Origin of the sequence: Halorubrum ruber, assembly GCF_018228765.1 — an archaeon.
Classification (GTDB): Archaea; Halobacteriota; Halobacteria; order Halobacteriales; family Haloferacaceae; genus Halorubrum; species Halorubrum ruber.
Window position 1 is genome coordinate 1,064,164 of record NZ_CP073695.1, and the last position, 219,514, is coordinate 1,283,677.

At 69.4% G+C, this 219,514-nt stretch carries 212 protein-coding genes, 5 tRNA genes and 11 pseudogenes (1 of these 228 cut by a window edge); 93 read left to right on the forward strand and 135 right to left on the reverse strand.

Annotated features, from left to right (window positions below; genetic code table 11):
- The 3 genes and pseudogenes from J7656_RS05255 to lwrS all read right to left on the reverse strand — a co-directional run.
- Positions 1-714, reverse strand: partial view of an HAD family hydrolase gene (locus J7656_RS05255; RefSeq protein ID WP_017344240.1) — the 5' portion only. The gene continues 3 nt to the left of window position 1, outside the view; 714 of the gene's 717 nt are visible here — the first part of the coding sequence; it begins with the start codon at positions 712-714; the stop codon falls past the left edge of the window.
- Positions 715-887: 173 nt separating this feature from the next.
- Entirely contained in the window at positions 888-1,610 is a 723-nt protein-coding gene (locus J7656_RS05260; RefSeq protein ID WP_017344241.1) for a DUF7537 family lipoprotein, read from the reverse strand.
- Positions 1,611-1,753: 143 nt separating this feature from the next.
- Positions 1,754-2,131, reverse strand: a pseudogene (lwrS, locus tag J7656_RS05265) (LWR-salt protein); the annotation flags it as partial.
- Positions 2,132-2,196: 65 nt separating this feature from the next.
- Between lwrS and uppS the strand changes: the two are divergent.
- A complete protein-coding gene (gene uppS, locus J7656_RS05270) occupies positions 2,197-3,192 on the forward strand; it encodes a polyprenyl diphosphate synthase (RefSeq protein ID WP_211554318.1) in 996 nt (331 codons plus the stop codon).
- Between the two features lie 22 nt (positions 3,193-3,214).
- On the opposite strand, the gene J7656_RS05275 is transcribed toward uppS, so the two are convergent.
- The 3 genes from J7656_RS05275 to J7656_RS05285 all read right to left on the reverse strand — a co-directional run bounded on the left by J7656_RS05275 (position 3,215) and on the right by J7656_RS05285 (position 5,114).
- On the reverse strand, positions 3,215-4,315 hold the full coding sequence (locus J7656_RS05275) for a DUF2891 domain-containing protein (RefSeq protein WP_211554319.1): 1,101 nt from the start codon (positions 4,313-4,315) through the stop codon (positions 3,215-3,217).
- 95 nt (positions 4,316-4,410) lie between these two features.
- Positions 4,411-4,869 carry an NOB1 family endonuclease gene (locus tag J7656_RS05280; protein ID WP_017344245.1) on the reverse strand — a complete coding sequence of 153 codons (459 nt, stop codon included), beginning with the start codon at positions 4,867-4,869 and terminating at the stop codon, positions 4,411-4,413.
- Positions 4,869-5,114 (reverse strand): PRC-barrel domain-containing protein, encoded by a 246-nt coding sequence (locus J7656_RS05285; protein WP_017344246.1) that lies wholly within the window; start codon positions 5,112-5,114, stop codon positions 4,869-4,871. Before J7656_RS05285 ends, J7656_RS05280 begins: the two co-directional genes overlap by 1 nt.
- Positions 5,115-5,343: 229 nt before the next feature.
- On the opposite strand from J7656_RS05285, the gene infB reads away from it, so the two are divergent.
- A complete protein-coding gene (infB, locus tag J7656_RS05290; RefSeq protein ID WP_017344248.1) occupies positions 5,344-7,137 on the forward strand; it encodes a translation initiation factor IF-2 in 1,794 nt (597 codons plus the stop codon).
- A gap of 36 nt (positions 7,138-7,173) precedes the next feature.
- Here the strand turns inward: infB and J7656_RS05295 are convergent, their stop codons facing one another.
- The 4 genes from J7656_RS05295 to J7656_RS05310 all read right to left on the reverse strand — a co-directional run bounded on the left by J7656_RS05295 (position 7,174) and on the right by J7656_RS05310 (position 10,712).
- Positions 7,174-7,317 carry a CpXC domain-containing protein gene (locus J7656_RS05295; RefSeq protein WP_017344249.1) on the reverse strand — a complete coding sequence of 48 codons (144 nt, stop codon included), beginning with the start codon at positions 7,315-7,317 and terminating at the stop codon, positions 7,174-7,176.
- A gap of 49 nt (positions 7,318-7,366) precedes the next feature.
- Complete coding sequence (locus tag J7656_RS05300; RefSeq protein ID WP_017344250.1) at positions 7,367-7,942, reverse strand: hypothetical protein; 576 nt, start codon at positions 7,940-7,942, stop codon at positions 7,367-7,369.
- 507 nt (positions 7,943-8,449) lie between these two features.
- Positions 8,450-9,517, reverse strand: coding sequence for an mRNA surveillance protein pelota (locus J7656_RS05305; protein WP_017344251.1), 1,068 nt, complete (start codon positions 9,515-9,517; stop codon positions 8,450-8,452).
- Between the two features lie 25 nt (positions 9,518-9,542).
- The gene (locus J7656_RS05310; RefSeq protein WP_017344252.1) at positions 9,543-10,712 is read right to left on the reverse strand and encodes a DUF4013 domain-containing protein; all 1,170 of its coding nucleotides are present in this window, start codon (positions 10,710-10,712) and stop codon (positions 9,543-9,545) included.
- Positions 10,713-10,946: 234 nt separating this feature from the next.
- Between J7656_RS05310 and J7656_RS05315 the strand changes: the two genes are divergently transcribed.
- The 3 genes and pseudogenes from J7656_RS05315 to J7656_RS05325 all read left to right on the forward strand — a co-directional run bounded on the left by J7656_RS05315 (position 10,947) and on the right by J7656_RS05325 (position 12,674).
- Positions 10,947-11,351 carry a DUF8159 domain-containing protein gene (locus J7656_RS05315; RefSeq protein ID WP_017344253.1) on the forward strand — a complete coding sequence of 135 codons (405 nt, stop codon included), beginning with the start codon at positions 10,947-10,949 and terminating at the stop codon, positions 11,349-11,351.
- A pseudogene (locus tag J7656_RS05320) lies at positions 11,348-12,282 on the forward strand (alpha/beta hydrolase). The gene J7656_RS05315 and the pseudogene J7656_RS05320 overlap by 4 nt, the downstream one beginning before the upstream one ends.
- A gap of 80 nt (positions 12,283-12,362) precedes the next feature.
- A complete protein-coding gene (locus J7656_RS05325) occupies positions 12,363-12,674 on the forward strand; it encodes a thiamine-binding protein (protein ID WP_211554320.1) in 312 nt (103 codons plus the stop codon).
- A gap of 77 nt (positions 12,675-12,751) precedes the next feature.
- Here the strand turns inward: J7656_RS05325 and J7656_RS05330 are convergent, their stop codons facing one another.
- From J7656_RS05330 to J7656_RS05350, 5 genes are all read right to left on the reverse strand, one after another.
- Positions 12,752-13,453, reverse strand: a complete 702-nt coding sequence (locus J7656_RS05330; protein WP_211554321.1) for a hypothetical protein — start codon at positions 13,451-13,453, stop codon at positions 12,752-12,754.
- Between the two features lie 67 nt (positions 13,454-13,520).
- Positions 13,521-15,029: an RtcB family protein gene (locus tag J7656_RS05335; RefSeq protein ID WP_211554322.1), complete on the reverse strand. Its 1,509-nt coding sequence runs from the start codon at positions 15,027-15,029 to the stop codon at positions 13,521-13,523.
- A gap of 84 nt (positions 15,030-15,113) precedes the next feature.
- Entirely contained in the window at positions 15,114-15,656 is a 543-nt protein-coding gene (locus J7656_RS05340) for a hypothetical protein (RefSeq protein WP_017344258.1), read from the reverse strand.
- 67 nt (positions 15,657-15,723) lie between these two features.
- Positions 15,724-16,170, reverse strand: a complete 447-nt coding sequence (locus tag J7656_RS05345) for an archease (RefSeq protein ID WP_017344259.1) — start codon at positions 16,168-16,170, stop codon at positions 15,724-15,726.
- Positions 16,167-16,979 carry a DUF502 domain-containing protein gene (locus tag J7656_RS05350; RefSeq protein ID WP_211554323.1) on the reverse strand — a complete coding sequence of 271 codons (813 nt, stop codon included), beginning with the start codon at positions 16,977-16,979 and terminating at the stop codon, positions 16,167-16,169. Before J7656_RS05350 ends, J7656_RS05345 begins: the two co-directional genes overlap by 4 nt.
- 197 nt (positions 16,980-17,176) lie before the next feature.
- Between J7656_RS05350 and J7656_RS05355 the strand changes: the two genes are divergently transcribed.
- Together J7656_RS05355 and hmgA are read left to right on the forward strand one after the other, a co-directional pair.
- Positions 17,177-17,650 carry a GNAT family N-acetyltransferase gene (locus J7656_RS05355; RefSeq protein ID WP_017344261.1) on the forward strand — a complete coding sequence of 158 codons (474 nt, stop codon included), beginning with the start codon at positions 17,177-17,179 and terminating at the stop codon, positions 17,648-17,650.
- Between the two features lie 83 nt (positions 17,651-17,733).
- Positions 17,734-18,957, forward strand: coding sequence for a hydroxymethylglutaryl-CoA reductase (NADPH) (hmgA, locus tag J7656_RS05360; RefSeq protein WP_017344262.1), 1,224 nt, complete (start codon positions 17,734-17,736; stop codon positions 18,955-18,957).
- Positions 18,958-18,992: 35 nt separating this feature from the next.
- Here hmgA and J7656_RS05365 read toward each other — a convergent pair whose 3' ends face one another.
- Both J7656_RS05365 and cofH read right to left on the reverse strand, forming a co-directional pair.
- Positions 18,993-19,310: a DUF2250 domain-containing protein gene (locus tag J7656_RS05365; RefSeq protein WP_017344263.1), complete on the reverse strand. Its 318-nt coding sequence runs from the start codon at positions 19,308-19,310 to the stop codon at positions 18,993-18,995.
- 125 nt (positions 19,311-19,435) lie between these two features.
- Positions 19,436-20,914, reverse strand: a complete 1,479-nt coding sequence (gene cofH / locus J7656_RS05370) for a 7,8-didemethyl-8-hydroxy-5-deazariboflavin synthase subunit CofH (protein WP_211554325.1) — start codon at positions 20,912-20,914, stop codon at positions 19,436-19,438.
- Between the two features lie 516 nt (positions 20,915-21,430).
- On the opposite strand from cofH, the gene J7656_RS05375 reads away from it, so the two are divergent.
- On the forward strand, positions 21,431-21,811 hold the full coding sequence (locus J7656_RS05375; protein WP_155118220.1) for a hypothetical protein: 381 nt from the start codon (positions 21,431-21,433) through the stop codon (positions 21,809-21,811).
- A 251-nt stretch (positions 21,812-22,062) separates the two neighbouring features.
- Here the strand turns inward: J7656_RS05375 and pan2 are convergent, their stop codons facing one another.
- Positions 22,063-23,286 carry a proteasome-activating nucleotidase Pan2 gene (gene pan2, locus J7656_RS05380; RefSeq protein WP_017344265.1) on the reverse strand — a complete coding sequence of 408 codons (1,224 nt, stop codon included), beginning with the start codon at positions 23,284-23,286 and terminating at the stop codon, positions 22,063-22,065.
- 264 nt (positions 23,287-23,550) lie between these two features.
- Here pan2 and J7656_RS05385 point away from each other — a divergent pair, with 264 nt between their 5' ends.
- Complete coding sequence (locus tag J7656_RS05385; RefSeq protein ID WP_017344267.1) at positions 23,551-24,108, forward strand: response regulator; 558 nt, start codon at positions 23,551-23,553, stop codon at positions 24,106-24,108.
- Positions 24,109-24,131: 23 nt separating this feature from the next.
- On the opposite strand, the gene J7656_RS05390 is transcribed toward J7656_RS05385, so the two are convergent.
- Positions 24,132-24,416: an amphi-Trp domain-containing protein gene (locus tag J7656_RS05390; protein WP_017344268.1), complete on the reverse strand. Its 285-nt coding sequence runs from the start codon at positions 24,414-24,416 to the stop codon at positions 24,132-24,134.
- Positions 24,417-24,510: 94 nt separating this feature from the next.
- Here J7656_RS05390 and J7656_RS05395 point away from each other — a divergent pair, with 94 nt between their 5' ends.
- Positions 24,511-24,906: a hypothetical protein gene (locus J7656_RS05395; RefSeq protein WP_017344269.1), complete on the forward strand. Its 396-nt coding sequence runs from the start codon at positions 24,511-24,513 to the stop codon at positions 24,904-24,906.
- A 31-nt stretch (positions 24,907-24,937) separates the two neighbouring features.
- Here the strand turns inward: J7656_RS05395 and J7656_RS05400 are convergent, their stop codons facing one another.
- Positions 24,938-26,017, reverse strand: coding sequence for an aminopeptidase (locus tag J7656_RS05400; RefSeq protein ID WP_017344270.1), 1,080 nt, complete (start codon positions 26,015-26,017; stop codon positions 24,938-24,940).
- Positions 26,018-26,168: 151 nt separating this feature from the next.
- On the opposite strand from J7656_RS05400, the gene J7656_RS05405 reads away from it, so the two are divergent.
- A complete protein-coding gene (locus tag J7656_RS05405; protein WP_017344271.1) occupies positions 26,169-27,155 on the forward strand; it encodes a M48 family metallopeptidase in 987 nt (328 codons plus the stop codon).
- A gap of 603 nt (positions 27,156-27,758) precedes the next feature.
- On the opposite strand, the gene J7656_RS05410 is transcribed toward J7656_RS05405, so the two are convergent.
- Positions 27,759-29,066: an acetamidase/formamidase family protein gene (locus J7656_RS05410; protein ID WP_211554327.1), complete on the reverse strand. Its 1,308-nt coding sequence runs from the start codon at positions 29,064-29,066 to the stop codon at positions 27,759-27,761.
- Between the two features lie 165 nt (positions 29,067-29,231).
- Positions 29,232-32,759 (reverse strand): pentapeptide repeat-containing protein, encoded by a 3,528-nt coding sequence (locus tag J7656_RS05415; protein WP_211554329.1) that lies wholly within the window; start codon positions 32,757-32,759, stop codon positions 29,232-29,234.
- A gap of 453 nt (positions 32,760-33,212) precedes the next feature.
- Here J7656_RS05415 and J7656_RS05420 point away from each other — a divergent pair, with 453 nt between their 5' ends.
- The 3 genes and pseudogenes from J7656_RS05420 to J7656_RS05430 all read left to right on the forward strand — a co-directional run bounded on the left by J7656_RS05420 (position 33,213) and on the right by J7656_RS05430 (position 35,290).
- Positions 33,213-34,187: an HFX_2341 family transcriptional regulator gene (locus J7656_RS05420; RefSeq protein WP_211554331.1), complete on the forward strand. Its 975-nt coding sequence runs from the start codon at positions 33,213-33,215 to the stop codon at positions 34,185-34,187.
- Between the two features lie 89 nt (positions 34,188-34,276).
- On the forward strand, positions 34,277-34,822 hold the full coding sequence (locus J7656_RS05425) for a pyruvoyl-dependent arginine decarboxylase (RefSeq protein WP_017344275.1): 546 nt from the start codon (positions 34,277-34,279) through the stop codon (positions 34,820-34,822).
- 91 nt (positions 34,823-34,913) lie between these two features.
- A pseudogene (locus J7656_RS05430) lies at positions 34,914-35,290 on the forward strand (DUF5811 family protein).
- Here the strand turns inward: J7656_RS05430 and J7656_RS05435 are convergent.
- Together J7656_RS05435 and J7656_RS05440 are read right to left on the reverse strand one after the other, a co-directional pair.
- Positions 35,291-36,232, reverse strand: a complete 942-nt coding sequence (locus tag J7656_RS05435; protein WP_211554332.1) for a M14 family metallopeptidase — start codon at positions 36,230-36,232, stop codon at positions 35,291-35,293.
- A gap of 79 nt (positions 36,233-36,311) precedes the next feature.
- Positions 36,312-37,943 carry a lipopolysaccharide biosynthesis protein gene (locus J7656_RS05440; RefSeq protein ID WP_211554333.1) on the reverse strand — a complete coding sequence of 544 codons (1,632 nt, stop codon included), beginning with the start codon at positions 37,941-37,943 and terminating at the stop codon, positions 36,312-36,314.
- A 120-nt stretch (positions 37,944-38,063) separates the two neighbouring features.
- On the opposite strand from J7656_RS05440, the pseudogene J7656_RS05445 reads away from it, so the two are divergent.
- Positions 38,064-41,218 (forward strand): annotated as a pseudogene (locus J7656_RS05445) (FAD-binding and (Fe-S)-binding domain-containing protein).
- A gap of 66 nt (positions 41,219-41,284) precedes the next feature.
- Here the strand turns inward: J7656_RS05445 and J7656_RS05450 are convergent.
- Positions 41,285-42,271, reverse strand: a complete 987-nt coding sequence (locus J7656_RS05450; protein WP_211554334.1) for an aldo/keto reductase — start codon at positions 42,269-42,271, stop codon at positions 41,285-41,287.
- Positions 42,272-42,710: 439 nt separating this feature from the next.
- Positions 42,711-43,799 carry a pyridoxal-phosphate-dependent aminotransferase family protein gene (locus J7656_RS05455; protein ID WP_017344280.1) on the reverse strand — a complete coding sequence of 363 codons (1,089 nt, stop codon included), beginning with the start codon at positions 43,797-43,799 and terminating at the stop codon, positions 42,711-42,713.
- Between the two features lie 142 nt (positions 43,800-43,941).
- Between J7656_RS05455 and J7656_RS05460 the strand changes: the two genes are divergently transcribed.
- From J7656_RS05460 to J7656_RS05470, 3 genes are all read left to right on the forward strand, one after another.
- Complete coding sequence (locus J7656_RS05460; protein ID WP_211554550.1) at positions 43,942-44,538, forward strand: metal-dependent hydrolase; 597 nt, start codon at positions 43,942-43,944, stop codon at positions 44,536-44,538.
- Positions 44,539-44,655: 117 nt separating this feature from the next.
- Positions 44,656-45,684, forward strand: coding sequence for a thymidylate synthase (gene thyA / locus J7656_RS05465; RefSeq protein WP_017344282.1), 1,029 nt, complete (start codon positions 44,656-44,658; stop codon positions 45,682-45,684).
- Positions 45,684-46,232 (forward strand): dihydrofolate reductase, encoded by a 549-nt coding sequence (locus J7656_RS05470; protein WP_211554335.1) that lies wholly within the window; start codon positions 45,684-45,686, stop codon positions 46,230-46,232. The genes thyA and J7656_RS05470 overlap by 1 nt, the downstream gene beginning before the upstream one ends.
- Before the next feature lie 61 nt (positions 46,233-46,293).
- Here J7656_RS05470 and J7656_RS05475 read toward each other — a convergent pair whose 3' ends face one another.
- Positions 46,294-46,710, reverse strand: coding sequence for a thiol-disulfide oxidoreductase DCC family protein (locus tag J7656_RS05475; protein ID WP_017344284.1), 417 nt, complete (start codon positions 46,708-46,710; stop codon positions 46,294-46,296).
- 147 nt (positions 46,711-46,857) lie between these two features.
- Between J7656_RS05475 and J7656_RS05480 the strand changes: the two genes are divergently transcribed.
- Positions 46,858-48,522, forward strand: coding sequence for an HTTM domain-containing protein (locus J7656_RS05480; protein ID WP_211554551.1), 1,665 nt, complete (start codon positions 46,858-46,860; stop codon positions 48,520-48,522).
- A gap of 87 nt (positions 48,523-48,609) precedes the next feature.
- Here J7656_RS05480 and J7656_RS05485 read toward each other — a convergent pair whose 3' ends face one another.
- The gene (locus J7656_RS05485) at positions 48,610-49,491 is read right to left on the reverse strand and encodes a homoserine kinase (RefSeq protein ID WP_211554336.1); all 882 of its coding nucleotides are present in this window, start codon (positions 49,489-49,491) and stop codon (positions 48,610-48,612) included.
- 143 nt (positions 49,492-49,634) lie between these two features.
- Entirely contained in the window at positions 49,635-49,883 is a 249-nt protein-coding gene (locus J7656_RS05490; protein WP_017344291.1) for a DUF8006 family protein, read from the reverse strand.
- 126 nt (positions 49,884-50,009) lie between these two features.
- Here J7656_RS05490 and J7656_RS05495 point away from each other — a divergent pair, with 126 nt between their 5' ends.
- From J7656_RS05495 to J7656_RS05505, 3 genes and pseudogenes are all read left to right on the forward strand, one after another.
- Positions 50,010-51,284, forward strand: a complete 1,275-nt coding sequence (locus J7656_RS05495; RefSeq protein ID WP_026046295.1) for a TIGR00341 family protein — start codon at positions 50,010-50,012, stop codon at positions 51,282-51,284.
- Positions 51,285-51,349: 65 nt separating this feature from the next.
- Positions 51,350-53,526, forward strand: a pseudogene (locus J7656_RS05500) (formate/nitrite transporter family protein).
- Positions 53,527-53,586: 60 nt separating this feature from the next.
- Positions 53,587-54,330: an SIMPL domain-containing protein gene (locus J7656_RS05505; RefSeq protein WP_211554337.1), complete on the forward strand. Its 744-nt coding sequence runs from the start codon at positions 53,587-53,589 to the stop codon at positions 54,328-54,330.
- Between the two features lie 541 nt (positions 54,331-54,871).
- On the opposite strand, the gene J7656_RS05510 is transcribed toward J7656_RS05505, so the two are convergent.
- Positions 54,872-55,855, reverse strand: coding sequence for an NOG1 family protein (locus tag J7656_RS05510; RefSeq protein WP_211554340.1), 984 nt, complete (start codon positions 55,853-55,855; stop codon positions 54,872-54,874).
- 223 nt (positions 55,856-56,078) lie between these two features.
- Here J7656_RS05510 and arcD point away from each other — a divergent pair, with 223 nt between their 5' ends.
- Complete coding sequence (gene arcD / locus J7656_RS05515) at positions 56,079-57,542, forward strand: arginine/ornithine antiporter ArcD (protein WP_211554341.1); 1,464 nt, start codon at positions 56,079-56,081, stop codon at positions 57,540-57,542.
- A 19-nt stretch (positions 57,543-57,561) separates the two neighbouring features.
- Here the strand turns inward: arcD and J7656_RS05520 are convergent, their stop codons facing one another.
- Both J7656_RS05520 and J7656_RS05525 read right to left on the reverse strand, forming a co-directional pair.
- A complete protein-coding gene (locus J7656_RS05520; RefSeq protein ID WP_211554342.1) occupies positions 57,562-58,323 on the reverse strand; it encodes a class I SAM-dependent methyltransferase in 762 nt (253 codons plus the stop codon).
- A 9-nt stretch (positions 58,324-58,332) separates the two neighbouring features.
- Positions 58,333-59,217, reverse strand: a complete 885-nt coding sequence (locus tag J7656_RS05525; protein ID WP_017344298.1) for an aldo/keto reductase — start codon at positions 59,215-59,217, stop codon at positions 58,333-58,335.
- Between the two features lie 120 nt (positions 59,218-59,337).
- On the opposite strand from J7656_RS05525, the gene J7656_RS05530 reads away from it, so the two are divergent.
- Both J7656_RS05530 and J7656_RS05535 read left to right on the forward strand, forming a co-directional pair.
- Complete coding sequence (locus J7656_RS05530; RefSeq protein WP_017344299.1) at positions 59,338-59,865, forward strand: DUF2240 family protein; 528 nt, start codon at positions 59,338-59,340, stop codon at positions 59,863-59,865.
- A 1-nt stretch (position 59,866) separates the two neighbouring features.
- Positions 59,867-60,274, forward strand: a complete 408-nt coding sequence (locus tag J7656_RS05535; protein WP_211554343.1) for a DUF7993 family protein — start codon at positions 59,867-59,869, stop codon at positions 60,272-60,274.
- Between the two features lie 56 nt (positions 60,275-60,330).
- On the opposite strand, the gene J7656_RS05540 is transcribed toward J7656_RS05535, so the two are convergent.
- Positions 60,331-62,241: a methyl-accepting chemotaxis protein gene (locus J7656_RS05540; protein ID WP_211554344.1), complete on the reverse strand. Its 1,911-nt coding sequence runs from the start codon at positions 62,239-62,241 to the stop codon at positions 60,331-60,333.
- A gap of 291 nt (positions 62,242-62,532) precedes the next feature.
- On the opposite strand from J7656_RS05540, the gene J7656_RS05545 reads away from it, so the two are divergent.
- The gene (locus J7656_RS05545; RefSeq protein ID WP_017344303.1) at positions 62,533-63,828 is read left to right on the forward strand and encodes a DNA double-strand break repair nuclease NurA; all 1,296 of its coding nucleotides are present in this window, start codon (positions 62,533-62,535) and stop codon (positions 63,826-63,828) included.
- Between the two features lie 64 nt (positions 63,829-63,892).
- On the opposite strand, the gene J7656_RS05550 is transcribed toward J7656_RS05545, so the two are convergent.
- The 6 genes from J7656_RS05550 to J7656_RS05575 all read right to left on the reverse strand — a co-directional run bounded on the left by J7656_RS05550 (position 63,893) and on the right by J7656_RS05575 (position 70,480).
- Positions 63,893-64,921: an AbrB/MazE/SpoVT family DNA-binding domain-containing protein gene (locus J7656_RS05550; protein ID WP_017344304.1), complete on the reverse strand. Its 1,029-nt coding sequence runs from the start codon at positions 64,919-64,921 to the stop codon at positions 63,893-63,895.
- A gap of 4 nt (positions 64,922-64,925) precedes the next feature.
- Positions 64,926-65,609 carry a phosphate signaling complex protein PhoU gene (gene phoU, locus J7656_RS05555; protein WP_026046297.1) on the reverse strand — a complete coding sequence of 228 codons (684 nt, stop codon included), beginning with the start codon at positions 65,607-65,609 and terminating at the stop codon, positions 64,926-64,928.
- A gap of 5 nt (positions 65,610-65,614) precedes the next feature.
- Positions 65,615-66,511 carry a phosphate ABC transporter ATP-binding protein PstB gene (pstB, locus tag J7656_RS05560; protein WP_017344306.1) on the reverse strand — a complete coding sequence of 299 codons (897 nt, stop codon included), beginning with the start codon at positions 66,509-66,511 and terminating at the stop codon, positions 65,615-65,617.
- Positions 66,504-68,063, reverse strand: a complete 1,560-nt coding sequence (gene pstA, locus J7656_RS05565) for a phosphate ABC transporter permease PstA (RefSeq protein ID WP_017344307.1) — start codon at positions 68,061-68,063, stop codon at positions 66,504-66,506. Before pstA ends, pstB begins: the two co-directional genes overlap by 8 nt.
- On the reverse strand, positions 68,060-69,172 hold the full coding sequence (gene pstC / locus J7656_RS05570) for a phosphate ABC transporter permease subunit PstC (protein ID WP_017344308.1): 1,113 nt from the start codon (positions 69,170-69,172) through the stop codon (positions 68,060-68,062). The genes pstA and pstC overlap by 4 nt, the downstream gene beginning before the upstream one ends.
- A 159-nt stretch (positions 69,173-69,331) precedes the next feature.
- Positions 69,332-70,480 carry a PstS family phosphate ABC transporter substrate-binding protein gene (locus J7656_RS05575; protein WP_017344309.1) on the reverse strand — a complete coding sequence of 383 codons (1,149 nt, stop codon included), beginning with the start codon at positions 70,478-70,480 and terminating at the stop codon, positions 69,332-69,334.
- 377 nt (positions 70,481-70,857) lie between these two features.
- Between J7656_RS05575 and J7656_RS05580 the strand changes: the two genes are divergently transcribed.
- Positions 70,858-71,730, forward strand: coding sequence for a mechanosensitive ion channel family protein (locus tag J7656_RS05580; protein ID WP_017344310.1), 873 nt, complete (start codon positions 70,858-70,860; stop codon positions 71,728-71,730).
- Positions 71,731-71,779: 49 nt separating this feature from the next.
- Here J7656_RS05580 and J7656_RS05585 read toward each other — a convergent pair whose 3' ends face one another.
- The 10 genes from J7656_RS05585 to J7656_RS05630 all read right to left on the reverse strand — a co-directional run bounded on the left by J7656_RS05585 (position 71,780) and on the right by J7656_RS05630 (position 79,733).
- Entirely contained in the window at positions 71,780-72,514 is a 735-nt protein-coding gene (locus J7656_RS05585; RefSeq protein ID WP_017344311.1) for a CPBP family intramembrane glutamic endopeptidase, read from the reverse strand.
- 87 nt (positions 72,515-72,601) lie between these two features.
- Positions 72,602-73,888, reverse strand: coding sequence for a glucose-6-phosphate isomerase (locus tag J7656_RS05590; protein WP_211554345.1), 1,287 nt, complete (start codon positions 73,886-73,888; stop codon positions 72,602-72,604).
- A gap of 84 nt (positions 73,889-73,972) precedes the next feature.
- Positions 73,973-75,076: a DoxX family protein gene (locus tag J7656_RS05595; protein WP_017344313.1), complete on the reverse strand. Its 1,104-nt coding sequence runs from the start codon at positions 75,074-75,076 to the stop codon at positions 73,973-73,975.
- Between the two features lie 111 nt (positions 75,077-75,187).
- Entirely contained in the window at positions 75,188-75,748 is a 561-nt protein-coding gene (locus J7656_RS05600) for a class I SAM-dependent methyltransferase (RefSeq protein WP_211554347.1), read from the reverse strand.
- Positions 75,749-75,862: 114 nt separating this feature from the next.
- Positions 75,863-77,005, reverse strand: coding sequence for an aminotransferase class V-fold PLP-dependent enzyme (locus tag J7656_RS05605; RefSeq protein WP_211554349.1), 1,143 nt, complete (start codon positions 77,003-77,005; stop codon positions 75,863-75,865).
- 40 nt (positions 77,006-77,045) lie between these two features.
- Positions 77,046-77,384, reverse strand: a complete 339-nt coding sequence (gene trxA / locus J7656_RS05610; RefSeq protein ID WP_211554351.1) for a thioredoxin — start codon at positions 77,382-77,384, stop codon at positions 77,046-77,048.
- Between the two features lie 230 nt (positions 77,385-77,614).
- Positions 77,615-77,899, reverse strand: coding sequence for a translation initiation factor eIF-1A (locus J7656_RS05615; protein ID WP_004595341.1), 285 nt, complete (start codon positions 77,897-77,899; stop codon positions 77,615-77,617).
- Positions 77,900-77,999: 100 nt separating this feature from the next.
- Positions 78,000-78,677: a P-loop nucleotide/nucleoside kinase family protein gene (locus J7656_RS05620; protein ID WP_211554353.1), complete on the reverse strand. Its 678-nt coding sequence runs from the start codon at positions 78,675-78,677 to the stop codon at positions 78,000-78,002.
- An 87-nt stretch (positions 78,678-78,764) separates the two neighbouring features.
- Positions 78,765-79,547: a S1 family peptidase gene (locus J7656_RS05625; protein ID WP_017344318.1), complete on the reverse strand. Its 783-nt coding sequence runs from the start codon at positions 79,545-79,547 to the stop codon at positions 78,765-78,767.
- A gap of 111 nt (positions 79,548-79,658) precedes the next feature.
- A tRNA-Val gene (locus J7656_RS05630) sits at positions 79,659-79,733 on the reverse strand.
- Positions 79,734-79,905: 172 nt separating this feature from the next.
- On the opposite strand from J7656_RS05630, the gene J7656_RS05635 reads away from it, so the two are divergent.
- On the forward strand, positions 79,906-81,060 hold the full coding sequence (locus J7656_RS05635) for a M24 family metallopeptidase (protein ID WP_017344319.1): 1,155 nt from the start codon (positions 79,906-79,908) through the stop codon (positions 81,058-81,060).
- A gap of 48 nt (positions 81,061-81,108) precedes the next feature.
- Here J7656_RS05635 and J7656_RS05640 read toward each other — a convergent pair.
- Positions 81,109-82,496: pseudogene (locus tag J7656_RS05640) on the reverse strand (NAD(P)/FAD-dependent oxidoreductase).
- Between the two features lie 215 nt (positions 82,497-82,711).
- Here J7656_RS05640 and J7656_RS05645 point away from each other — a divergent pair.
- Positions 82,712-84,067 (forward strand): sodium-dependent transporter, encoded by a 1,356-nt coding sequence (locus J7656_RS05645; protein ID WP_044965888.1) that lies wholly within the window; start codon positions 82,712-82,714, stop codon positions 84,065-84,067.
- Positions 84,068-84,131: 64 nt separating this feature from the next.
- Here the strand turns inward: J7656_RS05645 and J7656_RS05650 are convergent, their stop codons facing one another.
- The 4 genes from J7656_RS05650 to J7656_RS05665 all read right to left on the reverse strand — a co-directional run bounded on the left by J7656_RS05650 (position 84,132) and on the right by J7656_RS05665 (position 86,839).
- Positions 84,132-84,788: an AIM24 family protein gene (locus tag J7656_RS05650; RefSeq protein ID WP_017344322.1), complete on the reverse strand. Its 657-nt coding sequence runs from the start codon at positions 84,786-84,788 to the stop codon at positions 84,132-84,134.
- A 111-nt stretch (positions 84,789-84,899) separates the two neighbouring features.
- Positions 84,900-85,565, reverse strand: a complete 666-nt coding sequence (locus tag J7656_RS05655; RefSeq protein ID WP_211554355.1) for a cytochrome c biogenesis protein CcdA — start codon at positions 85,563-85,565, stop codon at positions 84,900-84,902.
- A gap of 36 nt (positions 85,566-85,601) precedes the next feature.
- The gene (locus tag J7656_RS05660) at positions 85,602-86,147 is read right to left on the reverse strand and encodes a TlpA family protein disulfide reductase (protein WP_211554357.1); all 546 of its coding nucleotides are present in this window, start codon (positions 86,145-86,147) and stop codon (positions 85,602-85,604) included.
- Positions 86,144-86,839 (reverse strand): SCO family protein, encoded by a 696-nt coding sequence (locus J7656_RS05665; protein ID WP_211554358.1) that lies wholly within the window; start codon positions 86,837-86,839, stop codon positions 86,144-86,146. The genes J7656_RS05660 and J7656_RS05665 overlap by 4 nt, the downstream gene beginning before the upstream one ends.
- Positions 86,840-87,047: 208 nt before the next feature.
- Here J7656_RS05665 and J7656_RS05670 point away from each other — a divergent pair, with 208 nt between their 5' ends.
- Both J7656_RS05670 and radB read left to right on the forward strand, forming a co-directional pair.
- Positions 87,048-87,254 (forward strand): cold-shock protein, encoded by a 207-nt coding sequence (locus J7656_RS05670; protein ID WP_004595330.1) that lies wholly within the window; start codon positions 87,048-87,050, stop codon positions 87,252-87,254.
- A 177-nt stretch (positions 87,255-87,431) separates the two neighbouring features.
- Entirely contained in the window at positions 87,432-88,139 is a 708-nt protein-coding gene (gene radB / locus J7656_RS05675; RefSeq protein WP_017344326.1) for a DNA repair and recombination protein RadB, read from the forward strand.
- Between the two features lie 189 nt (positions 88,140-88,328).
- Here the strand turns inward: radB and J7656_RS05680 are convergent, their stop codons facing one another.
- Entirely contained in the window at positions 88,329-89,468 is a 1,140-nt protein-coding gene (locus J7656_RS05680; RefSeq protein ID WP_017344327.1) for a CBS domain-containing protein, read from the reverse strand.
- Positions 89,469-89,594: 126 nt separating this feature from the next.
- On the opposite strand from J7656_RS05680, the gene J7656_RS05685 reads away from it, so the two are divergent.
- The 4 genes from J7656_RS05685 to J7656_RS05700 all read left to right on the forward strand — a co-directional run bounded on the left by J7656_RS05685 (position 89,595) and on the right by J7656_RS05700 (position 92,320).
- Positions 89,595-89,735: a hypothetical protein gene (locus J7656_RS05685; protein WP_017344328.1), complete on the forward strand. Its 141-nt coding sequence runs from the start codon at positions 89,595-89,597 to the stop codon at positions 89,733-89,735.
- 57 nt (positions 89,736-89,792) lie between these two features.
- Positions 89,793-90,473: an HAD family hydrolase gene (locus J7656_RS05690; RefSeq protein WP_017344329.1), complete on the forward strand. Its 681-nt coding sequence runs from the start codon at positions 89,793-89,795 to the stop codon at positions 90,471-90,473.
- An 83-nt stretch (positions 90,474-90,556) separates the two neighbouring features.
- Positions 90,557-91,333: an aldo/keto reductase gene (locus J7656_RS05695; protein ID WP_017344330.1), complete on the forward strand. Its 777-nt coding sequence runs from the start codon at positions 90,557-90,559 to the stop codon at positions 91,331-91,333.
- Positions 91,334-91,426: 93 nt separating this feature from the next.
- Entirely contained in the window at positions 91,427-92,320 is an 894-nt protein-coding gene (locus J7656_RS05700) for a bifunctional methylenetetrahydrofolate dehydrogenase/methenyltetrahydrofolate cyclohydrolase (RefSeq protein WP_017344331.1), read from the forward strand.
- Between the two features lie 505 nt (positions 92,321-92,825).
- Here the strand turns inward: J7656_RS05700 and J7656_RS05705 are convergent.
- Complete coding sequence (locus tag J7656_RS05705) at positions 92,826-94,250, reverse strand: bifunctional metallophosphatase/5'-nucleotidase (protein WP_017344332.1); 1,425 nt, start codon at positions 94,248-94,250, stop codon at positions 92,826-92,828.
- A gap of 238 nt (positions 94,251-94,488) precedes the next feature.
- Here J7656_RS05705 and rpl7ae point away from each other — a divergent pair, with 238 nt between their 5' ends.
- The 4 genes from rpl7ae to ndk are packed head-to-tail and all read left to right on the forward strand — an operon-like array spanning position 94,489 to position 95,756.
- The gene (gene rpl7ae / locus J7656_RS05710) at positions 94,489-94,851 is read left to right on the forward strand and encodes a 50S ribosomal protein L7Ae (RefSeq protein ID WP_004595322.1); all 363 of its coding nucleotides are present in this window, start codon (positions 94,489-94,491) and stop codon (positions 94,849-94,851) included.
- Between the two features lie 6 nt (positions 94,852-94,857).
- Positions 94,858-95,082: a 30S ribosomal protein S28e gene (locus tag J7656_RS05715; RefSeq protein ID WP_004595321.1), complete on the forward strand. Its 225-nt coding sequence runs from the start codon at positions 94,858-94,860 to the stop codon at positions 95,080-95,082.
- 3 nt (positions 95,083-95,085) lie between these two features.
- Positions 95,086-95,280, forward strand: coding sequence for a 50S ribosomal protein L24e (locus tag J7656_RS05720; RefSeq protein ID WP_004595320.1), 195 nt, complete (start codon positions 95,086-95,088; stop codon positions 95,278-95,280).
- Entirely contained in the window at positions 95,277-95,756 is a 480-nt protein-coding gene (ndk, locus tag J7656_RS05725) for a nucleoside-diphosphate kinase (RefSeq protein WP_026046299.1), read from the forward strand. The genes J7656_RS05720 and ndk overlap by 4 nt, the downstream gene beginning before the upstream one ends.
- Before the next feature lie 167 nt (positions 95,757-95,923).
- Here ndk and J7656_RS05730 read toward each other — a convergent pair whose 3' ends face one another.
- The 4 genes from J7656_RS05730 to J7656_RS05740 form a co-directional block, all read right to left on the reverse strand.
- Positions 95,924-97,204, reverse strand: coding sequence for an outer membrane protein assembly factor BamB family protein (locus J7656_RS05730; protein WP_211554359.1), 1,281 nt, complete (start codon positions 97,202-97,204; stop codon positions 95,924-95,926).
- Between the two features lie 112 nt (positions 97,205-97,316).
- Complete coding sequence (locus J7656_RS05735) at positions 97,317-98,036, reverse strand: carbonic anhydrase (protein ID WP_211554360.1); 720 nt, start codon at positions 98,034-98,036, stop codon at positions 97,317-97,319.
- Between the two features lie 86 nt (positions 98,037-98,122).
- Positions 98,123-98,257 (reverse strand): hypothetical protein, encoded by a 135-nt coding sequence (locus J7656_RS15070; protein ID WP_017344336.1) that lies wholly within the window; start codon positions 98,255-98,257, stop codon positions 98,123-98,125.
- Between the two features lie 69 nt (positions 98,258-98,326).
- Positions 98,327-100,000, reverse strand: coding sequence for an ABC transporter substrate-binding protein (locus J7656_RS05740; RefSeq protein WP_211554361.1), 1,674 nt, complete (start codon positions 99,998-100,000; stop codon positions 98,327-98,329).
- A 140-nt stretch (positions 100,001-100,140) separates the two neighbouring features.
- Between J7656_RS05740 and phoU (J7656_RS05745) the strand changes: the two genes are divergently transcribed.
- Both phoU (J7656_RS05745) and J7656_RS05750 read left to right on the forward strand, forming a co-directional pair.
- Positions 100,141-100,815, forward strand: a complete 675-nt coding sequence (gene phoU / locus J7656_RS05745) for a phosphate signaling complex protein PhoU (RefSeq protein WP_017344338.1) — start codon at positions 100,141-100,143, stop codon at positions 100,813-100,815.
- Positions 100,816-100,932: 117 nt separating this feature from the next.
- Positions 100,933-101,277 carry a hypothetical protein gene (locus J7656_RS05750; RefSeq protein WP_007345096.1) on the forward strand — a complete coding sequence of 115 codons (345 nt, stop codon included), beginning with the start codon at positions 100,933-100,935 and terminating at the stop codon, positions 101,275-101,277.
- Positions 101,278-101,314: 37 nt separating this feature from the next.
- On the opposite strand, the gene J7656_RS05755 is transcribed toward J7656_RS05750, so the two are convergent.
- The 3 genes from J7656_RS05755 to J7656_RS05765 all read right to left on the reverse strand — a co-directional run bounded on the left by J7656_RS05755 (position 101,315) and on the right by J7656_RS05765 (position 107,021).
- Complete coding sequence (locus J7656_RS05755; protein ID WP_017344340.1) at positions 101,315-102,025, reverse strand: ZIP family metal transporter; 711 nt, start codon at positions 102,023-102,025, stop codon at positions 101,315-101,317.
- 1,011 nt (positions 102,026-103,036) lie between these two features.
- Complete coding sequence (locus tag J7656_RS05760; protein ID WP_017344341.1) at positions 103,037-105,544, reverse strand: DUF2309 domain-containing protein; 2,508 nt, start codon at positions 105,542-105,544, stop codon at positions 103,037-103,039.
- Positions 105,534-107,021: a proton-conducting transporter transmembrane domain-containing protein gene (locus tag J7656_RS05765; protein ID WP_017344342.1), complete on the reverse strand. Its 1,488-nt coding sequence runs from the start codon at positions 107,019-107,021 to the stop codon at positions 105,534-105,536. The genes J7656_RS05760 and J7656_RS05765 overlap by 11 nt, the downstream gene beginning before the upstream one ends.
- 262 nt (positions 107,022-107,283) lie before the next feature.
- Here J7656_RS05765 and J7656_RS05770 point away from each other — a divergent pair, with 262 nt between their 5' ends.
- A complete protein-coding gene (locus tag J7656_RS05770; protein ID WP_211554362.1) occupies positions 107,284-108,300 on the forward strand; it encodes an amidohydrolase family protein in 1,017 nt (338 codons plus the stop codon).
- A 27-nt stretch (positions 108,301-108,327) separates the two neighbouring features.
- Here J7656_RS05770 and J7656_RS05775 read toward each other — a convergent pair whose 3' ends face one another.
- On the reverse strand, positions 108,328-108,807 hold the full coding sequence (locus J7656_RS05775) for an Lrp/AsnC family transcriptional regulator (RefSeq protein ID WP_017344344.1): 480 nt from the start codon (positions 108,805-108,807) through the stop codon (positions 108,328-108,330).
- 117 nt (positions 108,808-108,924) lie between these two features.
- On the opposite strand from J7656_RS05775, the gene J7656_RS05780 reads away from it, so the two are divergent.
- The 5 genes from J7656_RS05780 to J7656_RS05800 all read left to right on the forward strand — a co-directional run bounded on the left by J7656_RS05780 (position 108,925) and on the right by J7656_RS05800 (position 111,007).
- Complete coding sequence (locus J7656_RS05780) at positions 108,925-109,323, forward strand: acyl-CoA thioesterase (protein ID WP_211554363.1); 399 nt, start codon at positions 108,925-108,927, stop codon at positions 109,321-109,323.
- Between the two features lie 87 nt (positions 109,324-109,410).
- Positions 109,411-109,650, forward strand: a complete 240-nt coding sequence (locus J7656_RS05785) for a glutaredoxin family protein (protein WP_017344346.1) — start codon at positions 109,411-109,413, stop codon at positions 109,648-109,650.
- Positions 109,647-110,180, forward strand: coding sequence for a cob(I)yrinic acid a,c-diamide adenosyltransferase (locus J7656_RS05790; protein WP_211554364.1), 534 nt, complete (start codon positions 109,647-109,649; stop codon positions 110,178-110,180). The genes J7656_RS05785 and J7656_RS05790 overlap by 4 nt, the downstream gene beginning before the upstream one ends.
- A 78-nt stretch (positions 110,181-110,258) precedes the next feature.
- Positions 110,259-110,585 (forward strand): cupin domain-containing protein, encoded by a 327-nt coding sequence (locus tag J7656_RS05795; protein WP_211554365.1) that lies wholly within the window; start codon positions 110,259-110,261, stop codon positions 110,583-110,585.
- The gene (locus tag J7656_RS05800; protein ID WP_211554366.1) at positions 110,585-111,007 is read left to right on the forward strand and encodes a rhodanese-like domain-containing protein; all 423 of its coding nucleotides are present in this window, start codon (positions 110,585-110,587) and stop codon (positions 111,005-111,007) included. The genes J7656_RS05795 and J7656_RS05800 overlap by 1 nt, the downstream gene beginning before the upstream one ends.
- Before the next feature lie 25 nt (positions 111,008-111,032).
- Here J7656_RS05800 and J7656_RS05805 read toward each other — a convergent pair whose 3' ends face one another.
- Positions 111,033-111,941: a Vms1/Ankzf1 family peptidyl-tRNA hydrolase gene (locus J7656_RS05805; protein WP_211554367.1), complete on the reverse strand. Its 909-nt coding sequence runs from the start codon at positions 111,939-111,941 to the stop codon at positions 111,033-111,035.
- A gap of 445 nt (positions 111,942-112,386) precedes the next feature.
- Here J7656_RS05805 and J7656_RS14930 point away from each other — a divergent pair, with 445 nt between their 5' ends.
- Positions 112,387-112,536 (forward strand): hypothetical protein, encoded by a 150-nt coding sequence (locus tag J7656_RS14930; RefSeq protein ID WP_237738339.1) that lies wholly within the window; start codon positions 112,387-112,389, stop codon positions 112,534-112,536.
- 41 nt (positions 112,537-112,577) lie between these two features.
- Here the strand turns inward: J7656_RS14930 and J7656_RS05815 are convergent, their stop codons facing one another.
- Both J7656_RS05815 and J7656_RS05820 read right to left on the reverse strand, forming a co-directional pair.
- Positions 112,578-112,922, reverse strand: coding sequence for a DUF5802 family protein (locus J7656_RS05815; RefSeq protein ID WP_017344351.1), 345 nt, complete (start codon positions 112,920-112,922; stop codon positions 112,578-112,580).
- 157 nt (positions 112,923-113,079) lie between these two features.
- Positions 113,080-113,505: a DUF7522 family protein gene (locus J7656_RS05820; protein ID WP_017344352.1), complete on the reverse strand. Its 426-nt coding sequence runs from the start codon at positions 113,503-113,505 to the stop codon at positions 113,080-113,082.
- A gap of 191 nt (positions 113,506-113,696) precedes the next feature.
- On the opposite strand from J7656_RS05820, the gene J7656_RS05825 reads away from it, so the two are divergent.
- A complete protein-coding gene (locus J7656_RS05825; protein WP_017344353.1) occupies positions 113,697-114,002 on the forward strand; it encodes a DUF7130 family rubredoxin-like protein in 306 nt (101 codons plus the stop codon).
- Positions 114,003-114,006: 4 nt separating this feature from the next.
- A complete protein-coding gene (locus J7656_RS05830) occupies positions 114,007-114,201 on the forward strand; it encodes a DUF7501 family protein (protein ID WP_017344354.1) in 195 nt (64 codons plus the stop codon).
- A gap of 152 nt (positions 114,202-114,353) precedes the next feature.
- Here the strand turns inward: J7656_RS05830 and gnd are convergent, their stop codons facing one another.
- Complete coding sequence (gnd, locus tag J7656_RS05835) at positions 114,354-115,259, reverse strand: phosphogluconate dehydrogenase (NAD(+)-dependent, decarboxylating) (protein WP_211554368.1); 906 nt, start codon at positions 115,257-115,259, stop codon at positions 114,354-114,356.
- Between the two features lie 52 nt (positions 115,260-115,311).
- Positions 115,312-116,550, reverse strand: a complete 1,239-nt coding sequence (locus tag J7656_RS05840) for a threonine synthase (RefSeq protein WP_017344356.1) — start codon at positions 116,548-116,550, stop codon at positions 115,312-115,314.
- A gap of 222 nt (positions 116,551-116,772) precedes the next feature.
- On the opposite strand from J7656_RS05840, the gene J7656_RS05845 reads away from it, so the two are divergent.
- Complete coding sequence (locus tag J7656_RS05845) at positions 116,773-117,612, forward strand: helix-turn-helix domain-containing protein (protein WP_211554369.1); 840 nt, start codon at positions 116,773-116,775, stop codon at positions 117,610-117,612.
- Between the two features lie 30 nt (positions 117,613-117,642).
- On the opposite strand, the gene gcvPB is transcribed toward J7656_RS05845, so the two are convergent.
- The 4 genes from gcvPB to fen all read right to left on the reverse strand — a co-directional run bounded on the left by gcvPB (position 117,643) and on the right by fen (position 122,061).
- Positions 117,643-119,073: an aminomethyl-transferring glycine dehydrogenase subunit GcvPB gene (gene gcvPB, locus J7656_RS05850; protein WP_211554371.1), complete on the reverse strand. Its 1,431-nt coding sequence runs from the start codon at positions 119,071-119,073 to the stop codon at positions 117,643-117,645.
- 1 nt (position 119,074) lies between these two features.
- Positions 119,075-120,403, reverse strand: coding sequence for an aminomethyl-transferring glycine dehydrogenase subunit GcvPA (gene gcvPA, locus J7656_RS05855; protein WP_211554373.1), 1,329 nt, complete (start codon positions 120,401-120,403; stop codon positions 119,075-119,077).
- Between the two features lie 168 nt (positions 120,404-120,571).
- On the reverse strand, positions 120,572-120,955 hold the full coding sequence (gene gcvH, locus J7656_RS05860; RefSeq protein ID WP_017344360.1) for a glycine cleavage system protein GcvH: 384 nt from the start codon (positions 120,953-120,955) through the stop codon (positions 120,572-120,574).
- Positions 120,956-121,083: 128 nt separating this feature from the next.
- Positions 121,084-122,061 carry a flap endonuclease-1 gene (gene fen, locus J7656_RS05865; RefSeq protein ID WP_017344361.1) on the reverse strand — a complete coding sequence of 326 codons (978 nt, stop codon included), beginning with the start codon at positions 122,059-122,061 and terminating at the stop codon, positions 121,084-121,086.
- Positions 122,062-122,200: 139 nt separating this feature from the next.
- Between fen and fer the strand changes: the two genes are divergently transcribed.
- Positions 122,201-122,857: a ferredoxin Fer gene (gene fer / locus J7656_RS05870; RefSeq protein WP_017344362.1), complete on the forward strand. Its 657-nt coding sequence runs from the start codon at positions 122,201-122,203 to the stop codon at positions 122,855-122,857.
- 120 nt (positions 122,858-122,977) lie between these two features.
- Here the strand turns inward: fer and J7656_RS05875 are convergent, their stop codons facing one another.
- Positions 122,978-125,167 carry an OB-fold nucleic acid binding domain-containing protein gene (locus J7656_RS05875; RefSeq protein WP_211554374.1) on the reverse strand — a complete coding sequence of 730 codons (2,190 nt, stop codon included), beginning with the start codon at positions 125,165-125,167 and terminating at the stop codon, positions 122,978-122,980.
- A 108-nt stretch (positions 125,168-125,275) separates the two neighbouring features.
- Complete coding sequence (locus J7656_RS05880) at positions 125,276-125,884, reverse strand: YIP1 family protein (protein WP_017344364.1); 609 nt, start codon at positions 125,882-125,884, stop codon at positions 125,276-125,278.
- 164 nt (positions 125,885-126,048) lie between these two features.
- Between J7656_RS05880 and J7656_RS05885 the strand changes: the two genes are divergently transcribed.
- On the forward strand, positions 126,049-126,516 hold the full coding sequence (locus J7656_RS05885; protein WP_017344365.1) for a type IV pilin domain-containing protein: 468 nt from the start codon (positions 126,049-126,051) through the stop codon (positions 126,514-126,516).
- A 67-nt stretch (positions 126,517-126,583) separates the two neighbouring features.
- On the opposite strand, the gene J7656_RS05890 is transcribed toward J7656_RS05885, so the two are convergent.
- Positions 126,584-127,717 carry a Gfo/Idh/MocA family protein gene (locus J7656_RS05890; RefSeq protein WP_211554375.1) on the reverse strand — a complete coding sequence of 378 codons (1,134 nt, stop codon included), beginning with the start codon at positions 127,715-127,717 and terminating at the stop codon, positions 126,584-126,586.
- A gap of 28 nt (positions 127,718-127,745) precedes the next feature.
- Complete coding sequence (locus tag J7656_RS05895) at positions 127,746-128,717, reverse strand: sugar phosphate isomerase/epimerase family protein (RefSeq protein ID WP_017344367.1); 972 nt, start codon at positions 128,715-128,717, stop codon at positions 127,746-127,748.
- 178 nt (positions 128,718-128,895) lie between these two features.
- Here J7656_RS05895 and J7656_RS05900 point away from each other — a divergent pair, with 178 nt between their 5' ends.
- Positions 128,896-129,834 (forward strand): PspA/IM30 family protein, encoded by a 939-nt coding sequence (locus J7656_RS05900; RefSeq protein ID WP_211554376.1) that lies wholly within the window; start codon positions 128,896-128,898, stop codon positions 129,832-129,834.
- 79 nt (positions 129,835-129,913) lie between these two features.
- Here J7656_RS05900 and J7656_RS05905 read toward each other — a convergent pair whose 3' ends face one another.
- The 4 genes from J7656_RS05905 to J7656_RS05920 form a co-directional block, all read right to left on the reverse strand.
- Positions 129,914-130,960, reverse strand: coding sequence for a dipeptide epimerase (locus J7656_RS05905; RefSeq protein WP_211554377.1), 1,047 nt, complete (start codon positions 130,958-130,960; stop codon positions 129,914-129,916).
- Positions 130,957-132,015, reverse strand: coding sequence for an N-acetyltransferase DgcN family protein (locus J7656_RS05910; RefSeq protein ID WP_017344371.1), 1,059 nt, complete (start codon positions 132,013-132,015; stop codon positions 130,957-130,959). Before J7656_RS05910 ends, J7656_RS05905 begins: the two co-directional genes overlap by 4 nt.
- Before the next feature lie 123 nt (positions 132,016-132,138).
- The gene (locus tag J7656_RS05915) at positions 132,139-133,395 is read right to left on the reverse strand and encodes an RNA-guided endonuclease InsQ/TnpB family protein (protein ID WP_017344372.1); all 1,257 of its coding nucleotides are present in this window, start codon (positions 133,393-133,395) and stop codon (positions 132,139-132,141) included.
- A 559-nt stretch (positions 133,396-133,954) separates the two neighbouring features.
- Positions 133,955-134,272 carry a DUF5785 family protein gene (locus tag J7656_RS05920; RefSeq protein ID WP_017344373.1) on the reverse strand — a complete coding sequence of 106 codons (318 nt, stop codon included), beginning with the start codon at positions 134,270-134,272 and terminating at the stop codon, positions 133,955-133,957.
- A 132-nt stretch (positions 134,273-134,404) separates the two neighbouring features.
- Between J7656_RS05920 and J7656_RS05925 the strand changes: the two genes are divergently transcribed.
- Positions 134,405-134,872 (forward strand): hypothetical protein, encoded by a 468-nt coding sequence (locus tag J7656_RS05925; protein WP_211554378.1) that lies wholly within the window; start codon positions 134,405-134,407, stop codon positions 134,870-134,872.
- A 14-nt stretch (positions 134,873-134,886) separates the two neighbouring features.
- On the opposite strand, the gene fdhF is transcribed toward J7656_RS05925, so the two are convergent.
- Positions 134,887-137,031 carry a formate dehydrogenase subunit alpha gene (gene fdhF, locus J7656_RS05930; RefSeq protein WP_211554379.1) on the reverse strand — a complete coding sequence of 715 codons (2,145 nt, stop codon included), beginning with the start codon at positions 137,029-137,031 and terminating at the stop codon, positions 134,887-134,889.
- A gap of 368 nt (positions 137,032-137,399) precedes the next feature.
- Here fdhF and J7656_RS05935 point away from each other — a divergent pair, with 368 nt between their 5' ends.
- Together J7656_RS05935 and J7656_RS05940 are read left to right on the forward strand one after the other, a co-directional pair.
- Complete coding sequence (locus J7656_RS05935) at positions 137,400-138,128, forward strand: DUF2238 domain-containing protein (RefSeq protein WP_017344376.1); 729 nt, start codon at positions 137,400-137,402, stop codon at positions 138,126-138,128.
- 402 nt (positions 138,129-138,530) lie between these two features.
- Complete coding sequence (locus tag J7656_RS05940; protein ID WP_026046302.1) at positions 138,531-139,700, forward strand: glutathione-independent formaldehyde dehydrogenase; 1,170 nt, start codon at positions 138,531-138,533, stop codon at positions 139,698-139,700.
- A gap of 48 nt (positions 139,701-139,748) precedes the next feature.
- On the opposite strand, the gene J7656_RS05945 is transcribed toward J7656_RS05940, so the two are convergent.
- Positions 139,749-139,916 carry a hypothetical protein gene (locus J7656_RS05945; protein ID WP_017344378.1) on the reverse strand — a complete coding sequence of 56 codons (168 nt, stop codon included), beginning with the start codon at positions 139,914-139,916 and terminating at the stop codon, positions 139,749-139,751.
- A gap of 214 nt (positions 139,917-140,130) precedes the next feature.
- Between J7656_RS05945 and J7656_RS05950 the strand changes: the two genes are divergently transcribed.
- Positions 140,131-140,283 carry a hypothetical protein gene (locus J7656_RS05950; protein ID WP_017344379.1) on the forward strand — a complete coding sequence of 51 codons (153 nt, stop codon included), beginning with the start codon at positions 140,131-140,133 and terminating at the stop codon, positions 140,281-140,283.
- Positions 140,284-140,293: 10 nt separating this feature from the next.
- On the opposite strand, the gene J7656_RS05955 is transcribed toward J7656_RS05950, so the two are convergent.
- Positions 140,294-141,463, reverse strand: coding sequence for a CobW family GTP-binding protein (locus J7656_RS05955; protein ID WP_017344380.1), 1,170 nt, complete (start codon positions 141,461-141,463; stop codon positions 140,294-140,296).
- 90 nt (positions 141,464-141,553) lie between these two features.
- Here J7656_RS05955 and J7656_RS05960 point away from each other — a divergent pair, with 90 nt between their 5' ends.
- On the forward strand, positions 141,554-142,153 hold the full coding sequence (locus tag J7656_RS05960) for a hypothetical protein (RefSeq protein WP_211554381.1): 600 nt from the start codon (positions 141,554-141,556) through the stop codon (positions 142,151-142,153).
- A 5-nt stretch (positions 142,154-142,158) separates the two neighbouring features.
- Here the strand turns inward: J7656_RS05960 and yqeC are convergent, their stop codons facing one another.
- On the reverse strand, positions 142,159-142,890 hold the full coding sequence (yqeC, locus tag J7656_RS05965; RefSeq protein ID WP_017344382.1) for a selenium cofactor biosynthesis protein YqeC: 732 nt from the start codon (positions 142,888-142,890) through the stop codon (positions 142,159-142,161).
- 118 nt (positions 142,891-143,008) lie between these two features.
- Between yqeC and J7656_RS05970 the strand changes: the two genes are divergently transcribed.
- Entirely contained in the window at positions 143,009-144,892 is a 1,884-nt protein-coding gene (locus tag J7656_RS05970; protein ID WP_211554383.1) for an aldehyde ferredoxin oxidoreductase family protein, read from the forward strand.
- 49 nt (positions 144,893-144,941) lie between these two features.
- Here J7656_RS05970 and J7656_RS05975 read toward each other — a convergent pair whose 3' ends face one another.
- From J7656_RS05975 to mvk, 4 genes are all read right to left on the reverse strand, one after another.
- Positions 144,942-145,277: a DUF7976 family protein gene (locus J7656_RS05975; protein ID WP_017344384.1), complete on the reverse strand. Its 336-nt coding sequence runs from the start codon at positions 145,275-145,277 to the stop codon at positions 144,942-144,944.
- The gene (locus J7656_RS05980) at positions 145,274-146,317 is read right to left on the reverse strand and encodes an Mrp/NBP35 family ATP-binding protein (RefSeq protein ID WP_017344385.1); all 1,044 of its coding nucleotides are present in this window, start codon (positions 146,315-146,317) and stop codon (positions 145,274-145,276) included. The genes J7656_RS05975 and J7656_RS05980 overlap by 4 nt, the downstream gene beginning before the upstream one ends.
- Before the next feature lie 81 nt (positions 146,318-146,398).
- Positions 146,399-147,202, reverse strand: coding sequence for an isopentenyl phosphate kinase (locus J7656_RS05985; protein WP_211554384.1), 804 nt, complete (start codon positions 147,200-147,202; stop codon positions 146,399-146,401).
- Positions 147,199-148,215: a mevalonate kinase gene (gene mvk / locus J7656_RS05990; RefSeq protein ID WP_211554385.1), complete on the reverse strand. Its 1,017-nt coding sequence runs from the start codon at positions 148,213-148,215 to the stop codon at positions 147,199-147,201. The genes J7656_RS05985 and mvk overlap by 4 nt, the downstream gene beginning before the upstream one ends.
- A gap of 122 nt (positions 148,216-148,337) precedes the next feature.
- On the opposite strand from mvk, the gene J7656_RS05995 reads away from it, so the two are divergent.
- Both J7656_RS05995 and J7656_RS06000 read left to right on the forward strand, forming a co-directional pair.
- The gene (locus tag J7656_RS05995) at positions 148,338-148,943 is read left to right on the forward strand and encodes a mechanosensitive ion channel family protein (protein ID WP_211554386.1); all 606 of its coding nucleotides are present in this window, start codon (positions 148,338-148,340) and stop codon (positions 148,941-148,943) included.
- An 86-nt stretch (positions 148,944-149,029) separates the two neighbouring features.
- Positions 149,030-149,380 carry a DUF4870 domain-containing protein gene (locus J7656_RS06000; protein ID WP_211554387.1) on the forward strand — a complete coding sequence of 117 codons (351 nt, stop codon included), beginning with the start codon at positions 149,030-149,032 and terminating at the stop codon, positions 149,378-149,380.
- Between the two features lie 85 nt (positions 149,381-149,465).
- Here the strand turns inward: J7656_RS06000 and rpsB are convergent, their stop codons facing one another.
- The 13 genes and pseudogenes from rpsB to J7656_RS06065 form a co-directional block, all read right to left on the reverse strand.
- On the reverse strand, positions 149,466-150,293 hold the full coding sequence (rpsB, locus tag J7656_RS06005) for a 30S ribosomal protein S2 (RefSeq protein WP_017344390.1): 828 nt from the start codon (positions 150,291-150,293) through the stop codon (positions 149,466-149,468).
- A gap of 16 nt (positions 150,294-150,309) precedes the next feature.
- Positions 150,310-151,511: pseudogene (gene eno / locus J7656_RS06010) on the reverse strand (phosphopyruvate hydratase).
- Positions 151,511-151,687 (reverse strand): DNA-directed RNA polymerase subunit K, encoded by a 177-nt coding sequence (locus J7656_RS06015; protein WP_004595260.1) that lies wholly within the window; start codon positions 151,685-151,687, stop codon positions 151,511-151,513. The pseudogene eno and the gene J7656_RS06015 overlap by 1 nt, the downstream one beginning before the upstream one ends.
- Positions 151,688-151,689: 2 nt before the next feature.
- Complete coding sequence (locus J7656_RS06020; protein WP_006628058.1) at positions 151,690-151,884, reverse strand: DNA-directed RNA polymerase subunit N; 195 nt, start codon at positions 151,882-151,884, stop codon at positions 151,690-151,692.
- A 12-nt stretch (positions 151,885-151,896) separates the two neighbouring features.
- On the reverse strand, positions 151,897-152,295 hold the full coding sequence (locus J7656_RS06025) for a 30S ribosomal protein S9 (protein ID WP_004595258.1): 399 nt from the start codon (positions 152,293-152,295) through the stop codon (positions 151,897-151,899).
- Positions 152,289-152,738, reverse strand: coding sequence for a 50S ribosomal protein L13 (locus J7656_RS06030; protein WP_008367868.1), 450 nt, complete (start codon positions 152,736-152,738; stop codon positions 152,289-152,291). The genes J7656_RS06025 and J7656_RS06030 overlap by 7 nt, the downstream gene beginning before the upstream one ends.
- The gene (locus J7656_RS06035; protein WP_004595256.1) at positions 152,735-153,088 is read right to left on the reverse strand and encodes a 50S ribosomal protein L18e; all 354 of its coding nucleotides are present in this window, start codon (positions 153,086-153,088) and stop codon (positions 152,735-152,737) included. The genes J7656_RS06030 and J7656_RS06035 overlap by 4 nt, the downstream gene beginning before the upstream one ends.
- A gap of 39 nt (positions 153,089-153,127) precedes the next feature.
- Positions 153,128-153,212: transfer RNA gene (locus tag J7656_RS06040), tRNA-Leu, on the reverse strand.
- 149 nt (positions 153,213-153,361) lie between these two features.
- Complete coding sequence (locus tag J7656_RS06045; protein WP_017344394.1) at positions 153,362-154,114, reverse strand: DNA-directed RNA polymerase subunit D; 753 nt, start codon at positions 154,112-154,114, stop codon at positions 153,362-153,364.
- 1 nt (position 154,115) lies between these two features.
- Positions 154,116-154,508, reverse strand: a complete 393-nt coding sequence (locus tag J7656_RS06050) for a 30S ribosomal protein S11 (protein ID WP_004595254.1) — start codon at positions 154,506-154,508, stop codon at positions 154,116-154,118.
- Between the two features lie 6 nt (positions 154,509-154,514).
- The gene (locus J7656_RS06055; protein WP_017344395.1) at positions 154,515-155,042 is read right to left on the reverse strand and encodes a 30S ribosomal protein S4; all 528 of its coding nucleotides are present in this window, start codon (positions 155,040-155,042) and stop codon (positions 154,515-154,517) included.
- The gene (locus J7656_RS06060; RefSeq protein ID WP_017344396.1) at positions 155,039-155,560 is read right to left on the reverse strand and encodes a 30S ribosomal protein S13; all 522 of its coding nucleotides are present in this window, start codon (positions 155,558-155,560) and stop codon (positions 155,039-155,041) included. The genes J7656_RS06055 and J7656_RS06060 overlap by 4 nt, the downstream gene beginning before the upstream one ends.
- Positions 155,561-155,616: 56 nt before the next feature.
- Positions 155,617-155,702 (reverse strand) — tRNA-Ser (locus J7656_RS06065).
- A 753-nt stretch (positions 155,703-156,455) separates the two neighbouring features.
- Here J7656_RS06065 and J7656_RS06070 point away from each other — a divergent pair.
- From J7656_RS06070 to J7656_RS15075, 8 genes and pseudogenes are all read left to right on the forward strand, one after another.
- Entirely contained in the window at positions 156,456-157,496 is a 1,041-nt protein-coding gene (locus tag J7656_RS06070) for a zinc-binding dehydrogenase (protein WP_211554388.1), read from the forward strand.
- The gene (locus J7656_RS06075) at positions 157,486-157,896 is read left to right on the forward strand and encodes a DUF7977 family protein (RefSeq protein WP_017344398.1); all 411 of its coding nucleotides are present in this window, start codon (positions 157,486-157,488) and stop codon (positions 157,894-157,896) included. Before J7656_RS06070 ends, J7656_RS06075 begins: the two co-directional genes overlap by 11 nt.
- An 84-nt stretch (positions 157,897-157,980) precedes the next feature.
- Complete coding sequence (gene cmk, locus J7656_RS06080) at positions 157,981-158,559, forward strand: (d)CMP kinase (protein WP_017344399.1); 579 nt, start codon at positions 157,981-157,983, stop codon at positions 158,557-158,559.
- 21 nt (positions 158,560-158,580) lie between these two features.
- Positions 158,581-159,561 (forward strand): RNA-guided pseudouridylation complex pseudouridine synthase subunit Cbf5, encoded by a 981-nt coding sequence (locus tag J7656_RS06085; protein ID WP_211554389.1) that lies wholly within the window; start codon positions 158,581-158,583, stop codon positions 159,559-159,561.
- A gap of 22 nt (positions 159,562-159,583) precedes the next feature.
- Positions 159,584-160,798 (forward strand): succinylglutamate desuccinylase/aspartoacylase family protein, encoded by a 1,215-nt coding sequence (locus J7656_RS06090; protein ID WP_211554390.1) that lies wholly within the window; start codon positions 159,584-159,586, stop codon positions 160,796-160,798.
- Between the two features lie 46 nt (positions 160,799-160,844).
- Positions 160,845-160,915, forward strand: a tRNA-Pro gene (locus tag J7656_RS06095).
- A 100-nt stretch (positions 160,916-161,015) separates the two neighbouring features.
- A pseudogene (locus J7656_RS15255) lies at positions 161,016-161,276 on the forward strand (restriction endonuclease); the annotation flags it as partial.
- A gap of 550 nt (positions 161,277-161,826) precedes the next feature.
- Complete coding sequence (locus J7656_RS15075; RefSeq protein WP_283091180.1) at positions 161,827-161,949, forward strand: hypothetical protein; 123 nt, start codon at positions 161,827-161,829, stop codon at positions 161,947-161,949.
- Between the two features lie 237 nt (positions 161,950-162,186).
- Here J7656_RS15075 and J7656_RS06105 read toward each other — a convergent pair whose 3' ends face one another.
- On the reverse strand, positions 162,187-162,372 hold the full coding sequence (locus J7656_RS06105) for a hypothetical protein (protein WP_211554391.1): 186 nt from the start codon (positions 162,370-162,372) through the stop codon (positions 162,187-162,189).
- Between the two features lie 89 nt (positions 162,373-162,461).
- On the reverse strand, positions 162,462-162,875 hold the full coding sequence (locus J7656_RS06110; RefSeq protein ID WP_211554392.1) for a type IV pilin domain-containing protein: 414 nt from the start codon (positions 162,873-162,875) through the stop codon (positions 162,462-162,464).
- Between the two features lie 309 nt (positions 162,876-163,184).
- Between J7656_RS06110 and J7656_RS06115 the strand changes: the two genes are divergently transcribed.
- Positions 163,185-164,690, forward strand: a complete 1,506-nt coding sequence (locus J7656_RS06115; protein ID WP_017344409.1) for a replication factor C large subunit — start codon at positions 163,185-163,187, stop codon at positions 164,688-164,690.
- 18 nt (positions 164,691-164,708) lie between these two features.
- Here the strand turns inward: J7656_RS06115 and J7656_RS06120 are convergent, their stop codons facing one another.
- A complete protein-coding gene (locus J7656_RS06120) occupies positions 164,709-165,866 on the reverse strand; it encodes a sensor histidine kinase (protein WP_017344410.1) in 1,158 nt (385 codons plus the stop codon).
- 145 nt (positions 165,867-166,011) lie between these two features.
- On the opposite strand from J7656_RS06120, the gene J7656_RS06125 reads away from it, so the two are divergent.
- Positions 166,012-167,091: a zinc-dependent alcohol dehydrogenase family protein gene (locus tag J7656_RS06125; protein ID WP_017344411.1), complete on the forward strand. Its 1,080-nt coding sequence runs from the start codon at positions 166,012-166,014 to the stop codon at positions 167,089-167,091.
- 3 nt (positions 167,092-167,094) lie between these two features.
- Here the strand turns inward: J7656_RS06125 and J7656_RS06130 are convergent, their stop codons facing one another.
- The 6 genes from J7656_RS06130 to J7656_RS06155 form a co-directional block, all read right to left on the reverse strand.
- Complete coding sequence (locus tag J7656_RS06130; RefSeq protein WP_017344412.1) at positions 167,095-168,021, reverse strand: amino acid ABC transporter permease; 927 nt, start codon at positions 168,019-168,021, stop codon at positions 167,095-167,097.
- Positions 168,021-168,767 carry an amino acid ABC transporter ATP-binding protein gene (locus J7656_RS06135; RefSeq protein WP_017344413.1) on the reverse strand — a complete coding sequence of 249 codons (747 nt, stop codon included), beginning with the start codon at positions 168,765-168,767 and terminating at the stop codon, positions 168,021-168,023. The genes J7656_RS06130 and J7656_RS06135 overlap by 1 nt, the downstream gene beginning before the upstream one ends.
- A complete protein-coding gene (locus J7656_RS06140) occupies positions 168,764-169,594 on the reverse strand; it encodes an amino acid ABC transporter permease (RefSeq protein ID WP_211554393.1) in 831 nt (276 codons plus the stop codon). Before J7656_RS06140 ends, J7656_RS06135 begins: the two co-directional genes overlap by 4 nt.
- Position 169,595: 1 nt before the next feature.
- On the reverse strand, positions 169,596-170,399 hold the full coding sequence (locus J7656_RS06145) for a basic amino acid ABC transporter substrate-binding protein (RefSeq protein WP_211554394.1): 804 nt from the start codon (positions 170,397-170,399) through the stop codon (positions 169,596-169,598).
- Positions 170,400-170,521: 122 nt separating this feature from the next.
- Positions 170,522-171,418, reverse strand: a complete 897-nt coding sequence (locus tag J7656_RS06150) for a COX15/CtaA family protein (RefSeq protein ID WP_323749068.1) — start codon at positions 171,416-171,418, stop codon at positions 170,522-170,524.
- Between the two features lie 662 nt (positions 171,419-172,080).
- Positions 172,081-172,536, reverse strand: coding sequence for a DUF5814 domain-containing protein (locus J7656_RS06155; protein WP_017344417.1), 456 nt, complete (start codon positions 172,534-172,536; stop codon positions 172,081-172,083).
- 160 nt (positions 172,537-172,696) lie between these two features.
- Between J7656_RS06155 and J7656_RS06160 the strand changes: the two genes are divergently transcribed.
- Positions 172,697-172,769 (forward strand) — tRNA-His (locus tag J7656_RS06160).
- A 140-nt stretch (positions 172,770-172,909) separates the two neighbouring features.
- Here the strand turns inward: J7656_RS06160 and J7656_RS06165 are convergent.
- The 3 genes and pseudogenes from J7656_RS06165 to J7656_RS14935 form a co-directional block, all read right to left on the reverse strand.
- The gene (locus J7656_RS06165) at positions 172,910-173,644 is read right to left on the reverse strand and encodes an MBL fold metallo-hydrolase (RefSeq protein ID WP_017344418.1); all 735 of its coding nucleotides are present in this window, start codon (positions 173,642-173,644) and stop codon (positions 172,910-172,912) included.
- A gap of 7 nt (positions 173,645-173,651) precedes the next feature.
- The gene (locus J7656_RS06170; RefSeq protein WP_017344419.1) at positions 173,652-175,340 is read right to left on the reverse strand and encodes a sensor histidine kinase; all 1,689 of its coding nucleotides are present in this window, start codon (positions 175,338-175,340) and stop codon (positions 173,652-173,654) included.
- 157 nt (positions 175,341-175,497) lie between these two features.
- Positions 175,498-175,693 (reverse strand): annotated as a pseudogene (locus tag J7656_RS14935) (sodium:calcium antiporter); the annotation flags it as partial.
- Positions 175,694-175,807: 114 nt separating this feature from the next.
- On the opposite strand from J7656_RS14935, the gene J7656_RS06175 reads away from it, so the two are divergent.
- The 4 genes from J7656_RS06175 (at position 175,808) to J7656_RS06190 (ending at position 178,362) form a co-directional block, all read left to right on the forward strand.
- On the forward strand, positions 175,808-176,473 hold the full coding sequence (locus J7656_RS06175; protein WP_017344420.1) for a hypothetical protein: 666 nt from the start codon (positions 175,808-175,810) through the stop codon (positions 176,471-176,473).
- Positions 176,470-177,555 (forward strand): DUF7972 family membrane protein, encoded by a 1,086-nt coding sequence (locus J7656_RS06180; RefSeq protein ID WP_017344421.1) that lies wholly within the window; start codon positions 176,470-176,472, stop codon positions 177,553-177,555. Before J7656_RS06175 ends, J7656_RS06180 begins: the two co-directional genes overlap by 4 nt.
- A 167-nt stretch (positions 177,556-177,722) precedes the next feature.
- Complete coding sequence (locus tag J7656_RS06185; protein WP_017344422.1) at positions 177,723-177,998, forward strand: DUF433 domain-containing protein; 276 nt, start codon at positions 177,723-177,725, stop codon at positions 177,996-177,998.
- Between the two features lie 91 nt (positions 177,999-178,089).
- A complete protein-coding gene (locus tag J7656_RS06190; protein WP_017344423.1) occupies positions 178,090-178,362 on the forward strand; it encodes a DUF5615 family PIN-like protein in 273 nt (90 codons plus the stop codon).
- 79 nt (positions 178,363-178,441) lie between these two features.
- Here the strand turns inward: J7656_RS06190 and J7656_RS06200 are convergent, their stop codons facing one another.
- Together J7656_RS06200 and J7656_RS06205 are read right to left on the reverse strand one after the other, a co-directional pair.
- Positions 178,442-179,686, reverse strand: coding sequence for an RNA-guided endonuclease InsQ/TnpB family protein (locus J7656_RS06200; RefSeq protein WP_017344424.1), 1,245 nt, complete (start codon positions 179,684-179,686; stop codon positions 178,442-178,444).
- Between the two features lie 443 nt (positions 179,687-180,129).
- Positions 180,130-181,815, reverse strand: a complete 1,686-nt coding sequence (locus tag J7656_RS06205) for a Na+/H+ antiporter NhaC family protein (protein ID WP_017344425.1) — start codon at positions 181,813-181,815, stop codon at positions 180,130-180,132.
- 162 nt (positions 181,816-181,977) lie between these two features.
- On the opposite strand from J7656_RS06205, the gene asd reads away from it, so the two are divergent.
- Entirely contained in the window at positions 181,978-183,024 is a 1,047-nt protein-coding gene (asd, locus tag J7656_RS06210) for an aspartate-semialdehyde dehydrogenase (RefSeq protein ID WP_017344426.1), read from the forward strand.
- A 240-nt stretch (positions 183,025-183,264) separates the two neighbouring features.
- Positions 183,265-183,471: a hypothetical protein gene (locus J7656_RS06215; protein ID WP_017344427.1), complete on the forward strand. Its 207-nt coding sequence runs from the start codon at positions 183,265-183,267 to the stop codon at positions 183,469-183,471.
- Between the two features lie 27 nt (positions 183,472-183,498).
- Here J7656_RS06215 and J7656_RS06220 read toward each other — a convergent pair whose 3' ends face one another.
- Positions 183,499-185,493: a 3-hydroxyacyl-CoA dehydrogenase/enoyl-CoA hydratase family protein gene (locus J7656_RS06220; RefSeq protein WP_211554397.1), complete on the reverse strand. Its 1,995-nt coding sequence runs from the start codon at positions 185,491-185,493 to the stop codon at positions 183,499-183,501.
- Between the two features lie 273 nt (positions 185,494-185,766).
- Between J7656_RS06220 and J7656_RS06225 the strand changes: the two genes are divergently transcribed.
- Positions 185,767-186,321: a DNA-3-methyladenine glycosylase family protein gene (locus tag J7656_RS06225; RefSeq protein WP_211554553.1), complete on the forward strand. Its 555-nt coding sequence runs from the start codon at positions 185,767-185,769 to the stop codon at positions 186,319-186,321.
- 383 nt (positions 186,322-186,704) lie between these two features.
- Here the strand turns inward: J7656_RS06225 and J7656_RS06230 are convergent, their stop codons facing one another.
- On the reverse strand, positions 186,705-188,063 hold the full coding sequence (locus J7656_RS06230) for a putative ATP-dependent zinc protease (RefSeq protein ID WP_211554399.1): 1,359 nt from the start codon (positions 188,061-188,063) through the stop codon (positions 186,705-186,707).
- A gap of 110 nt (positions 188,064-188,173) precedes the next feature.
- Here J7656_RS06230 and J7656_RS06235 point away from each other — a divergent pair.
- Positions 188,174-189,216 (forward strand): annotated as a pseudogene (locus tag J7656_RS06235) (succinylglutamate desuccinylase/aspartoacylase family protein).
- Positions 189,217-189,273: 57 nt separating this feature from the next.
- Here J7656_RS06235 and J7656_RS06240 read toward each other — a convergent pair.
- Both J7656_RS06240 and J7656_RS06245 read right to left on the reverse strand, forming a co-directional pair.
- Complete coding sequence (locus tag J7656_RS06240) at positions 189,274-189,816, reverse strand: DUF7979 domain-containing protein (RefSeq protein ID WP_017344432.1); 543 nt, start codon at positions 189,814-189,816, stop codon at positions 189,274-189,276.
- A 516-nt stretch (positions 189,817-190,332) separates the two neighbouring features.
- Positions 190,333-191,097 carry a pirin family protein gene (locus tag J7656_RS06245; RefSeq protein WP_211554401.1) on the reverse strand — a complete coding sequence of 255 codons (765 nt, stop codon included), beginning with the start codon at positions 191,095-191,097 and terminating at the stop codon, positions 190,333-190,335.
- Positions 191,098-191,181: 84 nt separating this feature from the next.
- On the opposite strand from J7656_RS06245, the gene J7656_RS06250 reads away from it, so the two are divergent.
- A complete protein-coding gene (locus J7656_RS06250) occupies positions 191,182-191,790 on the forward strand; it encodes a class I SAM-dependent methyltransferase (protein WP_211554403.1) in 609 nt (202 codons plus the stop codon).
- 99 nt (positions 191,791-191,889) lie between these two features.
- Here the strand turns inward: J7656_RS06250 and J7656_RS06255 are convergent, their stop codons facing one another.
- The 4 genes from J7656_RS06255 to J7656_RS06265 all read right to left on the reverse strand — a co-directional run bounded on the left by J7656_RS06255 (position 191,890) and on the right by J7656_RS06265 (position 196,046).
- A complete protein-coding gene (locus tag J7656_RS06255; protein ID WP_017344435.1) occupies positions 191,890-193,308 on the reverse strand; it encodes an OFA family MFS transporter in 1,419 nt (472 codons plus the stop codon).
- A 691-nt stretch (positions 193,309-193,999) separates the two neighbouring features.
- Positions 194,000-194,140 (reverse strand): DUF7563 family protein, encoded by a 141-nt coding sequence (locus J7656_RS15260; protein ID WP_044965907.1) that lies wholly within the window; start codon positions 194,138-194,140, stop codon positions 194,000-194,002.
- A 4-nt stretch (positions 194,141-194,144) separates the two neighbouring features.
- Entirely contained in the window at positions 194,145-195,575 is a 1,431-nt protein-coding gene (gene sufB / locus J7656_RS06260; protein WP_017344437.1) for a Fe-S cluster assembly protein SufB, read from the reverse strand.
- 174 nt (positions 195,576-195,749) lie between these two features.
- Positions 195,750-196,046, reverse strand: coding sequence for a DUF8152 family protein (locus tag J7656_RS06265; RefSeq protein WP_017344438.1), 297 nt, complete (start codon positions 196,044-196,046; stop codon positions 195,750-195,752).
- A gap of 385 nt (positions 196,047-196,431) precedes the next feature.
- Here J7656_RS06265 and J7656_RS06270 point away from each other — a divergent pair, with 385 nt between their 5' ends.
- Both J7656_RS06270 and J7656_RS06275 read left to right on the forward strand, forming a co-directional pair.
- A complete protein-coding gene (locus J7656_RS06270) occupies positions 196,432-196,992 on the forward strand; it encodes a universal stress protein (RefSeq protein ID WP_017344439.1) in 561 nt (186 codons plus the stop codon).
- A 79-nt stretch (positions 196,993-197,071) separates the two neighbouring features.
- A complete protein-coding gene (locus tag J7656_RS06275; RefSeq protein ID WP_017344440.1) occupies positions 197,072-198,133 on the forward strand; it encodes an NAD(P)/FAD-dependent oxidoreductase in 1,062 nt (353 codons plus the stop codon).
- A gap of 129 nt (positions 198,134-198,262) precedes the next feature.
- Here J7656_RS06275 and J7656_RS06280 read toward each other — a convergent pair whose 3' ends face one another.
- A complete protein-coding gene (locus J7656_RS06280; protein WP_017344441.1) occupies positions 198,263-198,550 on the reverse strand; it encodes a hypothetical protein in 288 nt (95 codons plus the stop codon).
- 339 nt (positions 198,551-198,889) lie between these two features.
- On the opposite strand from J7656_RS06280, the gene J7656_RS06285 reads away from it, so the two are divergent.
- The 4 genes from J7656_RS06285 (at position 198,890) to J7656_RS06300 (ending at position 202,310) form a co-directional block, all read left to right on the forward strand.
- Positions 198,890-199,189: a DUF7344 domain-containing protein gene (locus J7656_RS06285; RefSeq protein ID WP_017344442.1), complete on the forward strand. Its 300-nt coding sequence runs from the start codon at positions 198,890-198,892 to the stop codon at positions 199,187-199,189.
- 153 nt (positions 199,190-199,342) lie between these two features.
- Positions 199,343-200,263, forward strand: coding sequence for a DNA adenine methylase (locus tag J7656_RS06290; RefSeq protein ID WP_211554405.1), 921 nt, complete (start codon positions 199,343-199,345; stop codon positions 200,261-200,263).
- Between the two features lie 770 nt (positions 200,264-201,033).
- On the forward strand, positions 201,034-201,483 hold the full coding sequence (locus J7656_RS06295) for a universal stress protein (protein WP_096395667.1): 450 nt from the start codon (positions 201,034-201,036) through the stop codon (positions 201,481-201,483).
- The gene (locus tag J7656_RS06300) at positions 201,483-202,310 is read left to right on the forward strand and encodes a DUF63 family protein (protein WP_211554407.1); all 828 of its coding nucleotides are present in this window, start codon (positions 201,483-201,485) and stop codon (positions 202,308-202,310) included. Before J7656_RS06295 ends, J7656_RS06300 begins: the two co-directional genes overlap by 1 nt.
- Before the next feature lie 32 nt (positions 202,311-202,342).
- Here J7656_RS06300 and J7656_RS06305 read toward each other — a convergent pair whose 3' ends face one another.
- The 5 genes from J7656_RS06305 to J7656_RS06325 form a co-directional block, all read right to left on the reverse strand.
- Positions 202,343-202,825 carry a DUF456 domain-containing protein gene (locus J7656_RS06305; protein ID WP_017344446.1) on the reverse strand — a complete coding sequence of 161 codons (483 nt, stop codon included), beginning with the start codon at positions 202,823-202,825 and terminating at the stop codon, positions 202,343-202,345.
- Between the two features lie 74 nt (positions 202,826-202,899).
- Positions 202,900-203,481 carry a DUF2150 family protein gene (locus J7656_RS06310; RefSeq protein ID WP_017344447.1) on the reverse strand — a complete coding sequence of 194 codons (582 nt, stop codon included), beginning with the start codon at positions 203,479-203,481 and terminating at the stop codon, positions 202,900-202,902.
- A gap of 84 nt (positions 203,482-203,565) precedes the next feature.
- On the reverse strand, positions 203,566-204,423 hold the full coding sequence (locus tag J7656_RS06315) for a TatD family hydrolase (RefSeq protein ID WP_017344448.1): 858 nt from the start codon (positions 204,421-204,423) through the stop codon (positions 203,566-203,568).
- A gap of 72 nt (positions 204,424-204,495) precedes the next feature.
- Entirely contained in the window at positions 204,496-205,512 is a 1,017-nt protein-coding gene (locus J7656_RS06320) for a ring-cleaving dioxygenase (RefSeq protein WP_017344449.1), read from the reverse strand.
- A 604-nt stretch (positions 205,513-206,116) separates the two neighbouring features.
- Positions 206,117-206,962: a DUF7260 family protein gene (locus tag J7656_RS06325; protein WP_017344450.1), complete on the reverse strand. Its 846-nt coding sequence runs from the start codon at positions 206,960-206,962 to the stop codon at positions 206,117-206,119.
- 182 nt (positions 206,963-207,144) lie between these two features.
- On the opposite strand from J7656_RS06325, the gene J7656_RS06330 reads away from it, so the two are divergent.
- Entirely contained in the window at positions 207,145-207,510 is a 366-nt protein-coding gene (locus J7656_RS06330; protein WP_211554409.1) for a cupin domain-containing protein, read from the forward strand.
- A gap of 3 nt (positions 207,511-207,513) precedes the next feature.
- Here the strand turns inward: J7656_RS06330 and J7656_RS06335 are convergent, their stop codons facing one another.
- Together J7656_RS06335 and J7656_RS06340 are read right to left on the reverse strand one after the other, a co-directional pair.
- Complete coding sequence (locus J7656_RS06335) at positions 207,514-207,852, reverse strand: hypothetical protein (RefSeq protein WP_211554411.1); 339 nt, start codon at positions 207,850-207,852, stop codon at positions 207,514-207,516.
- The gene (locus J7656_RS06340) at positions 207,849-210,269 is read right to left on the reverse strand and encodes a penicillin acylase family protein (RefSeq protein ID WP_211554413.1); all 2,421 of its coding nucleotides are present in this window, start codon (positions 210,267-210,269) and stop codon (positions 207,849-207,851) included. Before J7656_RS06340 ends, J7656_RS06335 begins: the two co-directional genes overlap by 4 nt.
- A gap of 88 nt (positions 210,270-210,357) precedes the next feature.
- On the opposite strand from J7656_RS06340, the gene J7656_RS06345 reads away from it, so the two are divergent.
- Positions 210,358-211,098 (forward strand): competence/damage-inducible protein A, encoded by a 741-nt coding sequence (locus J7656_RS06345; RefSeq protein ID WP_017344454.1) that lies wholly within the window; start codon positions 210,358-210,360, stop codon positions 211,096-211,098.
- 116 nt (positions 211,099-211,214) lie between these two features.
- A complete protein-coding gene (locus J7656_RS06350) occupies positions 211,215-211,571 on the forward strand; it encodes a DsrE family protein (RefSeq protein WP_017344455.1) in 357 nt (118 codons plus the stop codon).
- Between the two features lie 39 nt (positions 211,572-211,610).
- On the opposite strand, the gene J7656_RS06355 is transcribed toward J7656_RS06350, so the two are convergent.
- The 3 genes and pseudogenes from J7656_RS06355 to J7656_RS15160 form a co-directional block, all read right to left on the reverse strand.
- Complete coding sequence (locus J7656_RS06355; RefSeq protein ID WP_017344456.1) at positions 211,611-212,330, reverse strand: SDR family NAD(P)-dependent oxidoreductase; 720 nt, start codon at positions 212,328-212,330, stop codon at positions 211,611-211,613.
- A 104-nt stretch (positions 212,331-212,434) separates the two neighbouring features.
- Positions 212,435-213,274 carry an SDR family NAD(P)-dependent oxidoreductase gene (locus J7656_RS06360; protein ID WP_017344457.1) on the reverse strand — a complete coding sequence of 280 codons (840 nt, stop codon included), beginning with the start codon at positions 213,272-213,274 and terminating at the stop codon, positions 212,435-212,437.
- A 90-nt stretch (positions 213,275-213,364) separates the two neighbouring features.
- A pseudogene (locus tag J7656_RS15160) lies at positions 213,365-216,069 on the reverse strand (hypothetical protein).
- A gap of 490 nt (positions 216,070-216,559) precedes the next feature.
- Here J7656_RS15160 and J7656_RS06370 point away from each other — a divergent pair.
- Both J7656_RS06370 and J7656_RS06375 read left to right on the forward strand, forming a co-directional pair.
- Positions 216,560-217,942 carry an ATP-binding protein gene (locus J7656_RS06370; protein WP_211554415.1) on the forward strand — a complete coding sequence of 461 codons (1,383 nt, stop codon included), beginning with the start codon at positions 216,560-216,562 and terminating at the stop codon, positions 217,940-217,942.
- A gap of 197 nt (positions 217,943-218,139) precedes the next feature.
- A complete protein-coding gene (locus J7656_RS06375; RefSeq protein ID WP_211554416.1) occupies positions 218,140-219,504 on the forward strand; it encodes a restriction endonuclease in 1,365 nt (454 codons plus the stop codon).
- Positions 219,505-219,514: the final 10 nt, after the last annotated feature.

Sequence of the window (219,514 nt, forward strand, 5' to 3'; positions counted from 1 at the left end):
CGACGCGTCGACCGCGCCGTCGGAATCGACGCGCACGCCGCCGCGGCGGCCGGCATCGCTACCGTTGCCGCCGACCAGTTCGTCGAGGCGGCTCACGCGTCGGTCGCCGAGGACGCACCGCCCGCGCTCGTCGTGGCCGACGCGCTCGACGTGGACCGCGTCGAGGCCGGCGTTCCAGGCGGCCGCCACGTCGCTCTCGCCGTCACCGACGTAGTAGCCGCGGCCTCGGTTCGGGTCGACGCCGAGCACGCCCATCGCGGCCTCGATCGGGTCGGGCGCCGGCTTCCACCCCGTCTCGTCGGTACAGCAGACGACCGCGTCGAACCGGTCGTCGAGGTCGACGTGATCGAGGACCGGCTCCGCAAGGAACTCCTGGCAGTGGGTAACGAGCCCGGTCGGCCCGCCGACTTCGCTCACGCGGTCGAGCAGGCGCGCGGCGTCGTCGTGGAGGTACGTCGCCTCCGCGCGGGCGACGGGGTCCTCCACGGCGTGGAACGCCGGCCAGAACGCGTCGGGGTCGACGCCCATCCCGCGGAGGGTCTCGGCGCGAGAGCCGCCGAGCCCGTGCCAGAGGACGCGCGCCTCCCGGTCCGAGAACTCGCGGCCTAACCGGTCGCCGACGCGGTCGAACACCGCGCGGGTGTACTCCCACTCGGCGTCGACGAGCGTCCCGTCGAGGTCGAACAGGTGGAAATCGTAGTCGGCGACGGTCATGGGAACGACCGTAGGCCGCCGGTCGGTAAGTGCGTTTTGGGGCCGGGCGACCGGGTGCCACGGAGGACGGATCGGACGAGGGCCACCGATCGGCCGACGGCAGCGGCGCGACCGCGCTCATTCGCGCCTCGGACGGTCGGTCGACACGACGCGGAGCCGACGGCCGAACACGGCTACTCGTCGGGCATCCATTCCGGTCGGGTCGCCGTCGCGGTTCCGAACTCGGAGACCTCGTATCTCGTCTGCCGGGTGAACCCGTCGTTTCCCCTCGTGACGTCGTACTCCGCGATGTACCCCTTCTCGGTAACGACGACGTGCCCGGTCGCGCTATCGGCCGGAACGCTGACGGGGTCTTCGATGCCGGTCACGTTGTACCTGACCGCCGTCTCCCCCTCGACGGTGACGGTCTCGGTCGCGTTCACGTCGAGCTCCGACAGGGGCCGTCGTACCCCCTCGTGCGAGCCGACGCGGGCCTGCGTCCAGTTTTCGTCGGGATTCCGGTGTATCTCTCCCGTCGTTCGGTCGTACTCGAACACGCCCTCGGCGCTGTAGTACGCGTGGATGTCCCCGCCGAACTCCGTGTCGACCCACCGGACTGAGACGGTGCCGGCGTCGGCGTCTACCGTTCTCACTATTGTGCGGTTGCTGTCCTCGTCCGTGATGCGCAACCGACTCCGACGGGAGGTGTCGCTCACCGTCGCGTCGTGCGTTTCCAGTGCGACCGAGAGATCCGCAATTCCGTCCTGTGACCACCCTGACGGATACGAGAAGCTCTCGACCGTCGGTTCGGGAGTCGGTTCCTGTCGGTCCGTGGCAGGCAATCCGGAACAGCCGGCCAGGAGGACGACGACGACCAGCGTTACCGCGGGGAGGGCGTCTCGAAGCGGGTCGACCATACCGGGGGAAAAAACGGCGGCCGGGAAAATGCCTGTGGCCGCCGTGCCGGGACGAACGACGTTTTGGTGCCGGCGCGAGCGACGCGTTCGAGTATAACTCCGTCCCGAGTACGGGCGCATCCGACCGTGAGACGGTTACTCCCCCGGACGTGGACCGACGACCCGAGGTACTTGTGGAGGACCTCGTCGACGGAGTCGGCGTTGAAACGAGTCAGATCCGCGGCGATCGCGTCCGTCAGCGCGTCGAGATAGGCTTGGTTGGTGCGGAGTTCCCGGAAGTCGGCGGCGACGACCTCGACGCTCGCGGCGGGAGCGACGCCCAGTCGCTCTTCCGCCAGCTTTCGGAACGACGGGTCGTCGCCGATCTCGCCGCGCCACAGGCGGTCGCGGAAGAAGAGCCAGCCGTCGGTCCCGGGCTCGCTCGCCGCGAGTTCCATCGTCGTCTCGAAGCGGTCCGGGTCGACGGTAGCGTCCGGCGGGTCGAGCCGGACGGCGACGCGGAAGACGTAGGCGGCCTCCATCTGCGGGCCGGAGGACCGGCCGGAGCATAAAAGTACATACCGCTCGGCCGTCTGAGTCAGGGAAGATGCTGAACCGACTCCGCGGCCTCGTCGGACGCGCGTACCGACGACACCTCCGCCGCGAGATCGACGACGTTCCCGACCACGTCGCCGTCATTCAGGACGGAAACCGTCGGTACGCCCGCGAGCAGGGCGACGACGCGCCCGAGGGCCACCGCGCCGGCGCGGACACCACCGAGCGCGTCCTCGACTGGTGTGCGGACCTCGGGGTCTCTGAGCTCACGCTCTACGCCTTCTCCACCGAGAACTTCGAGCGCCCCGACGAGGAGCTGGAGCCCCTCTTCGACCTGCTGGAGCGCAAGCTGCGCGAGTTCGCCGACGCCGACCGCGTCCACGAGCAGGGCGTCCGCGTCCGGGCGATCGGCGACGTGCCCCGGCTCCCCCCGCGCGTCCGCGACGCGGTCGAGTACGCGGAGCGGCGCACCGCCGGCAACGACCGCTTCACGCTCAACGTCGCGCTGGCGTACGGCGGCCGAACCGAACTGCTCGACGCCGCCCGCGCCATCGCGCGCGACGTCGACGCCGGCGAGATGGCCCCCGACGACGTCGACGTCGAGACGGTCGAGGAGCGCCTCTACGACCGCCCGATCCGCGACGTGGACCTCATCGTCCGGACCGGCGGCGACGAGCGGACCTCGAACTTCCTCCCGTGGCACGCCAACGGCAACGAGGCCGCCGTCTACTTCTGTGCGCCCTACTGGCCGGAGTTCTCCGAGGCCGACTTCCTGCGCGCGATCCGCACTTACGAGTCGCGAGAGGAGTCGTGGCAGCGCGCCCGGGCGGAGCGGGCCGCCGCGCTGGTGCGCGCGCTCGCCGAGGTGGAGTTCGCGGAGGCCCGGGCCGCGGCCGCCCGGCTCCGCGAGCGCGTCCCGCGGCTCGACGGCAGCGACCTCTCCGACGACGCCCTCGGCATCGCAGACCAGGACTCGGTCGGAACGAACGAGGAGGACACCCCGGAGCCGGCAAGCGCGACCGACCCGGCTCCGCCGGACGCCGACTGAACTGATTCCGACCGGGAGCCGACTAGCACGCCCCCGGCGCGATCCCGTCCTCGTTCCGCGTCAACAGGTACAGCGCGAACGACGAGAGCCAGTGCGACCCCGCGTAGTCGTCGGTGAGAACGTCCGCGGCCCCCGCCTCGGCGTGCCGGCGCGCCGCGGCGTTGAGGGGCTCGCGAAGCCGGGTCGCAGCCGGGCCGTCTCGCCCGTCCAGCCCGTCGGCCAGTCCGGCGAGACACCACGCGCGGGAGACGTTGAGCCCGATCATGTGCATCGCGGCGCCGTCGCCCTCGTCGGGCTCGACGTCGACGGGCGCGAGCAGCGCGTCGTGCGGGGGTTCGGTGAGGTCGGGGAGGAAGTCGTCGAGCCACGCCGCGAAGGGGTCGGGGTCGAGGACGCGTCGCATGAGGTCCGCCTCCGTCAGGGCGGGCGAGAGGAAGTCCCAGCCGACCGGCTCCGCGCCGACGACCGCGGCGGTGTCGTTCGCGTAGAGGCGGCGAGCGGTCGCTTCCGTCTCCGATTCCAGATCGGCGTCGCCGACGACCCGCGCGTAGTCAAGGACGCCCGCGAGCGCGAACGCGGTATTGCCGTGGGTGCCGACGCGGTGCGCCCGGTCGATGCCGAGGAACGACTCGCGGGTCCCGCGGCGAACTCGCTGCTCCAGCGGGCGGAGGGTCTCGTGCCACGCGTCGGCGCGTGGGTCGTCCCACAGGGCGAGTTCGGCGGCGAGGCGCAGCAGCCACGACCAGCCGTACGGCTCCTCGAAGCCGGGGTTCTCGTCGAGGTAGTCGACCTCGCGAGCGACGTTCTCGGGGATCAGTCGCTCGTCGATGCCGGTTACGATCGCGGCCTCGTCCGGGTGATCCGGGGCGAGCCGCAGCGCGCGGACGAGCGCCCAGTGGCTGTGGACCGCGGAGTGCCAGTCGAAGCAGCCGTAGAACACGGGATGGTCCTCCGTGGGGCGCGGGGGCGCTTCCGGCCCCTCAACGGTCCCCTGGTAGTGCGGGTACTCGGTCTCGACCCCGTCGAGCGGGTGGGCGGCCAGGGTCGTCGCGACGGCGTCGTCGAGCGCGTCCGCCCGCCCGGCGCGGAGGGCGTCCGGCGACAGTTCCTCGAAAGCGTTCATGCCGGAGGGTCTGCGGGGCGCCTGTTCAATCGGTCGGTGGCGTGCGAATTGCCCGCATGCGGGTTCGCGGTTCGCAGGAAGCGTCGAGGGCGCGGTCAGGCAGGGTTCTTCCGCGTCAGGTCGCTGCCGCAGATCGGACACCGCTCTTTGTTCTCGTCGAAGGTGCGGTTACAGCCGACGCACTGGAAGCGCCACTCGCGCTCCTCGGAGATGCCGTCGCGAGCGATGGCCTCGACCGGGAGGTCGAGCCGCTCGGCGACGTTCTGCATCGCGTAGTCGTCGGTGACGAGCGTCGCGTGAAGCTCCAAGGCGGTCGCGATGAGCCGGATGTCGGTGTCGGAAAGCTCCGCGGCGTCGCCCGACCCCTTCGCGGCGCGGCGGACCCGGTCGACCGCCTCCGGCGCCGGCACGTGGACGGTCATCCCGGAGCCCTCCATCGCGTCGAAGCGGAGCGCCACCTCGCCGGTGAGTTCGTCGTGGACCGCCGGGATGGAGACCACGTCCTCGTCGGTCGTGTACTCGTGGATGAACGCGGACGAGTCGAGGACTTGCATCAGCGGGCGACGACGATGTAGTCTTTCACCGCCTGGACGTTCGCGACCGGGACGCGGAGCCGCCCCATCTCGTCGACGTCGAAGTCGACGCGTTCGGGCCTGAGTTGCTCGTGCGGGCTGACGAGGAGGTGGTTCAGCTCCCCGGACTCGAGGTTCATCGTGATGTTGTACAGGTCCCCGAGCTCCGTGCCGTCGGAGCTCATCACCGCCTTCCCGGACAGGTTCTCCGCGAGGATGTCGACCATACCCTCACGGTCCCGGGCGACGGTATTAAACGCCACGGGGCGTCGGACGGGTGACGGACGCGGCCGCGCGTTCGTCACCGGATGGACGACGGACGCGGGCGCGCCTTCGTCACCGGACGGGCGACGGACACGGGCGCGCTCTCGACGTTCCGGTTCGTCGCAGCATTTTGAAAGGCTTAACTGACGCCCGGGCGGAACAGTCGATATAACCTTCTCGGGGCGATCACATATGACCGACCACACACACGCGGACACCCTGCGAACCCCCATCGTCGCCGTGCTGGGCCACGTCGACCACGGCAAGACGAGCCTGCTCGACACGATCCGCGGCTCCGCCGTCAGCGAGGGCGAGGCCGGCGCGATCACCCAACACATCGGGGCGACGGACATCCCGCTCGACACCATCTCCGGGATGGCGGGCGAGCTGATCGACCCGTCGGACTTCGATTTACCCGGACTCCTCTTTATTGACACGCCGGGGCACCACTCCTTCTCGACGCTGCGCGCCCGCGGCGGCGCCCTCGCCGACATCGCGGTGCTGGTCGTCGACGTGAACGACGGCTTCCAGCCGCAGACGGAGGAGGCGATCGACATCCTCCGCCGGACGGGGACCCCCTTCGTCGTCGCCGCCAACAAGGTGGACACGACGCCCGGCTGGAACCCGCAGGACGGCGAGCCGATCCAGCGAAGCATGGAGGCGCAGTCCGAGCGCGCGAAGTCGATGCTCGACGAGAACCTCTACGAGATCATCGGTCAGCTCTCCGACGCCGGCTTCTCCGCCGATCTCTACTGGCGCGTCCAAGACTTCCAGAAGAACATCGGCGTCGTCCCGCTGTCGGCGCTCACCGGCGAGGGCGTCCCGGACCTCCTCACCGTCCTGATGGGCCTCTCCCAGCGGTTCATGAAAGAGGAGATGGCGATCGACGTCACGGGGCCCGGCGAGGGGACGGTCCTCGAAGTGAAAGACGAGCGCGGCTTCGGCGCCACCGTCGACACCGTCGTCTACGACGGCGTGATCCGCAACGGCGACACCGTCGTCGTCGGCGGGCAGGACGAGCCGATCGTCACCGAGATCCGCGCGCTGCTCCGCCCGCGGCCGCTCGCGGAGATCCGGACCGAGAAGGAGTTCGAGAAGGTCGGCGAGATCGGGGCCGCGGCCGGCGTGAAGATCGCCGCGCCCGACCTCGACCAGGCGATGGCGGGCGCGCCGGTCCGCGTCGTCCGCGACCGTACCGTCGACCGGGTCGTCGAGGAGGTAAAAGCCGAGCTCGCCGAGATCGAGGTCGAGACGGCCGACAACGGCGTCGTCGTCAAGGCGGACACCCTCGGCTCCTTAGAGGCGATGGCGAACGCGCTCCGCGAGGCCGAGGTCCCCATCCTGCGCGCGGAGGTCGGCGACATCGCGCCGCGCGACATCGCGGTCGCGGAGACCGCGAATCAGGACGAGCACAAGGCCATCCTCGGCTTCAACGTTGACCTCCTCCAGAACGCGGAGTCGGACCTGGAGAACGCGGACGTGAAGCTGTTCAAAAACGAGGTCATCTACCAGCTGGTCGAGGACTACGAGCGCTACGTCGAGGAGAAGCAGCGCGCGCAACAGGAGACGGTGCTGGACAAGGTGGTTCGCCCCGCCCGCTTCCGTATCCTCCCCGACCACACGTTCCGGCAGAACGACCCCGCCGTCGTCGGCGTCGAGGTCATCTCCGGCACGCTCCAGAACAACCGCAACGTCGGCTTCTTCGAGGGCAACGAGTTCGAGCGCGTCGGCGGCCTCTCGGGGATTCAAAAGCAGGGCGACGACGTCGACGAGGCGCGCTCCGGCGAGCGCGTCAGCATCGCCATCGACGGGCCGACGGTCGGCCGCGACATCGAGGAGGGCGACACGCTCTGGACCGAGGTGCCCGAGAAGCACGCGAAGATCCTCGAACAGGAGTTAAAAGAGGAGATCACCGCCGACGAGCGCGAGGCGCTCCAAGGCTACTTGGAGACGCGACGCAAGCGGGACCCGTTCTGGGGCAAGTGACGACCGCGTTCGCCGCGAACCGACTCTCCGCGTCGTTCACGTCCCCGGCGGCGTCCTGACGTGGTGGCCGCAGTTCGGACACTGCCCCTCGTTTAAGAACTCCGTCGGGCCGGTGCCGGTCGCCGCGTTGTAGCTGAAGCTGTGCCCGCAGTTCGGACAGGTCTCGGAGCGTCGGACCATGCGGTTCGATAGCGTCCCCCGTCACTTCAAGATCAGCCGACGTCGGCGGTCACCCGTACAACAGAATGACCACGGCGACGAACGCTAACTCGCCGCCGACGAGCAGCGCGGCGAGCAGCCACGTTCGGTAGGTCCACAGCCAGTCGCGAGCGTCCGCGAACCGGTTCTCGCCGGCCGCCGCCGACTCGCCCCCGTACGCCGCGTCGACCCGCCAGCCCGTTTCCGGGTCGTACGTCGCTGGCACGCGGGTCCCGACGAGCTCGTCGACGTCGAGCGGCGAGACGCCCGCGGCCTCTAAGAACTCGAGGAACTCCTCGGACTCCTGAAGCGACCCGTCCCGGGGCGCGTCGAACCGCTCGGTGTGGGTGGCGTCGCCGTGCGGCGGGCGCATCTCGACGGCGACGCGGTCGCCGACGGAGCGCACCCGGGTGACGATCAGCGCGTTCTCCTCGTCGTTGAGATACGCCTCGCGGAGGCGGCGCTTCACCTCCTCGTCGACGCCGGCGTCGAGGTCGTCGGGGAGAGCTTCGGCGTCGCCGGGGGACGAGTCAGCGTCGACGTCGTCGGCGCTTTCGCGGTCGGCGGTCGTCGAGACGCGCTCGTCGCCGCCGGATCGGTCCGCCATCGATCCGAGGTTGGCGACGCGCTCTGATAAGGTCATGGCCCTCCCCGAACGCCATACGTGACCGGTGGCGCTGCGAACGACTTTACGACCGCGCTTGGCGGAGCCCCAGCCGCTCGGCCGTACGAAGGTGGGCCTTATAAATCGGCGATCGACACGAACGCCGCCGAAGCCCCAGCCGCTCGGCTGTATGACAACGTTCCCTATAAACCAGCGATCGACACGAACACGACCGCCGAAGCCCCAGCCGGGAGGGCGGCGCACGCTCGCTGCGCGCTTCAGTCGCTCACTACGTTCGCTCCTTCCAGTGCTTACGTCGCCTGCGCCGCCCTCCCGGCTGCCCCTTCGAGTCCCACCCCGCACAGCCCCGCGCCTCACGCCTCCCCAGCCTCGTCGCTGGCGGTCTTCGCTTCGCTCGACCGCCACCGACTCCCTCGCGCGGTGCCGTTCGCGGCCGCCGCAGGCGGCCGCTCACGGGCACGCGCCACCGCATTTCGACTAGTCAGCCGTTCACTGGAGTCGGTAGCGGAGGATCGCGGCGATGCCGCCGAGGTTCGAGAGCTGCTCGCCGGGGGCGAACTCCGAGGAGAAGACGACCACGTCGCCGCCCTGTTGTTCGACCGACTCGATCACCTCGTTGACGTCGATCTCCCAGTCGCCGTCGCCCTGGCGCTCCGTGCGGAGGCGCTCGTCGACGACGAGCAGCGTCTCGACCGCGCCGAACTCGGCGGCCTCGGCGGTGTCGTCCGGGCCGTACGTCGCCTTCTCTTCCTTGGCGATGTTCTCCGTCAGCTCGTCGATGAGGCTCGCCTCCTTCGAGATGCGGGTCTCTTTTTGAACCTCGTCGACTGCGCCGCGCTTCAGCACCTCGTGGACGCCGCGGTCGCCCGCGGCGGAGGTGTCGACCGTGGTGATCCGGTCCGAGAGGTCCCGGTACTCCTCGTCGATGTAATCGCGCGCGTCCTGCTTGGTGAACCCCGGCCCGGCCAGGATCACCGCGTCGGCGTCGAGGTGCGCGAGCGCCTCGCCCAGCTCCGCGAACAGCTCCTCGCGCGGCCGCGAGAACTCGCCTTTGCCGGTCGGCTTCGTGAACGATGCGTACTCCTCGGTGCCGTACTGCTGGACCGTGTGGACGTACGCCGCGCCCTCCTCGACGGTCGCGATGGCCACGTCGGGGTTCTCCGCGGCCTCGGTCGCCTCCTCCAACCGCTCGGTCTGGTCCGGCTTGAAGTGTTTCTCGACGGTTATCTCGTCGTGCTCCTCGACGTTGAGCGTGTGGTGGGCGTTGAGCTGGTCCTCCCGCGAGCAGCCGACGATTATCCCGGAGACGCGGAGGCGGTTGGCGAACCGCGCGAACTCGACGTCCTCGACCTCCAGCGTGACGAAGATGTGCTCGCGCTGCCCGCCGGTGTCCCGCATCTGGTCGTCGTTCCGCTGAATCCGTCGGGTGGTGTCGCCCTCGACGAGGTCCCCGGGCTCGAGGACGTGCGCGAGGTGCCAGAGGTCGTCGACGTTCTCGGGGACCAGCGTGAGCCGTTCCCGGCCCTCCTCGCCGTACCCCCGCTCGGAGATTCGCATGCCCGGGCGTTCGCTCGCGGCCGTATCAACGCTTGCCTTCCGCGTCGGCGAGCGACGGCCCCCACTCGAAGCCGCCGGCCGGGTCGCCGTCCGATTCGGCGCCGCCGGCATCGTCCGCGTCGTCCGCATCGCCCGCGTCGTCTCCGCCGGCGGCGCCAGCCTCGTCGACGGGAACGCCGCGACCGACCTGAACCGCGGCCGGCGGCTCGCTCCGCATCGGCCGCCCGCCGTCGCCCGACACGACGGGGGCCGGAGGGTCGTTGCGCGCGCGACCGATCTCCCGGTCACGGTCGGCGGCACGGCCCACGCCCGCGCCGCGATTCGAGCCCTCACGGGGAGTCGCGTCCGCGCGGCGACCCGTTCGGCTCTCGGTATGCGCGGCGTCGCGGTGCGTCCGGACCGCCGGCCGCGCCGCGGCGTCCCGATTCAAACCCTCACGCAGCGCGGCCGCCGCTCCCCGTCCGTAGAGCCCGTGCGCGACGACGCGGGCGAGGAAGGCGAGCGCGACGCCGACGATCAGGGGCACCGTCGGCGCCGCGACGGCGTAGCCGACCGCGAGCGCCCCGACCGCGAGCGTCCACCCGGTGGCGTACGAGCCCGTCGCGGCGACGCCGGCCACCGTCCGCGGGTTCAGGCCGTCCCTGAGCCGCCCGGACGCGGCGAACGCTGCGAGGGCTGCGGGGCGGACGTACGCAAAGGCGAGGAGGTACGCGCCGACGAGCGCGGCGACGAGACCGACGGCGACGACCGCGACGGCGACCGGGCTGTTCGGACCGAGCGCCGACTCGACGGCGGTCGCGGTCGACCCCGGATCGACGGGGCCGGCGACGAGCGCGGCGACGGCGCCGCCGGCGACCGCGAGACCGCCCGCGAGCGGGGCGAGCAGCGCCGCCGACAGCAGCGCCGACTTGAGGCCGTCCCTGACCAGCTCTCCCCAGGCGACGAGCGACGGCGCGCCGGCTCCGTCTCCGGACTGGATCGCGCTCCGCGTCACGCGGACAAAGTAGCCGCGCGCGACGAGCGACGGCGCGAACGCGACCGGGGCCGCGACGGCGATGGCCGGGCTGACGAAGAGGACGCCGACGAGCCACAGCGCCGTGAGGATCCACCCCAGCAGGGTCACGGACCCGCCGACGAGGACGACGCCCGCGGTGTCGTCGGTTCGCGTCAGCGCCGTCGCGGCCGCGGTGAGCATGTGACTCGACACAGGGACGGGAGCCGCATAAATGATACCCGGGCCCGAGCGTTTATATCACTCCACGGATTATTGCCAGTCGGCCGCGCGGGACAATCGTGTGCCTCTGACAACCCAACCGCGGCCGCCACTCGGCGGTCGCCCCCCGTCCGCGGCTTTCGATCGATTACCCTTCCAGCGACCGCTCGGTCGCGTGCCGGTACCGATTTATCCCGCCCCGCCGACGGATCGGGTATGACCGGCGACGAGCGGACGGCCGATCTGGAGCCGGAACTCAGGAGCTACGGCGTCAGCGTCGAGTCCATCGACGGGGGCGACCCGCTGGAGCTGACGTACATGACCGCGTTCCCCGGCCGCGAGATCCACCGCGGCGAGATCGGGCGCGCGCTCAACGCGCTCATCGAGCAGGCCGAGGCCGACGAGTGGGACCCCGTCCGCGTCGAAGGGACGGTCGTGCGGGCCCCCGGCGACGTCCTCGGCACGTGGCGCGCCGAGGCCGAGTGGTTCGAGGCGCTCGCGAGCTACGAGATCTCCGAGACGGAGTTCTCGACCCGCGTGCTGGACACCGTCAGCCACGAGACCGAGGGCGGCGACGAGGACGACGACAGATCCGACACCGACGCGGAGGCCGACCGGTGACCCGCCGCGATCCGGTCAACCGCGCGCAGCGCCGGCTCTCGCGCCCGGCCCGCGAGCGGTTCGCCACCCGCGCGGTCGCGTTCGATGTCGACGGCGCGACCTGCCGCGGGACGCTGTACCTACCCGGCGGCGACGCGGACGACCCCCCGGTCGTCGTGATGGCGCCCGGGCTCGGCGCGGAGCGGACCTTCGGCTACCCCGCCGTCGCGGAGCGGTTCGCCGACGCCGGCTACGCCGCCCTCCTCTTCGATCACCCGGAGTTCGGCGCCTCCGACGGCGACTCGCAGGCGGTCGACCTCGACCGCCAGCGCGCGGCGTACGAGGGCGCGATCGATCGCGCGGACCGCGTCGACGATGTCGGCGACGACCTCGTGTTGTGGGGGGCGTCGCTGTCGGCCGGGCACGTCCTCACGCTCGCCGCGGAGCGCCGCGACGTCGACGCGGTCGTCGGGCTCGTCCCGATGCTCGACGGCCGAGCGATCGCCCTGCGACGCGGCGGGCGGTACCTCCTTCGCTCCGGCGTGACGGGGCTCCGCGACCTGTTCGGCCACCGGATCGGTCGCGGCCGCACCGTCCCCATCGTCGGCGGGACCGAGGAATGCGCGGCGATCACCGAGCCGGGGACGAAGCGGGAGTATATCGACCTCGTCGACCGCGAGTCGGCGTGGCGCAACGAGACGCCGGCGCGGTCGCTGCTGGGACTCGTCGGCTACCGGCCCGTGACGCGGCTCGACGAGATCGACGCGCCGACGCTGCTGTTGGCCGGCACCGACGACGAGATCGTCGACGCCGACTCGGTCGCGGCCGCCGGCGAGCGGCTCTCCCGGGGACCGTCGTCACCATGCCCGCGGACCACTTCTCGGTGTTCGGCGAGGACTTCGAGGGCGCGGTCGGACACCAGCTCTCGTTCCTGCGCGACGCGCTCGACTAGGCGGCCGCTCGGAGTCGCTCTCGGCCGCGGAGCGGTCGACCGCGCGACCGCTTAAGTGAGTTCGCCTCGCACTCGCGAGCATGACAGCCATCGCGATGCTGAGCGTCGCGCCGGTGATCGAGGGGAGCATGGCCGAGGAGGTGGCGACGGCCGTCGCCGCGCTCGACGACTTCGACGTGAGCTACGAGACGAACCCGATGGGGACCGTCATCGAGGCCGAGGACGCGGAGACGCTGTTCGCGGCCGCGGCGGCCGCCCACGAGGCCGTCGACGGCGACCGGGTCTCGACGGTCTTAAAAATCGACGACAAGCGGGCGAGCGACGGGACCGCCGCGGAGAAGGTCGACGCCGTCGAGGAGCACCTCGGTCGAGAGGCGAAGCGAGAGCGGTGACGGAGCGACGAGGTGGCGGTGACGGGGCGGCGAGGTGGCGCTGACGGAGCGGCGCGGCACCGCCTCGACGCTCCCCGCTACGCGGTGTCGATCCCGACCGACCCGCCCGCAGTCGCGTCGCCGTCGGGGTTCTCGACCGCGACGTCGACGGTCGTCGTCCGCACGACGGCCACCTCCTCGCCGCCGCCGGCGATGTCCGCGCGGAACACGACGTCGAGCGTCGTCGTCGCCGTCTCACCGCCGCCGATATCGGGCGCGCTCAGCGACTCGCTCGTCACGGCGTCGCCGTGCTCCGTCGCGTCCGCGCGCTCGAACCGCGCGGTGAGAGCGCCGTCGACGGCGTCGAAGTCGGGAGGCGCGTCGGGCTTGGATTCAGATCGGTCGCTCTCCGGCCTCCCGACCGACGCGACATCCCCGGGCGTCGCGTCCGGGTCGGCGGCCGTCAGGGTCTCCCGATACACCTCGTCGACGCCGTCGTCGCTCCCGACGGCGAGCGTGAGCGTCACGCGCTCGACGCCCTCGGAGAAGTCGGTCCACGAAACCTCGAGGGCCGGCGAGAGGTACACCGACTCGATCCGACCGTCGTTGCTCGTGACCGTCGGCGCGTCGCCCGCCTCGAAGGCGGCCGGGTCGCCGTCGACCGCGGCCGCCGGTCGGCTCGACGCGGTGAGGAGGCCGAGGCCGGTGAGGCCGCCGACCGCGACGGCCGCGGTTCCGCCGAGAAGCGTTCGTCTGGTCGGCCCTCCGTGCGCGTCGCCGTCCCGCGAGTGGCTCGACATCTCGGCGCGGAGTGGCCGCGGTATGGGTGATAAGGATGTGGAGAACGGTCCCCGCGGGCGACTCGAGCTACCCCTTGATGTTACAGACGGGGAACGTCCGGGCGACCTTGTCCCCGATGCCGAGCTCGTCGCTGACGCGGATCACCTCGTCGATGTCCTTGTACACGCCGGGGGCCTCCTCGGCGATGGTGGCGCCGGACTGGGCCTTCACGTAGATCCGCTGGCCGTCCTCGAGGTCGTCCTGAACGTCGCCGCCCCAGAACTCCTGTTTCGCCTGCGTCCGGCTCATCAGGCGGCCGGCGCCGTGGGCGGTCGAGCCGAACGACACCGACATCGACTCCTCGCCGCCGCGGAGGACGTACGAGCCGGCGCCCATGCTGCCGGGGATGATGACGGGTTGGCCGACGTCGCGGTAGGTCTCGGGCACGTCCGCGTTGCCGGCGGGGAACGCGCGCGTCGCGCCCTTGCGGTGGACGTACAGCTCGCGCTCCGCGCGGTCGACCGCCTCGTCGCCGACGGCGGGGCGCCCCTCGGCGTCGACGCCGACCTCGTGGGTCTCCTTCTTCGCGATGTTGTGCGCCACGTCGTACAGCAGTTCCATCCCGAGGTTGTCGATCGGGTCGGCGTCGAACACCTCGCCGAACGTCTCGCGGGCCTGGTGGGTGATCAGCTGGCGGTTCACCCACGCGAAGTTGATGCACGCGCCCATCGCGCCGTAGTACTCCTCGGCTAACTCGGAGCCGGCGGGCGCGGCCGCCAGCTCCTTGTCGGGCAGCTCGTCGAGCAGGTCGCCGTGTTCCTTCTCGATCCGCCGGAGGTAGTCGTTACAGGTCTGGTGGCCGAGCCCGCGGCTTCCGCAGTGAATCAGGACGACGATCCCGTCCTCTTCTAAGCCGTACGCCTCCGCCACGTCATCGCGGAACACGTCGGTGACGCGCTGGACCTCGAGGAAGTGGTTCCCCGAGCCGAGCGACCCCAGCTGGTTGCGCCCGCGGTCCATCGCCTTCTGGGAGACGTACTCCGGGCGCGCGTCGGGGCGGCGTCCCTCGTCCTCGCAGCGCGCGAGGTCGCTCTCGATCCCGTACCCCTCCTCGACGGCCCACTCGACGCCGCGCTCGAGCGCGCCCTCGATGGCGTCCGCGGTGCCGTCGATCACGCCGCCGCCGCCGAGCCCGGAGGGGACCGCCTCGAACAGCGCGTCGACGAGCTCCTCCTCGCGGCCGCGCACGTCGTCGTAGGCGAGGTTCGTTCTTAACATTCTTACGCCACAATTTATGTCGTAACCAACTGCTCCAGGAGAGATACAGCCGGTTTTCGCGTCGATCGCGCCGACGCCGCCGACGGGGAAGCCGTACCCCTGGTGGCCGTCGGGCATACAGAGCGCGGGCTCGACGATGCCGGGCAGGTGCGTGGCGTTCTTCAGCTGCTGGAGCGAGTCGTCGTCGCCGATCTCTTCCAGTAGGTTCTCGCTGGCGAGGACCCGCGCGGGGACGTTCATGTCGCCCTCGCGGGGGATCTCCCAGACGTGCTCGCGCACCTTCTCCAACCGGATCCCGTCGAACTCGCGCGTGGTCATGCGTCGGGGTTCGACGCGGGAGGGGAAGGGCGTTGCGTCAGCGGTCGGCGGCCCGAGGCTCCTCCGAGACCCCCCGGCCGCGCCCTATCGGTCGACCGGGTCGATCGGGAGCCAGCCGACCGCGCCCTCAGCGAGGGTGAACGCGGCGAAGGCGCGGCCGAGGACGACGCCGTAGACGAGGTGCGCGACCGCGATGACGACGCCAAACTCGAAGCTGGCGGTGAGCCCCGGCACCGGAAGCGTCGGCACGGGCAGCGAGGTGGCGCCCTCGATCGCGATCGCGGCCGGCAACAGGAGCCCGCCGGTGATCACGCCCAGCAGCGCGGAGTGGATGACGCCGAGCGAGAGGCAGCCGCCGACGTCCCCCCGGAGCTCCGCGAAGAACGGGCGGTCGAAGACGGCGACGAACAGCCCGCCGAACAGGGTGCTGTTGAACAGGTGGACGAGCCACCCGACGAGGGCCGTCTCGACGCCGATCAGCGCGCCGATCGTCGGCATGAGCCCGAGGCCGAAGTGTAACACGGTGCCCATCGCCGCGCCCGCGACGAGTCCCGAGCCCGCCCCCGCGCCCCAGCGCCGACCCGCGCCCGCCGGTTCGCTCCCCTCGCTCCGATCTGAGTGTGACATACGCTACCAACGCACTCGATAAATATAACGGTTTATCATAAACGCCGTTCGGACGGCCGTCGCGGCCTCACACGTCGAAGACGACGTACGCGTACCACTCGTCTCCCCTCCGTTCGAGCGCCATCTCCGAGTACGTGACCGCCTTGACCTCCCGAGCGGCCACCGCGTCCAGCGGGACGCCGCGCGCGCTGGCGGTGAGCCGCCACTCGTCCGGGTTCGCGTCCCCCGTTCCGCCGCCGTCGTCGCCCGGTTCGACGACCGTACACCGGTGGTCGGCCGGGAGAACGAGCCGCACGTCGCGCTCGTAGATCAGGCGGTCGAGGTAGTCGAACAGCAGGGCCTCGCGGCTCTCGGCGGCGACCTCGAGTTCGAACCGGTCGCCCCCCGTCTCCGGCACCGACTCCGCGCTGGCGGCCGCGAGTCCGTTCGCGACCGCCGCGAACAGCGCCGAGAGGGTGTCGGCCGTCGCCTCGACGGCGACGTCGGCCGTGTGGTCGCGGAGCTCGTAGCTCATCGCTCGCCGGTCCCCTCGTGGGTCCGGTCGCGGGACCCCTCCGCGCTCTCCGATCGCTCGTCGGTCTGGAACCGGGCGTCGATGGTCCGCTCCGGGGCCCCGGCGCGCAGGTCCTCCGAGTCGACGTCGTCGAGGTCGGCGGCGACCTCCTCCAAGGCGACGCCGCTCGTGACGAGCGCGCGGATCCCCTCGTCGACGGTCAGCTCGACGTCGACGATCCGGCGCTCCGGGACGAAGACGACGTGGCCCCCCATCACCGGGTTCGGCGCCATCGGCATGAACAGCGTCCGCATCCCCTCGCCCTCGCTGTCCGCGTGGTCCGCGATGGCGGCCGGCGTCTCGCTGGTGACGAACGCGAGCGTGTACGCCTCCGCCGTCGGGAACTCCACGAGGACGACCTCGCGGAAGTTCCCGCCGTCCGACTCCAGCATGGCGTCGCTCATCTGCCGGAACCCTTGGTAGACGGAGCCGACGCCGGGAACGCGTTCGACGGCGTAGTCGACGTAGTTGACGGCCTGCTCACCGTACCGCGAGGACTCGACGGCCGCGCCGATGAGGAGGATCGCGGCCACGAACACGACCGGCGTCGCGATCTCGATCGCGAGTTCGCGGGAGACGGCGCCAATCACCGGCAGCCCGGTCCCCGGCGACACGGCGATGATCGCAGACGAGAAGGCGTCGAGGTAGTCGTACACCGCGTTGAACGCGAACGCGAGGACGGCCAGCGTGATGACGGCGGGAACGATGACGGCGATACCGGTCAGGAAGGCTCGTCGGAGCAGCTCGACTCCCGACGACTCGTCGGTCATTGCTCGTTTTAACACGCGACCGCGACAAAATCGTTTCCGTCGCGGTCGCGGCGTTCCGTCGCGGTCGCGGCGCGGACTGACGCCGACTCGTCGAGAGCAGGTTTATCGGTCGGACTGCTCTCGCTGGCGGCGCAGCCGCCCGCAACGGTCCCCGCTGGCGGTGGAGTTATATTCCGCCCGCGTGTTAGGTCTCCCCAGTGAGCGTCAACGTCGAGAAGCGGACCGACCCGCCCGGCGAGTCCGACTACGCGACCGCCGCGTGGGAGCTCAAAGAGCGAATTCGGTCCGGTGAGGGGGTCCTCCGACAGCGACGCGGCTTCTTCGTCGACGCGTACCGCCGGTCGACCGCGCACCTGCTCGTCGAGAACGACCGGCTCGTCGCCTTCGCCTCCGTCCGGCGCGACGGCTACATCCTCTTTCTCGCCGTTCACCCCGATCACCGCGGCCGCGGCCACGCGGAGCGGCTGGTCGCCGACATCGCGGAGAACCACCGGTCGGTCACCTGCCACGCCCGCACGACGAACCGGCAGGCGCTCGGGTTCTACGAACACCTCGGCTTCGAAGTGATCCGCCGCATCGACGACTACTACGAGGACGGCGGCGACGCCTACTACCTCAAGCTCGGCGGCGAGTCGCTCCGCGAGCGGCTCTCCGGGTTCGTCGGCGGGTAGGCGGTCGCTTTCCCCACGCAGTGCGCGGCCTCAGGAGCCATCGAACCGACAGTAATTAGCGCCCGCCGCGAGGAGAACGCGGCATGTCGCAACCGACTCCCGCGGACCTCGCGACCCGGGTCCGCGACGGCGACCTCCGCTTCCACGAGCTGGAAGACCACGCCGACGCCGACGCCGCGGCCGCCGCGCGCCGGCTGCTCGTCGCGGAGGCGACCGACGCCGACCTCGACCCGCTCGGCGAGTACGCGTTCGACGCCGACGCGGTCCACGGCTCGAATATCGAGAACACGCTCGGCGGCGTCCAAGTCCCCGTCGGCGTCGCTGGTCCGGTGACGATCGACGGCGGCGCGGGCTCGGGCGAGCGGTACTTGCCACTCGCGACGACCGAGGGCGCCCTTGTCGCGTCGATCAACCGCGGCTGCTCCGTGATCGAGGGCGCCGGGGGCGCGACGGCTCGGGTGACGAAGAGCGGGATGACCCGCGCGCCCGTCTTCCGGGTCGCGGGCGTCGCCGAGGCCGAGGCGCTCGTCGACTGGGTCCGCGACCACGAACCCGCGCTCGCCGAGGCCGCGGAGTCGACGACGAGCCACGGCGAGCTGCTCGACGTGACCCCGTACGTCGTCGGGAACAACGTCTTCTGCCGGTTCCGCTACGACACGAAGGACGCGATGGGGATGAACATGGCCACCATCGCGACGCGGGAGGCCTGCGACGTGATCGAGGCGGAGACGGACGCCTCGCTGGTCGCCTTATCGGGGAACCTCTGTTCCGACAAGAAGCCCGCCGCGATCAACGCGGTCGAAGGGCGCGGGCGCTCGGTCGTCGCGGACGCGACGGTCCCGCGCGAGGTCGTCGAGGACCGCCTCCACACGACGCCGGAGGCGATCGCGGAGATCAACACGCGGAAGAACCTCGTCGGCTCCGCGAAGGCGGGCGCGCTCGGCTTCAACGCCCACGTCGCCAACGCGGTCGCGGCGATGTTCCTCGCCACCGGACAGGACGAGGCGCAGGTCGTCGAGGGGGCGAACGCGATCACGACCGCCGAGACGACCGCCGACGGCGACCTCTACGTCTCCGTCTCGCTGGCGAGCCTCGAAGTGGGGACCGTCGGCGGCGGGACGAAGCTGCCGACCCAGCAGGCGAGCTTAGAGATACTCGGCGTCGCCGGCGGCGGCGACCCCGCCGGGAGCAACGCCGACGCGCTCGCGGAGTCCATCGCGGTCTGCGCGCTCGCCGGCGAACTCTCGCTGCTCGCGGCGCTCGGGTCGCGACACCTCTCGTCGGCGCACGAGGAGCTGGGACGGTAGAGACCCGACGCCGCGCGGAACCCCCGCGCTCCCCCTCAGTCCGACCAGCGCGGGCAGTCCTCGCGGAGCGCCTCGCGCCCCCTGTCGGTGATCCGATAGACGGCCTCGCCGGAGACGCGCTCGACGAGCCCGGCGTCCGCCAGCGCGGTCAGTCGGGACTCCGCGTGGTCGTCGTAGAGCCCCGTGTTCCCGGCGACGAACGCCTGGTAGTCGGCGCCGACGTCGGCGAGGTAGGAGAGCAGCCGCTCGTCGGAGCGCGTGAGCGACGGACGGTCGGGGTCGAGCGCCTCGCCGTCGCCCGCCTCGGAACGCTCCGCCGAACGGTCGGCCGGCTGTGCGTCTGGTGCGGGCATCTCACACGTGGTGACGTGTACCACGATAAAGGGGACACCGGCGGTTCCCATCCGCTGGGAGTCGCCGTCGATCGGCGGAACGTGTTCGGGATCCAATCGGTCCGCTCCGCGTTGCCCCTCCCGGTTCAGTCGTCGGCGTCGGCGGGGGGCGTCGCGGTCGCGTCGCCGCGGCTTCCCTCGCCGGAGGAGCGCTCTGAGAGCAATGGCGTCCCGTCGGCGCGCGGGCCCAGCCGGGGGCCGTGCGGGCCGTCATCGGGGTCGATCCGGCGCCGCTTGCGGTAGTCGGTCGAGCGCTCGACGGGCGTCCGCCCGATCGCCGTGATCATCTCGACGTAGTCGCCGAACGAGCGGTACTCGCCGTACTCGCCGCCCGCGCGGCTGGTGATCTCCTCCGAGAGGATGGTGCCCATGAAGTCGTCGGCGCCGCAGTTGAGCAGCTTGAGCCCGTGGGCGTCGCCCGACTTCACCCACGAGGCCTGGACGTGGTCGACGTTGTCCAAGAAGAGCCGCGCGACCGCGACTACGAGTTCGTCCTCGTCGCGCGAGGGGCCGGAGTCGACGACGCCGCGGCGGTACAGCGGGGTGTTCTGGTGGATGAAGGAGAGCGGGACGAACTCCGTGATCGCGCCCGTGCGGTCCTGGAGGTCGCGGATCACCTTCAGGTGTTTGGCCCTGTGGGCGACCGTCTCGACGTGGCCGTACATCATCGTCGAGGTGACATCGAGGCCCGCGGCGGCCGCGCCCTCCATCGCCGCCACCCAGTCGTCGGTGCGGATCTTCCCCGGGCAGATCACGTCGCGGACCTCGTCGACGAGAATCTCGGCGGCGGTGCCCGGCGCGGAGTCGAGCCCGGCCTCGGCAAGCTCGCGGTAGACGGCCTCGTACTCCCAGTCGGTGCCGCGTTTGGCGTGGTACGCCTCCTCCGGCGTCATCGAGTGGAGGTGGACGCCGCCGACCGACATCGCGTCCATCTGCTCGACGTACGTGCCCGGGTCGGTCGCGTACGCCTCCGGCGGCTTGTAGTTCACCTCGCTCGCGGGGTCGTCGTGGGCCGCGAGGATCTCGTGGTGTTCCTCGTTCAGCGCGAACGCTGGGTGGAGCCCCGAGACGGAGCAGACCTCGTAAATTCCCATATCGAGGGCGTCTTCGACGACCGCGCGCGACTCGGCCGGGGTCTTGGTGAAGCCGGCGTGCTCGACGTCGCTGTCGGCCTCGAACGCGTGCGCGGAGTCCTTGAAGTTACAGAACAGGCAGCCCGTGTTGCAGGCCGTGGTGACGTTGTTGTTCAGGTTGGCGACGAAGGTGACCTCGTCTCCGACCTCCTCGGCCCTGCGCCGGTCCGCGGCCTCTAACACCGCCTCCTTGCGGACCGAGTCGATCCCCGCGCGCTCCGTGCCGGTGGCGAGCAGTTCGGTCGCGTCGTCGACCGTCAGCCGGGCGCCGTCGCGGGCCTTCGCGAGCGCGTTCTCGAACGACTGGTCGGTCGCGGGCGCCGCGAAGTCGAACTCGTTCGCGCCGCCCCCGCTGTCGCCGTTCCCGCCGCCGTTCGATCCGTCCGCGCCGGAACTCCCCCCGAACTCATCCCCTAACGCTCCCGGTTCCACCCTGATAAACGGGCGGGTCGCGACACCGATCGAGTCGGACAGACGACGCCGATCGCGAACGTCCGTTTATAAACAGAGCCGAGCGCCGCGACGTTCACTTATAACCAACTGCGGCGGCGCGCGCCTCCGAGCGGCCGCCACCGGTCAGTTGTGAATTAGTTGGCTCTGTTGAAACCCTATTCTTCAAATATAAATTGGGATGAAAAACCCGGTCGCTGAATGGTGCGAATGTACCGCTGATATTTCTACCAAGTTGCGTTGATATTCATAACGGCGTGCTGAATACAAGGCGCATATGTAACAGAATTTGAACTACGCTGACAAGATTTGTCTGAAGAAAGTTTATTTATGTACACCGTCCGTTGGCTTAGAAACAGTATGGTAGATATATTATCTATCATATTATCTGTGATTGCAATTTTACTATCATTGATCGCTATACGTCGTCAAAATCTGCCTTCTCAATATCAGCTAGAGCGACGTATACGCGAACGATTTGCTGAGAAATCATCTGATATGAAGATTAAACAGGGTCCAATTCGGTATGATATCGAATCAATAGATGTCTGTATTAGCGAGAAGTGGACGAACACCTTCAGAAAATATTCACGAGGGAACGTATATGGAAAATCAAAAATATCAATCGTAGTAAATGGAATCCTTGTTAAAAAGTCCGAGTCCGGTGACAGAGAAGTAAGGTTAGTTGATGACTGCTCAATGTTGAAGATCCCAAGTGAATCAGCAGAAATTACAAATATAGAGAACAGAAATCCATTTGCGATCGAGATTACGGTAAATTCCGTTGATTCAGAATTCGTGTTTGATAAAGTTGCTGACATACTTAGAACCGAGCTTCCTCAATATGTCGAACCGAATGACAACGTAGCGTATGGATGACCTGCCCCAAGTGAAGTGTGATAAATTCACATTCTGTATCTTACACGGCGTTTCTACTAGACTTCTGAAAGTAGCCAATGGGCGCGGTATATGAGTACGCTGTACTGACCACACCCCGGTCAGAATATATCACTTCCTAAGGATTTCAACAGGGCCAATTAGGTATAAACGAACCGCTGAACCCCCCCGCGTGACATCTCCGAACCGGCACCGCCTCGAAACGGCCGGCTGCCGACCCCGCGGTCGTCGCCTCAGTACTGGTAGTTGATGACCTGCTCGTCCTCTTTGTCCGCGTCCTGAAGCTTGTCGCGGGCCTGCTCGAAGTCCGCCTGCGAGACCTCGGTACGGCCGTCGCGGATGGCGAACATCCCGGCCTCGGTCGCCAGCGAGGCGATGTCGGCGCCGCTGTACCCGTCGAGGTCGCGGGCGACGGCGCTGAGGTCGACGCCGTCAGCGACGTTCATCTCCTCGGTGTGGATCTCCAGGATGCGCTCGCGGCCGTCCGGGCCGGGCTCGGGCACCTCGATGAGGCGGTCGAACCGACCGGGGCGTAAGATTGCCTCGTCGAGCATGTCGAAGCGGTTGGTCGCGGCCATGATCCGGACCTCGCCGCGGTCGTCGAAGCCGTCCATCTCGGAGAGCAGCTGCATCATCGTCCGCTGGACCTCGGCGTCGCCCGAGGTCTTCGAGTCCGTGCGCTTCGAGGCGACGGCGTCGATCTCGTCGATGAAGATGACGGCGGGCTCGCGCTCGGCGGCGAGCTCGAACAGGTCGCGGACGAGCCGCGCGCCCTCGCCGATGAACTTCCGGACGAGCTCCGAGCCGGCCATCTTGATGAACGTCGCGTCCGACTCGTTGGCGACGGCCTTCGCGAGCATCGTCTTTCCGGTGCCCGGCGGGCCGTGGAGCAGGACGCCGCTCGGCGGCTCGACGCCGACCGTCTCGAACTGCTCGGGGTTCTCGAGGGGGTCCTCGACGGCCTCGCGGACCTCCCGGATCTGGTCGTCGATGCCGCCGATGTCGGCGTACTCGACGTCCGGCGACTCGGTGACCTCCATCGCCTGCGCCCGGGAGTCGGTCTCGTCGTCGAGCACCTGCTGGACCGCGAAGGAGTCGTTGATCGCGACGCGGTCGCCGGGGCGGAGGTCCTCGTCGAGCCGCGAGGCGGCCTGCGTGAGCACCTCCTGGTTGTTGCCGTGCTGTTTGATGACGACGCCGTCGTCGGTGATCTCCTCGACCGACGCGATGTACAGCGAGGAGGTCTTCAGCACCTCGTTCTCGCGTTTCAGCTGCTCGACGTCGTCTTTCAGCTCGCCGCGGCGCCCCTCGGCGTCCGCGAGCCGGTCTTCCAGTTCCTCGTTCACCTGAACGATCCGCCGGTAGTGCTGGCGGATCGCCTCCAGCCGCTCCGCGTCGCTCATCTCGGGGTCGAGCTCCAACCGCGGGCGGTCGGGCAGTGAGGGGCTGTGAGACATTTGTTGTTCCCGGATAAGATGCGGGCGTAAATGTGCCTTTGGGTCACGGAGAGCGCGTCGGATCGGCGCGACGAGCGCGCGACCGACGACGCCCGGAGTTCCGCCCGGTCGACCCGCCTGGACGATCGGTATCAGTATCGATAACCGGATGTCAACGTTTTAACGCGGAGCGAACGAAACCGCTCGTATGGACGCACGAACGGCGGGCGGACGCGCCGGTCCGGCGCTCGCAAACCGCGAGACCCGGCCGGGGAGGCGCCGCCGATGACCGGAACCTCGGACGCGACCGTCCTCGCGGTCGACGACGAGCCGGACCTCGCGGAACTGTACCGGGTGTACCTCGATCCGGCCTACGACGTGCGGATCGCCACCGGCGGCGAGGAGGCGCTCGACGCGATGGACGACGATGTCGACGTCGTCCTCTTGGACCGCCGGATGCCCGACATGTCCGGCCACGAGGTGCTGAACGCGATCCGCGGCGAGGGGTACGACGCCCGCGTGGCGATGCTGACCGCGGTCGAGCCCGACGTCGACATCGTCGACATGCCGTTCGACGACTACAAGACGAAGCCGGTCACCAAGGAGGACCTGCTCACGCTCGTCGAGGTGCTGCTCCACCGCGCCGCGTTCGACGAGCGGAGCCAGGAGTTCTTCGCGCTCGCCTCGAAGAAGGCGGCGCTGGAGGCCGCGGGCACGACCGGCACCGAGGAGTACGAGGAGCTCGTCGAGCGGATGGAGTCCGTCCGGCTCGAGGTCGACGACACGCTCGACCGCCTCTCCGCGCGGGACGCGTTCGTCGAGGTCCCGGGCGAAGTGCCGTAGACGGAACCGTTCTCTCCCCCCGGTTACTCGATCTCCAACTCGCCGTCGGCGCCCTCCCCGCCGCCGTCCTCGTCCCACTCCAGTTCGAACTCGACGCTCAGCTCGCCCGGGCCGTCCGCGGGCCCCTCGCGCTCGGCCTTCACCTCGAACGTCGGTCGCGCGGGCGGATCGAGCGTCGTCGACTCGTCGCCGCGTGTGAGCGTGATCGCGTTCCCGTCGTCCAGCGAGTCCGCGACCGTCCGCAGGTACGCGGCGATCTCCTCTCGGCTCCGGCTGCTCTCCGACTTGAACAGGATTTCTTCGGGCATACATGGTCGTACGCCGCCTCGAAACTTAAAGACCGACGCAGGCGGTCCCCTGATCCCCCGATCGTTTTGTGCCGCCCGACCGAACGTTCACCCCGTGCCACTCCCCGACTCGCTCCGTACGGTCGTCGCCGTCGCCGTGTACTGGACGGCGATCGCGCTCGGCGGGAGCGTCCTCCTCCCGGACCCGACGAGCCCGCTCGTCGCGGTCCCGATACTCGGCGGCGGCGCGGTCGTCGCGCACGCAGCGCGCACCGATCGGCTGGTTCCGCTCGGCTACGCCGTGGGAACGATGTGGCTCGCCGTGCTGGCGCTGTCGATCGGCACCGGCGTCGTCGACGTCGTCGCCCCGCCGGCGGGGGAGATCGCGCCGCTCGCGGACTACCCGGGAATCGCCGCGGTCGGCACGGTCGGACTGATTGCCGTCCTCGTCGCCGCGTACGGCGCGTTCGTCCGTCGGAGCGCCGAGCGCGACGCGGGCGAGCCGGCGTGAAACTGACTGCCGACCCGAAATCGCGACCGCCCTAGAACTCGTCCTCGAAGACGAACGTCCCGTTCCGCTGGACGACCTCGCCGTCGACCTCGATGACGGAGTCCTCGCTCATGTCGACGATCATGTCGACGTGCTCGGCGGACTCGTTGACCTCGTTGTCCCCGCCGACCGTCTCCGGGTACGCGGAGCCGACCGCCATGTGAACGGTGTCGCCCATCTTCTCGTCGAACAGCATGTTGTAGGTGAACCGGTCGATCTGGCGGTTCATCCCGATACCCAGCTCGCCGAGGTGCCGCGAGCCCTCGTCGGTGTCGAGGATGCCGGAGAGGAGATCCTCGTTGCGCTCGGCGGAGTGAGAGACGACCTCGCCGTCCTCGAACCGGAGCCGGACCCCGTCGATCTCGCGGCCGTAGCGGTAGAGGGGGAGATCGAAGTGTACCTCGCCGTCGACGCCGTCTCGGGTGGGTGCCGTGAACACCTCGCCGCCGGGGAGGTTCGCCTCGCCGTAGTCGTTGAGCGTCGAGTTGCCCGACACGTCGAGCGTGAGGTCGGTCTCCTCGCCCGACTTGATCCGGACCTCGTCGGCGTCGTCGAGAATCTCGACCATGTTCGACTGGAACTCGCGCTGTTCGTCCCAGTCCAGCGAGACGGCGTCCCACACGAAGTTCTCGTACGCCTCGGTGCTCATCCCGGCGAGCTGGGCGTGGCTCGCGGTCGGGTACTGCGTGAGACACCACGTCTTCGAGAGGCGCGTGCGCTTGACCTCCTCCATCGCGCGGTTGTAGGCCGCGTTGGTCTCGGGGTCGACGTCGGCGTCCTCGGTGGCGTTCGCGCCGCCGCGCGCGATGACGAAGACATCGGCCTCCTCGTAGAGCGCGCGCCGGTGGCTCGGCTCGGTGAACTCCTCCGAGGAGCGCTTGAACGCGCGCTGGGCGCGCTTCGAGTAGTTGAGGTAGACGGGGTTCGCCCCGCGGTCGCCGCAGACCTCGTGAAGCGCGACGGCGAGGTCCTCGGCCTCCTTGGGCATCTGGATGACCACGTCGTCGCCCGACTCGATGCCGGTGGCATGGTCGGCGATGATCTCCGCGTGTTCGCGTACGCGTGCGTCCATGAGCACCGGTTTCGGGGCCGGGGAATTACCGCTTTTCCTTCCGGCGGCCCGGGTGGGGAAGCGAGGGGCGGGGACCGCGGGAGCGCTGCGCCGACTGCCGGAGTCGAGCCCGGCCGCAACGCGTTTGCCCCGCCGTCGCGTAGTTCCGGACATGTCTCGGCTCGCGTTCCGCGCGGCCGCGGCGGTCATCGGCGTCGCCCTGCTCGCCGTCTACCTGACCGCGGCGCTGTTCGTCGCCGACCTGCTGCGCGCGGCCTGGGCTGCCCGGCCCGACCTCCCGGTCCTCCTCGCGCTGCTGGCCGCCGGCGCGCTCGGATCGGCGTACCTCAGCTACCGGCTCGGCACCGCGCAGATCCTCGCGAACTTAGAGGGCGACCGCGTCCCGCGAAAGCGGGCGCCGGACCTCCACCGTCGGATCGATTCGCTCGCGGCGCGGATGGCGGTCGCGCGCCCCGATCTGTACGTCACCGACGCCCGCGCGCCCAACGCCTTCGCCGTCGGGGGCGGGAGCGACGGCGGCGCGCTGGTGATCGACCGGTCGCTGTTCCGGCTGCTCTCGCCCCGTGAAATCGAGGCGATCCTCGCGCACGAGTTAGCGCATTTAGAAGGGAACGACGGGTTCGCGATAGCGATGGCCGACGGGGTCGGGCGCGCCCTCGTCGGGGTCGCCACCGTGGTTGCGCTGCCGGCGCTGCTCGCGCTGTCGGGGCTCGCCGCCGCCTCGGCGTGGATCCGCGGTCGACCGGGTGACCGGTCCGGCCCGTTCGCACGACTCCACCGCGGGCTCGCCGGCGCGCTGTTCGGCGGGTTCGTCCTCGCGACGCTCGTCTCCCGGTCGCGGTCGCGCAGGCGAGAGTTCGCGGCCGACGACCGCGCGGCCGAGGTAACCGGCGACCCCGCCGCGCTCGCGCGGGCGCTTCGGCGGATCGAGCGCGCGACGGAGCCGACGTGGCCGTTCGCGCCGTTCTCGACCCACAGGCGAACCGACGAGCCAGCCGAGCGCTGGCTGTCGACGCACCCCTCGACCGACGAGCGCGTCGAGCGCCTGCGGGAGATGGCCGAGTCGCAGGGCCCGACGCGGCGGATTCCGGCGGGGCCGTCGCGGGCGACCGTCGGGAGAGGGCGGTCCCGGCGGTGAACGCTGTGAGACACGGGATTCGGACAATACTGCGGTGGCGCGTGCCTGCGAGCGGCCGCCCTCGGCGGCCGCGAGGCAGCACCGCGCGAGGTCGCCGGCGCGTAGCGCCGGCTGCCAGAGAATCTTCGATTCTCGCTGGACGCGGTGAGTGAGGGATGACCGCAGGGAGTCCCGACCGAACCGCGAGGCTGGGGAGGCGTGAGGTGCCGTGCGGTCGCGGTCGGGTGGGACTCAAAGGGGCAGCTGCGAGGAGGAAGCACGGCGACGCAAGCACTGGAAGGAGCGAGCGTAGCGAGCGACTGAAGCGCGCAGCGAGCCGCGCGAGTCCTCGCGGCTGGGGCTTTGGCGGTGTTCTCCGCCGATCTACAGTCACCGTTTATAAGCGAGCGGCTGGGGCTTTGGCGGTGTTCTCCGCCGATCTACAGTCACCGTTTATAAGCGAGCGGCTGGGGCTTTGGCGGTGTTCTCCGCCGATCTGCCAGCAGGTATTTATGACTGAGTGGCTGGGGCGTTAGCGGTGCCCGTCGTCGATCTATTGGTAGTCATTTATAAACGAGAATTCGGAGATCCGGCTGTCCCCGACATCGATCCGCCAGCGACGATTTACAACCCGTACTGTTCGCGCGTTACATCGTCGAGCCCGGATTCCTCCAGCACGTCCGACGGGACGAGCATGTCGAGCTGGACGACGCCGGGGAGCCGCCCGATCTGGACGCCGCCGGTGAACGTACACCGGCCGCGGACCTCGCCCTCGCTCATGCCGAGCAGCGTCCCGGCGCGGTCGAAGGCGTTCTGGGTCGCGTCGTTGACGGTCGCGCCGGAGCCGATCACCTGGATCGGGGCGGCGTCGGTGTCGACGTCGACGCCGTGCTCGGCGCCGAGGTCGTCGCCCGCCGCGGCCTCCTCGTCGCTGTACGGCGCGCTGATGAACGGGAGGTCCTCCTCGTTCGGGAGCAGGACGGGCCCGTCGAGGTCGACGTCCTCGATCACTTCCACGTCCATCGTCACCGTCCCGCTCACGTCGGTGGTGTGTAAGGAGAGCTCGCCGTCGCCCTGGTTCGCGTGGAGGTCGCCGACGTAGATCCCGCCGCCGTCGACGACGACCGGGCAGATCAGCGTCGCACCCGCGCGGACTTCCGGCACGTCCATGTGGCCGTCGGTCCGCTGCTCCAAGTCTTCCTCCGTCTCGACGCCGTAGTCGTGGTCGGCGCCGATGAGGTTCTGTCCGAAGTCGCCCGCGTTGTGCGAGTCGGGCATCGTCACCGGCGGCGTGGTGCCGATGTTGCCGATGAACGGACGGAGCCGGCCGAGCGTGCCGGGCATCCCGTCGGGCTCGTACAGCAGGATCGGGTGCTGCCGGGCGTTCTCGGGGATGTCCATCACCTCGTCGGCGTCGAGCGCGAGCTCGTGAGCGCCGTCCTTGTCGAGCGTGATTCCCACAGCGTTCTCGTGGTCGAACGCGACGGTGTAGCCGTACTCGAAGCCGAACGAGGAGGCGTTCGCGCCGCACTCGGCACAGCGGATCGCGTCCTCGCCGGTGCCCTCGACGACGGAGTCGGGCCACGTCGTCCCACACTCCGGACAGCGGTGGTCGACGAAGGGGTCGTCGCCGAACGCCTCCTCGCGCTCCGCCATCGACCCCGTGCTCGTCGCCATGCTCGTTACCTCCACGTCGCGGATGTGGATCGCGACGGCGTCGCCTACCTCGGCGCCCTCGACGCGGATCGGTCGCGTCACCTCGTGGCCGCCCCGGAACGAGGGCGTCACCATCGGCCCCCAACAGCCCGGCGGGGTGTACGTCTTCACCGTGCCGCCGTCCGCGACCGTGCCGGCCCACTCCTGATCCGGCCCGACCAGCCCGAGCGTGTACTGGTCGACGTACAGCTCCTCTTGAACGCCTTGCTGTGACATACCGTGTCAACGTACGACGCTGACCGAAATAACCCTACTGCTCGCGGAGGGGAGGCGGGGGTAGTTGCGACCGTTGCGGCCGTTGCGGCCGTTGCCGCCGTTCCGCCGTTGCGGCTGCGAGACCGAGTCGATTCGACGCCCACGCGACCCAACGCCGCGCGCCCCTCACCACGCGACCCGGCGGCCCAGCACGAAGACGACGAGCGCGACGAGGAGCGCGCCGAGGAACGCCTCGAGCCCGGCGAGCGCGCGCGCTGTCGACCCGACCGGCTGGACGTCGCCGTAGCCGAGCGTAGTGAACGTCACCATGCTGAAGTACATGTTCTTCCCGAGGACGACCGCTCCCTCCGGCGAGAAGAGGTTCGAGAGGCCGCCGATCCCCTGCGTCGTGAGCTCGCTGCTGCCGGTCGTGCCCTGCGTCGTCGTGGTGTACAACACGCCCCAGATGAACACCGTCACCGCGGAGACGTACACGACCCGCCAGAGCCGCTCGCCGTACCCGCACGTCTGGTGGAGCACCTTGTTCCCGATCCACTTGCCGAGCGCCTTCGTGCGGTTGGCCGGCGACACCGCCTCCTCCCGGGTGAAGGCGGCGCGCCAGTTCTTCCGCCGGCGGTACACCATCTCCTTGATGAAGAACTCGGCCGCCGCCTTGCGGTCGCCGAAGTCGCTCGCGCAGTTCTTCGCCTTCAGGTACGTGTTCTCCAGCCTCGCGGGCGTGAACTCCGTCTCGGTCTCCGACCGGTCGGCCGCCTCCGAGGCGGCGAAGGTGTGGATCTCCCAGTTGTTGCGCGCGAGGTACGTCTTGTGCGCGGTGAAGTCGAAGCCGTGGAAGTCGGTGTTGCAGAACCGGAAGTGGTTGAAGAGGCCGTGCGTACAGTGCTCGTCGTCGAGCGTGACCTCCCGGACCTCCGCGTGCGTACAGTCGTAGAAGGCGTCGCCCTGCTCCGGTTGGCCGAGCGTCCCGCCGCGGACGACCGCGTCGCTCAGGTCGACGAGGGTCTCGGACTCGGCGGGCCGCGGGCGGAAGGCGACCGAGTGTTCGAACTCCGCCTCGGTGAACGCGGCGTCGCGGGCGAACGTCGTGTGCGTGAAGTTCGCGTAGAGGAACGACGCCTTGTCGAAGTCCGCCTTCCCTCGGAACGTCGCCGCCTCGAAGCTGGCGTCGTCGTTGTGCATGTTCGCGCTCCCCTCGAACTCCGCCGACCGGAACGTCGCGTCGCCGCCGAACTCGGCGTCGGCGAACGTGCTGTCCTTCTCGAAGCGGAGCTCGTCGAAGTGCGCCTCGCCGCCGAAGCGGCAGCTGGAGAAGTCCGACTCCTCGAGGAACCGGGAGCGCGAGAAGACGGCCGAAGCGCCGAACTCAGCGTTCCGGAAGGTGCCGTCGTCCTCGAAGACGGTGCGCTCGAACAGCGCCGTCCCCCCGAACTCCGCGCCGGAGAAGTCCGCGACGCGGAACTCGGCGAGCTTGAAGTCGGCGCTGTCCGCGAACGTCGCGGCCTCGAAGTTCGCGTCGGTGACCGTGTGGGCACCGCCCTGGAACTCGACGCCGCGAAACGTCGCCCCCTCCTCGAACGTCGACTCGGCGAAGCTCGCGTCGCTCTCGAACCGCGCCTCGTCGGCGGTGACGCCGGACTCGAACGCGATACCGTCGAACGAGACCGGCTCGGTGAACCGGGTGTACGACAGGTCGACCGACTCCGCACAGACCGCGTCTTCGAAGCGAGCGCGGCCGAACAGCGACTCCCGGAACGACACCGGTCCCCGGAAGCGCGCGTCGTCGAAGCCGGCCTGACCGAACTCGATCTCGCGGAAGTCGGCCTCGCCGTCGAAGACGGCGCCAGAGAACGCGGCGTCGTCGTCCTCGTGGTAGTCGCCGACGAACTCGACGCCGAGGAACGAGGCGGCGTCGCGGAACGCCGCGTCCTCGAACGTCGCGTCGTCGTCGAACCGCGCCTCGGCGAACGTTGCCTCACCGCGGAACGCCGCGTCGCGGAAGTCACCCTCGCCAGCGAAGTGGGTCGCCTCGAAGTTCGCGGGGCGCTCGAACGCCGCGCCCTCGAAGTTGGCGTACTCGAACTCCGCGCAGTAGAAGTCGGCCTCGTCGGCGAAGGCGGCGTCGGCGAACGTCACGTCGTCGTCGCGGACGTTGTCGCCGCCGTCGAACTCCGCGCCGCGAAAGCTGGCCGCGCCGGCGAACGTCGCCCGCTCGAAGGCGGCGTCGTCGTCGAACCGGCACTCGTCGAAGCTCGCTCGGTCGTCGAAGGCCGCGTCGGAGAACGCGAGGTCGTCGTCGAAGCGCGACTCGTCGAAGACGGCCTCTCCGCCGAACGCGGCGCCGGAGAAGTCGCTGTAGCCGAATCGGGCGCTGAGGAAGTCGACCTCGCCGCCGAACACCGCGTCCGCGAACGAGAGGTCGTCGTCGTCGACGTTGTCGCCCCCCTCGAACTCCGCGCCGCGGAACGTCGCGTCGCCGTCGACCGCGACGCCCGCGAAGCTCGCGTCGCTTTTGAACCGCGCCTCGTCACAGGAGAGCGACGCCAGCGTCGCGTCCTCGAAGCCGGCCTCCTCGGTGAAACGCGCCTCGTCGAAGACGAGGTCGGCGGCCGCCGTCAGCCGCGCGAAGTCGGCGAAGCCGACGACCGCGCGCCGGAACGTCGCATCCGCCTCGAACGTCGCGTCCGCGAACGAGAGGTCGTCGTCTTCGAGGTTGTCCCGGCCGCGGAACTCCGCGCCCGCGAACGTCGCCGGCGCCTCGAACAGCGCCCCCGAGAACGCGGTGTCGCCGTCGAACCGGACTTCCGCGAACTCGGCGTCGCCGCCGAACGTCGCCCGGTCGAAGGCGGCGTCCCCGTCGAAGACGGCGGACGCGAACGTCGCGCCCCGCTCGAACGTCGCGTCCGCGAACTCGGCGTCGCCGCCGAACGTCGCCCGGTCGAACGCCGCGTCGTCGCGGAACTCGCAGCCGACGAAGTCCGCGTACCGGAAGGCGGCCTCCGTGAACGAGACGGGCGCGTCGAAGCGGACGTCCCCGAAGCACGCATCGTCGTCCAAGAGGTTCGCGTCGCCGCGGAACTCGGCGCCGTCGAACGCCGCCGAATCGCGGAACCGCGCCTCGCGCAGCGAGGTGTCGCCGTTGAACCGGCCCTCCCGGACGTCGACCGGCCCCTCGAACGTGGCGCCGGCGAGGTCGACGTCGCCCTCGAAGACGGCGCCGGTGAGCGTCGTCTCGCCGCGGACGACGGCCCCGGAGAGGTCGACCGGCGCGTCGAACTCCGACTCCGTCCAGTCGATGGCACCGATCTCCGCGCCCGAGAGGTCGATTCGCCCCTCGAACTCCGACGCGGTCAGATCCAGCGTGCCGGTCACCGTCGCACCCCTGAGATCGAGGGGATGTTTGTCGGCGGCCTCGACGATCTCGTGGCGGATCGAGAGGTCGTCGAGAGTGGCGCCGAGCAGGCGTTTCGCGTCCTTCCCGCGTTCGCCGGCCACGTCCCGGAGGCGCTCGGCGACCGCGTCTGCGTCGACGCCGAGGTCGTCGCGGGCGTTGCTCGACAGGTGGAACACGCAGCGGTCGGCCTCCGGGTGGGCGTCGTGCGGGCAGCGCCACTCCTCGTCAATCTCCGCGGTGGCGTCCGCCGTCGCCGCGCCGATCTCCTCGGGATCGAGTCGAAACGTACACCGGCTCGTCATCGATAGGTTGACAGGTCATCGTGACGACAGTGACTTTAATTTTGGTACTCGGCCGCACGTTTGCCGGCTGATATCCAGAGATAACATCCCAAAATACACCACAGAGAGAGACTACGAGCCGACAAATGGGAGTCACCGATTCTCTCCTGTGTAAGATTCTCGGGGCAAGGTGGGAATGCGATCGGTGTGGTGAGCGGTATCGAAATGAGCCGAACCAGTGTGACAACTGCGGGAACACGATTTATAACAGAATTAATACCTGATCACGATGGCTGGAGCCACACCGCGATTGTGGACACGAGATGTCTTCTAGAGGAGAATTTCACGACGATCGTAGCCTGGTACCCCCCGTTGCTGAAGCCCATCGAGCCACTGGACAGCGGTGTGATCGGTGCTCTGTTGAACGATAAGGGAACTGGTTCTTTTTATAAACAGCACCGTTACGTCCCGCGTATGCAGACCCACGTCGTGCCCGTCGGGTTCGACTACGACCGGATGATCGCCCCGCTCATCCGGGACCAGTTCGACGTCGACCGGGTGATTCTGCTGGAGGGGACGGTCGGCAGCGAGGCCAACGTCGAGTACTCGCGAAACATCGCGCGCAAGTTGGAGCAGGACTTCACGAACCTGCTCGGCGCGGAGACGGTCCGCGAGCAGTTGGACGACGTGTACGACTACGACGCCGCCTTCGAGCGCGCCTTCGACCTGATCAACGCGGAGTTGGACCGAGACGACGGAGTCGCCGATTCGAACGAGCGCGAGGTCTGGGTGAACCTCTGTTCGATGCCCCGCCCCGTCTCCTTCGCGTTCGCGACCGCGGCCCACTCGATCATGGTCGAGCGGCAGGCGGACCGCGACCGCATCCACACCTACTACACGGCCCCCGAGAAGTACTTGGAGACAGAGCTCGCGGAGGAGCTGCGCGCGACGCGCGATCTCCTGCGCGACCTCGACGAGGGGAGCGACGCCGACGCACCGGACGAAGCGGTCACCGACGCGGGCGTCGAACCCGACCGCGTCGCCGACCGGCTGGCGAGCACCACGGACCTCCTCGCGGAGTTCGACGAGCGCGGCACCACCATCGGCGCGAAGAAAATCGGCGACAGCCACGTGATCGAGCTCCCCGTCGCCTCCTTCCAGAACGTCAAGCCGTTCGAGGAGCTGGTCCTGTTCACGCTCGGCGAACACGGCGAGTTCGAGTCAGTGTCGGAGCTGGCCGAGACGCTCGCGGCCGAACTCAACGAGGAGTACACGGACTCGTTCCGCTCGAAGGTCATTTATAACGTCGACCGGCTCGGACCCGGCGGCAAGGGGTATATCGAGCGCGAGGAGCACGGGAAGTCCCACCGGACGAGCCTCTCGCGGACCGGCCAGTTGTGGGTCCGCGCGCACGCCGACGAGGACCGAGACTACCGAGATCTGGCGTGAGTCCACTGGGGCGAATCGGTCGTTTATCATATCCGCGCCGGCGATCGGCTTCGTAACCCCTTACCGCGCTCGCCGTCGATTCGCCGTCAATGAACACCATCCACGTCGCCGGCGGCGTCGGGGTCGCCGACACGGCGATGGCCTCCTACGACGCCGCGCTCGCGGACGCGAACCTCCACAACTACAACCTCGTCGCGGTCTCCTCCGTCGTCCCCGCGGCGGCGACCGTCGAGGCGGTGTCGGAGGTCCCGGACCTGGGCCCCGCCGGCAACCGGCTCACCGTCGTCGAGGCGCGCCGGACGATCGGCCCGGGCGACGCGGTCGACTTCCGCGAGGGCGGGCGCTCGGGGGCCGAGGGCGCCGAGTCGAAGCGCGCGCCCCGCCGACACCCTGACGCGGTCGCGGGGCTCGGGTGGGCGACCGGCCCGGGCCCGGGGCTCTTCTACGAGGTGACCGGGGAGGACGCCGACGACGTCCGCGAGCGGATCGAGGCGGGGCTCGACAGCGGCGCCGACCTCCGTGACTGGGAGCTCCCGGCCCGCGAGACGCACGTCGAGAGGGTCGCGGCCGAGCCGGACCGGTACGCGACCGCGGTCGTGATCGCCGCATACGGGGAGTCTGAGCCGATCCTGTAACGGGGACGGACGGTCCGGCGACGCCCCGGAGCCCCGGTCGCCGCCGCCGACGCCTTTTTGACTCGGCTCCGCGTACGAGACGTAGCTTCGAATGAACGGCAACAACCCGTACGCCGGGGCGCCGGGTGTGACGGACGCGGGCTCGCCCGCCGCCGTCGACCTCTCTCCGGACCAGGAAAAACAGCTCCGGCGCGCGGTCGCCGGAATCGTATCGCGCACGGAATCGTATCTCCCCGACAGCTACGCCGTCGGCTCCGAGCTCTCCGTCGGCGCCGAGGGCCCGCAGGCGACCGTCGCGGTGAACCCCCGGCCGGCCACCCGGTTTCGGCCGGCTTCACCCCCGACCCGGAGGACTTGGACGCCGGCATCGCCGAGTCCGACACCGACGAGGTCGCCCGCGGCCTCGCCGCCAGCGCGGCGGTCCAAGTGATGGACGCCGTCGGCGACATCACGCCGACCGCGAAGTAGTTACTCCGCTCGTTCCGACCGGTCCGCGCTGTTCTCGCCGGTCTCCCCGCTCTCGTCAGCGCCCCGACGCTCGTCGCGCGAGTACACTCGCAGGTCGCCCTCGCCCGGCGGCTTCAGCACGCCTGTGACGCGGCCGTACATGCCGAAGATGTCGTCGTACCCGTTCTCGCTCGCGAGGATCGGGACCACGCCCGACTCCTCGACGCGATGGGTGTACACGTCGTCCTCGGCGAACACCGCGCCCGCCGGGATCGCCTCGAAGTTCGCGAAGTGGACGTGCGGCTCTCCGCCCCCCTTCGGCACCTCCTCGCTGCCCTTCACCACGGTCGTCTCCGAGAACGTCGGCGGCTCGTCCGCCAGCGCGCCGTGGACGCGGAGGAAGGCGAGGCAGGCCTCGTAGCCGAATTCGACGGCCTCCTCGCTTCCCTGTCGGCCGACCTCGATCGAGACGGTGTGCGGGATCGTGGAGTCGAGCGTCGTCGACCGCAGGCCGCTCGCGTCGACGACGTGGTCGACGGGGAGCCCGGTGACGGTGCGCCGGACCGACGCCGTGAGGTCGCTGAAGATGGCGAACGGCGGGGGCGCGCTGTGCGAGGTGTGGAGCGCGAGGACCGCGTCGAACCCCTCCAGCGCGGCGGCGAGCCGCGGCGCGAGCGCGCGCTCGTACTCCTCGCTGTCGGCGTCGCCCGGGAACGACCGGTTCAGGTCCGCGTCCGTGTAGCGCGTCTCGGCCTCGATCGCCGGCTCGTTGGCGAGAATGAGCCGGACGAGCCCCTCGGACCCCGTGCCGCCGTCGATCCCGCCTCCGTCGGACGGGTCGAGCGGGGGGAGTTCCGCCGCGAGCCGTTCCACGATCCGCACGCCGGCGGGCTCGTCGCCGTGGATCCCGCCGACGATCGCGACGCGGGCCGACCCCGCCGACTCGCGGTCGATCGTTTGCATACCGTCTTTACGTCGCCGTCCGCCCATAAATCGTCGCGATCCGCGGTCGGCGGGGAGCGTCACCGATCGAGGCGCGGCGTCATCGATCGAACCGCTCCGCGAGCGCGGTCCGGTACCGTCGCGCCAGCCGCCGCGCGACGAAGCGGTCGCGGGGGTCCACGCCGATGAGCCGGAGCGAGGCCGCGTACGCCGCGAGCCCGACCGCGCTCCCCGCGAGGACCGCCGCCGGACCGGCGAGGGCCGCGCGGACGCCGTACATGACGGCCGCGGCGACGCCCCCCGCCGCGAGCGGGGTGAGGAAGGTCCGGTCGAACGGCCACAGCCCCTCGAAGTGCCGGAGGAGGACGACCTGGATCCCGTTCTGTACCGCGATGGCGAGCGACGTGCCGAGCGCGGCGCCGACGAGCCCGTACCGGACCACGAACGCGTAGGTCAGCCCGACGTTGAGGACCGCGAGCAGCCAGTCGAGCGCCATCCGCGCGTACTGGTGGTCGGTCATCATCAGGAGCCAGCCGGTGGCGCCGACCGCGCTCCCGACGAAGACGCCGCCGAGGTAGACGACCAGGGGGAGGTAGCCGTCGACGTACGCCTCGCCGAACAGCCCCAGTATCTCGCGGCCGTACACCGCCAGCACGGCGAGAATCGGGACGACGGCGGTGACGATCTGTCGCGTGACGGAGCCGTACACCGCGTTGAGCGTCGCCGTCCGGTCGTTCGCGTACAGCTCCGAAGCGACCGGCGGGAGGAGTTGGTTGAAAGAGAGGAGCGGGATCCACGCGACCGCGATCACCACGAGGACGACGTTGTACACGCCGGCCGCGGTCGCCGTCAGCAGCGCGCCGACAAGCAGTACGTCGACGCGGTTCTGGAACACCTTCCCGAGGCTGCTCATCGCCACCGGCGCCGCGTGGTCGTAGAAGCGGCGCGCCTCCGCGCGGGCGCCCCGGAGCGTCGGCCGAACGCCGGTGACGGACGCGGAGAGGGGGACCGCGGCCGCCGCGAGGACCCCGGTCGCGGCGACGATCGCGCCGGCGACGCCGACGACGGAGTAGCCGAGCGCCAGCGCGCCGACGGCGCCGACGAGCCTGACGCCCGGCCGCAACAGCTTGTTGAACAGGATCTCGCCGCGGGCCGACCCGACCGCGCGGAAGAGCGCGGACGCGACCATCACGACGCCGAGGAGGCCGACGAGTCCGCCGAACGCGCGCATCGTTCCCGCGAACGCCGGCTCCGTGACGGTGCGGGCGTTTATCACCGGCGCCGCGAGCCAGACGCCGGCCGCGATCGCGAGCCCGAACCCGAGCGTCGTCGCGTACGCGAGGCCGGCGACCGCGCCCTGTCGGTCCGGGTCCGCCCCGTACTCCGGGAGGTACCGCTGGATCGCTGGGACGCTGCCGAACGTCACGAGTCTGGACAGCAGCTGGGCGATCCGCCACGCCAGCGCGTACACGCCGTAGGCGGTCGGGCCGAGCCCGCGGGTCAGCGCGAACTCGGTCGCCGCGATGAGCGCGCGCTGGCCGGCGACCCCGCCCGAGGTGAGCACCGCGCCGTGCGCGATCGTCTCCAGCGCCTCGCGCTCGTCGTCCGGGATCGCGTCGCCCGCGTCGCCCTCGCTGCCGGGGCGGGCGTCGCGCTCGCCGTCGCAGCGCTCGCCGCCCTCGCGGCCCTCGGCGTCCGAATCGTCTCCCTCCTCGTCGCGTTCGTGCTCCACGGTCGTCTCCGTCGGTCGGTCGGGGTCCCGCCGAAAAAGCGACCCGCTTTGCGGCCGCCCTAAATGAATATAATTATCGTTCACGATGGATTTATCACCCTCATCCCGCCCACTCTCCCCATGGACGGAGGAGAAGTCGCCGGCGACGGCGGCCCGGGAGAACCGAGCGGGGACGCCGAGAGCGACCGGACACGGCGGGTAGCGTCAGACGACGAGATCGCCGCGGACGGCGGGGTCGCCGCGGGCGGGCCTACCGGGCCGGATCAGTCGGGCGTCTCCGCCGCCGCGCTGGGCCACGACCGGCCAGACGTCGAGGTGTACCGGTCGCTCGCGGCCGACCTGCGCGACGCGGTCGCGGGCGGCGTCGAGTTCGACGAGTACGCGCAGGTGCTGTACGCGACCGACGGGAGCGTCTATCAGGCCCGACCGGCTGGCGTGGTGTACCCTCACGGGGTCGACGACGTGCGGGCGGCGATGCGGGTCGCGGCCGACCACGGCGTCCCGGTCCTCCCGCGCGGCGCGGGGTCGTCGCTCGCGGGACAGACGGTCGGTCCCGGCTGCGTCGTCCTCGACTGCTCGCGACACATGGACTCGATCCTGTCGGTTGACCCCGACGCGCGCCGCGCCACGGTCCAGCCCGGCGTCGTCCAGGACGACCTCGACGACCGGCTCGCCGAGGACGGCCTGAAGTTCGCGCCCGACCCCGCGTCCTCGGCGCGCGCGACCGTCGGCGGCGGCATCGGCAACAACTCCACCGGCGCCCACTCCGTGCGGTACGGGATCACCGACGCCTACACCGAGGAGCTCCGGGTGGTGCTGGCGGACGGCTCGCTCATCCACACCCGTGAGGTCGTCCTCGACTCCCCCGAGTACGAGGCGATCGTCGCGGGCGAGGCGGGCGGCGAGCGCGAGGCCGCGCTGTACGAGACGGTCCGCGCGCTCGTCGAGGAGAACGCCGACGAGATCGAGAACCGCTACCCGACGCTCAAGCGGTCGGTCTCAGGCTATAACCTCCACAAGGCGATCTACGAGAACGACGACGGCGAGGAGGTGATCAACCTCTCGAAGCTGTTCGTCGGCGCCGAGGGGACGCTGGGCGTCGTCGTCGAGGCCACCCTCTCGCTCGTCACCCGCCCCGAGGAGACCGCGCTGGCGCTGTACTCCTTCGACACGCTCGACGCGGCGATGCGGGCGGTCCCCGAGGCGCTCGAACTCCCGGTGAGCGCGGTCGAGCTGATGGACGACGCGGTCGTCGAGCTGGCGGCGGGGTCACCGGAGTACGCCGAGTACGCGGAGCCGATCCCGGACCGGGCCGCGGCCGCGCTCATGTTAGAGTGGGACTCGGAGCTGGTCGACGAGTTCGAGGCGGCGGTCGCCGAAGCGAACGACCGCTTCCTCGGCGACGGCGACCGCGACGCGTTCGACGTCATCGAGGCGTACGACGAGGGGACCCAGGAGGACCTCTGGAACCTCCGGAAGGCGGCGATCCCCCTCCTGATGAGCATGGACGGCGACGCGAAGCCGTACCCGTTCATCGAGGACGCGTCGGTGCCGCCCGCTGAGCTCGCCGACTACGTTGCCGCCTTCGAGGAGGTGCTCGACGACCACGGCACCTCGGCCGCGTACTTCGCGCACGCCGGGGTCGGCACCCTTCACATCCGGCCGATCCTCTCGCTGAAGGAGTCCGAGGACGTCGAGACGATGCACGACATCGCCGACGACGTCACCGACCTCGTCTTGGAGCACCACGGCGCCTTCTCCGGCGAACACGGCGACGGGCTCGCGCGCACGGAGTTCAACCCGAAGATGTACGGCGAGGAGCTCTGGACGGCGTTCCAGGAGCTGAAGTCCGCGTTCGACCCCGAGTGGCGGATGAACCCCGGGAAGGTCGTCTACGTCGACGGCGAGACCGCGGCCGAGCGCGGCTACCCCGAGGCCGCCGCCGACACCGACATGCGCGAGAACCTCCGGTACGGGCCGACGTATCAGTCGGTCGAGCCGCAGACGGCGTTGGACTTTTCCGACGAGGGCGGGTTCTCCGAGCTCGTCGAGCTGTGTAACGGCTGCGGCACCTGTCGCGAGACCGACTCCGGGACGATGTGTCCGACCTATCGGGCCTCGGGCGAAGAGATCCAGACGACCCGCGGGCGGGCGAACATGCTCCGGGCCGCGATAAGCGGCGAGCTCGACGACGAGGAGATCCACTCCGACCGGTTCCAGGCTGAGGTGCTCGACCTCTGCGTCGGCTGTAAGGGGTGTCAGAGCGACTGCCCGACCGGCGTCGACCTCGCGAAGCTGAAGGCGGAGGTGAAACACGACCACCACGAGCGGGAGGGGGCGGGGATGCGCGAGCGGCTCTTCCGCGACATCGACCGGCTCTCGGCGCTCGGGAGCAAGCTCGCGCCGCTGTCGAACGCGGCGGCGAAGGTCCCGGGGGCCCGGAAGGCGATGGACGCGCTCGCGGGGATCGCCCCGAGCGCGCGCTGCCGACGTTCCGGTCGACGAGCTTCGAAGAGTGGTTCGCGGATCGCGGCGGCCCGGCGGTCGACGAGCGGGACGCGGTCGACACCGTTGCGCTGTTCCCCGACACCTACACCAACTACAGCTACCCGACGGCCGGGAAGGCGGCGGTGCGCGTGCTGGAGGCCGCGGACGTCCGCGTCGAGGTCCCCGACGACCTCGCCCCCTCCGGACGGGCCGCCTTCTCGACCGGGTTCCTCGACGCGGCTCGGGAGCGCGCGGCCGACAACGTCGCGGCGCTCGCGCCCCGAGTCCGGGAGGGGCAGTCGGTCCTCTTCGTCGAGCCCTCCGACGCGGTGATGTTCCAGGACGAGTATCTGGACTTACTCGACGGTGCGGACGCCGAGGCAGTGTCTGCGGCCGCGGCGGGCGTCTGCGAGTACCTCGACGCCCGTCGGGCCGACGAGCGGCTGTCGTTCGACGCGCCCGCGGAGACGCTCACCTACCACGGGCACTGCAACCAGAAGGCGACGAACAAGGACCACCACGCCGTCGGCGTCCTCCGACGAGCCGGCTACGGCGTCGACCCGCTCGACTCCTCCTGTTGCGGCATGGCGGGCTCGTTCGGCTACGAGAGCGAGCACTACGACCTCTCGAAGGCGATCGGACGGATCCTCTTCGGGCAGGTCGACGACAGCGACGGCGACGCGGTGACGGCGCCCGGCGCCTCCTGCCGCTCGCAGCTCGGCGACCGCGAAGGGGCCGAGACGCCGCCGCACCCGATAGAGAAGTTGGCGGCGGCGCTCGACGAGTGAGGGCGGCGGGCGAGGCGCCCCGCTGTCGCCGCGCTCTCGCCTCACTCTCGCCGCGCCCCGCTCACCTCACCAGCGCTGGTGGACGTACTCGCGCACGTGGGCGTCGTACACGTCGCTCGCCGCCTCGCGCTCGGCGTCGGAGAGCGGGGGCGCCTCGCTCGCGGCCGCGTTCGCTCGGACGTGCTCGGGCGTGGTCGACCCGGGAATCACCGTCGAGACGGCGTCGTGGTCGAGGATCCACCGGAGCGCGAACTCGGGTAGCGGGCGGTCGTCCGGCAGGCGCTCGTCGAGTTCGTCGACCGCATCGAGGCCCGCCTCGAAGGGGACGCCCGCGAACGTCTCGCCCACGTCGAAGGCGTCGCCCTCGCGGTTGTAGTTGCGGTGGTCGTCTTCGGGGAACTCCTCATCGCGCGAGAGCGCCCCCGTCAGGAGTCCGGACGCGAGCGGCACCCGGCAGATCACGCCCACGTCGCGCGCGGCGGCCTCGTCGAGGAACAGCTCTGCGGGACGCTGTCGGAACGGGTTGAAGATGATCTGGACGGTCTCGACGCCGGGGTACTCGATCGCCTTCAGTCCCTCCTCGACGCGCTCGACGCTGACGCCGTAGTTCGCGATCCGACCCTCGTCTTCGAGCGTCGCCAGCGCGTCGAACGTCTCCGGCCGGTAGTACACGTCCGTCGGCGGGCAGTGGAGTTGGACCAGGTCCAGCGTGTCCATCTCGAGGTTCTCCCGCGAGCGGTCGACGAACCGCCGGAGGTTCTCTTCCGTGTAGCCGTCCGCCTCGTGCGGGTCGAGCCGGCGCCCGGCCTTCGTCGCGACGGTGACGTCGTCGCTCGCGATCTCCTCGGCCAGAACCTCGCCGACGATCCGCTCGGAGCGACCGTCGCCGTACACGTCCGCGGTGTCGAAGAAGTCGATCCCGGCGTCGCGGGCGGCCTCGACCGCCGCGACCGCCTCGTTCTCCGTGACCTCGCCCCAGTCGCCGCCGATCTGCCAGGCGCCGTAGCCGACCTCGCTGACCTCGCCCACGCCGCCGAGTTCGCGGTGGTTCATGTCGCCCGGACGTTACCCGGGCGAACGCAAGGGCGTTCCGGAGGCGGCGTCGTGCGATCGGGGTGACTTGGCCGACCAACGCTCATAAATAGAGCTGCGGTGGCGCGTGCCTGCGAGCGGCCGCCACCGGCGGCCGCGAGGAGCACGCGCGAGGGAGTCGCGAACGCCCGAAGGGCGTGAGCGACGAGGCTGGGGAGGCGTGAGGCTGCGGTGCTGTGCGGGACGGGACTCAAAGGGGCAGCCGGGAGGGCGGCGCAGGCGACGCAAGCACCACAGCGAAGGAGCGAACGAAGTGAGCGACTGAGCGAGGAGCGCAGCGAGCGTGCGCCGCCCTCCCGGCTGGGGCTTTGGCGGTGTTCGCCGCAGATCTACCAGCAATCATTTATATATAAGCGACTGGGGGTTTAAAAGCGTCTGCCGTCGATTCGCCGAGGACTATTTATAAAACATCGGCGAGCGCGTCCATCGTCTCCTCGACGCGCTCGACGCGCGCGTTGTGGCCCATGTGTCCGACGCGGAGGATGTCCTCGGCGCCGTCACCGAGTCCCGTCGCGAGGATCACGTCGTACTCCTCGCGCAGTCGCTCCTGAAGCGCCTCGGCCCGCCCGGGCACCTCGAAGGCGGTCACCGTCGGCGAACTCCGTTCGGGGCTCGGCACGGTCTCCAGCCCCAGCTCCGCGCCGCGCTCGCGACACCGCCGTGCGGCCGCCGCGTGTCGCTCCCGGACCGCGTCGAGCCCCTCGTCGAGCAGGAGCCCGAGGGCCTCGTCGAGCGCGACGACCTCGGTCGTCAGGTGGGTGTACGGGAACCCGTCGCTCACGTCGCGGAACGGGAGGAAGTTCGCGTACAGTTCGTGCGGGTCGCGCGCCTCCATCGCGGCCCACGCGCGATCGCTCACCGCGGCGGTCGCGAGCCCCGGCGGCGCGCTGAAACACTTCTGGGAGGCGCCGAGACACACGTCGATCCGGTCGGTCGGCACCGAGACCCCGCCGAGCGAGGAGACCGCGTCGACGACGGTGAGGATCTCGGAATCCGCGGCCGCGTCAATCCGGTCGAGCGCGGCCTCGACATCGTTGAGCGTCCCCGTGGGCGTCTCGCAGTGGACCATCGTCGCGAGGTCGAAGTCGGCGCCGTCGGCCGTCAGCGCCTCGTCGAGCGCGTCGAGCGGGAGCGGCTCGTCGTGATCTGCCGCGACGAGGGTCGCGTCGCCGCCGTACGACTCGACGAAGTCGGCGAACCCCTCGCCGTAGAGCCCGTTCGAGAGACAGAGGACCTCGGTGCCCGGCTCGACCAGCGAGGCGACCGCGGCCTCTAACCCCAGAATTCCCTCCCCGCCGAGGGCGACCACGTCGCGCCCGCCTTCGGCGGCCGGGACGCTCGGGTCGACGCCGTACACCGTCGCGAGCCGGCCCGTGAGTCGGTCGTATATTTCCCGAAACCGCGGGTCCACGTCGGGGTTGATCAGCTCGCGGGACATCGCGTCGCGCACCGGTTCGGGGACCGCGGTCGGTCCCGGCGTCATGAGCATACGCCTCGGTTCGACCGGCGGTATATAAACGAACCGCGAAAGCGGCCGTCGAGGCGCCACAGGAGGTCGCTGCGCGGGAGTCGACCGCGGTCGCGGCGCCGACACACTCATATATTTCTGTCGCCTGCGATCCAATACGATGATGCTTCCGACCCACGTGCTGGCGGGGATGCTGCTCGCGGCCCCGCTGGTGCGCGCGGCGCCGGAGCTGGCGCCCGTCGGGTTCGCCGCCGGCTTCCTCGGCGGGCTCCTCCCCGACCTCGACATGTACACCGGCCACCGACGGACGCTCCACTACCCCGTCTACTACTCCGTCTTCGCCGCCCCCGCGCTCCTCGCGGCCGTGGTGGCCCCGTCGGTACTCTCGGTCGGAATCGCGCTGTTCCTCCTCGGCGCGGCGCTCCACAGCGTCGCCGACATGTACGGGGGCGGCTTAGAGCTCAGACCGTGGGAAGGGAACTCCGACCGCGCGGTGTACGACCACCACCGAGAGCGGTGGATACCCCCGCGGCGCGGCGTGCGGTACGACGGCGCGGCCGAGGACCTCGCGCTCTCACTCGGGCTGGCCGTTCCGCTCCTGCTCCTCGTCGACGGCCCCCTCCGAGAGGTCGTGGTCGGGACCCTGGCCGTCGCGGTCGTGTACACCGTTCTCCGCCGTCGACTCGCGGAGATCGCGGCGGCCGTGATCCCGCTGCTCCCGGCGGCGTTCGACCCGTACCTCCCCGACCGGTATCGGTGAGGTCGCGGCCGACGAGCTGCCCTCGACCGTCGGACCGACGCGCTTACTTTTCCCGCCTCGTTTGACCAAATAACAGCCCGCGCCGGCGGCCGTCGGTCCCGGCGCGCCGAACCCACCATGCAACAGTACCTCGACCTCGTCGACGAGGCGCTCTCGACCGGCACGTACAAGCCGAACCGAACCGGCGTCGACACCATCGCGACGTTCAGCGGACAGTACACCGTCGACCTCGCGGAGGGCTTCCCCCTCCTGACCACGAAGAAGATGGACGGCTACCGGTGGAACTCCCTCATCCACGAGGTGCTGTGGTACCTCTCCGGCGAGGAGCACATCCGGAACCTCCGCGAGGAGACGAAGATCTGGGACGCCTGGGCCGACGAGGATGGGAAGCTTGACACCGCCTACGGTCGGTTCTGGCGCCGCTACCCGGTTCCTGAGCGAGCCGCCGAACTCCCCGGCGAGACGTGGCCAGACGACGCGGACCGCTGGGTCACCGTCGAGGAGGACGAAGACGGGACGACGCGACGCACCTTCGACCAGATTCAGTACGTCCTCGACACCCTCGAAGAGAACCCCCACTCCCGGCGGATGGTCGTGAACGCGTGGCACCCGGCGAATGCCGCCGTCTCCACGCTGCCGCCGTGCCACTACACCTTCGTCGTGAACGTCCAGGACGGCCGGCTCAACCTCCACCTCACGCAGCGCTCCGGCGACATCGCGCTCGGCGTCCCGTTCAACATCGCGGCGTACGCGCTGCTCGCGAACGCCTTGGCCCAGCGGACCGGCTTCGAAGTTGGCGAGTTCGGCCACACCGTCGTCGACGCGCACGTCTACTGCGGCCGCGGCGACCGCGGGAAGTGGTACGCCAACAACCTCCGCTACGTTCAGGAGCGCCTCGGCAACGTCGAGACCAAGGACGACTACCTCGACGTAAAGAGCTGGGTCGAGCGCACCGCCCCCGACGAGCCGAACGGCCAGGAGGGGTACGACCACGTGCCCGGCCTGCTCGAACAGCTTTCGCGGACGCCCCGCGACCGCCCGCGCATCGAGGTCGCGGACAAGCCGCTCGACGAGCTGACGTACGAGGACGTCGAAGTCGTCGACTACGACTCCGCGGACGGCATCTCGTTCGCGGTCGCGGAGTGATGGCGGACGCCGACACCCCCGAGCCTGACGGGGACGCCGACCCGGACCTCGTCCTCGTCGCCGCCGTCGCGGAGAACGGCGTGATCGGCGACGGCGACCGGATGCCGTGGCACTACCCCGCGGACCTGACGCACTTCAAGCGACTGACGACCGGCCACCCGGTGATCGTCGGCCGGAAGACGTACGAGCGCATCGCCGACCGGATCGGCGGCCCGCTCCCCGACCGGACGAGCGTCGTGTTGACGACTCGCCCCATCGACGACGCTGACCTCTCCGAGGGCGCGGTCGTCGCGGGCGACCCCGAGACCGCGCTCGAACGCGCGGCCGCGGACGCCGCGGACCGCGGCGTCGATGCCGTCTACGTCATCGGGGGCGCGACGGTGTACGAGGCGTACCTCGACCGCGCCGACCGGATGGTCCTCACCGAGATCCCGGAGCGACCCGAGGGCGACACGCGGTTCCCGGAGTGGGACCCCGAGGCGTGGACTGAGCGCGAGCGCGAGACCGACGGCGACCTCGCGTTCGTCACCTACGAGCGGCGCGAGTGACCGCGGCCGGAGCGGGACCGGACGCCGGGGCGCGCCCCTCCGCTCGCTCCGAGCCCGCGACTCACTCTATGAATCGCGACTCCACGTCGCCAGACGGCATCATACATCGGTCCTTCTTCCCGAACCACCGGTACCGGTTGTCGGCGACGAAGTCGTACACGCGGTCGCGGACCGCCTTGGGCACGTAGCGGAACGGCGAGAGGAGCCGGTAGCGGCCGCCGAGCCCCGCCGCAATCCGGATGATCGCCGACGACTTCACGTAGCTCTCGCCGTCCTCGATCAGGACGATCGAGTCCAGCTCCTCGTCCGCGAGGTCGTGTTCGGCCAAGAGGGTCCGCCCCACGTCGGACTGAAGCGAGGCGAACCGGTACTTGCCCTCCGGGTCGCGGGGGAAGATGAACTGTACGAACCCGCTACAGAGGTTACAGACGCCGTCGAAGAGAACGACTGCGGCGTCCTCCGGGATGTCCTCGTCCATCACCTGTCGGACGTACGCGGCCGTCGCAGTTCAGGATTCCGGTGGGGCCGACGCTCGTCCCGCGGACGCCCGAGATGGAGGCGGCCCCGTCGCACGGAAAACTTATATCGGTCCCTCGGTGTCTCCAACAAGTTGGATCAAAAGAGCATGGCTGGAAACCCCTCCGCCTCGACCGTCCGGTCGCGGCTCACCGCCGCCGTTCGACGGCTCGCGGCCGCGGTCGCCGCGCGAGTCTCGGTCGACCTGCGGGCGCTCGCCGCGTTCCGGATCGGGCTCGGAGCCCTGGTGATCGCCGACCTGCTCCTCCGCTCGCGCTCGTTGACCGCCTTCTACACCGATTACGGCGTGCTACCGCGCCGCGCGTTCTTCTCGGACTACTCGGGGAACTACTCGCTACACGCGCTCTCCGGCGAACCGTGGGCCGTCGGCCTGCTGTTCGCGCTGGCCGGCGCCTTCGCCCTCGCGCTGGTCGTCGGGTACCGAACGCGGCTCGTGACGCTCGTCTCGTGGGTGCTGCTGGTCTCGCTACACGCCCGGAACCCGATGGTGTTGAACTCGGGCGACACCCTCCTTCGGCTGCTGCTCTTCTGGAGCGTCTTCCTCCCGCTCGGCGCCCGCTGGTCGCTCGACGCCGTCAGGCGAGCGGACCGGGGAGCCGGCGCGGCGTCCGCCGCCGACTCCGCGCCGGGCGATACCGACGGGGACCCCCCGACGCCGGGACCGGCGGGGGGCGCCGTGGCGAGCGTCGCCACGATGGCGGTCCTGCTGCAGATACTGGTGATGTACCTGACGAACTCCGTCCACAAGTACGCGAGCGACGTCTGGATGAGCGGGGAGGCGGTCGCGTACGTCATGCAGGCCGACCAGTTCACCTACCTCCTCGGCAACTACCTCGCCGAGTTCACCGGACTCCTGCGGATGTTCACGCTCCTGTGGGTCGCCCTGCTGTTCGCGTCGCCGCTGTTGCTCCTGCTCACGGGGATTCCGCGCGCCGCCCTCGCCTCGATGTTCGTTGGGATGCACCTCGGGATGGCGGTCACGATACGGGTCGGCCTCTTCCCGATCGTCGTCGTCGTCGGCTTCCTTCCGTTCCTCCAGACGCCCGTCTGGGACGCCCTGGAGCGCGGCGTCGACCGACTGGGCTGGTCGGCGGCGCTCGCTCGCTGGCGAGACCGCTTCGAATCCCTGGCGAGGACGGCCCTCTCGGCCGGCGCGTCGCTCCCCCGACCGGCGCCGTCGGAGCGTATCGGTGACTTCCGCGGTAGCGACCTCGCCGCGGGTCTCTCCCGCGGACGCGTCCTCTTCTCGACGGTCCTGCCGTACGTCTTCCTCGTGTTGATCCTCCTGTCGAGCGCGGCGTCGGTCGGCTACGCCGAGGTTCCGGAGCCCGCCGGCGACGCCTTGGACGCCGCCGAGATGGACCAGTCGTGGCAGATGTTCGCGCCAGACCCGATCCGCACGACGCGGTGGTACGTCGCGGCGGGCACGCTCGAGGACGGCACCCAACGGGACGTGTTCCGCGACGCCCCGGTCACCTTCGACAGGCCGGCGCGCGCGGAGACCACCTATCCGACCTCGCGCTGGCGGAAGTACCTGAAGAACGTCTACGGCGCCGACAACGAGAACCACCGCTCGTACCTCGCGAACTACCTCTGCGGGGAGTGGAACCGCACCCACGAGACGGCCGTCGAGAACGTGACCGTCTACCAGTCGTACGAGCGAACGAACCCCTACAACGGGACGGTCGAGGCCGCGGACCGGTTCGAGCTGATCGAGTACGACTGCTCGGGCGAGCTCGTCCAGAACGCGTGACCGCCGCGCGGTCGCGGTTCGCTAACCGCCGTCGTGGGCTCTCGCTGCCGTAAGCTACCGCTCCGGTCCGCTACCGCTGCCGTGAGCTCACTCCTCGAGAACGGTCGACCCGCGCCCGATCCGGGTCTGGTACGCCCGCGCCTCGATCCCGGCGTCGGCGAAGGCGTCGAGCATCCCGGCGGCGACGTCGCGGCGGTCGCGCTCGCGGCAGGCCGCGATCACCGCGGGGCCGGCGCCGCTGACGGTGACGCCGGTTGCGCCCGCGTCGAAGGCGCGCTCGCGGACGTCGTCGTAGCCGGTGATCAGGCGGGCGCGCTCGGGCGTGACCACGGGGTCGCTCATGCCGAGGCCGACGAGGTCGGGGTCCGAGCGGCACATGCCGATCGCGAGCGTCGCGGCGTTGCCGACGGTCTCGACTAACTCCTCCATCGAGGCGGTCTCCGGGACGACCCGGCGCGCGTCGCGGGTCGAGACCGCCACGTCGGGGAGACAGACGACCAGCGGGATCGCGGCGTCGACCGACCGGGTTCCCTCCGCGGTCGTCACGGTGAACCCGCCGAGGATCGAGGGGGCGACGTTGTCGGCGTGCGCGACCCCGGAGACGACGGCCTCGCCCTCGGCGGCGATCGGGACCAGCTCCTCCCGGGAGCGCCCGCGGTCGTACAGCCGGTTGAGCGCGACCGCGGCGCCCGCGGCGCTCGCGGCCGAGGAGCCGAGCCCGGAGGCCGGGCGCACGCCCTTGTCGATGTGGATGCGCGCGGGCGCGTCGAGCGCCTCGACGACGGCACCGACGGTGTTCTTCTCGGGGTCCTCCGGGATGTACTGCGCGCCGACGCCCGTGACCTCGATCGTCGTCTCGGCCGCCTTCTCGACGGTGACGACGTCCGCCGGCCGCGAGAGGGCCGCCCCGAACACGTCGAAGCCGCTCCCGAGGTTCGCGCTCGTCGCGGGGGCCCGTACCGTTACCATGGCGGGGAGTGTCTCCCGGGGGGCAAAAAGGAGCGGGATCGAACAGAACGACGGCGGGGCCGTTCGCGGTCTGCGAAAGAGAAGGAGAGGGGACGCGTCGAGGCGGTTCGGTCGAGCGCTCCGTTCGGCGACGTTCGGCCGCGTCAGCGGGCCATCGTCCACAGCAGCGTGCCGACCAAGACGAGCGGGATGCCGAGGAGAATGAAGGTCGGCGGCATCGTCGTGTACGGCGCCATCAGGAAGACGACCCCGAAGACGGCCAGAATCGACGCGATGACCTTCTGTGACTTCAGCGGCGCTGCCCCCAGGAGCGACACGAGGAGCCCGAACAGGACGATGTGCCCGAGGTGGTAGTTGAGCAGGAACGTGTCGATGACCAGCGGCGAGAGCATTCTTGGCTGGAGGTGCGAGCGATTCGCGCATTAAAGTTCCGTTTCTCGTGGCCGGCGCCCGCCGATCGCGTGCCGATCTTATAAGAGCCGTCGGTGCGACCGGGGACCGTGCGACTCGTTCAGGTCATGATTCCGGCGGGCAAGCGGGCGGCGGTCGTCCGCGCGCTCGACGACGAGGGGGTCGACTACGTCGTCACCGACGAGACGAGCGGCCGGGAGTACACCGCAGTCGCGACGTTCCCGCTCCCGACCGCCGCGGTCGAGCCGGTCCTCGACCGGCTGCGAGAGGCGGGGATCGACGAGAGTACCTACACCGTCATCGTCGCGGCCGAGACTGTCATCTCGCGGCGGTTCGAGGCGCTCGAAGAGGAGTACGAGGAGGAGGCCGAACACGGCGGCGACCGCATCTCGCGGGAGGAGCTCCAGGCGAAGGCGGAGGGGCTCGCCTCCGGACTGGGGACGTACGTGCTGATGACCGTTATCTCGGCGGTGATAGCCACGGCGGGGCTGCTGCTCGACTCGCCGGCGACCGTGGTCGGGTCGATGGTGATCGCGCCCCTCATCGGCCCCGCGATGTCGGCGGCGGTCGGCACCGTCGTCGACGACGATGCGCTGTTCCGGCGGGGCGTACGGATGCAGATACTGGGCGTCGTCGTCGCGATTCTCGCGGCGACGCTGTTCGCGTTCGCGCTGCGCGCTCTCGCCTTGGTCCCGCCCGGGCTCGACCCGCTCGAACTCGCGGAGGTGTCCGAGCGGCTCGCGCCCAACGTGTTGGTGCTCATCGTGGCCATCGGTGCCGGCGTCGCCGGGATCGTCTCGCTGATGACCGGCGTTTCGGCGACGCTCGTGGGCGTGATGATCGCCGTGGCGCTCATCCCGCCAGCGGCCGCCGTCGGGATCGGGATCGCCTTTTGGATCCCGCAACTCGTACTCGGCGCGGGCGTGATCGTCGCGGTGAACGTCCTCTCGATCAATCTCTCGGCGCTGATCGTGTTGTGGTACGAGGGGTACCGACCGCGACACTGGTTCCGCGAGGACGACGCCCGTTCGGCGGTGTTGAAGCGGGCGGTCATCCTCGTCCTCGCCATCGCGGTGCTGTCGGTGTTCCTCGGCGGGGTCACCTACGAGTCGTACGCCGTCTCGACGACCGAGGCGGACATCAGAACGGCCGTCGGCGACGAGCTGGCCGCGCTCGACTCGAACGTGGAGCTGCTGGAGCTGGACATCGAGCGGACCGGAACGATCCCCCCGCTCGAAACGGAGCGCGTCGACGTGATCGTCGGCGCGCCGCCGGGGAGCGACCTCGCCGGGCTCGCCGACGCGCTCGACGATCGAGTTGAGGCGACGATCGGCAGCGACGTACGGATCGAAGTCCGCATCGTCACCGTCGAACGGGCGTGAGGTCGATCAGGACCGGGTGACCGGAAGAGCAAGTGACTTTTATCGGGCCGTCGTGGGCTCCGCCAGTGACGGACTCAGAGCAACCCGACGACGATTCCATGCGGGAGGTCGTCGAGCGGTCCCGGAGCGGCGCGCCCGCGGTCGGCGAGGCCGTCCGGGACCGGTTCTCCTCGGACGAGGTGTTCCAGCGGATCATCGCGGCCGCGGACGAGGAGGTGACCTCGGGGAGCCGAGAGCTGTTCTTCAGCGGGCTCGCCGCCGGGCTGGCGATCACGATCACGTTCATGCTGTACGCGTCGCTGACGGCGGCGACCGACTCCCACCCCATCCTGAGCGTCATGCTGTACCCGCTCGGGTTCATCTACATCATCATCGGCGGCTACCAGCTGTACACCGAGAACACGCTGCCGCCGGTGGCGCTGACGCTCGAGCGGCTCGCGAGCCTCCCCACGCTCCTCCGCCACTGGACGATCGTGCTCGCGGGCAACTTCGTCGGCGGCGGGATCGGCGCGCTCGTGCTGTCGTACGGCGGCGTGTTCACGGGCGACACCGTCGACGCGGCGCTGTACATCTCCGAGGGGGGTTCAGCGTCGGCACCGTGCCGCTGTTCTTCAAGGCCGCGATGGCGGGGCTGATCGTCGCCGGCGTCGTCTGGGTCGGCTTCGCCTCCACCGACTCCGTGAGCCGGATGCTCGTCGTCTACCTCGCGTTCCTCGCGATCCCGCTCGGCGACCTGTTCCACGTGGTCGTCTCCTTCACCGAGGTGCTCTACCTGTTCTTCGAGTATAACATCCCGCTGTACGGCGCCGAGATCAGCCTCTACTCCGGGATCGTCGGCTTCGTGATCCCGGTGTTACTCGGGAACACCATCGGCGGGGTCGTCTTAGTCACGCTCGTCAACTACTTCCAGACCAGCGAGGAGCGCCTCGAAGAGGCGCGCTTCGAGGGCGTCAGCCGCCGCCTGACGGTCCCCGAGTGGGTGTTCGGCCGCGCGGCCGGTCGCTCGTACGTCCCCATCTTGGACGCCACCGAGGCGACGCTGTTCGCGGGCGAGGGATACCGGATCATGGTGCCGATCACGAATCCCCGGACGGACGGCCCCATCGTCGAGCTGGCTGCGCGGCTCGCGAGCAGCCACGAGGACGGCGTCGTCCACATCGTCCACGTCGTTCAGGCGCCCGAGCGCATGTCGCTGTCCTCCGGTGACGCCGGACGGCGGATCGCGGACGTCTCCGCGGAGGGGATGGCGAACCTCCGGTCGACCGCGACGGACTACGACGTCGACGTGTCGACCTCAACGGTCGTCTCGCACCGCTCGTTCGAGGAGGTGTTCAACATGGCCCGCCGGACCCGTCCGGACGCGGTGCTGATGGGCTGGGGCGACGACCAGCTGTGGAGCGCCGCCCGCGCCGAGCGGCCCATCGACGAGCTGACCAACCAGCTCCCCTGCGACTTCCTCATCCTCAACGAGCACGAGCTGGACACCTCGCGGATCCTCATCCCGACCTCCGGCGGGCCGGACTCGGACCTGAGCGCGGAGGTGGCGAAGGTGCTCGCCGACACCGTCGGCGCCGAGGTGACGCTGCTCCACGTGGTCGACGGGCCCGAGAACAGGGGACGGGGGGAGGCGTTCCTCGCCAACTGGGCCGAGGAACACGGCCTCGAGGACGCTGAGTTCGTGGTCGACGACGGCGGCGACGTGGAGACCGGCATCTGCGACGCGGCCGCCGACAAGACGCTCGTCATCATCGGCGCCACGGAGAAGGGGCTGCTCTCGCGGCTCGTCTCGAACTCGCTGCACCTCGACGTGATCCACGACGTCGACGCGTCGGTGCTGCTCACCGAACGCCCCAGCAGCCGGTCGCTGCGCGAGCGGCTGTTCGGCTCCGGCCGCCGCGCCACCGACATGTCGGGCGGCGTCGAGCGCGACCCCGAAGAGTCGGAGGGCACGAACGTGCGCTCCGTCGAGGACGGTCAGCTCGCCGTCGACGACGGCAACGGCGACGGCGACGGACCCGACACCGACGGCGGCTCCGCCGACGCCGCGGACGCGGCCGTCAACGACGCGCTCGACGAGCGGGAGGAGGCGGCCGACAGCGGGCACTCCCCCGAGGACGAACAGCCGCACCTCGACGACACGTACGTCGTGGACCACGACGACGCGGACGAGGAGGCCGCCGAGGAGGCGGCCGACGACGACGCGGCCGCCGAGCGGGACGACGAGGCCGACGACGGCCGATAGGCAAAACGGCTCTTTGTGTTATCTGCGGCTTATACGTCGTCGGGAAGCGAACGGTCGCGTATGAACAGGCGACTGACGGCACTCATCGGCATCGCGGCGCTCGTCGCGCTGGCCGGCTGTACGGGGTTCGCGGGCACCGCCACCCCGACCGGCGGCGACGAGGCGCAACTGGAGCGGAGCATCGAAGTGACGGCCGCGGGCGAGGCGACGTCGGCGCCCGACCGCGCCACCCTCCGCGTCGGGGTCACCGCGACCGGCGACGACGCCGCGGACGTGCGCGACGAGCTGGCCGCCGGCGAGGAGGAGCTCCGGACGGCGCTGACCGACTGGGGGCTCGACGACGACGCGATCCGGACGGAGCGGTACGATGTCCGCGAGAGCTACGAGACCCGCGACGACCCGAACCGGACGCGGTACGAGGGCGTCCACCAGTACGCGATCGAGCTTGATGACGTCGACGCAGTCGGCGAGGTGATCGACGTCGCGATCGACGCCGGCGCGGACGAGGTCCAGCGGATCGAGTTCGGACTGAGCGAGGAGACCGAGCGGGAGGTCCGCGAGGAGGCGATCGCGACGGCCATGTCGAACGCCGACGACGACGCGGCCGCGCTCGCGAACGCGAGCGACCTGGAGGTCTCGGGCGTCTACGAGGTGTCGACGACGCAGTCGGGATCGCGGCCGTTCATCGCTGAGAGCTTCGACGCGGCGGCCGGCGGCGACGCGGGCGGCTCGACGGCCGTCGAGACCGGCGACGTGAGCGTGCGCGTCTCGGTGAACGTCGTCTACGAGGCGACGCCGGCCTGACGGCCGAACGGGGACGCATCGATCACAGGCCGCTGTTACACTCATATTTTTAGACAGTTTACGACCTGAAAAAGCCGATTAATTGGGCCCTTCTTGATCGAGTGCGGGAGTGAGTATCGCAGACTGGCGGCCGTGATGTAGTTTTTAAATAGTCGTGAGCGACGGCGACGAGCTTTTAAAACCGAATGCGGTGGCGCGCCTGCGAGCGGCCGGAGCGAAGCGGAGGCCGCGAGCCAGCCCGCGAGGGACGCCGCGAGCGGAGCGAGCGGCGAGGTTGGGGAGGCGTGAGGTGCTGTGCGGTGCCGTGCGGGGCGGGACTCAAAGGGGCAGCTGGTGAGGCAGGCGCAGGCGACACAAGCACCGCAACGAGGGAGCGGTAGCGACCGAGTGAGGCGCGCAGCGAGCGTGCGCCTGCCTCACCAGCTGGGGCTTTGTAGGTGTCAACCGCAGCAGCCTCAACTATTTATAAACAGCCGACAGCAACCTCGCTGTTCTGCTTATAAATGCCCTCACCAACCACGTACTACACGTACTCCCGCGACTACTCCCCGTCTCGCGTGGGCAGGTCGGGCTCGTAGCCGACCGCGTCGACCGCCATGTCGAGGACGTCCTCGACGTTCTCCTCTTCGGTGACGCTCATCGTCGCGTCGACGGACTCCGCCTTCACCGCCTCGAAGCGGTCGTGTTTGTTCGCCACCGTGAGCAGCGGTACGTCCGCGCCGAACAGTTCCCGGACCTCCTCGCGGAGCTCTAACTGGACGTCGAGGGGATAGCCGCAGTCGCCGGAGGGGTCGATGACGAAGACGACGGCGTCCGCGAGGTGTTCGAGGGCGCTCACCGCCTGCCGCTCGATGTCGTTGCGCTCGTCCTCCGGGCGGTCGAGCAGGCCGGGCGTGTCGACGATCTGGTAGCGGACGTGGTTCCGGTCGAAGTGGCCGATCTGGACGCCCTTCGTGGTGAACGGGTACTCCGCGATCTGGTTCGACGCGCGGGTGACGCGGTTGACGAACGAGGATTTGCCGACGTTGGGGTAGCCGGCGACGACGATGGCGGGCTCGTCGGGATTGATCTCCGGCAGCACCTTCAGCTGGTCCCGCGAGTCGCCGATGTACCGTAAGTCTTCTTCGATCTGGTCCATCACGTCGGCCATGCGCGCGAACGCCTGCTTGCGGTGCTTGCGGGCGGTGTCCACGTCCGAGTTCCGGATCTTCGTCGTGTACTCGTCGCGGAGGTCCTCGATCTGGCGGCTGGCCCACATCACCTGCGAGAGCGCCTGTCGGAGGCGGTCGACGTCGACGATGGCGTCCGCGAGCTCGTAGTAGAACGGGTCGACGTCGAAGCCGAAGTCGGGCCACGAGGTGACGACGTTCTCCAAGTTGTCCGAGAGCACGTTGCCGGCGGTCCGGAGCATCGACTCCTGCGCCTCGTGGCCGCGCTTCGCGCGCCCGGCCCGCGCCGCCCGCGAGAACGCCTTGTCGACGAGCTCCTCGGAGCGCGGAGTCGTCGGGAGGCCCTCAAATATCATGTTGCCCCGACTTGACCGCCGACGCGTATAAGAGCGTCCGTTCGCGGACCGCCGCGACACGGCGGCACACGGTCGGACGCGCGGGGTGACGGAAGCGGGCGCCGCGCCGTCGTCCCGTCGGACGCCTCGGGCTCGCGGCCCCGCCGCGAACGAGATGAACGATCGTTATCTTTCTCACGCATATTTCGAGTTGTTCTTATGCTTCAAAAGAATATAACCGCGCATGGCACGCTCGTTCACGCCGACGGCGTACGAGGACCTCGACCCGGACCGTCGCCCGAGCTTGGCGGCGGCGCTGGTCCCGGTCCTCGCCGTCGTCGCGTTCCTCGGCATCGGCTCGGCCGTCCTCGGCTTGGACCCGCACCCGCCGCTCCTCTGGAGCATCGCCTTCGTCGGCGCCTTCGGACTGTGGCTCGGCTACGACTGGGACGAGCTGTTCGACGGCATCGCCAACGGGCTCGTGATGGGGCTCCAGGCGATCCTGATCATCTTCACCATCTACGGGCTGATCGCCACCTGGGTCAGCGCCGGCACCATCCCGAGCTTGATGTACTACGGGTTGGAGGTGCTCTCGCCGACGACGTTCCTCCCGGCGGCCGCGGTCCTCGCCGCGGTCGTCGCGTTCGCGATCGGCTCCTCGTGGACCACCGTCGGGACGCTCGGCGTCGCCTTCGTCGGCATCGGCGCGGGGCTCGGCGTTCCCGCCCCGATGACGGTCGGGGCGGTCCTCTCGGGCGCGTACGCCGGTGACAAGCAGTCGCCGCTCTCCGACACCACGAACCTCGCGGCCGGCGTCACCAACACCGACCTGTACGGCCACATCCGCCGCATGCGGACCGGCACCGCGATCGCCTTCGGGCTCGCGGTCCTCGGCTTCGCCGCGCTCGGCCTCCGCACAAGCGGAGCCATTCCGGCGGGCCGGATCGCCGAGATACAGGGCGGGCTCACGGAGACGTACGCGATCACGGTCGTCGCGTTCGTCCCGCTCGTCGTCACCTTCGGGCTGGCGCTGCGCGGCTACGCCGCGCTCCCGACGCTCGTCGCCGGCGTGTTCGCCGGCGCGTTCATGACGATCCTCCTCCAGGGGACCGGCTTCGTCGCCGCGTGGGAGGTGTTCATGTCCGGGACCGCGCCCCAGTCGAGCTCTCAGACGGTGAACGACCTCCTCGCCACCGGCGGTCTCACCGGCTCCGCGTGGACGATCACGGTCGTCGTCGCCGCGCTCTCGCTCGGCGGAATCTTAGAGCGCACGGGCGTCCTCGCGGTGATCGCGCACGCGTTCACGTCGGCCGTCCGGAGCCCGGGCGCGCTCGTCGCGGGGACTGGCGTCTCCGCGATCGTTATTAACGCGCTCACCTCCCAGCAGTACATGAGCATCGTCCTCCCGGGCGTCACGCTCCGGAACACCTACGACGAGTTCGGGCTCGACACCGACCAGCTCTCCCGCGCGGTCGAGGCCGCCGGGACGCCGACCGGCGCGCTGTTCCCGTGGCACGCCGGCGCCGTCTTCATGGCGAGCGCCACCGGCGTGCCGACGCTGGAGTACGCGCCCTACTACCTGTTCGCGTTCCTCTCGCCGCTCGTGTTGTTCGTCATGGCCGCGACCGGCTACACGATCGACGTGGGCCCGCTCGCGGCCGGGGCGCCAGCCGCCGACGAGCCGGCCGCGGCGACCGACGACGACTGAGCCGCGACTTCCGAGGCCCTCAGCCCGGACGTCGAAACGCGAGACTGTACATCCGCCCGACTGATTCCGACCCGATCTCGGTCGCGAGCCCGCGAGCGGTCGCCGACAGCGCATCGCCCGCTTCACCGGGACATTCCGCGGCCATGGAGGCCGCCTCGTCGGCGTGTGCCGAGACGTGACTCTCGGTCCAGGGGACCGGCTCCAAGAGCGTCCGCTCCCGATCGAACTCCCAGTTGTGGCCCGCGAAGAACCGTCGCAGGAACGCCGCCGGGTAGAAGGTGAGCGCCGGGCGGCAGCGGGCCAGTTCCGACGCGGCGTTCTCGACGGCGAACAGCTCGCCGATCGCGGCGCCGTCTGGCAACGGGTCGTAGTCGTCGACGACGAGGTGCGCACCCGGAGCCGCGACCCGAGAGAGCTCCTCGGCCACCGCCGTCAGCGCCGCCGGATCGAGGACGTTACACACGCCGTGCGCGGTGATCAGGTCGACGGAGCCGTCGGGTAGCGGGATCGACCGGAGGTCCGCCTCCAGCACCGCCAGTCGGTCGGCGTCGTTGCCGCGGTCGGTACCGTCGCCGCCGCTACCGTCGCCGCCGCTATCGGCGACGCGTCGGCGCGTCGTCCGCGCGTGGTCCCGGTCGTTCGTCACGGCGTACACCCGATCGGCGCCGTTCGCGAGCAGTCCGGCGGTCGCGTTCCCGACGCCCGCACCGGCCTCCAGACAGCGTCTCCCGGTCACCGGCCGGTCGTCGAGCGCGGTCGCGACCGTGTCTGGCACGTCCATTCGCCGTTCTCAGTGGTGGAGCTGTTCGGGAACCGGGCTGTCGTCGTGGCGCGCCCGTTCGATCACCGACCGCTGAGCGGCCTCGTCCATGCCGTCGTAGTCGGCCGCGGCCTCGAGGATCATGGTGACGAGCTTCGGATCGCCGGCGTTGATGACGCTGGTGAGCCCCTGTGCGGCAGCGAAGTCGAACCGCTCGCGGATCTCGTCGGGCGCGGTGACCGGCCGGTACCAGTTCGCGAACGGTCGGTCCGCCTCGGGAAGCTCGTCGGTCGGCGGCCACGAGCCGCCGGCGAACGCCTTGATCCCCAGCGTACCGACGTTCTTCTCGTCGGCGCGGGCGAGGACCGCCTCGTAGTCGTACTCGTCGTCGTCCTTCCCGACGACGACAGGGTTCAGGGGGAACATCACCGACTCGAGGTCGTCGATGCGGTCGAGCGCGTCGAGGATGAGTCCCGGGTCGCCGTGGCTCGTCAGGCCGATGTGGTCGATCAGCCCCTGCTCTTTGGCCTCGCGAAACGCCGTGAGCGCCCCGTCGTCGCCCGTAATCTCGTTCAACTCCTCGTCGTACTCGAGCCCGTGGACCTGATACAGATCGATTTTCTCGACGCCGAGGCGGTTCAGCGACCGGTCGAGCTTGCGCCACGCGCCCTCGTAGGTCCGCTCTTGGGTCTTACAGCCGAGAAAGATCTCCTCGCGGTGTTGGCGGAGCTTCGGGCCGAGCTTCAGCTCCGCGTCGCCGTACGTCGGGGCCACGTCGAAGTGATTGACGCCGTAGTCGAGGACGTGTTCGACCAGCTGGTTCGCGCCTTCCTGTTCGAGCCAGTTGAGCGCGATCGCCCCGAACGTCATGACGGTGCTGTCGTGGCCGGTGTCGCCGAGCGGGCGGGTCTCCATACGTGCGCCATCTCGCTGGCCCGACATAACGGTTTCCGGGCGTAAGCCGGACGTCGCGGCCGCCCTGAAGCGGGATGCGGTCCGGTAGGTTTACCGCCGTCGGCGCCCCCCGATTCGCACATGAGTTTGGAGGTCGCCGTCGCCGCCCCGTTCAAGACCCGGGCCCAGGACCGGCTCGGCGAAGGGGAGTTCGTCGTCGCGCTGTCGTTAGAGCGGGAGTGGTTCTCGCCCGACCAGGCGAAGCGCCTCGTCGACGTCGCCGTCGGTCGCGGGCTGCTGTCGTCCGAGGACGGCGACTTAGTCCCGCAGTTCGACCCGGCCGAGGTGACCGTCCCGGAGGGGTTCGCCCCGGACGAGTCGGTGCTCCGCGAGCAGTCCACCTTCGAGAGCGCGCTCGACGCCATCGTGGCCGCGGGCGTCGAGAAGCAGCGCGCGGTCGCCGCGATCAACGAGCGCCAGCGAGCCCTGTCGGTCACCATCGAGGCAGCCGCGGTCCTTTACGCCCGCGAGCAGGGCGCCGCGGTCGACCGCTTGGCGGCCGACGTGCGCGAGGAACTCGCCGCCGCGGCGGGCGACGACGGGGGCGCGGCGACCGGCGGGACCGACACGGCCGAACCGAGCGACGCCGACGACTCGGGGGCCGCCTGAGATGGTCACGGACCGCCTCGCCGACGGCGTCCGGATCGCCGAGCTGCTCGCCTCGGAGGTGACCGGCAACGAGAGCGACCTCCGCGGGCTGACGGTCGCCGACGCCGACCGCGACGTCGAGCCGACAGCCGACGGCGCGCTGGCGTACCGGATCGCACGCGAGCGGGCCGGAACGGACGAGGGGGCGACCGAGCCCATCGCCGAGGTGTACGTCCAGCCGGACCGCGCGCGGATCGAGGCGGTCGTCGCTCCGGACGCGGCCGCGGACGCGGCGAGGGAGGTCGACCTCCGCGCCCGTCCGAAGGCGGTCCACCCGCCGCGCACGCTGGTGTTCGTCGAGGACGGCGCGCAGGTGAAGCGGGCGCTCGGGGTCCTCGAAGCGGTCGGAAACGCGTCGGATACCGAGTAGCCGACGGCCGACGCCGACCGGTGAAAAGAAAAGCGTCCTCGCCGCGCAGTCGTCGACTACTCCGGCTGTCCGCCGTCGCCGACCGCGACGGTCGGCCCGGGCGCGGCGCCCGGGTCGACGTCGTCGCCGGAGACGTCGAATTCGCGGACGAGCGCGCCGAGCCGCTCGGCCTGCTCCGCGAGCGAGCCGGCCTCCGTCGTCGCCTCGTTCATCGCGGTCAGCTGCTCGTCGGCGGCCTCGGCGACCGCGTCTGCCTCGTCGGCGGTCGACCCACTGATGTCCGCGACCTCCTCGGCCATCGAGACGGTCTCCTCCGTGCTGGCCGCCTGGTCGTCGGTCGCGCGGCTGATCTCGCGGATCCCCTCGCCGGCCTCCGCGGCGTTGTCCGACACCCGCGCGAACGCGTCCGCGGCGTCCTCGACGGCGTCGGCGCCGACGGCGATGTTCTCCTCGGCGCTCCGGACCGCCTCGACGGTCCCCTCGGTCTGCGACTGCGTGGCGCCGATCAGCTCCTCGATCTCCGTGGCCGCGTCCTGGGTCTCCTCGGCGAGCTGTTTCACCTCGTCGGCGACGACCGCGAAGCCGTCGCTCCCGCCGCCACCGCCGCCGCCGGCGCGGGCCGCCTCGATGTTCGCGTTCAGGGCGAGCAGGTTCGTCTGCTCGGCGATGTCGCCGATGAGGTCGACGATTTCCCCGATGTCTTCCATCCGCTCGTCGAGCTCCTGGACGGTCCCCGCCGCGGAGTCGAGCGCCTCGCGGGACTCCTCGACGCGCTCGATCGCGGCCTCGGCCGTCTCCTCGCCGTCGTCGGCGATGTCGGCGGTCTGCTCCGCGACCTCGACGACCGTCTGGGTCGAGGAGGCGACCTCCTCGATCGTCGCCGAGAGGTCGTTCATCTCGTCGGACACCTGCCGGAGCATCTCGCGCTGCTCGTCCGCCCCCTCGGCGATCTCCGTGACCGACTGGCTGACGGCCTCGCTCCGGTCGGCCGCGGTCTCGACGCCGTCGACCGTGTTCGCGCTCGCGGTCGACACCTCCTGAGCGAACGACCGGACCTCGCCCATCGCCTCGTCGATGTCGTCCATCATGCCGTTGAACGCCTCGCCGATCTGGGCCATCGCCTCGCTCTCGCTCTCGGCGTCGAGCCGGACGGTCAGGTCCCCGTCGGCCGCCCGGTCCATCGCGGCGCTGTAGTCGTCAGCCTTCGTCTCGAGGTGGCTGTTCAGCCGCTCGACCTCCTCGCGGCGCTGTTCGACCTCCGCCTTGGCGGCCTCGACGTCCTGTATCTCCGACTGCTTCCGCTCGGCGAGTTCGAGCTGCTCGCGCGCCGCCTCGCGCGACTTCTCGATCGAGTACCAGTTGACCATCAGCGCGCCGGCGAGCGCGAGGACGAACACCGCGTGAATGCCGCCCCAGACGATCGGGTTCTCGATCGCCGCGGTGTGGTTGTAGACGAGGCTCGAGTCGATGAGGCTGAACGCGCCGTGGCCGATCGCCACGTACGCGACGCCGACGGCGAACGGGAGCCAGTCCTCGTACAGCGCGAGCACCCCGATGAACACGAAGAAGCTGAAGTGCGCCTCGATGTACCCGCCCGACAGCTTCACCATCGCCATCGAGACGGTCATGAGGCTGAACGCCGTGAGCACCGTCCGCTGGCGGCGCCCGAGCCCCGACCAGTTCGCCAGCGCGGCGGTCGCGAGGATGACGGCGACGAACCCGCCGAGCATCCACGGCGGCGTCGCCGGGATCTGCGCGCCGGTGATCGACTCGGTCCCGCTGTACAGCCCCATCGCGATCAACAGCGGCACCTGTACCACGGTCGCGATCAGGATGTTCCGGTGGCGCGGCGCCCACATCTCTTCCGGCATCGAAGTGCCGTCAGGGATGTACCGGATCACCTCTCGTACGCTCCCGGTCAGCCCGCCCGATCCGCCCGAATCTATCCCGGTCGCAGTCTCTGCCATACCCGTGGGTTGTCGTATGTTTTAAAAACACATCGCCTCCAACTATTATCCCTGATACCGTCGTTTAGCGTGCGCAGCGACGCTAAGAAACTGGAGCCATTCGCTGACGAGACTCCTCTTTCGGCCCATTTTGCTGGTAAATTGACGTAGTCCGAACTGGTTCGGTCGATCGGCGGTCCCGATCGGCCGTCCCTCGATTCAGCTCGACGGATCGAGTCGCCGCCGGGCCGCGACGGTGCCGTCGACCGCGCGGCCGACGACTTTTATATCCGTCCGGACCGCCGTACGGTCGTGACGCTCGATCCGATCCACGTCGAGAACATCGCCCAGCTCGCGTACGGCATCGGCGGCGACGTGGACGCGACGGACCACGACGACCTCGCCGAGCGCGTGTGGCGCGAGTGGCTCCCCGAACTGCGCCGCGACGGGCGGGTCGTGATCGCGGCGCTCGGCGACCACGAGCGCCGCCGGGCCGCCATCGACGACGTGGCGCTCGCCGAGCGCCCGTTCGAGACCGTCCACGGCCTCGACTCGGGGACGATCAACCCGACGACATTTAAAAACGGCCTCGTCGTCGACGTCGCGCACGCGGCGATGGCGAGCTCGCCGACGGATCTGGACCTCCACCGCGACCGCACCATCGTCGCCACCGTCCACGCCGGCGACTCGACCGCCGGCTTCGACAGCGAGTGGACCCGCCGCGACGAGGGGCACACCAAACAGCGCGTGCTCCACGTCCCCCGGGTGAACCGCTACGCGGAGCGGGTCGTCCACGCGCTCGCCCTCTACCTCGCGGAGGGGACCCACGCGCTCGACCGCGCCGACGAGGTCGACGAGCTGCTCGTCCTCGACGGCCCCATCTACCCGAAGGAGCTCTTCACCTGGGCCGACCGCGACCCCGAGCTCGGCGCGCTCGCCCGCGAGGCGAAGCCCCGCGCGGTGATCGAGAAGTACGTCCGCCTCGTCGAGCGGTTCGCCGAGCGCGGCGTGCCGCTGGCCGGCTTCGTCAAGAACCCCGCGAGCGGCGCCGCGGTCCGGGCGCTCTCGCGCGCCGGCGTCGAGTCGCCGTGGCCCGACGACACGGCGCTTTTCACGCGGCTGCTGGAGCGGCGGGAGCAGGGTGACGGCGCCGAACCCGTCGGAACGGACGGTGACGACCCCGCGGCCGCCCGCGGCGCTCGCCTCGACGACGACCTCACGTTCACCACCTGGTTCCGCAGCCGCGGCGGCGCGGACGCGCCGATGGCCGCCGACGGCGACGCGCTCGGCGTCGAGCGCGAGCTCGACCCGGAGCTGTACGAGCCCACGTTCATGGTCGTCTACGACCCGCGGACCGACGTGACGTATAAGCTGGAGGCGCCGTACGCGTTCACCCGCGACGCGGCGACCCGCGAACGGCTCACCCGGCAGGTGGTCACCGAGGTGGCGGCGACGCGCGGCCCGCCGGAGCCGGTCTCGAAGGCCGACGAGCTGGCGCGGATCTCCGCGACCGAGAAGGCCGCGCTCCGCCGGAAGTTCGAGGAGCGCCTCGGCAGCGACCAGCAGGCGACGTACGACGACCTGCGCTGGGGGAAAGAAACGTACTGAACCGCCGGCGAGACGGCGCGGGGCAGGGCGGGGCGAGACGGCGCGACCGACGCCGACGCCACCGTCACTCCGCGTCCGGGCGCATCGCCGCCCGCATCGCCACCGTCCCGATCTCCGCCGAATGGTCCGCGATCCGGCCGAGCGCGTCAAGCAGCCGCGTCAGCGCCCGTGCGTCGGCCGCCGTTCCGTCGAAAGACGCGTCCGAGTCGTCGAAGACGGCCGCTTCGAGGTTGTCGAGCCCGGCGGTCACCTCGTCGCGGTCCGCCAGCACCTCGTGCGCGTCCGTCGCGCTTGCCCCTTCGAGGACCGCCGTGGCGGCCGCCGCCACCAGCGCTTCGGCGTCGTCGACCGTCGCTTCGAGATCCGCGACGAGCCGGTCGCCGATCGCCGCCGAGGAGTCCCCGGCGGTCTCAGCGACCGTGACGCTCAGGTCGGCGACGGCCGTGAGTTCCCTCGCGGTTACGTAGTAGTCGAAGAGCGCCGGACGGTCCACGCCGAGGCGGTCGAGTTCCGCCATCGAGACGAGCGAACGGTTGAGGTGGCGGGCGACCATCTCGAACAGCCGGTCCGCCTCCGCCGCCCGCTCGCGGAGTCGTTCGAGGTCCGCGTCCCGGTCTCCGCAGAAGGCGACGGCGGCTTGTCTGAGCGCCGACCGAGCGACGAACCGGAGCTGGACGACCGTCTGGCGAACGGACACGTCCGCGGTCTCCAACACGCTGTGGAGCGCGAACTCGTCGGCGGTGTCGGCGGCGACCTCCGTCCCGACCAGCCCGCGGTTCGTCTCCCGCGCGGCGCGGAGCTGGCCGTCGGCAAGCGAGTCGCGGGGGGTGAGGGTCACCCGCTCGTAGCCGGTCGCGTAGGCCGCTCGAAGCAGCCGTCGCACGAGGGCCGCGTCGTCCCCGTCGACGTCGAGCGCGACGCCCTCCAACGCCGCGCCGTCCCGCTCGGAGCTCCGCACGACGATGGAGCCGTCGGCGTGCGCGTAGAGGCGCACCTCGGTCCCGGCGTCCAGACCGCGTTCGACGGCCCAGCGCTTGGGGACCGAGACGGTGTACGTCCCGCCGCCGACCCGCTGGAGTTTTCGGGTCTCCATCGTCTCAGTAGAGGAGTTCGGCGTCGTGTTCGACCATGTACACCGTCCTCGCGGCGACGTTGACGGCGTGGTCGCCGACGCGCTCGACGTCGCGGACCGTGAGCAGCAGCCGGGAAACGTCGTCGAGGACGCGCTCGACGCCCCAGGAGTCGTCCGCCACCTCGCCCGTCGCGCGCTCGACGAGGTCGCGGACGACCTGTTCGCTCGCGCGCTGACACAGGGCGTCGATCCGGTCGTCGCCGGCGTGGATCTCGCGGCACAGCTCGATGTCTCGCGTCCGGTAGGCGGTCAGCGCGTCCTCGACCGCGTCGCGCGCCTCGCGGCCGATCGCCACGGCGTCGACCGCCGGCGGCGACTCGCCGGGCTCCGCGAGCGCGTACCGTCCGAAGTTCGTCGCCAGGTCGCCGATCCGTTCGAGGTCAGTCAGGATCTTGAACGAGGCGGCCACGAACCGCAGGTCGCTCGCGACGGGCTGTTGGAGCGCGAAGAGGTCGATACAGTCCGCCTCGACGGAGAGGTACGCGTCGTTGATCGCGTCGTCGCCGTCGATGACCTCGCGGGCGACCGCCGGGTCGCCCGACTCTAAGGCGTCGAGTCCCGTCTCCAACTGGTCCAAGACCGCCTCGCCGAGCGCGACGACCCTGTCTCGGAGGTCGTCTAGCTCGGTGCGGTATCGGTCTCTGGGCACGCTGGTCACCCGAACTTGCCGGTGACGTAGTCCTCGACCCGCTGGCTCTCCGGGTTCTCGAATATCTTCTCCGTCTCGTCGTACTCGACGAGCTCGCCGCCGGTGAGGAACACCGCCGTCTGCTCGGAGATGCGCGCGGCCTGCTGCATGTTGTGCGTGACGATGACCACCGTGTACTCCTCCGCGAGCTCGTCGATCAGGTCCTCGATCTTGGCGGTGGCGATGGGGTCGAGCGCCGACGCCGGCTCGTCCATCAGGATGACCTCGGGGTCGGTCGCGAGACAGCGCGCGATGCAGAGCCGCTGCTGCTGGCCGCCCGACAGCCCGAGCGCGTTGTCGTCGAGCCGGTCGTTCACCTCCTCCCAGATGGCGGCCCGGCGGAGCGACCGCTCGACGAGGTCGTCGAGCTCCTCGGTGTCGTCGCGGCCGAGCGCGCGGGCCAGAAGCCCCGTTTCGAGGTCGCCGTGCTTCCGTGGCCCGTAGGAGACGTTGTCACGGATCGACTTCGGGAAGGGGTTGGGATTCTGGAACACCATCCCCACCCGCTTCCGGAGCTCCACGAGGTCGACGCCGTCGGCGTACACCTCCTCGCCGTCGAGCCTGACCGACCCCTCGACGCGCGCGCTCCGGATGCGGTCGTTCATGCGGTTGAGCGAGCGCAGGAACGTGGACTTCCCGCAGCCCGACGGGCCGATGAGCGCCGTCACGCTGCGCTCGGGGATCTCCATCGAGATCCCGTCGAGCGCGTGGTCGCTGCCGTAGTACACGTCGAGGTCCTCGACCGCCATCTTCGGCGCGCCGCTGAACTGGTAGTTCGACCACTCGGGGTCGACGCGCTCGTCGGTCTCCCCGGTGGTGGTCTGTTCCGCCGCCGTCGTGGATTCGCTCGTAGCCTTACTCATGCTGTAACCTCCGCCGGAAGTAGATGCGAGTGCCGACGCCGATCGCGTAGAAGCTCAAGACGACGGCCAGAAGGACGAACGCGGTCGCCCAGCCGAACTCCTCGTTGCCGCTCACGCCCGCCGTGATCGTCGCGTAGAGCTGATACGGTAGCGCCGGCGCGCTCTGGAGGAGCGCGTCGTTGACGACGAACGGCGGCCGCGCGACGAACTGGAACGAACCCAGCACGCTCGGCGCGTCGTCGCGCAGCCCGCCCGCCATCACGAGCAGGATCGGGGCCGTCTCCCCCGCGATCCGACCGACCCCGAGGATGACGCCGGTGACGATGCCCGGGAGCGCCGTCGGGACGACGACGCTTCGGATCGTCTCCCACTGGCTCACCCCGAGCGCGGCGCTTGCGTCGCGGTACTCGTCGGGGACGGCCTTGATGGCCTCCCGACTGGTGATCGTCACCAGCGGGAGAAGCATGAACCCGAGCACTAACATCCCCGAGAGCAGCGACGTGGTGTTGCCGAACCGGGGGACGAGGAACGCGTAACCGAACAGGCCGAAGACGACGCTCGGCGTGCTCCAGAGGCCGTTCGTCGCGACCTCGACCAGCTGCGTGAACCGGCCGCGCTCAGCGTACTCGGAGAGGAAGACGGCCGCGCCGACGGCCAGCGGGACGCCGACGAGGACGGCGCCGATCACGAGCCACACCGTCCCGACGACGGCGGGGAAGACGCCGTTCGCCACGTCCGGCCGGAAGTTGTACCCGTCCATGACGAACGGCCAGCGGAACTCGAAGGCGAGCGGGTCGAAGACGATCCCCTGCGTCGCCCGGCCGAACCCCTTCACGCCGATGAAGAGGATCAGCGTCGCCAGGACGACGAGCATCCCGATCGCGTTGAGCCCGACGAGGAAGTACGCCGCCGACTGCCGGCCCGCGGCGCCGAATCCGCTCCGGGCCGACACCGCCGCCCAGCAGGCGACGAGCGACGCCACCCCAGCGAGCACCGGGATGACCATGTAGCCGGGGAACGTGACTGAGAACCCCTCTGGCGCCCACGTCCAGCCGGCGGTAACGACGTCGGCGAGGACGAGCGCGCCGACGAGCAGCGCGAGTCCGCCCGCGGGGAGCGTCGTCCCGAGGTCCTCGCGGGCGAGCGTGACGAAGCCGCCGACGGCCAGCCCCGCGACCAGCGCGGCCGGTAGGGAGACGACAAGCGGGAGCCCGAGCGTCTGGGACGCCGTCAGGCCTCCCGCAGCGAGCGCGATCCCGCCGAATCCGAGCGCCGGACCGACGGTCCCGCGCTCCTCCGGGGTCGTCTCGAAGGTCCCGAGGAACGAGCCGACGCCGAGGCCGACGACCGTCAGACCCGCCGCGGCGAGCGCGAGCGCGACCCACTCGAACGCATTGAGTCCGAAGGCGGCGGTGTCGCCGGTGATCACGCGGGCGATGGCGAGGGCCGACAGGCCGATGACGGTCATACCGACGCCGACGACGCTGTCGGTCAGACGGACGAAGCCGTCGCCTTGGTCGCTTCGAAGCGAGCGGTTGGTGACGGTGCTCACGCTTGGCCCTCCAGTTTCCGTTTCATTCGCGATTCGACCGCCTGCGAGACGATGCTGAGGAACATCACGGAGACGAAAAGCACCACGCCGGCCGCGAACAGCGCCTGCATGTGCATCCCGTCGGCGTTACCGTACTGGCTCGCGATGAGGCTGGTCAGCGAGATGGTGTTCCCGAAGACGTTGTACAGCGGCTCGGGCAGCTGGACCACGTTCGAGAGGATCACGGTCGCGGCCATCGTCTCGCCGACGGCGCGTCCCACGCCGAGCAGGACCGCCGCCGAGACGCCCGAGAACGATGCCGGCATCGTGATCCCCTTGATCGTCTGCCAGTCGGTCGCGCCGAGCGCCAGCGAGCCGTCCTTCATCGAGTTGGGGACGCTCGTCAGCGCGTCTTCGGCCACGGAGACGACCGTCGGCAGCGCCATCAGCCCGATGACGACGCCGACGATGGCCATGTTTCCGAGGCCAGGCGTGCCGAGGTGGTCGTAGACGAACGGCGAGATAAGGACGAATCCGAGCCACCCGTACACGATCGAGGGGATGCCGGCGAGTATCTCGATGCCGGGCTTCACCGATTCGCGCACGGTCGGCGGGGCGATCTCCGCGATGAAGACCGCGCCCGCGACGCCGAGCGGGCCGGCGACGAGCATCGCGATGACGGTCGTCATCAGCGTGCCCCAGATCATCGGGGTCAGCGAGTAGACGTCCCCGCTCGTGCTCCAGAGCTCTCCGACGCCGGGGATGAGGGTGACTCCGAACACGCGGACCGGCTCGGTGAGCCCGAAGATCCGTATCCCCATGTGCTGAAACACGGGTATCGAGCGCGCGATCAGGAAGATCGAGATGAGCCCCAAGATGACCGTCGTCGCGACCGTCGCGAGGAAGGTCACCGACTTGACCGTGGCCGCCTGGTGGTTGAACCACCCGTACGCCGTCGCGGCGAGAAAGCCCGAGACAGGGACGACGGTCAGCGTCGAGTTCGAGAGGAAGAGCCCGAACGCGACGAGGAGACACGCCCCGCCTACGAGACCGGTGAGGAGGACCCCACGGTCCGCGTCCGTGACGCTTCGTCCCTCGAAGCCGGCGATGCTAGTGTTACTGAGTTTCATTCGTGCGTGTGTGGTGAATCGGTGAACGGCTCGTTCGTATACTGAAACATGAATGGCCTTCTCGTGGCCCGAAAGATGGGTCGCCGCGTCGGCCGGACGTCGGCGCGGAATCTCCGGAGACCGGCGCGCCGAAGAACGGCGCACCGCGAGCCCTCGGCGTTACGCCGACGGTTCCGGCAGCGCGTCGATCTGCTCCTGACGGAACTCGTCCTCGAGGGGGAGGTAGTCGTTCGGCTCGACGAACATCTCCTGTCCGTACTCGCTGAGGATCATCCGGATGAACGCCGCCTCCTTGTTGGAGGTGCCGTCCCAGGTGTAACAGTGGAGCGCGCGCGAGAGCGGGTAATCGAGCGTGCCGAGGTTCTCGCCGTAGCGGTACGTGGTGCCCTCGATGGTGAGCGCGACCGGCGGCACGCCGCCGTCGGGCTCGAGGAACGCCAGCGCGATGTACGCGATGGAGTTGTCAGTGTTGTCGACCGTCGAGGCGACCTGCTGGTTCTGCCCCTGACGGACGTCGACGCCGCCCATCGACGCGTCCGGGTCGCCGAGGACGTTGACGCGGAACGAGGTGTCGGTCCCCGAGCCCTCGGCGCGGCCGACGGCGTTGATCTCGCGGTCGGGACCGCCGAGCTCCGACCAGTTGGTGACGTCTCCCCGGTAGATGTCCTGAACGTCTTCGAGGGTGAGCTCAGTGACGCCCGCGTCGTAGATCTCTCGGCTGACGACGATCGGCTGAGCGTCGACCGCGACGACGTGGTCCGTGAACGGTTCGAGTTCCTCCTCGCTCCGATCCGGGAACTCCGCGCTGACGGGCGCGGACGCGTCACCGATGTCGACCTGGCCGCGCTCGAGCTTCTCCAGCCCGACGCCGGTGTGGTTGAGGCCGATACTCGTGAAGAACGGGGGCGTCCCCTCCTCGCCGCTGGGTTCGAAGCCGTAGAGGCCCGCCCAGTAGTCGGCCATGTTCTGGTCCGTGTCGATGCCGTACTGCCCGGGGCCCCAGTACTCCTCGTCGGAGGCGGGCGCGTTCCCGTTCCAGAGCGACCCCGCGAGGCTCGTGATCGGGTACACGGTCGAAGAGCCGTCCGCGGTCAGGGGCGAGGTGTCTGCGCTCTCGTCCTCGCCGTCGCCGCCGTCGCCGCCGTCGCCGCCGTCGCTACCGTCGCTTCCGTCGCTACCGTCGCTACCGTCGCCGCCGTCGCTCCCGCCCGAACAGCCCGCGAGGCCGGCCGCTCCCACGGCTCCGGTCGTGACGAGAATCTTACGACGCGATACTAAGTCCGCCAGACGCTCTCCGTCCTGCGTCATCACGTGGACGCTCGGGAAGCCACATAAAAGCCGTTTATAATAGGGGTACGAGACCGGACTGATACCACCGGACTACTCTGACCAGTACGGAGGTCACATACCTCTATTTACTCGATATATATTTTCCTCTGTCTTCGGTCCTCAGTTCGCGCTCGAGAGTGCGTTCGAGCGGTATGGTTGCGAACTGGATCAAATCTCGGTCCCGGAGAAGGCTCGGTCCCGGAGATGGCGGCGCTCGGTCGGAAGTTCGAAAGCGCCTCGGCAGCGACCAGCAGGCGACGTACGACGACCTGCGCTGGGGGAAAGACGGGTACTGAGCGGTCGGCTCGGCTCCCGTGCGGTCCGGGATTTTTATCGGAGCGACGCGACGCGACCGTATGATCCGGCTGACGGCGCTGCCAAGGTGGGCGACAGAACTGGTGTCGGCGTACGACCGCGTGCTCTCGGAGCTGTTCTGGTTTCTCGTCGCGCTCGCGGCCGTCTACGTCCTCGGACAGGTCGTCGTCGTGCCGTTCGTCGTCCGCGTCGTGCGGGCGCGGAACCGCAACAACCCGACGATCGAGACGGCGGTCAGGACGTACGTCCGAGTGGCGCTGATCGGGTTTGCGACGCTGACGGGCGTGATAGCCGCCGGCTATGGGGCCGTCCTCACCGACTCGGCGATCGTCATCGCGGCGATCACCTTCGTCTTCGGCATCGCCGGCCAGCAGGTGTTCGGGTCGCTCATCAGCGGGATCTTCCTCGTGGCCGACCCCGACTTCAACGTCGGCGACTGGATCGCGTGGCCCGGCGGAGAGGGGACCGTCGAGGCCGTCGACTTCCGCGTGACGCGGGTCCGGACCCCGGACAACGAGACGATATCGGTGCCGAACACCGAACTCACGAGCAACGCGCTCACCCGCCCGTACGGCCGGGACACTTACCGGATCACGGAGACGGTGTACGTCGCCTACGACGAGGACGTCGAGCGGGCGCTCATGACGCTCCGCTCGGTCGCGACCGACACGGGAGCGGTCCTTGACGACCCGGCGCCGAACGCGCGCGTCCTCGACCTCGGCGAGAACGCGATCACGGTCCAGGCGGAGCTGTGGGTCGACGACCCCGGAGACAGGGACGTGGCGACCCTCCGGTCCGACTTCCGCCGCGAGGTGAAGCGTCGGTTCGACGAGGAGGGAATCGCGATCGCGCCCCCGTCGGCGCAGTCGCTCTCGGGCGAACTCGCCGTCACGGAGCGCTCGGCCGGCGGGTGATCAGCGCCGAGGGCGAACCGGTGACCTCGGTCCCCGCCGCTCCGGCCCCTCAGAGCGCCTGCGCGAGCAGCACCACGTAGATGGTGGCGTTGTACACGCCGTGCGCCAGTCCCGGGACCACGACGTTGTCCGTCCACTCGTAGAGCGCGCCGAGGACCGACCCGAGCACGACGACGACGCCGACGTACGCCCACCGCTCGACCGGGGTGCCGGAGACGGAGGGGAGGTGGATCAGTCCGAACGCGAGGCTCGCGATAAGCACCGCGGGGACCGCGTCGAACGCGCGCCGGACGCCGCCCTGGACGACGCCGCGGAACAGCAGCTCCTCTACGGGTCCGACCACCGCGAGCGACACCGCGATCATCGCGAGGTAGTAGGTGACCGGGTCGCCCGCGGGGACGACCGCCTGGTTCTGGCCGGTCGAGAGCCCGACCTGATCGAGCGCGAACAGCGCCCCGTACTGGAACGCGAAGAGGACGGCCCCGCCGCCGACGACTATCGCCGCCTGGCGCGCGTCGGGTCGGGAAACGCGGGCGAGCTCCCACTCGCCCGTGATCGCGAGGTACCCCGCGACCGCGACCGCGAACCCGCCGAACTGGAGCACCGTCCGGAGCAGTTGGTAGCCGGTCGACCCCTCCGTGACCAGCCCGATCGAGACCGCCAGGTCCGCTGCCGGGACGGTGATCGCGCTCGCGACGAGGAGCGCGAACACGATCGCGAACAGCGCGCTCGCGACCCGGAGCACTCGCTCGGCGACCGCCGAGCCAGGTGCGTCGTCGCTCATTGGGGGTCGTACGGCGCCCCGAGGCTTAGACGCACCGGATGTCGACTCGGCGTCGCGCGCGTTCGAGCCGGACGCCGAGCCCGCCGCTCACTCGATCCGCAGCTCGCGCTTCTCGTCGACCGCCTCGGCCTCGGCGAAGTCTCCGCCGCCGAGCAGCCCGCGTGCGGCCTTCTTCCCCCACTCGACCGCGGGCTGCGTGAACGTCGAGACGCTCGCGAGCTCGCCGTAGAGGACGCAGGCCGCCTCCATGCCATAGAGCAGCTCGCCGAGCGCCCGCTCGTCGACGCGGTCGATCTCGACGCGCACGTTGGGGACGTCCGCGGCCGCGAGGCTCGCCTCGGTCGCCTCGAACTCGGCGTCGAGCAGGCCGCCGAGCGACGACCCGCCGAGGTACGCGAGTCCGTCCAGCTCGGTCTCTGGGATCCCCACGTCGGCACGCTCGGTCGGTCGCACGAGCGTCACCAGCTTGTCCGGCGGGCCGGCGCGGTATAACTGGAGCTGGGAGTGCTGGTCGGTCGCGCCGAGCGCGCGCGCCGGCGTCTGCCCGAGCCCGTCCTTCCCGAGGCTCTCGGCCCACAGCTGGGCGAACCACTCCGCGAACGTCTCCAGCGACTCGGCGTACGGCATCACGGCGTTGGTGCGCGCGCCGCGCTCCGCGAGCGCGTACGTCGCCGCGCCGTAGGCGTACGCGGGTGATTCGTACAGCGACCCCGCGAGCGACTCCATTCCGTCGCGGCCGCCCGCGAGGACGGCCTCGACGTCGTGGCCCTGAAGGGCCGCGACCGCGAGCCCGACCGTCGACAGCGCCGAGAACCGCCCGGGAACCCCGTCCGGGACCGGCAGCGACGGGAGGTCGTGGCGGTCCGCCAGCTGTCGGAGGTTCCCCGCCTCGCCCGTCGTGACGAGCGTGCGCTCGGTCCAGTCGACGCCCGCGTCGGCCATCGCCTCGCGCACGACGAGGAAGTTCGCGAGCGTCTCGGCGGTCGTCCCCGACTTCGAGACGACGTTGACGACGGTGTCGTCGAGCGGGAGGTCGGCGAGCAGCGCCCGCGTGTCGTCGGGGTCGACGTTGTCGAGAACGTACGCGTCCACGTCGCTCGACAGGGCGTTCGACAGCGTCGCCGCGCCGAGCGCGCTCCCGCCGATGCCGACCGTCAGCACCGCCTCGGGGCGGTCGAACCCGTCGACCGCGGCGTAGATCGCGTCCGGGTCGGCGGCCTCCGGCAGGTTCAGGGCGGCGTACCCGAACTCGTCGTCGGCCATGCCGGCCGCGATCCGCTCGTGCGCGGCCGCGACGCGGTCGTCGAGTCTGTCCAGCGTTGCCGTCGTGAGCCCGGGGGTCGTCTCCAAGGCGTTTCCGAGGTCCACTCGCATACTACCCTCACCGCGCGAGAGCGACTTAAAAACCGCCGGCCGGGTCGAGCGCCGCCCCGCGGCGGGGACGCGTCGACCCGACCGTCAGTCGGCCGCCGCGACCGGCTCCTCGCCGTCGTCGAGCGCGGGGCGACCGAACCACCGGTCGAACGAGAGCGGCCCGGAGCCGAGCGTGAAGACGGCGGAGGCGAGACCGAACAGCGCGACGTGGGCGAGGACGGGGTCGTCGGGGAGCCCGAACAGCGTCGTCGTGAACAGCACGAACGAGAGCGCGGCCGCGCCGCGGGTGAAGAACCCCGCGATCAGCGCGAGCCCCACGGCGACCTCGGTCACGCCGGCGCCGACGACCCACAGCCCCGGGTCGACGGGGACGACCGACGTGAGGTCGTACTTCTCGACGACGAGCAGCGCGCTGCCGGGGTCGGCGAGCTTCTGGATCAGCCCGAGGTAGACGAACGAGACGCCCATTCCGACCCGGAGCACCGTCGGAACATAGCGCCGCAGCGGGGTGGTCGCCTCGTCGAGGAACGACTTCAGGTGGTGGACGGGGTCGATCCGGCCGTAGTACGACCCCGGCGTGCTCGCCACCGCCAGCAGCATGTCGTCGGCGCTCGGCCGACCGCCGCCGAGTATCAGCAGCGCGAGGAACACCGGGACGTACTCCACCGCGAGGACGACGAGGGGGTCGCCGGCGACGAGCACCCACGCGTACGTCAGCAGGCCGGCCGCGGCGGTGATCCGCGTCGCGAGCCCGAAGAGGGTGAAGAAGCCGAGCCCGATGAAGAGCACGCGGAGCAGCGGGCTCGCCCCGACGTCGAACGAGAGGGTCGGCGCGAACAGGTACCCCTGGAAGCCGGCGCCGACGAGGGGGAGTCCGACGGCGAGCCGCAGCATCCACGGGACGAGGTCGCCGTAGCCGGCGAGCTTCTCGCGGAGGACGACGACGTCGACGACGGTCGGGCGCACCCAGAGATACGCCGCGACCCCGGCGGCGGCGAGGAGGCCGGAGCCCGCGAACAGCGCCGCGTTGAACGGGTCGGAGAGCACCTCGGCGACGAACGCGACCGCGTCGAGGGGATCGCCCGAGTCCTCGGTGACGTAGTCGACGTGGGCCGCGACCGGCCGCGCGGCGAGCGTCGCGAGCAGCGCGAGCGCGGCGACGGCGACCGATCGGTGGCGAACGGACATACCTCGCTTACGCGCCGAACGCACCTAACGGTATTTCTTCACGAACGTTCGACTCGGACCCTGTGGGGCGGGTTTGCGCCGCTTCGGACCGCTCGATACCCGGGCCGTCGCCTACGGCGCTCGCGCGACGAGCGCGAACGTCTCGGTCCGCGTCTCGGCGCGCTCGACGTCGAACCCGGCCTCGGCGAGCGCGTCGCGTGCGTCGCTCACCGAAAAGCGCTCGTCGACCGGCGGGCCGTGCTCGCCGTCGCCGTCGGCCGACCAGTCGAAGACGACGAACCGCCCGTCCGGGCGGAGGACGCGGGCGACCTCGTCGATCGCTTCCGGGCTGCCGAACTCGTGGTACGTTATCGTCGAGAACGCGCCGTCGAGTTCGCCGTCCGCAAACGGGAGGTCCGACACGTCGCTCGCGACGAGTTCGACGTTGTCGGGGACGCCCTTCTCGCGGTAGTACTCGTGCATCTCGGACTGAACGTCGACGCCGTAGACGGTCTCGGCGTGTTCGGCGACGTCGTCGGTGTAGAAGCCGGTGCCGCTTCCCAGGTCCGCGAGGACGCCGAACGCGTCCGCCGCGAACGGACCGATCAGCTCCTCGGCGGACACCCAGCGATACCGCACCGCCGGTCGCTCCAAGCGGTCAGCGCCCTCGGCGTCGAACGTGTGAAATCCCATGCCCGGTCTTGCGCGCGGAGTGACAAAACGCGTCCGATCGCGCGGCACGGGCGTCCGTCGCGACGGCGGTCGCGCTGCCCCGGGCCGCCGCGTCTCGCCCCGCCCCGCTCCGCCTCACCACTCCGGTTCCAGCGCCTCGACGAGCCGGTCGATCTCGGCCTCGGTCGAGACGGCGTGGACCGACGCCCGGATCCCGTTCGGATGCGGCAGCGACCGCACGACGATGTCCTGTTCCCCGAGCCGCTCGACGGTCGCTTCCGGGTCGTCGACGTCGATCGTGACGAGCCCCGACTCGTACTCTCGCGGGCTGCGCAGTCGGTCCTCCGGGACGCCGTCCTTGAGACGGTCGGTCAGCGACTCGATCCGCGACTCGATCGCGTCGAGACCGACGGCGTCGACCGCGTCGAGCGCCTCGACGAGGCCGACGTGGGCCGCGGCCGTCGTCGTCCCGATCTCGAAGCGCCCCGCCGCGGGCTTGAACTCGATCTCGTCGCCGGTCGGGTCCTCGACCCCCCGGTAGCCGACGGCGTGCGGTTCGAGGCCGGCCGCGGTGTCGCGGTCGACGTAGAGGAAGCCGGCGCCCCAGGGACCGAGCGTCCACTTGTGGCCGGCGGCCGCGACCGCGTCGGCGCCCCACTCGTGGACGTCCATCGGGACCTGTCCGGGGGACTGGACCGCGTCGACGAGGGTGAACGCGCCCGCGTCGTTCGCGACCTCGACGAGGTCGGCGACCGGGAGGCGGGTGCCGTGGGTCCACGTGATCGCGCTGAAGCAGACGAGGCGGGCGTCCGCGACCGCCTCGGCGTACTCGTCGCGGTCGACGCGGCCGTCCTCGGTCTCCAACACGCGCACCTCGACGCCCTCGCGTTCGAGGCGCTGCCACGGGAGGACGCCGGCCGGGTGTTCGAGGTCGGTCCGGACGACGACGTCGCCCGGCTCCCAGTCGATCGCGCCGGCGACGCGGTTGATCCCGTCGGTCGTGCTCTCGGTGAGCGCGATCTCCTCCGGGTCGGCGCCGACGAACTCGGCGATCCGCTCGCGCACCCGGTCGTACGTCTCGAACGCGTGTTCGTACGGGTCGGTCGTCGCGGAGCCGTACTCGTGCTCCTCGATGAAGGACCCGGCCGCCTCGACGACGTACTCGGGGCTCGGCCCGTGCGCGCCGAAGTTGAAGTACGCCGCGTCGCCGAGCGCCGGGACGTCCGCGCGAAGCTCTCTGGGGGTCATACGGTCGTCGTCGAGTTGGATCGTTCTCATGGTGTCGGTTTCGGCGGCGCCGCGGCGGGTCTCGCTCGGATCAGGCGTCGGCCTGGCGGACCGCGTTCGCCAGCGCCTCCTCGGTCTGCGCGCCGACCATCTGATTGACCAGTTCGCCGTCCGCGAACACGAGCAGCGTCGGGATGCCCTGAACGCCGTACTCGCCGGCTAACGCCTGGTGGACGTCGACGTCGACCTTCAGCACCGTCGCGTCGGTGTCTTCCGCGACCGCCTCGACGGCGGGCTCCATCATCTGACACGGGCCGCACCAGTCGGCGTAGAAGTCAACGAGGACGACGCCGTCGGCCACTTGCTCGTCGAACGCGTCGGCGTCGGTCAGCTGGATCGGCTCTCCGGGTGCAGCTTCTGTCGAACTCATACCAAGCCGTACGCGCTTCGTGGTAATAATGGTTTTGGATGGTTTCCACAATACTACGATGGCACAGACGTGTGTTTTCTGTCCGGCTCCGTCGCGATACGGGCCGATGCAGTCGCTATCGGCGTTCGAAAACCGGTACGGTCGGGCGGGCGGCCGCCCGGCCGGAGTCTATCGGAGTGGAGAGAAACCGCGAGAAGTCGGTCGACAGCGACGCGGTGCGGGTAGTTCGACTACTGAATGTGGCCTTCGCGGCGGAGCTGGTCGGCGTCCTCGTCCTCGTACCGCCACTCGACGTTCGCCTTCTCGTCCTGCCAGTCCCACGGTTCGGCGAGGACCACGTCGCCCTCGCTGATCCACGTTCGGTACTTCATGCGGCCGGGGATCCGACCGAGCCGCTCCTCGCCGTCGGCGCAGCGCAGCTGAACGTGGTTGCCGCCGAGGTGTTCGGTCACCACGGCGAACACTTCGTCGTCGTTGGGCATGCGGAGGTTCTTCCGCCCGGATTCTTCGCTCATACCACCAGTAGTGCGTTCGCCCGTATAAGTGATTGGAGACGCGTGTGTACCCCCGTCATGCGATCTGATCGCACGAAACCGGTGCCGCGGAGGGCGACGCTCACTCCGCGTCGGTGACCGGGGCCGAGCGGTCGCCGCAGTCGGTGGGCTGGTCTTCGCCGCCCTCGTTCTCCCCGAACGCGGCGTCGATCTGCGCGAACGTCTCCGCCTCCGTGCCGGAGTTGTCGACGACGACGTGGTCGGTCGCCACCTCGTCGAACAGCTCCTTGAAGTGGAGGTGGATCTCGAAGTCGGCGTCGCTGATCCCGTCGCGGCGCTCGATCCGGCGCTCGACGACGGCCTCGTCGCAGGCGACCTCGACGAGGTCGAACTCGGCGGCGGCCGCGGCGGCCGTCTCGCGGGCGTCCGCGCGGAACCGGGCGTCCGCGAACGTCGCGTCGAGGACGACGGCGTCGCCGGCGTCGACGTCGTCGCGGGCGCGTGCGAGGAGTTCGGCGTAGACGGCCTCGGTCTCCGCGTCGGTGTACTCGGGGTCGTCGAACAGCTCCTTGCGTATCACGTCGGTCCGGCGGATCCGCCCGTCGACGTGGTCCGCGACCCGCTCGGCGACGGTCGTCTTGCCGACGCCGGGCAGGCCGCAGACGACGACCAACCGCCCCGCCAACCCCTCGTCGTCGTCGACCGAGGTCGACGGCGTTGGATCGAACGAATCCGCCGTTTCACCGCTTGAATCGGGGGATTCGGTTCGGTCCGACGCTCGGCCACCGCGGTCACTCATCTGTCCGTACCCTCCGGGCTAGCGTAAAAGAAACTTCGCATTGAGCGCCCCCTACGGTCCGGGGTCCGGGCTCGCTCCGGCTGGGACTCAGAACTCCTCGACGTACCGGTTGAGGACCGAGGTGTCATCGTGAGTCGCCCACTCGTAGTCGGTGAACTCCTCGTACACTTTCAGGTCGACCGGCTCCGGCCGCGGGGAGTTCAGCTGATCCCGGGGTACTCCGCCGGTCGTGATCCCGACGACCGCCCCATCGAGCGTGAGGAGCGGCGCGCCGCTGTTGCCGCTCAGCGAGGGGACGGAGGTAAGCAGCGTCTCCCCGTTCCCGCGCTCGACGTACCGCCCGATCGACACGACCCAGTCGCCGATCCCGAACGGGTGGCCGACCTGAATGAGCGGCTGTCCCGTCTCGACCGAGTCCGACTCGCCGAGAGAGAGCCGGTTAGTTGGCGAGAAATCCGTCTCGAGGACGGCTACGTCGTGGTACGGGCTGTTCAAGTAATCAGACGCTCCCACGAGGTCGGGCTCGAACTTTTCGCCGGCGATCGGCCACGCCTCGAAGCGCTCGTTGCCGTCGACGACGTGGCTGTTCGTGAGGAGCCGACCGTCGTCGAGGAACCACGCGGTGCCGCCCGCTCCGTTCTCGCCCCTGATCACCGCGACCGCCTCGCGGACGTCCTCCCCCAGCGACTCGGCGCGGTCCAGCTCTTCCTCTGTGAATCCGCCCAGTTCGGGCGGTTCCGTGTCCTCCACGTTCCCGGAGAGCGCTCGACGCTCGACGGCGTCCGGAATCGCTCCGCTACATCCCGCGACGCCGGTGACCAGTCCGGTTGCCCCGACCGTGATAACCTCTCTCCGAGTCCGATCCTCCATGAGATAATACTATCAACTGTCGGTATATAGGTTAATATGCGAAACCGTACCGGTCTCGTGTTCGTTATGGTACGTAACGTCCTCGTCGTACTGTTTTCGCGTATAAGGAAGTGGGTTGGGGCGGATTTGAACCGCCGGCCTCCTCCATGTCAAGGAGGTGTCATAACCGGACTAGACTACCAACCCGCAGGGGCTTACTGACGCGTCTCGTCGTATCCGGGGGACGTAATTGAACCTTTCGTTTCGGGGATCCGGACGGGGGGAGTTACCGCCCGCCGATCGGGAGACGGCAGGCCCTCGGAGCCGACGGCGCGACGGCTTTCGACTGTTTTTACCCGCTCGCCGACAGTCCGTCCGTATGGTCGACCTTGCCGCCCGCACGGAGAGGCTCGACGCGTACCTCGACGAGCGCGGGCTCGAAGCGGTCTGGTTCGCCCGCCCGAACGGGTTCGCGTGGCTCACCGGCGGCGACAACGTCGTCGACGCTGACGCGCCAACGGGCGTCGCCGCCGCCGGCTACGACGGCGAGCTCCGCGTGATCACCGACAACATCGAGGCGGATCGGCTCGCCGACGAGGAGCTCCCGGACGCGTTCGCGGTCGAGTCGGTCCCGTGGCACGCCGGCTCGCTCGCCGAGGCCGTCGCCGAGCGCTCGCCCGCGCCGGCGGCCGCCGACTTCGACGTGCCCGGCTTCGAGGGCGTCGACGGGAGCCGACTCAGGCAGCCGCTCACCGACGACGACGTCGAGCGCTACCGCGAGCTGGGCCGCGAGGTCGCGGCCGCCGTGGAGACCGTCTGTCGGAACCTCGAACCGGAGGACCCCGAGTACGAGGTCGCGGCCGGCATCGACATCTCGCTCGCCTCCCGCGACGTGGATACGCCGGTCGTCCTCGTCGGCGGCGCGGAGCGGGCGCAGGCGTTCCGCCACTACACGCCGAGCGACGCCGCCCTCGGCGACTACGCGCTTGTCTCCGTCACCGCCGAGCGCGCGGGGCTGTACGCCTCGATGACGCGCACCGTCGCGTTCGACGCCCCCGACTGGTTCGAGGAGCGCCACCGCGCCGCGGCGCGCGTCGAGGCGACCGCCCTCCGAGCCACCGAGGCCGCCGCGGCCGGAGCGCTCTCCGGAGGCGGGGAGGGCGCCGACAGCGACGCACCTGACCCCGACGCCCCCGACACCGCCGGCGACGTCTTCGAGGCCATCCGAGCGGCGTACGACGAGGTCGGCTTCGCGGACGAGTGGGAGCAACACCACCAGGGCGGCGCGGCCGGGTTCGCTGGCCGAGAGTGGATCGCGACCCCCGAGAGCGACGAGCCGGTCCGGCGCCCCATGGGCTACGCGTGGAATCCGACGGTTCAGGGGACGAAAAGCGAGGACACGCACCTCGTCACGTCCGATCTGACCGAGCGGCTCACGAAGACGGGCCGCTGGCCGACTCACGAGGTCGAGCCGGTCGATGTCTCGGGGATCGATACCGAACCCGTCGAGTTAGCGGCGCCGGTGATCCGGTAAGGAGGGCGATACCGCCGGTACCGCGCGGACATCCGCGCGAACGCGGCGTCAGTAGACGTACTCGCTCTCGTCGATGCCGACGTAGTTCTTCTTCACCCGGCGCTTGTTCCACTTGTAGCCGAGCAGGAGCTTGGCCGACTCCCAGCCGGAGCGGTACGGCTGCGAGAGCAGGCTGCCGCCCGCCTCGGCGGCGAGCATCGCGTCCGCGGCGCCGATGACCCGGTTCCAGTCGTCCGGCTCGTACTCCGCGACCATGTCCGCCATCGTCACGTTGCGGACGACCTCGTCACCGATCGCCTCCTTCCAGCGGCGGTTGTAGGCGGCCAGGTCGCCCTCGGCGGCGAGTTCCCCGGCGATCGCGCCGGTGCGGACGGCGACGTGGTCGCCGCCCTCGTGGAACGCCGAGGTCGTCCCCATCGCGCCGCCCGCGACCGCGATGCCGGCGTCGACGGGCGAGTCGATCGGCCGGGTCGACGAGATCGGATACGTCTCCGTCCCGTTCCGCTTCCCGGCGTCCTCGACGACCGGGAACTCCTCTCCGACGTCGTATTCGTCGCCGTACTGCCACTCTAAGAGGCGACGGATGTACTCGCCGCCCTGCGGGATCGACTCGTCGTCCTCGTGGAGCAGCGCGTACTCCGAGGCGTCGACCTCGTCGATGTCGAGGCCGATCGGCATCGTCAGCCCGACCCGACAGACGCGGTCCGCGTTCGGGAAGATCCACGGGTACGCGGTCTCGCCGGGCATCACGCCCCACCAGAAGACGAGGGCGTCGTTCACTTCCTCGAACACCTCTTCGGGGACGCGCCGGTACTCCTGATAGGCGATGTGGTTCGCGGTCCGGGAGGCTAACCGTTCCGAGGCCTGCGCGTCCGCGGGGAGGTACTCGTCTAGGACGCGGTTCGTCACGGTCCGCTGCGGGCCGTCGGCGAGGACGACGAAGTCGGCGCCGACGGTCCCCCCGTCGGCGAGTTCGAGCGTGTGTCGCGGGTCGTTGTCGTCCGGGGTCACCGAGAGATCGGTGTCGACGCCGCGGACGGAGGTGCCGACGCGGTACTCGGCGCCCGCGTCCTCCGCGCGGTCGCGGAGCCAGTCGTCGAAGCGCGCACGCTGGAAGGTGTACCCGAACTTGTCGTACGAGGAGTCGATGCCGGTGGCGGTGAGCGTCGCCGACTCGTCCGGGCCGCGGAACTCCGCGCGGTTCAGCTCGCGCTGGACGACCCCGTCGTCGAACTCGTCGGGGTGGATCCCCATGATGTCCACCCAGTAGTCCAGGATTCCGGCCGCGTCGGTTGAGTCGGGACCGAGGCGGTCGCGGTCGGCCCGGGGACCCCCTTCTCGATGACCAGCGCGTCCGCTCCGCCGGTCGCCGCCGCGTGCGCCGCGGACGACCCGGCCGGCCCGCCGCCCACGATCGCGACGTCTACGCGTTCCATACCCCGTGAGGTCTCTGTCCGGCTATTAAATTCACGGTCCCCGATGCGGATCGGTCTCGGCCGTTGCTCCGGGGCGATTCTCGGCGACTTTGAGGGTCCCTCGGCGCCAGTCCGTCCTCGTCACGCCGGTGCCCGATTGATCACGTTCGATGATTAACGGTAAGAGCGGCAGAGAGACACGTTTTTACACGGTTGGGGATCTCTCTCAGATATCAATGGCACGCGAGACGTGGGCAACGCGGATGGGGTTCATCCTCGCCGCGGTGGGTAGCGCGGTCGGGCTGGGGAACGTCTGGCGGTTCCCCTTCATCACCGGCCAGTACGGCGGATCGTCGTTTCTGATCACCTACTTAGCGTTCGTCGCGCTGATCGGGTTCCCGGCGATCCTCGTGGAGTTCGTCATCGGGCGGCGGACCGAGAGGAACCCCGTCGGCGCGCTGCGGGAACTGGGGAGCGGCGTCTGGTCGTACGCCGGGTGGCTGTTCGTCGTCACCGGCTTCGTCATCCTCTCGTACTACAGCGTCGTCGCGGGCTGGTTCCTCCGGTACACGCTCATTGGGATCACGGAGGGATACACGCTGACCGATCCGTCGGAGGCGAACGCGCTCTACCAGTCGGTCTCGGCCGGTCTCGACGCGGTCGTCTTCCACGCCTTGTTCATGCTGCTCGTCGTCGGCATCATCGCTGCCGGCGTCAGGCGCGGGATCGAACTCAGCGTGAAGGTAATGGTGCCCGCCATTCTGGTGTTGCTCGTCGGCCTCGCCGCGTACGGATCGACCCTCGATGGCGCGAGCGCGGCGTACGCCTACTACCTCTCGCCCGACTTCGGCACGATCGCCGCTAACTGGACGGAGATCCTCCCCGCCGCCGCCGGACAGGCGTTCTTCACCCTCTCGCTCGGAATGGGCGTGATGATCACGTACGCCTCCTATCTCGGCGAGGACCGGAATCTCGCGGCCGACGCCGGGGCCATCGCGACGATCGACACGCTCGTCGCAGTCCTCGTCGGCTTCGTCGTCTTCCCCGTCCTCTTCTCGGTCGGTATCGAGCCGGGGACGGGCGGTCCCGGCGCGATCTTCGTGAGCCTCACCGCCGCGTTCGCGGGGATCCCCGGCGGTCGAGTCCTCGGAATCGTCTTCTTCGGCATGGTCGGGATCGCGGCGCTCTCCTCCGCGATCAGCATCCTCGAAGTGCTCGTCTCCTACCTGATCGACGAGGTCGGCGTCGCTCGCGTGCCGGCCGCGGCTGCGGTGGGCGCGGCGGTGTTCCTGCTCGGCGTGCCCGTCGCGGTCGACACGATCTTCCTCGGTCTGTACGACGGGCTCGCGTACGGCATTCTGCTCGTCCTCGGCTCGCTGCTGCTCGTGCTGTTCGTCGGCTGGGTCGTTCCGGATCTGGGCCGCGAAGAGCTTCGGAAGGGGATCGCGGACGTCGGCGGCCTCGACGTCGCGTGGATCTGGGTCGTTCGGCTCCCGGTCGCTATCGTCATCCTCGTCTCGCTGATCCTCGGCGTCACCGACTACGTCGACTTCCTCACCGGCGGCTTCGCAGACTGGCTGGCGGCGCGGTAATCTGGCAGCGCGGTAAGCCGACGGCGCGGTGGCCGCGGTCGCGGGGTCGACCTCTCGCCCCGCCTCAGACGTGTTCCTCTCGCGGCTGGACCACGACGAAGCCGCCATCGCCGTCGAAGCGCATCTGGTAGCGCTCGCCGGACTCCTGACCGATCATGTCCGAGAGGCTCCGGTTGACTTCCACGTCCGGCGAGGTACCGCTCCACGCGACGGTCGCGCTCGGGTCGGTCGCCACGGGCGGTTCTAAGACGATCGGGTCGCCGTGGGTGGTGAGCGCGACGTACCCCGGTCCTTCGAGGTAGACGTTGCTGAAGCCCCCAGCGAGCGCGCCGGCGAGGCTGTCGATGGCGCTGATCTCGTAGGAGAGCGACTCCTCGAACGCGAGCACGTCCTCGCCGTTGACCGTGATCGACTCGCCGGCGTCGAGCTCGACGACCTGAACCTTCTTCCCGTCGTCGGCGAAGTAGACGTGGCCCTGTCCCTCGACGGCCATGATCGGCGTCCCCTCGCCGGTGGCGGCCTCCTTGAGGAACCCGGTGATGCCGCCCTCCGCGGAGGCCTTCCCGGTGAACGACACGTCGCCGGTGAACGCCACCATTGAGCCGGCCTTCGCCATGACGGTGCCGTCGACGTCGACGTCGAGGGTGTAGCTGTTCTCGCGCTGGAACGGTTCCGCGCTGTCGGTCGGTGCGTTCTCGGCGGTGAACTCGTCTAGGTTCATGGTACGGGGACCGAACCGTTCGGTTCGGCTGTACGGAGATTCCGCGGTATCACTTAAGAACCTACGGGAGACTCGGGAACGTCCGACACCGATCGGCCGCGTCGCCGTCGGTCAGTACACGACCAGCGAGAGGTACAGCTGGCCGATCCCCGCGACGACCATCACGACGCCCGCGATCCGCTTCAGCAGCCCGGCGTGAGCCATCACCCGGTTCGCGTTGCTGACGAGGCCGACTCCGGTCGCGACGGTGGTCGCAGCCATCAGGACCGCGACGGTGCCGGCGTAGACGGCGACGACGAGGAGCGCCGCCTCGGACGGGAGCGCGATCGCGCGGGCGACGACGCCGAGGAACACCGGCGCGACGCAGCCCGCTCCGGCCAGCGCGTACCCCGCGCCGAAGACCCCGAAGCCGAGGACGCTCGACCGCCGCTCGGGAAGGGGAACCGATATCGACGGCATCCGGCCCGAGACTACGAGCAGCCCGAAGACGATTAACAGCCCGCCGACGAGCGTCTCGAAGACGGTGATGTTCGACAGCGTCGAGTAGCCGACCCGGACGGTGGCGCCCGCGAGCAGCGCGAACGTCGCTAACACGCCGACTGCGGCCGCGACGCCGCGGGCTCCGGCCCCGAGGACCGATGCGGAGTCGGCCTCGACGGAGTTCACATAGAAGCCGACGTACCCCGGGAGGAGCGGGTACGCGCACGGCGAGAAGAACGTCGCCACGCCCGCGGTCACGGCGAAGGGGACGTTGGTCGCGAGCGAGATGTCGGTCATCGGCGGTTCCGTCCGTTCATCGACCGGCTCGCCCCGTCATCGGTCGAGCGCTCGTTCGATTCCCTCGACTAACTCCTCCGTGCTGTGGGTCCCGGAGGTGGCCCACCGGACGCGTCCGGAGGCGTCGATGGCACGGGCGCTCGGGTAGCCGCCCACGTTGAGCCGCGCGGCGAGTGCGGTGGTCACGTCAGCCGCAACGAGCCAGTCGCCGTCGTTCTCGCGCCACCAGTCGACCACCGTCTCCTCGCTCACCGAGCCGCCGACGTCCTCGGGCGTCACCGAGACGAACAGCACCTCGTCGCCGAGCCGGTCGTGCGCCTCGGCGAGGTCCGGCATCTGCTCGACGCAGGGGCTACACCAGGTGGCGAAGAAGTCGACGAACGTCGGCCGGTCGGGCGCGGGGAGTGTCACCTCGCCGTCGCGGCTTCCCGGAGCGTCGACCGTGTCGAGCGTCACCGGCTCGACCGGTTCGGGCGCGTCGCCGCCGCCGACCGCGTCGGGGATCCCGCCAGTCGCGACGGCGCCCGCCCCACCGAGGACGCCGACGCTCGCGAGCCCGGCCAGCAGGTGTCGGCGCCTCACGCCGTAACCACCCGTCGGAAGTCGTCCACCAGCCGTTCGATGTCGGTCTGCGGGCCCCTCGGGTACGCGCGCTCGACGATCCCCTGCTTGTTCGCGAGGATGATGAGCCCGTAGTGCGGGAACCGGTACTCCAGGTTCTCGATGTCGTCGGCCGGCTGCTTCTCGATCACGAGCCCGAACTTCTCGTCGTGTATCTCCTGGGCCCGCTCGTAGGTCTCCGGGCGGAGGAAGTGCCAGTTGCCCGCGTCGAGGTCGACGCCCTGCTGGTCGGCGTACTCGCGCAGGACTTCCTCGGTGTCGCGCTCGGGGTCGAACGTGATCGGGAGAAACGCGGCCTCGTCGCCGAACCCCTCCTCGGCGGCGACCTCCTGCGCGCGGCGCAGCCGGAGGATGAGCGCCGGGCACACTCCGTCCGGGCAGTGGGTGTAAAACGAGGTCCACAACACCGCGCGCTCACCCTCGAACTCCGAGACAGTGATCTCCTCGCCCGCGATCGGATCCGGGACGGTGAAGTCGGGCATTTCCTCCCCATAGCTCGGGTGAGACGCCTCACTCAGGTCGATCTCCGGCGGGCCGAGGATCGTTCCCTCGGGACCGGACTCGCCGAGGACGCCGGCGCAGCCGGCGGTGGCTGTCGCGCCGGCGGCGGCGCCGGTGGCGGCGAGCGAGCGGAGGAAGTGGCGGCGGTCCATGTCGTTGTCCGACCTACGTGGTCGCTCGTAAATGAACCCCGCGGCTGGTTGCGCGCGGTGAACACGACCGAGAGAGTTGGAACATCGACCGTAGCGGCCAGAGACGAGGCGGTATTCGGCGTTTCTCGGATAGACGAACGTCCGGAACCCCCGTGGTACCGTGCCCCTCGCAAGGGTTATCCCCGAACGGGCTGTACGTTTATTCGCAATGGCAAACGGTAAGGTTGATTTCTTCAACGACACTGGCGGCTACGGTTTCATCTCGACTGACGACGGCGACCTCGACGACGACGAAGACGTGTTCTTCCACATGGAAGACGTCGGCGGCCCGGACCTCGAGGAGGGTCAGGAAGTGGAATTCGACATCGAATCGTCCCCCAAGGGACCCCGCGCGACGAACCTCGTCCGCAACTAACCCCCACGTAGCGGACGGCGCGTCCGCACGCACTACCGGATTTCGGCTGTCGCTCGACGCGATCGACGCCTATCTCCGTTTCTTTCACACTTATTACACCTCGACGAGCGACGGCGCTCGCCCGGACGGGTGCCGCGATCGACCGTTTAAATACGAGCGCGAGCGAATCGCTCGGTAGTGAGCGATCCGATCCCGACCGGCTGTCGCCCGGTCGACGAGCTGTTGGGCGGCGGCTTCGAGCGCGGCGTCGTCACGCAGGTGTACGGGCCGCCGGCGGCGGGGAAGACGAACCTCGCGCTCGCCGCCGCGGTCGAGGTCGCGGGCGGCGGCGACCGCGCCCTCTACATCGACACAGAGGGGCTCTCGATCGACCGCTTCGAGCAGATGGCTGAGGGGCGGCTCGACCGGGGCGACGGCGACGACTCCCTCGAGGAGCTCGCCTCGCGGCTCGTCATCTCGGAGGCGTACGACTTCCACGACCAGCGCGAGGCGGTCCGCGACGCCGAGGAGCTCGCCGAGGAGGTCGAGCTGATCGTGTTGGACTCCGCGACCGGCTTCTACCGCCTTGAGCGCGCCGGCGACACCGAGGGCGGCGAGTCGCTCCGCAAGGTCGCCAAACAGGTGACGCACCTCCTCTCGCTCGCCCGGCGTCACGACATCGCCGTCGTGATCACGAACCAGGTGTTCACGGACCCGGAGGGCGACCGCGACCGCGCGCTCGGGGGCAACACGCTGAACCACTGGACTGGCGCGATCGTTCGGGTCGACCGGTTCCGCGGCGGGAACCGTCGGGCAACTCTGGAAAAACACCGCTCGAAGCCCGCCGGAGACACCGCGACGTTTCGGATCGTGGGCGACGGGCTCGCTGAGGGGACCGACACCTGAGCGTCACGAGGGACGAACCGAAGCGGACAGCGGCGGAGGCAAAGACGGGGGACCGAACGCTCGTAGCGACCGATCGAGGTCCGTTGACAGCGTCGAGATCCGTCGACGGGGTCGGCGAGCAGGTCGGCGGTGTCGGTGAGCAGGTCGACGGCGTGACGACTGCGCCCGCCGATTCGGGCGCCTATCGGCTCACAGCTCGCCGAGCTTGCGGAGGAGCTGGCCGCGGTACTCCTCGTCGGCGTTGACGCCCTTGATCTCGAGGACGTTCCGCTCTAACTTGTCGAGCGCGACGTGGAAGGCGTGTTCGGCGCCGTACCCCTCGCCGGAGCCGCCGACCTGGCCCTCGTTGGTGCGGAGGCGGATCTGACACTGGATCAGGGGCGTGCCGCGGAGCTTCTCCTTGTGCGCGTGGAGCCGGACGTGCGCGTGGATGACGTGCATGTCCGCGTACTTGTCCGCGACCTGCTCGATGGACTCGACGATGTGTTCGCGGGTGGTTCCCTCCAGCAGGTCGACGTTGGTGATCTGGACGTCCATCGAGTCCTGCTCGGTGAACGTGAGCGCGCGCAGCACGTCGGTCTTCGTCACCATCCCGGCGACGGTGTCGGCGCCCTCGGGCGTGACGACTAACCCGGAGACGTCGTTGTCGAACATGCGCTGGACGACGGTCTGGGCCGTCTCGTCGTGCGCCGCCGTGACGACCGGGCTCGACATGATGTCGTAGACGGGGATGTCGAGCATGCGGTCGATGTCGCCCGCGCGATCGCCGCTGCCCTGGCGCTCCTGGTCGCGGACGACGAACTCCACGATGTCGTTGGTGGTAACGACGCCGACGAGGTCGCCGTCGTCGTCGAGGACGGGGAGCCGGGAGACGCCGTTCTCGCGGAGGCGGTTGATCGCGCGGCCGACGCTCTCCGTCTCGCCGATGCCGATCACGTCCTCGGTGGCGATCTGGCCCACGGTGATCGCGTCGAGGCTGTCGAGGACGGCCTCGAGGATCTGGTCGACCGTGACGATCCCGAAGAGCTTCTCGCCCTCGTAGACCGGCGCGATCTTCACGTCGCCCTCGACGAGGAGCCGGGCGGTCTCGCGGACGTCCTCGTGGCGGTCGACCGAGGGCGCCGGCTTCATCACCGCCGACACCTTCGTGTCGTCCTCCATGCGCGAGCGCATGAGCTGCTTCTCGCCGACGACGCCGGCGTACTCGCCGTCCTCGACGACGACGATCCCCTTGGGGTTCTCTCGCTCGAAGATAGAACGGACCTTGGCGAGCCGCTCGTCGACGTCGACCTCGACGTATTCCGGCACTGCGATATCAGAGATGTTCATAGTCCGTTCTGAGGATTCGACGGGCCGGGTATTGAAAGTGCGGGAGTCGTCGCGCGCGGCGGCGACCGTCGTCTGACGGTCGAAATTCGCCTGAAGGTATTTGGGCGTCGCCGACGAAGTCGGGACGTGAAGCTCTCGACCGCGCTGATCGCCGTCGGCGTCGCGCTGATCGTGATTCCGCTCCCCGTTCCGATCCCCTTCGTCGGCGTGATCGTCGGCACCCTCGCGCTGCTGGCCGGGCTCGTTCTCCGGCTGTTCGGCGTGTGAAGCGCCGCGCTCCCGGCGTGTGAAACCTTTTTGCCCGTTACCGTCACAGAGAGAGGCGTGTACGACGCCGTCGTCCTCGACAACGACGGGGTGTTGGTCGGGCGGACGCCGTTCGACACGCTCCGCGAGGCCGCGTGGGACGCGTTCGTGAGCCTCGGCGTCGAGGATCCGGACCTCGCGCACGTCGACGACGTCGCCGTCGGCGTCGACCCCGCGACGCTGACCGACATCTGCGAGCGCTACGGGGTCGACCCGGCGGAGTTTTGGCGTGTCAGAGACGAGACGGCGGCCGCGGCGCAGATCGACGCCGCGCGGAGGGGGCAGAAGACGCCGTACGACGACGTCGACGCGCTCCGCGCGCTGGACGCCTCGCTCGGCGTCGTCTCCTCGAACCAGCAGGCGACCGTCGACGCGCTCCTCGACCACTTCGGGCTGGCGGGCCGCTTCGAGGTCGCGTACGGCCGCGAGCCCTCGGTGGCCAGCCTCTCGCGGAAGAAGCCCTCGCCCTATTACATCGAGCGCGCCCTCGAGGACCTCGGCGCCGAGACGGCGCTGTTCGTCGGCGACAACGAGTCCGACGTTCGCGCGGCCGACAACGCCGGCATCGACTCGGCGTTCATCCGCCGTCCCCACCGGCGGTCGACGGAGCTCTCCTGTCATCCGACCTACGAGATCGGCGACCTCCACGACCTCGTGAGCATCTGCGGGCGGGCCCCCGAGGCGGACGACTCGGCCTGAGGGCGCCCGCCGCCGCGGCGACGGTGGCCGTCGGCGGCGCCTGGTCCGAACCGCTTTTTGACCGCCCCACGCGATTCGTTCGTATGAACCTCCCGCCCGTCGGCCTCGGAACGATGGGGATCGACGACCCGGACGCGGTCGCGACCGCGCTCTCGCTCGGCTACCGCCACCTCGACACCGCCCGGATCTACGAGAACGAGACGGTCGTCGGCGAGGGGCTCGCAGCGGGGCTGGCCGGCGGGGAGTTCGACCGCGAGGACGTGACCGTCGCGACGAAGCTGTGGATCGACGACCTCGCGGCCGACGCGGTCGCGCCCGCCGCCCGCGAGAGCGCGGACCGCCTAGGCGTCGACGCGATCGACCTGCTGTACGTCCACCGGCCGCGCGGCGACTACGACCCGGAGGCGACGCTGCCCGCGCTCGACCGGTTGGTCGACGAGGGGCTCGTGCGGAACGTTGGCGCCTCGAACTTCGAGCTCCCGGACCTCGACCGCGCGGTCGACGTCCTCGACGCGCCGCTCGCGGCCCATCAGACCGAACTTCATCCGCTCTTTTATAAACCGAAGCTGCTCGATCACGCCCGCGAACACGGCTATCCGGTGGTCGCGTACTCGCCGCTCGCCGGTGGGCGAGTTCGCGAGGTCGACGCCGTCGTCGAGGTCGCGGACGCGCACGGGACGACGCCCGAGGCGGTCGCGATCGCGTGGGCGACCGCGAAGGATCCGGTGGTGACGATCCCGAAGGCCTCGTCCGAGGCACACCTCCGCGCGAATCTCGCCGCGGCCAACCTCGAACTGACCGAGTCGGAGGTCGCCGCGATCGACGCCGTGGAGCGCGAGGCGGAGCTGTTCCCGGAGTGACCGATCCTCATACGTGGATCAAATCCGGGATGAGACGAGTTCGATGACCACGATCCCGCGTCATTTTTATCGCGGGGGCGACGACGGTCGCACATGACGGAGATCATCGACGGGGAGGCGGTCGCGGCGGACGTGCGCGACGCGGTCGCCGACGAGGTGGCGCGGCTGTCCGGCGAGGGCGTCGAGCCGGGGCTCGCCACGGTGCTGATGAGCGACGACCCGGCCAGCGAGACGTACGTCTCGATGAAACAGCGCGACTGCGAGGAGGTCGGCATCGAGAGCGTCCACGTCGAGATCGACGCCGACGCGCCGGCCGAGGAGCTGTACGAGACGATCGACGACCTCAACGATCGCGACGATGTCCACGGGATCTTGGTCCAGCTTCCGGTCCCCGACCACGTCGACAAGCGGACCGTCCTCCGACAGATCGACCCGGAGAAGGACGTGGACGGCTTCCACCCGGAGAACGTGGGGCGCCTCGTCGCGGGCGACGCCCGATTTAAACCCTGTACGCCGCACGGCGTCCAGAAGCTCCTCGACGCCTACGACGTGGAGACCGAAGGCGCGGACGCGGTCGTCGTCGGCCGTTCCGACATCGTCGGCAAGCCGATGGCGAACCTCCTGATCCAGAAGGCGCCGACCGGCAACGCGACCACGACCGTCTGTCACTCGCGGACGGAGGACTTGGAGGGGAAGCTGGCCGGCGCGGACCTCGTCGTCGCGGCCGCGGGCATCCCCGAGTTCGTCGACGGTTCGATGCTGAAGGCGGGCGCGACCGTGATCGACGTGGGGATCAACCGGGTGGACGCGGACACGGAGAAGGGGTACGAGCTCGTCGGCGACGTGGAGTACGAGTCGGCGAGCGAAGTGGCGGGGGCGATCACGCCCGTCCCCGGCGGGGTCGGCCCGATGACGCGCGCGATGCTCCTTTATAATACGGTGAAGGCGGCCGGGCTCCAGCGCGACGTCGACGTGAACTTGGACTGAGACTGCGAGGCAGCGGATTCGGCCGGTTCGCTCGCGGTCGTTTATAAATAGTTGAACAGGCGTTTATAAATAGCTGATAGCGGAGCGGCGGCGAATACCTCCAAAGTCCCAGCCGCTCGGCGATACGTGACTGGCTCTCGACAAGCGGAGACCGCCTCCAAAGCCCCAGCCGCGAGGACTCGCGCGGCTTGCTGTCGTTCGAGACGCCGCCGGCGTCTCGTGATGACGAAACGGCTTCGCCGTTTCGAACCACGCTCCTCGCTCGTTCGCTTCGCTCACTCGCTGCGGTGCTTGCGGCGCCGTGCTTCGCCCTCGCGGCTGCCCCTTTGTATCCCGCCCCGCCCAGCACAGCAACCGCGCCTCACGCCTCCCCAGCCTCGTCGGTCGCCTCCGCTTCGCTCCGGCGACCGACTCCCTCGCGCGTGCTTCTCGCGCCCGAGGGGCGCTCGAAGGCACGCGCCACCGCGTCTGTTTATAAACAATCGCTCGTTGCCGCGACTCCCGTTCAGTCGTCGTCGGCCGCGGCGGCGTGGTTCCGGATCTCGATCCGGTCTTCGATTTCTGGGTTGATGCCGTGTTCGCGGGCGTACGCCGCCAGCACCTCGTACTGGATGTCGGCCTCGTCGATCCGGTGGCGTTGGGCGAGCGTCGGGTACTCGTGTTCGGAGTGGAGCAGATACTCCGAGACGGCGACGGTGTAGCGCGCGTCGGGGTCGATGGGCTCGCCGCCGACGGTGGCCTCCAGGATGAGTTCGGCGTCGTCGTCCCAGACGACCCGGGCGTTCGAGACGTGGCCGTGCCACCAGTCCTCCTCGCCGAAGTCCACGTCGGGGGCGGCCATCTCGCGGAACACGTCGTGGAGTTCCGCGCCGGTGACCGAGGCGAGCGCGACGGGCTCCTCGAACGGGATCAGGGAGATTAGGTCGGCCTTCGTCACGTCGCCCGCCCACGGGTCGCCCTGTCGGAGCCCGCCGGCGTTCGACAGCCCTACGTCGGCGTCGTGGACCCACCGGAACGCGTCCGCGACGAAGTTGCCGACGCGGCACTCCCCGCCGTGGACCACGTCGCCCGACCGCTCGATCGGCTCGTCGACGACGTCGACGGTCTCGTCGAGGTCGGCCGCGGCCATCCGCTCCGCCAGCGCGTCCGCGAGGTCGGGCGCGGGGTCGGCCCCGTCGGGCTCGTGAAGCGTCGCGATCGGCGGGTCGGCGTCGAGATCGATCTCGGCCACCGTCTCCCCGTTGACCCCGGGTCGGACGAGCAGCGTGTCCGCGACGACCTCGTTCCGGCGGCTGTGGACGTGGCCGCCGAGGATCGCGTCGACGTCGAGCTCGCGCGCGAGGTCGTCGTCGCCCGCGCCGAGGTGCGAGAGGACGACGACGTGATCGAGCGGATCTGTATCCGCGTCCCCCTCCTCCCCGCGCTCGGCGACCGCCGTGCGCATCTCCGCGAGCGCGTCGCGCGCCGCGGCGACCGGGTCGTCGAAGGAGAGCTCCGCGGCCATCGGGTTCAGCGAGTCCGTCGCGGGGTCGGTGACGCCGACGAACCCGACCGTCTCCCCGTCGACCTCGCGGGTCGCCCACGGGACGACGCCTTCGTCGCGGCCGAACGGCTCGCCGTCCTCGTCGCGGACGTTCGCGGAGACGAACGTCGCGGGCGAGTCGGCGACGAGGCCGCGGAGCGCGTCGGGACCGTAGTCGAACTCGTGGTTGCCGAACGTGTCGAAGACGGTGTCAGTCGCCTCGTAGAAGTCGAGGACCTGCCTCCCGGTCGCGACCAGCGAGAGGACGCCCGGCGCGGTCGTGTCGCCGGTGCCGACGACCGCGGCGTCGGGGCCCGAGAGCGCCCGCACCCGACCGGCGAGGCGGGCCGCCCGCTCCGGGGCGTCGAAGACGTTCTCGATGTCGGAGTAGTGAACGAGGCGGACCATTCGTTGGCCGAATGGAAGGGCGAGCCGGGCTTAAAAAGCGCGGAGTCGGTCTGCCGCTGCGGTCCCTCGGTCGTCGGCCCGTGATCCCCGCTCGCACACGCGCGGGTCATTGAAAGCGCTTTTATGGATGTCCGGACTACGACGGGGCACAGCCTCTGTGGGGTCGATGATGTGCCGTTCCGTTAGGGACCGACCACGGGACGGACACGCGAGCCTACACGGAGGATAGGAGAAACATATGCCCGTTTACGTAGACTACGACACCCCGGCGGACCTCGCGGAGCGATCCCTCGAAGCGCTCGAGGTCGCCCGAGACACCGGTACAGTAAAGAAAGGAACCAACGAGACCACCAAGGCCGTCGAGCGCGGCAACGCCGACCTGGTCATCGTCGCCGAGGACGTCTCCCCCGAGGAGATCGTGATGCACCTCCCCGAACTCGCCGAGGAGAAGGGGATCCCGGTCGCCTTCGTCGACACGCAGGACGAGGTCGGGCAGGCCGCCGGCCTCGAGGTCGGCTCGGCCGCCGCCGCCGTCGTCGACGCCGGCGACGCCGCCGACGACGTCGAGGACATCGGCGAGAAGGTCGCGGAGCTCCGATAACCACCCATGAGCGCAGAAGAGGGCACCGGCGACTCGACGACCGCGGAGGTCATCGAGGTCGTCGGCAAGACCGGGATGCACGGCGAGGCCATGCAGGTCAAGTGCCGCATCCAGGAGGGATCGAACCAGGGCCGGATCATCACCCGGAACGTCCTGGGTCCCGTCCGTCTGGGCGACGTGCTCCAGCTGCGGGAGACCCAGCGCGACGCCGACTCCATCGGAGGCCGATAACCAATGGTCGAGACACGCACCTGCGATTACAGCGGTGAGGAGATCGAGCCCGGCACGGGCACGATGTTCGTCAAGAAGGACGGCACCGTCCTCCACTTCGTCGACTCGAAGGCGGAGAAGAACTACTTCCTCGGCCGCGAGGCGCGCGACGTCGAGTGGACCGAGGAGGGCCACCGAGCCGGAGGCGACGAGCAGTGAGCCACCACGACGAGCGCACCTTCGTGATGGTGAAGCCCGACGGCGTCCAGCGCGGACTCATCGGCGAGATCGTCTCTCGCTTCGAGGACCGCGGGCTCAAGCTCGTCGCCGGCAAGTTCGTCCGGCTCGACGAGGAGCTCGCGAAGGACCACTACGGCGAACACGAGGACAAGCCGTTCTTCGACGGCCTCGTCGAGTTCATCACCTCCGGCCCCGTCTTCGCGATGGTGTGGGAGGGCGCGGACGCGACCCGCCAGGTCCGCGCGATGGTCGGCGAGACCGACCCGACCGAGTCGCCGCCGGGCACGATCCGCGGCGACTTCGGCCTCGACCTCGGCCACAACGTGATCCACGCGTCGGACCACGAGGACGAGGGCGCCAACGAGCGCGAGATCGACCTGTTCTTCGACGACGAGGAGCTCGTCGACTACGACCTCGACACCTCGGCGTGGGTGTACGAGGACGAAGACCACTGACGCCGCGGCTCTCGGAACTTTTCACTTTTCGCTGCGCCCGACGCCCGCCGAGCCCTCGCTCAGTCGACACACCGCGTTTCCGGTGAATCCCGCCCGGTGACTCGTCGCGGTCTCTCGGTTTCCGTGAGGAATCTGCTTATAAGTCGACCGTGAACGTCCACGCCCTCTCAGGTGTCGACCGCGATCGCGGTCCCGTCGTCGGCGACCACGATCACCTCGTCGCCGCCGTCGCCCGTGACGTCGGCGAACAGGGGGCCGCCGTAGGCGACGACGTCGCCGGCGTCACCCCGGGCGATCACCTCGCCGCTCTGGGTCATCGCGAGCACCCCGCCGGCCCGGTTGACTACCACCGGCGCGCGCTCGCCGTTCCCGTCGACGTCGCCCATGCGCGGCTCGTTGATCCGGGTCGACGCGCCGTACTGCTGTTTCCAGACGACCTCGCCGTCGAGGAGGTCGACCGCCCACACGCTCCCGGAGCCGCCGACGTACACCCGCCCGGGGTCCGAGTCCCCCACGGCGATCGGGCGGTCCTGGAGCTTGACGTCGTACCGGTCCGACCCGTCGCTCGCCTCTACGGTCTCGATGGTCCCGCTCGCGCCGCCGAGCGCAAGCACCGGCCCGTCGCGGCTGTCCGCGGCGTTCCAGCTGAGCGGGTTCACGCTCGGCTCGGTCGTCCAGCGCGTCCCGCCGTCGCCGTCGAGCATGTGAACCGTCGCGGGGTCGCCGGCGGTCGTCAGCACGGCGAGCCCGCCCCGCTCGCCGGCCTCGGCGTCCGGTTCGACGATGAGCGGCCGACGGCTGATCTCGCCCGACAGCGAGGCCTCGGCGACCGAATCGCCCGCGGCGTCGACGACGCGAACGCCCCCGTCGGTCGTGACCGCCGCGATCTCCCGGTTCCCGTCGCCGGTGAGGTCGCCGACGGCCGGTCGGAGCCCGGCGGGGCCGCCGAGGTCGACCGCGAACCGCTCCGTCCCGTCCGCCGCGTCGAGAACGACGAGCTCGCCCGACGCCGTCGTGAGCGCGACCACCGAGTCGCCGCCGAGGGTGCTCGCGGTGAGGCCGCTGACGGCGACGGGATCGCCGCCGTCCGCTCCGTCGGAGTCGTTCCCGTCGGCGTCTCCGCCGCCACCGGTGCCGCCCCCGCCGCCGCGCTCCGCGTCCGGTCCGGAGACCGGAACCGTCCACGGAGTCTCGTTGGTGCCGGCGACCGTCGCGGTGACGACCCGCGACCCGTTCTCGACCGCGGGCCGGAGGAGGAGCGGGTCGCCGTCGACGGTCGCGACCACGGCGCCGCTGCCGTCGTCGCCCGCCGCCGGCTCGGACTCCCACACGACCGTGGTCTCCGTCGTGGCGTCGTCGACGCCGACGAACGCGAACAGCGCCACGCCGACGCCGGTCGCGCCGCCGGCCAGCAGAATCAGCGTCGCGAACAGGACGCGTCGGTCCATTTGAACCCCCTTCGGGCGTCGCCGTGAAACGGTTGTCGGATGCGGGCCCGACGGTCGTCGGACGCGGCCCCTCCGGTCCGCGGCGGTCGGGAGACGTGTTCGGGGTCGCCCCCTACGGCTCCAACAGCGTCGCCACGCGGTCGGCGTGCGCCTCGCCGACGAGGTCGCGCAGCGCCGCGGGGTCGCGCTCGCCGTCGGCGTTCACCAAGTAGACCGCGCCGTCGCGGTCGCCGTAGACCCCGTGGAGGTCGTAGACGAACCCGTACACGGTCGCGTCCGCCGCCTCCTCGCTCTCGCGGGCGAACGCGACCTGCTCGTGGACGTTGTACTCGACGAGGCGGTCGCGGACCGAGATACCGGCATCATCATCCGGATTTTTGTCGACCGCCTCACCGGCGACGGCCGGATCGTTCAGCCCGTCCTCGACGATCGGGAGCAGCGCCTCGATGTCTGCGCGGACGCCCGGTTCGGCCGGGAACTCCCCGGTGCGGGCCGCCGTGAGCGCGGCGTCGACGGCGCCGCACCCGGTGTGGCCGACCACGACGAGCACCTCGGTGCGGGTGTGTCGGAGCGGGTACGCGACGCTCCCGTCGAGGACGCGCTCGCCGTCGACGAGGGCGCTCACGCTGTTGCCGATGGCGCCGGAGGTGAAGAGGAATCCCGGCTCGTCGACGGCGAACATGCCCTCTTGGGAGACGCGCGAGTCGGAACAGCAGACGGAGACCACGCCAGGGCGCTGCCCGTCGCGGTGGCGGTCGAAGGAGCCGGACGGGAGCGCGGCGACGTGGTCGTCGTTGCGGTCGAGGAGGTCGACGAGTATCGCGCGGTGCATACCGTCTCGACCCGGCGGGAGAACAAAAGCGTCGGGGCGGGAGGACTCTCGGGACGCGGGCGATCCGCGCCGAGGGGGCGGCCCTGTCAGGCGACGAGTCCGACCGCCGCGACCAGGAACCCGACGACGAACACCGCGATGAGCGCGACCGTCGCGATCACGACCGCCGGCGCGAGCGCCTCCTCGTTCTCGTCGAGAACGAAGTCTTCCATGTTCTGCATGTCCGGAGCGTCGTCGCGGCGGGATTTGAACGCTTCGACCGAGGCCGCGCTACCCGCCGAAACGGTCCGTCACTGGTCGAGCCAGACGTTGTTGTAGTCGCTCAGGACCCGCGGGTTGTACTGCGAGCGCGGGTGGGCGACGAAGTCCTCGACGTAGTCGCGGACGCCGATGGAGACGCGCAGGCTGTAGCTGGGCAGGTGGACCCGGTCTTCGAGCACCGTCGGAATGATCGACTCGTACAGCTCCCGACGCTCGTCGATGTCGCTGGCGCGTCGGGCCTCGATGATGTCGGCCATGAGGTCGTCGTTCTCGTAGTAGGTTCCACTGGTGGCGCCGACCTGACCGTCGTGGAACAGGTTGTACACGTACGAGTCCGGATCGGGACCGCCGAGCCACCCCAGCGCGTACATGTTGTAGTCGTCCTCGTTGCCCGTGGTGTACGAATCGAGGAACGTCCCCCAGTCGTACCGGCGCACCTCCGCGTCGTAGCCGGCCTCGTCGAGTCCGTTCGAGACCGAGATGCCGATCTGTTCGCGGAGGTCGTCCGGCGGCACGATGATACGGAAGTTGTAGTCCTCGGGCACGCCCGCGTCCGAGAGCAGCTCCGCGGCGCGGTCGACGTCGCGGTCGTGGCCGATGTCCGCCCACTCGTCGGTCGGGAAGTCCCACGAGTCCGCGACCGGGAGCGGCACCGGCGCGTAGTTGCGCTCCCCGGCCGGCTCGATGAAGTTCGAGACCGCCTGGTCCATCGAGACGGCGTAGTCGATCGCCTCGCGGACCTGCGGGTCCGCCGTCGGCCCCTCGTTGCAGTTGAACGCGATGTAGTAGTAGGAGATGCCGGGCTCGGACTGGAGCGACATGTTGTCCGCGCTCTGGACCGTCTCCCACGTCTGGGGCGTGATCCCGTCCGCGACGTCCGACTGACCGGTCTCTAAGGAGACGACGCGCGTCGTGCTCTCCTCGACCGGCTCGAACCGGAGCCGGTCTAAATGCGGCAGCGTGTCGCCCCAGTAGTCGTCCCACTTCACCAGGTCGACGAACTCCCCTTCGGTCCAGTCGTCGAACTCGAACGGCCCCGAGCCGACCGGCGATTCGAGGTTAAACGCGTCCTTGTCCTCCTCCCGGACCGACTCGGGGACCACGCTCCGCGTCAGCGCGAGCGTGTAGAAGGGGCCGTACCCGTACTGGAGGTCGATCTGGACGGTCCGGTCGTCGACGATCTCGATCGCGTCGATCATCTCGACGTCCGGCGCGTTGGCCGTCTCCTCCTCGACCGGCGCGAGCAGCGAGTACCTGACGTCCTCGGCGGTGACCGGGTCGCCGTTCTGGAAGCGCGGCCCGTCGCGCAGCTCCACGACGTACCGCGTCCCGTCGCGCTCGACGGTCGGCTCCTCGCTGGCGAGGTGCGGGACCGGGTCCGTGCGCTCGTCGTAGGCGTACAGCGGCTCGAACACCTGCGAACACACCTGCTGCGAGTAGATGTCGTTGACGACGATCGGGTCGAACTCGATCGGCGACACCTGCTGTGAGTACACCAGCTCGCCGCCGCTGACGGGCTCGCTCTCGCCGTCGGCGCCGTCGTCGGTTCCGTTGCCGTCGTTTCCGCCGGTACCGTCTCCGGCCGTTCCGTTCCCGTCGCCGTCGGAGCCGCGGCCGGCGCACCCGGCGACCGCCCCCGCCGTCACTCCGGTCGCGAGGCCGCGAAGCACGCGCCGCCGCGACTGGTCGAGTTTCCGTGACATTGCCCGCCGTTTCGCCCCGATATATAAATCAACGTACACACGGGCAGCGTTCGACCCTACGTCGGACAACCGGAGACAATCTCCGCTACTTCGCCGTTGCCGACGTGTTTTTGTGCGTCGGGCGAGGCGGATACGCCAAGATGCCACGCGAACAGTACCAGACGAAGCTCGAGGGGCTCCGCGACGACGTCCTCTACATGAGCGAAGTGGTCGCCGAGCGGCTCCGCATGGGGCTCGACGCCCTCGAACGGCAGGACGAGGAGTTGGGCGAGGAAGTGATCACCGGTGACGCCGAGATCAACGACCTGTACCTTGAGCTGGAGGGGCAGTGTACGGACCTCATCGCGCTCCAGCAGCCGGTCGCCGGCGACCTGCGGTTCATCGCGGCGTCGTTCAAGATCATCACCGACCTCGAACGGATCGCGGACCTCGCGACCAACCTCGGCGAGTACGCCAAGCGGGCGGACCGCGAGGTCTTCCCCGACGTCGACGTCCAGCGCATCGGGGACGACACGCTCGCGATGCTCCAGGAGGCGATGGACGCGTACGCGGAGTCGGACCCCGAGCGCTGTTACGCCGTCGCCGAGTCGGACGACGACCTCGACGCCGCCTGCGAGGCCGCGAGCGAGCTCGTCGTCCGCGACCTCATCGAGCGCGACGAACTCCGCGAAGAGGAGGACGTGGAGGGGACGATGCGGAACGTCTCGCGGCTCCTCCTCACGATCCGCGACCTCGAACGCGTCGGCGACCACGCGGTGAACATCGCCGCCCGGTCGCTGTACATGATCGAGAACGACGACGAGCTGCTGTACTGATCTGAGTCTGTACCGACCGGGGACGAGGACTCGCCGCGTCGGCGGGCCGTCCGCGACGTGTCACCGAGCGTGACGCTGTCCCCGGCTTATATCCCTCCGACCGGAGACGGCGTACACATGGTTCTCGGAGCAATCGTCTCGTTCGTCGTCGCGCTGTTAGTCGGTGGATTGGGAATTTACGTCAGCGGACGCGTCGTCGCGGGCGTCGACGACTACTCGCACGCGGTTATCACGGCGCTGCTCGGCGCCCTCGCGTGGGCGATCGGATCGCTGATCCCGGTGATCGGGTCGGTGGTCGCGCTGGTCGCGTGGGTGTGGGTCATCAAGTGGCGCTACCCCGGCGGCTGGAAGGACGCGGCGATCATGGGGCTCGTCGCGTGGGCGGCCGCCTTGGTCGTCATCGCCGTCCTGAACGGCGTTCTCGGTCTCGGAATCAGCGCGTTCGGCGTCCCCGGCGTGTGAACCGCTCGTCACGGCTCCCGCGGCGACGCGGTGCCCGTCAGACCGCGACCCACCACGCCACGGCGACCGCGACGCCGCCGAGGATCGAGCTCAGGACGGCGTGTCGGCGGAGCCGGTCCCGGAATCGGTGGCCGTCGGCGTCGTGGTCCGCGGCGTCGACCGGGCACGTCTCGCTCCCGGTGGTACACTCCGGCAGCAGATCGACGGCGACGTGAAGGAACACGCCGGCGGCGATGCCGAAAAGGAGCCCGCGAGGTCCGCTCTCCGGCGAAAGCCCGGCGATGCCGACCGGGAGGGCCACGATGCCGACCGCCGCGGCGGGCAACAGCAGGGTGACGACGGACTGCCCCCGCTCGGCGAGGCGACGGGCCGCGGCGTACCCGGCGGGCGCCTTGTGCGAGACGAGCGCGACCCCGAGGACGGAGGTGAGCGAGGGCATCGCCGTGTAGATCGCGCCGATGATCGCACCGGCCGAGAGCGCGTGAACCGTCAGCTCGGCCGTCGTTCGATCGACGGGGAGATCCAGATGGGTGAACCGGTGTCCGACCGTGTGACCGGCGTACCCGCCCAGGAAGCCGACCGCGATGCCGAGGCTGCCGAGTCGACCGTGCTGGCCGAGCGCCTGCGGGATCAAGAAGAGCGCGGCGCTGGTCACCATCGCGCCGCTGGCCAGCCCGTACCCCCAGACCGGCTCCAAGGGGTGGCTGCTCCGCACCGCACGCGCGCCGAGCGGTGCGCCGACCGCCATCGCCGCGAACGCGGTCCAAGAGACCGCCACGAGCTTCCAATTAACCCCGTCGGCTATCGCCGCCACCGACAGGAGTACCAGTGCTATCAGTCCGGCCGCTCCGACGGCTCGCTCCCGGCCGGCCGTCGATCGATCCATCGCAGCTTGGGAGAGATGTTCTCCGGTCACTATTGTACAGTAATAACTAAACTGCCCGAATTAATAAAAACTTCGGGCACGTCTTCGGACCGGACGTGGGCCCGCGGCTACGAACCACGAACCCGGCTGTATCGGGGATTTAAACGGCAGGCTCTGTCGAAATCCTTCGGAAGTGCTACATTCTGACCGGGCGTGGTCAGTACAGGGGTAGCGGCGAGCGATAGCGGGAGTAGGTGTAGTACGTCGTGAGCGAGGTTGTTTATAAACCAGAGCGCGGTGTTGCTGTCGGCTGTTTATAAGTGACTGACGCTGCTGGGATGGCGATCTCCAAAGGGGCAGTCGCGACGGCTCGCGCGCCTTGCTGTCGTTCGAAAGGCGCGACGCGCCTTTCGTGATGACGAGACGCCGGAGGCGTCTCGAACCACGCTCCTCAGTCGCTCGTTTTACTCGCTCCTTGCGGTGCTTACTGCGGCGTGCTTCGCCCTCGCGACTGCCCCTTTGAGTCCCACCCCGCACCGCACAGCGACCGCACCTCACGCCTCCCCAGCCTCGCGGTTCGCGCTCTGCGAGCGCTCACCGCGTCCCTCGCGGGCTGGCTCGCGGCCTCTGCTTCGCTCCGGCCGCTCGCAGGCGCGCCACCGCACCCCTTTTATAAACCCTTGTCGCCGTCGCTCGTGGTTTTTAATACGACATCGCGGCCGCCGATCTGCGCTACCCACTCCGCACTTGATCAAGAAGCACCATTCAGCGACCGGGTTTTTCATCCCAAGTTATATTTGAAGAATAGGGTTTCAACAGGGCCAAACGGCTCTAAAGTGCCGGAATCGGAGCGAGGGGTATCGGCGGCGCACCCCCGTCGAGCGGGCTGTGGCCTCAGTCGTCCGCCACGGCGGGGGCCGTGCGCGGCTCCGCGTGCGCTTCGACCGCCTCGGGCGTCGGCGCCCACGCTAAGTCCCCCTCGTAGTGGAAGGCGCGGTGGTCACGCGTCGGGTCGACGACCGTCAGCGAGAGCCAGTCGTTGTCCAAGAGCCCGGTCACCGCCTCGTTGTCGGCCAGAATCTCGGTGACGCGGTCGACCGGCGCGTGGACGACCGTCGAGAGCCGGAGCGGCTGGTGGTACGGCTCGCCGGCGGCGGCCTTGACCGACTGGAGCGGGAGTCCCGTCATGAGGTCGCCGCCGTTGCCCTGGTAGACGCCGACGTTGCCGACGGGGTTGTGGGTCACCTTCGACCCGCTCCCGTACGCCGCGTTGTCGACCGTCGAGAAGTAGTACTGCGCGTTGATCCACTGCGTGACGACCATCGGCCCGGTGAGGATCGCTTCGAGCGCGTCGCCGTCCGGGTCCGTCGCCCAGTCGTACGAGTGGAGGAAGGCGCGCCCGTCGAGGTCGAGGCCGCTCGTCAGCTCGCGGGGGCCGACGACGAACCCGGCGTTGCCCGCCAACCCCCACTCGGGGCGCGTCTCGGCCCAGTCGGCGGCGCGGCGCTCGGTCTCACGAACGGCCGACTCCTCGGCCTCTTGCCCGGTGCGCTCTCTTGCGGCGCGCCCGCGTGCGGCGTCGAGGTCCGCGCGCAGCCGTTCGAGGTCGGCGGCGTGCGACTCCGGCACGTCGCCGTCGTACAGTTCGATCTCGTCGGTCGTGGTGTTGTGTTCGGCCGCGAGGAAGACGGTGTCGTCGGGCACGTCGATGCCGCGCTCGCGCAGCCCCGCCTTCACCTCCGAGTCGTTACAGATCGCGGCGAGCGCGCGGGCGTTCGGCCCGCCCGGGTTGCCGGCGCAGGCGCCGCAGTCAAGGCTGGAGTCGTAGGGGTTGTTCGCCGTCTCGGCCGCGTGGCCCGTGAAGACGACGAGGCGACCGAACGCCTCCCAGCCCATCAGCTCGAAGGCGGTCGCGGCGTACTCGACCCGCTCGTCGCGGGTCAGTCCCGTCGGAAGCCCCTCGCCGGAGTCGTCGTGCTCGTGGACGCCCGGCTCGCAGAACTCGTGGTCGGCCGGCACCGCGTCGTCGGCGCCGTCGAGCAGGTCGCGTACCCGGCCGGGGACGAGCGTGCGCGCCGCGAGCGCGAGACCGTACCCGCTCCCGGCGCCCTCGACAAAGCTGAACGCGGTGGCGGGGTTCGACCGCAGCGTCTCGACCACCTCGCCGGCGGCCTCGCGGAGGTCGGCCCAGCGGTCGCGGCTCGCCCGCGCGTCGTCGTCGCCCGGGACCTCGGAGACGCGGTGTTGCGGGTCGACGATCGGCGGACACGCCTCGACGGACGCCTCGGCGTCGTACCCGGTGTACTCCATCGGGACGCCGAAGAAGCCCGCGTACCCGTGCGTCTCGTAGTCGCCCGTCGCCTCGACGTGCCGGCGGATCACCTCGGAGCGCGTGTCGATACAGAAGACTAACTGGGCGTCCGGGCGCCCCGACGCGCCGCCGTCGGGGCGTGCCCCGTCCTCCTCGCGTGCTTCGGTTCCTCCGTCGCGCGCCTCGCTCTCGGCGGCGACCCGCTCGACGAGCCCGTCGCGGTACGTGCCCTCCCACGCGCTCAGGAACGCGTCGGCGATCTCGTCGCTCGGGTCGACCGCCGGCCCGTCGGACCCCTCCGGCGGCGAGAGGTCGACGCCGAAGGCGTCCGCCAACGCGAGCCGGGCCGCGAGGTAGCCCGTCGGCGTGATCGGGTGCGCGGACTGCCACGCGCCGCCGTCGTCGGCGCGCCGCTTGAGCAGCCCGGTCCACCCGGGGAGCGCGGCGAACTGCGACTCGAAGACGGCCTCCCACCGGTCACGGGGGTACGGCTCCAGCGCGGCCTCGATCGCTTCGGTCGGCGACGGCGGCAGGTCGGCGACGAGTCCCGTATTCGGAATTTCGTCGTCGTAGGCGGCCACCGACCGGAAGGCGTCGTAGAACCCCGCCTCGCGGTTCGGCATCGACCACTCGGCCTGCCCCTCGTCGAGGAACGCCGACAGCCACTTCGTCAGCACGCGGTCGACGCGCTCGGCGTCGGAGTCCGCCGCCTCCGCCCCGCCGGAGCCGCTCGTTTCCACCGTCTCCTCGGCGGTCTCCAGCCGCTCCAGCAGGGCCTCGGGGTCGCCATCGTAGCCCCGGTCGGTCAGTTCCGCGTCGAGCAGGTCGGGGTCGATACGTCCCTCGTCGAGGGCCGCCCGGAACGTCTCCGCGCGCGGGTAGCCGCGGCCGCCGAAGAGGTCCGCCGCCCGGCTCACGGCCTCGTCGAACGGCCGGTCCTCGAAGCCGGCGAGGGGGTTCGCGGTCACGAACGAGTGGACCGGCCAGACGGACCCGACCGCGGTCGCGGCCGCGTCGACCTCGTCTTCGATCGCGCCCGTGTCGTCTTCGATGCCGTCAGCGTCGTCGTCGATACCGATTTCAGTCGTCATCGTACTCCTCCGTGGCGGTTAGAACAGTGGTCGGAGCGGGCTGGCCCGCGTTCACCAGCGCGACGTAGAGGCGCTCGCTCCGCTCGTGGACGCCGGTCTCGATCGCGACGTACGCCGCGAGGAAGGCGACGGCGACGAGCGCGTGGAGCGCGGTCAGCTCGGTCGGGGCGGAGACGAGCGGTAGCCCGGCGAGCAGCCCCGAGACCGCCCTGTACGCGAGCGCGTACACGGCGATGGCGGGGAGCGCGACCAGCGGGACCGCCCCGTAGCGGGCCGCCGTCGAGAGGGCGGTCCGCCGGACGGCGCTCCGGGCCGCGTGGAGCGTCGTGAGCGTCACGAACCCGGCGAGCAGCAGCCCGGTGTCGACGCTCGTCCCCTTCCCGGTCAGGAGCGCGAACGTCGCGCCGCCAGCGAGCCCGGTCAGCAGCACGACGACCGCGCCGGCGACGCCCGTTCCCTCGGGTTCGGGCCCGGTCTCCGTCGGGGCCGCGCGCTCGACCTCGCCGCCCGCGCTCAGGAAGTGGTACGCCTTGTAGAACCCGTGTAAGACGAGATGCGTGACGGCGGCACCGAAGAAGCCGAGCCCGGCTTGGACGATCATGAAGCCCATCTGACCGACCGTCGAGCAGCCCAGTTCGCCCTTGACGTCCGCCCGGACGGTCTTGAGCAGCTTCCCGCTGAGGGCGCTGACGACGCCGACGACCACGATAGCGAGCATGAGCCCGGTCTCGACGGTCACGACCGGCGCGAAGCGGGTCAACAGGATGCCGCCCGCGTTGACGAAGCCGGCGTGCATCAGCGCCGAGGCCGGCGTGGGGGCCGTCATCGAGGAGAGCAGCCAGCCGTGGAACGGGACGAGCGCCGACTGGATCATCGCCGCGAGGAGGAGCGCGGCGCCCGCGACGAGCCACGCGGGCCCCCCGAGGGAGTCGGCGCTCGCGGCGATACCGGAGACCGTCGTCGCGCCGGTCGCCCACCACAGCGCCGTCACGGCGACGCCGAGCAGCGCGCTGCTGGCGAGGAAGTACCGACGGGCGACGCTCGCGGCGGCCCGGGCCTGCGGCCAGCCGTCGACGGTGCCGATGAGCCGCGCCATCAGGAGCCCCATCGCCAGCCAAAAGCACCAGAACAGCGCGACGTGGTCGGCCGCGACGAGCGCCATCACGGCGAGCGTGAACGCGGAGACGCCGAGGAAGAAGTCAGTCTCGTGGGCGCTCCCGGCCATGTAGCGGCGCGAGTAGCTGTGGACGATCCCGCTGAAGAACGTCACGACGACCCACAGCAGGACGGTCAGCCCGTCGACGGCGATCGCGTCGGAGACCTCCCAGGGCCCGCCGAGTCGGACGTGGGCGACGAGCGCGGCGAGGCTCGCGGCGAACAGCGTCCACGCGAGCCGCGTTAGTGCGACGGGAACGGTCGACGACTCGGCCGTCTCCCGGAGCGCTCCGACCGTCGGGTTCGAGGTGCGTCCTGACATCGTTCGAGCGACCACGCGACCGGGGTCGGACCGCGCGGGCGCTGGGTCCGGTTCCGGTCGGTTTTCATCGCTTTCAAGAACGGAATAGCTATTAAATCTGTCTGTATTCACAATTCGTTCGGCTAAATCGACTTATAGAACATTATGTTTATCGGCTCCGCGATCCGATCGGGCTCGGCCAGCCTCGCGGCGACGGCCGCTTCCGGCCCGTTCGGCGTCGCCACTCAGGAAACCATAACCTCTCCCGGTCCGGAGGGCCGGTATGGAAGAACTCTCGGGAACCGTCCTCGCCGGAGAGTCGTTCGCGCCGGTGCGAGGGCGGGTCATCGTCGAAGACGGGCGGATTGCGGCGGTCGAGGAGACGGACACCGACTCGACAGACATCGTGCTGCCGGCGTTCGTCAACGCGCACACCCATCTCGGGGACTCCGTCGCGAAGGATGCGGCGGTCGGCCTCTCGCTCGACGAGGCGGTGGCGCCGCCGGACAGCCTGAAACACCGGCGGCTGGCGGCCGCCGACCGCGACGATCTCGTGTCAGCGATGCGGCGGACGCTCCGATTCATGCGGCGGACCGGCACGGTTTCGACGCTCGACTTCCGCGAGTCCGGAGTCGCCGGGGCGCGGGCGCTCCGCGACGCGGCGGCGGACACCGGCGTCGACCCGTTCGTCTTCGGGAGCGGCGACCCGTCCGTCCTCGACGTCGCCGACGGCTACGGCGCCTCCGGCGCGAACGACGACGACTTCGCCGCCGAGCGCGCCGCCTGCGAGGAGCGCAGCCGGCCCTTCGCGATCCACGCGGGCGAGCCGGACGCGACTGACATCCACCCGGCGCTCGATCTGGACCCGGACCTGCTCGTTCACATGGTCCACGCCGAGCGGGAGCACTTGGAGCGCGTCGCGGACCAGTCCGTTCCGGTCGCGGTCTGTCCGCGCGCGAACGCGGTCCTCGACGTCGGAACGCCGCCGATTCGGGAGCTGCTCGATCACACGACGGTCGCGCTCGGCACGGACAACGTCATGCTGAACCAACCGTCGATGTTCCGGGAGATGGCGACCGCGGCGAAGCGGTTCGACGTAACCGACCGCGAGGTGCTGCGGATGGCGACCGCCGCGGGCGCCGAGATCGGCGGCCTCGACTGCGGGGTCGTCGAACCGGGCCGGCGGGCGGCGCTCCTCGTCCTCGACGGCGACTCGGACAACCTCTCCGGCACCGAAGACCCGGTGGCAGCGGTCGTTCGGCGGGCGACCGGGCTCGACGTGAAGCGCGTCCTCGTCTGACCGCCTCTCCGGCCCGTCCCGCCTCGATCAATCCTCGCCGTTCCGCTCGACGTCGAACTCACCGAACGGGGTCGTCTTGTGGGTCCGCACGAGCACCTCGTCGGCGACGGTGACGCCCATGTCGAGGAGCGCCTGCGCCACCGGCGTGATGTCATCGTCCGACTCGCCGACGACGGTCACGAGGAGGTTCTGCTCGCCGGTGACGAGTTCTTGGACCGACACGACGCCGTCGATGTCGAGGATGTCCGGGATGAGCTCGCCGCGCTCCGGAATCGACGCGGTGCAGTAGAGCAGCATCCGGAGGGGGTAGCCCGACCGCTGGTAGTCGACGCTGGCGCTGTACCCCTTGATCACCCCCTCGGATTCGAGCCGCTGAATCCGCTTGCGGACGGTGCTGTCCGAGGTGCCGGTCCGCTCCGCGACGTCCCCGGACGACGTGTTCCGTGCGTCCTCCTGTAGCGCGTACAGGATCGCCCTGTCGACGTCGTCTATCGCGCCGTTGCCCATACCGCGGTGATAGACGCGCGGCCGTTTTATACGTTGTCGAGACCGCCAACTCCGCGTTTTCGGCCGCGGTCGTCCCGATCCCGACGCCTACATACGATCCCCGCCAGTGGGTCGGATATGGGTACGTACACCGCGGACATCGACGTGCGGTTCCGCGACATCGACGCGATGGGCCACGTCAACAACGCCGTCTACGCGACGTACATCGAGCAGGCGCGGACGCGGTACTTCAGCGACGTCCTCGACGCCGACCTCTCGCGCGTGTCGACCGTGCTGGCGTCGATCTCGATCGACTTCCGGCGCCCGATCGAACTGTCCGACGGCGAGGTCACCGTCACCGTCGACGTGGCCGACCTCGGGCGGTCGAGCGCGACGATGACCCACGAGATCCGGGCCGGCGGCGAGGCGGCCGCGGAGGCCGAGGCGACGCTCGTCTCCCTCGACCCGGAGACGGGGGAACCCGCACCCATCCCGGAGGAACACCGGGCCGCGATGGAGTCGTACCACGACCTGTGAGGCGCTGGGGCGAGGCTCCGTGCCGCGGTCGGGGTAGGGGGAGGCGCGGACGCACACCTTCTTGACGGCGCGGACGGATCGATCGGTATGAGCGTTCGACTGTACGCCCTCGACGGGTGTCCGTGGTGCGAGAAGGCGGCCGACGCCTTAGACGAGGCCGGCGTCGACTACGAGACGGAGTGGGTGGAGGCCCTCCACTCCGACCGGAACGAGGTCAAGCGCGTCAGCGGCCAGCGCGGCGTCCCCGTCCTCGTCGACGAGGAACGCGGCGTGACGATGTCGGAGAGCGCGAACATCGTCGAGTACGTCGAGAGGACCCTCGCATGAGCATCTACACCGGCCGCGGCGACGAGGGCGAGACCGACCTCCGGGACATGAGCCGGGTGTCGAAGTCGAGCCACCGCATCGAGGCGTACGGCTCCGTCGACGAGGCGAACGCGCTGCTCGGCACGGTTCGCCCGACGGGCCACGACGACGTCGACGACCTGCTGGAGACGATCCAGAACCACCTCCACATCGTCCAAGCGGACCTCGCGAACCCCGATCCCGACCCGGACGACCCGCAGGTTGAGAGCCGCCACACCGAGGAGTTAGAGCAGCACATCGACGCGTTCGACGAGGAGCTGGAGCCGCTCACGTCGTTCATCCTTCCCGGCGGCGGCGAGGCGGGGGCGGCGCTCCACCACGCGCGCGCCGTGGCGCGACGGGCGGAGCGCCGCGTCGTCGACCTCGCGCGCTCGGAGCCGATAAACGAGGCCGTCGTCACCTACCTCAACCGGCTCTCCGACCTCCTCTTCACCCTCGGGAGGGTCGTCAACGCGCGCGACGGCGAGCCCGAGGAGTCGCCCTCGTACTGAGCCCGCGCCGTTTCGACCGGCGGGGGCGGCCCAGCTCCCGAGCGCGCGATTTTTCCCCGTCCCGCGCGAGATGCGGGTATGACGCTCGACAGCTACGCGGCGGCGGTCTCCGGTCTCGACCCGGCACCCGGCGAGGTCGAGACGGCGGAGCTCGTCGTCACCGACGACGCGCTCGTGAAGGCGTTCGTTCTCGGCCCCGACGCGTCGGTCGACCCCCACGAACACGCCGACGCCACGAACGTGTTCCACGTCCTCGAAGGCGAACCGACCGTGGTCCGTGACGACGAGGAGGCGGCGCTCGCGGCGCCCGCGGTGGTGCCGAACGAGCGCGGCGCGGTCCACGGCGCCCGCAACGACACCGACGAGCGGGCCGTACTCACGGCCACTCTCGCCCCCCTCCCCTGATGGACGGCGAAATCGACCCCGCGGAGCTGTCGGCGCTGCTCGATGAGCGCGACGACTCCGGAGACGACGTCGCCGGCGCCGACGGGAACGCCGAGGAATCCGAATCGCTCCGCATCGTGGACATCCGCGACCAACGGGCGTTCGACCGCGGTCACCTCCCCGACAGCGAGTGTATCCCGTTCCCGGAGCTGACGAGTCGGATCGCGGAGCTCGAGGGCGCGGAGCGGATCGTCACTGTCTGTCCGCACGGCGTCGCCAGCCAGCAGGCGGCCCAGCTGATCGGCAGCTACGAGGGCACACAGGAGGCGCGCGTCGAGAGCCTCCGCGGCGGCATCGAGGCGTGGGAGCAGGAGATCGGCGAGCTGACCGCATCGGAGAACCCCGACGCCGACCCGGACGAAGGCCCCGAATCTCCCTTCTGACGCGGGGCGGTCTCTTTTAAATAGCTCAGATCGCGCGGACGCGGACCCGCCAGAAGTCGCGGAACGCGTCGTCGAGTGCCGCCTCCGGCTTCCCGGTGGCGTCGGAGACGTCCGTCACATCGGTGCGGTCGCGCACCCGTCCGAGGACGCTGCGCTCGCCGACGGCGATCACGCGGTCGAGGTTCTCCCCGTCCGCGACCTCGGCGAGCGTCTCGTTCGCCTTCTTCAGGTGGTCGTCGATCTGTCCCTCGCGGCGGCGCTCGAAACGCCCCTGCGAGAAGCCGCCCTTCGAGTGGGCCTCCTTCACGTCGCTGGTGAACCCCTCGAAGGCGACCCGCTCGTCGTCCTCGTAGGTGCCGACGGCGAAGACGTCCGAGCGGACGAGGGCGAACGCGAACCGACCGGTCGGCCGGAACCACGCATCCGGTAGCCGGAAGCGGTCGCTCCAGCGGTCGAACGGTTCCGGTTCGATCGGCGGGGTCAGCGCCGCGCTCACGGCGCCGGTGTCGTCGGCGAGGACGACCGCGGGCGCCGCGCGCCGGACCAGTTCCGTGCGGTCGCCGAACCACTCCGAGACGGTCGCCGGCACCGAGTCGGCGTCCGGGACGTACGCCGTGAGCAGTCCCTCGGGGTCGTCGCTCTTGACCGCCCGGAAGCGGTCGAGTACGTCGGCCAGCCTCGAGCCGCTGCGGTCGCTCACGCGCCGGAACTCGACGGACGCCTCGGCCCCTTCCGCGCGCTCCAGCCGCTCTTCGAGCGACTCGATCCGGTGTTCGAGTTCGTTGACGCGCTCCTCGGCGCGCTGGCGGTCGGCGACCGCGTCGGAGCGCCGCTCCTCTTCGGCCTCGGCGCGGCGTTCGAGGTGGCGCTTCTCCTCTTCGAGCTCCTCGATCCGCTCTTTCAGCTCAGCGCGCCCGAGCAGCCTGTCGATCATACCGAATCCGCGACCCCCTGCGACCTAAAAGGTGCGTCTGCGGCGGCGACGTGGTCGAACTCATTTATAAATGAATGCCGTGCGGTGGCGCGTGCCGACGAGCGCCCGATAGGGCGCGAGTCGCACGCGCGAGGGAGTCGGCCGACCGGAGCGAAGCGGAGGGAGGCCGACGAGGCTGGGGAGGTGTGAGGTGCTGTGCGGAGCGGGGTGGGACTCAAAGGGGCAGCCGGGAGGCGGGCGCAGGCGACGCAAGCACCGCAACGAGGGAGCGGTAGCGACCGAGTGAGGAGCGCAGCGAGCGTGCGCCCGCCTCCCGGCTGGGGCTTTGGCGGTGTTCGCCGTCGATCCGGAATCAACGACTTATAAGCGAGCGGCTGGAGCTTTGGCGGTGTTCGCCGTCGATCCGGAATCAACGACTTATAAGCGAGCGGCTGGAGCTTTGGCGGTGTTCACCGACTCACCGACAGCAGCCATTTATAAACGAGCGGCTGGGGCTTTGGCGGTGTTCACCGCGGTGGTAGCAGTCATTTATAAACGAGCGACTGGGGGTTCGGGAGTGCTCTCAATCCGTGCCCGACTGGTTATTTATAAATAGCAGCGACAATCGACGGGAAATACGGAGCCACTTTCCACGTATCACGCGTTCACGAACGGCTCCCACCCCTCCCAGCGCAACAGCTTCTCCGCTCGGTCCGCGTCCGCCAACAGCACGTTCCGGTGGTCCGGGAGCGTCTCGTCGGCGAGCTCCTGGGGAATCGCGAGCGTGCCGCTGGGTACGTCGTCGTCGCCGCCGACCGGGATGTGGCCGCCGTCGACCTTCATCACGAGCGGGGCGTCGAGCCGCTCGACCCCTTCGCCGTCCGCGTACAGCTGCTCGTTGACGCGTTCGTGGTCCGCCCGCTGGATGACGGCGCGCTCGCCGTCGCGGGGTTCCACGTACAGTTCCCCCAGGTAGTAACCGCTCGAGAATCGCTCGAACATTCTATGCGTGATATCCTCTACCATGACCGTATATAAGCCTTTCTCGGACGCGGCCGATCGCCGGGACCGTTCGGCGCGTCCGACCGGCCGACACGAGTCGAAGCGATCGACGCGCGGAGCGGGCCGCTCCGCGTCCGTGCGCTCGGCCTCCCGCGTATCACTCGCCCCGGAGCGTTCCGCGGACCGCACTGACCGTCTCTCTGAACGCGCCGACGTCCATGGAGTCGGCGGTGAAGAGGACGCCGGCATCGCCCTCGAGCGCCCTGACGACGAACCCGTCCTCGTGGAACCGGACGGTGAAGTCGTACGGCCCGATGTCCGGACCGTCGCCGCCGTGTGCGATCTCGGTCCGCGCCGACCGTTCCGCGAACCCCACGCGTTCGAGCTGGACCAGCTGCGCCTTCCGCGCTCTGGCGGCCTCGTCGGACGGGTAGAGGTCCTTCCGCACGTACAGCAGATCGAACGACGAAGGGGTGAAGTACACGACGCTCCGGAGCGCGTCGCCCAGACTGGTGCGGGTGGCGCTCAGAATGCTGTCGGCCGTCTCGTCGCTGATCCCGGTCTCGGACGGTATCGGTTCCATGTGACGTAGTAACGCGCCCAGTCGTAATAGCACCGCCGGCGGCTCCGCGCGAGGCGCCTCGCGCGCGTCGTCTTCCGTTCCGAGGGCAGTCCGTCCGGCGGTGTCGCGTACGCCCGGCGTCCCCTTCCGAGTCGAAGGGGGCGAGCGGGCACGGGAGAAGAGCTAGGTTCTGCCCGGTTCAACGGGAGCGTATGTACGAGGACAGCGAGGGCGCGTCCGCGGACCGCGTGCTCAAACCGGGACAGCGAGCGTACGACGAGAACGGCCGAGTCGTCGGCGTCATTCGAGCCATCACGGACATCGGCGTCGAGGTCAACACCCTCGGAGACGTCGAGACCCTATCGCTCCGGCAGTCCCCCGGCGTAAATCTCGGAGAGGGGTACCTTGTGCGGCGGCGTAGCGAGTGCGGCGAGTCGGGCGACGTCGACCGGGTCCCCGACCGCTGCCCGAACTGCGGGGCCGGCGGGAACGCTCTGTACGCCTACCTGGAGGAGTAACCGCATGTCCGACGACCACCCGCCGCGCGACTCCCCGGAGTGGGACAATCCGGACCTGTGCCCGTTCTGCGGTGCCACGCTGTCGGACGGCGGAATCGGATTCATCGACCATGTGTCGGACGCCCCCGAGTGCGCGGAGCGGTTCGAGGCCTGGCGAGCGGCGATCCGAGACGACATCGGCGGAGAGTGGGGCGGGTAGCCGAGGTTCGTCCGTCGGCCCCGTCTCCCGATCCCCGCCGGTCTCCGAGGAGTCGACGGCGTTCCGCGCTCGGCGAAGACTGTCATCGCCCGGCTCCGGCCCCGGTCGGAGCCCCGGGTCCGCTCACGCCTCCTGCGGAGCCCCGGGTCCTCTCACTCCCCGTCGGACCGCCGCGCGACCTCGTGTCGACCGAAGCCGTACCGCAGGCGGTTCGCGAGTCGGCGCGAGAAGCGTCCCTCGTTGCGCGAGTCGAACCGCTCCGCGAGCGCCTGATAAATAATGGGGACGGGCACCTCCTGTTCGAGCGCCTCTCGGACCGTCCACGTGCCCGTCGAGCCGCCCGCGACGTGATCGGCCACGTCGCCCAGATCCGACCCCTCCTCGCGGAACGCCTCCTCGCAGAGCTCCAGCAGCCACGACCGGATCACGGCGCCGTTGTTCCACGTCCGAGCCACGGACTCCATGTCGAGGTCGTAGCGGCCGTCCGTGAGCAGCTCGAACCCCTCGCCGTACGCCTGCATCAGCGCGTACTCCACGCCGTTGTGGACCATCTTCACGTAGTGGCCGGAGCCCGACTCGCCCATGCGGTCGTGGCCGTCCGGGCCGGTCGCCACCGCGTCGAACACCGGCACGAGCGCCTCGTAGGCCCACTCCGGGCCGCCGACCATCAGCGAGAAGCCCGCCTCCGCGCTCGCGGGCCCGCCGGAGGTGCCGCAGTCGAGGTACGCGGCGTCCGTCTCCTCGGCGCGGCGCACCGAATCCTCGAAGTGCGAGTTGCCGCCGTCGACGACGACGTCGTCGTCGTCGAGGTGCGGCTCCAGGTCAGCGAGCGTGGCGTCGACGGCGTCGCCCGCGGGCACCATCAGCCAGATCCGCTTTTCGCCCCCCAACCGGTCACAGAGGTCGCCCACCGAGTCGGCCGGCTCCGCGCCCGCCTCCGCCGCCTCCGCGGTCGCCTCCGCGGAGAGGTCGAACGCGACCACGTCGTGGCCCGCCGAAAGCGACCGGTTCGCGACGATCTGTCCCATCCGCCCGAGTCCGATGACCCCGAGTTCCATGCGCGAGGGGTGGCGACCGGCCGCCGTAGTGGTTCCGGTTCCGCGCCCCCCGCTACTCGTCGGCTCGCGCCTCCGCCTCGACCTCCCGCTCGCCGAGGTGTGCGCGGAGCGCGTCCACGTCCTTGTTTCCCGCGCCGGTGTTCAGCAGGACGACCGTGTCGTCGGGGCCGAACTCGCCGGATTCCGCGAGCGCGAACGCTCCCGAGACGGCGGCCGCGCAGGTGGCGCCCACCTCTAGCCCCTCCTCGCGGGCGACCTCAATGGCGGCGTCGAGGATCTCTCGGTCCGTCGTCGCCACCGCCCCGCCGTCGGACTGGCGGACCGCCTCCAAGATGAGGTGGCTCGCGCCCGGGTCCGGGATCGCGATCCCGTTACACGCCGTGTCGACCTCGTCGTCTGCGAGCGGCTCGTGGCGGTCGGCGCCCGACTCGTAGGCGCGGACGACCGGGGCGCAGCCCGCGGCCTGCGCCGCGTACATCGGGACGAGTTCGTCGGTCCACCCCAGCTCCCTCGCCTCGCGGGCGGCCTTGTGCATCCCGACGAGCCCGACGCCGCCGCCGGTCGGGTAGACGACGCCGTCGGGCGCCTCCCAGTCGAGCTGCGCTAAGAGCTCCAGCGCCATCGTCTTCTTCCCCTCGTGGCGGTACGGCGTGACGAACGTCTTCGTCGAGTACCACTCGGGATGTTCCTCCATCGCCTCGGCGTACGCCTTCCCGGCGTCGCCGATCTGCGAGTTCCCGTCGACGGGGTCGGCCACGGTCAGGTCCGCGCCGTGAACCTCCGTCATCGCTTTCTGGGTGAATCCCGCCCGCGAGGGGAGGAACACGTGCGCGTCGAGGTCCGCGCGGGCCGCGTACGCCGCGGCCGCCTGCCCCGCGTTGCCGGCACTGTTCAGCGCGACCTCGCTCGCGCCGTGTTCGCGCGCGGCCGTCATCGCGGCCGCCTGCCCGCGGTCCTTGAACGTCCCCGTGGGATTTGCGCCCTCGTCTTTCAGGAGAACGCGGCCGACGCCCATCGCGTCCGCCAGCGCCGGGCACTCGACGAGCGGCGTCGCGCCCTCCCCGAGCGACACCGCCGTCTCAGCCGGGAACGGGAGCAGCTCGTCGTACCGCCACATCGACCCGTCGGGGCGCGCGTCGAGCGTCTCCGGGGTCAGACCGATCCGGTCGTAGTCGTACTCTGGGTCGAGGATACCGCCGCAGTCGGGACAGCGGTGCGTCGCCGCCTCCGCGTCGAACGTCTCCCCGCAGTCGACGCAGGTCAGGCCGACGAACGCCTCTGTCGTCTCCATGGGACCGCGGTCGCGTGCCGGGGACTTCGGTGCTGCGGTCGCGGCGATCGCCCCGGGCCGCCCACGAGGGGGCTGCCGTTCGTCCGCACCCCTCCGGGGTACTTAGGTTCGAAACGTATGAAGCGGTGCGCCGAGGGGCGCCGGGGTCGTGCGTACAATGGAGATGCGCGCATCAGCGACGGCCTGGACGGCCGGTTCGCGGGGAGCACCGGGGTGGAAGCGATGAGCCGAACGAGGCTTCGGTTGGACCTCCCGGCAGGGTCGTGGCTCGGCGACGTCTCGCGGGGCGTCCCCTCGGCGACTATCCGGGTCGCGGAGACGATCGCGCTCGACGACGACGCTCGGCGACCGGCCGACGATGACGGCTCGGAGGCGCTCGACGACGACGGCTCGGACGTGGCGGCGACCGTCTTGATCGGCGGCGCCGACAGGGACCGCGTCGAGGACGCGCTCCGCGGCCACGACCGCGTCGCGCGCGCGACGACGGTCGAGCGCCGCGGCGACGGCCGCACGCTTCGGGTCGTCTGCCGCGCCCCCGTGTACCTCCCGGCGGCGCGGGCGGTCGGTCTCCCGATGGCGTCGACGGTCGAGGTCGTCGACGGCCGGGCGACGGTGACGGTCGTCGGCGACCGGGACCGAGTCGAGGCGTTCGGGCGCCGGCTCGCGGGCGAGGGGGTGACGGTCGGCGTCGCCGCGACCGGGGTCGACGGCCCGGACCGGACGCTCACGGAGGCGCAGCGCGACCTCGTGTTCGATGCGGTCCGGTCGGGGTACTACGACACCCCGCGCCGGTGTACGCTCACGGAGTTAGCCGAGGCGAACGGGATCGCGAAGTCGACCTGTAGCGAGACGCTCCACCGCGCGGAGGGTCGCGTGATGCGGCGGTTCGTCGACGGGACGGGCCGGTTCGACTCGGCGTCGGACCGCGTCGGTACGGCGGCCGCCGGGACTGCGTTCTCCGAGACGGCAGCGTTCGACGAGCGCGACGCCGACGGTCCGGACGCGGACGACCTCGACGCGGACGGCGACGAGCCGGTGCGGTCCGCGGCGACCGAGCCCTGACACCGCCGCGGCGGGCGGCGGTTCGAAGGCCTACTCCCCGTCGAGCGCCTGCCACGAGAGCCGCGGGTTCCGCGCGGCGCCGACCTGGTCGATCCGGCCCGCGGCGGTCCGGTTCGGGGCCGCGTCGAGCGCCTCGTCGGTGTCGGCGTACGCGAGGTTGAACGCCTCCGCGAGGTCGTCGAGCGAGGACTGCCCCTCGATCTCGGTCGGCTCGGTCAGCATCGCCTCCGGCACCATCTCCGGCCACTTCGTCGTCGGCGGGTGGACGCCGAAGTCGAGCATGCGCTTCGCGACGTCGGCGGCGTCGCGGTCGCCCGCGGTCGCGGCGAACTCGTGGTGGAACGGACCGAACGGCACGTCGAGGTCGATCCGCTCGGCGAGGTAGTTCGCGTTGAGGACGGCCTTCGCGGCCGCGTCCGCGAGCCCCTCGTCGCCGAGGCGGGCGATGTACGCGTACGCCTTGATCGACACGAGCCAGTTGCCGGCGAACCCGTGGACTTTCCCGATCGTGTGATCGGGCTCGAAGCGCTCGTATCCCGATCCCTCGTCGGCCTCCCGGACCCGGGGTGTCGGGAGGAACGGTGCCAGTTCGTCGACGACGCCGACCGGGCCGGCGCCGGGACCGCCGCCGCCGTGAGGCGTCGCGAACGTCTTGTGGACGTTGTAGTGCATCACGTCGAACCCCATGTCGCCGGGGCGGCCGCGGCCGAGCAGCGCGTTGAGGTTCGCGCCGTCGTAGTAGAGCAGGCCGCCGGCGTCGTGGACGATGTCAGCGATCTCGGTGATGTCGCGCTCGAAGAGGCCGACCGTGTTCGGGTTCGTGAGCATGAGGGCGGCGGTGTCGTCGCCGACGGCCGCCTCCAAGGCTTCGAGGTCGACCCGACCGTCCTCGCCGGAGGGGAGTTCGACCACGTCGTAGCCCGCGGTCGCGGCGGTCGCGAAGTTGGTCCCGTGGGCCGACGCCGGGATCACGACCTCCGAGCGGTCGTTGCCGTGGTGTTCGTGGTACGCCTTCGCGACGAGGATCCCCGTGAGCTCGCCGGCGGCGCCCGCGGGCGGCTGGAGCGTGACGGCGTCCATGCCCCCAATCTCCGCGAGGACCTCCTGGAGACGGTGCTGGAGCTCCAGGTTCCCCTGCGCCGAGCGCTCGGAGCGGTCCGGGTGGATCGCCGCGTTCGTGTCCGCCGCCACGTCCTCGGTGAACTTGGGGTTGTACTTCATCGTGCAGCTCCCCAGCGGGTACGGCCCCGAGTCGATCGCCCAGTTCATCTGCGAGAGCCGGGTGTAGTGGCGCGCCGTCTCCGGCTCCGAGGGGTTCGGCAGCGTCAGCTCCTCGCGGGTGAGGTCGTCGGGCAGCGGGGACTCCTCCCGTACGTCGACGGTCTCTTGGCCCTTCTCCGAGAGCAGCGGCTCGCGGACGTTCTCCCCCTCTCGCTCGTAGTTCGCTTGGTCGTGGATCATCTCAGAGCACCTCCTCGAAGGCGGCGACGAGCCCGTCCGTCTCTCCCGCGTTGAGATCGGTGACGCACACCTGAAGCAGGTGGTCGTCGATCGCGTGGACCGCGAACCCCTCGCCTTCGAGGTCGGCCGCGATCGCCTCGGCCGGCTGGTCGACGCGCACCGCGAACTCGCGGAAGTGGTGGCGGTCGTGGACGGGTGCGGCCGCGCCGGACAGCTCGTCGATCCGCGACGCCAGCGCCTCGGCCTCCCGGACGGAGTCGTTCGCGAGGTCGACGAGGCCGTCGGGCCCGAGCGTCGCCGCGTGGATCGCCGCGCGCAGCGCGACCCACGCCTGGTTCGTACAGATGTTCGAGGTGGCGCGCTCCTTGCGGATGTGCTGTTCGCGGGTTTGGAGCGTCAGCGTGTACGCGCGGTCGCCGTTCGCGTCTTCACTCGCGCCGACGAGCCGGCCGGGCACCTGCCGCAGGAACTCGTCGCTGCAGGCGAAGATCCCTAACCCCATCCCGTAGGCGGTCGGCAGGCCGAGCGAGCCGGCCTCGCCCACGACGACGTCGGCCCCCACTGCGGCCGGCGATTCGAGCACCGACAGCGCGACGACGTCCGACCCGAGGACGAACAGCGCGTCCGTCTCGTCGGCGAGGTCGCCGATCGCCGCGAGCCGCTCCTCGATACACCCCCGCACCGTCGGGCTCTCGGCGTACACCATGGCGACGTCGTCGCCGGCGCGGTCGGCGAGCGCGTCGACGTCGGCGGTCCCGTCGGCCATCGGGTACGTCTCGACGGCCAGGTCGGCACCGTCGCAGTAGTTCTCTAACACCGCCCGCTTCCCCTCGCGGAGCTGCTCCGGGACGAGGACGGTGTCGCCCGAGGTCGACCGGACGCGGTCGGCGAGCGTCGCGGCCTCGCCGAGCGCTGTCGCGGCGTCGTACATCGAGCAGTTCGCCACGTCGAGCCCCGTCAGCTCGACCAGCATCGACTGGTACTCGAAGAGCGCCTGGAGGAACCCCTGCGACACCTCCGGCTGGTACTGGGTGTAGCTCGTGAGGAACTCCGCGCGGTCCGCGAGGTGGTCGACGACGCTCGGCACGTAGTGGCCGTAGTGGCCCCGGCCGAGGAACTCCGTGAGGTCGTCGTTGCGCGCGAAGATCCGGGCGCACTCGTCGCGGATCCCGCGTTCGGTGCGCGCGTCGATGCCGAAGTCGCCGTCGAAGGAGACCGCCTCGGGGATGTCGAACAGCGCCTCCTCGTCGTCGACGCCGATCTCTGCCAGCATCGCCGCGGTCTCGTCGTCGGTGTGGGGCGCGTACGGCGTGCCGTTCGCCCGGCTCATCTGGTCGCTCCTCCGCGTCCGCGGGCCGTCGCCTCGCGGTCGTTCGCTCCTCGGTTCGCGGCTCGTCGGTCGAAACGTGGCGTTGTCATGTTCGGGTCCGGTAGAGGGTTGTCGTCGGGAGCGCGCCCGGCGTTGGGAGCACGCCCGCGTCGGGTCGACTCGTCGCAGTCACGCGATCTGGCCGTCGTACTCGTCGGCGTCGAGGAGCCCTTCGGCGTCGCCGCCGTCGGCGGGCTCGACCTCGAGCATCCAGCCGTCGCCGTACGGGTCCTCGTTAACGAGCTCCGGGCGGTCGAAGAGGTCCTCGTTGACCGCGACGACCTCGCCCGAGACGGGCGCGTACAGGTCCGAGACGGCCTTGATCGACTCGACGACACCGAACGACTCGCCGGCCGCGATCTCGTCGCCGACCTCGGGGAGCTCGACGAACACCACGTCGCCGAGCTCGTCCTGCGCGAAGTCGGAGACGCCGATCCGAACGGTGTCGCCGCCGGTCGTCGCCCACTCGTGCGATTCCAGGTACCGTCTGTCGTCGGGAACGTCGAAGCTCATTGGTCAGGGTCGCCGCGGTCCGCTCGGGATCCGGCCCGCGACACGTGTGATTGACCCTTCTGACGACGAGGAAATAAAAGGTGTGTTCGCGGCGGTCGCGGCTGGGGACGACCGTTCGGCGCGCCCCGTCAGGTCCACCGGTCGAGCCCGGTCTGGACCTGCGACTCCGCGATGCGCTCGAACCCGCGCTCGACCTCGTCGGCGTCGACGCCCCACTCGTCGACGACGTACGCGCGGGCGGCCTCGACGTCCGGGTTCACGTCGGCGTCGACCGCGACGTCCTCGGCCGGCGGGTCCATGAACAGCTCCCGGATCGCCTCGGCGTTCGGGATCTCGGCGTCGCGGGCCTCCAGAACGCCCCACAGGTCGCCGTGTTCTTTCACCGCCGTTACCGCCGTCTTCGGCCCGATCCCGCGAACGCCCTCGTTGAAGTCGGTGCCGCAGAGCATCGCGACGTCGACGAGCCCCTGACGGTCGAGGTCGAGGTCTTCGAGGGTCGCCGCGAGGTCCATCAGCTCCGGGTCGCCCTTGCTCGTCAGCTGGCGGAGCGTCGTCGGCGCGCCGAACAGCAGGGTGTCGTAGTCCTCGCTGCCCGCGTGGTCGACGGCGCCGGTCGCGGCCATGTGCGCGCACTGCGCCTCCCCTTCCGCGGGCGCCTCGACGATCGGCACGTCGAGCAGTTCGAGCAGCTCGCGGGTCGTCTCCTGAATCGTGTCGGTGAGCCGCTGTGTGCGGGCCTCTAAGCGCGCGGCCTCGACCGCGTCGCCGCGCTCCTCGGCCGCTGCTCGCCGCTCCTCGGCCTGCTCGCGCTTCTCGCGGCGCTCGGCCACCTCGTCTGCCTTCAGGTCGGTGACGGCGCCGTCGAACACCATCACCGGGATCAGGTCGTGCTCGAAGAACTTCGGGAGCCCTTGGACGACCCCGATCAGGTTCGCGACCTCGGTGCCGTCGGCGGTGGTGTACTTCTCGTCGCTCGTCCACTTGACCGTCGTCGTGAGGTAGCGGTACAGCCAGTTGTGCGCGTCGACGGCGACGACGCTCCCCTCTATCTCCTCGAAGGGGACGTCGCGGATCGACGCGAGGTCGCGCAGGTCGGCGTTTCCCATTGTCGGAGTCTGGGGCGCGCCGCTCTTAAACGCTCACGGGTCCGGTGGCGGGCGGCGGTCGCTCTCGGCAGTCCCCCGCGATTCCCTGCCGACTTCTGGGCAGTTTATGTGCGTCACGCGCGTACGTGTCCCCGTCTGAATGGTCTCCCCGTTCGATGTGTTGGAAGTCGACGAGGACGCCGACGACGAGGCGATCGAACGGGCCTACCGCGAGCGCGTGAAGCGCGCGCACCCCGACCAGGGCGGTTCGATCGAGGAGTTCCAGCTCGTCCGCCGCGCCTACCGAGAGCTGGAAGCGCGCGACGACAACGGCGACGGGAGCGACGACGGAGTCGACCCCGCGGACGTCGACCTCTCGGAGGGGGACGACGCGCGCGAGCCGCAGTCGACCCGCGTGGAGTTCCTCGACTACGAGGCCGTCGTCGACTACGGCTGGTCGCTCGACGACGACGAGCTGTTCCGGAAGGCCTCCCACGCCGACCTCGGTCCCGACGCCCACGGTCGCCTGCTCGTCCACCCCGACGAGAGCCTGCTGGAGGCCGCCGAGCGCAGTGGTTTCGCGTGGCCCTTCTCCTGTCGCGGCGGCGCCTGCGCGAACTGCGCGGTGTACCTCGCCGAGGGCGAGCTCTCCCAGCCGACCGACCACATCATGCCCGAGGACCTCGCCGAGCGAGGGTTCCGCCTCTCCTGTAACGGCTACCCGCTGACCGACGAGCTGTCGGTCGTGTTCAACGTGAAACAGCGGCCTGAGCTCGACGACCTCATCCTCCCGCCCGGGCCGTTTACCCGACGGTGAGCGGCGAACCATCACGCTGATCGGGTCGAAACAGAGCGTCCGCGAAAAGATTCTTCGAACGACTTCACACCGGAAGCGGCGGCCGGCCGCCGATCAGGACGCCTCGGCGTCGATCGCCGATCAGAACGCCTCGGCGACGGCGGCGACGACGGCGTCCTCGACGGCGTCGCGCTCGCCCGAGAGGAACTCGATTTTCCCCTCGCGGACGCCTGCGGTGGCGACGTCCGCGTTCGGCGCGAGCTCGGCCGCGCGCTCGGCCACGTCGCGGACGGAGACGTCCGCGGTCGTGCGCACGTACAGCTCGTCGGTGCCGACGCCGACCGTCGCGAACGGCTCGCCGTCCGCGCGGCGCCGGTGGAGGTCGTCGAGCAGGAGCGGCGTCGGCGGGAAGTCGTACCGGTGGGTGTAGCCGTCGGTGTCGAGCAGCGCGAACTCGACGCCGTCGACCGCCTCGGTCACGACGTTCGCGTCCGCCGTCTCGATCTCGGTCTCTAACTTCTCGCGGAACTGCTCGGAGACGTGCGCCGCGAGGTTGCCGCCGTCCGAGAACAACAGATCCGCGATCAGCTCCCGTTTGTCCTGATACGACTGGTAGTACGCCTCGAGCGCGACCGCCTCGCGGAGCTCAGCGACGCGCTCGGCGTCGTAGCCCGCGTCGCGCGCGAGGTCGACGTACCGCTCGGGGGCGTCCGCCCAGTAGCTCACGGCCGGCAGGTGCCGGAGGTCCGCGCGGACCTCGTCGTTGATCGCGGACGCCAGCGAGGCGACGAGCGCACCGGTCGAGAGCGTCTCGTCGCCGCCGACGTCGGCCAGCTCCGGCGAGACGAGCGTGTCGACCGCGTCCCGGGTCTCCGGGTCGGCGACCGCGGCGTCGACGACGACCGCGTCGACCCCGTACACCGACAGCAGGTCGATGCCGTCGGCGGACTCGGTCGTCGAACCGGTTCCGACGAGCAGGAACAGGGGGAGCTTCTCGTCGTGGCGGTCGCGGTCTTGGAGCATCCGCGTCGCGTCGTTGGTGGCCGCGTCCATCCCGTACACCGGCTCGTCGAGCGGGCGGCGGGTGAAGTAGTGGTACTCGGCGTCGCTCTTCGCGTGCTCGTCGCGGATCAGCGGGAGGACGGCGCGCTCGACCGCGGCGCCCGCGACGTAGCCGTCGGCGGTCGCCGGGTGGCGGACGACGATCGGCCGGGATTCGAGAATCGCGCGGCGGACCGCCTCGGCCGCGTCGAGCAGGCCGTCCGCGAGCTCGGCGACCGTCTCGTCGCCGCCGAGCGGCTGGAGCCCCTCGGGACGGGCCTCGTCGGTGAGCGCCTCGGCGATGCGGCGACGGACCGTCTCGGCCGCCTCGCCGTCGAGGAGGACCAGCGCCTCGGACTCCACCTGGACGTCGCCGCGGTGGCTCTCGACCTCGCCGTCGACCCGCACCGCGTCGCCGACCTCGACGTCGGGGTGCGCCCGGACGCCCGGCTCGACGAACGCGGCCACGTCGACCGCGCCCGTCTCGTCGCTGACCTCGAACACCGTCGGGCCGCCGGTCTGGCGGACGCCGACGACCTCGCCCTCGATCCGGACCGACTCGCCGACCGCGTCTCCGAGCGTCTCGATGGACGCGCGCTCGGGTTCCGCGTCGGACTCGTCACCCTCGGTCGCTTCGGGCTCCTCGGACGCCCCGACTTCCTCGTCGTCTCCGGGCGCGGCCGCTTCGCTCTCGGCGGGCTCGGACGCTTCGCCGTCGTTCCGAGCCGCTTCGGGCTCGTCGGTCTCCTCGACGTCGGCGGGCTCCGCGTCGCCCGCGGCGGTCTCGTCCGCCGATTCCTCGGATTCCCCGTCGTCGTCGGTGTCCCGATGAGTCGATGCCTCGGGCTCGGCGGACGTCCCGCTCGCCGTCTCCTCGGGCTCGTCGGCGTCGTCCCCGCCCGGTTCCTCGTCGGGGAGGTGCTCGCCGTCGGACTCCTGGACGAGGACGCCGCGGAACTCGCGGCCGGCCTGTCGGATCGACCAGCCGAGGTCGACGTTACCGTTGTCGCGGACGCCCTTCACCTGGACGAACACGTCGTCGCCCGGCTCCCAGTCGAGGCTGTCGAGGCGGCGGTCGAGCTCGGAGCGGTGGAGCAGTCCGGTGACCCCCGGCGCGAGGTCGACGAACACGCCGAACTCGGCGTACCCGTCGACGACGCCTCGGTAGAACCGGCTCGGAACAAGATCGTCGGGTGAGTCGCCGCGGAAGTCGAACACGACGTCCTCCTGGTGCGAGTCGCAGACGCGACCGCCCCCGACGTCGGTGCCACAGATGATACAGGATCCCATTTGAGTACACCGAGAGTCTCGGGCCTAAAACGGTTGTCGAAAGCCCGCTAGCCGATTCGACGAGAACGCGGCGAGCGCTCGGCCATCGCGCCACGAGCGCCCCGCGCGTCACGCGCCGAGAAGCGTCCGCGCCGCGGCCACGACGCGGTAACCCACGCCGTAGCCGAGCGCGGCCGGGGGGAGCGCGGCCGCGACCGTCCGGACCGGTCCCAGCCCGTGAACCGTGCGGAGGCCGACGAACAGAAGGATTGCCGCGTACGCGCCGCAGACGACCCTGAGTTCGGGGATCGCTGGTCCGGCCAGCGCCATGGGCGAGCTCGCGTACGCGACGGCCTGGACCGTCTCGCTCACCCCGCCGCGGTCGCGAAGCCCCAACCCGCCGTCGAACTCGACGCTCGCTAGCACGACCGAGACGGTCGCGACCGCGGCGGTCAGGTGAAGACCGACCGGTGCCGCCAGCGCGACCACGACGAGGAACACCACGGCCTCGGACAGCAGCCGCGAGGAAGGGACGACCACGGGCATCGCCGCGGGGTCCGACGCGATCCAGCCGAGCGTGAACGCCGCGGCGACCGCGACCGCGAACGTCAGCGCGGGCGCCTGATCGCCGGGCGTGACCCCGTTGGCGAACGCTCGCTGCGGGCGGACGAGGACCTCGGCCCACGTGCGCGCGATGCCGCGGAGGCCGCGGGGGCGTCCGCCCGCCGAATCCTTCATCCGAGACGTCACGGTCGGAGTTCGGCCGCGCGGAATAACCCGTTTCCGGTTCGGTGCGCGGGGGCCCGAACTCGGTCCGGTCGCTCGACCCCGCCTTCCAAACTTATCAGCGCTGATACGCGGCGCGCAAACGCTTATATCGGTCCCGTCTGAGTGACGGTCGAATGGTTGAGTTCCGGAACGACGAGCGAGGGTTCACCCCGCTGGCGGGGACGGGGCTGCTCGTCGGGGTCGTCGTGTTGCTGCTCGCGCTCGTCGGCGCGGCGGTGTTCGGGCTCATCGACGGCGTCGCTCCGCCGGACGCCGAGTTCGAGGGGCAACAGGAGGGCGGCGACCTCGTCGTCGTCGCGCTCGGCCCCGAGCCGGTCCCGGCGGAGGAGCTGTACGTCCGCGGCGAGGACCCGGACGGGAACGTCCAGTTCGGCGCGTGGCCGGGCGACGGCATCGTCAGACCGGGCGATCAGGTCGTCGTGCCCAACGCCACCGGCAACGAGAACTTCGAGGTCGTCTGGGAGCCGGTGGCGTTCGACACCCGCGAGACGCTCGGCAGCTACGACGGCGAGGACTCCGCGATCCAGGAGTGGAGCGAGGAGAGCGGCGGCGGCACCCCGGGCGGCGCCGTCGGCGTCTGAAGCCGGTCCGGGCGATAATCGGGGGAACCGAACACGAACGCTCGCGAGCGTTCGCTCGGCCGCGACGCTACTCGACCGCCACCCACTCCCCGCGCTCGTCGGCGCGCTCGATCGCCGCGAGCGCGCGTTGGACCTCGTACCCGTCTTCGAACGACGGCTCGAACGACCCGCCCTCGGCGACCGCCGAGAGGAACTCGTAGTCCTCGTGGACGAACGTGTGCTCCCACCCGATCACGTGGCCGGGGGGCCACCAGCGGTCGACGTACGGGTCCGACTCCTCGGTCACCAACACCGTCTCGTAGCCGCGGTTCCCCTCCCGGAGCACCTCCAGTTCGTTCAGCCGCTCCAGAGAGAACTTCAGGCTCCCCTTCGATCCGTGAACCGCGATCGTGTGGTCGTTCTTGTGCCCCTCGGCGACGCGGCTGGCTTCGAAGCTCCCGGTCGCGCCCGACTCGTAGGCGACTTGCGCGCTGTACGCGTCGTCGACCGTCACGTCGCGGTACTCCTCGATCTGCCCCTCATCGTCGTAGACGGGGCGCTCGTCGACGAACGTCGTCAGCTGTCCCGAGACGCGGTCGATCCCGCCCACCCGGTCGCCGACGAGGAAGTTCGCGAGGTCGACCGTGTGCGCGCCGAGGTCCCCGAGCGCGCCCGAGCCGGCCATCTCGGCGTCCATCCGCCACGCCCACGGCGCCTCGGGGTCGACGAGCCAGTCCTGGAGGTACCGTCCGCGCACCTGTCGGATCTCGCCGAGCTCCCCGTCATCGATCAGCTCCTTCGCGTAGCGGATCGCGGGGACGAAGCGGTAGTTGAACGCGGTCCCGGCCGTGACGCCCGTCGCGGCCGCCGCGTCGCGCATCGCCGCCGCCTCCTCTAACGTCGGCGCGAGCGGCTTCTCGCAGAGGACAGGGACCCCCGCTTCGAGGGCCGCGATCGACGGCTCCGCGTGGACGTGGTTCGGCCCGAGGTTGTAGAAGACGTCCACCTCATCGAGCGCGGCCTCCCAGTCGGTCGCGGTGTGCGAGAAGCCGAACCGCTCGGCCGCGTCGGCCAGCGCTTCCTCGTCGCGCCCGACGAGCGTGTGGCGCTCGATCTCGGGCGCGTCCGGGAAGAACATCGGGAGCCGCGCCATCGCGTTCGCGTGCGCCTTGCCCATGAATCGATACCCCAGAACGCCGATCTTCAGTGGTTCGTCTGTCATTGTGGTGAACTCCGCGGTCGCCGCCGCCTCACTCCGCCCAGTACGCGTCGCCCGGTTCTGTCTCGAAGACCGCGCGGTCCAGCACGTCGACCGCCTTCTCTAACCCCTCCCGCGAGGAGGTGAGCGAGTCCTCGTGTTCGATCGACAGGGCGCCCTCGTAGCCGACCATCCGGAGCGTCGAGACGACGTCCTTCCAGTGCCCCTCGTCGTGGCCGTAGCCGATCGAGCGGAACAGCCACGAGCGGTCGGCCTCCTCGGCGTAGCCCGTCGTGTCGAGGACGCCCTTCACGCGGGCCTTCGCGTCGTACACCTTCGTGTCCTTCGCGTGGACGTGGTGGATCGCGTCGCGCTCGCCGAGGAACCGGATCGCCTCCGTCACGTCGATCCCCTGCCAGTAGAGGTGCGAGGGGTCGAAGTTGGCCCCAATCCGGTCGTTCGTCGCCTCGCGGAGCGCGGCCATCCCGGTCGGCTCGTACACCAGCATGTTCGGGTGCATCTCGATCGCCACGTCGACGCCGTGGTGATCTGCGTGTTTCGCCACGTCCTGCCAGTAAGGAATCGCCACCTCGTCCCACTGGTAGTCGAGCGCGTCGGCGTGTTCGGTCGGCCACGGCGCCGTGACCCAGTTCGGCGTCGAGTCGCCGGGCGCGCCCGCGGGGAGCCCGGAGAAGCAGGTCACGGCGTCGACGCCGAGCAGGTCGGCCAGCTCTATCGCCTCGCGCAGTTCCCGGTCGGCCGCCGCGGCCCGCTCCTCGTCGGGATGAAGCGGGTTGTTGTGCGTCGCCAGCGCGGAGATCCGGAGCCCGCGGTCGTCGAGCAGGGCGAGCAGCTCGTTGCGCGCGCCAGCGTCGTCGAGGAGTCGCTCGCGGTCGACGTGGTCCTCGCCGGGCCAGCCGCCGACGCCGAGTTCGACGGCGTCGACGCCGATCCCGTCGAGGTACGCGGCCGCGTCGTCGAGCGGTTCGTCGCCCAAGGGAACAGTTAACACGCCGATGTCCATGCGCGGGGCTACACCGACGCGCCGCATAAGCCTTCAGGAAGCGTCGGCGTGGACGCCGGTCGAATCGATCCGGGGATCCGAGACGCTCGTCCGCGGCCGCGCGTTCCCGCCGCGATCCGGGCCGCTCCGCGCCGCGAACCGCATGAGGTTTTAACGGGTGGAACGCGTACGACGTGGTATGGGAATCCTCTCGCGCGCCTCCTACGTCATCCGCTCGAAGGTGAACGCCCTCCTGAACCGAGCGGAGGACCCGACTGAGTCGCTCGACTACTCGTACGAACAGATGCGCGACGAGCTCCAGGACGTCAAACAGGGGATCGCGGACCTGACGACCCAGAAGAAGCGCCTGGAGATCCAGAAGCGCAAGCTCGAAGAGAACGTCGAGAAGCACAACCGCCAGGCCCGCGAGGCGGTCCAGCAGGACCGCGACGACCTCGCGCGGAAGGCCTTGGAAAAGAAGAAGTCGAAGATGAGCCAGATCGAGGAGTTAGAGGGCCAGATCGCCGAGCTGAACAACACGCAGGAGCAGCTCGTCGAGAAGAAGAACAAGCTGCAGAACCGCATCGAGGAGTTCCGCACCAAGAAGGAGACGATGAAGGCCCGCTACGAGGCGGCCGAGGCGTCCTCCCGCGTCTCCGAGGCGATGACGGGCGTCGGCGACGAGATGGAGGACGTGAGCCGCTCGATCGAGCGCGCAGAGGAGCGGACCGAGGAGATGGAGGCGCGCTCCGAGGCGATGGACGAGCTGGAGGACTCCGGCGCGTTCGAGGACGCGCTCTCCGACAAGGACAACATCGACCGCGAGTTAGAGAGCCTCTCGACGGACAGCGAGGTCGACGCCGAGTTAGAGACGCTGAAAGGGGAACTCGGCAAAGGCGAGTCGGCCGACGACGGCGACGCCGCCGTCAGCGACGAGGAGGTCGACGCCGAACTGGAGGACATCGAGTCGGAGATCGACTCGGACGACCTCGAATCGGACCTCGACAGCGAGGCGCGAAGCGCCTCTGGCAGCCGGACGCAGTCCGGCGACGGCGAGAGCAACGACGCCGACCTTGACCAGGAGCTCGACGTCGAGCTAGAGGAGTCGGAGTCCGACGCGGACGAGAAACGGAACTGATCGGATCGAGCGTAGTCGGGTCCGGTCCCCGCGGTCCTCGCCCCTCGCCGACCCCGCCTTCGATCGCCTCACGATCACCTCACTCCGACGCCGGATGCGCGCCGGTCCCCGCGCGGTCCTGCTCTCCGAGTCGAATCCGACCGTCCGCGAGGTCGACGCCCTCGTACGGGTCCTCGGCGAGCAGCAGTGAGCCGTCGACGTCGGCGTAGTCCAGTAGCGGCGCGAGCTGCGCGGCCGCCGCGATGGAGGCGTTCGACTCGATCATGCAGCCGCACATCACTTCGAGGCCGTGCGCCCGCGCGGCGGCGATCAGCCGCCGGGCCTCGGAGATGCTCCCGGTCTTCATCAGCTTCAGGTTCGCGATGTCACAGCGGTCGGCGACCGCGGGCACGTCCGCGGCCGTCACGCATGACTCGTCGGCGGCGATCGGTAGTGCGGACCGCTCGTAGACGTAGCGGAGTCCTTCGGGGTTCTCGGCGGGCACGGGCTGCTCGACGAACTCCACGTCGCGGTCCGCGAGCCACGCGCTCTTCGCCACGGCCTCCTTCGGCGTCCACGCCTCGTTGGCGTCGACGCGGAGCCGCGCGTCGGGCGCGGCGTCGCGGACCGCGTCGATCAGCTCCCGGTCGCGGTCGGTGCCGAGCTTGATCTTCAACACGTCGTAGCCGGCCTCGACGGCGTCGGCCGCCTTCTCGCGCACGCGGTCGGTCTCGTCGAGGCCGATCGTGAACGAGGTCTTCGGCGCGTCGCTCGGGTCGAGCCCCCACAGGCGGTAGAGGGGGACGCCGAGCCGCTTCGCCGCGAGGTCGTGGACGGCGATCGAGACGGCGCAGCGGGCGGCGGGGTTGCCGTTCACGACCCCCTTCAGTTCGGCCTCGATCTCGCGTATCGCGTGAGGGTCGCCGACGCGCTCGACGGCGTCGAGGAGGGCCGGCAGCACCGCCGCGACGGTGTCGGCGGTCTCGCCGTAGTGGGCCGACGGCGCTGCGCCGCCGATCCCAGTCATCCCCGCGTCGTCGGTGACGCGGACGATCACGTTCTCGGCCGCCGTCTGCGTGCCCCGCGAGATGGTGAATGGGTTCTCCAGGGGGAGCGAGACCCGCTCGAACTCGGTGTCGAGGCTCATTCGCCGCCCAGCCCCGCGTCGACGATCCCGTCCACGATGCGGGCCGCTCCGTCCCGGACCGGGTCGGCGGCCGGGACGCCGACCTCATCGCCGAAGTCGGTCACGGCGTCTGCGGCGGCCGCGTCGTCGGCCACGTCCTTCGTGTTGAGCGCGCCGGCGACGACGCTCGTCTCGTGGACCGGCGCCGCCAGGTCCTCGTAGAGGTCGACGTAGTCGGCGAGCGGCGGGAGATCGAACGACTCGTAGCCGTGGACGGCCTCGCGGCCCGCGGCGTGACAGAGGACGAGGCCGTCCGCCATCGACCCGTGGAGGATGCCGCAGGTGACCGCGGAGTAGGCGGGGTGGACGATGCTCCCCTGCCCCTCGACGACGAGCAGGTCGTGGTCGTCGCCGGCCTCGACGAGCATCTCCTCGACCGCGCCGGCCGCGAAGTCGGAGACGACGCGGTCGATCGGGTTACCCCACCCCGCGATCATGATCCCCGTCTGTCCCGTCGGGACGAACGCGGCGTCGATGCCGCGCTCGCGGGCGGCGGCGACGATCTCCAGCGAGGCGGTCATCTTCCCGACCGAGCAGTCGGTGCCGACCGTGAGCACCACGTCGGCGTCGACGTCGCCCGAGGCCCCCGACGCGACCGTGAGGTCGTCGTCCGGCTTCCGGACGTCGACGAGGTCGACGCCGTGTTCGTCGGCCAGCGCGGCCAGCTCCTCGTCCTCGTTTAAGAAGTAGTGGAGGCCGCTCACCACGTCGCAGCCGGCCTCGATCGCGGCCTCGACGTCCGCGCGCCACGACTCGTCGAAGCCGCCGCCGATGGGCGCGATCCCGATATATAAGGCGTCGAGTTCGCCGTCGGCGGCCGCGTGCGCGTCCCCGAACGAGTCGACGATCGGCGCGTCCGAAACCTCCGCTACGTGGTCACTCACTCGGTCGCCGGCGCGGTCGCGGTCGAGGACAGCCCGGACGTCCTGGTCGCCGTAGCGCAGCACGCCGAGCGCGGTCTTCGCGCGGTCGGGGAACTTCTCGTGGGCGAGGACGGCGATCCGCTCGTGGTCCATGGTGGGTCGCTCGCCCCGGGAGTTCTTAAATGAGTCGAGGGTCGGCCGAGACCCGAACGATCGCGGCGGCATTTTTGACATCCTCCTCCGGCTAAAGCCGGAGGAATCCCGAGCGTTGGGATATTAGGGTTTGCAGTCTCCCTGTTCTCTCGTGTTGAACGACCCGCTCTCGCGGTCGAATAGGAAGACTCCGGGCTGTGCCAACCAGCCGTTACTCATATCCCCCGTCGGGGGACTCTGAGTTATCTTTCGCCGGATGTTCACCGCACCGTTCACGTCTGCGTTCATCGTCGTCTCGCACGACGAACAGACATACAGACCGCGTTTCACGCGGTTGCTATCCCGGATCTGTCCGCAACACGAACACGTCTTGCTCGTGTTCTCCTCGTCTACGCGGTCAACGAGGATGCCGTGTTCTTCGGCCTTGTATTCGAGAAGACGAGCGAATCGGTCGAACTCCCACCCGTGGAGTTTCTTGTTCCCCGACGCACCCCAGTTCCGCGAGTCGCCGTTCTCGTCTTCGCGGATGTCGCTGAGATCGCCAACCGCTATCTTCCCGATACCTTCTTCGACACACCGCTCAACGATGTGTTTCGACAGGGTGTGGAGGAAGTGGTCTTTGCGTCGGGAAAGTTTCTGGCGAGCCTTCCGCGCACGCTTTGACGGGCCGTTCTCGCCTTCGGTCTGGTACTCCTCGCGGGTGAAGTAGTGCTTGTCCTCCTTCAGCACGTTCCCCGGATACAACTCCGCAGAGCTGTCCTCGTAGTCGATGGCGAGGTAGTTACTGATCCCGAGGTCGATTCCCGCCGTCTTGTCTCCCGGTGCGTCTTCGGCGGGAATTTCTTTTTTACAAACGAGATGGAGTTCCCACTTGTCTCCGTTCCAGACGGCACGCACCTGCTGGATGTTCTCAACTTCTACGTCGGGTCGGGTTTCGTACTCCGCGAGGATGAAGTCAGACCGACTCTCTTTCAGGTTGAAACCTTTCGAAAGACGGAGTTGGCCGTGCTTCGTGTCGTGCTTGATGGCTCGTTTCTTCCACGTGACGGTGGAGCGTGGGTGTCGGTCGCCACGTTTCCGGTAGCCCGGTGGGTTGTTGCCGTTGTCGGAATTGTACCAACCGGTGAACGCCTCAGCAAGTTCTTCGAGAACTCGCTGACTTGACTGCGAATGGAGGTCATTGTAGCGTTCGTGGTTTTTCAACTCCGATTTCAGTTTGGCTTCCCCGGGTATCTCACCGGTTTCGTCCCATCGTTGTTGGATGTGGTAGCGTCCGACGTTCCACAGTTTCGAGACGGAGAACCCGCACTGGTCAAGGTCGTCACGGACCTGTTGGTGGTTCGTGATACGTGCGACGTAGGTGCGGGTCGTCTCCAGCATCGTGCTACGTCCATAATACGTTATGAAAGTATGAGTTATAAAACTAACGACTGGACATGGAATATCCGGTTGGAACGTTGTCGGTGGATTATCGGTTAGAGTGTTGGATTCATCCCGCGCCTAAAGGCGCGGGTATTCTCCTTGCTCTTTATAAACGAACTGCGGTGGCGCGTGCCTGCGAGGCCGCCTCGCGGCCGAGCAGCACGCGCGAGGGAGTCAGTCGCCGGAGCGAAGCGGAGGCGACTGACGAGGCTGGGGAGGTGTGAGGCGCGGTGCCGTGCGGTGCGGGGCGGGACTCAAAGGGGCAGCCGGGAGGCGGGCGCAGGCGAAGTAAGCACCGCAGGGAGCGGAGCGACCGAGGAGCGCAGCGAGCGTGCGCCCGCCTCCCGGCTGGGGCTTTGGACGTGTTCGCTGTCGATCCGCAGCCTTTCATTTATAAAAGAGTGGCTGGGGCTTTGGACGTGTTCGCCGTTGATTCCCCGTCAACTACTTATAAATAAGCGGCCCAAGCGCGAGTGACACGTCCCGCCGTTCCGACGGTTCTATTTATAAACGCGTATCAAGCGCTGCCGTCGACGAACTGGTCGGCGCCCTCGTAGAACCAGTAGCCGTTCTCGCGCATCGCGCGGCCGAGTTCTTGGTGGAACTCGACGAAGTCCGCGAACTCCTCCTGCTCGACGTGCTCGAAGATCTCCTCGACGGAGACGACCGTCTCGAAGTCGATCCGGATCGGATGGTCGCCGTACTGCTCGACGTACTCCTCAGCCGTGAGCGGGAAGTCCTCCTCCTCGTCGATCTTCTTCGCGAGCACGGCGTGGCCGTACTGCCGCATGCCCTCGCTCCCCTGCTCGCCGTCGGGGTCGTGTGGCCAGTCCATGTCTGGGGATTCGCCGGATCGGGGATAGTGGTTTCGGATGCGGCGGTGGCGGCCGACCGCGTGCTGCGACCTGCTCAATCACACGCCGACCGCCGCACAAGACACTTCACACCGGTCCGCGTGGCCCCCGGTATGCGCCGCAGAGCCCTCCTCGCGTCCGCGGCCGCCGTCTCGACAGCCTCGCTCGCCGGCTGTCCGACGCCGCCGTGGACCGATGACCCAACGAAAATCGACGGCGCCGAACTGACGTTCCGCCGCGAGTACGACGGCGACCTCGACGTCACGGACTCCGGCGGGAACGACGTCGCCGAGGTGCGCCGCCGCCTCGACGAGGATCCGCCGCGAATAGTCGTGGCGGGATCGCTCCTCGACGGCCCCCGGCGCTGCTATCGGGTCACGCTGTTCGAGGCGGCGCTCGACGATGGAACGCTCCGCCTCCGGCTCCGCTCCGAGGACGACCCCGACTCGGACGTCGACCGGTGTTCGGACATCGCCGAACCACACCCGTACTCGGTCGCCGTCGTGTTCGCCCACGCCCCCGTACCGGACCGCGTCGTCGTCCGCCACGGCGAGGAGACGGTGCTCGAAGAGAGCGTATAAAAAGCCGACGGCGCTCAGTCGTCTGCCGAAGCCGGCGAGTCGTCGCCCGCGGCCTCGATGCCGACCTCGATCTCGGCGGCCGCGGCCTTGTACTCGGGAATCTTGGCGCGCTCGTCGAGCACGTCGTTGGTGAGGCGGTTCGCGGAGGCGGCCGCGAAGTGCGGCGTGGTCCAGACGACGCCCTCCTTGATGTCCTCGGTGACGTCGGCGCGGACGGTGATCTCGCCGCGGCGGGACTTCAGCACGACGTCGTCGCCGTCCTCGATGCCGTACCGCTCGGCGTCGTTCGGGTGGACGTCGACGAAGTTCTCCGGGTGCTGCTTCGAGAGCGTGGGCGAGCGGCGGCTCATCGTCCCGGTGTTGTAGTGTTCTTCGAGCCGCGCGGTGGTCAACACGAGCGGGTACTCCTCGTCCGGGACCTCCTTCGGCTCCTGGTGGACGACGCCCTCGATGCGGCCGAGGCCGTCCTCGGTCTCGAACTCGTCCTCGTAGAGGAAGGGGTCGCCCTCGTCGCCCTCCTCGTAGCAGGGCCAGTGGAGCCCCGTCTCGCCGAGCGCGTCGTAGGTCATCCCGTGCATGATCGGGCACACCTCGCGCAGCTCCTCGAACACGTCCTCCGGCCCCTCAAAGTCGAACTCGTCGCCGTCGAACAGCCGCGTCCCGACCTCACAGAGGATGTCGAGGTCGTGGCGCGTGTTCTCGTGGACCTTGTGGACGCCGCGCATGCGCTGGACGCGCCGGTCGGTGTTGGTGACGGTGCCGTCGCGCTCGGCCCACGTCGTCGCCGGGAGGACCACGTCCGCGAGCTCGGCGGTCTCGGTCATGAAGATGTCTTGGACCACCATGAAGTCGAGTTCCTCGCGGAACCGCTTCTCGGTCTCGTTGCCGTCCGGCTCGCTCATGATCGGGTTCTCGCCCATGACGTAGAGGCCGTGGACGGTGTCGCCGATCGCGTGGGAGATCTCGACGTTCGTCAGCCCGGGCTCCGAGGGGATATCGAACCCCCACACGTCCTCGACGCTCTCGCGCGCCTCGTCGTCGTCGACGAGCTGGTACCCCGGGAGGACGTTCGGCATCGCGCCCACGTCGCAGGTGCCCTGGACGTTGTTCTGCCCGCGCAGGGGGTTGACACCCGTGCCCGGCCGGCCGAGGTTCCCCGTGATCAGCGCGAGGTTGATCTCGTTTTGTACGTTGTCGACGCCGCACGTGTGCTGGCTCATCCCCATGCCGGTGAAGATGGCGGCGTCGTTGGCCATCGCGTACTTCTCGGCGGCGAGCTCGATGTCCTCCAGCGGAACGCCGCACTCCTCGGCGGCCGCCTCCTTGTCGAAGTCCGCGAGCGTCTCCTTCAGGTGGTCGATCCCCTTCGTGCGCTCCTCGACGAACGCCTCGTCGATCCAGCCCGCGTCCGGCTCGTCCTCGTGCCGCTCTAAGATCGTCTTGAGAACGATGTTAAGCAGCGGGATGTCCGTGCCGGGCTTCAGCTGGAGGTGCATGTGCCGGTCGGTGTCGTCGATCTCGAACGACCGGGTGGTCTTGTTCGCGTGCGGGTCGACCTGGATGACGGTCGCGCCCTCTAAGACGGCCTGTCGGAAGTACTGGCTGTTGGCGATCGGGTGCTGCTCGCCCGGGTTCGCGCCCTGGATCCACAGCACGTCTGCGGAGTCCTCTAAGTCGGCCATGCTGTTCGTCATCGCGCCCATCCCGAGGCTGGTGCGCAGCGCCCAGACGGTGGAAGCGTGACACATCCGCGTGCAGTTGTCGACCTGATTCGTGCCGTACCGGCGCGCCAACTTCTGGATCAGGTAGTTCTCCTCGTTGAACGTCTTCGAGGAGCCGAAGAATCCCATCCCGTCCGGGCCGTGCTCCTCGCGGATCCCCTCCATCTCGTCGACGACCCGACCGAGCGCCTCGTCCCACGTCGCCTCGCGGAACTCGCCGTCCTCCTTGATCAACGGCTCGGTCAGCCGGTCCTCGTGGTCGACGACCTGCGTCGCCGCGCCGCCCTTGATACAGACGCTCCCCTCGTTCACCGGCGCGTCGCCCCACGGCATGAACCGCATCTCGCCGGGCTCGTCGCCCTCGAGGACGCGGATCCCGCAGCCGACGCCGCAGTACGGGCAGATCGTTTTCGTCGCGTCGTCCGGCTCACTGGACATCGGTCTCACCGCCCCCGTGTGTACTCATACCGCATGATCTATCGTCACCGTCTATCAGTGTACCGGTGGTTTCCCGGGGCCCCGTTGAAACCCTCAGCAAGTGATGTATTCCGCCCCGGTTGCGGTCAATACAGTTTGCTCACCGAACGAATTCAAATACGGCCGAGAAGACGAGATGTCGCTACCTATCAAGCGGGCAATGAAGAGATTTCGAACACGGACGGCGAATCGATTACGGTTCAAATCGACTGCTCGCACGCCGCTATAGATCACTCACCTGATATTTCGGGATGGAAATCTGCCGAAACCTTTCGTTATCGGGACAGGAATCGAAGTGATTAATTTCCTATGCCAGTGTACTATCTCAGATGGAGGAGCTATTGTTTCTGGGTGTCTTCGCCTGTTTAGCGGGCATCGCAGTTATCTTCCATACCGCTGTCCGGCAGAGGAACGCTCCCGCAGTAATCAACGCGGGTGTGTCGTTTCTGCTGGTGTTCATTCCGGTTCTCGTCGATGCCCTTGCCAACTGGTTTTACGGAATCCGAGTGGGACTTACCCCGGAACTTCCACTGTGGATCGCCGTCACCGGTCTGTTTCACTCCTACGGTATGCTCGGCCCATACGACGAGATCTCTTGGTGGGACCACCTCACCCATACGCTGTCGGCGGCGCTCGTGGCAGCGTTGCTGTACGCTGTAGTGATAGTCGCCGTCGAGTATACACTAGTTCCGGCCGGTACTAGTCTGATATGGGCCACGGTGGTGTTGGTTACGCTCCTGTCAGGGGTGTTCTGGGAGCTGATCGAACTTCTCGCGCGGGATTTCGGACGGAAGTTTGACCTCCCACCTGTACTCGATCACTATGGCCGACAGGATACGATCTTGGACCTGTTCTTCGACGTTGTCGGCGCGGTGCTCGTCCTCGTTGCCGACCTGCGGCTGTTCGTCCCGATGGCGGAGGTCTCCCCCCAGACGACGGTAGCGGCCCTGGTCGTCGTCCTCGGTGGATTGGTGGTCGGATCACTCGTTATGTCGTTAATTGTCGTCGTCAAGCAAGCTGATTCTAAAACGCAGACAGACTCTGGTAGATCCGACTGATTCGGTGTCCAATTGGAACCTCGATCTTCCGTAGTTTCTCTGCCATAACCGTAGCAAGCAGTAGGTACGCTTCAGCGAACCGCTGTTCAGGCGATTATGTATGTGAAGAATGAGATTTCAACGGGGCCTTTCACGAGCGTCGAAGCGTGCGAAGTGGGAAGACGGTGCGAAGCGAGTGGGAGGACCGTGCGAAGCGAGTGGGAGGACCGTGCGAAGCGAGTGGGAAGACGGTGCGAAGCGAGTGGGAGGTCCGCGAACCTTCGGGCCCTCGCGGTCGGCGTCGAGGCGGCACGGCTCTCCGCGCACAGATCTGTTAACATCGGCGAACGTCTGATTGTTAAGGGTAAATATAATGGAAAAACATTTACTATGGTTTGTTAACACGATACAATCGGAATCAACATGAGAGCTGTTGTCTATCAAGGCCCGTACGACGTGGCCGTCGAAGACGTAGAGGAACCGGAGATAGAACACCCGAACGACGTCGTCGTCGACATCACGACGTCCTGTATCTGCGGGTCGGACCTCCACATGTACGAGGGCCGAACCGCGGCCGAGGAGGGGATCGTCTTCGGCCACGAGAACATGGGGATCGTCAGCGAGGTGGGCGAGGCGGTCTCGACGCTGGAGGAGGGCGACCGCGTCGTCATGCCGTTCAACGTCTCCTGCGGCTTCTGTCAGAACTGCGAGGAGGGGTACACCGGCTTCTGTACCAACGTCAACCCCGGCTTCGCGGGCGGCGCGTACGGCTACGTCGCCATGGGCCCGTATCCGGGCGGACAGGCGGAGAAGCTGCGCGTCCCGTACGCCGACCACAACGCGCTGAAGCTGCCGGAGGGCCGCGAACACGAGGACGCGTTCTCGCTGCTCGCGGACATCTTCCCGACGGGGTGGCACGGCACCGAACTCGCCAACCTCCAGCCCGGGGAGTCGGTCGCCATCTTCGGTGCCGGGCCGGTCGGGCTGATGGCCGCCTACAGCGCGAAGATCAAGGGCGCGGCCGAGATCTACATCGTCGACCAGGTGCCGAGCCGACTGGAGCTGGCCGAGGAGTACTGCGACGCCCACGCCATCGACTTCTCCGAGGGCGATCCGGTCGACCAGATCATCGAGGAGCACGGCGGGATGGTCGACAAGGGCGTCGACGCGGTCGGCTACCAGGCGACCGACCCGGACGACGTCGACACCGAGACGGAGGACTACTCCTACCAGCCGGCCAAGGAGAACCCGGCGGTCGTGATCAACAACCTCATCCGCGTGGTCCGGCCGACCGGCGAGCTGGGAATTCCCGGCCTCTACGTCCCCGAGGACCCCGGCGCGCCCGACGACATGGCCGCGCAGGGACGCCTCGGCATCGACTTCGGGAAGTTCTTCGAGAAGGGGCTCAAGTGTGGCACCGGGCAGTGTAACGTGAAGGAGTACAACCGCTACCTGCGCGACATGATCATCGAGGGCCGAGCCGATCCGAGCTGGGTCGTCTCCCACCGGGTCAACCTCGACGAGGCGCCCGAGATGTACGAGGCGTTCGACGCCCGCGAGGAGGGCGTCACGAAGGTCCTGCTGGAGCCCTAACTCCCGAACTACCCCTCCCGGCGTTCCGATTTTTTCGCTCCTGACGCGTCAGGCCCGGAGCCACGCCTTCGGGTGTTCCGCCCGGAGATGCGACTGGTACCGCGAAATCAGCTCCGGATACCCGTCGGCGACGCAGTGCCACTCGCAGAGGTCGCACCCCCGCTCGACCGCCTCGTCGCCGCCCTGAACGTGTCCGCCGCGTCTGTACGTGACCATGATGAGATTCCCGCCGCGGCCGGTCCGCGTCGATAGGTAGCGTACGACACGGACGGGGTTCACTCTGTCGGCGGTCGAGACGCGCGGCGGCGACCGCGGGAATCCCGCCCCGTCGTACCCTCCTTGTCGCTCCCTCCTCGTCGTACCCCCCTCACCGCTCCCGCCCGCCGCTCCCGCCGAAACCGGTATGTCGATCCCTCTCGTGGGTGCTCGTATGTGTAAGTACTGTAACTGGGCGTTCCACGACGAGTGGGGCCAGCTGCTGAAGTACGACGACGTCTACCAGTCGGCGGTCGGGGGCGAGACGGAGTCCACCCACGGGTTCCACGAGGAGTGGGACGACCTCCAGGCGGAACTCGGGATCTGACTCGTCGGCCTCATAGCGGGAACGCGTCCGCCGCTGTCTCCTCGACGGTCGCCGTCTTCTCGTCGGCGCCGGCCGTCGCCAAGGCGTCGAGTTCGCCGCGAATCTTCCCCTCGTCCATCTCGCTGCCGATGAACACGAGCCGCGTCCGGCGGTCGTCGTCGGGCCCCCACTCGCCGATCGGGCCCGCCTGTACCGAGGGGCCGGCCTGGCTCACGCCGATCACCTCGTCGGTGCCCGCGACGTTCGCGACGCCCTTCGCCCGCACGATGGCGCCGTCCCAGTCGTCGAGCCAGTCCGCGAACGGCTCCGGGTCGAGCGCGTCGGCGGAGCGGTAGACGAACGAGTCGACCCCGTGGGCCGCGGCGGCCCCCTCGGCGTGGTCGTGGTCGTGCGCGTGGCCGCTTCCTCCTTCTCCGCCCTCGCCCGTTGCGTCGCCCTCACCCGCCGCGCTGCCCTCGCTCGCGGCGATCTCGCGTTTCCACCCCGGCGACCGCTTTGCCGTCTCGAAGTCGAACCGCCCGGTGTCGAGCACGTCGCCGGGGTCGACCTCGGAGTAGCTCGTCCGGATCCGCTTCGCGCGCGGCCCCAACCGGTCGGCGACCGACTCGATCTCGTCGAGCACGTCGTCGGGGACCATGTCCGTCTTGTTCAACACGAGCACGTCGCAGAACTCGATCCCCTCGACGAGCACGTCCGCGAGGGGCCGGTCGGCCGCCGGCTCGCCGTCGCCCGGGAGGCTCTCGCCGGCGTCGAACTCCTTCCAGAACCCGTAGGTGTCGAGGACGGTCACCATCGTGTCCAGCCGGAAACGCTCGGTCGGGTCGACCTCGCTGTCCTCGGTCCCCTCGGTGAACGCCCGGGCGACCGGGATCGGCTCGGAGATGCCCGACGACTCGACGAGGAGGTAGTCGAACTCGCGGGACTCGGCGAGCGCCGCGGCCTCAGAGAGGAGGTCGTCCTGGAGCCGGCAGCAGATACAGCCGTTCGAGAGGTCGACGACGCCCTCCTCGTCGTTCTCGCGGGCGACGAGTTCGGCGTCGACGTTCACCTCGCCCATGTCGTTTAAGATGACCGCGATGCGCCTGTCGCCGGGGTTCGCGAGCAGGTGATTCACCAATGTCGTCTTCCCGGCGCCGAGGTAGCCGCTGAGGACCGTGACCGGGATCCGGTCGTCTGTCATGTGTGTCACCAGTGCCCACGTCTGTATGAAACGATCGATCGGAACGATCGAGACGAACGTTCATCCGTGCCACCGCCGTACCGCGAGGCGATGGACCTGAGCGAGTCGACCGTCCGGGAGCGAGCCCGGGCGTACACAGAGACCGAACCGCTGTACGACGTGGAGCGCCAGCACGTCGAGACGGTCCCAGAGACGTTCGCCGGCGACGAGTACGGGCGCCGGGACGCGCAGTGGATCGTCCGGTGGTATTTCCGGCGGTACCTCGGGGAGTACCCGGACCGCGAGCGGCGCGAGCGGGAGGAGGCGTTCCGCGACAACGAGTTCGACGACGTGATCGACGCCCTCGACGCCGCCGTCGACGCGGTGGGCGTAAAAAACGACGACTCAGCGAACGTCGACGACGCCCTCGACGCGCTCACCGCGCTCGACGGCGTCGACGTCGCGGTCGCGTCCGGATTTCTCCAGTTCCTCGCCCCGTCGCGGTTCGTCGCGATAGACCGCCGAACCTGGGAGGTCTTGGCCGCGGCCGGCGAGCTTGACGACGCCTACCCGGACCCGCCGTCGGCCGCCGACTACCGGCGGTTCGACGACGCCTGTCGAGCCGTGATGGACCGGACCGGCGTCGACGCGTGGACGCTGTACCGGGCGCTGTGGCGGTCGTTCGAGGAGGTTCCGGGAGAGGACTCGTAGGGGATCTACTCGACGACCTCGACGACCGGATCGTCCGCGATCAGGCGCGTGAGGATGACGCGCGGCACGTTCGCGCGGAAGAGAATCTCACCGGCGATCGCTCGGGCCGCGTCCGCGTCGGCCTCGTCGTCGACCTTATTTACGACCGGAATCGCGGTCGCGTCGCCCGGCACGCCCTTCAGCCCGCCCGCGGGGCTCGCCAGGACCGTCGCGACGTCCGCGGGGCGGAGCTCGTCGCCGATCTCGCGGCCCGTGATCGCGGCGACCTCCTCCGGCCGGTGGACGAGCTCCTCGGTGAGGGGTTCGCCGACGACGTGCGCGCTCGCGATCGGGACGACGACGTCCGCGTTTGCCGGGATCTGCGGCTCATGGTCGCCCGGCGCCTTGAAATCCCGGAGGCGCGCCCCGTCCGCCTTCACGAGCGTCGCGCCGGGCGCGGCGTCGGCGATCTCGGCGACGGTGTCGACGTCGTACCCGAGGTACCGGTCCGACCGCTCGCGCTCCGGAACCAGCCCGAGCGGCCAGTCGCCCTCGTCCGCCTCGTCGAGCGCGGCCACCGGGTCACCGGTCACGCGGACCGCGGCGACCCGGTCGTCGAAGATCGGTATCCGGACGCTCGCGGTCACGACCGACCGGTCGAGCCGGTCGGCGAGCGCGAACAGCGTCGACTTCTTGCCGCCCGCGCCGACGACGCAGACGGTCGCGTCGCGGGCGTCGAGCGCGGTCGTGAGGTCCATGGCCACCGGTTCGGTCGCCGGCGGCCTCACTCTAACGGTCCGTAGAGCGCGAGGCCGCCGAGCGACCCGATCACGGTGCCGGACAGATTGATACGTCTCCGCGTCGCATCCCCGCTGAATGCGACGTCCCCGAACCCACGTCCTCCGCGTCGACCTCTCGACGGGCGAGACCGCCCGCGAGCGCGTCCCCCGCGACTGGCGACGCGACTACGTCGGCGGGAAGGGGCTCGGGGCGCGCTACCTCTACGAGGAGCTGTCGCCGGGAACGGACCCGACGGGGCCCGAGAACCTCCTCGCGCTCCTCGTCGGGCCGCTCGCGGGCTACCTCCCCGGCGAGACGCGCTACGCCGCGGTGACGAAGTCCCCGCTCACCGGCGGTTTCCTCGACTCGTACGCGGGCGGCGAGTTCGCCGACCGGCTCGCGGGGTCGCTCGACGACTGCCTCGGCCTGCTCGTGACCGGCGCGGCCGACCGCCCGGTCCGGATCGAGGTCGAGGGGGGCCGCGCCCGGATCGAGGCGAGCGACGCGTGGGGCGACGACGCCGCCGAGACGGCCGACCGGTTCCCGGACGCCGGCGTCGCCTGCGTCGGCCCGGCGGGCGAGCGCGAGGCGGCCTACGCGACGGTCGCGAGCGACGGCGGCGCCCACCACGCCGGCCGCGGCGGCGCCGGCGCCGTGATGGGATCGAAGCGGCTGAAGGCGGTCGTCGCCCGCGACCCGCCGCCGGCGGTCCCGGACGACCTCGCCGCGCTCCGCGACCGCGACGCGGCGGCCTACGGTCGGGACCCGACCGGCGAGTGGCAGGCCGCCGGCGAGACGGTCGAGACGGTCGACTACGCGGACGAAGTCGGGATCCTCGCCGCGGAGGGGTGGACGGAGATCGGCTTCGACGGCGCCGACGACATCGGCGTCGAGGCCGCGCTGGAGCGCGCGACCGGGCGCGAGGGCGAGGATCAGACCGTCCCCGGCGGCTTCCGGATCGACACGCCCGACGGCGAGGTGGTCCCGCGCGGCGCGGCGCCGATCACGCTCGGGGCCGGGCTCGGGATCGACGACTTCGACCGCGTCGTCGAGCTCTGCGGCGTCTGCGACCGACTCGGCCTCGACGTGATCGGCGCCGGCAACGCGGTCGCGTGGGCGGTCCGCGCCGGGGAGGCGGGGATCGTTGACTGTCCGGTCTCGTTCGGGGACGCCGACGGCGCAGAGCGACTCTTGGAAGCGATCGCGGCCCGCGAGACCCCGCCGGACCTCGACGTCGACCCGGACCTGCCGGACGCGCTCGCCGACGGGGTCGACGCCGCGGTCGACCGGTTCGGCGGCGCGGACCTCGTGCCGACGGTGAAGTCGATGGCGCTGCCCGGCTTCGACCCGCGGGCGGCTGTCGGCGTCGCGCTCGCGTACGCGACGAGCGACCGCGGCGCGTGCCACCGCCGCGCGCGGCCGCAGGACACCGAGCCCCTCGCCCGCCCGGACCGGTCTCCCGCCGACCGGGTGCGCGACGTGGTCGGCGAGCAGAACGCGCGCTCCGTGCTGTGGAGTCTGGTCGTCGACGACTTCGTCGGCGAGGCGGCTTGGACCGACCTCGGCGCGGAGTGGCTCGCGGCGGTCGACCATCCTGCGGTCGCCGGCGTCGACCGCGGCGGCACCGAGGACGAGACCGGCACCGCCACGCCGGGCGATCCGGTCGACGCGCTCGCGACGACCGGCGAGCGGATCTGGACACTCACGCGGCTGTTCAACGCACGCGAGGGGTTCGACCGCGCGGACGACGCGCTCCCCGAGCCGCTTCGCACGTCCGCGGCCGACGGCACGCCCGGCGTCGACGCCGACGCGTTCGACCGCCTGCTCGACCGGTACTACGCGGCGCGCGGGTGGGGCGACCGCGGGCTCCCGACGCCGGAGAGCCTCGGCCGGCTCGGCCTCGCGGACGTCGTCGACGACGCGACCCCGCTGGACGGGCGCGCCATCGACCCCGCCGCGCCGGCCGAGTCCGACGGCTGACCGCAGACCGCAGCGACGGAGAGCTGCCCGGAGTCCGCCTCCGAGCGCCTCAGCGGCGCAGTCCGCCCTCTGACTTGATCCGCATGATGTGGCGCACGTTGAGGTATATCTCCTCGGGCGACGTCTCCTCCCCCTCGTCGTACAGGTCCGAGACGCGGTAGAGGACCGCCGAGAGCTGCTTGCTCTCCGAGCTGTCGCCTCGCACGTCCTCGGCCACGTCGCGGAGGAACTCCCGGACCTCGTCGTCCACCGGGAACTCCGCGTCCGACGCGTCCTCCGGGACGACGGGGTCGACGCCCGCGGCCGCGAGGGGGTCCTCGCGCTCGTCGCCGTCGGCGCTCTCCGCGCGCCCGGACTCGCCGGCCTCGTCGTCCGCGTCGGTCATCGCCCCTCGCTCACCCCCCGGCGGCGGACGACGCCGGCGTTGTTCGCGACGTTCTCGACGAGCACCTTGAACGCGTCCGCGGTCTCGCCGTCCTCTAAGACGACGGGCTCGCCGTCGTCGCCGCCGGTGCGCACCTCGGGGTCGAGCGGGATCCCGCCGAGGAACGGGAGGTCGTGCTCCTGCGCGAGCGCCTTCCCTCCCCCGGAGCCGAATATCTCGTGGAAGCCGCCGCAGTCGGGACAGCGGAAGCCGGCCATGTTCTCGGCGATGCCGAGGACGTTCGTGTCGTGTTTGCCGAACATGCGGAGCCCTTTCACCGCGTCGTCGAGCGCGACCTCCTGCGGGGTCGTGACGATGACGGCGCCCGTCAGCGGGAGCGTCTGGAGGATGGTGAGCTGCGTGTCGCCGGTCCCCGGCGGGAGGTCCATCACGAGGTAGTCGAGCTCCCCCCACTCCACGTCCTCGACCAGCTGCGTGATGATCTTATGGACCATCGGGCCGCGCCAGATGACCGGGTCGTCCTCGCCGGTGAGGAAGTCCATGCTCATCAGCTTCACGCCGAACCGCTCGGGAGGCACGATCGTCTCGCCGTCGGTCTCGGGGCGCTCCTCGGCCGACACCATCCGCGGCACGTTCGGCCCGTACACGTCGGCGTCGAACAGGCCGACGCGCGCGCCGAGCTGGGAGAGCCCGGCGGCGAGGTTCACCGCCACGGTCGACTTCCCGACGCCTCCCTTGCCGGAGGCGACCGCGATCACGTTCTGGACACCGGGGAGGACCTGTTCGTCCGTCGAGAGATCGTCCGGAATCGACGCCGACAGCTCCACGTCGAGGCCGGTGTCCGCGAGCGCCTCGCGCACGTCGTCCGCGACGGCCGACTCGTTCGGCGAGAAGGGGGCGCCGAGCGCGAGCGACACCCGGACCGTCCCCGTGCCCTCGTCGACCTCGATGTCGTTCACCAAGCCGAGCGAGACGATGTCGTCGCCGAGGTCGGGGTCCCGCACGTCCGCGAGCCGCTCCCGCACGTCCGATTCGTTCATGTCCGAGGGGAGGGCCGTGGGTCGAATAAGGGTTCTGTACCCGGGCGCCCCACCGTTCCCGACGCGTCCGCGGTCCCCCGATCAGTCGATTCGGGTTCCGGCGCCCTCGCCGCGCAGGAACGGCGCCAGCCCGTCCGCGCCGAACACGTACGCCGGCGCGTCGAGCGCGAGCAGCTCGCGTACCTTCGCGGCCATGCCGCCGGAGACATCGGTGGCGTCGCTCGCGCCGAGCGCGTCCGCGACCGCGTCGAAGTCGTCGATCTCGGCGATCACGTCCCCCTCGCCGTCGAAGACGCCGGGGACCGTCGAGCAGACGCCCACGCGTCGCGCGCCGACCCCCGCGGCGAGTTCGACGACCAGCTCGTCGCCCGAGACGACCGTCACCCCGTCGCCCGCCGTCGCCACGCCGTCGCCGTGGAGGACCGGGACGAACCCCTCCCCGAGCAGCGTCGCCGTCGACCCGAGCGGGAGGTCGAGCCCGCCGTCCGCTCCTTCGGGCCGCGCAGCGAGCGACAGCGGGTGGACGGGCACCGCGGGCACGCCCCGCTCGCGCAGCCGCTCCAGCACCTGCGCGTTCAGCCGCTTCATCGCGCCGTGGACCGCGGCCACCGCGTCCGCGTCGCGCGTCCCGTCGGTCGTCGAGACCCCGTGTTCGCTGGCGTGGTGGTGCCCGAAGCTCCCGCCGCCGTGGACGACGACGAGCCGGTCGACCTCGCCCGCCGCGAGCGCGTCGGCGACCGCGTCGCAGGCCGCGTCGAGCGCCGCGTCGTCGAGCGTCTCGGGGCTGTCCTTCTCGGTGATCAGGCTCCCGCCGAGCTTGAGGACGACGGGGGGTGTGGCGTCGTCAGCGGGGTCGGCGTCGAGATCGGCCTCGCCGCCCGTCACGGCTCCACCACCCGGACGCCCTCGGTCGCCAGCTCGGCGCGGAACGCCTCCTCGCAGCCCTGCGTGAAGGACAGCGCGGTCTCCGTCGCGTCGCTCTCGTCGAGCGCGACGATGCAGCCGCCGCCGCCCGCGCCCGTGAGCTTCGCACCGTGCGCGCCAGCGTCCCGCGCGGCCCACACCATCGCGTCGAGCGACCGGCCGGAGACGCCGAGCGCGGTGAGCAGCCCGTGGTTGAAGTCCATCAGCTCGCCCAGCTCTGCGAGCAGCTCCGGCTCCGGTGGCTCCGCCGGGTCCGCGTCCGCGAGGAGGTCCTCGCCCGTTCGGACGAGGTCGCCGATCGATTCGACCGTGTCCGCGGCGAACCCGTGTTCCTCGCGCAGGGCGCGGACGCCCGCGACTAACTCGCCGGTGTCGCCCGCGCCGCCGTCGAAGCCGACGACGAACGGCAGGTTCGGGGCGTCGATCGGTTCGCAGTCGTCGCCTTCGACGCGCACCGCGCCGCCCATCGTCGAACAGAAGGTGTCGGCCCTGGAGGCCTGTCCGTCCTGGACCTCGTACTCGGCTTGGTACGCCCGGTCGGCCAGCTCCCGGCGGTCCAGCGGCTCGCCGAGCGCGCGCGTCGCGGCGTCGATGCCGGCGACGACCACGGCCGCGGACGAGCCCAGCCCCGCGCCCAGCGGGATGTCGCTCTCGACGGTGATGTCGAAGCCCGCGTCGGGCGCGTCGGCGGCGTCCCTCGCCTGCTCGACGGCCGCGTCGACGTACCCCATCGCGGCCTCGACGAGCGGGGTCGGCACGTCGACGTCGGGGCGGTCGCCGGTGCCGCCGGCGTACTCCACCGTGAACCCGTCTAAGGAGAGGTCCTCGGCCTCGACGCGCACGTGGTCGTCCTCGCGCGGCTCGGCGGTCACCGTCGCGCGTCGCTCGATGGCCGCCGGCACGGCCGGCTCGCCGTAGACGACGGCGTGTTCGCCGAAGAGGTACACCTTCCCCGGCGCCTCGCAAACGGTCATACGAACTCCCTCTCCCCGCGCGCTTACAGGCGTTGCGCTTGTGGGCGGGGCGAGCAGCGGGAACCGGAACGACGACCCCTCCGCCCGCCAGCTTTTCACCGGCGGCCGCCGTCGTGCGCGCCATGACCGCGCTCCCGTCGCTTCTGCGACAGTCGTTCACGAACTTCGTCGAGGGGTTGGCCGTCGCGATTCCGCGGCTGCTCTCGGGGGCGATCTTCCTCGCGTTAGCGTACGTGACCGTGCGGATCGTCCTCGCGCTGGTCCGGTCGTCGATCGAGCGGCTGTACGTCGGCGACCGCGAACTCGTGGGGGACCTCATCGTCACGCTCGTGGCCATCTTCCTCTGGTTCGGCGTCGCGCTCACCTTCCTCAAGGTGCTTGGGATGGGCGACATCGCGGCGAGCCTCGGCACCGCCGTCGGCTTCATCGCGCTGGGCGTCTCCTACGCGCTCTCCGAGATGATCGAAGACACTGTGGCGGGCGTCTACCTCCTCCGCGACCCCGACTTCAACGTCGGCGACCGTGTCGAGGCGAAGGGCGTCACCGGCACCGTCGCCGCGATCGAACTCCGGAAGACGCGGATCGACGCGGACAACGGCGACCGGATCGTGATGGCGAACCGCGAGATAGAGCCGCGCTGGACCCACGACGTGCCGGAGGAGACGGACGCTCCGGGGACCGAGCCGGGAGACGCGCCGGCCGACGGCGGGTCGTCGACGGCCGACTGAGCGCGGGCGGCGACGGTCGGCGGCCACCCCCGGGGCCCTGCGGTCTCCCAACACTTATCTATCAGCTCCGAAATGATTGTCGCGTTATGTCAACACCAGCTACCGATACCGACGACGGGCGCGTTCAGGGCGACACGACGCTGGCGGCGCTGTCGCACGCGTCTGCGCTCTTCGCCTCCTTCCTCGGTCCGATCCTGTTCTTGGTCCTCGCGGACGACGACGACGAACTCGTCAAGCAGAACGCGAAGAACTCGCTGAACTTCCAGATCGTGATCTTCGCCGCGCTCATGATCGCGGGCGTCCTGAGCTTCGTGTTCATCGGGCTCCTGCTGTTCCCGATCATCGGGATCGTCGACCTGGTCTTGGTCCTCATCGCGACCGTGAAGGCGAACGACGGACAGGTCTACTCGTACCCGTACACGCCGGACCTCGTCTGAGGACGTCGCTTTTCGCCGAGAGACAGCGGCGGCTCGCGGGCGGTGAACGGACGAAACGGAACCGAGAACTCGAAAAACGACCGCGTTAGAGTTCGTCCTCGAAGTCCTCGAGGGCGAACACCGTGTCGGCGCCGCGGCGGTCGAGCGTCTCGTTGGCGAGGAGCCAGTAGACGACCGACAGCGCGCGTCGACCCTTGTTGTTCGTCGGGATGACGAGGTCGACGTTCGACAGCTGGTTGTTGGAGTCGCACATCGCGATCACCGGGATGCCGACGGTGATGGCCTCCTTGACGGCCTGCGCGTCGCCGATCGGGTCGGTTACCACGACGACGTCCGGCTCGATGTAGCCGGCGTAGTCGGGGTTCGTCAGCGTGCCCGGGATGAAGCGCCCGGTGCGGGCCCGGGCGCCGATGGCGTCCGCGAACTTCTCGGCCGGGAACCGGCCGTACTGCCGCGAGGACGTGACCAGGATCTGCTCGGGGTTGTAGTTCGCGAGGAAGTCCGCGGCCGTGCGGATCCGCTCGTCGGTAAGGCTCACGTCGAGGACGTACAGCCCGTCGTCGCGGACGCGGTGGATGAACCGCTCCATGTCCTTCGTCTTCTGCTGGGTCCCGATGTGGACACCGGCGGAGAGGTAGTCCTCGACGGGGATCAGCAGGTCGACGTCGTCGTCGGGCATGACGTCATCGTCGAACGGGGAGCCCTCCTCCTCGTCGGCCTCGCTCTCGGCGTCGGCGGATGCTTCGGGTTCGGCGTCGGCGGACGCCCCAGTTTCGGCGTCGGCGGACGCCCCCTCGGCTCCCGCGTCGGCGGTCGGTTCCTCGGTCGTGTCGGCCTCCTCCTCGACCCCCGCGTCGACCGCCTCGGTCTCCGCGTCGTCGTCGAGTTCGACCGCGTCGTTGTCTTCGCTCATGCGTGGTGTCGGTCCGTCATACCGCGTCGTCCGCGATGCGGACCAGTTCGTTCAGCTTGGCGGTGCGCTCGCCGCCGACCGTGCCGGTCTTGATGTAGCCGGCGTCGGTCGCCACGGCGAGGTGTGCGATGGTGGTGTCCTCGGTCTCGCCCGAGCGGTGGGAGATGACCGTCTCGTAGCCGTTGCGGGCGGCGAGCTCGACGGCGTCGAACGCGTCCGACAGCGTCCCGATCTGGTTCGGCTTGATCAGGATGCTGTTGGCCGCGCCCGCGTCGATCCCGTCTTGGAGCCGCTCGACGTTGGTGACGAACAGGTCGTCGCCGCAGATCAGCGTCCGGTCGCCCACCCGGTCGGTCAGCTCCGCGAACGCCGCGTAGTCGTTCTCGTCGAGCGGGTCCTCGACGTACGCGAGGTCGTACTCGTCGACGAGGCCGGCGACGTACTCGATCTGCTCGTCGGCCGACTTCGTCTCGTCGCCGTACACGTACGCCTCTCGGTCGTCGTCGTACAGCTCGGCGGCGGCCATGTCGAGCCCGAAGCGGATCTCGAAGCCCACCTCGTCCTCGACGCGGTCGACCGCCTCGTCGACGACCTCGAACGCGTCGGCGTCCGAGATCGGGGGCGCCCACGCGCCCTCGTCGCCCTTCGCCGCGGGCACGCCGCGCTCGTCGAGCACGTCCGCGACCGCCGCGTGGACCGCGGCGTTCGCGAAGACGGCCTCCGAGACGCTGGGCGCGCCCACCGGCGCCGCGAGGAACTCCTGAATGTGGGTCGCCTCCTTGGCGTGCTCCCCCCGCCGACGACGTTGCCGAGCGGAATGGGGAAGCTCTCGCCGCGGAACGCGCCGCCGAGGTGCTGGTACAGCGGCGCGCCCAGCACGTCGGCGGCCGCCTTCGCCGCCGCCATCGAGATGGCGACCGCGCTGTTGGCGCCGATGGCGGAGAAGTCGTCCGTGCCGTCGGCGGCGCGCAGCGCGTTGTCGACCGCGCGCTGGTCGCCCGCGTAGATGCCCTCGAGGCGCGGAACCGCGTGTTCGCGGGCCTTCGCGATCGACTCGCTTGCGGGCAGTTCGATCGCCTCGTACTCGCCCGTCGAGGCCCCGCTGGGGGCCGCCCCGCGGCCGAAGCCGCCGGACTCGGTGAGCACGTCGGCCTCGACCGTCGGGTTCCCCCGCGAGTCGAGCACGCGACGCAGCGAGACGCTCGTGATCCGCGTCATCAGCTCTCCCTCCGGACCGTGAACGGGAGCGCGCCCGCGTCGTACTCCTCCGCGGCGACGAGGATCGGCTCCGTCTGGTCCGTGTCGATCAGCACGGGCGCCCCGTAGGACACCTGCAGCGCTCGCGCGCCGAGGATGCGTGCCTTCTCGTATCGATTGTATCGCTGTTCTGACATGATTACTGGTACGGCGAGACGACGTCGACGAGGTCGCGGTGGCTCACCAGCATGCGCCGACAGCAGTGCCGGTCGACCCCGAGGTCGTCGAGGACTTCGCCGGGGTCCTCGTCGCCCTCGCGAGCCCGCTCTTTGAACTCTTCCCAGTGCTCACCCACGACGTTGCCGCACGTGAAACACCGGACGGGGATCATCATGACTGGATCACCTCAGCGGTAGGACTTCTGGTAGCGAGCGCGCGCGCCGGGTCCGCCCCACTTCTTGGGTTCGGACTGGCGCACGTCGTTGACCAGCAGGGTGCGGTCGAAGTTCATGTACGCGTCGCGCAGCTCGGCGTCGCCGAGGTGCTGGACGAGGCCGCGGGCGATGGCGGTCCGCGTCGCGTCCGCCTGGCCGCTGAAGCCGCCGCCCTCGACGTCGATGTCGATGTCGACGCCGTCGCGGAGCTCCTCGCCCGCGATGCGGAACGGCTCTAACATCTTGAGCCGCGCCTGCTCCGGTTCGACCAGCTCGACTGGCTGGGAGTTGATGCGCACGCGGCCCTCGCCCTCGCGCACGGTGGCGCGGGCGACGGCCGTCTTCTTCTTGCCTGAGGTGTTCGTTACCATGTGACGTTGGCTCCCAGAGACTCGGAGATCTCCCCGAGCGTGGTGAATTTGATGTTCGAGAGGCGGTCGAGCGAGGTGCCGTCGAGGACGACGCTCTCGACGTCCTCGTCGCGCTCGTAGGGGTTCCCGACGTACACGCGCACGTTCGAGAACGCCTCGCGGCCGTCCTCCGACTTGTACGGCAGCATGCCGCGGATGGCGCGCTTGAAGATCCGGTCCGGACGCTTGGGGTAGTAGGGCCCGCTGTCCGAGCCGAGCTCCGCGCGCTTGTGGTACGTCTCCATCGTCGCCTCCTCGTTGCCGGTGATGACGGCGCGCTCGGCGTTGACGACGGCGACGGTCTCCCCGGCGAGGACGCGCTGCGCGACCTCAGAGGAGACGCGACCGAGGATGCAGTCGCGGGCGTCGACGACGACGTCCGCGTCTATCTTTGCGAGACTCATCGGATCACCCGCACGTTGCTTCCTTCGGGGTTCTGTTCGACGTACTGTTCCAGCGTCACCGCCTCGCCGGCCTGGTCGATCTTCGTCCGGGCGGTCCCGGAGAAGTCGACGGCGGCGACGGTGACGTTCGTTTCGAGCACACCGCTGCCCAGCACCTTGCCGGGGACGACGACCGTCTCGTCTTCCTGCGCGTATCGTTCGATACGGCCCAGGTTGACCTCAGCGTGCGTGCGCCGTGGCTTCTCTAATCGGTCGGCGACGTCCTGCCACACGTTGGCACCGGAGTCGCGCGAGACCGACTTCAGATCGGCAATGAGGTTCTGTAGTTTCGGATTCGTCTTGCTACTCATAGCTGTCCCTCCTGAGTGGAGAGTTCGTGGAAAACGGAGTGCAGGGAGCAGGATTTGAACCTGCGGACCTCTACAGGACAGCGCCCTGAACGCTGCGCCGTTGGCCTGACTTGGCTATCCCTGCGTGCACTCCACCGTATTCCGGCTCCCTTCAAACCACTTTCGGTCCCGGCGTCCCCGCGGTCGGTCGCGGGCGCTCCGTCGGTCGGAGCGGCGCCGCGGCTGTCTGCGGGGGCGACGGTCAGGGGGTTGGTTCGAAGGGCCGTCATTTCCTTATACTGCGACTTTCGTCTGTAGTTCGTCCGCGCGCTCCTCGATGGTGTCGATGGCGCGGAGCAGCAGTTCCTCGACGTCGAACGAGCCGTCCGTCTCGATGTGGAAGACGAAGGCTCCGGGGACGTCCTCGACCGCGACCTCCTTCCCGGGGAACCGTTCCGAGAGGTCGTTGTCGAACTCGTCGGTGAGCTCGATCTCTCCGTCGGGCGTCTCGATGACGCCGCGGAGGATGTTCGGCTCGTCGTCGTCGAACTCGCCGCGGTCGCCCTCGACCGAGACGCGCTGGAGGTGGCGGTAGCCGACGGAGACGCCGCCCTGGTGTTTGGCGTGCTCCTTGCCGGTGTCGAGGACCGCGTCGGCCTCGAACTCCAACCGCTGTCCCTCCTTCAGCTCGATGATCGGGACGTTGTCGTCGGCGACCTCGACGAGCGGGTCGCTGCTCTCGATGTCGCCGGAGTACGCCGTCGCCGGGCCTTCGACGTCGAGCGCGAGAGTGACCTCGTCGCCGAGTTCGAAGTCGTCGAGCGGCGTCGTCAGGGGCACGAGCCCCAGACGTAGGCCGATCATCTCGTCGAACATGACCGAGGAGTTCTCGACGAACCGGACGGTGTCGATCGAGAACGTCGGGACGTCGGCGATCATCGCGCGGCGGATGCCGTTGGCGAACGCCGGCGTGAGCCCGCGGATCAGCACCCGCGCGCTGCGATCGTCCCGTTCGACGTACTGGACGTCGAATTCGTCTTCGGTCATGTCAGACTCGCTTGTTCTTCGGCGCCTTCGTCCCGTCGTGCGGGATCGGCGTGACGTCCTCGATGCGCCCGATCTCGACGCCCGCACGCGAAAGCGCGCGAATCGTCGCCTGCGCACCGGGGCCGGTGGACTTGTTGAGGTTGCCGCCGGGGCCGCGCACGCGAACGTGTACGCCCTCCAGGCCGGCGTCCTTGACGCGCTCGGCGACGACCTCCGCCATCTGCATGGCGGCGTACGGCGACGCCTCGTCGCGGTTCTGCTTCACCACGGTGCCGCCGGACGACTTGGCGATCGTCTCGGCGCCCGTCTCGTCGGTGACCGTGATGAGCGTGTTGTTGAACGACGCGTACACGTGGGCGATGCCCCACTTTCCTCCGTCTTCGGATTCACTCATGGTTGGTTACTCCTGTGACTCCGCGCGCTCGGGGTGGAGATCGTCCGCGAGCGGGCTCGTCTCGTCGAAGGCGATGGCGCCCTCGTCGTCGACGTCTACCTTCACCGACGGGCGCGTGACGCGGGCGCCGTCGACGGTGATGTGGCCGTGGACGATGAACTGGCGGGCCTGCTGGGTCGAGGAGGCGAAGCCCTGTCGGTAGACGACCGTCTGGAGGCGACGCTCCAGTAAGTCGGTCACGTCGAGCGACAGGACCGCCGAGATGTCGTCGTTGTCGCCGAGGATGCCGATGCGGCGGAGTCGGGTAACGAACTCCGCGCCGGCGTCCTGGGCGGCCTCGACGTCACCCTGCGCCTCGCCGAGCAGGCGTCGGGCCTCCCGACGCATGTTGCGCAGCTCGGACTGGGCGCGCCAGAACTCCTCTTTGTTCTTCAGGCCGTACCGCGAGAGGAGGTCGGACTCCTCGGCGATGCGCTCGCCCTGGTACGGGTGGTTCGGCGTCTCGTAGCCCTTAGTGTTCTTGCCGGTGCTCATTCCTCGTCACCCGCTTCTTCGTCGGCCATCTCCTCGCGGATCTCCTCGACGTTGACCCCGATGGTCCCCTCCGAGCGACCCGTGGACTTGGTGCGCTGGCCGCGGACCTTCTGCCCGCGCTTGTGGCGCACGCCCTTGTACGATTCGATGATCTTCATGCGGTTGATGTCGTGACGGCGCTTCTCGTCGACGTCCGTGCCGACGAGGTGCGTCGTCTCTCCGCTGAAGAAGTCGTTCTGTCGGTTCGTCATCCACGACGGGACGTGGTCTTCGAGGTTCTCGGCGATGTCGACCACCGCGTCGATGTCATCCTCGTCGAGGAGCCCGAACGTGGCGTTTCGGTCCACGTCGGCCTTCTCGGCGACCAGCCGCGCCGTGCGCGTGCCGATGCCGTCGAGTTCGGACAGGCTTCGCTCGACCGTCTTCGTCCCGTCGAGGTCCGCGCCCCCGATCCGAACGAAGTACTGGAGGTCTTCCTCCTCCTCCGGCGAGTCGTCCTGTGATTCTTCCGTGCTCATGTGTTGGTTGTGGTGAGCCCTACCGGCGCGAATCCGGCGGTACTCTTCCGTTCGAGCGTTGCGGCGGGGATTCGAACCCCGGAGGCAGTGACGCCACAGAGTTAGCAACCCTGCGCCTTGGGCCAGGCTTGGCTACCGCAACCCGCGTTGTATCATCGCCCTCTCGGACTCGGGACCCGACGCCCCTGCAGTTCGTGCGTTCGTATGCTCCCGCTTTCGGTACTTAAACATCACGAAACGGCCGGGTCGCTGTGGGCGACTCGCACGGTCGTCGCCTCGGGAGTATCGGGGGACGGGAGATCTCGTTGGGCGCGTGAGTTCCGTCGAGACGGAGTTGTTGAAGCCCTGTTTTTCAGATATTTCTCGTCTGAAATGGCCGATCGGTGAGTTGCGCTTCTTTATCCGTTGCGGGAGCAGACGCGTCGGATTGCTGCGGAGCTGTTTATAAACAACTCGCGACTTCGCGGTAAAGACCTCTAAAGACTCAGTCTCTCGTTTATAAATGACTGCCAACAGGCCCACGGTCGACACCTCCAAAGCCCCAGTCGTGAGGCCGCAGTACGCTCGCTGCGCGCTTCAGTCGCTCACTCCGTTCGCTCCTTCCAGTGCTTACGTCGCCTACTGCGGCCTCGCGACTGCCCCTTTGAGTCCCACCCCGCACCGCACCGCACCGCACCTCACGCCTCCCCAGCCTCGCCGCTCACGCCCTCCGGGCGTTCGCGGCGTCCCTCGCGGGCTGGCTCGCGGCCTCCGCTTCGCTCCGGCCGCTCGCAGGCGCGCCACCGCAGATCCATTTATAAATAATCGCTGCCGTCGAGGCACGCCGTCCGTTTCTGCGAGGCGAACTGTTTCCGTGAGGCGTACTGTTTAGTGGGTCCCGCGGGAGGGTCCGCGTATGCAAGCCGTTCAGTTCGCCGACCACGGCGACCGCGACGTGATCGAGTACGGCGAGTTCCCCGACCCCGAGCCCGACCGCGGCGAGGTGCTCGTCGATGTGAAGGCCGGCGCGCTCAACCACCTCGACATCTGGACCCGACGCGGGATGCCCGGCATCGACCTGGAGATGCCGCACATTCCGGGCAGCGACGCGGCGGGCATCGTCGAGGCCGTCGGCGAGGGCGTGACGCGGTTCGAGCCGGGCGACCACGTCGCCGTGAGCGCGGGCGTCTCCTGCGGAAACTGCGAATTCTGCCGGAACGGCGAGGAGTCGCTGTGCGTCTCCTTCCACATCATCGGCGAGCACGTCCGCGGCGTCCACGCCGAGAAAGCGGCGGTTCCCGCCGAGAACCTCGTCCCGGTCCCGTCCGGCGTCGACTGGGAGGTCGCGGGCTCCGCGTCGCTCGTCTTCCAGACCGCGTGGCGCATGCTCCAGACGCGCGCCGACATCGAGGCCGGCGAGAAGGTGCTCGTCCTCGGCGCCTCCGGCGGCGTCGGCCACGCCGCGGTCCAGATCGCCGACCACGCCGGCTGTGAGGTGTTCGCGACCGCCTCCACCGAAGCGAAGCTCTCGCACGCCGAGGACTGCGGCGCCGATCACGTCATCGATTACGAGGCGAACGACTTCGCGGAGGAGATCGACGCGCTCACCGGCAAGCGCGGCGTCGACGTCGTCGTCGACCACGTCGGCGAGGCCACCTACCCGAACTCCCTGAAGTCGATGGCGAAGGGCGGCCGGCTCGTCACCTGCGGCGCGACCACCGGACCGAACCCGGGCGCCGGGCTCAACCGCATCTTCTGGAACCAGCTCTCGATCCTCGGCTCGACGATGGCGACGCCGGGAGAGGTCGACGAGGTATTGGACTTGGTCTGGGACGGCACCTTCGAACCGCGCGTCCGCGAGGTCCTCCCGATGAGCGAGGCCGCACGCGCACACGAGATGATCGAGAACCGTGAGGGCTTTGGCAAAGTGGTGGTTAAACCCGACAGTGAGCTCTGAGACCGACGCGGCCGCCGACGATGCGTCCGCCCGCGACGCGGACGTCGCCGCGAACACCACCGGCGACGGCACCACCGACGGCGGCTACGTCCACGTCCCTGACACCGACGACGGTGCCGACGCGACCGACAGCGGCGGCGACGGCTCGGGAGGCCCGACGGTCGACGCCGACGAACCCGCCGCCGACGGCTTCGGTCGAAAGGGGTGGGCGCTGACGGCGGCGATATTCGTCTGCGCGCTCGTCATCCCGGGGATCATCTACGTCTACCCGTACGCCGCGGGCTGGTTCGGACTCCCCTTCTTTGCGACGTATCTCGCGCTCCCGCTCGTCCCCGCGCTCCTCCTCGGCCTCGTCGCTGTCTGGTCGATGACGGCCGCGACGGCCGACGACGAGCCCTGACCGCGGCCGGCGTCGCCTCCGTCAGATCGCCGCGTCGCGCCGGCGAACGACAACCGTTTTGAACGACACCCGCGCAGTGGTGATATGTTGATCACCGTCTCCGGCCCGCCCGGCAGCGGGAAGAGCACCAACGCCGTCCAGCTGGCGGACGCGCTCGGTCTCGGGCACGTCTCCGGCGGCGACATCTTCCGCGAGATGGCGGCCGAACGCGACATGACGCCCGTCGAGTTCAACGAGTTCGCCGAGGAGGACCCGCAGATCGACCGCGACCTCGACCGCCGGCTCCGCGAGATCGCCGTCGAGCGCGACGACGTCGTCCTTGAATCGCGGCTCGCGGGGTGGCTCGCGGCCGACCACGCGGACTTCCGGTTCTGGTTCGACGCGCCGCTGTCGGTCCGCGCGGAGCGGATCGCGGAGCGCGAATCGAAGGACGTCGACCGCGCGCGAACGGAGACGGAGCGCCGCGAGGCCTCCGAGCGCAAGCGGTACGAGGAGTACTACAACATCGACATCGAGGACCTGTCGATCTACGACGCCGCGTACAACACTGCCCGCTGGGGCCCCGAGAAGTTCCTCGACGTCCTCGTCGCCACCGTCGAGGCGTACGACCCCGAGGACGACGAGGGGAAAGCGCCCGTCGAGGGCGTCGTCTACGACTTCTGAATCCACCGACCACCGACCCGCATGACAGACGCTCCCGACGCTGACGCCGACGCTTCCGCCGACGGTGAGGACCCCCTCAGAGCCCCGCCCGGTGAGCGTTCGGTGCCGGAGCTCCTCCGGTTCGGCGTCGTCAACCTCGACAAACCCGCCGGCCCCTCCTCGCATCAGGTGTCCGCGTGGGTGCGCGACGCGGTCGACGAGACGCTCGCGGCGCTCGACCCCGAGGGCCCACCCACCGGCGGCGTCGCCCACTCGGGCACGCTCGACCCGAAGGTCACCGGCTGCCTTCCCACCCTGACCGGCGACGCGACGCGCATGGCGCAGGTGTTTCTGGAGGGAACCAAGGAGTACGTCGCGGTGCTGGAGCTCCACGGTTCGGCTCCGGCCGACTTCCGGGAGGTCGTCGCCGAGTTCGAGAGCGAGATCTACCAGAAGCCGCCGCGGAAGAGCGCCGTGAGCCGCCGGCTCCGCACGCGGACGATCCACGACCTCGACGTGCTGGAGGTCGACGGCCGGCAGGCCCTCCTCCGGATCCGATGCGAGTCGGGGACGTACGTCCGGAAGCTGTGTCACGACGTCGGGCTCGCGACGGGGGTCGGCGCGCACATGGGCCACCTCCGCCGGACCGCCACCGACCCGTTCGACGACCGCGACCTCCACACGCTCCAAGACCTCGTGGACGCCCTCGCGTGGGCCGAGGACGGCGACGACGCGCTCCTCCGCGAGGTGGTCCGGCCGGCCGAGGACGCCCTGACGCACCTCCCCGCGGTGACGATCGCGCGGTCCGCCGCGCGCAGCGTCGCGACCGGCGCGCCCGTCTACGCGCCCGGCGTGATCGACGTCGACGAGGACGCCATTCAGCCGGACCGCGACGGCGACGACGAGCCGCCGCTCGTCGCGTGTTTCACGCCGGACGGCACCGCGGTCTGTCTCGGGCGCGTCGTCGGCGATCCGGACGCCGACAGCGGGGTCGTCGTCGACTTAGAGCGCGTTCTTTTATGATTCCGCCAGCCCGGGTTCGGGTATGGACGAGTCGGACGAAGGCGGGGCCGCGGACGAGGACGGACGAATAGCACTCGGGAGCGCGAGCGCGACGCCGGGGACGCTCGATCGCGGTCGGCTCCCCGTCGCGGAGCTCCCGACCGGAGGCGCGGAGCGGCTCCCGGTCGTCGTCGCGAACGGCGCCAGCGACGGACCCACGCTGTGGCTCACGGGCGGCGTCCACGGCGACGAGGCGACGGGCGTCGCGGTCGTTCAGGACGCTGTCGCGGCCTTCGGCGACTGCCTCGACGACCTCGCGGGCGCGGTCGTCGCGGTGCCCGCGGTCTCCCCCGCCGGACTGCGGCGGAACGCGCGGGAGACGTACTACGCCGACGAGGACCCGAACCGTCACTTCCCGGACGCCGACGCGGAGTCGGCACGCCCGCCGAAGCTTCAAGAGCGGATCGACGCCCGCCTGTACGCGGCGATCACGGGTGCGGCCCCAGACGACGCGGGCGAGCCCGCGGACGATTCGAGGGAGTTCGCCGTCGAGACCGTCGGAACGAACGCGGCCGCGGACGCGCTGATCGACTGCCACACCGCTGGCGTCGGCAGCGAGCCGTTCGCCATCCGCGACCGCGTCCTCTTCGGCGACCGCCGGAGCGAGTCAGAGGCGGCCGCGCTCTCCGACGACCTCGGCCGGCTCGTCGACGCGTTCGGCCTCCCGGTCGTTCGGGAGTACCCGGCGGCCGAGTACGTCGAGGAGAACCTCCAGCGCTCGACCGCGGGCGCCGTGCTCAACGAGGCTGGAATCCCGGCGTTCACGGCGGAGTTAGGCGCGCACAGCGTCGTCGACGACGCCCTCCTCAAGCCGGGCGTCGCGGGCGTCTTCGGCGTCGCAGTCGAGCTCGGGCTGCTGGCCCCCGGAGACGTGCCCGAGTCGGTCGCCGAGCTCGGCGTCGGCGTCGATCCCGCGCCCGTCGACTTCCCCGTGCGGCGTTTCCGCGGGCCGACGACCGACGATTCCGGCGTCGTCCGGCACCGCGTCGCGGCCGGCGACGCGTTCGCCGAGGGCGACGTCCTCGCTCGCGTGGTCGACGCCGCGGGCGAGGAGCGCGTGACGGTCCGCGCCGACAGCGACGGGTACGTCCTCGGTCGGTGCGAGGGGTTAGCCGTCTACGAGGGCGACCCGATCGGCAGCCTCGCGGTGCGGGACGACGGCGACCTCGTGGTCCCGCGGGACGCCGACGAGGAGTGAAGCGAAGTCCTTAATTACCGGACCGTCGTTTTTCAGCGTGTAGTCAGGGACCGTGGGGTAGTGGTATCCTATGCGGATGGGGTCCGTATGACCTGAGTTCGACTCTCAGCGGTCCCATACGAATTCTTACTGGCTCTCATTGTCGGCAGTCTTAGTGCCGTCTAGCGTTTAAAAACGCATCCGTGGATGTGGTATAAACCGAAAAATTGGCGGTTCTGACGAGGCGAGCGGCTTCGCGAACTTCCGCGAGACGGCGACGAAGACGAACTCGCTGATCGACCGGCTGAAAGCGATCGAGTTACCCGATGTCGACGACGTGGCTGACGACTTGGCGAACTACCTGGAGACGAAGGAGCGCGCCGAGGAGCTCGACGCGAAGATCGAACAGACGGACGCACTGATCGACGAGATTGTGTATGAGTTATACGGACTGACCGACGAGGAGATCGAGATCGTTGAGGAGGCGGTCAGTAACTGAAGATCAGGGCGTTCCGCGCTAGTCAGGTGCTGAAGGCACACTCGCTCTGGCGCGTCGAACACACAGACGACATAAGCTTGTGGGATGAGAGCGGCCCTAATTATCAACTCTTGACAGGTCGCCGGCGGGAACTACGTCAGATCCGGACGCGCGCCCGTCAAGGCGACGAGCGTAAGGGGAGTCTAGACCCGGTGGTGCCAGCGGAACCACCGCCTATCAACCCCCTTTTTGTTCCGGTGAGAGACCGCTTCTGTCTCCCGGTTTGTTCGTTCGAAATTCAGTTTCACTCCGGTCTACCTATGCTTATGTGTCCGGAGGCCCCTTCTTGCTGACGTACCGGATTCAGCGTCAGACGCGCCGAACCGACGTTACATACCGAATCGGACATGTAGATGCCGGGCGGGTCCGAACATCCGAACCTACAAGGGTTCGCCTCGCCAGCACGCAAACAGTGTCTTCCCGCCACACGAGACGTGGTGAGGGGGATCACGAGCAGTTCATAGCCGCGAAGCTAGCGCCCTACGGTGGCGCTCAATCAAATGACCCGGAGGTGAGTAGAATCACCCTAAGTACGACAGCGATGATCGCCATCTGCTGTACCACCCTCATCCTGTTTGGTCACGGGGAAGGTGGTGTGCTGATGACGATCGTCGTGATGGACCACGTCGAGTAGGTCTCGACGAGTCACCCTCTTTTTATCAGTCGGGTTCTCTGAGTTGTGGAGATTCCTACTGCCGCGTTTCTCCAACGAACTGTCCCGTCGCGTGGGTATTGAAACTTTCCCCATCAGACGGAGAAGTGAAATGCTAAAATTGGCGTTTTCAGCCCCTATCGGCTCTGTAAATGCTAATTTAGTCTAAGTTGACATAGGAGACATGACTATCGAGATTCTCTAACAAGTCGCATCTAGTCAGTAATCAGAACCCGGCTCACTCTCCGCGTAGCTCGGTCGCGGACTCGGCATCGAGAGATCAAAGTTCGGATCGACCTCGCCGGCGAGGTAGAGCGTCCCCCACGTTGAGACCGCCCAGTAGGTCTCGACGCGATCGAATCCGATATCGCGGTCCTTGAGCTCCACAAGCTCGATGTCGATCAACGCAATCGAACGTTTTAGCGCCGACGCTCTTGGATACCGGTGTCCAACAGAAATAGAGATCCGACAGATGTGATAACCGGGCTACGCGATTAGCTGAAGTCCCACGTCCGCTCGAAGATCGCGTTTCCGCTCGGGTCGTGAATTATTCGAACGACAGCCTCGCCGCCGTCAAACTCGGAATCACTGGATATTTGCCTTCGTTCACCGGTCTGCCAAGGGCCACCCCCAATGGACTCATTGACCCGCTCACCATCAACGGAAAGCGCGAGATCATCTCCATCAATCGACTGTCCACCTGTTTTGGTGATGTTGATCGTGTCCGTGGTATTATCGTCGATCGTGAAAGTCGCCTGCGGCGCGGTGTCGCCGAGCTGATCGCCGAGTCCGAGGACGAACGTCCCGATGACGGCCGCTAGGATGACTGTAATCGCGACCATCAGAATGACCCCGATAACGGGGCTCACCGCACGGTCGTCCGAGTTGGATTGGTTCTGTGGTTTCATTGTTTGAACCCAGCGGTTCACCGAGAAACGGGAGTGAGAGCCTCGTGTGCCATGGTCGAAGTGGCTCTCAGGTCCGTTCCGATCGGTTGCTGGTTACTTACGAAAACGAAGACTATGCTTATGTACCTGATGGCATGAATATCAGCGCCGAAAATTGAGCGCGTAGCCCCCGCCTACTCAGGACATGGTCGTGAAACTACTGACCCGAACGCCGATTCGGGGCGGGTAGCGCGGGGATCCGGGTCGCGCGAGCGCCGATCCGGACACCGCTCCGCAACCACTAAACGCGGCTCGCTCCTTGCTCCGGTAATGGCCGACTGGACGGAGAAGTACCGCCCGAGCACGCTCTCGGAGGTGCGCGGCAACGACAAAGCCCGCGACGCGTTCGCGGAGTGGGCCCGCTCGTGGGACGACCACCGCGAGGCGGTCGTCCTCCACGGCAGCCCGGGCGTCGGGAAGACGAGCGCGGCGCACGCGCTCGCAAACGACATGGGGTGGGAGACCGTCGAGCTCAACGCCTCCGACCAGCGCACCGCCGACGTCATCGAGCGCTTCGCGGGGCGGGCCGCGCGCAACGCCACCCTCGGCGGGAGCGCGGCGGGCGGCGGCGCGGCCGGCGGCGACACCGCCTCGCGCCAGCTCGTCATCTTAGACGAGGCCGACAACATCCACGGCAACTACGACCGCGGCGGCGCCTCGGCGATCACGAAGCTGGTGAAGGAGTCCGGCCAGCCCATCGTGCTCATCGCCAACGACTTCTACGACATGTCGCGCGGGCTCCGGAACGCCACGCAGGAGATCGAGTTCCGCGACGTCTCCGCCCGCTCCATCGTCCCGGTCCTCCGCGACGTCTGCCGCAAGGAGGGGATCGAGTTCGAGTCGGACGCGCTCCAGCGGATCGCGGAGGGCAACCGCGGCGACCTCCGCGGCGCGATCAACGACCTCCAGGCCGCGACGCAGGGCCGCGACTCGATCACGGTCGAGGACGTCGTCACCGGTGACCGCGACAAGGCGCTCGGGCTGTTCCCGTTCCTCGACGCGGTCCTCAAGGAGGAGTCCGCCGAGGAGGCGCTCCAGTCCGCGTACGCCGTCGACGAGACGCCGGACGACCTCTCGCGCTGGATCGAGAACAACCTCCTCGACGTGTACGAGCCGGCGGAGGCGGTCCGCGCGTACGATTTCCTCGCGAACGCGGACGTCTGGCTCGGCCGCGTGCGCGCCACGCAGAACTACTCCTACTGGCGCTACGCGACCGACAACGCGGCCGCGGGCGTCGCGGCCGCCCGCGACGGCGAGAAGGGCGGGTGGACGCGGTACGGCCGCCCGCAGTTCTGGTCGTCGTCTGACGCGACCGCGGACGAGGTCGTCGGCAAGATCGCGGCCGCGAGCGGCTGTAGCGTCGCGACCGCTCGCCGCGAGGTGTTGCCGTTCCTCCAAGCGGTCACCCACCACTGTAAGCCCCGCGAGCTGACCGTCGCGATGGCGGCGGCGTACGACCTCGACGAGGCGGGCGTCGCCTTCGTCACCGGCTCCGGCGAGTCGACGAACAAGGTCGCCTCTATCGTCGAGGACGCGCAGGCTCGCCGCGACGAGCTGATCGAGGAGCACGCCGACGGCGCTTTCGCGTTCGACGGCGCGGCTCGGGAGGACGAGGAAGACGACGCGGCCGCAACTGACGAGACGGACCGAGACGGCTCCGAAGCGACTGCTACCGGGAACGACCGAGATGGCTCGGCGGAGGCCGCCGACGCGGAGACCGACGCGTCGGACGGAGAAGACGACGACGATCAGGCCGGGCTGACCGACTTTATGTGAATTACACGCGGTCGCGCATCACCGATCTCCGCCGCCGCGGACCGGAGCCGAGCTCGGGTTGGCGTCGCGTTCGCTCGCCTCCGGGACCTCGATCGACTCGCCGACGACGAACTCGAACCGGGCGCCGCCCTGGCGGCTCTCCGTCACCGACACCGTCCAGTCGTGCGCCTCCGAGATCCGTTCGACGATCGCCAGTCCGAAGCCGGTGCCGTCCGGCGCCGTCGTGTGTCCCGGCTCGAAGACGGCCTCCCGCTGGTCGGGGTCGATCCCCGGGCCGTCGTCCGCGACGTAGAATCCCTCGTCCGTCCCCCCGACCCGGACGCGCACCGCGGCGTCGTCGGGGTCCGTCTGGGCGCCGTCCGCGTCCGACCCCGTACGCGGCGCGAACGTGCCGGGCGCGACGCCGTCTCCGGGCGCCGATTCGTCGTCGGAACCGGAACCCGGCGGGCCGTCTCCCTCGGGCGTGCCGTGTACGATCGCGTTCCGGAAGAGGTTCTCGAGGACCTGCCGGAGCCGGTCCGCGTCGCACCGGACCGTCGGGAGCGGTCCGTCGACGACGAGCGCGGCGTCGGCCGGCTCGCCGACCGTCCCCCACGCGCTCTCGACCACCGATCGCAGGGCGGTCGGCTCGGCGGCCTCGACCGTCTTCCCCTCGCGGGCCAGCGTCAGGAGCTCGCCGATGAGGTCGTCCATTCGGTCGAGCGCGTCGAGGGCGCGGTCCAACCGCTCGCTCGACGCGTCGCCGTCGAGCTCGTCGGCCAGCTCGACGTTTCCGACCGCGACGGAGAGGGGGTTCCGGAGGTCGTGGCTCACCACGCTCGCGAACTCCTCGAGCCGCTCCCGCTGTCGTTCCAGCCGCTTCCGCCGCTCGACCCGTTCGTCCGCGAGGAAGAGGTACCCCACCACGTCGCCGCCGTCCGTCGTCCGCCCGCGCTCGTGGACCCACTGCGGCTCCCCGTCGGCAGCGACCCGATACACGACGTCGACGGGGTCAGCGTCGAGCGCCTCTCGGAGCCGGTCGCGGTCCTCGCCGGCCACGCAGTCGAGCCAGCCGCCGTCCGGCCGCTCCGGCGCGTCGAGCCGCGTCTCTCCCGACGCCTCGATCACGACCCGAGCGGGGTCACCCTCGGGGCGGCGGTAGGCGATCCCGGGACGCCGTTCCATCGCTCGCGACACGTGTCAAGGAGGTTACCCTGTCGGCATAAACCTTACTCGCCTATCACTTGTCAGACGCTGAGATCAAGTCAGATTCTCGCGGAATAATCAAACGCGGGGCGGGGCCGCCGAGAGACCTTTGTCCCGTCCGCCGATCGATCGCCGTATGCGCGCAGCGATCCTCCGGGAGTACGGCGAGCCGCTCGCGGTCCGCGAGCTGCCCGAGCCCGAACCGGCCCCCGACGGCGCCGTCGTCCGCGTCGACGCCTGCGGCGTCTGCCGCAGCGACTGGCACGCGTGGGCCGGCCACGGCGAGTGGGCGGACGACCGCGTCCCGCGCGGCCAGGTCCTCGGCCACGAGCCGGCCGGGGAGGTCGTCGCGGTCGGGAGCGAGGTCGACCGGTTCCGTCCGGGCGACCGCGTGGTCGTCCCGTTCTCGCTCGGCGACGGCACCTGCCCGCACTGCCGCCGCGGGGCCGGCAACGTCTGCGAGGACGGGCGCGCGCTCGGATTCGAGGCCGCCGCCCCGGGCGCGTTCGCGGAGCGCGTGGCGGTGCCGGCCGCCGACTACAACCTCGTCGAGCGCCCGGAGTGGCTCGGCGCAACCGCCGCCGCGGCGCTCGGCTGTCGGTACATGACCGCGTATCACGCGCTCGCCGAGCGGACGACCGTCGGCGGCGGCGACGCGGTCGCCGTCCACGGCTGCGGCGGCGTGGGGCTCTCTGCTGTCCAGATCGCGGCGGCGCTCGGCGCCCGCGTTATCGCTGTCGACGTCGACGACGAGGCGCTCGCGCTCGCGACGGAGTTCGGCGCGGTCGAGACCGTGAACCCGGAGTCGATGTCGGACGGGGCAGGCTCCGTACCCGAACGGATCCGCGCGCTCACTGACGGCGGCGCCGACGTCTCGCTCGACGCGCTGGGGATCGCGGAGACCTGCCGCAACTCCGTCCGGTCGCTGCGTCCTCGCGGGACGCACGTCCAGGTCGGGCTCACGACGGACGCCGAGCGCGGCGAGGTGTCGCTGCCGACCGACTGGATGACCCGGTGGGAGATTTCCTTCCTCGGCTCGCGCGGGATGCCGCCGACGAGCTACCCGGACCTGTTCGCGCTGATCGAGGCGACCGGGATCGACCCCGGCGACTTGGTCGCCCGCGAACTGTCGCTGTCGGAGGTCTCCGACCGGCTCGCGGCCATGGACGAGTACGACGTGCGGGGCGTCGAGGTCGTCACCGAGTTCGGGGGGTGACCGTCACCGGTCTCGGTTCGCGCCGAGTCCCGGGATCGCGACCCGGGCGTCCACGCGCTCCATGAACTTCGACGCCGTGAGCACTAACGCGAGGTACATCGCCCCGAGTATGAGGAAGACGGCCGTGTACCGGAACGTGTCGGTCGCGACCTGGTTGGCCCGGTAGTACAGCTCCGGGACGGTGATGAAGCCCGCGAGCGACGAGTACTTGATCAGGTAGACGAACTCGTTCGTCCACGAGGGGATCGCGTAGCGGAGCGCCTGCGGGAGCACCACGTAGTAGATCGACTCCAGCTTCGAGAGCCCGATCGCCCGTCCGGCCGTGATCTGCCCCTCGTCGACGCTCTCGACCGCGCCCCGGATGTACTCGGCCTGGTAGGCAGCTCCGTTGAGCGTGAACCCTAAGATTGCGACCCACACCACGTCGCGCGGGAACACGCCGGACAGCACCGCGGGCACCGACGCCGCGAGGTTCAGGCCGTAGTAGAGCACGAACAGCTGCGCGAGGAGAGGGGTCCCGCGCAACAGCTCGGTGTATCCCAGCGAGAGCCACGCCGAGGCGCGGCCGTACACCCGCGCGACCGCCAGCGGCACGGCGATGAAGAAGCCGCAGACGAGGCTCACGCCGGTGATGACGACCGTGAGCCACGTCCCCTGCGCGAGGACGGGCGAGAGCTCGACCACGAACGCGGCGTCGGCCGCCACCGCGGCGAGCCCCGGCACCGCGGCGAACGCGCTCTCGACGGCGTCCGGCGCGACGAACGGCTCGCCGACCGGGGCGATGGCGCCGCCGAGCCATCTGTTGACCCAGCTGACGACGAGCCAGCCCCAGAACAGCGCGCCGGCGGCGACGAGAAGGACCCTCCCCGCGGACGGGTCCGCGTCGGCCACGCGCTCGCCCACCGTCCGCGGTCGCGTCGCCCCCGCCATCAGTCGTGGCTCGCGATGCGTTCGAGGAAGCGGCCGGTCCGCTCTTTCTCGGGCCGTTCGAACAGCTGCTCGGGCGGCCCGCGCTCGACGACCCGGCCGTCGTCTAAGAACACGACCTCGTCGGCGACCGCCCGGGCGAAGCTCATCTCGTGGGTGACGACGAGCATCGTCATCCCCTCGTCGACCAGGGCGCGCATCACCTCCAACACCTCGCCGATGAGCTCGGGGTCGAGCGCGCTCGTCGGCTCGTCGAACAGCATGAGCTTCGGCTCCATCGCCAGCGCGCGGGCGATCCCCACGCGCTGCTGTTGGCCGCCGGACAGCTCGGCCGGATACGAGTCGAGCTGGTCGGCGAGGCCGACGCGCTCCAGCTGGTTCGCGGCGCGCTCGCGGGCCTCGTCCTCGGAGAGGTCGAGGACGCGACGGGGCCCGAGCGCGACGTTTCCGACCGCGCTCAGGTGCGCGAACAGGTTGAAGCTCTGGAACACCATGCCGACCTCCCGGCGGAGCTCGTCGACGTCCGTGTCGGGCGAGAGCACCTCCACGCCGTCGAGGGTGATCGAGCCCTCCTGAGCCTCCGCGAGCCGGTTGACGCAGCGGAGCATGGTCGACTTCCCGGATCCGGACGGCCCGATCAGGACGGTCACGTCGCCGCGGTCCATCTCGAAGGAGACCTCGTCGAGCACCTGCTCGTCGCCGTACCACTTCGAGACGTCGCTCACCCGGAGGAAGTCGCCGTCAGTCACGCCGACTCCCCCTCCGGGATCGCGTAGCGGGTACCGAGGTAATCGAGCGCGCGGTTCGTCGTGAACGTGAGGACGAAGTAGATTCCACTGATGAACAGGATGACTTCGAGGACCGCCGTCGTCTCTTGGGTGAACAGGTCGTACCCGCGGGTCAGAAGCTCCGCGAGCCCGATCGCGAAGACGATGCTCGTGTCCTTCAACACGATGGTGAACTCGTTTTGGAACCCCGGGATCGACCGCCGAAGCGCCTGCGGCACGACGACGTAGCGGATCGCCTCGAACCGCGAGAGCCCCACCGACCGCCCCGCCTCCAGCTGGCCGTCGTCGACGCTCGACAGGGACGCTCGGAATATCTGCGACTGGTACGCCGCGCTCCGCAGCCCCAATCCCAAGATACTCGCCGAGACCGCCGGTGAGATCGACCCGACGCCGAGGTTCACCTGCGGGACGCCGATCACGAAGTACATCACGAGGAGGATGACGACGATCGGCGTCCCGCGGAGGACGACGCCGGCGGTACTCACGAGTCGCTTCGGGAGCCCCTCGCCGTACACTTCCACCGCGCCGGCGGGGAAGCCGGCGAGGAACCCGAGCAGGATCGACGCGACGGTGAGCCCGACCGTCAGCAGGACGCCGCCGGCCAGGTAGTCGACGTTCCGGACGACGAACCACCAGTCGGCGGGATCGCCGACCAGCCACCAGTCGATCGATTCGCTCACGGACCCGATGGCGGCGGCCGTCAGCGGCGTCTCACCGGAGGCAGTACTCGGCGCGAGAGCGCCGAGGCTATCGGACGCGGCGAGCGCGAGGGGCCCCGCGACCGACATCCTACTCCTGCCCGAACCAGGTGTCTCTGAGCTCTCCGAACGTCCCGTCGTCTTGGACGGTCTGGAGCCCGCTGTTGAGCGCAGACTGGAGCTCCGACTCGTTCTGACGGATCCCGAAGCCGTACTGCTCGCCGGTCTCCTCGACGAACGCGACCGTCACGTCACGGCTCGCGGTGAACGTGTCCGCGACGGGGGTGTCGACGACGACCGCGTCGATGTTCCCGTTCGAGAGGTCCTCGACCGCGAGGACGTAGCTGTCGTACGTCGAGAAGTTGTCATCCGGGATGACATCCTCGCTGACGAGGTTCGACTCGACCTCGGCGGCGCCGGTGGTCCCGGACTGCGCGCCTACCCGGGTCCCCTCGAAGTCCGCCCACCCGGACGGCTGGAAGTCGCCGCCCTCGCGGACGAGGACGGCCTGGTTGGCCTCCCAGTAGGGGTCGGAGAAGGCGATCGTCTCTTGGCGGTCTTCGCTGATCGTCAGCGCGGCGGCGATCACGTCGATCTCCTCGTTCTGCGTGAGCGCGGGGATGAGTCCGTCGAAGTCGAAGGTGGCCCACTCGCCGAGCTCGTAGTCGGTCTCCGCGACGACGGCTTCGAGCAGGTCGACGTCGAACCCGACTAGCTCGCCGTCCTCCCGCTGCTCGAACGGCGGGAATCCGGGCGCGGTTCCGGGCGTGATCGTCATGCTGCCCCCGCTCTCGCCGAGACAGCCGGCGAGGCCGGTGGCTCCAACGGCGGCCGTTCCGCCGGTCAGTTTCAGGTAGGTCCGACGACTCACATCGGCGTGCGTGCGGCGTGTCATACCCGTGCGAGTACGGCGAGCGATTTCAACCTTTCCTCCCTCGGGCAGGGTCACCCCGTCTCTGGGGGTCCGACACCGCCTTTGCCAGGGTGGCTAACAAAAATTCGGCCGTGCGGCGCCGGTCAGTCGCCGCCGATGGGGACGGAACCGTCGCGCATCGACTCTGTCCCGCGGAGGGTCCACGCCGCGCCCGCGGCGAGCGCGACCGCGACGCCCAGCGCGGCGAGGTTGATCCCCTGCCACGTGGCGGTGTACAACACGAGATCGCGACCGAGAAGCAGCGTCCCGACGAGCGCGGCCATCGACCCGGCGGCGAGCGCGCGGACGGTGGCGGCGGTGCCGGCGTCGAGCCCGTCGTACCGGTTCCGGGTCGCCTCCGTCGCGTACGCGACCGTCGCGACGAGCCCGAGGTGCCCGGCGAGCCCGGTGATATAGAAGGCGGCCTGCGCGGGCGGCGCGTAGGTGAGGAACGGCACCGCCCGCGAGAAGACCGCGCTGGCGACGATGCCAGCGACCGCGACCCCTGCGGCCGCGCGGAGCAGCCGCACGTTCCCCCGGCCGCCGCCCCAGATGGTCGCCAGCCCGAGCAGGGTGAAAATCGCCAGCGCCACGATCAGGTGTGCGGCGTGCGTCGACACCGTGTACCCGCCGGGGACGAGTCCACTGAGGGTAACGGTGATCGCGCCGACGGTGATCTGAAGCGGGAGGATCGCGACCGCCAGCGTCGCCGCCAGTTTCGTCCGACGCTCGAAGCCGGAGCCGAACCACGTCCACCCGGCGACCCCGATGATGAGGAAGCCGGTGACCATCGCCCACACGCGGTGGAACCACTCGATGAAGTCCGGGTTGATCGTGAGTGCCGGGATCAGCTGGTCGGAACACAGCGGCCACTGGGCCTGACACGCGAGCCCGGAACCGGTCGCCGCGGTGTAGACGCCGAGCGAGAAGAGGACGAGCGTCATCCCCGTCGTCGCCGCCGCGTATCGCCTGAACGTTAGCCACGCGGGCCGAAGACTCATTGGCCGATTTCGGGCGCGCGCGCACTTAGACCGTTCGGCCGCTCCCCGCGCACGGGAAGCGATCGACCGACCGTCGGCAGAGTTTCTTATAAATACGGTGCGGTTGGCGCGCGCCTCCGAGCGGCCGCCATCGGCGGCCGCGAGGAGAGAGAGACCAAAGGTCTCTCTGACAGCCGGCGGCGCAGCCGCCGGCGAGAGCGCGTGCGAGGGAGTCAGTCGCCGGAGCGAAGCGACGGCGACTGACGAGGTTGGGGAGGCGTGAGGCGCGGTTGCTGTGCGTTCCCGCGAGCGAAGTGAGCGGGAGCACGGAAGTCGCAGCCCGCGCAGCGAAGCGAGCAGGAACGTCTTCCGGAGGGGCGGGACTCGAAGGGGCAGGCGCGAGGACGAAGGTGGCCGAAGTAAGCACCACAGGGAGCGAGTGAAACGAGCGACTGAGGAGCGCAACGAGGCCCCCGAGTCCTCGCGCCTGGGGCTTCGGCGGTGATCGCCGCCGATCAGCTATCACTCATTTATAAGGCAGCGACTGGGATTCACGGTATTCGCCGTCGATCTGCGAGCATCTATTTATAAGTGATCTGCTGAGACTTCAGCGGTACTCTCTATTGATTCCCGACAACAATTTATAAACGACTAGTCGGGTACCGAACCCCTTACCGTCGATTTCAGCCGGACAAATTGCGCTTCGCCGTCCGCGCACGCTCGGACATCTCCTCGTTGCCGTCGACGTCCGCGAGCGTCTCGACGGCCTCGAGGTTCCGCACTGCGTCGTCAAGGAACGAGAGCACGTCGCCGGTGTACGCGTACACCATGTAGTCGTCGGTCATCACGTCGACGATGGCCTGCGGGCCGAGCCCCTCGGCGCGCAGTTCGAGGACGTAGCGCATGAACTTCTCCTCGGGATGGCCGCAGTAGGGGTTCGAGTCGCAGTCGCAGTCGAGGAAGTCCTCGGCGAAGTCGAGGACGCGGTCGCGGGTCGTCTCGTCGAGCTTCGAGAGGCCGTCGCCGGTGAACAGCAGGTCGAGGGTGGCGCCGGCGAACGCTCCCTTCGGGATGTTCGCCTCCAGCTGGGAGGCGAGCTGCCGGTGATTTTTCACGTAGATCTTGTCGGTGAAGGCCACGGTTACGCTTCGATACGCCCGCGGCCCTCAAAAACGACGCGGTGGACGGAGACGCGAGCAGCGGCCCGCCCGGGCGCTTCGTCCCGGACGCCATTCCATGCCACGCCCGTCCGGGAGTCGTAACCGTTATTTACCGAAGCGGGGTACTTTGCGACGCGTGTCCGGGTTAGGGTAGTGGACTATCCTTCAGCCTTGTGGAGGCTGAGACGCGGGTTCGATTCTCGCACCCGGACCTTCTCGCGGCGAGCAACTCCGCGAGCCGCGAGGCTCCGCAGAGAATCGAAGCAAGGAGCGGCACGAGCGAACGCGAGCGGAGCGACTGAGGTTCGATTCTCGCACCCGGACCTTCTCGCGAAACGTGACGACGAACCGATTAGAACTCGATCCGCTCGCCGTCCTCCGGGACCAGCACGTCCGCCGTCTCCGCCCGGAGCTCCTCGCGCGAGAGCAGGCAGTGGTTGATCGCCTCCATGTGGACCACGGCGACGGCGGCGTCGGTCGCCCCGCGTACGGCGGTCACGTCGTCGACGCCCATCGTGATCGGCTCGCCCTCGTTGAACCGCGCCGCACCGCCGTTGAGGACGACCGCGTCGGGGTCGAACTCGTCGAGCGTCTCCGCGACCGGTTCGTACCAGACCGTGTCGCTGGCGAGGTACAGCGTCTCCTCGCCCTCGAAGACGAACCCGGAGACGGGACCCATCCGCTCGGCCAGTTCGCCGTGTCCGTGACGGCCGGGCATCCGGTGGAGCGTGACGCCGTCGAACGACGCCGAATCCTCGACCGGTCGCACGTCGGTGAACCCGTCGTCGACGAACGCGTCCGCCTCAGCGGGCTGGCAGAACAGGGGCACGTCCGCGTCGAGCTCCGCCGCCGCCGCGTCGTCGAAGTGGTCCGGGTGGCGGTGGGTGACTATCACCGCGTCGTGCGTGAGGTCGACGTCCGGCATCGGGGCGAGCGGATTGTTCCGGTCGTTCGGGGTGTTATCGATCGGCGGCAGCGCGCCCTGCGGCGCGAACAGGGGATCGACGAGGAAGGCCGTCTCGTCCACGGTCGCGAGGACCGTGGCGTTGCGAACGAGGGTAACGTCAACGCCTGCGTCGGTCGACATGCGCGTCCTATGGCGGGCCGGGAGTTGTGGCTTGCGGCGGATCGCCGTCGATCCTCGGGAGGTCGACGACGAAGACGGCGCCGCGCGGCTCGTTGTCCTTGACCCGGACGTCGCCGCCGAACTGCGCCGTCAGGATCGAGACGAGGTAGAGGCCGATCCCCGACCCGGAGCTGTCGATCCCCTTCTGACCCTTCCCGAAGAGGTTCGGTCGGACCTCGTCCGGGATACCGGGGCCGTCGTCGGCGACGCGGACCCGAACGCGGTCCGCCGTGGCCTCCATCCCGACGGTGACCGTCGGCGTCTCGGTGTCGTTGTGCTGGACGGCGTTGTTCAACAGGTTCCGAAACACGGAGGTCAGCAGCTCGTTGGCGCGGACCGTGACCGGCGGGAGGTCGCCGTCGACGACGAAGGTCGCCTCGGGGAACGAGTCGCGCGCCGCCCGGATCTCGCCGTCGAGCAGTTCGCCGAGATCGACCGGCTTCGTCTCCGGCGCGACGTCCGCCGCGAGCGAGTCGACGAAGTCGCGGGCGATCTCGGTGAGCTCGATGACGTGTCTCGACTTCCGCAACACGCGTTCGAGCGCGTCCCGACCGTCGTCGTCGACGTGGTCCTCGAGCGTCTCGGCCCAGCCGTGGATCACCGCCATGTCGTTTCGGATGTCGTGGCGCACCACGCGGTTCAGGGCCTCGAGCTGTTCGGTCCGCTCCTCTAAGCTGATTCTGTACCTCTCCCGGTCGGTCACGTCGTCGATCGCGAGCAGCTCGCCGCCCATCGCCCCGCCGGAGGTGAACGCGTTCCGAGTGACCCGATAGAACCGCTGTGCTTCCCCCTCGCCGACGCGGACGAGCCCGTTCTCGTCCACGTCTGCCGCGAGGTTCGGCAGGACCGACTCCAGGGGGTCGCCGACCGCGTCGCCCAGCTCCGGAAACAGGTCCCGGGCGGCCCGGTTGAAATCGCGGACGTGGCCGGCCCGGTCGACGAAGACCGCGGCGGCGTCGCTCTCGGCGGCGAACTGGATCGTCTCGAACCGGCGGAAGTAGACGAACAGCGTTCCGAGCGCGAACAGCGCGACGCCCGGCGGCTCGTACATCAGCGGGAGCAGTCGCGGGGACGCGGCGCCGAAGACGGTGGCGACCGTCGGGATCCCGGTGAGGGCGACGAGCCCGATCAGCGGCCGGCTGTCGGTCCCGGTGTAGTAGAACTGCTCTAAGAGCATGAAGAAGCCGACGGCGATGACCGCGTACGACAGACCGAGCACCGCCCAGTAGAGGGGTCCATGTTGGATCGCCAGGTGCGGGAACGGCTCCGTCCGCCACGCCGTCGTGAAGTAGAGGCCGTGGAGCGGGTTCGTGACCTTCAGGAGGGCCGTCGCGGCGAAGACGCCGATCGCGGCCCGCCGATACGGGGCGCGTCGCGGCGACCGCCCCGTGTAGGCGGCACAGAAGTAGAGCCACGTCCCCACCGCCAGCAGCGCGAACACGAACCCGACGATGTAGAACCCGACCTTCGCCGCCGAGCCGGGCGCGACGAGGTACCCGACGTAGCCGCCGGCCCAGAGGGTCACCGCGATCAGGAGCGCGACGAACCCCTGCCGCGTCTCGGCGTCTCGTATCCGCAGAGCCCGCGGCACGGCCGCGACGCACGCGACCGCGGCGGCCGCGAACACGGCCACGTGTGCGAGGAATATCGGGCTCATGCGTCGAACGTGCTGTCTTCGGGAGGTCGTCGGATAACGGTTCGGAGATCCGACCGGCCCACCCGAAGGTCCGCAGGAGCCCGAGCACCCACCGCGCCACCTCGGAGCGGACGAAGAAGGCGCCCTCGGGGCGCGAGAGCCGCCGCCCGGACCACAGCGCCGCGTCCACCGTCATGACCAGTTCGGGGCGAGGCCCCCATCGCGACGATCGTCAGGCCGACCGTGAGCTCGCTCACGCCGAACCGCCGGGCGATCCGCACCGTCGAGTCGACGAGCGCGCGGGCGCCGATCCACGGGCCGAGGACGGTGACCGCGATGACCGCGAGCTGGGCGATCGGCGCTCCCGAAAGCACGTACGTAGCCGCTCTCGAACGGCGGTGGAAAACCGATCCGCCGAACCGGCGCGGTCCGACCCGCGGCGTATCGCCCGCGTATTTATATGTCGCTCGCGAGTCACACCGACCGTCATGAACAGACGTGAGGCGACGGCGACTCGACGCGGGCTGCTCCGGAAGAGCGCCGGGCTCGGCGCCGTCGGGGTCGCCGCCCTCGCCGGGTGTTCGGGGTCCGACGGCGACGAGCCGGCCTTCGAGGAGAGGTTCGAGGACGGGCTCGGCGACTGGGAAACGGGCGCCGCGATCGGTCCTGAGGTCGACATCGACGACTTCGACTGGGAGGTCGATGTCTCCGAGACGGAGGCGGTCGCGGGCGAGCGCTCGCTCCGGATCTGGAACCAGGGCGACTACGACGACGGGGTGACGTGGGCGGTCCACCCGGTCCCGATCGAGTCCGGCGAGTCGTATCAGATCGAGGTGAGCGGGCAGTTCTGGAGCGAGTCGGAGTCGTTCAACACGATCCGGCACGCGCTGATGCGGCTGGCCCCCGAGCTGCCGGAGACGGAAGAGGACTTCCCGCAGCCCGGGCTCAACACGACCGACCTCGGCGAGACGCCGTACGGCGGGCTCCGCGACGCGCTGTGGCTCGCGGACGGCTGGCGCGAGTACGCCTTCGAGTGGACGACCCCGGAGCTGTCGACGGACACGCTGTACCTCGCCGTCGGCACGGCCGTGATCTGGGAGGCAGACGCGACGCACTACGTCGACGACCTCTCGGTGACCGTCGAACCGCGATGAGCGGGAACTCGGAGACGGCGTCGAGCGCTTCCGATGCCCCTGACGGCCCCGACGCCGAGAGCGACACCGACACCGCCGACACGATGCGCGAGCGCGCCGGCGAGAACCGCGTCAAGCTCTGGCTGCTGTTGCGCGCGAACCGACTCGTCGTCGCGGGGGTCCTGACGGTCGCCGTCTTCGTCGCGTTCGTCGCCGTCGCAGTCGGCCTCTCGCCGTCCCTCGCGGAGAAGGTCGGGTCGAGCGACCCGATCGAGACGCTGTTCGCCTCGATGATCACGGCGATCGTCACCGGGGCGACGCTCGTCGTCACGATCGGACAGCTCGTGCTCACGCAGGAGAACGGCCCGCTCGGCGACCAGCAGGAGCGCATGGACGACACGCTCGCGGTCCGGGGCGACATCGCGGAACTCACTGACGGGCCGACGCCGACCGACCCGGCCGCGTTCCTCGACGCGATCCTCGGCGCCGCGGCGGAGCGCGCCCGTGACCTCCGCGACGCGGTGGACGATGAGGGAGACGACGCCGACGGGTCGAGCCGGGACGCGCTCCGAGCGGAGGTCGACGACCTCGTGACGGGACTCACCGAGAACGCCGACGCGGTTCGCGGCCAGCTCGACGGCGCCGAGTTCGGTTCCTTCGACGTCGTGTTCGCCGCGCTCAACTTCGACTACGGGCCGAAGATCGGCCGGATCGAGCGCATCACGACCGATCACGACGAGACGCTCACGGACGACGAGCGGAACCGCCTCGGGGAGCTGAAAGAGACGCTGTCGCTGTTCGGCCCCGCCCGCGAGCACGTCAAGACGCTGTACTTCCAGTGGGCGCTGATCGACCTCTCGCGCCTGATCTTGTACGCCGCGGTGCCGGCGCTGGTGGTCGCTGGCGTCACCCTCACCGCCGTCGACGCCGGCACGTTCCCGGGGAGCACCCTCGGCGTCGACCACGTGACGCTCGTCGTCGGCGGCGCGTTCGCCGTCTCGCTGCTCCCGTTCTCGCTTTTCGTCTCCTATCTGCTCCGCGTGCTCACCCTCGCGAAGCGCACGCTCGCCATCGGGCCGCTGGTGTTGCGCGACTCGGAGTGAGCTCGCTGTCGCTCTCGAACGTGCGGGACGCTCGGACGCGTCGGAACGTCGTCCGAGACACTACCGGGCGGGAATCTACTGATAGGCTCGGTGGACGTGGAACCGGCCGTGTGAGCGACGAGTGACCGCCGAAAAGATATAAACGAGAACGCGACCAATGACGACGTATGAGTATCTCCCGCGACGAGGACGTCCTCGGGGGCGAACCCCGAATCGAGGGGACGAGAGTCGGCGTCCGGCACGTCGCGGCCAGGGTCGTCGATAACGACCGGTCACCCGCACACGTCGCAGACCAACTCGAAATCTCTCTCTCCGAGGTGTACGAGGCGCTCTCGTACTACTACGCGCACGTCGAGGAAATGCGTGAGTTCGAGCGTGAAAACGAGGCTGCCTTCGAGCGAATTCACGAGTCATCGCTGAAGCCGAAGGAAACGATTCAGTGACGGGAGCGCGGATTCTCTTGGACGAGCACGTCGGGCGAGTGTTCGAGCGCGTGCTCAGCGAGCGGGGCTACGAGGTCGAGCAGGGAAGGACGTGTTCGGCGAGTTCACTGAGGACGCGGAGCTACTGGCGTGGTGCGGCGAGCACGGCGTCGCGCTGATGACGAACAACGCGCGGGACTTCGAGGAACTACACCGGGAGATCGACCACGCAGGGCTACTGCTCTACTACGATCAGAACCGCCCCGACGAGGATCCGGAAGGACTAGCGCGAGTCGTGGACGAAGTGTTCACCCAGTACGGGGCGACGGATATCGAAAACGAGGTCGTTGACCTCGACGAGTGGTACGACTGGCTACACGGGTGAGTAAACTACCCTACCCTACTCCCTCGGCGCTACGCGCCTCGGTCCTTGAGGGTAGGGCTTTGATGTGGACTCCCGGCAATCAGTCGCCAGCAATAGGCTGGTAACTCTCGCCGTTCACCGTTCCACCATTCACACGCACGTCTACTGGTGCGTCTCCGCTCCCCGACTTGGGCGAGGAACGGAGGCTGTGTCTCTGTTTCCGGGCGTATCGCACCCCGATATTCTTCGCTGCATTGTAGTCCGCGTTGACCTCGTACCCGCACTTCTGGCACTCAAAGTGTTCACCGTGGCGGTTGTCTTCATGCGTGAACCCACAGTCCGTCCGAGAACAACGTTGGGACGTGTGGTTCGGCTCAACTTGCTCCACGGAGACGCCTTGCTCTGGTGCTTTGTACTCGACATACTCGGCGAGGCGTCGGAACGCCCACACGTGGTGCCACTTCGCGTATGGAAGTCGCTCACGGATGTCCGTTAACTCCTCGAACACGATCACGTCGCAGTCGTGTTCGACGGCTTCCGAAACGATCTCGTTGGCAACCGTGTGGATGTACTGTTTCCGCCAGGCTTCTTCGCGCTTTCCGAGGCGAAGCAGGGCATTGTGTGCGGCTTGCGTGCCGCGCTGTTGCATCTCCCCACGCCGCTTCTCGAACTCGCGGCACCAATGGTCGTACTCGTCTCCCTGCCAGAACGTGCCGGTCGAAGAGACGGCGAGGCTGTTGACGCCGAGGTCGATACCGAGGACTGTTTGGTGCCCGGTATCTGCCGAAACCTCGTTATCGTCATCATCGTCCTTCCGGGTTGTAATGTGGAAGTAGAACTCGTCAGTCGCCTTGTCGTATTGGAGTGTACTCGCCCGGAACTCATACTCGTCCGAAAGAACGTACTGTTCGTAGGGCGTCAGGCTGTCCGCCGGAAGTTCAAACTCGCACTCAACCCGCCCGTTGACGGTTGAGAGTGAAACTTTGTTCCGATAGAACGTCGCACTCCGCTTGTCATAGAGCATACTCCACGACGTGAACTCCGGTTGGCTCACACGCTTCCCCTGTTTCCACCGTTCAACGACGCCTTTCGTCGCTTGGACGGCGCGTCGGATGGCTTCTTGAACGAGGTTCGCGGTGAGTTCAGTTTCTTCCCGCAGCTCCGCGTAGAGTGCGTCTCGCGCAGTTGAGTTCGCCGTGACGCAGTTCGTGTAGGAACGGTCGTCCCAACAGAACTCGGCAGCACGATTCGCGCAGTGAAGGAACTGTCGCGCGGATTCGTGGAGGTCGTCGCGCCGCTCGTCGGGAACGATGAGTTTGACCGGCGCGGTTCGACGCACCTCCATATTTCAGATTACTACATGACGGTACTTATATACTTGGGAGTCGGGTAGCTACTGTCGGGCGGTTGCGTCGTCGGTTGTCGGTTTCCTCTCCGACCTACTCGCTCGCTACACTCGCTCCTTGAGGTCGGAGGCTCCACCTTGAATTATGCTGACAGTCAACAGTTCGATGCCCGACTCTACGGCGTACCGCTTTTTGATTCCGAAATGTGCGCCCGCAACACTAACGACCGGTCTCATCTCCGGCGGCGTGCCGCGTCGACCGGGAAACCCTCGTGGCGGGCGGTCGCCTGCGCGGCGACGGGCGGGTCGCGTCAGCGACCGATGTGACGCGCCTGGGTTCTCCGCGCTGTCATCGCTCCCATCGGGGAGTACTCGGGCGGGGACTGATGGCGCGCGCTCGACGGTAGCCGCTCGGCGCGTTTAAAAGGTCCGCTGGGGGACCGTCACTCTCGTTTTTCGCTTCCACCGACGCTGATCGTGTCCGCTTCCGGTTCCTGCGGCTCCGAGACCGAGACGGGGTCGATCCCGCGGCGCCCGGCGTCGAACTCCGAGAGCAGGTAGACGAGCGCGACGAGCGTCAGGACGCCGACCGGGAGCAACACGAACGGCGTAATTCCGAGGAATCCCCACACGAGCAGCAGCGCCACGGAGACTAACCCCACGGTGACCGCGTAGTAGATCTGGGTGCGGACGTGGTCGATGAGGTCCGCGCCGGTGAACGTCGCGGACAGCACCGTCGTGTCGGAGATTGGCGAGCTGTGGTCGCCGAAGATGGCCCCGGAGAAGATGACGCCGACCATCACCGCGACGAGGGTGTGCCCCTCCGCGCCGCCGCCGGTGATCTCCCAGGCGATGGGGACCGCGATCGGGGTCATGATCCCCATCGTGCCCCACGAGGTCCCGGTCGAGAAGGCGATGAAGCCGGCGACGACCATCACGAGCGCCGGGAGGACGGCCTGTGGAACCGTCCCGACCGTCGCCTCGGCGACGTACTGGCCCGTCTCCAGCGCGGAGATCACCTCGCCGATCCCCCACGCGAGCACGAGGATCGACACCGCGGTGAGCATGATTCCGAACCCGTCGACGGTGTACTCCGTCGCGTCGCCGAAGCCGAAGACCCGGTAGACCTTCCCGAGGACGAACCCGGACAGCACCATGCCGAACGCGCCGATCATCAGCGCGGTCGCGAAGTCAGCGTTGATGACCGCCTCCCAGAGGCGGTCGCCCGCGCTCCCGAACTCGGCCGCGAGGAAGTCGGCGAGGAACCCGGTCGGCGCGAAGCCGCCGGACCAGAACGCGGTCCCCACTGTGACGACGATCAGGACCGCGACCGGCGCGAAGAAGTTGATCAGCCGAGGCGTCGACGCCGGCGGTTCGCCCAGCTCGCCGGCCACGTCCTGCATCGGCTCCGCGCCCTCTCGAGTGACCTGCCCGGTCGTCCACGACCGGTGTTCCGCCGTCAGCATCTCGCCGTAGTCGCGCCCCCACAGCACCACGATGGCGACCATCGCGATCGCGAGGATCGCGTACATGTTGAACGGGATCGAAGAGAGGAACACCTCGAAGGTGCTCGGCCGGTTCGCCTCGGCGACGCCCGCCTCCGCGTACCCCTCGTCGATCAGCGACAGCTGGAACGCGACCCACGAGGAGATCCCGAGCGTGGCGACCGGGGCAGCGGTGGAGTCGACGATGTACGAGAGCTTCTCGCGGGATATCCGGAGCTGGTCGGAGACGTCTTTCATCGCCGAGCCGACGATGGCGGTGTTGGCGTAGTCGTCGAAGAAGAGGACGATCCCGAGCGCCCACGCCGCCAGCCCCGCCTTGCGCTGCGTGTCGAGGCGCTCGATCGCCCAGTCGCGGATCGCGTAGGTCCCGCCGAGGTTCCACACCAGCGCCACGCCGGAGCCGAGCAGGAGCGTGAACACGAGGATCGTCGCCTGGAACCCGTCGTCGGCGATGATCGCGGCGACGATCCAGTCGAACGTCTGGACGATCCCGAGCCCGCCCGTGTAGATCACGGCGCCCGACCAGATGCCGAGGAACAGCGAGAGGATCGCCTTGCGGGTGACGATCGCGAGCGCGATGGCGAGCAGCGGCGGGACGATCGAGAGCGCTCCGAACTCGGACATAGCGTGCGAGTACCACGCACCCATATTTAAAAGGTATCACCGAGCGACGGAGAACGCACGACCGCGACCGGACCGACCGGCCCGCGGGCGCGACGGGACCGCGGCCGGCGGAATCGACGCGTATCCGAACGCACTTACGTCCCTGTCACGGACCCACGCGCAATGTCTGTCCGAGTCGGCATCCTCGGCGCGACGGGCGCCGTGGGCCAGCGATTCATCCAGTTGCTCGACGACCACCCGACGTTCGACCTCGCCGCGGTCACGGCGAGCGCGGAGAGCGCGGGCGAGACGTACCGCGAGGCGGCCAAGTGGCGCGTCGACACGCCCATCCCGGACGACGTCGCCGAGATGGAGGTCGCGGAGACGACGCCCGCGGGCATCGCGGACGACGATGTCGACCTCCTGTTCTCCTCGCTCCCCTCGGGCGTCGCGGCCGAGGTCGAGCCCGCCTTCTTGGAGGAGGGCTACGTCGTCTCCTCGAACTCCTCGAACGACCGGATGGCGGCGGACGTGCCGCTCACCATCCCGGAGATCAACCCCGGTCACCTCGACCTGATCGAGGTCCAGCGCGACGAGCGCGGCTGGGACGGCGCCCTCGTGAAGAACCCGAACTGCTCGACGATCACGATGGTGCCGACGCTCGCGGCGATCGACGAGTTCGGTCTTGAGAGCGTCCGCGTCTCGACGCTTCAGGCCGTCTCCGGCGCCGGCTACTCCGGTGTCACCTCGATGGAGATCATCGACAACGCCATCCCGCACATCGGCGGCGAGGAGGAGAAGATGGAGACGGAGTCGCGCAAGCTGCTCGGCGAGTTCGACGGCGCCGAGGTCAGTCTCCACGACGCCGACGTGGCGGCCTCCTGTAACCGGATCCCCACGCTCGACGGTCACTTGGAGAACGTCTTCGCCGAGTTCGCCGACGACCCCTCCCCCGAGGACCTCCGCGAGGCGATGCGCTCGTTCGAGGGTGCCGGCGACCTCCCGAGCTCGCCCGACCAGCTGATCAAGGTGTACGGCGACGACGAGCCCGAGCGCCCGCAGCCCCGCCTCGACCGCACGTACGCGGACGGGATGGGGATCGTCGCCGGCGGCGTCCAGTCGACGGACGCCGGCGCGAAGTACAACTGCCTCGCGCACAACACGATCCGCGGCGCGGCCGGCGCCTCGCTGCTCAACGGCGAACTGCTCGTCGAGGAGGGGTACGTCTAACTGCTCGTCGAGGAGGGGTACGTCTAACTGCTCGTCGAGGAGGGGTACGTCTAACTGCTCGTCGAGGAGGGGTACGTCTTACTGCCAGTTGAGGAGGGGTACGTCTTACTGTCAGTTGAGGAGGAGTACGTCTTACTGCCAGTTGAGGCAGGGCGCGTCCGACCGAACGGCTCGGCGCGAGCGATGGCGGACGGCGAGACCGTCAAAGCCTTTATCCTCCGCGTTCCGGTCCCGGTCGCCATGTCGGAGACGACCAGATCCCTCCGTCGAGGCGTCGCCCTCCTCCTGATCCCGCTGTCCGGAGCGACCTCGCTCCCCGCGTTCGTCGAGTCCGCGCTGCCCGGCGTCTCGGACGTCGTCGGCGTCGCGCTGTTCGTCGCAGCCGTCACGTATCTCGTCGCGAGCGTCGGGCGGCAGGTCGCCGAAGCGGCCGACACGCCGCTGTAGTCGGGCAGCGCGGCGGCCTCGGGGGTTCTACTTCCCTTCGAACTCGGGCTCGCCGTCGCCCATGAACGCCGTGACCCCTTCCATGAGGTCGTCGGTGTTCATTACGTGGCCGAAGCCCATCGCCTCGACCTCCAGCCCGGCCTCGTTGTCCGTCCGGCCGGCGTGGATCGCGCGCTTCGTGTACTTCTGGGCGATCGGCGGGCCGCCGGCCAGCTGCTCGGCCAGCTCGCGGGCCCGCTCGTCGAGCTCGTCGTCCGGGACGACCTCGTTGACGAAGTCGTACTCGGCCATCGTCTCCGCGTCGTAGCGGTCGGCGGTGAGGATGATCTCCTTCGCGCGCCCCTCACCGACGATCCGGGCGAGGCGCTGCGTGCCACCCCACCCCGGAAGCAGGCCGAGGTCCAGCTCGGGCTGACCGAGCTCGGAGCGCTCGGAGGCGATCCGCATGTCCGCGGCGGTCGCCAGCTCCATCCCGCCGCCGAGGCAGTAGCCGTCGATGGCGGCGACTACGGGCTTGTCCGACTCCTCGAGCTTGCCGAACGTCTGCTGGCCCTGTCGGGAGAGCTCCACGGCGTGGATCGGGTCGGCGCCGCCCGCGGCCATGCTCTGGACGTCCGCGCCCGCGGAGAAGGCGCGGTCACCGGCGCCGGACAGCAGGATGGCCCGGACCTCGTCGTCGTCGTCCAGCCGGTCGATCGCGTCCGCGAGCTCGTCGAGGACTTCGCCGCTGATCGTGTTCATCCGGTGCGGGCGGTCGATCTCGACGTGGCCGACACGGTCGTCGACCGCGACGTTCAGCACCTCGTAGTCGGGGCCATCCTCGGCGTCGCTCGCGTCGCCGCTCCCGCCACTCGCGCCGCCGCGGAACCCGCCGGATTCGCCGGCCTCGCGGAGATAGTCGGTCGCCTCGTAGCGCGCCTCGCCCGTCTCTTCCGCGAGCGCGTCGAGCGTCTCGACGAGCGCGTCGAGCCCCTCCTCGTCCGCGAGCTTGGCGGGGCCGTCGGGGAAGCCCGCGCCGAGCTTGACGGCCTCGTCGATGTCGTCGGCGTCGGCCACGTCGTTGCCGATGAGGCCGGCCGTCTCGTTGGCCATCACGGCGAGCAGGCGGCGGCGGACGTCCTCGTCGACCGCGTCGCTGGGGATCTGGGCGCCGTCGCCGTCCTCGTAGTCGTAGAACCCCTTCCCGGTCTTCTTCCCGAGGTTCTCCGCCTCCACCTTCTCGCCGAGCAGCGGGCAGGGACGGTAGGCGTCGCCGAGCACCTCGTGCATGTACTCCAGCACGTGGTAGCCCACGTCGATGCCGACCTGGTCGGCGAGCTCGAACGAGCCCATCGGGAGGCCCATCCCGAACTTCGTCGTGGAGTCGACCGCCTCCATCGTCGCGTCGCCGGACTCGACGATCCACGCCGCCTCGTTCATCAGCGGGACGAGGATCCGGTTGACGATGAAGCCGGGGCTGTCCTTGCGGACGCGGACCGGGGTCTTCCCCATCGACTCCGCGAGCCCCTCGATCAGTTCGAGGGTGTCCTCGCTCGTGTGCTTCCCGGAGATGACCTCGACGAGGTCCATCCGCACCGGCGGGTTGAAGAAGTGCATGCCGCAGAAGCGCTCGGGGCGGTCGGTGACCTCGGAGAGCTCGGTGATAGAGAGGCTGGAGGTGTTGGTGACGAAGACGGCCTCCTCGGGCGCGTGCTCGACGACCTCGTCGTACACGTCCTTCTTGATCGCCATCTTCTCGGGGACGACCTCGACGACGACGTCGGCGCCGTCGAGCGCGTCCTCGAGGTCGACGAACGCCTCGACGCGGTCGAGCGCGGCGTCGGCCTCGTCGTCGCCGATCCGGTCCTTCTCGGCGAGCTTGCCGAGCGACCACTCGATCTGGTCGTACCCGTTCTGGACGAGCTCGTCGTTGATGTCGCGGAGCGACACGTCGTAGCCGGCGAGCGCCGCCACTTCCGCGATGCCGTGCCCCATGTTTCCGGCGCCGAGCACTGCCACGCGCTGAACGTCTTCGAGCTGCATACCAGAACGGTCGGAACCGTCATGGTTGAACGTTTTCATCTTCCAAACGCGAAACGTACTGTAAGTTTATTCGAGTAGGCTACGCCGGATCGCCGCGCGTCGAGTCGGAACCGAACGTACTCGTGCGTGCGGTCCCGTCGGATCGGTATGGATGACGGAGCCGACGGCGCGAAGGAACGAACCGCGGACGCGGGCGCAGACGCCGCGGACGCGGGCGCGAACGCCGCGGACGCGTCCGATCCGGTCGCCGAAGCGCTTCGCGAGGACCCGACGATGGCGGCGCTGATCGACCGGCACGGACGGCTCTCGGTCGAGCCCGCCGCCGACGAGTTCGGTCGGCTCTGTACCTCGATCGTGAACCAGCAGCTCTCGACCGCCTCCGCGAACGCGATCCGCGAGCGGTTCCTGGACGTGCTGGGCGGCGAGCCGACGCCCGACCGCGTCCTCGCGGCCGACGAGGCGGCGCTGCGCGAGGCCGGGCTCAGCGGCACGAAGGTCGACTACCTGCGCAACGTCGCGACCGCGTTCCGCGACGACGAGCGCGACTTCACCCGGGCGGGGCTGGCGGGCGTGAGCGACGACGAGGTCGTCGACCGGCTCACCGAGATTCGTGGGGTGGGCGAGTGGACCGCCCGGATGTACCTCATCTTCGCGCTCGGCCGCGAGGACGTGCTCCCACTCGGCGACCTCGCGGTGCGGAAGGGGATCGAGCAGGCCTACAACGACGGCGCGGAGCTGAGCCGGGCGGAGATGCGCGAGATCGGCGAGACGTGGCGCCCCTACCGGAGCTACGGCACGCGGTACATCTGGGCAGAGTACGAGTCGTAGAACGGTGCCCGCTGATCGCTGGTGACCGCCCTCAAATCCCCAGTTGCTCGGCCATACGTACGCGGCTACTGATCAACGGCGAACACCGCCGAAGCCCCAGCCGCGAGGCGGGCGCACACTCGTTGCGCTCCTCAGTCGCTCGCTTCGCTCGCTCCCTGCGGTGCTTACGTCGTCTGCGCCCGCCTCGCGGCTGCCCCTTCGAATCCCGCCCCGCCCCGCACAGCGACCGCACCTCACGCCTCCCCAGCCTCGTCGGTGGTCCTCCGCTTCGCTCCGGACCACCGACTCCCTCGCGCGGGCTGACTCGCGGCCTCCGCTTCGCTCCGGCCGCTCGCAGGCACGCGCCACCGCGACTGCTCCCGTCTCGTCGACCGCGTCTCCGTCTACTCTTCCTCTTCTTCGAGGATCTCGCCCGCCTCGTCGCGTTCGGTCTCGTCGGTGTCGGCGCGCCGACGCACGTCGACCCGGTAGTCGGTGAGGATGTCGCGGCCGAGGAGGAGCGGGTACTCCATGTGCCCGCGGTCCTCGACGCTCGCGGTGACGGTGTGCTGGTTGCCGCCGATGCCGATGACGAGGTCGACCACGGGACGGGCCTTCCCGCCCTTCACGCTGCCCGACTTGACGCGCGTCATGCTCTTGATCGGGCCGGCGCCGATCTCGGCGGCGAGCTGGGTGTCGATGCTCGTCCGGGTCGCGCCCGTGTCAGACTTCGCGAGCGCCTGCGTCGAGCCGGAGGTGCCGGTGACGACGACCTCCTCGATGTAGCCGATGTCGGGCTGCTCGGTCGAGCTCGGTTTCGGCGCCGGTGCGCAGGAGGGCCGCGAGTCGTCGAGACTGGCGGCGACGCGCTCGACCGCGTCGTCGTCCACCTCGCCGCCGACCGTCTCGATCGCGAGCCGCGCGATGTGCGGGGCGGGGCTCGTGCCGGTCGCCTCGAAGAGCCCTTTGAAGCCGGCGGTGGGGTTCACTTCGAGGACGTACCAGCCGTCGTACCCCTCGACGAGGTCGACGCCGGCGTAGTCGAGCCCCATCACCTCGGCCGCGTAGAGGGCGGTGTCGGCGGCCTCCTGGGGCATGTCGTCGGTCGCGTCCTCGACAGCGCCGCCGAGCGCGACGTTCGTGCGCCAGTCGCCCTCCGGCGCGTAGCGGTACATCGAGCCGACGATCTCGTCGCCGACGACGTACACCCGCAGGTCGCGGTGCTTCTCGTCGTCGCGGTCGATCAGCTGCTGGAGGAACGCCTGCCGGTTCCCCACCTTCGGGTTCACCCGCTCCGTGAGGTCGACCTTCCACGTCCCGCCGCCGTGGGTCCCGATCGCGGTCTTGTACACGCCCACGTCGCCGAACCGCTCGCGCCCCTCGTTGAGGCGGTCGTTCGACAGCGCCAGCAGCGCGTCCGGCACGCGGATGTTCCAGTCCGCGAGCGTCGCGGCCGTCGCGAACTTGTGGATCGACGCGAGGACGGCATCCGGCTCGTTCAGCATCGGCCGGATGCGCTCGAACGTCGTCGCCAGCCCCAGTAGCTCCGCGGGCTGGTCGGTGTTCGACAAGAGGAGGCGGTTCGCGATCACGTCGACCGCGGGCTCGACGGAGACGTCGCCGTCCTCGACGCTGACCGCGGCGTTCTCCTCCCGGAGCCACACCGGCTCGTGGCCGAGGTCCTCAACCGCGTTGCAGATCGCCTTCGTCTCCTTGCTGTTGTGTAGCGACAGCACTCCCACCCGAACCGAGTCCGAACTCATACGTCTCCCTGCGGGGGCCGAGGTAAAAGGAACGCCGATCGATTCAGCCCGGCGGGACGTCCGATCGCCCGGTCGCCATATATATACCCGGCCCCGCGCTCCGCTTTGGCATGAGCGACGACCGGGCGTTCACGTACAACGGCGGGGCGGTGCCGCCCGGCGACACGCAGAACATCCGTTACGGGATCAGCGAGACGTACCTCGGCGACCCGGTGCGGATCCCGGTCACCATCGTCAACGGCGAGCGCGACGGCCCCACCGCGTTCCTCACCGCGGCCGCCCACGGCGACGAGCTCAACGGGATCGAGGTCGTCCGCGAGGTGGCTCACGAGTGGGACCTCTCGGAGCTCGCGGGCACGCTGGTCTGTCTCCCCGTCCTCAACGTCCCCGGCTTCCTCGCCCAACAGCGGTACCTCCCGGTGTACGACCGCGACCTGAACCGGTCGTTCCCCGGGAAGCAGGGATCGACCAGCTCGAAGCGGATGGCCCACCGCATCTACGAGAACTTCATCGCGCCCTGCGACTTCGGGCTCGACTTCCACACCTCCACCCGCGGCCGGACGAACATGCTCCACGTCCGCGCGGACATGACCGACGAGGCGGTCTACCGCCTCGCGATGGCGTTCGGCTCGAAGGTGATCATCGACAGCGACGGCCCGGGCGGCACCCTCCGCGGCGAGGCGACCGCCGACGGCATCCCCACGATCACGATCGAGATGGGCGAGGCCCACCGGTTCCAGCGCCCGCTGATCGACGACGCGCTCGCGGGCGTCCGCTCCGTCTTCGCGGAGTACGAGCTCTTAGAGACCGACACGGTTCGCTGGCCCGGGTGGCGCACAATCGTCGCCGGCGCGGGCGAGAAGACGTGGCTGCGCGCCGACTCCGGCGGCATCGTCGACACCCACTTCGAGAGCGGGTCGCTCGTCCGCGAGGGCGAGCGCATCGCGACGATCACCAACCCGTTCAAGGAGGACGCGGTCGCGGTCGAGGCCCCTTCACCGGCCTCCTCATCGGCCTGTTGGAGAACCCCGTCGTCTACCCCGGCAACCCCCTCTGTCACCTCGTCGAGATCGGCGAGTCGACCCGCCGGGCGATCGAGGCCGGCGACGCGCCGAAGCCCGTCGGCCAGCCGGCGTCGACGGTCAGAGAATAGGACTCCCCGTTACTCTCCGGCCAGCCGGCGTCGACGGTCAGGGAATAGGACTCCCCGTTACTCTCCGGCCAGCCGTCCTCGAAGCCCGACCGCGGCGCCGGCGACGACCGCGAGGAAGCCGACGAGGAACGCGACCGGCTGGAGGAAGACCCGCTGCGCGACGACGGCCCCCGGTTCCCGCTCGACGGTTCGGGTCCAGAACTCGTACCGCTCGCCGTCGCGCTCGACGATCAGCAGCCCGTCCCCGAGCGTCGGCTCCGTCGGGTACGACAGCGAGTCGACGCGCTCGTCGGGGTCCTCGACGCCGAATCCGCCTTCCGGCGCGTCGCGGGCGCGGTCGAACGCCGCCCGCGCGTCGGGCGCGAGGTCGGCGTACGCGACGACCGCGTCCGAGGCGTTAGTGTCGTTCTCCGCGTCGGACCCGTTTGCCGCGCCGGTCGCCGGCGACTCGATGCCGGCGACCGACCCCTCGCCCACCGGCTGAACGGTGTGCGTGTAGGCGGGGTTCGGCTCGCCGACCGAGACGGGGAGGAACAGGGGGTTCGCCATCAGGAGGACGCCGAGCGCGACGAGCCCGACGGCCGCGAGCGGGGTGCGCATGGGTCGGGGTTTGTCGGGCCGGGAGTTGAGCTTTTCCGACTCGACATGGATTTATAAATCGAATCGTCGGTTTCCGCTGACCATTTATAAACGAACGGCGCCTCCGCGGTGAGTTCTTCCAACGTCTTGGGCGTTTGCTTATAAACTGGTATTGGCGGACCGGTGGCGGACACCTCCAAAGCCCCAGTCACGAGGGCGGCGCACGCTCGTTGCGCTCCTCGTCGCTCGTTTCACTCGCTCCTGCGGTGCTTACGTCGCCTGCGCCGCCCTCGTGACTGCCCCTTTGAGTCCCGCCCCATACCGCACGGCAACCGCACCTCACACCTCCCCAGCCTCGTCGGCGGTCCTTCGCTTCGCTCCGGACCGCCGACTCCCTCGCGCGGCGCTCCTCGCGCCCGCTGGGCGCTCGGAGGCGCGCGCCACCGCAGTTCGTTTATAAATAATCGTCGCCGTCGCTCCTGGTTGTTTAAATACTGTATCGCATCCGGCCGTGGCGCACGCACCCCTGCTGTTCCTCTATCGCCCGATAGTCCCCTGCCGCGTCACGGGCGCGTCGGGGTCGATGAGGAAGGCGACGACGGTCGCGCCCTCGTCCCCAGCGCTCACGGTCGGCGGGGCGCCGTCGCCGGTCCACAAGACGCTCTCCGTCTCGTCGAGCGTGGTGTCGCCGACGTCGACGGCGCCCTCGAAGACGTACACGTAGGCGTCGCGGCCCTCGATCTCGGGGAGCGTCGCGCCCGCATCCGCGTCGAGGCGGACGTCGTAGCAGTCGACCGCGTTGCGCACAGTGAACGGGTGGTCGGCGCCCGCCGGCGCGAACACGCGGCGCCACTCGTTCGGCTCGGGGTCCGGCAGCGGCCCGTGCTGGATCCCGGGTTCTAAGCCGATCTCTTGGGGGCGGACGAAGATCTGGAGCATCCGGAGCGGCGGGTCGTCGGCGAGCGTCTCCTCGGCGTGCCAGAACCCGGACCCGGCGTTCATCACGAGCAGGTGTTCCGAGTCGGTGACCAGCTCGTTGCCCTCGCGGTCGTCGTGGCGCATCACGCCCGCGGGCACCCACGAGACGATCTCCTCGTCGCGGTGCTGGTGCATCCGGATCAGCGTGCCGGGGTCCATGAACGACTCGACGACCGTCGAGAGGGGTCCGTAGCCGTGGTCGTCGTGGTCCGGGAGATTCCGCCCGGGGAAGTTGAACCGCGTGCGGAACTTCCCCTGATTTTGAAAGACCTCGGAGCGGGGCGCCGGGTGGAGGCCGCGGTCGGCGGCGGTGGTGGAGTCCATTACCAACTGGTAAAATCTCCGCGGTGAAAAGCCGTCCGGTGGGGGCGACGCGCTCTTTTGTCCCGCGCCCCGCGTTCCGGTATCGTGCCGACCGTCCTCTCGGAGCTCGACCGCCGCAAGCGCGACGACCGCCCCGACGAGACGTTCTACGCCGAGCCGCGGTTCGTCACCCACGCGGACGACGCGTTCCTCGCGCGGCTGACCGAGCTGTACGCCGCGGTGACCGAGCCCGGCGACCGCGTCCTCGACGCGATGAGCAGCTGGGTGTCGCACCTACCCGACGTCGAATACGCCCGCGTCGTCGGCCACGGGCTCAACGAGGCCGAGCTGGCCGCCAACGACCGTCTCGACGAGTTCGTCGTCAGCGACCTCAACGCCGACCAGTCGCTGCCGTTCGACGACGGCTCGTTCGACGTCGTCTGCTGTGCGCTGTCGGTCCAGTACCTCCAGTACCCCGGCCCCGTGTTCGCGGAGTTCGCCCGCGTCCTCGCCCCCGGCGGCACGATCGTCGTGAGCTTCTCGAACCGCATGTTCCCGACGAAGGCCGTCCGCGCGTGGCGGGCCGCCACGATGGCCGAGCGGGCTGACCTCGTTGAGCGGTACCTCGACGCGGGCGGCTTCGAGGTCGCCGACCGGATCGCCGAGCGGCCGGGCGAGGACCCGTTCCACGCCGTGGTGGGAAGGCTCCCCTGAGGCCGCGTCGCGTCGCCGCCGGGGCCGCTGTCGGGCTCTGGTCGCTCGCGGACAGCCGGGGCGACGCGGTGAGAAGGTCGGTAGGCCGGGCCGCCCCGCTCAGTCCGCGGCGGCCGGCTCGGTCGTCTCCAGCCCCGACCCGCTCGGCGGGCGGAGGACGAAGGTCGCCAGCCCCGCCGCGACCGCGAGTGCGCCGCCGAGGACGAAGGTGGCGTTCCACCCCGTCGACGCGACGAGGTAGCCGGCGACGACGCCGGAGAAGACGCCGCCGCCGACCTTCGCGGTGTACAGGACCGCGTAGTTGCCGGAGGAGTTGGCGGCGCCGTAGTAGTCGGCCAGCATCGACGGGAAGAACACGTACAGCGGCGAGGAGAAGAACATCGCCCCGAGGACGAACGCGACGAAGACGGCCCCGTTGCCCGCCTCCCCGGCGGCGACGAGTCCGATCCGGAACAGTCCGGCCAGCAGGAACGACCCGGCCATCACGCGCTTGCGGTCGAATCGGTCGGTCGCCTCGCCGAGGATCAGCCGCGAGACCCCCGCGGCGACGGGCAGCAGGGTCGCGGAGAGCGTGGCGATCAACGCCGCGAGCCCGAAGTTCTCCGCGAACCGGACCACGTTCGCGATGACGAGGAGGTCGGCGCTCGCCATCGCGATGAACATCGCGTACAGCAGCCAGAACTGCCACGTCGAGAGCATCTCGCGCGTCGAGTAGTTCCGACCGCGGATCGACGCCGCGAGGTCCTCGTCGCCGTTACCGCCGTCGCCGCCACTGCCGTCACTGCCGCCGTCACCGCCCTCGTCGTCGCCGTTTTTCCGGTCTAGCCAGTCCTTCGGGGGATCTCGGAGGAGGAACGAGCCGACGAGCGTGACGACTAAGATTCCGATCCCGATGTTGCGGAGCACGTCGCTGTACGCCGACACGGTCGCGTTCGCCTGGACGTACGGGACGACGAGGGCGCTCCCGGCGGCGAACGCCATCGTCCCGACGCCGGTCGTCAGTCCCGTCCGGTCCGGGAACCACTTGACCGCGGTGTTGACCGCGACCGTGTAGACGATGCCGACACCGACCGCGCCCAGCGAGTACAACAGGTACAGCTGCCAGAGGCTCGTCGCGTACGCGAGGCCGATGTATCCGCCGCCGGCGAGGATCGCGGCGAGGAACGTGAGCGCGCCCGGCCCCCGGCTGTCGCGCCACTTGCCCGCGGGGAACTGCGAGAGCGACTGGAACACCACGTAAAACGAGAACACGGCGCCAAGCGCCGGCAGCGCGATGTCGAGCCCCTCGGAGAGCTCCGGCGAGATGGACGACCAGACGTACTGGTACGGGCTCACCGCGGCCATCATCCCGGCCGCGGCGGCGATCTGCCACCACCGCGAGAAGCCGAGCGTGTCGGCGGCGCGCGCGGCGTAGTCGATTCCGCCGGCCGACCCGCCCTCGTCGGTCTCTCCCGTCGGTCCGTCATCGCTCGTCTCGTCAGTCTCAGCGGCCGAGGCGTCCGATTCGTCGTTACCCATCGTTGTTCGTCGACCGCGTGGTAGTGTTCGGTGTCATGTCGTGTGCCTCGATCGCAGTGCGGGGCCGGTCCGTCGCGCCGCTCGCGCTCGTACCGGTACTGTTCGGACTGATCGATTAAAACGCGTCGTTGGGGTCGTACTTGCCTCGTCGATCCGCGGCCGAAATGCTCCCGACGGCCGGCGACGCGCAGAGCGCGTCGAGGTCCGCCGCGGCGCGTCTCTACCGGGGGCAGATCCGGCCTGCGCCCCTCGTCGTACTCACTCTCGTGACCGGGGCAGAACAGGCGCAGCCGACCGTGTGTCGTCTATACTTCCATCACGGCTCTTGAGCCGGCATCGAGTCGCTGATTCTGATGCCCTGCGCGGTAACTCTCGTCGCGACGGCAGATGGAACCGACCACACCGTCTCGGTGGGTACCGTCACCCCATCGATCGCGAGACAGACGAGCTTCCCTCGTCCTCGCCGCGCCGCAATCACGAATTCAAAGAGACGCGACCGGTCGTCGGTCGCCGTCACGTGGATCGTTGAGAGCCCGTTCGCACTCTCCCACGTCGTCGTGTCGGCGACGCTGAGGTCGCCTGCTGGGGTGACAGTAGTCGAGCCGCAGGCTGGACAGAACCCTTCGTGCGGGGCCGTTCCGAGGTACCCGTAATCGGTTTCGCACGCAAAGCAGTGTTCCATGGTCCCCGACTAGTACCGATCCACGATCGTCTCTGCGATGTGTGCCCGACCGGAACATGCTGGACAGGCAACTACGTCACCACCGTCTAACCCGAACACGGTCACAAACTGCTGTGAGACGTGTGTTCCGCAGTGGGCGCACTCCGGCATCGAATTACCCCAGCGAGCCCTCCATCTCGAGTTCGACGAGCCGATTGAGCTCAACGGCGTACTCGATCGGCAGCTCCTCCGTGATCGGCTCGATGAAGCCCGAGACGATCATCTGCTTGGCGTCGTCGTCGTCGAGACCGCGCGACTGGAGGTAGAAGATGTCCTCGTCGCCGATCTTGCCGACGGTCGCCTCGTGGGCGACGTCGACCTTCGACTCGTTGATCTCCATGTACGGCATCGTGTCCGATGTCGACTCGTTGTCGAACATCAGCGCGTCGCACTCGACGGCCGTCGAGGAGTTCTCCGCGCCGTCGGCGATGTGGACGAGGCCGCGGTAGTTGGTGCGGCCGCCGTCCTTCGCGATCGACTTCGACTCGACGGTGGACTTCGTGTTCGGCGCGTTGTGGTACACCTTCGCGCCGGTGTCGATGTCCTGGCCCTCGCCCGCGAAGGCGATGGTGATGTGGTTGTCGGAGGCGCCGCGGCCCTTCAGGATCGTCGAGGGGTACAGCATCGTCGCCTTCGACCCCATCGAGCCGGAGATCCACTCCATGCGCCCGCCCTTCTCGGCGATGGCGCGCTTGGTGTTGAGGTTGTACGTGTTCTTCGACCAGTTCTGGACGGTCGAGTACTGGACGTGAGCGTCCTCGCCGACGAACACCTCGACGCCGCCACAGTGAAGATTGAACTTCGAGTACTTCGGGGCCGAACAGCCCTCGATGTAGTGGACTTCCGAGCCTTCCTCGGCGATGATGAGCGTGTGCTCGAACTGGCCCATCCCCTCGGAATTCATCCGGAAGTACGCCTGCACCGGCATGTCGACGGTGGTGTTCTCCGGGACGTAGACGAACGAGCCGCCCGACCAGATGGCGCCGTGGAGCGCCGCGAACTTGTTGTCGCTCGGGGGGACGCAGTTCGTCATGAAGTGCTCGCGGACGAGCTCCTCGTGTTCCTGGACGGCCTCATCCATGTTACAGAAGATGACGCCCTTTTCCTCCCAGCGCTCCTGCATGTTCTGGTAGACGACTTCCGACTCGTACTGGGCGCCGACGCCCGAGAGCGCGTTCTTCTCTGCCTCCGGGATGCCCAGCTTGTCGAACGTGTCCTTGATATCGTCCGGGAGCTCGGTCCAGTCGTCGACGCCGGCACGAACGTCGACGTCCGGCCGAATGTAGGGAATGATCTCGTCGACATCGACCTCCGAGAGGTCCGGCTGGCCGGGCCAGTCGGTCGGCATCGGCATCTCCTGGAACTGCTCGAGCGCGCGCAGGCGGCGCTCCAGCATCCACTCCGGTTCGTCTTTGTCCTCCGAGATGACGCGGACCGTCTCCTCGGTGAGACCCTTCTCGCTTTTGAACGCGGATTTCTCTTCCTTCTTGAACTCGAATCGGGCCTCGGTGTTCGTCTCCTTGAGATCGTCTTGTTTTGAACTCATCAAAGTATTCTTCAGAGACTACGAATATAAGTGTGGTGCGCTAAAACACACATTTGTAACCTATATAGGTTTCTTTAACGAAAGAGAATAACTTTACGAGGTTTAATTTGGTTTCTCTAATCAATAGAATTTACTATGTGGCGAGAGGGCTACTCCATACGAACGGGATCACCGTCACTCGGTAGCGAGAACGACTCGACAGCACGCGATCGCCGCTTCGATGTGACGGTCGGCGACGGCGTCGTCCGTTTCGTCGGCCGACTCGAGCAGTGTGGCAACCTGGCGAACCCGTTTCCGTCTGGTTTGCGCGTCAAGATCGTCACTGGTGGCATCGCGGGCGACGGCTTCGGCCTCTCCGAGCCATCGGTTCGTCGCTGGCGGTACCGGGCGATCTGCGGTCGCAATTAAGTGGGTCGCCAGCGCGTCGACCGCGGCCCGCGGCTCGGTTGGGACGTCGAATTCGTCGGTCATGGTTAGTGTATTGGCACCCACTGTGAAGAACTGGTGCGCCAAGCCACACTCGGGGTACTCGCGAACGACTCCAGCCGAGAACGACTCCTCGTTAGCCAGTGGCACCGTCAACCGAACCGAGCGGCCAGCAGTCACCGCCGCGGCGGCACGCTCCTCGATCGGTCTCGGGCCGAAGCGTCCGATAGTTTCTCGAATTCGCCGTTCAGCTGAATGGACGTTTATGAAGAAATAGCAAGAATCAATGATGGAATATTGTAATATATTCTGGATTACGGCCGTATAGATAATGATAATCGTCTATACTGTCAAAAACCGTTAAATGGCGTCCGCTCGAAGGGTGAGGCGAACACACCTGCCCTCCGCAAACGGGCGAGGCCTCCCACACATGTCCGCCGAAATCGACACCGACTCCACCGACGCCACCGATGCTGCCGACGCCGCCGATCCGACCGCGACCGCAGGGCCCGATGGTTCAACCGCGGCTGCGGAGCCCGCAGAGAGCGCCGCCTCGGACGGCGACCGCGTCGGCTCCGTCTTCGATCGCGTGCTCGTCGTCACCGGCGACGACGAGGCCGGCCGCGCCGCGGTCGACGCGGGACTGGACGTCGCCGCCGCCTACGGCGCGACGGTCGACGCGCTGTACGTCGTCGACACTGCCGAGGGCTGGGACATGGTCGTCGAGCGACGCGAGCGCACCGGCGAGGCGCTCGTCGAGGACGCCGCGGCCCGGGGCGAGGCGGTCGGCGTCGACGTGGCGGAGCGGTTCCGGTACGGCACGCCCCACGAGGAGGTGCTCGACTTCGCCGACGTCCACGACGTGGACCTGATCGTGGTCGGCTCGGCCCGCCGCACGGGCCTCGACCGGCTCGTCCACCCCGAGACGGTTCCCACCCGAGTCCAGCGGGGCGCGTCCGCGCCCGTGCTGGTCGTCGGCGCCGACGACTGACGGCCTTTCACTCGCCGCCACGCGCGTCGCCAGCGGCCGCGAGACGACCGGTTAAGTGGGTCGAACCCCAACGATCGGTGTGACTGACGTAGGCATCGTCGGCGCGGGCGCGGGGGCGGCCGCGGCGGCGTTCGTGGTCGACGGCACCGTACCCGACGCGGACGTGACCGTGCTGGAGAAGTCCGGGGGGCTCTGCGGGCGCGCGGCGACCCGCCGCCACGACGACCTCACGTACGATTACGGGGCGAACTACCTGAAGAGCGACGACGACCGCGTCGTCGAACTGATCACCGAGACGCTCGACGACGAGGGGCTCGTCGACGTGACCGAGCCGGTGTACACCTTCGAGGCCGACGAGGAGGTGTCCCCCGGCCGCGACGCGGACGAGCACAAGTGGAGCTATCGGCGGGGGCTCACCCAGATCGCCAAGCGCCTGTTCGGCCGCACCGACGCGACCGTCCACCGCCGGACCCGGGTCGAGACGGTGCGAAGAGTTGAGGCCGCGGGCGGAGCGAGCGACGACGCTCGCTGGGAGCTCGACGACGCCGACGGCGAGACCCACGGCCCGTTCGACGTGTTACTTTTAAACCCGCCGGCGCCGCAGACGGCCGAGCTGCTCCGGACCGCCGAGTGGGACGACCCGCTCCGCGAGACGCTCGTCGAGGCGGTCGGCGCGGTCGAGTACCGCAGCGTCTGGACCGCGGTCCTCCGCTACCCGTTCGCGCTCGACGTCCCCTACTACGCGCTCGTCAACACGGACAAGGAGCACCCGGTCGGCTGGATCTCCCGCGAGGAGTGTAAGGCCGGACACGTCCCGGACGGCGAGACGCTGCTCGTCGTCCAGGCGAACGCCGAGTGGTCGGCGGCGCACTACGACGACGACCCGGCCGAGAACGTCGCCGCGCTCGCCGACCACGCCGCCGAGATCGTCGGCGACGAGCGCTTAGCCGACCCCGACTGGACCGACCATCAGGGGTGGCGCTACGCGCAGCCGGAGGGCGGCGTCGACCGCGGGCCCGTCGACTCGGCGCGCGACGCGGGGCTGTACCTGCTCGGCGACTGGGTCGCGGGCGAGGGGCGGCTCCACGCCGCGATCGCGAACGGGCTCGACGTCGGCGAGCGCGTCGCGTACGGGATTTAGGGAGAGTCGGAGCCGGGAGGGTCAGGACGGCGCCGCGATCGACCGCGGCGTCACTGTAGGGTGACGGAATTTTTCGAAAAACGGTTCGACGGCGTTTCAGTCGTGTGGTCGCGCGGTCGTACGGTCGCGTCAGTTCGTCGTGATCCGGTACTCCACGGTCCCCAGACCGGGGAGCGTGAGCGTCCGGACGCGACCGCTACGGCGGCGCAGGGTCCGCAGGACGGACCGCGACAGGACGGCGAGCGCGACGGTGCCGGTCAACAGCGCGACGGTCGCGACGGGGTACGCGAGCGCGACGAACGGTGCGAGGACGAGCGCGAGGAACGCGAGCGTCCCCAGCGGCGAGCGACTGCCCGGCGGCGACTCGGAGCCGATCGGCCGGTGCGCCTCCGCCGAGGTGATGGAACCTTGGTACATATCTCACCGTACACGCTCCGCCGACTAAAACCTTTCACTTCTCGTATAGGTTTTGAGAAACGGTACCACGGAACATGCGAGTAAAACATCTGAAACGGTTGTTCATGCGGTGTAAACTGTACCATGGTATTCATTAGTTCACCTCTCAGAAATCTGTGAGGTGAACTCGGTGACGGCGGCGAACCCCCGGTCGCGGGGAGTCGGCCGCCGCGGACCGCGCTCGTGGTCTGGGAGTCGAATCCACCTATCGGGGGAGCGATGGGAGACTTTTCGGGCCGCGACTCGGCGGTGCTTTTATTTCGCTTCGACTGTTCTCGTAGATACGGACAGAGACACACAATGACACTCGACACTCCCACCACCGACCCAACGGTCGTCGTTTCGGCGCCGGAGCGCAGACGCGTGGTCGCCGGCCTCGCCGACGGCACCGTCGAGACGGTCGCGGATCTGCGCGTTCGCGGGCGGGCCGACGAGATCGCCGCCGAGCTCCGCGAGACGCACCTGCCGGCCTTAGAGGAGGCCGGCTACATCGAGTGGGACCGCGAGGCCGGCACCATCGAGCCCGGCCCCAACTTCGAGGAGGCCGCGGGCCACGTCGACGACCTCCCGATGCCGGACGCGGAGCCCTCCGACGACTGACCGGCGCGGTCGACTGACCGTCGCGGCCGGCCGAGCGCGCGGTGGCTCGGGGGCCGATCATCGCGGTCGGCCGAGCGCGCGGCGGCTCGGGGCCGATCATCGCGGACGCGGCCCGGGACGTTTATCCCCGGGCGCGGGCGACACCCGACAGCCATGGCCGAGCCGATCCTGAAGTGGGCCGGCGGGAAGCGGCAGCTGCTCGACGAGCTGTACGCCCGGTTCCCGTCGGAGTTCGGCCGCTACCACGAGCCGTTCGTCGGCGGCGGCGCCGTCTTCTTCGACCTCGAACCGTCGCGCGCGACGGTCAACGACGCGAACCCGCGGCTCGTGAACTTCTACGAGCAGGTCCGCGACCGCCCCGACGAGCTGCTCTCGCGGCTGGCCGAGTTCGACGACCCCGAGAGCGACCCCGACCCCGAGCTCCCGTACGCCGAGGAGACCGCGCGCGGCAGGGAGGTGGACGCCTACTACTACCAGCAGCGCGCGCGGTTCAACCGCCGGCCGTACGAGGGAGAGTTCGACCCCATAGAGGAGGCCGCGCTCCTCTTGTACCTCAACCGCACCTGCTACAACGGGCTCTACCGCGAGAACGCGGACGGCGGGTTCAACGTCCCGATCGGCCGGTACGCCGACCCCGACTGGGTCCAGCGCGACCGGGTCCGCCGCGCGAGCGATCTGCTCGCCGACGCCGAGATCCGACAGGGGGACTTCGCGTACGTCCTCGACGCCGCCGAGCCCGGCGACCTCGTCTACTTCGACCCGCCCTACGAGCCGATGAGCGCGACCGCGAACTTCAACGAGTACAGCGCCTCCGGGTTCGACCGCGAGGACCAGCGCCGCCTGCTCGACGTCGCCGGCGAGCTCGACGACTCTGGGGTGTGGGTCGTCCTCTCGAACAGCGGCGTGATGTACGACGCGTACGCCGACGCGGGGTTCCGCGTCGACCGCGAGGACGCGACCCGCGCGATCAACAGCGACGCCGACAACCGCGACGCGGTCGACGAGATCGTCGCGACGAACGTCCCGCCCGCGGAGCGCCGGGAGGCCGGCCAGCGGGAACTCCCCGACTTCTGAGCCCGCGGATTCGTTGAAATGCTCAGGATTCGATATCTCTCGCGCTCGATCGCTCACTATAGGGGTAGCGACGAGCGATAGCGGGAGTATGTGTCGCAGATCGGTAACAGCGATGTAGTATTTAAACAACCGTGAGCGACGGCGACGAACGCTTATAAATGGCAGGCGGTTCGGTGGCGCGTGCCGACGAGCGCCCGGAGGGCGCGAGTCGCACGCGCGAGGGACGCCGCGAACGCCCGGAGGGCGTGAGCGGCGAGGTTGGGGAGGCGTGAGGCTGCGGTGCTGAGCGGTGCGGGGCGGGACTCAAAGGGGCAGTCGCGAGGGCGAAGCACGCCGCAGCAAGCACCGCAGCGAGGGAGCGACAGTGACCGAGCGAGGAGCGTGGTTCGAGACGCCGGAGGCGTCTCGTCATCACGAAAGGCGCAAAGCGCCTTTCGAACGACAGCAAGGCGCGCGAGCCCTCGCGACTGGGGCTTTGGAGGTCGCCATCCCAGCAGCGGTGATCACTTATAAAAAGCCGACAACAACACCACAACTCTCCTTATAAATGGCCTCACTCACGATATACTACACCTACTCCCGCAACCGATCAAAAAACACCCTCCAGCGACCGGCCGTTTCAGGCGAGAATTCGTCTGAAAAACGGATTCAACCGGATCGACAGGACGGAATCGCGCGGATCGAGGTACCGCGTCGACCCCGGAGCCGCGCGGTCACCCGACCACGCCGTTGGGGCGGGCTTTTTGACCTCCCCCGCCGACGGGTCGGGTATGACCGATCTCGACATCGACCTCGTCCTCGTGCCCGTCGACGGCAGCGAGGAGTCGCACGAGGCGGTCGATTACGCCATCGCGCTCGCGAGCGAGTACGGCGCGAGCGTCCACGCGCTGTACGTCCTCGACGAGGAGGTCGTCCGCGCCATCGACCACGGCGTGGTCGACGAGAGCGAGGTGGCCGACGACTCCGAGGCGTTCACCGACTCCGTCGCGCGCCGCGCGGAGGCCGCCGGAGTCCCCCACAGCAACTCCATCGCCTACGGCTTCTCCACGTCGGTGAAGACCGTCCACCCCGGGAGCGTCGTCCTCGACACCGCCGAGGAGCTGGAGTCCGACTTCATCGTCGTCCCGCGCGAGCCGGTCTCCGGCGACCCCGGCGAGGTGCTGGGGAAGGCCGCGGAGTACGTCCTCCTGTACGCGAGCCAGCCCGTCCTGTCCGTCTGATGGTCGGCGGCCTCCTCCCGGCGGGCACGACGCTTCCCCCCCTCCCCCACCTCCTCGTCGTCCTGCTCGCGACCGGCGGAGTCGTCGCCGCGCTCCGGCGCCGGCGCCCCTCCGTCACCGCCCGGCGCGTCCTCGCGCTCGCCCCGTGGATGGCGCTCGGCTCCGCGGCTCACGTCCTCTACGTCGTCGACGCGCTCCCGTCCTCGCTCGCGCCGTTCGCCGGCTCGCCGACCGTCTACCTCACGGTCGGGGTGCTCGCGGGCGCGGCGTGGCTCGCCGCCGACGCGTGGCTCGCGGTCGATGCCGACCGTCCGGACCGGATCGCGGCGACGCTCGCCGCCGCCGGCGTCCTTCTCCTCGTCCCGGTCGTCGCCGTCGCCCTCGGGGCCGGGGTCTCACCCGCCGGCGTGCGCTGGTCGGCGGTCGCGTTCGCGCTCACCCTCCCGATCGCGGGCGCCGCCTGGGTCGGACTGACACGTTTCCGACCCGAGGCCGCGGCAACCGGGTCCGTCGGCGCCCTCGCGGTGTTCGGCCACGCGCTCGACGGCGTCTCGACCGCGGTCGGGACGACCCAGCTCGGCTTCGGCGAGCGCACCCCCGTCTCGCGGATCCTGCTCGAAATCGGCGGACTCCCGTCGCTCCCGGTGATCGGCGAGGGGTGGCTGTTCCTCCTCGTGAAGCTCGCCGTCGCGAGCGCAGTCGTGTGGCTGTTCGCGGCGTACATCCGCGAGGAACCGACGGAGGGGTACCTCCTCCTCGGATTCGTCGCCGCGATGGGGCTCGGTCCGGCGGCGCACAACCTGCTGCTGTTCTCCGTGGCGGCGTGAGGGGAGGCCGGAGCGGCGCGCTCCCGGTCGCCTCACAGGACCGCCAGCGCGAACGCGACCGTGACGCCGGCGAGCAGGACGGCCTGGACGAACGCGCTGGCGAGGGCGCCGACGACGGCGTAGGCCGCCTGCCGAGCGGCCTCGCGCGTGTCGCCGTCGTGCTCGTCGAGCGCGGCGAGGAAGACGGTGCCGCCCAGTCCGACGACGAGCCCGATCGGGCCGAGCGGGATCAGGAGGGCGATTCCCACCAGCGTCCCGACGACGACGGTCCGGGTCGACGCGCCGCCGAGCCTCCCGGAGACCATCCCCGACGCGACGTCCGCGGCGGAGGCCAGCAGCGAGACGACGACGAGCGCGACCACCACGGCGAGGCTCGGTTCCGCGAACCCGGTGGTGGACGCGTAGCCGACGACGGTGAGCGCCGCGAGGACGCCGCCCGGCACCAGCGGGACGAACGAGCTGGCCGTCCAGACGACGAGCAGCGCGATCGCCAGTCCGGCCGCGAGAGAGACCATACGGACCGGACGCTACGTGCGCTGAAAACATTTCACCTCGAGCGGCCCGACAGGGGCGGGTCCGTCGACCCCGCTTAGTCCTCTTCTTCGACGACTTCCGGGTCCTCGATGGCCGATTGGAGGGAGTCGAGCCCGTTGACCCACTCGGAGACGAGCCCGTATTCGAGGTCCTCGACGAGCTCGATGTCGAGCGCCTCGCCGTCGATGACGCGCGTGCCGGCCTGAACGACGTAGCCGAGCGCGGCGTCGAGGTCGTCGCCCTCCTCGGCCTCGGCGGCCGCGCGCACGAACTCGCTCACGTCGCCCTCGACGACGCCGCCGACGACGTACTCCTCGGCCGCGTAGAAGACGGGGACGAGCGAGGTCTGGACGCCGTCGATCAGCATCACCTTGTCCTCGTCGTCAAACTCGACGTCGGCGAGGACGATCTCGCGGATGTCGCGGACCTCCTCGACGGCGCGGTCCTCGTCGATGCGGCCGTCGTCGAACGCGGCCAGCACCTTCACCACGGCGATCGCGGCGTCGTCCTGAAGGTTGAGCAGGAGCCGGGCCGAGTCCTCGTTCTCGGGGTCGATCTCCTCTTCGGCCAGCCGGTCGAGCCAGTTCTGCCAGCGTTCGTCGGTATAGAACGTTTCAACGGCGTCGTCGTCGGTCATGTCCCGTACGTCGCCCGGACTACTCAAATGCCTTTCCTATCGATCGCCGCCCGAGACCGTGTCTCACCCGCGTGAATCCCGGAATCAGACCTCTCTCTCCAGCGTCGCCTCGGTGTCGATCCCGTACACCGCGCGGGGGGTTGCGACGTGCGCCCGCCGGACCGCCTCGTCGTGCCCCTCATCCAGCAGCCAGCGCACCCGCCGCGGGACGGTCTTCGGTCCCAGCACCATCCCCGGTCGGTCCGGGTCGTCCACGAAGTCCGTCTCCATCAGGAACGGCTCCCCCGCCTCGGCGGCGCGCTCCAGCCGCTCCTTGTCGCTCATCACGCTCGGCGTGACCCCCGCCAGCTCGCCGGCCGCGTAGTGTTTGACGACCTTCGACGGGTCGAGGCCGACCTCCTCGGCGACCGCGGCGAGGTCGGTCAGGTCCTCCGTGGCCTCCGTGTGGAGCTGGACGGCGCAGTCGACCTCGGCGCCCAGCTCGAACGCGCGGCGCGTGACCGCGTTCGACGCGTCCCAGACCGCGTCGCTCACGTCGTAGTGGGGCCGCCCGGACTTCAGCGCGACCGCGTCCCCGTCGGCGACGTACTCGCTCGCGACCTCGAGGCCGCCGCGCATGAGGTCGCGGGCCTCGTCGGGCGAGAAGTCGCGCTCGTCGACGAGCCGGCTGATCAGGCCGGGGTGGACGCCCAGGACGGGCCACGCGCGACCCGGCAGGGCCTCCGTCGCGGCCGCGACCGTCTCCAGCGTCTCCTCGAAGACGGCCCGGAAGTCGGCCGGCTCGTCCGGCTTGACGCCGAGCAGCCACGAGGGCTTGTTCACCACGAGCAGGTGGGTCCCGCCGAGCCGCGCGAACTCCTCGACCGCCTCGATCCCGCGGCCGTGTCGCGGGTCGAGGTGGAGATGGTTATCCAGCACCGGCGTGCCGAGGTCCTCTGTCATGGGAGGGCGTTCGGCGCCGCGCGATTAGAAGGATCGGTCTCGGGCGGGGGACCGCGTTCGGCGTGGACTCTCTCAATCCGCACGGTTCGCCGCGAACGCCGCGTCGGACCGCGGGACCGTCACGTCGGCGAGACCGGCCTCGATCTCGTCCCGGCGGTCCTCGAACCGCCCGGGCAACACTAAGCGCTCCCCGAGCTCGTCGAGCTGTTCGTCGCTCGCGTACCCGGGGTCGGCGGTGGCGAGTTCGAAGAGGACGCCCGCGAACTCCCGGAAGTAGACCGAGCGGAACCAGTGGCGGTCGATCTGTTCGGTCGGGCGCAGACCCATCGACGCGACGGCGTCGCGCATCGCGGACTGGTCGGCGTCGGTCGGCGTCTGGAACGCGACGTGGTGGACCGTGCCGCGCCCCGAACTGCCCTTCCGGTCCGTCTCGACGACGTCGACGTACTTGCCAACGGTGCCGCTCGCGGCGAAGCGAGTTCGGTCGTTCCCCGTCGCGGCGTCGGCCTCGAACTCGGTCTCGGTCAGCCCCATCGTTTCGAGGAGCCGCTCGGTGCGTTCGGCGTCGTCGAGCCACAGCGTCACGGAGTGGAACCCGCGGATCGCGGCCGACTCGGGGACGAACGCGGTCCACGCCGTTGTCGGGTCGTCGTCGGGGATCTCGACTTCGACCAGCTCGACCGGGAGCCCGTCGGGGTCGCGGAAGGGGAGGACCGTCTCGCCGAATCGCTCCTCGCGGTCGTCGTAGTCGACGCCGCGCTCGTCGAACCGCGCCTCCCAGTAGTCGAGGGTCCCCTCGGGCACGCGGAACGCGGTGCGGGACACCTGCCCGGCGCCGACCTCGCCGTCGGGGAGGTCCGTCCACGGGAAGAACGTCATGCTGGTGCCGGGCGTCCCCTCCGCGTCCCCGTAGAAGAAGTGGTACGTCCCGGGGTCGTCTTGGTTGATCGAGCGCTTCACGAGCCGGAGCCCGAGCGTCTCGACCCAGAAGTCGAGGTTCCGCTGCGGGTCGCCCGCCACGCAGGTGACGTGGTGGATCCCCGGCGTGGCGTTCGGGTCGTCGCCGCCGTTCTCGGATTCATCCGTCATACCTCGGTCTACGTTGCGTAGGGACTTGAATCGGCGCGGACACTGGTGTTACCGGGTGGGATATCTCGACGAAAAACGCCGAGTGACGGATGCGATTTATAGAGAATCGTGAACGGCAGTGACACCATTTATAAACAAACTACGGTGGCGCGTGCCTGCGAGCGGCCGCCCCCGGCGGCCGCGAGGAGCACGCGCGAGGGAGTCAGTCGCCCGAAGCGGAGCGAGGGCGACTGACGAGGCTGGGGAGGCGTGAGGTGCGGAGCGGTGCGGGGTGGGACTCAAAGGGGCAGCCGCGAGGGCCGCGCAGACGACGTAAGCACCGCAGCGAGCAGCGCGAGCGAGGAGCGCAACGAGTGTGCGCGGCCCTCGCGGCTGGGGCTTTGGCGGAGTTCGCCACCAATCTGCGAGCAGCGATTTATAAATGAGCTGCTGAGGCTCTGGAGACGTTCGCCGTGGGTCCACTGCCAGCGATTTATAAACGAGTGGTTGAGAATTCGGGGATTCACAGCCGGCCCGCCTGTGTTTATAAATACCGTCGCGCGTCCGTATATATCGCGACCGAGTGAAACACATGCGATCTCGGATGCTCTATCGAACCGACTGATCAGCGAGCCCGCGTCATCGCTCGCTCGATCCGCACCCGGAGCGCTTCCAGGCGGTCGCCGACGGTTCCGACCGCGGCGAGGACCGGATACGTGATGTCGAGGTCTTGGTAGCAGTACCCCGGCAGGTCGAGCTCGTCGCCGAGCGCGAGCCGGCGCTCGTGATCTGCGAGCACGCGCTGGCGGCGCGCCGCGATGCGGTCGCAGTCCTCTCTAAGCGCCCCGATCCGGGTCCGGCAGGCGTCGAGCGCGCCGAACCCGACTGACGCCGCTTCGGCGTCGTCGCCGCCGAGTTCGTCGTCGATCGCCTCGATCTCTGTCCGGATCGGTTCCAGCCGCGACTCCGCGCGCTCGACGGACTCGGTCTCCGACTCCAGGGCGTCGAGGAACGCCTCCCGCTCCTCGATCGCGGTCTCGGCGGCGCTCAGCAGGGACCGCTTGTACGCCCCGCGGAAGCAGTCCGTGCGGGTGAGCGCGTACGCGAGCTCCGGACCGAACTCCTCGGCGACGCTCCGCTCGTAGGTGTCGTCGTACTCCTCGGCGTAGTGCGGGACCGACATCACGGTGGCCCGGTACGCGTCCCGAACCGCGACGAGCCGGGAGCCGGGCGACGCCCGCACCGTTCCGGGATCCGGCGTCGCCCCGCCGAGCGCGCCGCCGCCGAACGCGTCCGGCGACGCGGCGTCCGACGGTCCGACGCTCCCGTCCTCGCTCGGAATCGACGACACGCGGCCGCGGAACGCCCGGAACGCTTCGCGCTCGTCGACGACGCGGCGCCGCTCGACGCGGAGCGCGGCCCGCGCCGCCCGAATCGGATCGCTCCCCTCGTCCGCGTGAGTCGCTGCCATACGTCGCGGCACGTCGAGACCCCTCGTAAGCGCTTATATGTGTGGTATCGCGGACGGCAGAGATGTCCGGACCGTTCCGGAGCGGTATATACTTCCATCGCCATCCCCGTCAGTTGCGGCCGCGGTCGCTCGTACCGGCCCCGGTGGGCAGCGATTTTACCGCTCCGCCGCCGACAGTCGGTATGGAGAAGGTGTCCCTCGCCGAGGCGTTCGACTCGTTCGACGAGACGTGGTCGCCGCGGCTCGCCGGCGAGCTCAACGGGCAGGCGGTGAAGCTCGCGAAGGCGGACGGCGAGTTCGTCTGGCATCAGCACGAAGACGCCGACGAGCTGTTCCTCGTCAACGCGGGGCGGCTCCGGATCGAGTTCCGCGAAGACGACGATGTCGTGCTGGAGGAAGGCGAGTTCGCGATCGTCCCGCGCGGGACCGAACACCTCCCAGTCGCCGAGCCGGAGGCCGAAATCCTCCTCTTCGAGCCGAGCGAGACGCGCAACACGGGCGACGTCGAGACCGACGAGACCGTGACCGATCTGGCACGCCTCGACTAACTCTCACGTCACCACGGCCCGCGCGAGCGACCCGAACAGCGGCAGCGCCAGCCCCGCGCCGACCGTGACGTAGACGACCGGGAACATGTCCGACGCGGGGCCGACCGCCGGCCCGAGCGAGACCGCGAACGCGGCGAGGACGGCGACGCCGGCGAGGAGCGCGTACCCCGCCCCCCGACGCACTGTCGGCGCCGCGAGCGAGGCGAGCGCGCCTGCGGCGATCAGCCCGAGCCAGTGGACCGACGCGAGCGCGACGCCGACCGCGAGCGCACCGGCGAGCGCGACCGCGTGGAGTCGCGGATCCGTCCTGACGCGGCCCGAGAGGGAGGTAGAGTCGCTCATTCCGATTCCTCCGTCGGTTCGAACCGCACCGCCGGCTCGCCGCCGGCGCCGAGCGGCATCGGGCGCTGGTCGTTGTCGAGCCAGCGCCGGAGCTGGTCGTCGTAGTGCTCCGAGAAGTAGTCGCCGGAGTTGCCGCCCGGCAGGACCGCGGTCGCGTCGGTCCCCGGCCGCACGACCATCCGCCAGCTCGACCCGACCGCGGACTCGACGCGGTAGTTCTTCACGGTCGCCGGCGAGCCGTCCGCCGGCAGCTCCTCGTAGTTCAGGAACGGCGCCTCGCCGCCGAGCGGGTGGTTCATCGCCCGCGTGGTGTTGTAGTCGCCGTACGTCTCCCAACCAGCCTCGGCGATCTCGTCCAGCGCGTCCTGAAGGGCCGCAACCGCGAGGGCGCCCCGGGGGCGTCCGTCGAACAGCGGGTCGTCGTCGGGGAGCCGCGCGAGCGTCCAGTCGCTCGGGTAGTACGACTCGCCGAGGTCGGCGTCGGAGAACAGGGGGCCGAAGACGCGCTCGCGAAAGTGCGGCAGGTAGCGGGCGAAGATCAGCGCGGCGCGCGAGTCGCGCCGCATCCGGTAGTCCCACTCGTCGAGGGCGTCGGCGGCGTCGACGAGCGACGCCGCGGGGTCGGGCCGGTCGCGAACGGCGGCGACCAGTTCGGGGACGAGCTCGGCGGCGCGCCCGTCGCGCACGTCGCTCTGGAGCGCGCGGTGGAAGTCGGGGTCGGTCGGGGTTCCGCCGTGGATCCTGTCGTCGAGCCGCTCCGCGATCCGCTCGCCGCGGTACGGCGCCGCGTAGTCGACGCCGACGTAGTGGGTCGGATCGTCGATCGGGCGCTGGTTGGCCGTCGAGAGGACCTCGGGGTCGATCGCGTGCGGCTTCTCTTCGAAGGGGACGAACCCCTCCCACGAGGACTCGCCGAACGGCTCGAACCCCGACCACTCCCCCTCGCCGGCGGAGCCGTCGAAGATCCGGTCGCCGTCGACGACCTCGCCGTCGGTCCGGCGGATCGGCAGCCGCCCGGTCGCGTAGTAGAGCGTCCGGCTGTCGGCGTCCGCGTACACGAGGTTCTGCGTCGGGAGGTCGAAGTCGCGCGTCGCTTCGAGGAGGTCGTCGATCCCCTCGCTGCGCCCGTACGCCTCGATTGCGGTCGTCGTGCGCGTCGCGGTGTGTCCGGTCCACGCCACGCCGACCGTCCGCCCCTCGCGCTCGATCAGGGGGCCGTGAACGGTGCGGCGCACGCGGAGCTCGCGGTCCTCGCCGCCCGCGACCGGAATCGTTTCGCGGCGGTCGACCTCGAACTCGCGCCACTCCCCGTCGTAGCGGTAGCGGTCGCCGGCGTCGTCGATATCGTACCGGTAGCAGTCGAGCACGTCGGCGCCGAGGTTGGTGAACGACCACGCGCCGCGGTCGTTCGCGCCCGCGATGACGAACGGGACGCCGGAGAACGTCGCGCCCCGGACCGACCGCTCGGGCGTCTCGACCGACTGCTCGTACCACAGCGGCGGCGCCTGTAAGGAGAGGTGCGGGTCGTACGCGAGTATCGGCGTTCCGCTCTCGGTGTGCTCGCCCGAGACGACCCAGCTGTTCGAGCCGACGCCCGTCGGCGACTCGAAGCCGGAGAGCCAGTCAGTGAGCGCGGGGTCGACGGGGTCGGCCGAGGCGGACCGCCGCTGGTTCACGGCGCGGGAGCTTTCGGTCGCCGTCGCCTCGGAGAGCCGCGTCTCCGTCCCGTCGAGGATCGGGTACTCGTGGTCGTACCGCGTCGGGAACAGCGTTTCCGCGCGCTCCGCGCCGAGGCGGTCGGCGACGAGCGCGCGCCGCAGCTCGCTGAAGCTCCCGGTGAGCGTCCACGAGATCTGCTTCTCCATCAGCATCGAGTCGACAGGGGTCCACGGCTCCGGCTCGTAGCCGATCAGCTCGAACTCCAGCGGGAGCGGCAGGTCCTCCATCGCCGCGTTGACGCCGTCGGCGAACGCCTCGACGAGCGGGCCGGCGCGCGTCTCGGCGACGACCTCCCAGGTGGCCTCGGCGGCGTCGGCGAACCCCATCGCGACGTTGAACTCGTCGCTGTCCAGCGTCGCCTCCCCGACGACCTCGGAGAGTCGGCCGCGCATGGCGCGGCGCTGGAGGTCCATCGCGAACAGGCGGTCGAACGCCTGGCAGTAGCCGACCGCGAAGTACGCCGCGGGCTCCGCGTCCGCCTCGACCTGCGGGACGCCGAACTCGTCGCGGGCGACCGTGGCCGGCCCGTGCGGGCTCTCGACGGTCTCGGGGAGCGACCGGTCGGCGGCGTCCCACGCCTCGCCCGACAGCGGGCCGAACGAGTCGAGGAGGTCGGCCGCGTCGCTCGCCGCCAGCCCGGCTGTCCCAGCGGCGAGGACGCTCGCGAGGACCGCGCGGCGCGTGGTGTCGCGCGTCACCTCCGGACCGAGGCCGCGGACCCTCATCATTATTCGGGTCTGTTCGGGCGGGAAACGTACATCCGTCGGCCGACCCTACGACGCGTCGATGGAGGTCGCGCTGATCACGGTCGGGGACGAACTGCTCTCGGGCGACACGGTGAACACGAACGCGAACTGGCTCGCCGCGGAGCTGAGCGAGCGCGGCGTCGCTGTGCCGCGTATCCTCTCGATCCCGGACGACAGGGCCGAGATCGCCGACCGGGTCCGGGAGTACGCCGCCGACTTCGACGCCGTGATTGTCACGGGCGGGATCGGCAGCACCCCGGACGACGTGACGATGGAGGCGGTCGCGGACGCGTTCGACCGCGAGATGGCCCCGACCGAGCTCACGCGCGAATCGGTCGAGCGCCGGCTGGCCGCGATCCGCGAGCAGGTGCCCGACCGCGAGTTCGACGTCGACGTCGCGGCGGAGGCGGCGGTCCCCGAGGGGAGCCGCCCGCTGGTGACCGAAGCGGGGCTCGCGCCGGGCTGCGTCGTCGAGAACGCGTACGTCATGCCCGGGATCCCGGACGAGCTGAAGGCGACGTTCGAGACGGTCGCCGACGAGTTCGGAGGCGACCGGCGCTCGCGGTTCCTCTACACCGTCGAGCCGGAGTCGAACATCATCGCCGCCTTAGCGGAGGCGATGGACCGGTTCGACGTCGCCGTCGGCTGCTACCCCGACCGCGAGGCGGACCACAACCGGCTGAAGGTGACCGCGACCGACGACGACGCGCTCGACGGCGCCGCGTCGTGGCTGCTGGAGAACGTCGACGCGAGCGAGACGCCGGTGTCGCGCGACTGGTGAAGGCGGTCCGCCCGGCGCCGCGCGATGCCCGTCCGCTCGCCGTCGTGACCGGTTCGACGATCCAAACACACAGCCGCGGACGGGTTTTCTCCGTCCCCGAACTACGCCGGAGCACGATGGCAAAAGCAGCAATCGTGATCCTCGCCGGCAACGAGTCGCACGCCGACTACGGACGCCTCGCGAACGCCCTCGAAGCGGCGAAGGAGTTCGCGGAGACCGACGGTGACGAGCTGGAGCTGATCTTCGACGGCGCCGGGACGCAGTGGATCCCGGAGCTCGAAGACGAGGAGAGCGACTACCACGAGCTGTACCAGGCGGTCCGCGACGACGCCGCGGTCTGTGACTTCTGTTCGAGCGCGTTCGGCGTCGCGGACGCGGTCGACGACGCCGGGCTGGCCACCCTCGCCGAGTACGACGGCCACCCGAGTATTCGGTCGCTCGTCGACGACGACTACGAAGTCATCACGTTCTGACCGGTGTTTCCGGCCGCCCCACCGCACCCGACCGCGTCGTCAGATGAATTCCGAGGGGTTCGGGCCGTTCGTGACATGAACCTCGAACGGCTGCGTGCCGACGTCGTCCCGCTCGACGAAGTGCCAGTACGTCTCGGCCATCTCGTCGGGGTCGAGGAACGTCTCTGCCTCGCGGTCGGGCTGGCGCTCGCGGGCGTCGGGCGAATCGATCTGGCCGTCGATCACGACGTGCGCGACGTGGACGCCCTCGCCGCCGAACTCCTGGGCGATGTCCATCGCCATCCCGCGGGCGGCGAACTTCGCGGCCGTGAACCCGATCGCGCCGCCGCGGCTCCGCACCGCCGAGGTCGCGCCCGTGAAGATCACCGTGCCGCCGCCGGTTTCGAGCATGTCGTCGACGGCCTCCTGCGAGCAGACGAACGCGCCGCGGCCGTTGACCGCCCACGTCTCCTCGAACGCCTCGACACTCGTGTCCATGAGGCCGGTCCACGACGCGGCGCTCGCGTGGTTGACGAGCACGTCCACCGGCCCGAACGCCTCGTGGACGGTCTCGAACCCCTCCCGAATCGCGTCGACGTCGGTGAGGTCCGTCGTGACCGCGAGCCCCTCGCCCGGGTCGGGGAGGTCGGCCGCGAGCTCCTCGATGTACTCCGTCGAGCGCGCGAACAGGGCCACCCGACACCCCTCCGCCGCGAACTTCCGCGCGAGCGACTCCCCGAGTCCCGGACCGACGCCGGCGACGACTACCGTGCGAGTCATGGCCGAGGTACGGTCCGTCACGTGAAAACCGTCACGCCCCGGACGGCCCCCGCCGGCCGCGTCGGGTTCCGCCCGTTTCGAAGTCGATTCGCCGGACGCGCGGTTCAATCGGCCGCCTGCCCGCCGTCGACCGGGATCGTGTGGCCCGTGATGTACGAGGCGTCCGACGAGCAGAGAAACGCGACCGCGCCGGCGATCTCTTCGGGGTCCGCGATCCGACCCATCGGTACGTCCCGCATCGCGGAGGTGTCGTAGTCGGCCCGGACCGTCCGAATCGCGGTTCGGATCAGCCGCAGCGCGGTTCGGAGACGGTCGCGGAGCGACGGCGTCGAGCCGCCGGGTCTGTCACCGAGCAGCCCAGACTGGATGTTCGTCTTCGTCGGCCCGGGGGCGACCGCGTTGACCCGGATCCCGCGCTCGGCGTGTTCGAGCGCGACCGACTTCGTCAGGCCGACGACGCCGTGTTTGCTCGCCGAGTAGCTGGAGAGCCCGGGCATCCCGACCAGCCCCGCCTCCGACGCGGTGTTGACGATCGCCCCCTCGCCCTGCGATTTCATGACCGGAAGCTCGGCCTTCAGACAGGCCCAGACGCCTTTGAGGTTGACGTCGATGATCCGGTTCCAGCGCGCCTCAGATATCCCCGTCACGTCGACGAAGTCGGTCAGGATGCCGGCGTTGTTGTGCGCGAACTCCAGGCTCCCGTACGTCTCGACCGCGACGTCGACCATGTTCTCGACCGAGTCGGTGTCCGCGACGTCCACCTCGACGAAGGTCGCGTCGCCGCCGGCGTCGCGAATCCGGTCGACGGTCTCTCTCCCCTCGGCCGTCGCGATGTCCGCCGCGACGACGTTCGCGCCCTCCGCCGCGAAGCGACGCGCCGAGGCCCGACCGATCCCCGACCCCGCGCCCGTAACCAGCGCCGTCTTCCCCGCGATTCCGTTCATAGCTTCCCTCGTCGTTCGACGCCGCGGCGCAAAACTCTTCAGGTGCCCCCTCCCCGCCGGGCGATCCGAAGAGGGCGACGAAAGGCCCCGCTACCCGTCCCGGTTGAGCCGTTCCCGGTGGAGTACCTCGCCCTCGGCGAAGACGACGGCGGCCAGTCCCGGCTCCGAGTCGACCGCGACGCTCGTCTCGTCGCCGGCGGTCACCTCGTCGGCGTCGGAGTCCCAGGGGCGCAATCCCTCGGTCGCGGGTTCCACGACCACGTCGAGGCGGTCGGCATCGAGCGCGTCACCGCCGACGTGAGAGAACGTCACGACGCCCCCCTCGCCGTCGTCGGCCGGTTCGTACGCGACCTCGAACGTCGCCTGCGGGGGGATAACGTGTTCCGTCACGGTTCGGGTCTCGTCGCCGGCGGTCCACTCGACGGCGACCGTCGTGCCGGCGGAGAGATCGCCGAGCGACAGCGTCTCGCCGCCGGTCAGTCGGTCCGTCTCGTCGGCGGGCTGCTCCGTCGCGGGCTCGCCGTCGATCAGCACTCGGAAGGCGTCGGCGTCGCGGCGAACCTCGCCGACGTAGCGGAGCGTGACCCCCGATCCCTCGCCGCCTCCGTCCCCGTCGTTAACGACGAATCCGCGGCGGGGCGCCGCCGAGAAGTAGCCGACGGAACTGGTCGCCGATCCGTTCTCGAACTCGGTGTGGACGCTGACGACGACGGTGTCGTCGAGCCCGACGTCGTCGACCGTGACCGTGTCCCCCGACGTGAGCTCGTCGTGTTCGGCCGCGAACGCCGACTCCCGACCGCGCTCTCGCCCGCCCAGTTCGCCAGCGCCGTTCACCGACACGCGCAGCCGATCGGGGTCGGCGGGCTGTTCGCCGACGTACTCGACCGTCATGGCCTCGGAGTCGGCGTCGTAGGTCGCCGCGACCGCGTCGCGTGCCGTGGTCGTGCCGCCGAGGTGGTGTTCGCGGTCGCCGCCGGTCCACACGAGTCTGACCCGCGACAGCGGCGGCACCGGAGCGGCAAAGGAGTCGTCCGGACCGAACTCGTCGAGCTCGTCCCCGGGCTGGACGTCGGCCGGGCTGCGACCGACCTGGAGCTCCAACTCCGACGCGGGAAGCGTCCGGCCGCTCCGGTGCTGGACCGTGATCTCGCCGGCGTCCGGGTCGTACTCGATCGACGCGCGCGTGTTCGGAACGACCTCGTGGTCGGCGATGACGACCGGCTCGTCCGGCTCCCGCCACTCGACGGTGAGGGTCTTCCCCAGCGGAAGCTCGCCGAGAACCAGTTCCTCGCCGCCCGAGAGGGTGTCGTGCTCGTCTGCGAACTGCGCGTCGGTCGGCTCTCCGTCGAGCAGGGTCACGAACGCGTCAGCGGGTCGCGGCTTCTCTCCGTCGTACCCGACCGTGGTCCCGCCCTCGCCGTGCGAGTGGACCCAAACGCGCGGGGGCTGGCGCGGTAATAGATGAGCGAGTCGCCGCCCGACGGTTGCTCGACGTCGAACTCCAGCTGTACGCTGTCGCCGATCGACACGTCGTCGACGGTGACCGCGTCGCCGGGGGTGAGCGTTCCGTCGGTGAACTCCTCCCCGGCTGTTTGGACCCCTCTCTCGCCGCGGTGGACCAGCCGAAGGTCGCTCGCGTCGGCGGAGCGTTCGGCCTCGTAGGCGAGTTCCAACGTCTCGTCGCTCATGTCGTAGTCGACGGCGAACGCCTCGCGGTCGACCTGTTCGCTGGCGTACGTGTCGTAGACGTTCGCGTCCGGGTCGAACCATCGCAGCGTGACGGTTGCGATCAGTCCGGTCTCGACGGTGATCTCGTCGCCCGCGGTGAACTCCTTCCCGTCGAGGACCGTGTCGCTCACCTCCTCGCCGTCGTGCCAGACCTCCAGCTCGTCGGCCGGCACGGCCTCGCCTTCGACGTGTTCGAACGTCACGGTTCCGGCGGCCCGGTCGAACTCCGACATGACTCGGGCGTCCGGCGACGCCTCACGGTCGAGTTCCGGCGGGGCCTCGACGACGGCGTCGACGAGCACGACGCCGTCGGAACGCGTGATGTCCATTTCGACGGGGTCTGCGGGGTCGACCGTACGCACGAGTCGCCTGACGGTCCCGTCGTCGAGTTCGTCGGGAGCCGCGGCCGGACGGACCACGTACGCGTTCTCCGCCGTGCCGTCGATGTCTCGGAGGTCGTTCGGGTCGGTCTCGAAGCCGGCGGCGAACGCGTCCACGTCGTCGGGGACCGACAGCGGAAACGGACCGCCGGCGGCGTCCGGAACCAAAAGCACCGTTTCGAATCCACCGAGCTTGGGGAGGGCGGCCTCGCCCAGCGGCGATTCCGCGAAACGGTCGGCCTCGTCGGCGGCGGCCTGGCCGGCAACGCGAGCCGCTTCGATCCGTCGGTCCCTCACCTCGTCTTCCGACGGCGCAGAACCACTGCGAGGGCTCGGCGAGTACCCACCGCCGGTCGCGGCGGCCGCCACGCCGTCGCCGGTGACGAGCGCGGTCTCATTGTCGTCGGCGAGCCGCCAGCCCGCGGGGAGTTCGTCCGTCGTCTCGGCCTCCGCCGGGATGTCGTCGTCCGACTCTCCGTCTCCCTCGCCGACAGCGATCGTCTCGCCGCGGTCGGAGCGGTCGAAACCGCCGGCCGCCGTCTCTAACCGGACCCCGCGTTCGGAGGGAGTGACCGCGACGGTCGCAGCCAACTCCTCGGCGTCGACGTCGAGCCGCTCGGCCGTGGAACGGGCGCGGTAGCTCAGATCCGCTTCCGCGTCGGCGTCGACGCGGTCCGCAATCAGCATCGTATACGTCGCTGACAGCGCGTCCCCCGTCGGCAGCGGGAGGAACGCGTCGGCGAACGGGGCCGAAATATCGACGTCGAGGTCTCTCGGACGGCCTGCGGCAGTCGCGTCGGTTTCGGGGGCGAGAACACCTGTCAGCGCTGCGAGCGTCAGGGCGCTTCCCCCGAGGAAGCGCCGACGGGAGGGTCGTACCATACGCACCGATCTCGACGATGTATATAAAAACGGTCGATAATACAAATCGTCGTTGTAGTGTCCGTGAGCGTCCCGAAACGATTGAAGCGAAAGCGCGAGAGGCGCTCAAACACGATGACCCGAGGACGGATTGTGATGTCACGGTTCGCGCTCACAACCGGGATTACGACTCGGATCGGAGCGTGAAGAATCACCTCATCAGAACTGGTGAGGGATGACGTTATGAAATCACAATTTCTGAAATTGCGATTTCCAAAATCGGGAGTTCTATCTGCGTGGAGCGAGGAGTAACAGTATGGAACGATTCGTTGATCGGGACGCCGAACTCGATCAACTCACGGCCTGTTACGACTCCGAGACGGCGGACCTCGTCGTGATCTACGGGCGTCGTCGTCTCGGGAAAAGCGAGCTCGTCCGCCAGTCGATCGCCGATCGGGACGACGCGGTGTACTACCAGGCGGTCGAGTCCACGGCGCAGAACCAGTGTGAGCAGTTCGTCGAGACCGTCACTGCGCAGTTCCCGTCGCTACGAAACGTTCGCCGTGACTGGGAGGTGCTTCTCGAAGCACTGGGGACAGAAGACGCCGTCGTCGTAATCGACGAGTTCCCGTTCCTCATCGACGAGGACGAATCACTCCCGTCGCGGATCCAACGCGTCTGGGACACGGAGCTACAGGACACCGGAATGACGCTCGTGCTCGTCGGGTCGTCGATCAGCGTCATGGAAGACAAGGTGCTCTCCGGAAGCGCACCGTTGTACGGGCGGCGAACGGCGACGATCGACCTCGAACCGCTCTCGGTCGGGGACGCCCGCGAGTTCTTCCCGGCGTATGACCCGGAGACTGCGATCGCCGTGTGGTCGATTTACGGGGGTACGCCGTACTACCTCCAGACGATCGACCCCGACCAACCGTTAGGAACGAATGTCCAGCAGGCGATCCTGTCGGAGCGCGGGCTCCTGTACTCCGAGCCCGAGTTCCTGCTCCGGACCGAGCTCCGGCAACCGAACACGTACTTCAGCATCCTCCGAGCGCTCGCACACGGCCGTCGAACGCCGAACGAAATCGCGGGCATGGCCGGCGTCGAGTCGGGGTCGCTCAGCACGTACCTCCAGAAGCTCCGTCGCCTCCGCCTCGTCGAACGCCACATCCCCGTGACGGCGTCGCCGACGTCGTCGAACCGCGGGCGGTATCGCATCGGTGCGCCGCTGTTCCGGTTCTGGTTCCGGTTCGTGTACGGGAACCAAGACCAGCTCCGCTTGCTCGGCGACGACGCGTACGACGAACTCGTGGCACCGGAGCTCGCGGATTACGTGAGTCCGTTGTTCGAACGCCTCTGTCAGCGGTCGCTCCCCGCTCTCGTCGATCGACAGTTCACGGACCTCGGGCAGTGGTGGTTCAAGGAACACGAGTTAGACGTGCTCGGGCTCACTGGCGAGGGACTCGTCGCGGGCGAGTGTAAGTTCACCTCGCGCCCCGTGAGCGAAGGCGTCCTCGCGGACCTCGAACGGACGGCATCGGAAGTACGGTGGGCGGCGGAACCGGCAGACGGGACGTCGCTGTACGTCTTGTTCAGCCGCTCCGGATTCACCGACGACCTCGAACGCGCCGCCGACGCCCGCGACGACGTCCGCCTCTTCGACGTGCCGGACGTGATCGCTACTGAAGGGAACCCGTGAACGCTCGTCTCTGCCCGTTCACAATTTTAGCACACTCAGACGGCCGATCGATGAGGCGATTGTAGCGCTTTCGGACCTACGTCGAGTGCGGCCACAAGGCGCGAGTCCTGGTGAGGAATCTCGTGAACCGTCGCCGCTTAGTTTGAGAGTTTCAATAGAGCCTTTAGCGAGCGGCTGACATGTGATGAGTACGCGCAATGCCTGTCCTCGATGACCTCTCCGGATTCGAGTTCGAGGACGTGATGGAGGACGTGTTCCGGAATCTCGGGTACGAAAACGTGCGGCAGGCTGAGCGGACGGCTGACGAAGGACGCGACATCCTGATGGAAGAGGTAGTTGATGGGACGCGGCGCGGCGTCGTCGTCGAGTGTAAGCACACGGATACCGTCGGGCGGCCGGTCGTCCAGAAGCTCCACTCGGCGATTGCGACGTTCGAGTTCGACGGGCCGAAACGGGGAATGGTGGCGACAACCGGTCGGTTCACCGGCCCGGCCGTTGAGTACGCCGACCGGTTGCGGCGGAACGACGACCCGTATCCGATCGAACTGATCGATGGCGAGGACCTGCGTGAGATCGCCGACGAGATCGGGCTTGACCTCTACAACGGTCGAATCGAAATCCTGTGCGACGAAACCCTTCGACCGTACGACCCGGCGACGTCGGTGGCGGCACCCGTCGAGGAAGCGTTCCAAGACATCGACAACATCGAATCGGCGGACCTCCCCGAACCGCATACCACCGTCACGTTCCGACCGGTCGTCACTGTGACCGCGGACACGAACGCGGTGTTCGAGACCTCTGTCGGCGTGATTCACCGAGTCAACGACCGGTCTCGGTTCGTTGTCCACGCCGAACGCGGCCGCCCGGAGACCGCGACTCGTGACGTCTCGAACCTCGTGATAGAGAACCTCGACGCGACCGTCGAGCTCGACGCGGACCGGTTCGACGATCCGTTCGACGCGGTCGAGGAGCGACGGTTCGGGCAAACGCAGACCGAGTACAAAGACTGGGCTGTCGACCGGCTCCGGGACCACCACACGACCACCGTCTCCTACACCGGAGACAACAACGTCACGTACACGAAAACGTGCGAGCCGAAGCGGTCCGACATCTCGGTCCAATCGATTGAGCCGGTGTACCTCCCACAGGTCCGGCACACGACCGACCTGGGAGAATACGCGTATCCGTACGAGTACTTCGCGGCGGGACCGTCGCGCGTGACGAGCGAGGACGGGGTTCACCGGTGTGTCCACTGCGACACGGCAGGGACCGACGCGGCCTACACGTACTGTGCGAACTGCGGGAGCATTAACTGCGACTCGCACATCAAAACAGAGCGTCTAGAGGATACTCCCGTCTGTACCGGGTGCGCGGTGACCGAGCGCTTCGCGTTCAAAACGAAGTACTTCTACGACGCGGAGAATCGGGACGCGTTCCGCGAGGAGTACGAATCGATGGCGTTCTACGAGAAGGCGATGGAGAACACGCCGCTCGCCGCGGGTGCGGTCTGCGTCGTCGTCCTCGTCTTGCTCGGAGTGCTTCTCAGTATCGGCGGTCTCTGACGGATTCTCC

What these genes read in the sequence shown, in the direction of transcription:
- J7656_RS05260 (WP_017344241.1), bottom strand. Translation starts at nt 1,610, where the DNA reads ATGGTCGACCCGCTTCGAGACGCCCTCCCCGCGGTAACGCTGGTCGTC.
- uppS (WP_211554318.1), top strand. Translation starts at nt 2,197, where the DNA reads ATGCTGAACCGACTCCGCGGCCTCGTCGGACGCGCGTACCGACGACAC.
- J7656_RS05275 (WP_211554319.1), bottom strand. Translation starts at nt 4,315, where the DNA reads ATGAACGCTTTCGAGGAACTGTCGCCGGACGCCCTCCGCGCCGGGCGG.
- J7656_RS05280 (WP_017344245.1), bottom strand. Translation starts at nt 4,869, where the DNA reads ATGCAAGTCCTCGACTCGTCCGCGTTCATCCACGAGTACACGACCGAC.
- J7656_RS05285 (WP_017344246.1), bottom strand. Translation starts at nt 5,114, where the DNA reads ATGGTCGACATCCTCGCGGAGAACCTGTCCGGGAAGGCGGTGATGAGC.
- infB (WP_017344248.1), top strand. Translation starts at nt 5,344, where the DNA reads ATGACCGACCACACACACGCGGACACCCTGCGAACCCCCATCGTCGCC.
- J7656_RS05295 (WP_017344249.1), bottom strand. Translation starts at nt 7,317, where the DNA reads ATGGTCCGACGCTCCGAGACCTGTCCGAACTGCGGGCACAGCTTCAGC.
- J7656_RS05300 (WP_017344250.1), bottom strand. Translation starts at nt 7,942, where the DNA reads ATGGCGGACCGATCCGGCGGCGACGAGCGCGTCTCGACGACCGCCGAC.
- J7656_RS05305 (WP_017344251.1), bottom strand. Translation starts at nt 9,517, where the DNA reads ATGCGAATCTCCGAGCGGGGGTACGGCGAGGAGGGCCGGGAACGGCTC.
- J7656_RS05310 (WP_017344252.1), bottom strand. Translation starts at nt 10,712, where the DNA reads ATGCTCACCGCGGCCGCGACGGCGCTGACGCGAACCGACGACACCGCG.
- J7656_RS05315 (WP_017344253.1), top strand. Translation starts at nt 10,947, where the DNA reads ATGACCGGCGACGAGCGGACGGCCGATCTGGAGCCGGAACTCAGGAGC.
- J7656_RS05325 (WP_211554320.1), top strand. Translation starts at nt 12,363, where the DNA reads ATGACAGCCATCGCGATGCTGAGCGTCGCGCCGGTGATCGAGGGGAGC.
- J7656_RS05330 (WP_211554321.1), bottom strand. Translation starts at nt 13,453, where the DNA reads ATGTCGAGCCACTCGCGGGACGGCGACGCGCACGGAGGGCCGACCAGA.
- J7656_RS05335 (WP_211554322.1), bottom strand. Translation starts at nt 15,029, where the DNA reads ATGACCACGCGCGAGTTCGACGGGATCCGGTTGGAGAAGGTGCGCGAG.
- J7656_RS05340 (WP_017344258.1), bottom strand. Translation starts at nt 15,656, where the DNA reads ATGTCACACTCAGATCGGAGCGAGGGGAGCGAACCGGCGGGCGCGGGT.
- J7656_RS05345 (WP_017344259.1), bottom strand. Translation starts at nt 16,170, where the DNA reads ATGAGCTACGAGCTCCGCGACCACACGGCCGACGTCGCCGTCGAGGCG.
- J7656_RS05350 (WP_211554323.1), bottom strand. Translation starts at nt 16,979, where the DNA reads ATGACCGACGAGTCGTCGGGAGTCGAGCTGCTCCGACGAGCCTTCCTG.
- hmgA (WP_017344262.1), top strand. Translation starts at nt 17,734, where the DNA reads ATGTCGCAACCGACTCCCGCGGACCTCGCGACCCGGGTCCGCGACGGC.
- J7656_RS05365 (WP_017344263.1), bottom strand. Translation starts at nt 19,310, where the DNA reads ATGCCCGCACCAGACGCACAGCCGGCCGACCGTTCGGCGGAGCGTTCC.
- J7656_RS05375 (WP_155118220.1), top strand. Translation starts at nt 21,431, where the DNA reads ATGAAGATTAAACAGGGTCCAATTCGGTATGATATCGAATCAATAGAT.
- pan2 (WP_017344265.1), bottom strand. Translation starts at nt 23,286, where the DNA reads ATGTCTCACAGCCCCTCACTGCCCGACCGCCCGCGGTTGGAGCTCGAC.
- J7656_RS05385 (WP_017344267.1), top strand. Translation starts at nt 23,551, where the DNA reads ATGACCGGAACCTCGGACGCGACCGTCCTCGCGGTCGACGACGAGCCG.
- J7656_RS05390 (WP_017344268.1), bottom strand. Translation starts at nt 24,416, where the DNA reads ATGCCCGAAGAAATCCTGTTCAAGTCGGAGAGCAGCCGGAGCCGAGAG.
- J7656_RS05400 (WP_017344270.1), bottom strand. Translation starts at nt 26,017, where the DNA reads ATGGACGCACGCGTACGCGAACACGCGGAGATCATCGCCGACCATGCC.
- J7656_RS05405 (WP_017344271.1), top strand. Translation starts at nt 26,169, where the DNA reads ATGTCTCGGCTCGCGTTCCGCGCGGCCGCGGCGGTCATCGGCGTCGCC.
- J7656_RS05410 (WP_211554327.1), bottom strand. Translation starts at nt 29,066, where the DNA reads ATGTCACAGCAAGGCGTTCAAGAGGAGCTGTACGTCGACCAGTACACG.
- J7656_RS05415 (WP_211554329.1), bottom strand. Translation starts at nt 32,759, where the DNA reads ATGACGAGCCGGTGTACGTTTCGACTCGATCCCGAGGAGATCGGCGCG.
- J7656_RS05420 (WP_211554331.1), top strand. Translation starts at nt 33,213, where the DNA reads ATGCAGACCCACGTCGTGCCCGTCGGGTTCGACTACGACCGGATGATC.
- J7656_RS05425 (WP_017344275.1), top strand. Translation starts at nt 34,277, where the DNA reads ATGAACACCATCCACGTCGCCGGCGGCGTCGGGGTCGCCGACACGGCG.
- J7656_RS05435 (WP_211554332.1), bottom strand. Translation starts at nt 36,232, where the DNA reads ATGCAAACGATCGACCGCGAGTCGGCGGGGTCGGCCCGCGTCGCGATC.
- J7656_RS05450 (WP_211554334.1), bottom strand. Translation starts at nt 42,271, where the DNA reads ATGAACCACCGCGAACTCGGCGGCGTGGGCGAGGTCAGCGAGGTCGGC.
- J7656_RS05455 (WP_017344280.1), bottom strand. Translation starts at nt 43,799, where the DNA reads ATGCTCATGACGCCGGGACCGACCGCGGTCCCCGAACCGGTGCGCGAC.
- J7656_RS05460 (WP_211554550.1), top strand. Translation starts at nt 43,942, where the DNA reads ATGCTTCCGACCCACGTGCTGGCGGGGATGCTGCTCGCGGCCCCGCTG.
- thyA (WP_017344282.1), top strand. Translation starts at nt 44,656, where the DNA reads ATGCAACAGTACCTCGACCTCGTCGACGAGGCGCTCTCGACCGGCACG.
- J7656_RS05470 (WP_211554335.1), top strand. Translation starts at nt 45,684, where the DNA reads ATGGCGGACGCCGACACCCCCGAGCCTGACGGGGACGCCGACCCGGAC.
- J7656_RS05475 (WP_017344284.1), bottom strand. Translation starts at nt 46,710, where the DNA reads ATGGACGAGGACATCCCGGAGGACGCCGCAGTCGTTCTCTTCGACGGC.
- J7656_RS05480 (WP_211554551.1), top strand. Translation starts at nt 46,858, where the DNA reads ATGGCTGGAAACCCCTCCGCCTCGACCGTCCGGTCGCGGCTCACCGCC.
- J7656_RS05485 (WP_211554336.1), bottom strand. Translation starts at nt 49,491, where the DNA reads ATGGTAACGGTACGGGCCCCCGCGACGAGCGCGAACCTCGGGAGCGGC.
- J7656_RS05490 (WP_017344291.1), bottom strand. Translation starts at nt 49,883, where the DNA reads ATGCTCTCGCCGCTGGTCATCGACACGTTCCTGCTCAACTACCACCTC.
- J7656_RS05495 (WP_026046295.1), top strand. Translation starts at nt 50,010, where the DNA reads ATGATTCCGGCGGGCAAGCGGGCGGCGGTCGTCCGCGCGCTCGACGAC.
- J7656_RS05505 (WP_211554337.1), top strand. Translation starts at nt 53,587, where the DNA reads ATGAACAGGCGACTGACGGCACTCATCGGCATCGCGGCGCTCGTCGCG.
- J7656_RS05510 (WP_211554340.1), bottom strand. Translation starts at nt 55,855, where the DNA reads ATGATATTTGAGGGCCTCCCGACGACTCCGCGCTCCGAGGAGCTCGTC.
- arcD (WP_211554341.1), top strand. Translation starts at nt 56,079, where the DNA reads ATGGCACGCTCGTTCACGCCGACGGCGTACGAGGACCTCGACCCGGAC.
- J7656_RS05520 (WP_211554342.1), bottom strand. Translation starts at nt 58,323, where the DNA reads ATGGACGTGCCAGACACGGTCGCGACCGCGCTCGACGACCGGCCGGTG.
- J7656_RS05525 (WP_017344298.1), bottom strand. Translation starts at nt 59,217, where the DNA reads ATGGAGACCCGCCCGCTCGGCGACACCGGCCACGACAGCACCGTCATG.
- J7656_RS05530 (WP_017344299.1), top strand. Translation starts at nt 59,338, where the DNA reads ATGAGTTTGGAGGTCGCCGTCGCCGCCCCGTTCAAGACCCGGGCCCAG.
- J7656_RS05535 (WP_211554343.1), top strand. Translation starts at nt 59,867, where the DNA reads ATGGTCACGGACCGCCTCGCCGACGGCGTCCGGATCGCCGAGCTGCTC.
- J7656_RS05540 (WP_211554344.1), bottom strand. Translation starts at nt 62,241, where the DNA reads ATGGCAGAGACTGCGACCGGGATAGATTCGGGCGGATCGGGCGGGCTG.
- J7656_RS05550 (WP_017344304.1), bottom strand. Translation starts at nt 64,921, where the DNA reads ATGGAGACCCGAAAACTCCAGCGGGTCGGCGGCGGGACGTACACCGTC.
- pstB (WP_017344306.1), bottom strand. Translation starts at nt 66,511, where the DNA reads ATGAGTAAGGCTACGAGCGAATCCACGACGGCGGCGGAACAGACCACC.
- pstC (WP_017344308.1), bottom strand. Translation starts at nt 69,172, where the DNA reads ATGAAACTCAGTAACACTAGCATCGCCGGCTTCGAGGGACGAAGCGTC.
- J7656_RS05575 (WP_017344309.1), bottom strand. Translation starts at nt 70,480, where the DNA reads ATGACGCAGGACGGAGAGCGTCTGGCGGACTTAGTATCGCGTCGTAAG.
- J7656_RS05580 (WP_017344310.1), top strand. Translation starts at nt 70,858, where the DNA reads ATGATCCGGCTGACGGCGCTGCCAAGGTGGGCGACAGAACTGGTGTCG.
- J7656_RS05585 (WP_017344311.1), bottom strand. Translation starts at nt 72,514, where the DNA reads ATGAGCGACGACGCACCTGGCTCGGCGGTCGCCGAGCGAGTGCTCCGG.
- J7656_RS05590 (WP_211554345.1), bottom strand. Translation starts at nt 73,888, where the DNA reads ATGCGAGTGGACCTCGGAAACGCCTTGGAGACGACCCCCGGGCTCACG.
- J7656_RS05595 (WP_017344313.1), bottom strand. Translation starts at nt 75,076, where the DNA reads ATGTCCGTTCGCCACCGATCGGTCGCCGTCGCCGCGCTCGCGCTGCTC.
- J7656_RS05600 (WP_211554347.1), bottom strand. Translation starts at nt 75,748, where the DNA reads ATGGGATTTCACACGTTCGACGCCGAGGGCGCTGACCGCTTGGAGCGA.
- J7656_RS05605 (WP_211554349.1), bottom strand. Translation starts at nt 77,005, where the DNA reads ATGAGAACGATCCAACTCGACGACGACCGTATGACCCCCAGAGAGCTT.
- trxA (WP_211554351.1), bottom strand. Translation starts at nt 77,384, where the DNA reads ATGAGTTCGACAGAAGCTGCACCCGGAGAGCCGATCCAGCTGACCGAC.
- J7656_RS05615 (WP_004595341.1), bottom strand. Translation starts at nt 77,899, where the DNA reads ATGAGCGAAGAATCCGGGCGGAAGAACCTCCGCATGCCCAACGACGAC.
- J7656_RS05620 (WP_211554353.1), bottom strand. Translation starts at nt 78,677, where the DNA reads ATGAGTGACCGCGGTGGCCGAGCGTCGGACCGAACCGAATCCCCCGAT.
- J7656_RS05625 (WP_017344318.1), bottom strand. Translation starts at nt 79,547, where the DNA reads ATGGAGGATCGGACTCGGAGAGAGGTTATCACGGTCGGGGCAACCGGA.
- J7656_RS05635 (WP_017344319.1), top strand. Translation starts at nt 79,906, where the DNA reads ATGGTCGACCTTGCCGCCCGCACGGAGAGGCTCGACGCGTACCTCGAC.
- J7656_RS05645 (WP_044965888.1), top strand. Translation starts at nt 82,712, where the DNA reads ATGGCACGCGAGACGTGGGCAACGCGGATGGGGTTCATCCTCGCCGCG.
- J7656_RS05650 (WP_017344322.1), bottom strand. Translation starts at nt 84,788, where the DNA reads ATGAACCTAGACGAGTTCACCGCCGAGAACGCACCGACCGACAGCGCG.
- J7656_RS05655 (WP_211554355.1), bottom strand. Translation starts at nt 85,565, where the DNA reads ATGACCGACATCTCGCTCGCGACCAACGTCCCCTTCGCCGTGACCGCG.
- J7656_RS05665 (WP_211554358.1), bottom strand. Translation starts at nt 86,839, where the DNA reads ATGGACCGCCGCCACTTCCTCCGCTCGCTCGCCGCCACCGGCGCCGCC.
- J7656_RS05670 (WP_004595330.1), top strand. Translation starts at nt 87,048, where the DNA reads ATGGCAAACGGTAAGGTTGATTTCTTCAACGACACTGGCGGCTACGGT.
- J7656_RS05680 (WP_017344327.1), bottom strand. Translation starts at nt 89,468, where the DNA reads ATGAACATCTCTGATATCGCAGTGCCGGAATACGTCGAGGTCGACGTC.
- J7656_RS05695 (WP_017344330.1), top strand. Translation starts at nt 90,557, where the DNA reads ATGAACCTCCCGCCCGTCGGCCTCGGAACGATGGGGATCGACGACCCG.
- J7656_RS05700 (WP_017344331.1), top strand. Translation starts at nt 91,427, where the DNA reads ATGACGGAGATCATCGACGGGGAGGCGGTCGCGGCGGACGTGCGCGAC.
- J7656_RS05705 (WP_017344332.1), bottom strand. Translation starts at nt 94,250, where the DNA reads ATGGTCCGCCTCGTTCACTACTCCGACATCGAGAACGTCTTCGACGCC.
- rpl7ae (WP_004595322.1), top strand. Translation starts at nt 94,489, where the DNA reads ATGCCCGTTTACGTAGACTACGACACCCCGGCGGACCTCGCGGAGCGA.
- J7656_RS05715 (WP_004595321.1), top strand. Translation starts at nt 94,858, where the DNA reads ATGAGCGCAGAAGAGGGCACCGGCGACTCGACGACCGCGGAGGTCATC.
- J7656_RS05720 (WP_004595320.1), top strand. Translation starts at nt 95,086, where the DNA reads ATGGTCGAGACACGCACCTGCGATTACAGCGGTGAGGAGATCGAGCCC.
- J7656_RS05730 (WP_211554359.1), bottom strand. Translation starts at nt 97,204, where the DNA reads ATGGACCGACGCGTCCTGTTCGCGACGCTGATTCTGCTGGCCGGCGGC.
- J7656_RS05735 (WP_211554360.1), bottom strand. Translation starts at nt 98,036, where the DNA reads ATGCACCGCGCGATACTCGTCGACCTCCTCGACCGCAACGACGACCAC.
- J7656_RS15070 (WP_017344336.1), bottom strand. Translation starts at nt 98,257, where the DNA reads ATGCAGAACATGGAAGACTTCGTTCTCGACGAGAACGAGGAGGCGCTC.
- J7656_RS05740 (WP_211554361.1), bottom strand. Translation starts at nt 100,000, where the DNA reads ATGTCACGGAAACTCGACCAGTCGCGGCGGCGCGTGCTTCGCGGCCTC.
- phoU (WP_017344338.1), top strand. Translation starts at nt 100,141, where the DNA reads ATGCCACGCGAACAGTACCAGACGAAGCTCGAGGGGCTCCGCGACGAC.
- J7656_RS05750 (WP_007345096.1), top strand. Translation starts at nt 100,933, where the DNA reads ATGGTTCTCGGAGCAATCGTCTCGTTCGTCGTCGCGCTGTTAGTCGGT.
- J7656_RS05755 (WP_017344340.1), bottom strand. Translation starts at nt 102,025, where the DNA reads ATGGCGGTCGGCGCACCGCTCGGCGCGCGTGCGGTGCGGAGCAGCCAC.
- J7656_RS05760 (WP_017344341.1), bottom strand. Translation starts at nt 105,544, where the DNA reads ATGACGACTGAAATCGGTATCGACGACGACGCTGACGGCATCGAAGAC.
- J7656_RS05765 (WP_017344342.1), bottom strand. Translation starts at nt 107,021, where the DNA reads ATGTCAGGACGCACCTCGAACCCGACGGTCGGAGCGCTCCGGGAGACG.
- J7656_RS05770 (WP_211554362.1), top strand. Translation starts at nt 107,284, where the DNA reads ATGGAAGAACTCTCGGGAACCGTCCTCGCCGGAGAGTCGTTCGCGCCG.
- J7656_RS05775 (WP_017344344.1), bottom strand. Translation starts at nt 108,807, where the DNA reads ATGGGCAACGGCGCGATAGACGACGTCGACAGGGCGATCCTGTACGCG.
- J7656_RS05780 (WP_211554363.1), top strand. Translation starts at nt 108,925, where the DNA reads ATGGGTACGTACACCGCGGACATCGACGTGCGGTTCCGCGACATCGAC.
- J7656_RS05785 (WP_017344346.1), top strand. Translation starts at nt 109,411, where the DNA reads ATGAGCGTTCGACTGTACGCCCTCGACGGGTGTCCGTGGTGCGAGAAG.
- J7656_RS05790 (WP_211554364.1), top strand. Translation starts at nt 109,647, where the DNA reads ATGAGCATCTACACCGGCCGCGGCGACGAGGGCGAGACCGACCTCCGG.
- J7656_RS05795 (WP_211554365.1), top strand. Translation starts at nt 110,259, where the DNA reads ATGACGCTCGACAGCTACGCGGCGGCGGTCTCCGGTCTCGACCCGGCA.
- J7656_RS05800 (WP_211554366.1), top strand. Translation starts at nt 110,585, where the DNA reads ATGGACGGCGAAATCGACCCCGCGGAGCTGTCGGCGCTGCTCGATGAG.
- J7656_RS05805 (WP_211554367.1), bottom strand. Translation starts at nt 111,941, where the DNA reads ATGATCGACAGGCTGCTCGGGCGCGCTGAGCTGAAAGAGCGGATCGAG.
- J7656_RS05815 (WP_017344351.1), bottom strand. Translation starts at nt 112,922, where the DNA reads ATGTTCGAGCGATTCTCGAGCGGTTACTACCTGGGGGAACTGTACGTG.
- J7656_RS05820 (WP_017344352.1), bottom strand. Translation starts at nt 113,505, where the DNA reads ATGGAACCGATACCGTCCGAGACCGGGATCAGCGACGAGACGGCCGAC.
- J7656_RS05825 (WP_017344353.1), top strand. Translation starts at nt 113,697, where the DNA reads ATGTACGAGGACAGCGAGGGCGCGTCCGCGGACCGCGTGCTCAAACCG.
- J7656_RS05830 (WP_017344354.1), top strand. Translation starts at nt 114,007, where the DNA reads ATGTCCGACGACCACCCGCCGCGCGACTCCCCGGAGTGGGACAATCCG.
- gnd (WP_211554368.1), bottom strand. Translation starts at nt 115,259, where the DNA reads ATGGAACTCGGGGTCATCGGACTCGGGCGGATGGGACAGATCGTCGCG.
- J7656_RS05840 (WP_017344356.1), bottom strand. Translation starts at nt 116,550, where the DNA reads ATGGAGACGACAGAGGCGTTCGTCGGCCTGACCTGCGTCGACTGCGGG.
- J7656_RS05845 (WP_211554369.1), top strand. Translation starts at nt 116,773, where the DNA reads ATGAGCCGAACGAGGCTTCGGTTGGACCTCCCGGCAGGGTCGTGGCTC.
- gcvPB (WP_211554371.1), bottom strand. Translation starts at nt 119,073, where the DNA reads ATGATCCACGACCAAGCGAACTACGAGCGAGAGGGGGAGAACGTCCGC.
- gcvPA (WP_211554373.1), bottom strand. Translation starts at nt 120,403, where the DNA reads ATGAGCCGGGCGAACGGCACGCCGTACGCGCCCCACACCGACGACGAG.
- gcvH (WP_017344360.1), bottom strand. Translation starts at nt 120,955, where the DNA reads ATGAGCTTCGACGTTCCCGACGACAGACGGTACCTGGAATCGCACGAG.
- fen (WP_017344361.1), bottom strand. Translation starts at nt 122,061, where the DNA reads ATGGGAAACGCCGACCTGCGCGACCTCGCGTCGATCCGCGACGTCCCC.
- fer (WP_017344362.1), top strand. Translation starts at nt 122,201, where the DNA reads ATGGTCTCCCCGTTCGATGTGTTGGAAGTCGACGAGGACGCCGACGAC.
- J7656_RS05875 (WP_211554374.1), bottom strand. Translation starts at nt 125,167, where the DNA reads ATGGGATCCTGTATCATCTGTGGCACCGACGTCGGGGGCGGTCGCGTC.
- J7656_RS05880 (WP_017344364.1), bottom strand. Translation starts at nt 125,884, where the DNA reads ATGAAGGATTCGGCGGGCGGACGCCCCCGCGGCCTCCGCGGCATCGCG.
- J7656_RS05885 (WP_017344365.1), top strand. Translation starts at nt 126,049, where the DNA reads ATGGTTGAGTTCCGGAACGACGAGCGAGGGTTCACCCCGCTGGCGGGG.
- J7656_RS05890 (WP_211554375.1), bottom strand. Translation starts at nt 127,717, where the DNA reads ATGACAGACGAACCACTGAAGATCGGCGTTCTGGGGTATCGATTCATG.
- J7656_RS05895 (WP_017344367.1), bottom strand. Translation starts at nt 128,717, where the DNA reads ATGGACATCGGCGTGTTAACTGTTCCCTTGGGCGACGAACCGCTCGAC.
- J7656_RS05900 (WP_211554376.1), top strand. Translation starts at nt 128,896, where the DNA reads ATGGGAATCCTCTCGCGCGCCTCCTACGTCATCCGCTCGAAGGTGAAC.
- J7656_RS05905 (WP_211554377.1), bottom strand. Translation starts at nt 130,960, where the DNA reads ATGAGCCTCGACACCGAGTTCGAGCGGGTCTCGCTCCCCCTGGAGAAC.
- J7656_RS05910 (WP_017344371.1), bottom strand. Translation starts at nt 132,015, where the DNA reads ATGGACCACGAGCGGATCGCCGTCCTCGCCCACGAGAAGTTCCCCGAC.
- J7656_RS05915 (WP_017344372.1), bottom strand. Translation starts at nt 133,395, where the DNA reads ATGCTGGAGACGACCCGCACCTACGTCGCACGTATCACGAACCACCAA.
- J7656_RS05920 (WP_017344373.1), bottom strand. Translation starts at nt 134,272, where the DNA reads ATGGACTGGCCACACGACCCCGACGGCGAGCAGGGGAGCGAGGGCATG.
- J7656_RS05925 (WP_211554378.1), top strand. Translation starts at nt 134,405, where the DNA reads ATGCGCCGCAGAGCCCTCCTCGCGTCCGCGGCCGCCGTCTCGACAGCC.
- fdhF (WP_211554379.1), bottom strand. Translation starts at nt 137,031, where the DNA reads ATGTCCAGTGAGCCGGACGACGCGACGAAAACGATCTGCCCGTACTGC.
- J7656_RS05935 (WP_017344376.1), top strand. Translation starts at nt 137,400, where the DNA reads ATGGAGGAGCTATTGTTTCTGGGTGTCTTCGCCTGTTTAGCGGGCATC.
- J7656_RS05940 (WP_026046302.1), top strand. Translation starts at nt 138,531, where the DNA reads ATGAGAGCTGTTGTCTATCAAGGCCCGTACGACGTGGCCGTCGAAGAC.
- J7656_RS05945 (WP_017344378.1), bottom strand. Translation starts at nt 139,916, where the DNA reads ATGGTCACGTACAGACGCGGCGGACACGTTCAGGGCGGCGACGAGGCG.
- J7656_RS05950 (WP_017344379.1), top strand. Translation starts at nt 140,131, where the DNA reads ATGTGTAAGTACTGTAACTGGGCGTTCCACGACGAGTGGGGCCAGCTG.
- J7656_RS05955 (WP_017344380.1), bottom strand. Translation starts at nt 141,463, where the DNA reads ATGACAGACGACCGGATCCCGGTCACGGTCCTCAGCGGCTACCTCGGC.
- J7656_RS05960 (WP_211554381.1), top strand. Translation starts at nt 141,554, where the DNA reads ATGGACCTGAGCGAGTCGACCGTCCGGGAGCGAGCCCGGGCGTACACA.
- yqeC (WP_017344382.1), bottom strand. Translation starts at nt 142,890, where the DNA reads ATGGACCTCACGACCGCGCTCGACGCCCGCGACGCGACCGTCTGCGTC.
- J7656_RS05970 (WP_211554383.1), top strand. Translation starts at nt 143,009, where the DNA reads ATGCGACGTCCCCGAACCCACGTCCTCCGCGTCGACCTCTCGACGGGC.
- J7656_RS05975 (WP_017344384.1), bottom strand. Translation starts at nt 145,277, where the DNA reads ATGACCGACGCGGACGACGAGGCCGGCGAGTCCGGGCGCGCGGAGAGC.
- J7656_RS05980 (WP_017344385.1), bottom strand. Translation starts at nt 146,317, where the DNA reads ATGAACGAATCGGACGTGCGGGAGCGGCTCGCGGACGTGCGGGACCCC.
- mvk (WP_211554385.1), bottom strand. Translation starts at nt 148,215, where the DNA reads ATGACCGTTTGCGAGGCGCCGGGGAAGGTGTACCTCTTCGGCGAACAC.
- J7656_RS05995 (WP_211554386.1), top strand. Translation starts at nt 148,338, where the DNA reads ATGACCGCGCTCCCGTCGCTTCTGCGACAGTCGTTCACGAACTTCGTC.
- J7656_RS06000 (WP_211554387.1), top strand. Translation starts at nt 149,030, where the DNA reads ATGTCAACACCAGCTACCGATACCGACGACGGGCGCGTTCAGGGCGAC.
- rpsB (WP_017344390.1), bottom strand. Translation starts at nt 150,293, where the DNA reads ATGAGCGAAGACAACGACGCGGTCGAACTCGACGACGACGCGGAGACC.
- J7656_RS06015 (WP_004595260.1), bottom strand. Translation starts at nt 151,687, where the DNA reads ATGTCAGAACAGCGATACAATCGATACGAGAAGGCACGCATCCTCGGC.
- J7656_RS06020 (WP_006628058.1), bottom strand. Translation starts at nt 151,884, where the DNA reads ATGATGATCCCCGTCCGGTGTTTCACGTGCGGCAACGTCGTGGGTGAG.
- J7656_RS06025 (WP_004595258.1), bottom strand. Translation starts at nt 152,295, where the DNA reads ATGGTAACGAACACCTCAGGCAAGAAGAAGACGGCCGTCGCCCGCGCC.
- J7656_RS06030 (WP_008367868.1), bottom strand. Translation starts at nt 152,738, where the DNA reads ATGAGTCTCGCAAAGATAGACGCGGACGTCGTCGTCGACGCCCGCGAC.
- J7656_RS06035 (WP_004595256.1), bottom strand. Translation starts at nt 153,088, where the DNA reads ATGAGTAGCAAGACGAATCCGAAACTACAGAACCTCATTGCCGATCTG.
- J7656_RS06045 (WP_017344394.1), bottom strand. Translation starts at nt 154,114, where the DNA reads ATGACCGAAGACGAATTCGACGTCCAGTACGTCGAACGGGACGATCGC.
- J7656_RS06050 (WP_004595254.1), bottom strand. Translation starts at nt 154,508, where the DNA reads ATGAGTGAATCCGAAGACGGAGGAAAGTGGGGCATCGCCCACGTGTAC.
- J7656_RS06055 (WP_017344395.1), bottom strand. Translation starts at nt 155,042, where the DNA reads ATGAGCACCGGCAAGAACACTAAGGGCTACGAGACGCCGAACCACCCG.
- J7656_RS06060 (WP_017344396.1), bottom strand. Translation starts at nt 155,560, where the DNA reads ATGAGCACGGAAGAATCACAGGACGACTCGCCGGAGGAGGAGGAAGAC.
- J7656_RS06070 (WP_211554388.1), top strand. Translation starts at nt 156,456, where the DNA reads ATGCAAGCCGTTCAGTTCGCCGACCACGGCGACCGCGACGTGATCGAG.
- cmk (WP_017344399.1), top strand. Translation starts at nt 157,981, where the DNA reads ATGTTGATCACCGTCTCCGGCCCGCCCGGCAGCGGGAAGAGCACCAAC.
- J7656_RS06085 (WP_211554389.1), top strand. Translation starts at nt 158,581, where the DNA reads ATGACAGACGCTCCCGACGCTGACGCCGACGCTTCCGCCGACGGTGAG.
- J7656_RS06090 (WP_211554390.1), top strand. Translation starts at nt 159,584, where the DNA reads ATGGACGAGTCGGACGAAGGCGGGGCCGCGGACGAGGACGGACGAATA.
- J7656_RS06110 (WP_211554392.1), bottom strand. Translation starts at nt 162,875, where the DNA reads ATGAAACCACAGAACCAATCCAACTCGGACGACCGTGCGGTGAGCCCC.
- J7656_RS06115 (WP_017344409.1), top strand. Translation starts at nt 163,185, where the DNA reads ATGGCCGACTGGACGGAGAAGTACCGCCCGAGCACGCTCTCGGAGGTG.
- J7656_RS06125 (WP_017344411.1), top strand. Translation starts at nt 166,012, where the DNA reads ATGCGCGCAGCGATCCTCCGGGAGTACGGCGAGCCGCTCGCGGTCCGC.
- J7656_RS06130 (WP_017344412.1), bottom strand. Translation starts at nt 168,021, where the DNA reads ATGGCGGGGGCGACGCGACCGCGGACGGTGGGCGAGCGCGTGGCCGAC.
- J7656_RS06140 (WP_211554393.1), bottom strand. Translation starts at nt 169,594, where the DNA reads ATGTCGGTCGCGGGGCCCCTCGCGCTCGCCGCGTCCGATAGCCTCGGC.
- J7656_RS06145 (WP_211554394.1), bottom strand. Translation starts at nt 170,399, where the DNA reads ATGACACGCCGCACGCACGCCGATGTGAGTCGTCGGACCTACCTGAAA.
- J7656_RS06150 (WP_323749068.1), bottom strand. Translation starts at nt 171,418, where the DNA reads ATGAGTCTTCGGCCCGCGTGGCTAACGTTCAGGCGATACGCGGCGGCG.
- J7656_RS06165 (WP_017344418.1), bottom strand. Translation starts at nt 173,644, where the DNA reads ATGTCGACCGACGCAGGCGTTGACGTTACCCTCGTTCGCAACGCCACG.
- J7656_RS06170 (WP_017344419.1), bottom strand. Translation starts at nt 175,340, where the DNA reads ATGAGCCCGATATTCCTCGCACACGTGGCCGTGTTCGCGGCCGCCGCG.
- J7656_RS06175 (WP_017344420.1), top strand. Translation starts at nt 175,808, where the DNA reads ATGAACAGACGTGAGGCGACGGCGACTCGACGCGGGCTGCTCCGGAAG.
- J7656_RS06180 (WP_017344421.1), top strand. Translation starts at nt 176,470, where the DNA reads ATGAGCGGGAACTCGGAGACGGCGTCGAGCGCTTCCGATGCCCCTGAC.
- J7656_RS06185 (WP_017344422.1), top strand. Translation starts at nt 177,723, where the DNA reads ATGAGTATCTCCCGCGACGAGGACGTCCTCGGGGGCGAACCCCGAATC.
- J7656_RS06200 (WP_017344424.1), bottom strand. Translation starts at nt 179,686, where the DNA reads ATGGAGGTGCGTCGAACCGCGCCGGTCAAACTCATCGTTCCCGACGAG.
- J7656_RS06205 (WP_017344425.1), bottom strand. Translation starts at nt 181,815, where the DNA reads ATGTCCGAGTTCGGAGCGCTCTCGATCGTCCCGCCGCTGCTCGCCATC.
- asd (WP_017344426.1), top strand. Translation starts at nt 181,978, where the DNA reads ATGTCTGTCCGAGTCGGCATCCTCGGCGCGACGGGCGCCGTGGGCCAG.
- J7656_RS06215 (WP_017344427.1), top strand. Translation starts at nt 183,265, where the DNA reads ATGTCGGAGACGACCAGATCCCTCCGTCGAGGCGTCGCCCTCCTCCTG.
- J7656_RS06220 (WP_211554397.1), bottom strand. Translation starts at nt 185,493, where the DNA reads ATGCAGCTCGAAGACGTTCAGCGCGTGGCAGTGCTCGGCGCCGGAAAC.
- J7656_RS06225 (WP_211554553.1), top strand. Translation starts at nt 185,767, where the DNA reads ATGGCGGCGCTGATCGACCGGCACGGACGGCTCTCGGTCGAGCCCGCC.
- J7656_RS06230 (WP_211554399.1), bottom strand. Translation starts at nt 188,063, where the DNA reads ATGAGTTCGGACTCGGTTCGGGTGGGAGTGCTGTCGCTACACAACAGC.
- J7656_RS06240 (WP_017344432.1), bottom strand. Translation starts at nt 189,816, where the DNA reads ATGCGCACCCCGCTCGCGGCCGTCGGGCTCGTCGCGCTCGGCGTCCTC.
- J7656_RS06245 (WP_211554401.1), bottom strand. Translation starts at nt 191,097, where the DNA reads ATGGACTCCACCACCGCCGCCGACCGCGGCCTCCACCCGGCGCCCCGC.
- J7656_RS06255 (WP_017344435.1), bottom strand. Translation starts at nt 193,308, where the DNA reads ATGGGTAACGACGAATCGGACGCCTCGGCCGCTGAGACTGACGAGACG.
- J7656_RS15260 (WP_044965907.1), bottom strand. Translation starts at nt 194,140, where the DNA reads ATGCCGGAGTGCGCCCACTGCGGAACACACGTCTCACAGCAGTTTGTG.
- sufB (WP_017344437.1), bottom strand. Translation starts at nt 195,575, where the DNA reads ATGAGTTCAAAACAAGACGATCTCAAGGAGACGAACACCGAGGCCCGA.
- J7656_RS06265 (WP_017344438.1), bottom strand. Translation starts at nt 196,046, where the DNA reads ATGACCGACGAATTCGACGTCCCAACCGAGCCGCGGGCCGCGGTCGAC.
- J7656_RS06270 (WP_017344439.1), top strand. Translation starts at nt 196,432, where the DNA reads ATGTCCGCCGAAATCGACACCGACTCCACCGACGCCACCGATGCTGCC.
- J7656_RS06280 (WP_017344441.1), bottom strand. Translation starts at nt 198,550, where the DNA reads ATGTACCAAGGTTCCATCACCTCGGCGGAGGCGCACCGGCCGATCGGC.
- J7656_RS06285 (WP_017344442.1), top strand. Translation starts at nt 198,890, where the DNA reads ATGACACTCGACACTCCCACCACCGACCCAACGGTCGTCGTTTCGGCG.
- J7656_RS06290 (WP_211554405.1), top strand. Translation starts at nt 199,343, where the DNA reads ATGGCCGAGCCGATCCTGAAGTGGGCCGGCGGGAAGCGGCAGCTGCTC.
- J7656_RS06295 (WP_096395667.1), top strand. Translation starts at nt 201,034, where the DNA reads ATGACCGATCTCGACATCGACCTCGTCCTCGTGCCCGTCGACGGCAGC.
- J7656_RS06300 (WP_211554407.1), top strand. Translation starts at nt 201,483, where the DNA reads ATGGTCGGCGGCCTCCTCCCGGCGGGCACGACGCTTCCCCCCCTCCCC.
- J7656_RS06305 (WP_017344446.1), bottom strand. Translation starts at nt 202,825, where the DNA reads ATGGTCTCTCTCGCGGCCGGACTGGCGATCGCGCTGCTCGTCGTCTGG.
- J7656_RS06310 (WP_017344447.1), bottom strand. Translation starts at nt 203,481, where the DNA reads ATGACCGACGACGACGCCGTTGAAACGTTCTATACCGACGAACGCTGG.
- J7656_RS06315 (WP_017344448.1), bottom strand. Translation starts at nt 204,423, where the DNA reads ATGACAGAGGACCTCGGCACGCCGGTGCTGGATAACCATCTCCACCTC.
- J7656_RS06320 (WP_017344449.1), bottom strand. Translation starts at nt 205,512, where the DNA reads ATGACGGATGAATCCGAGAACGGCGGCGACGACCCGAACGCCACGCCG.
- J7656_RS06325 (WP_017344450.1), bottom strand. Translation starts at nt 206,962, where the DNA reads ATGGCAGCGACTCACGCGGACGAGGGGAGCGATCCGATTCGGGCGGCG.
- J7656_RS06330 (WP_211554409.1), top strand. Translation starts at nt 207,145, where the DNA reads ATGGAGAAGGTGTCCCTCGCCGAGGCGTTCGACTCGTTCGACGAGACG.
- J7656_RS06335 (WP_211554411.1), bottom strand. Translation starts at nt 207,852, where the DNA reads ATGAGCGACTCTACCTCCCTCTCGGGCCGCGTCAGGACGGATCCGCGA.
- J7656_RS06345 (WP_017344454.1), top strand. Translation starts at nt 210,358, where the DNA reads ATGGAGGTCGCGCTGATCACGGTCGGGGACGAACTGCTCTCGGGCGAC.
- J7656_RS06350 (WP_017344455.1), top strand. Translation starts at nt 211,215, where the DNA reads ATGGCAAAAGCAGCAATCGTGATCCTCGCCGGCAACGAGTCGCACGCC.
- J7656_RS06355 (WP_017344456.1), bottom strand. Translation starts at nt 212,330, where the DNA reads ATGACTCGCACGGTAGTCGTCGCCGGCGTCGGTCCGGGACTCGGGGAG.
- J7656_RS06360 (WP_017344457.1), bottom strand. Translation starts at nt 213,274, where the DNA reads ATGAACGGAATCGCGGGGAAGACGGCGCTGGTTACGGGCGCGGGGTCG.
- J7656_RS06370 (WP_211554415.1), top strand. Translation starts at nt 216,560, where the DNA reads ATGGAACGATTCGTTGATCGGGACGCCGAACTCGATCAACTCACGGCC.
- J7656_RS06375 (WP_211554416.1), top strand. Translation starts at nt 218,140, where the DNA reads ATGCCTGTCCTCGATGACCTCTCCGGATTCGAGTTCGAGGACGTGATG.